The 230686-nt window shown below is 47.3% G+C and carries 234 protein-coding genes, 1 other RNA gene, 1 pseudogene, 2 riboswitches and 3 other annotated features; of the genes and pseudogenes, 195 read left to right on the top strand and 41 right to left on the bottom strand.

Annotated elements, in window-relative coordinates; genetic code table 11:
• Nucleotides 1-88 precede the first annotated feature (88 nt).
• Complete coding sequence (locus IQ294_RS06140; protein ID WP_203333122.1) at nucleotides 89-844, top strand: prepilin peptidase; 756 nt, start codon at nucleotides 89-91, stop codon at nucleotides 842-844.
• Between the two features lie 229 nt (nucleotides 845-1073).
• Here the strand turns inward: IQ294_RS06140 and IQ294_RS06135 are convergent, their stop codons facing one another.
• Nucleotides 1074-1394 carry a DUF5658 family protein gene (locus IQ294_RS06135; RefSeq protein ID WP_203333121.1) on the bottom strand — a complete coding sequence of 107 codons (321 nt, stop codon included), beginning with the start codon at nucleotides 1392-1394 and terminating at the stop codon, nucleotides 1074-1076.
• 506 nt (nucleotides 1395-1900) lie between these two features.
• Nucleotides 1901-3427 (bottom strand): AbgT family transporter, encoded by a 1527-nt coding sequence (locus IQ294_RS06130; protein ID WP_203333120.1) that lies wholly within the window; start codon nucleotides 3425-3427, stop codon nucleotides 1901-1903.
• A gap of 346 nt (nucleotides 3428-3773) precedes the next feature.
• Here IQ294_RS06130 and IQ294_RS06125 point away from each other — a divergent pair, with 346 nt between their 5' ends.
• From IQ294_RS06125 to pheA, 15 genes are all read left to right on the top strand, one after another.
• Entirely contained in the window at nucleotides 3774-4382 is a 609-nt protein-coding gene (locus tag IQ294_RS06125; RefSeq protein WP_203333119.1) for a Maf family protein, read from the top strand.
• Complete coding sequence (gene radC / locus IQ294_RS06120; RefSeq protein ID WP_203333118.1) at nucleotides 4376-5068, top strand: RadC family protein; 693 nt, start codon at nucleotides 4376-4378, stop codon at nucleotides 5066-5068. The genes IQ294_RS06125 and radC overlap by 7 nt, the downstream gene beginning before the upstream one ends.
• An 88-nt stretch (nucleotides 5069-5156) precedes the next feature.
• Nucleotides 5157-6185 carry a rod shape-determining protein gene (locus IQ294_RS06115; RefSeq protein WP_349291326.1) on the top strand — a complete coding sequence of 343 codons (1029 nt, stop codon included), beginning with the start codon at nucleotides 5157-5159 and terminating at the stop codon, nucleotides 6183-6185.
• Nucleotides 6186-6203: 18 nt separating this feature from the next.
• Nucleotides 6204-7082: a rod shape-determining protein MreC gene (mreC, locus tag IQ294_RS06110; RefSeq protein ID WP_203333117.1), complete on the top strand. Its 879-nt coding sequence runs from the start codon at nucleotides 6204-6206 to the stop codon at nucleotides 7080-7082.
• A complete protein-coding gene (mreD, locus tag IQ294_RS06105) occupies nucleotides 7079-7603 on the top strand; it encodes a rod shape-determining protein MreD (protein ID WP_203333116.1) in 525 nt (174 codons plus the stop codon). Before mreC ends, mreD begins: the two co-directional genes overlap by 4 nt.
• Before the next feature lie 55 nt (nucleotides 7604-7658).
• Nucleotides 7659-8351 (top strand): septum site-determining protein MinC, encoded by a 693-nt coding sequence (gene minC / locus IQ294_RS06100; RefSeq protein ID WP_203333115.1) that lies wholly within the window; start codon nucleotides 7659-7661, stop codon nucleotides 8349-8351.
• Between the two features lies 1 nt (nucleotide 8352).
• Nucleotides 8353-9153, top strand: coding sequence for a septum site-determining protein MinD (gene minD, locus IQ294_RS06095; RefSeq protein WP_203333114.1), 801 nt, complete (start codon nucleotides 8353-8355; stop codon nucleotides 9151-9153).
• 143 nt (nucleotides 9154-9296) lie between these two features.
• Nucleotides 9297-10235: a nuclease-related domain-containing protein gene (locus IQ294_RS06090; RefSeq protein WP_203333113.1), complete on the top strand. Its 939-nt coding sequence runs from the start codon at nucleotides 9297-9299 to the stop codon at nucleotides 10233-10235.
• Between the two features lie 262 nt (nucleotides 10236-10497).
• Nucleotides 10498-10580, top strand: a sequence feature (ribosomal protein L21 leader region).
• Between the two features lie 14 nt (nucleotides 10581-10594).
• Nucleotides 10595-10903, top strand: coding sequence for a 50S ribosomal protein L21 (rplU, locus tag IQ294_RS06085; protein WP_203333112.1), 309 nt, complete (start codon nucleotides 10595-10597; stop codon nucleotides 10901-10903).
• A gap of 2 nt (nucleotides 10904-10905) precedes the next feature.
• Nucleotides 10906-11235: a ribosomal-processing cysteine protease Prp gene (locus tag IQ294_RS06080; protein WP_203333111.1), complete on the top strand. Its 330-nt coding sequence runs from the start codon at nucleotides 10906-10908 to the stop codon at nucleotides 11233-11235.
• A 13-nt stretch (nucleotides 11236-11248) separates the two neighbouring features.
• Nucleotides 11249-11539, top strand: coding sequence for a 50S ribosomal protein L27 (gene rpmA / locus IQ294_RS06075; protein ID WP_008431505.1), 291 nt, complete (start codon nucleotides 11249-11251; stop codon nucleotides 11537-11539).
• Nucleotides 11540-11632: 93 nt separating this feature from the next.
• Nucleotides 11633-12145, top strand: coding sequence for a Spo0B domain-containing protein (locus IQ294_RS06070; protein WP_203333110.1), 513 nt, complete (start codon nucleotides 11633-11635; stop codon nucleotides 12143-12145).
• Between the two features lies 1 nt (nucleotide 12146).
• Nucleotides 12147-13436: a GTPase ObgE gene (gene obgE / locus IQ294_RS06065; RefSeq protein WP_203333109.1), complete on the top strand. Its 1290-nt coding sequence runs from the start codon at nucleotides 12147-12149 to the stop codon at nucleotides 13434-13436.
• Nucleotides 13437-13453: 17 nt separating this feature from the next.
• Nucleotides 13454-13906 carry an ACT domain-containing protein gene (locus IQ294_RS06060; protein ID WP_238942676.1) on the top strand — a complete coding sequence of 151 codons (453 nt, stop codon included), beginning with the start codon at nucleotides 13454-13456 and terminating at the stop codon, nucleotides 13904-13906.
• 15 nt (nucleotides 13907-13921) lie between these two features.
• Nucleotides 13922-14785: a prephenate dehydratase gene (gene pheA / locus IQ294_RS06055; RefSeq protein ID WP_203333108.1), complete on the top strand. Its 864-nt coding sequence runs from the start codon at nucleotides 13922-13924 to the stop codon at nucleotides 14783-14785.
• A gap of 371 nt (nucleotides 14786-15156) precedes the next feature.
• Here the strand turns inward: pheA and IQ294_RS06050 are convergent, their stop codons facing one another.
• Nucleotides 15157-15690, bottom strand: a complete 534-nt coding sequence (locus IQ294_RS06050) for a transcription repressor NadR (RefSeq protein WP_203333107.1) — start codon at nucleotides 15688-15690, stop codon at nucleotides 15157-15159.
• A 124-nt stretch (nucleotides 15691-15814) separates the two neighbouring features.
• Between IQ294_RS06050 and ruvA the strand changes: the two genes are divergently transcribed.
• The 13 genes from ruvA to dtd all read left to right on the top strand — a co-directional run bounded on the left by ruvA (nucleotide 15815) and on the right by dtd (nucleotide 31192).
• Complete coding sequence (ruvA, locus tag IQ294_RS06045) at nucleotides 15815-16414, top strand: Holliday junction branch migration protein RuvA (RefSeq protein ID WP_203333106.1); 600 nt, start codon at nucleotides 15815-15817, stop codon at nucleotides 16412-16414.
• A 332-nt stretch (nucleotides 16415-16746) separates the two neighbouring features.
• Nucleotides 16747-17745, top strand: a complete 999-nt coding sequence (gene ruvB / locus IQ294_RS06040; RefSeq protein ID WP_203333105.1) for a Holliday junction branch migration DNA helicase RuvB — start codon at nucleotides 16747-16749, stop codon at nucleotides 17743-17745.
• Nucleotides 17746-17771: 26 nt separating this feature from the next.
• Complete coding sequence (queA, locus tag IQ294_RS06035) at nucleotides 17772-18827, top strand: tRNA preQ1(34) S-adenosylmethionine ribosyltransferase-isomerase QueA (protein ID WP_203333330.1); 1056 nt, start codon at nucleotides 17772-17774, stop codon at nucleotides 18825-18827.
• Nucleotides 18820-19962: a tRNA guanosine(34) transglycosylase Tgt gene (tgt, locus tag IQ294_RS06030; RefSeq protein WP_203333104.1), complete on the top strand. Its 1143-nt coding sequence runs from the start codon at nucleotides 18820-18822 to the stop codon at nucleotides 19960-19962. The genes queA and tgt overlap by 8 nt, the downstream gene beginning before the upstream one ends.
• A gap of 35 nt (nucleotides 19963-19997) precedes the next feature.
• Nucleotides 19998-20273, top strand: coding sequence for a preprotein translocase subunit YajC (yajC, locus tag IQ294_RS06025; RefSeq protein ID WP_203333103.1), 276 nt, complete (start codon nucleotides 19998-20000; stop codon nucleotides 20271-20273).
• A gap of 91 nt (nucleotides 20274-20364) precedes the next feature.
• Nucleotides 20365-20679: a post-transcriptional regulator gene (locus IQ294_RS06020; RefSeq protein WP_203333102.1), complete on the top strand. Its 315-nt coding sequence runs from the start codon at nucleotides 20365-20367 to the stop codon at nucleotides 20677-20679.
• 71 nt (nucleotides 20680-20750) lie between these two features.
• Entirely contained in the window at nucleotides 20751-23027 is a 2277-nt protein-coding gene (gene secDF / locus IQ294_RS06015; RefSeq protein WP_203333101.1) for a protein translocase subunit SecDF, read from the top strand.
• Nucleotides 23028-23129: 102 nt separating this feature from the next.
• Nucleotides 23130-23519: a LapA family protein gene (locus IQ294_RS06010; RefSeq protein ID WP_203333100.1), complete on the top strand. Its 390-nt coding sequence runs from the start codon at nucleotides 23130-23132 to the stop codon at nucleotides 23517-23519.
• An 83-nt stretch (nucleotides 23520-23602) separates the two neighbouring features.
• A complete protein-coding gene (recJ, locus tag IQ294_RS06005; protein ID WP_203333099.1) occupies nucleotides 23603-25945 on the top strand; it encodes a single-stranded-DNA-specific exonuclease RecJ in 2343 nt (780 codons plus the stop codon).
• Nucleotides 25936-26448: an adenine phosphoribosyltransferase gene (locus IQ294_RS06000; protein WP_203333098.1), complete on the top strand. Its 513-nt coding sequence runs from the start codon at nucleotides 25936-25938 to the stop codon at nucleotides 26446-26448. Before recJ ends, IQ294_RS06000 begins: the two co-directional genes overlap by 10 nt.
• A 397-nt stretch (nucleotides 26449-26845) precedes the next feature.
• Entirely contained in the window at nucleotides 26846-28390 is a 1545-nt protein-coding gene (locus tag IQ294_RS05995) for a glycosyl hydrolase family 28-related protein (RefSeq protein WP_203333097.1), read from the top strand.
• 159 nt (nucleotides 28391-28549) lie between these two features.
• On the top strand, nucleotides 28550-30742 hold the full coding sequence (locus tag IQ294_RS05990; RefSeq protein ID WP_203333096.1) for a RelA/SpoT family protein: 2193 nt from the start codon (nucleotides 28550-28552) through the stop codon (nucleotides 30740-30742).
• Nucleotides 30743-30751: 9 nt separating this feature from the next.
• Nucleotides 30752-31192: a D-aminoacyl-tRNA deacylase gene (gene dtd, locus IQ294_RS05985; protein ID WP_203333095.1), complete on the top strand. Its 441-nt coding sequence runs from the start codon at nucleotides 30752-30754 to the stop codon at nucleotides 31190-31192.
• A 295-nt stretch (nucleotides 31193-31487) separates the two neighbouring features.
• On the opposite strand, the gene IQ294_RS05980 is transcribed toward dtd, so the two are convergent.
• Nucleotides 31488-33020, bottom strand: coding sequence for an N-acetylmuramoyl-L-alanine amidase family protein (locus tag IQ294_RS05980; protein ID WP_203333094.1), 1533 nt, complete (start codon nucleotides 33018-33020; stop codon nucleotides 31488-31490).
• A 113-nt stretch (nucleotides 33021-33133) separates the two neighbouring features.
• Nucleotides 33134-33383: a binding site (T-box leader), on the top strand.
• Between the two features lie 27 nt (nucleotides 33384-33410).
• Here IQ294_RS05980 and hisS point away from each other — a divergent pair.
• From hisS to IQ294_RS05960, 4 genes are all read left to right on the top strand, one after another.
• Entirely contained in the window at nucleotides 33411-34709 is a 1299-nt protein-coding gene (gene hisS / locus IQ294_RS05975; protein ID WP_284699721.1) for a histidine--tRNA ligase, read from the top strand.
• A 58-nt stretch (nucleotides 34710-34767) separates the two neighbouring features.
• The gene (gene aspS, locus IQ294_RS05970; protein WP_203333093.1) at nucleotides 34768-36552 is read left to right on the top strand and encodes an aspartate--tRNA ligase; all 1785 of its coding nucleotides are present in this window, start codon (nucleotides 34768-34770) and stop codon (nucleotides 36550-36552) included.
• 45 nt (nucleotides 36553-36597) lie between these two features.
• Nucleotides 36598-36781, top strand: a non-coding RNA gene (gene ssrS, locus IQ294_RS05965) — 6S RNA.
• Nucleotides 36782-37343: 562 nt separating this feature from the next.
• Complete coding sequence (locus IQ294_RS05960) at nucleotides 37344-38108, top strand: tRNA threonylcarbamoyladenosine dehydratase (protein WP_203333092.1); 765 nt, start codon at nucleotides 37344-37346, stop codon at nucleotides 38106-38108.
• Nucleotides 38109-38438: 330 nt separating this feature from the next.
• Here IQ294_RS05960 and IQ294_RS05955 read toward each other — a convergent pair whose 3' ends face one another.
• Entirely contained in the window at nucleotides 38439-39725 is a 1287-nt protein-coding gene (locus tag IQ294_RS05955) for a replication-associated recombination protein A (RefSeq protein WP_203333091.1), read from the bottom strand.
• A gap of 134 nt (nucleotides 39726-39859) precedes the next feature.
• Between IQ294_RS05955 and cymR the strand changes: the two genes are divergently transcribed.
• The 15 genes from cymR to mtnN all read left to right on the top strand — a co-directional run bounded on the left by cymR (nucleotide 39860) and on the right by mtnN (nucleotide 54911).
• Nucleotides 39860-40276 (top strand): cysteine metabolism transcriptional regulator CymR, encoded by a 417-nt coding sequence (gene cymR / locus IQ294_RS05950; protein ID WP_203333090.1) that lies wholly within the window; start codon nucleotides 39860-39862, stop codon nucleotides 40274-40276.
• 13 nt (nucleotides 40277-40289) lie between these two features.
• Nucleotides 40290-41423: a cysteine desulfurase family protein gene (locus tag IQ294_RS05945; protein WP_203333089.1), complete on the top strand. Its 1134-nt coding sequence runs from the start codon at nucleotides 40290-40292 to the stop codon at nucleotides 41421-41423.
• A gap of 13 nt (nucleotides 41424-41436) precedes the next feature.
• Nucleotides 41437-42555 (top strand): tRNA 2-thiouridine(34) synthase MnmA, encoded by a 1119-nt coding sequence (gene mnmA, locus IQ294_RS05940; protein WP_203333088.1) that lies wholly within the window; start codon nucleotides 41437-41439, stop codon nucleotides 42553-42555.
• 14 nt (nucleotides 42556-42569) lie between these two features.
• Nucleotides 42570-43229 carry a tetratricopeptide repeat protein gene (locus tag IQ294_RS05935; RefSeq protein ID WP_203333087.1) on the top strand — a complete coding sequence of 220 codons (660 nt, stop codon included), beginning with the start codon at nucleotides 42570-42572 and terminating at the stop codon, nucleotides 43227-43229.
• 151 nt (nucleotides 43230-43380) lie between these two features.
• Nucleotides 43381-45867, top strand: a complete 2487-nt coding sequence (recD2, locus tag IQ294_RS05930; protein WP_203333086.1) for an SF1B family DNA helicase RecD2 — start codon at nucleotides 43381-43383, stop codon at nucleotides 45865-45867.
• Between the two features lie 76 nt (nucleotides 45868-45943).
• Nucleotides 45944-46154 (top strand) — a binding site (T-box leader).
• Between the two features lie 80 nt (nucleotides 46155-46234).
• Entirely contained in the window at nucleotides 46235-48859 is a 2625-nt protein-coding gene (alaS, locus tag IQ294_RS05925; protein ID WP_203333085.1) for an alanine--tRNA ligase, read from the top strand.
• Between the two features lie 88 nt (nucleotides 48860-48947).
• Nucleotides 48948-49214: an IreB family regulatory phosphoprotein gene (locus tag IQ294_RS05920; protein WP_203333084.1), complete on the top strand. Its 267-nt coding sequence runs from the start codon at nucleotides 48948-48950 to the stop codon at nucleotides 49212-49214.
• 3 nt (nucleotides 49215-49217) lie between these two features.
• Nucleotides 49218-49634: a Holliday junction resolvase RuvX gene (gene ruvX / locus IQ294_RS05915; RefSeq protein ID WP_203333083.1), complete on the top strand. Its 417-nt coding sequence runs from the start codon at nucleotides 49218-49220 to the stop codon at nucleotides 49632-49634.
• Nucleotides 49635-49647: 13 nt separating this feature from the next.
• Nucleotides 49648-49956: a DUF1292 domain-containing protein gene (locus tag IQ294_RS05910; RefSeq protein ID WP_203333082.1), complete on the top strand. Its 309-nt coding sequence runs from the start codon at nucleotides 49648-49650 to the stop codon at nucleotides 49954-49956.
• Nucleotides 49957-50047: 91 nt separating this feature from the next.
• Nucleotides 50048-51172: an endolytic transglycosylase MltG gene (mltG, locus tag IQ294_RS05905; RefSeq protein ID WP_349291324.1), complete on the top strand. Its 1125-nt coding sequence runs from the start codon at nucleotides 50048-50050 to the stop codon at nucleotides 51170-51172.
• Nucleotides 51173-51286: 114 nt separating this feature from the next.
• Nucleotides 51287-51892, top strand: a complete 606-nt coding sequence (locus IQ294_RS05900; protein WP_203333081.1) for an O-methyltransferase — start codon at nucleotides 51287-51289, stop codon at nucleotides 51890-51892.
• Between the two features lie 39 nt (nucleotides 51893-51931).
• Nucleotides 51932-52555 (top strand): uridine kinase, encoded by a 624-nt coding sequence (udk, locus tag IQ294_RS05895; protein WP_203333080.1) that lies wholly within the window; start codon nucleotides 51932-51934, stop codon nucleotides 52553-52555.
• Nucleotides 52556-52636: 81 nt separating this feature from the next.
• A complete protein-coding gene (gene greA / locus IQ294_RS05890) occupies nucleotides 52637-53113 on the top strand; it encodes a transcription elongation factor GreA (RefSeq protein ID WP_203333079.1) in 477 nt (158 codons plus the stop codon).
• 206 nt (nucleotides 53114-53319) lie between these two features.
• Nucleotides 53320-54072 (top strand): YrrS family protein, encoded by a 753-nt coding sequence (locus IQ294_RS05885; RefSeq protein WP_203333078.1) that lies wholly within the window; start codon nucleotides 53320-53322, stop codon nucleotides 54070-54072.
• Between the two features lie 128 nt (nucleotides 54073-54200).
• On the top strand, nucleotides 54201-54911 hold the full coding sequence (gene mtnN / locus IQ294_RS05880; RefSeq protein WP_203333077.1) for a 5'-methylthioadenosine/S-adenosylhomocysteine nucleosidase: 711 nt from the start codon (nucleotides 54201-54203) through the stop codon (nucleotides 54909-54911).
• A gap of 55 nt (nucleotides 54912-54966) precedes the next feature.
• Here mtnN and pssA read toward each other — a convergent pair whose 3' ends face one another.
• Nucleotides 54967-55506 carry a CDP-diacylglycerol--serine O-phosphatidyltransferase gene (gene pssA / locus IQ294_RS05875; protein WP_203333076.1) on the bottom strand — a complete coding sequence of 180 codons (540 nt, stop codon included), beginning with the start codon at nucleotides 55504-55506 and terminating at the stop codon, nucleotides 54967-54969.
• A gap of 94 nt (nucleotides 55507-55600) precedes the next feature.
• Between pssA and IQ294_RS05870 the strand changes: the two genes are divergently transcribed.
• The 12 genes from IQ294_RS05870 to IQ294_RS05815 all read left to right on the top strand — a co-directional run bounded on the left by IQ294_RS05870 (nucleotide 55601) and on the right by IQ294_RS05815 (nucleotide 65486).
• Nucleotides 55601-56374, top strand: coding sequence for a phosphatidylserine decarboxylase (locus tag IQ294_RS05870; RefSeq protein WP_203333075.1), 774 nt, complete (start codon nucleotides 55601-55603; stop codon nucleotides 56372-56374).
• Between the two features lie 21 nt (nucleotides 56375-56395).
• Nucleotides 56396-56935 (top strand): YqeG family HAD IIIA-type phosphatase, encoded by a 540-nt coding sequence (locus IQ294_RS05865; protein WP_349291330.1) that lies wholly within the window; start codon nucleotides 56396-56398, stop codon nucleotides 56933-56935.
• The gene (gene yqeH, locus IQ294_RS05860; RefSeq protein WP_203333073.1) at nucleotides 56932-58035 is read left to right on the top strand and encodes a ribosome biogenesis GTPase YqeH; all 1104 of its coding nucleotides are present in this window, start codon (nucleotides 56932-56934) and stop codon (nucleotides 58033-58035) included. The genes IQ294_RS05865 and yqeH overlap by 4 nt, the downstream gene beginning before the upstream one ends.
• Before the next feature lie 10 nt (nucleotides 58036-58045).
• Entirely contained in the window at nucleotides 58046-58873 is an 828-nt protein-coding gene (aroE, locus tag IQ294_RS05855; RefSeq protein WP_203333072.1) for a shikimate dehydrogenase, read from the top strand.
• Nucleotides 58860-59159: a ribosome assembly RNA-binding protein YhbY gene (yhbY, locus tag IQ294_RS05850; protein WP_203333071.1), complete on the top strand. Its 300-nt coding sequence runs from the start codon at nucleotides 58860-58862 to the stop codon at nucleotides 59157-59159. Before aroE ends, yhbY begins: the two co-directional genes overlap by 14 nt.
• On the top strand, nucleotides 59156-59743 hold the full coding sequence (locus IQ294_RS05845) for a nicotinate-nucleotide adenylyltransferase (protein ID WP_203333070.1): 588 nt from the start codon (nucleotides 59156-59158) through the stop codon (nucleotides 59741-59743). The genes yhbY and IQ294_RS05845 overlap by 4 nt, the downstream gene beginning before the upstream one ends.
• Nucleotides 59712-60287 (top strand): bis(5'-nucleosyl)-tetraphosphatase (symmetrical) YqeK, encoded by a 576-nt coding sequence (gene yqeK / locus IQ294_RS05840; protein ID WP_203333069.1) that lies wholly within the window; start codon nucleotides 59712-59714, stop codon nucleotides 60285-60287. Before IQ294_RS05845 ends, yqeK begins: the two co-directional genes overlap by 32 nt.
• Entirely contained in the window at nucleotides 60284-60622 is a 339-nt protein-coding gene (gene rsfS, locus IQ294_RS05835; RefSeq protein ID WP_033544159.1) for a ribosome silencing factor, read from the top strand. The genes yqeK and rsfS overlap by 4 nt, the downstream gene beginning before the upstream one ends.
• Nucleotides 60619-61347, top strand: a complete 729-nt coding sequence (locus IQ294_RS05830; RefSeq protein ID WP_203333068.1) for a class I SAM-dependent DNA methyltransferase — start codon at nucleotides 60619-60621, stop codon at nucleotides 61345-61347. Before rsfS ends, IQ294_RS05830 begins: the two co-directional genes overlap by 4 nt.
• Nucleotides 61348-61977: 630 nt before the next feature.
• Entirely contained in the window at nucleotides 61978-62574 is a 597-nt protein-coding gene (locus tag IQ294_RS05825) for a helix-hairpin-helix domain-containing protein (protein ID WP_203333067.1), read from the top strand.
• 63 nt (nucleotides 62575-62637) lie between these two features.
• Nucleotides 62638-63213 (top strand): ComE operon protein 2, encoded by a 576-nt coding sequence (locus IQ294_RS05820; protein WP_203333066.1) that lies wholly within the window; start codon nucleotides 62638-62640, stop codon nucleotides 63211-63213.
• 134 nt (nucleotides 63214-63347) lie between these two features.
• Entirely contained in the window at nucleotides 63348-65486 is a 2139-nt protein-coding gene (locus tag IQ294_RS05815; protein ID WP_238942698.1) for a DNA internalization-related competence protein ComEC/Rec2, read from the top strand.
• A gap of 42 nt (nucleotides 65487-65528) precedes the next feature.
• Here the strand turns inward: IQ294_RS05815 and IQ294_RS05810 are convergent, their stop codons facing one another.
• Nucleotides 65529-65663, bottom strand: a complete 135-nt coding sequence (locus IQ294_RS05810; RefSeq protein ID WP_084246179.1) for a YqzM family protein — start codon at nucleotides 65661-65663, stop codon at nucleotides 65529-65531.
• 284 nt (nucleotides 65664-65947) lie between these two features.
• Between IQ294_RS05810 and holA the strand changes: the two genes are divergently transcribed.
• Nucleotides 65948-66967, top strand: coding sequence for a DNA polymerase III subunit delta (gene holA, locus IQ294_RS05805; protein ID WP_203333064.1), 1020 nt, complete (start codon nucleotides 65948-65950; stop codon nucleotides 66965-66967).
• Nucleotides 66968-67034: 67 nt separating this feature from the next.
• Here the strand turns inward: holA and rpsT are convergent, their stop codons facing one another.
• The gene (rpsT, locus tag IQ294_RS05800; protein WP_203333063.1) at nucleotides 67035-67283 is read right to left on the bottom strand and encodes a 30S ribosomal protein S20; all 249 of its coding nucleotides are present in this window, start codon (nucleotides 67281-67283) and stop codon (nucleotides 67035-67037) included.
• 217 nt (nucleotides 67284-67500) lie between these two features.
• Here rpsT and lepA point away from each other — a divergent pair, with 217 nt between their 5' ends.
• The 20 genes from lepA (at nucleotide 67501) to recO (ending at nucleotide 87629) form a co-directional block, all read left to right on the top strand.
• A complete protein-coding gene (gene lepA, locus IQ294_RS05795) occupies nucleotides 67501-69330 on the top strand; it encodes a translation elongation factor 4 (RefSeq protein WP_203333062.1) in 1830 nt (609 codons plus the stop codon).
• 60 nt (nucleotides 69331-69390) lie between these two features.
• Nucleotides 69391-70530, top strand: coding sequence for a radical SAM family heme chaperone HemW (hemW, locus tag IQ294_RS05790; RefSeq protein ID WP_203333061.1), 1140 nt, complete (start codon nucleotides 69391-69393; stop codon nucleotides 70528-70530).
• Nucleotides 70531-70922: 392 nt separating this feature from the next.
• Nucleotides 70923-71951 (top strand): heat-inducible transcriptional repressor HrcA, encoded by a 1029-nt coding sequence (gene hrcA / locus IQ294_RS05785; protein WP_203333327.1) that lies wholly within the window; start codon nucleotides 70923-70925, stop codon nucleotides 71949-71951.
• Between the two features lie 22 nt (nucleotides 71952-71973).
• Complete coding sequence (gene grpE, locus IQ294_RS05780; protein WP_203333326.1) at nucleotides 71974-72618, top strand: nucleotide exchange factor GrpE; 645 nt, start codon at nucleotides 71974-71976, stop codon at nucleotides 72616-72618.
• 21 nt (nucleotides 72619-72639) lie between these two features.
• A complete protein-coding gene (dnaK, locus tag IQ294_RS05775) occupies nucleotides 72640-74478 on the top strand; it encodes a molecular chaperone DnaK (RefSeq protein WP_203333060.1) in 1839 nt (612 codons plus the stop codon).
• A 220-nt stretch (nucleotides 74479-74698) separates the two neighbouring features.
• Entirely contained in the window at nucleotides 74699-75817 is a 1119-nt protein-coding gene (dnaJ, locus tag IQ294_RS05770) for a molecular chaperone DnaJ (RefSeq protein ID WP_203333059.1), read from the top strand.
• A gap of 15 nt (nucleotides 75818-75832) precedes the next feature.
• Complete coding sequence (gene prmA, locus IQ294_RS05765; RefSeq protein WP_203333058.1) at nucleotides 75833-76774, top strand: 50S ribosomal protein L11 methyltransferase; 942 nt, start codon at nucleotides 75833-75835, stop codon at nucleotides 76772-76774.
• A 13-nt stretch (nucleotides 76775-76787) separates the two neighbouring features.
• Nucleotides 76788-77525, top strand: a complete 738-nt coding sequence (locus tag IQ294_RS05760; protein ID WP_203333057.1) for a 16S rRNA (uracil(1498)-N(3))-methyltransferase — start codon at nucleotides 76788-76790, stop codon at nucleotides 77523-77525.
• Nucleotides 77526-77569: 44 nt separating this feature from the next.
• Entirely contained in the window at nucleotides 77570-78238 is a 669-nt protein-coding gene (deoC, locus tag IQ294_RS05755; protein ID WP_203333056.1) for a deoxyribose-phosphate aldolase, read from the top strand.
• Nucleotides 78239-78332: 94 nt separating this feature from the next.
• Nucleotides 78333-78506 carry a 30S ribosomal protein S21 gene (rpsU, locus tag IQ294_RS05750; protein WP_008431605.1) on the top strand — a complete coding sequence of 58 codons (174 nt, stop codon included), beginning with the start codon at nucleotides 78333-78335 and terminating at the stop codon, nucleotides 78504-78506.
• Between the two features lie 454 nt (nucleotides 78507-78960).
• Nucleotides 78961-79716 (top strand): NfeD family protein, encoded by a 756-nt coding sequence (locus IQ294_RS05745; RefSeq protein ID WP_238942674.1) that lies wholly within the window; start codon nucleotides 78961-78963, stop codon nucleotides 79714-79716.
• The gene (floA, locus tag IQ294_RS05740) at nucleotides 79717-80706 is read left to right on the top strand and encodes a flotillin-like protein FloA (protein WP_203333054.1); all 990 of its coding nucleotides are present in this window, start codon (nucleotides 79717-79719) and stop codon (nucleotides 80704-80706) included.
• A gap of 27 nt (nucleotides 80707-80733) precedes the next feature.
• Nucleotides 80734-81258: a hypothetical protein gene (locus tag IQ294_RS05735; protein WP_203333053.1), complete on the top strand. Its 525-nt coding sequence runs from the start codon at nucleotides 80734-80736 to the stop codon at nucleotides 81256-81258.
• Nucleotides 81259-81459: 201 nt separating this feature from the next.
• The gene (locus IQ294_RS05730; RefSeq protein WP_203333052.1) at nucleotides 81460-82419 is read left to right on the top strand and encodes a PhoH family protein; all 960 of its coding nucleotides are present in this window, start codon (nucleotides 81460-81462) and stop codon (nucleotides 82417-82419) included.
• Nucleotides 82420-82530: 111 nt separating this feature from the next.
• Nucleotides 82531-84666, top strand: coding sequence for an HD family phosphohydrolase (locus IQ294_RS05725; protein ID WP_203333051.1), 2136 nt, complete (start codon nucleotides 82531-82533; stop codon nucleotides 84664-84666).
• A gap of 12 nt (nucleotides 84667-84678) precedes the next feature.
• Nucleotides 84679-85161, top strand: coding sequence for an rRNA maturation RNase YbeY (ybeY, locus tag IQ294_RS05720; RefSeq protein WP_203333050.1), 483 nt, complete (start codon nucleotides 84679-84681; stop codon nucleotides 85159-85161).
• Nucleotides 85148-85501 carry a diacylglycerol kinase family protein gene (locus IQ294_RS05715; protein ID WP_203333049.1) on the top strand — a complete coding sequence of 118 codons (354 nt, stop codon included), beginning with the start codon at nucleotides 85148-85150 and terminating at the stop codon, nucleotides 85499-85501. The genes ybeY and IQ294_RS05715 overlap by 14 nt, the downstream gene beginning before the upstream one ends.
• A 21-nt stretch (nucleotides 85502-85522) precedes the next feature.
• The gene (locus IQ294_RS05710) at nucleotides 85523-85933 is read left to right on the top strand and encodes a cytidine deaminase (RefSeq protein WP_203333048.1); all 411 of its coding nucleotides are present in this window, start codon (nucleotides 85523-85525) and stop codon (nucleotides 85931-85933) included.
• Nucleotides 85917-86834, top strand: coding sequence for a GTPase Era (gene era / locus IQ294_RS05705; RefSeq protein WP_203333047.1), 918 nt, complete (start codon nucleotides 85917-85919; stop codon nucleotides 86832-86834). Before IQ294_RS05710 ends, era begins: the two co-directional genes overlap by 17 nt.
• Before the next feature lie 12 nt (nucleotides 86835-86846).
• Nucleotides 86847-87629 (top strand): DNA repair protein RecO, encoded by a 783-nt coding sequence (gene recO / locus IQ294_RS05700; protein ID WP_203333046.1) that lies wholly within the window; start codon nucleotides 86847-86849, stop codon nucleotides 87627-87629.
• A gap of 25 nt (nucleotides 87630-87654) precedes the next feature.
• On the opposite strand, the gene IQ294_RS05695 is transcribed toward recO, so the two are convergent.
• On the bottom strand, nucleotides 87655-89031 hold the full coding sequence (locus IQ294_RS05695; protein ID WP_203333045.1) for a glycine--tRNA ligase: 1377 nt from the start codon (nucleotides 89029-89031) through the stop codon (nucleotides 87655-87657).
• Nucleotides 89032-89346: 315 nt separating this feature from the next.
• Here IQ294_RS05695 and ccpN point away from each other — a divergent pair, with 315 nt between their 5' ends.
• The 8 genes from ccpN to IQ294_RS05655 all read left to right on the top strand — a co-directional run bounded on the left by ccpN (nucleotide 89347) and on the right by IQ294_RS05655 (nucleotide 98356).
• Nucleotides 89347-89985 carry a transcriptional regulator CcpN gene (gene ccpN, locus IQ294_RS05690; RefSeq protein ID WP_203333044.1) on the top strand — a complete coding sequence of 213 codons (639 nt, stop codon included), beginning with the start codon at nucleotides 89347-89349 and terminating at the stop codon, nucleotides 89983-89985.
• A gap of 12 nt (nucleotides 89986-89997) precedes the next feature.
• The gene (locus tag IQ294_RS05685; RefSeq protein WP_203333043.1) at nucleotides 89998-90801 is read left to right on the top strand and encodes a pyruvate, water dikinase regulatory protein; all 804 of its coding nucleotides are present in this window, start codon (nucleotides 89998-90000) and stop codon (nucleotides 90799-90801) included.
• A gap of 202 nt (nucleotides 90802-91003) precedes the next feature.
• Nucleotides 91004-92797: a DNA primase gene (gene dnaG / locus IQ294_RS05680; RefSeq protein WP_203333042.1), complete on the top strand. Its 1794-nt coding sequence runs from the start codon at nucleotides 91004-91006 to the stop codon at nucleotides 92795-92797.
• A 31-nt stretch (nucleotides 92798-92828) separates the two neighbouring features.
• Entirely contained in the window at nucleotides 92829-93983 is a 1155-nt protein-coding gene (gene rpoD / locus IQ294_RS05675) for an RNA polymerase sigma factor RpoD (RefSeq protein WP_203333041.1), read from the top strand.
• Nucleotides 93984-94639: 656 nt separating this feature from the next.
• Nucleotides 94640-95779, top strand: coding sequence for an acyl-CoA dehydrogenase (locus IQ294_RS05670; protein WP_203333040.1), 1140 nt, complete (start codon nucleotides 94640-94642; stop codon nucleotides 95777-95779).
• Between the two features lie 127 nt (nucleotides 95780-95906).
• Nucleotides 95907-96305, top strand: a complete 399-nt coding sequence (gene cccA / locus IQ294_RS05665) for a cytochrome c550 (protein ID WP_203333039.1) — start codon at nucleotides 95907-95909, stop codon at nucleotides 96303-96305.
• A 241-nt stretch (nucleotides 96306-96546) separates the two neighbouring features.
• Nucleotides 96547-97260, top strand: a complete 714-nt coding sequence (locus IQ294_RS05660; protein ID WP_203333038.1) for a tRNA (adenine(22)-N(1))-methyltransferase — start codon at nucleotides 96547-96549, stop codon at nucleotides 97258-97260.
• Nucleotides 97247-98356: a Nif3-like dinuclear metal center hexameric protein gene (locus tag IQ294_RS05655; protein WP_203333037.1), complete on the top strand. Its 1110-nt coding sequence runs from the start codon at nucleotides 97247-97249 to the stop codon at nucleotides 98354-98356. Before IQ294_RS05660 ends, IQ294_RS05655 begins: the two co-directional genes overlap by 14 nt.
• Nucleotides 98357-98525: 169 nt before the next feature.
• Here the strand turns inward: IQ294_RS05655 and IQ294_RS05650 are convergent, their stop codons facing one another.
• On the bottom strand, nucleotides 98526-99506 hold the full coding sequence (locus IQ294_RS05650; protein ID WP_203333036.1) for a 4-hydroxy-3-methylbut-2-enyl diphosphate reductase: 981 nt from the start codon (nucleotides 99504-99506) through the stop codon (nucleotides 98526-98528).
• A 130-nt stretch (nucleotides 99507-99636) separates the two neighbouring features.
• Here IQ294_RS05650 and IQ294_RS05645 point away from each other — a divergent pair, with 130 nt between their 5' ends.
• The 5 genes from IQ294_RS05645 (at nucleotide 99637) to IQ294_RS05625 (ending at nucleotide 104580) form a co-directional block, all read left to right on the top strand.
• Nucleotides 99637-100932 (top strand): DEAD/DEAH box helicase, encoded by a 1296-nt coding sequence (locus tag IQ294_RS05645; RefSeq protein ID WP_203333035.1) that lies wholly within the window; start codon nucleotides 99637-99639, stop codon nucleotides 100930-100932.
• A gap of 15 nt (nucleotides 100933-100947) precedes the next feature.
• On the top strand, nucleotides 100948-101841 hold the full coding sequence (locus IQ294_RS05640) for a deoxyribonuclease IV (RefSeq protein WP_203333034.1): 894 nt from the start codon (nucleotides 100948-100950) through the stop codon (nucleotides 101839-101841).
• Nucleotides 101842-102551: 710 nt separating this feature from the next.
• Nucleotides 102552-103316, top strand: a complete 765-nt coding sequence (locus IQ294_RS05635; RefSeq protein WP_203333033.1) for a metal ABC transporter ATP-binding protein — start codon at nucleotides 102552-102554, stop codon at nucleotides 103314-103316.
• A gap of 2 nt (nucleotides 103317-103318) precedes the next feature.
• Complete coding sequence (locus IQ294_RS05630) at nucleotides 103319-104173, top strand: metal ABC transporter permease (protein ID WP_203333325.1); 855 nt, start codon at nucleotides 103319-103321, stop codon at nucleotides 104171-104173.
• Nucleotides 104170-104580, top strand: coding sequence for a Fur family transcriptional regulator (locus IQ294_RS05625; protein WP_203333032.1), 411 nt, complete (start codon nucleotides 104170-104172; stop codon nucleotides 104578-104580). Before IQ294_RS05630 ends, IQ294_RS05625 begins: the two co-directional genes overlap by 4 nt.
• Nucleotides 104581-104618: 38 nt before the next feature.
• Here IQ294_RS05625 and IQ294_RS05620 read toward each other — a convergent pair whose 3' ends face one another.
• From IQ294_RS05620 to IQ294_RS05610, 3 genes are all read right to left on the bottom strand, one after another.
• Complete coding sequence (locus IQ294_RS05620; RefSeq protein WP_203333031.1) at nucleotides 104619-105206, bottom strand: hypothetical protein; 588 nt, start codon at nucleotides 105204-105206, stop codon at nucleotides 104619-104621.
• 12 nt (nucleotides 105207-105218) lie between these two features.
• A complete protein-coding gene (gene ispG / locus IQ294_RS05615) occupies nucleotides 105219-106340 on the bottom strand; it encodes a flavodoxin-dependent (E)-4-hydroxy-3-methylbut-2-enyl-diphosphate synthase (protein WP_238942672.1) in 1122 nt (373 codons plus the stop codon).
• A gap of 157 nt (nucleotides 106341-106497) precedes the next feature.
• Complete coding sequence (locus IQ294_RS05610) at nucleotides 106498-107007, bottom strand: DUF1189 family protein (protein WP_203333030.1); 510 nt, start codon at nucleotides 107005-107007, stop codon at nucleotides 106498-106500.
• A gap of 160 nt (nucleotides 107008-107167) precedes the next feature.
• Here IQ294_RS05610 and IQ294_RS05605 point away from each other — a divergent pair, with 160 nt between their 5' ends.
• The 13 genes from IQ294_RS05605 (at nucleotide 107168) to IQ294_RS05545 (ending at nucleotide 120384) form a co-directional block, all read left to right on the top strand.
• The gene (locus IQ294_RS05605) at nucleotides 107168-108808 is read left to right on the top strand and encodes a Na/Pi cotransporter family protein (RefSeq protein WP_238942670.1); all 1641 of its coding nucleotides are present in this window, start codon (nucleotides 107168-107170) and stop codon (nucleotides 108806-108808) included.
• 191 nt (nucleotides 108809-108999) lie between these two features.
• Nucleotides 109000-109479: a DUF456 family protein gene (locus IQ294_RS05600; RefSeq protein WP_203333322.1), complete on the top strand. Its 480-nt coding sequence runs from the start codon at nucleotides 109000-109002 to the stop codon at nucleotides 109477-109479.
• A gap of 110 nt (nucleotides 109480-109589) precedes the next feature.
• The gene (locus IQ294_RS05595) at nucleotides 109590-110198 is read left to right on the top strand and encodes a superoxide dismutase (RefSeq protein ID WP_238942668.1); all 609 of its coding nucleotides are present in this window, start codon (nucleotides 109590-109592) and stop codon (nucleotides 110196-110198) included.
• A 113-nt stretch (nucleotides 110199-110311) separates the two neighbouring features.
• Nucleotides 110312-112516, top strand: a complete 2205-nt coding sequence (locus tag IQ294_RS05590) for a peptidoglycan D,D-transpeptidase FtsI family protein (protein ID WP_203333029.1) — start codon at nucleotides 110312-110314, stop codon at nucleotides 112514-112516.
• Between the two features lie 175 nt (nucleotides 112517-112691).
• Entirely contained in the window at nucleotides 112692-113684 is a 993-nt protein-coding gene (locus IQ294_RS05585) for a PstS family phosphate ABC transporter substrate-binding protein (RefSeq protein WP_203333028.1), read from the top strand.
• Nucleotides 113685-113819: 135 nt separating this feature from the next.
• Nucleotides 113820-114746 carry a phosphate ABC transporter permease subunit PstC gene (pstC, locus tag IQ294_RS05580; RefSeq protein ID WP_203333027.1) on the top strand — a complete coding sequence of 309 codons (927 nt, stop codon included), beginning with the start codon at nucleotides 113820-113822 and terminating at the stop codon, nucleotides 114744-114746.
• Between the two features lies 1 nt (nucleotide 114747).
• A complete protein-coding gene (gene pstA / locus IQ294_RS05575) occupies nucleotides 114748-115626 on the top strand; it encodes a phosphate ABC transporter permease PstA (RefSeq protein ID WP_203333026.1) in 879 nt (292 codons plus the stop codon).
• A 34-nt stretch (nucleotides 115627-115660) separates the two neighbouring features.
• Nucleotides 115661-116470 carry a phosphate ABC transporter ATP-binding protein PstB gene (gene pstB, locus IQ294_RS05570; protein WP_203333320.1) on the top strand — a complete coding sequence of 270 codons (810 nt, stop codon included), beginning with the start codon at nucleotides 115661-115663 and terminating at the stop codon, nucleotides 116468-116470.
• Nucleotides 116471-116488: 18 nt separating this feature from the next.
• Complete coding sequence (gene phoU, locus IQ294_RS05565; RefSeq protein ID WP_203333025.1) at nucleotides 116489-117148, top strand: phosphate signaling complex protein PhoU; 660 nt, start codon at nucleotides 116489-116491, stop codon at nucleotides 117146-117148.
• A 184-nt stretch (nucleotides 117149-117332) separates the two neighbouring features.
• Entirely contained in the window at nucleotides 117333-117482 is a 150-nt protein-coding gene (rpmG, locus tag IQ294_RS05560; RefSeq protein ID WP_081986929.1) for a 50S ribosomal protein L33, read from the top strand.
• Nucleotides 117483-117542: 60 nt separating this feature from the next.
• Nucleotides 117543-118118, top strand: coding sequence for a 5-formyltetrahydrofolate cyclo-ligase (locus IQ294_RS05555; protein ID WP_203333024.1), 576 nt, complete (start codon nucleotides 117543-117545; stop codon nucleotides 118116-118118).
• Nucleotides 118115-118303 carry a YqgQ family protein gene (locus IQ294_RS05550; RefSeq protein WP_203333023.1) on the top strand — a complete coding sequence of 63 codons (189 nt, stop codon included), beginning with the start codon at nucleotides 118115-118117 and terminating at the stop codon, nucleotides 118301-118303. Before IQ294_RS05555 ends, IQ294_RS05550 begins: the two co-directional genes overlap by 4 nt.
• Before the next feature lie 164 nt (nucleotides 118304-118467).
• Entirely contained in the window at nucleotides 118468-120384 is a 1917-nt protein-coding gene (locus IQ294_RS05545) for an LTA synthase family protein (protein WP_203333022.1), read from the top strand.
• Between the two features lie 99 nt (nucleotides 120385-120483).
• Here IQ294_RS05545 and IQ294_RS05540 read toward each other — a convergent pair whose 3' ends face one another.
• Nucleotides 120484-120669 carry a DUF2759 family protein gene (locus IQ294_RS05540; RefSeq protein WP_203333021.1) on the bottom strand — a complete coding sequence of 62 codons (186 nt, stop codon included), beginning with the start codon at nucleotides 120667-120669 and terminating at the stop codon, nucleotides 120484-120486.
• A 163-nt stretch (nucleotides 120670-120832) separates the two neighbouring features.
• Here IQ294_RS05540 and IQ294_RS05535 point away from each other — a divergent pair, with 163 nt between their 5' ends.
• Nucleotides 120833-121468: an MBL fold metallo-hydrolase gene (locus IQ294_RS05535; RefSeq protein ID WP_203333020.1), complete on the top strand. Its 636-nt coding sequence runs from the start codon at nucleotides 120833-120835 to the stop codon at nucleotides 121466-121468.
• Between the two features lie 74 nt (nucleotides 121469-121542).
• On the opposite strand, the gene IQ294_RS05530 is transcribed toward IQ294_RS05535, so the two are convergent.
• Nucleotides 121543-121785 (bottom strand): DUF2626 domain-containing protein, encoded by a 243-nt coding sequence (locus IQ294_RS05530; RefSeq protein WP_112223842.1) that lies wholly within the window; start codon nucleotides 121783-121785, stop codon nucleotides 121543-121545.
• 563 nt (nucleotides 121786-122348) lie between these two features.
• Here IQ294_RS05530 and comGA point away from each other — a divergent pair.
• The 11 genes from comGA to gcvPB all read left to right on the top strand — a co-directional run bounded on the left by comGA (nucleotide 122349) and on the right by gcvPB (nucleotide 130904).
• The gene (gene comGA, locus IQ294_RS05525; RefSeq protein ID WP_203333019.1) at nucleotides 122349-123392 is read left to right on the top strand and encodes a competence type IV pilus ATPase ComGA; all 1044 of its coding nucleotides are present in this window, start codon (nucleotides 122349-122351) and stop codon (nucleotides 123390-123392) included.
• On the top strand, nucleotides 123346-124389 hold the full coding sequence (comGB, locus tag IQ294_RS05520; protein WP_203333018.1) for a competence type IV pilus assembly protein ComGB: 1044 nt from the start codon (nucleotides 123346-123348) through the stop codon (nucleotides 124387-124389). The genes comGA and comGB overlap by 47 nt, the downstream gene beginning before the upstream one ends.
• A 13-nt stretch (nucleotides 124390-124402) precedes the next feature.
• Entirely contained in the window at nucleotides 124403-124717 is a 315-nt protein-coding gene (gene comGC, locus IQ294_RS05515) for a competence type IV pilus major pilin ComGC (protein WP_238942667.1), read from the top strand.
• Complete coding sequence (locus IQ294_RS05510; protein WP_203333017.1) at nucleotides 124717-125139, top strand: type II secretion system protein; 423 nt, start codon at nucleotides 124717-124719, stop codon at nucleotides 125137-125139. The genes comGC and IQ294_RS05510 overlap by 1 nt, the downstream gene beginning before the upstream one ends.
• A 25-nt stretch (nucleotides 125140-125164) precedes the next feature.
• Nucleotides 125165-125428, top strand: a complete 264-nt coding sequence (locus IQ294_RS05505; RefSeq protein ID WP_203333016.1) for a hypothetical protein — start codon at nucleotides 125165-125167, stop codon at nucleotides 125426-125428.
• Nucleotides 125416-125868: a ComGF family competence protein gene (locus tag IQ294_RS05500; protein ID WP_203333015.1), complete on the top strand. Its 453-nt coding sequence runs from the start codon at nucleotides 125416-125418 to the stop codon at nucleotides 125866-125868. Before IQ294_RS05505 ends, IQ294_RS05500 begins: the two co-directional genes overlap by 13 nt.
• On the top strand, nucleotides 125849-126052 hold the full coding sequence (locus IQ294_RS05495; protein WP_203333014.1) for a hypothetical protein: 204 nt from the start codon (nucleotides 125849-125851) through the stop codon (nucleotides 126050-126052). Before IQ294_RS05500 ends, IQ294_RS05495 begins: the two co-directional genes overlap by 20 nt.
• 24 nt (nucleotides 126053-126076) lie before the next feature.
• Nucleotides 126077-126589, top strand: a complete 513-nt coding sequence (locus IQ294_RS05490; RefSeq protein ID WP_203333013.1) for a shikimate kinase — start codon at nucleotides 126077-126079, stop codon at nucleotides 126587-126589.
• 140 nt (nucleotides 126590-126729) lie between these two features.
• Nucleotides 126730-126821, top strand: a riboswitch (glycine riboswitch).
• A gap of 149 nt (nucleotides 126822-126970) precedes the next feature.
• Nucleotides 126971-128068: a glycine cleavage system aminomethyltransferase GcvT gene (gene gcvT / locus IQ294_RS05485; protein WP_203333012.1), complete on the top strand. Its 1098-nt coding sequence runs from the start codon at nucleotides 126971-126973 to the stop codon at nucleotides 128066-128068.
• Nucleotides 128069-128095: 27 nt separating this feature from the next.
• Nucleotides 128096-129442 (top strand): aminomethyl-transferring glycine dehydrogenase subunit GcvPA, encoded by a 1347-nt coding sequence (gene gcvPA, locus IQ294_RS05480; protein WP_203333011.1) that lies wholly within the window; start codon nucleotides 128096-128098, stop codon nucleotides 129440-129442.
• The gene (gene gcvPB, locus IQ294_RS05475; RefSeq protein ID WP_203333010.1) at nucleotides 129435-130904 is read left to right on the top strand and encodes an aminomethyl-transferring glycine dehydrogenase subunit GcvPB; all 1470 of its coding nucleotides are present in this window, start codon (nucleotides 129435-129437) and stop codon (nucleotides 130902-130904) included. The genes gcvPA and gcvPB overlap by 8 nt, the downstream gene beginning before the upstream one ends.
• A 50-nt stretch (nucleotides 130905-130954) precedes the next feature.
• On the opposite strand, the gene IQ294_RS05470 is transcribed toward gcvPB, so the two are convergent.
• Both IQ294_RS05470 and IQ294_RS05465 read right to left on the bottom strand, forming a co-directional pair.
• Nucleotides 130955-132226, bottom strand: a complete 1272-nt coding sequence (locus tag IQ294_RS05470; RefSeq protein ID WP_238942666.1) for an ATP-binding protein — start codon at nucleotides 132224-132226, stop codon at nucleotides 130955-130957.
• A gap of 64 nt (nucleotides 132227-132290) precedes the next feature.
• The gene (locus tag IQ294_RS05465; protein ID WP_203333009.1) at nucleotides 132291-132674 is read right to left on the bottom strand and encodes a rhodanese-like domain-containing protein; all 384 of its coding nucleotides are present in this window, start codon (nucleotides 132672-132674) and stop codon (nucleotides 132291-132293) included.
• Nucleotides 132675-132771: 97 nt separating this feature from the next.
• Here IQ294_RS05465 and IQ294_RS05460 point away from each other — a divergent pair, with 97 nt between their 5' ends.
• The 18 genes from IQ294_RS05460 to spo0A all read left to right on the top strand — a co-directional run bounded on the left by IQ294_RS05460 (nucleotide 132772) and on the right by spo0A (nucleotide 150324).
• On the top strand, nucleotides 132772-132909 hold the full coding sequence (locus IQ294_RS05460; RefSeq protein WP_203333008.1) for a hypothetical protein: 138 nt from the start codon (nucleotides 132772-132774) through the stop codon (nucleotides 132907-132909).
• A 245-nt stretch (nucleotides 132910-133154) separates the two neighbouring features.
• A complete protein-coding gene (locus tag IQ294_RS05455; protein ID WP_203333007.1) occupies nucleotides 133155-135713 on the top strand; it encodes a vitamin B12-dependent ribonucleotide reductase in 2559 nt (852 codons plus the stop codon).
• A gap of 150 nt (nucleotides 135714-135863) precedes the next feature.
• On the top strand, nucleotides 135864-136304 hold the full coding sequence (aroQ, locus tag IQ294_RS05450; protein WP_203333006.1) for a type II 3-dehydroquinate dehydratase: 441 nt from the start codon (nucleotides 135864-135866) through the stop codon (nucleotides 136302-136304).
• The gene (locus IQ294_RS05445; RefSeq protein WP_284699719.1) at nucleotides 136301-137368 is read left to right on the top strand and encodes a M24 family metallopeptidase; all 1068 of its coding nucleotides are present in this window, start codon (nucleotides 136301-136303) and stop codon (nucleotides 137366-137368) included. The genes aroQ and IQ294_RS05445 overlap by 4 nt, the downstream gene beginning before the upstream one ends.
• A 17-nt stretch (nucleotides 137369-137385) precedes the next feature.
• The gene (gene efp, locus IQ294_RS05440; protein ID WP_203333004.1) at nucleotides 137386-137946 is read left to right on the top strand and encodes an elongation factor P; all 561 of its coding nucleotides are present in this window, start codon (nucleotides 137386-137388) and stop codon (nucleotides 137944-137946) included.
• Between the two features lie 107 nt (nucleotides 137947-138053).
• Nucleotides 138054-138566 carry an acetyl-CoA carboxylase biotin carboxyl carrier protein gene (gene accB, locus IQ294_RS05435; RefSeq protein WP_203333003.1) on the top strand — a complete coding sequence of 171 codons (513 nt, stop codon included), beginning with the start codon at nucleotides 138054-138056 and terminating at the stop codon, nucleotides 138564-138566.
• Nucleotides 138567-138586: 20 nt separating this feature from the next.
• Complete coding sequence (accC, locus tag IQ294_RS05430; RefSeq protein WP_203333002.1) at nucleotides 138587-139936, top strand: acetyl-CoA carboxylase biotin carboxylase subunit; 1350 nt, start codon at nucleotides 138587-138589, stop codon at nucleotides 139934-139936.
• Nucleotides 139937-139950: 14 nt separating this feature from the next.
• Entirely contained in the window at nucleotides 139951-140349 is a 399-nt protein-coding gene (locus tag IQ294_RS05425) for an Asp23/Gls24 family envelope stress response protein (protein ID WP_203333001.1), read from the top strand.
• 217 nt (nucleotides 140350-140566) lie between these two features.
• The gene (gene nusB, locus IQ294_RS05420; RefSeq protein ID WP_203333000.1) at nucleotides 140567-140950 is read left to right on the top strand and encodes a transcription antitermination factor NusB; all 384 of its coding nucleotides are present in this window, start codon (nucleotides 140567-140569) and stop codon (nucleotides 140948-140950) included.
• A gap of 21 nt (nucleotides 140951-140971) precedes the next feature.
• Nucleotides 140972-141832, top strand: a complete 861-nt coding sequence (gene folD, locus IQ294_RS05415; RefSeq protein ID WP_203332999.1) for a bifunctional methylenetetrahydrofolate dehydrogenase/methenyltetrahydrofolate cyclohydrolase FolD — start codon at nucleotides 140972-140974, stop codon at nucleotides 141830-141832.
• An 84-nt stretch (nucleotides 141833-141916) separates the two neighbouring features.
• Nucleotides 141917-143278: an exodeoxyribonuclease VII large subunit gene (xseA, locus tag IQ294_RS05410; protein ID WP_284699718.1), complete on the top strand. Its 1362-nt coding sequence runs from the start codon at nucleotides 141917-141919 to the stop codon at nucleotides 143276-143278.
• Entirely contained in the window at nucleotides 143271-143507 is a 237-nt protein-coding gene (gene xseB / locus IQ294_RS05405; RefSeq protein ID WP_203332997.1) for an exodeoxyribonuclease VII small subunit, read from the top strand. Before xseA ends, xseB begins: the two co-directional genes overlap by 8 nt.
• Nucleotides 143504-144382 carry a polyprenyl synthetase family protein gene (locus tag IQ294_RS05400; protein ID WP_203332996.1) on the top strand — a complete coding sequence of 293 codons (879 nt, stop codon included), beginning with the start codon at nucleotides 143504-143506 and terminating at the stop codon, nucleotides 144380-144382. The genes xseB and IQ294_RS05400 overlap by 4 nt, the downstream gene beginning before the upstream one ends.
• A gap of 93 nt (nucleotides 144383-144475) precedes the next feature.
• On the top strand, nucleotides 144476-146380 hold the full coding sequence (dxs, locus tag IQ294_RS05395; RefSeq protein WP_203332995.1) for a 1-deoxy-D-xylulose-5-phosphate synthase: 1905 nt from the start codon (nucleotides 144476-144478) through the stop codon (nucleotides 146378-146380).
• Entirely contained in the window at nucleotides 146377-147198 is an 822-nt protein-coding gene (locus tag IQ294_RS05390; protein ID WP_203332994.1) for a TlyA family RNA methyltransferase, read from the top strand. Before dxs ends, IQ294_RS05390 begins: the two co-directional genes overlap by 4 nt.
• Nucleotides 147199-147300: 102 nt before the next feature.
• A complete protein-coding gene (gene ahrC / locus IQ294_RS05385; RefSeq protein ID WP_203332993.1) occupies nucleotides 147301-147750 on the top strand; it encodes a transcriptional regulator AhrC/ArgR in 450 nt (149 codons plus the stop codon).
• 88 nt (nucleotides 147751-147838) lie between these two features.
• Nucleotides 147839-149536, top strand: a complete 1698-nt coding sequence (recN, locus tag IQ294_RS05380) for a DNA repair protein RecN (RefSeq protein ID WP_203332992.1) — start codon at nucleotides 147839-147841, stop codon at nucleotides 149534-149536.
• 35 nt (nucleotides 149537-149571) lie between these two features.
• Entirely contained in the window at nucleotides 149572-150324 is a 753-nt protein-coding gene (spo0A, locus tag IQ294_RS05375; protein ID WP_203332991.1) for a sporulation transcription factor Spo0A, read from the top strand.
• A 77-nt stretch (nucleotides 150325-150401) separates the two neighbouring features.
• Here spo0A and IQ294_RS05370 read toward each other — a convergent pair whose 3' ends face one another.
• Entirely contained in the window at nucleotides 150402-150635 is a 234-nt protein-coding gene (locus IQ294_RS05370; protein ID WP_203332990.1) for a DUF2627 domain-containing protein, read from the bottom strand.
• A 121-nt stretch (nucleotides 150636-150756) separates the two neighbouring features.
• Here IQ294_RS05370 and IQ294_RS05365 point away from each other — a divergent pair, with 121 nt between their 5' ends.
• The 13 genes from IQ294_RS05365 to IQ294_RS05305 all read left to right on the top strand — a co-directional run bounded on the left by IQ294_RS05365 (nucleotide 150757) and on the right by IQ294_RS05305 (nucleotide 167562).
• Nucleotides 150757-152802, top strand: coding sequence for a sigma-54 interaction domain-containing protein (locus IQ294_RS05365; protein WP_203332989.1), 2046 nt, complete (start codon nucleotides 150757-150759; stop codon nucleotides 152800-152802).
• Between the two features lie 131 nt (nucleotides 152803-152933).
• On the top strand, nucleotides 152934-153848 hold the full coding sequence (gene yqiS, locus IQ294_RS05360; RefSeq protein WP_255536197.1) for a phosphate butyryltransferase: 915 nt from the start codon (nucleotides 152934-152936) through the stop codon (nucleotides 153846-153848).
• Nucleotides 153849-153870: 22 nt separating this feature from the next.
• Entirely contained in the window at nucleotides 153871-154965 is a 1095-nt protein-coding gene (locus IQ294_RS05355) for a Leu/Phe/Val dehydrogenase (RefSeq protein WP_203332988.1), read from the top strand.
• 20 nt (nucleotides 154966-154985) lie between these two features.
• A complete protein-coding gene (gene buk / locus IQ294_RS05350) occupies nucleotides 154986-156071 on the top strand; it encodes a butyrate kinase (RefSeq protein WP_203332987.1) in 1086 nt (361 codons plus the stop codon).
• An 18-nt stretch (nucleotides 156072-156089) separates the two neighbouring features.
• Nucleotides 156090-157517: a dihydrolipoyl dehydrogenase gene (gene lpdA / locus IQ294_RS05345; protein WP_203332986.1), complete on the top strand. Its 1428-nt coding sequence runs from the start codon at nucleotides 156090-156092 to the stop codon at nucleotides 157515-157517.
• A 14-nt stretch (nucleotides 157518-157531) separates the two neighbouring features.
• A complete protein-coding gene (locus IQ294_RS05340) occupies nucleotides 157532-158536 on the top strand; it encodes a thiamine pyrophosphate-dependent dehydrogenase E1 component subunit alpha (RefSeq protein ID WP_203332985.1) in 1005 nt (334 codons plus the stop codon).
• Nucleotides 158536-159519: an alpha-ketoacid dehydrogenase subunit beta gene (locus IQ294_RS05335; RefSeq protein WP_203332984.1), complete on the top strand. Its 984-nt coding sequence runs from the start codon at nucleotides 158536-158538 to the stop codon at nucleotides 159517-159519. Before IQ294_RS05340 ends, IQ294_RS05335 begins: the two co-directional genes overlap by 1 nt.
• Nucleotides 159520-159638: 119 nt before the next feature.
• Entirely contained in the window at nucleotides 159639-160991 is a 1353-nt protein-coding gene (locus IQ294_RS05330; protein ID WP_203332983.1) for a dihydrolipoamide acetyltransferase family protein, read from the top strand.
• Nucleotides 160992-161100: 109 nt separating this feature from the next.
• On the top strand, nucleotides 161101-162795 hold the full coding sequence (locus IQ294_RS05325) for a methylmalonyl-CoA mutase family protein (protein ID WP_203332982.1): 1695 nt from the start codon (nucleotides 161101-161103) through the stop codon (nucleotides 162793-162795).
• A gap of 1 nt (nucleotide 162796) precedes the next feature.
• On the top strand, nucleotides 162797-164944 hold the full coding sequence (gene scpA / locus IQ294_RS05320) for a methylmalonyl-CoA mutase (protein ID WP_203332981.1): 2148 nt from the start codon (nucleotides 162797-162799) through the stop codon (nucleotides 164942-164944).
• Nucleotides 164944-166011 (top strand): methylmalonyl Co-A mutase-associated GTPase MeaB, encoded by a 1068-nt coding sequence (meaB, locus tag IQ294_RS05315; protein ID WP_203332980.1) that lies wholly within the window; start codon nucleotides 164944-164946, stop codon nucleotides 166009-166011. The genes scpA and meaB overlap by 1 nt, the downstream gene beginning before the upstream one ends.
• Before the next feature lie 64 nt (nucleotides 166012-166075).
• Nucleotides 166076-166516 (top strand): BrxA/BrxB family bacilliredoxin, encoded by a 441-nt coding sequence (locus IQ294_RS05310; protein ID WP_203332979.1) that lies wholly within the window; start codon nucleotides 166076-166078, stop codon nucleotides 166514-166516.
• A gap of 62 nt (nucleotides 166517-166578) precedes the next feature.
• Entirely contained in the window at nucleotides 166579-167562 is a 984-nt protein-coding gene (locus IQ294_RS05305) for an aromatic acid exporter family protein (protein ID WP_203333316.1), read from the top strand.
• A 21-nt stretch (nucleotides 167563-167583) separates the two neighbouring features.
• Here IQ294_RS05305 and prli42 read toward each other — a convergent pair whose 3' ends face one another.
• The gene (gene prli42, locus IQ294_RS05300) at nucleotides 167584-167679 is read right to left on the bottom strand and encodes a stressosome-associated protein Prli42 (protein ID WP_203332978.1); all 96 of its coding nucleotides are present in this window, start codon (nucleotides 167677-167679) and stop codon (nucleotides 167584-167586) included.
• A 166-nt stretch (nucleotides 167680-167845) separates the two neighbouring features.
• Between prli42 and mce the strand changes: the two genes are divergently transcribed.
• The 5 genes from mce (at nucleotide 167846) to rnz (ending at nucleotide 173623) form a co-directional block, all read left to right on the top strand.
• Nucleotides 167846-168247, top strand: coding sequence for a methylmalonyl-CoA epimerase (gene mce / locus IQ294_RS05295; RefSeq protein ID WP_203332977.1), 402 nt, complete (start codon nucleotides 167846-167848; stop codon nucleotides 168245-168247).
• Between the two features lie 12 nt (nucleotides 168248-168259).
• Nucleotides 168260-169801 carry an acyl-CoA carboxylase subunit beta gene (locus IQ294_RS05290; protein WP_203332976.1) on the top strand — a complete coding sequence of 514 codons (1542 nt, stop codon included), beginning with the start codon at nucleotides 168260-168262 and terminating at the stop codon, nucleotides 169799-169801.
• Nucleotides 169802-169818: 17 nt separating this feature from the next.
• Nucleotides 169819-170937, top strand: coding sequence for a M20/M25/M40 family metallo-hydrolase (locus IQ294_RS05285; RefSeq protein ID WP_203332975.1), 1119 nt, complete (start codon nucleotides 169819-169821; stop codon nucleotides 170935-170937).
• 492 nt (nucleotides 170938-171429) lie between these two features.
• Nucleotides 171430-172671, top strand: a complete 1242-nt coding sequence (locus tag IQ294_RS05280) for a DNA polymerase IV (protein ID WP_203332974.1) — start codon at nucleotides 171430-171432, stop codon at nucleotides 172669-172671.
• Between the two features lie 7 nt (nucleotides 172672-172678).
• Entirely contained in the window at nucleotides 172679-173623 is a 945-nt protein-coding gene (rnz, locus tag IQ294_RS05275; RefSeq protein WP_203332973.1) for a ribonuclease Z, read from the top strand.
• A gap of 726 nt (nucleotides 173624-174349) precedes the next feature.
• Here the strand turns inward: rnz and namA are convergent.
• Together namA and proC are read right to left on the bottom strand one after the other, a co-directional pair.
• Complete coding sequence (gene namA, locus IQ294_RS05270; protein WP_203332972.1) at nucleotides 174350-175366, bottom strand: NADPH dehydrogenase NamA; 1017 nt, start codon at nucleotides 175364-175366, stop codon at nucleotides 174350-174352.
• Nucleotides 175367-175409: 43 nt separating this feature from the next.
• A complete protein-coding gene (gene proC / locus IQ294_RS05265) occupies nucleotides 175410-176213 on the bottom strand; it encodes a pyrroline-5-carboxylate reductase (RefSeq protein ID WP_203332971.1) in 804 nt (267 codons plus the stop codon).
• A gap of 375 nt (nucleotides 176214-176588) precedes the next feature.
• On the opposite strand from proC, the gene IQ294_RS05260 reads away from it, so the two are divergent.
• The 9 genes from IQ294_RS05260 to IQ294_RS05220 all read left to right on the top strand — a co-directional run bounded on the left by IQ294_RS05260 (nucleotide 176589) and on the right by IQ294_RS05220 (nucleotide 186604).
• A complete protein-coding gene (locus tag IQ294_RS05260; protein WP_203332970.1) occupies nucleotides 176589-177536 on the top strand; it encodes an MBL fold metallo-hydrolase in 948 nt (315 codons plus the stop codon).
• A gap of 109 nt (nucleotides 177537-177645) precedes the next feature.
• Nucleotides 177646-178221, top strand: coding sequence for a hypothetical protein (locus tag IQ294_RS05255; RefSeq protein WP_203332969.1), 576 nt, complete (start codon nucleotides 177646-177648; stop codon nucleotides 178219-178221).
• Between the two features lie 144 nt (nucleotides 178222-178365).
• Nucleotides 178366-179598 (top strand): argininosuccinate synthase, encoded by a 1233-nt coding sequence (locus IQ294_RS05250; protein ID WP_203332968.1) that lies wholly within the window; start codon nucleotides 178366-178368, stop codon nucleotides 179596-179598.
• Complete coding sequence (gene argH, locus IQ294_RS05245) at nucleotides 179595-180971, top strand: argininosuccinate lyase (RefSeq protein ID WP_203332967.1); 1377 nt, start codon at nucleotides 179595-179597, stop codon at nucleotides 180969-180971. Before IQ294_RS05250 ends, argH begins: the two co-directional genes overlap by 4 nt.
• A 267-nt stretch (nucleotides 180972-181238) precedes the next feature.
• A complete protein-coding gene (locus IQ294_RS05240; RefSeq protein WP_203332966.1) occupies nucleotides 181239-182996 on the top strand; it encodes an ABC transporter transmembrane domain-containing protein in 1758 nt (585 codons plus the stop codon).
• Nucleotides 182993-184774, top strand: a complete 1782-nt coding sequence (locus IQ294_RS05235) for an ABC transporter ATP-binding protein (protein WP_203332965.1) — start codon at nucleotides 182993-182995, stop codon at nucleotides 184772-184774. The genes IQ294_RS05240 and IQ294_RS05235 overlap by 4 nt, the downstream gene beginning before the upstream one ends.
• Before the next feature lie 278 nt (nucleotides 184775-185052).
• Nucleotides 185053-185763 (top strand): cytochrome c biogenesis CcdA family protein, encoded by a 711-nt coding sequence (locus IQ294_RS05230; protein WP_203332964.1) that lies wholly within the window; start codon nucleotides 185053-185055, stop codon nucleotides 185761-185763.
• Nucleotides 185764-185787: 24 nt separating this feature from the next.
• A complete protein-coding gene (locus tag IQ294_RS05225) occupies nucleotides 185788-186111 on the top strand; it encodes a thioredoxin family protein (protein ID WP_203332963.1) in 324 nt (107 codons plus the stop codon).
• The gene (locus IQ294_RS05220; RefSeq protein WP_203332962.1) at nucleotides 186104-186604 is read left to right on the top strand and encodes a CcdC family protein; all 501 of its coding nucleotides are present in this window, start codon (nucleotides 186104-186106) and stop codon (nucleotides 186602-186604) included. The genes IQ294_RS05225 and IQ294_RS05220 overlap by 8 nt, the downstream gene beginning before the upstream one ends.
• Before the next feature lie 44 nt (nucleotides 186605-186648).
• On the opposite strand, the gene IQ294_RS05215 is transcribed toward IQ294_RS05220, so the two are convergent.
• A complete protein-coding gene (locus IQ294_RS05215; RefSeq protein WP_203332961.1) occupies nucleotides 186649-187083 on the bottom strand; it encodes a DUF2621 family protein in 435 nt (144 codons plus the stop codon).
• Between the two features lie 119 nt (nucleotides 187084-187202).
• On the opposite strand from IQ294_RS05215, the gene IQ294_RS05210 reads away from it, so the two are divergent.
• The 3 genes from IQ294_RS05210 to IQ294_RS05200 are packed head-to-tail and all read left to right on the top strand — an operon-like array spanning nucleotide 187203 to nucleotide 187844.
• Entirely contained in the window at nucleotides 187203-187421 is a 219-nt protein-coding gene (locus IQ294_RS05210) for a DUF1659 domain-containing protein (RefSeq protein WP_203332960.1), read from the top strand.
• 21 nt (nucleotides 187422-187442) lie between these two features.
• The gene (locus tag IQ294_RS05205; protein ID WP_203332959.1) at nucleotides 187443-187658 is read left to right on the top strand and encodes a DUF2922 domain-containing protein; all 216 of its coding nucleotides are present in this window, start codon (nucleotides 187443-187445) and stop codon (nucleotides 187656-187658) included.
• 60 nt (nucleotides 187659-187718) lie between these two features.
• On the top strand, nucleotides 187719-187844 hold the full coding sequence (locus IQ294_RS05200) for a YvrJ family protein (RefSeq protein ID WP_203332958.1): 126 nt from the start codon (nucleotides 187719-187721) through the stop codon (nucleotides 187842-187844).
• A gap of 352 nt (nucleotides 187845-188196) precedes the next feature.
• Here the strand turns inward: IQ294_RS05200 and mscL are convergent, their stop codons facing one another.
• Nucleotides 188197-188586, bottom strand: a complete 390-nt coding sequence (gene mscL, locus IQ294_RS05195; RefSeq protein ID WP_203332957.1) for a large conductance mechanosensitive channel protein MscL — start codon at nucleotides 188584-188586, stop codon at nucleotides 188197-188199.
• Nucleotides 188587-188697: 111 nt separating this feature from the next.
• Between mscL and IQ294_RS05190 the strand changes: the two genes are divergently transcribed.
• Entirely contained in the window at nucleotides 188698-189345 is a 648-nt protein-coding gene (locus IQ294_RS05190) for a lysozyme family protein (protein ID WP_203332956.1), read from the top strand.
• Between the two features lie 53 nt (nucleotides 189346-189398).
• On the opposite strand, the gene IQ294_RS05185 is transcribed toward IQ294_RS05190, so the two are convergent.
• The 3 genes from IQ294_RS05185 to IQ294_RS05175 form a co-directional block, all read right to left on the bottom strand.
• A complete protein-coding gene (locus IQ294_RS05185) occupies nucleotides 189399-189665 on the bottom strand; it encodes a GlsB/YeaQ/YmgE family stress response membrane protein (protein WP_203332955.1) in 267 nt (88 codons plus the stop codon).
• Between the two features lie 89 nt (nucleotides 189666-189754).
• Nucleotides 189755-190297, bottom strand: a complete 543-nt coding sequence (locus IQ294_RS05180) for a cysteine hydrolase family protein (RefSeq protein ID WP_203332954.1) — start codon at nucleotides 190295-190297, stop codon at nucleotides 189755-189757.
• Between the two features lie 286 nt (nucleotides 190298-190583).
• On the bottom strand, nucleotides 190584-191435 hold the full coding sequence (locus IQ294_RS05175) for a site-specific integrase (protein ID WP_203332953.1): 852 nt from the start codon (nucleotides 191433-191435) through the stop codon (nucleotides 190584-190586).
• A gap of 146 nt (nucleotides 191436-191581) precedes the next feature.
• Here IQ294_RS05175 and IQ294_RS05170 point away from each other — a divergent pair, with 146 nt between their 5' ends.
• The 5 genes from IQ294_RS05170 to IQ294_RS05150 all read left to right on the top strand — a co-directional run bounded on the left by IQ294_RS05170 (nucleotide 191582) and on the right by IQ294_RS05150 (nucleotide 196536).
• Nucleotides 191582-191770: a hypothetical protein gene (locus tag IQ294_RS05170; protein ID WP_203332952.1), complete on the top strand. Its 189-nt coding sequence runs from the start codon at nucleotides 191582-191584 to the stop codon at nucleotides 191768-191770.
• Nucleotides 191751-192245 carry a DinB family protein gene (locus tag IQ294_RS05165; protein WP_203332951.1) on the top strand — a complete coding sequence of 165 codons (495 nt, stop codon included), beginning with the start codon at nucleotides 191751-191753 and terminating at the stop codon, nucleotides 192243-192245. Before IQ294_RS05170 ends, IQ294_RS05165 begins: the two co-directional genes overlap by 20 nt.
• Nucleotides 192246-192383: 138 nt before the next feature.
• Nucleotides 192384-195098: an aconitate hydratase AcnA gene (acnA, locus tag IQ294_RS05160; protein WP_203332950.1), complete on the top strand. Its 2715-nt coding sequence runs from the start codon at nucleotides 192384-192386 to the stop codon at nucleotides 195096-195098.
• Between the two features lie 714 nt (nucleotides 195099-195812).
• Nucleotides 195813-196253, top strand: coding sequence for an acyl-CoA thioesterase (locus IQ294_RS05155; protein ID WP_203332949.1), 441 nt, complete (start codon nucleotides 195813-195815; stop codon nucleotides 196251-196253).
• Nucleotides 196237-196536: a hypothetical protein gene (locus tag IQ294_RS05150; RefSeq protein ID WP_203332948.1), complete on the top strand. Its 300-nt coding sequence runs from the start codon at nucleotides 196237-196239 to the stop codon at nucleotides 196534-196536. Before IQ294_RS05155 ends, IQ294_RS05150 begins: the two co-directional genes overlap by 17 nt.
• A gap of 45 nt (nucleotides 196537-196581) precedes the next feature.
• On the opposite strand, the gene IQ294_RS05145 is transcribed toward IQ294_RS05150, so the two are convergent.
• Nucleotides 196582-196866, bottom strand: a complete 285-nt coding sequence (locus IQ294_RS05145; protein ID WP_203333315.1) for a HesB/YadR/YfhF family protein — start codon at nucleotides 196864-196866, stop codon at nucleotides 196582-196584.
• Between the two features lie 41 nt (nucleotides 196867-196907).
• Nucleotides 196908-197498, bottom strand: a complete 591-nt coding sequence (gene plsY, locus IQ294_RS05140) for a glycerol-3-phosphate 1-O-acyltransferase PlsY (protein ID WP_203332947.1) — start codon at nucleotides 197496-197498, stop codon at nucleotides 196908-196910.
• A gap of 135 nt (nucleotides 197499-197633) precedes the next feature.
• Here plsY and IQ294_RS05135 point away from each other — a divergent pair, with 135 nt between their 5' ends.
• From IQ294_RS05135 to parC, 3 genes are all read left to right on the top strand, one after another.
• Nucleotides 197634-198041 carry a CoA-binding protein gene (locus tag IQ294_RS05135; protein WP_238942664.1) on the top strand — a complete coding sequence of 136 codons (408 nt, stop codon included), beginning with the start codon at nucleotides 197634-197636 and terminating at the stop codon, nucleotides 198039-198041.
• A 119-nt stretch (nucleotides 198042-198160) separates the two neighbouring features.
• The gene (gene parE / locus IQ294_RS05130; RefSeq protein WP_203332946.1) at nucleotides 198161-200137 is read left to right on the top strand and encodes a DNA topoisomerase IV subunit B; all 1977 of its coding nucleotides are present in this window, start codon (nucleotides 198161-198163) and stop codon (nucleotides 200135-200137) included.
• Nucleotides 200134-202560 (top strand): DNA topoisomerase IV subunit A, encoded by a 2427-nt coding sequence (gene parC / locus IQ294_RS05125; protein ID WP_203332945.1) that lies wholly within the window; start codon nucleotides 200134-200136, stop codon nucleotides 202558-202560. Before parE ends, parC begins: the two co-directional genes overlap by 4 nt.
• Before the next feature lie 193 nt (nucleotides 202561-202753).
• On the opposite strand, the gene IQ294_RS05120 is transcribed toward parC, so the two are convergent.
• The 3 genes from IQ294_RS05120 to IQ294_RS05110 form a co-directional block, all read right to left on the bottom strand.
• Nucleotides 202754-203230 carry a DUF948 domain-containing protein gene (locus IQ294_RS05120; RefSeq protein WP_203332944.1) on the bottom strand — a complete coding sequence of 159 codons (477 nt, stop codon included), beginning with the start codon at nucleotides 203228-203230 and terminating at the stop codon, nucleotides 202754-202756.
• Between the two features lie 121 nt (nucleotides 203231-203351).
• Nucleotides 203352-203666, bottom strand: coding sequence for a DMT family transporter (locus IQ294_RS05115; RefSeq protein ID WP_284699717.1), 315 nt, complete (start codon nucleotides 203664-203666; stop codon nucleotides 203352-203354).
• The gene (locus IQ294_RS05110; protein ID WP_203332943.1) at nucleotides 203666-204007 is read right to left on the bottom strand and encodes a DMT family transporter; all 342 of its coding nucleotides are present in this window, start codon (nucleotides 204005-204007) and stop codon (nucleotides 203666-203668) included. Before IQ294_RS05110 ends, IQ294_RS05115 begins: the two co-directional genes overlap by 1 nt.
• A 52-nt stretch (nucleotides 204008-204059) precedes the next feature.
• Nucleotides 204060-204158: riboswitch (guanidine-I (ykkC/yxkD leader) on the bottom strand.
• A gap of 181 nt (nucleotides 204159-204339) precedes the next feature.
• On the opposite strand from IQ294_RS05110, the gene IQ294_RS05105 reads away from it, so the two are divergent.
• The 9 genes from IQ294_RS05105 to IQ294_RS05065 all read left to right on the top strand — a co-directional run bounded on the left by IQ294_RS05105 (nucleotide 204340) and on the right by IQ294_RS05065 (nucleotide 211901).
• Nucleotides 204340-204774 carry a MarR family winged helix-turn-helix transcriptional regulator gene (locus tag IQ294_RS05105; protein ID WP_203332942.1) on the top strand — a complete coding sequence of 145 codons (435 nt, stop codon included), beginning with the start codon at nucleotides 204340-204342 and terminating at the stop codon, nucleotides 204772-204774.
• A 65-nt stretch (nucleotides 204775-204839) separates the two neighbouring features.
• On the top strand, nucleotides 204840-205823 hold the full coding sequence (locus tag IQ294_RS05100) for a ring-cleaving dioxygenase (protein WP_203332941.1): 984 nt from the start codon (nucleotides 204840-204842) through the stop codon (nucleotides 205821-205823).
• A 17-nt stretch (nucleotides 205824-205840) separates the two neighbouring features.
• Entirely contained in the window at nucleotides 205841-206434 is a 594-nt protein-coding gene (locus IQ294_RS05095; protein ID WP_203332940.1) for an NADPH-dependent FMN reductase, read from the top strand.
• Nucleotides 206435-207134: 700 nt separating this feature from the next.
• A complete protein-coding gene (gene merR1 / locus IQ294_RS05090) occupies nucleotides 207135-207533 on the top strand; it encodes a mercury resistance transcriptional regulator MerR1 (protein WP_034781979.1) in 399 nt (132 codons plus the stop codon).
• Between the two features lie 13 nt (nucleotides 207534-207546).
• Nucleotides 207547-207819, top strand: coding sequence for a hypothetical protein (locus IQ294_RS05085; protein ID WP_034781977.1), 273 nt, complete (start codon nucleotides 207547-207549; stop codon nucleotides 207817-207819).
• A complete protein-coding gene (gene merT / locus IQ294_RS05080) occupies nucleotides 207816-208118 on the top strand; it encodes a mercuric transport protein MerT (RefSeq protein WP_034781975.1) in 303 nt (100 codons plus the stop codon). The genes IQ294_RS05085 and merT overlap by 4 nt, the downstream gene beginning before the upstream one ends.
• Before the next feature lie 16 nt (nucleotides 208119-208134).
• Nucleotides 208135-208515: a mercury resistance system substrate-binding protein MerP gene (gene merP / locus IQ294_RS05075; RefSeq protein WP_203332939.1), complete on the top strand. Its 381-nt coding sequence runs from the start codon at nucleotides 208135-208137 to the stop codon at nucleotides 208513-208515.
• Nucleotides 208516-208531: 16 nt separating this feature from the next.
• Nucleotides 208532-210172: a mercury(II) reductase gene (gene merA / locus IQ294_RS05070; protein ID WP_034781970.1), complete on the top strand. Its 1641-nt coding sequence runs from the start codon at nucleotides 208532-208534 to the stop codon at nucleotides 210170-210172.
• A 379-nt stretch (nucleotides 210173-210551) separates the two neighbouring features.
• Nucleotides 210552-211901 (top strand): dihydrolipoyl dehydrogenase family protein, encoded by a 1350-nt coding sequence (locus IQ294_RS05065; protein ID WP_203332938.1) that lies wholly within the window; start codon nucleotides 210552-210554, stop codon nucleotides 211899-211901.
• A gap of 323 nt (nucleotides 211902-212224) precedes the next feature.
• On the opposite strand, the gene IQ294_RS05060 is transcribed toward IQ294_RS05065, so the two are convergent.
• From IQ294_RS05060 to IQ294_RS05040, 5 genes are all read right to left on the bottom strand, one after another.
• Nucleotides 212225-212887 (bottom strand): class I SAM-dependent methyltransferase, encoded by a 663-nt coding sequence (locus IQ294_RS05060; RefSeq protein WP_203332937.1) that lies wholly within the window; start codon nucleotides 212885-212887, stop codon nucleotides 212225-212227.
• Between the two features lie 184 nt (nucleotides 212888-213071).
• Nucleotides 213072-214490 carry a dihydrolipoyl dehydrogenase gene (gene lpdA / locus IQ294_RS05055; RefSeq protein WP_203332936.1) on the bottom strand — a complete coding sequence of 473 codons (1419 nt, stop codon included), beginning with the start codon at nucleotides 214488-214490 and terminating at the stop codon, nucleotides 213072-213074.
• 228 nt (nucleotides 214491-214718) lie between these two features.
• Nucleotides 214719-217139, bottom strand: coding sequence for a heavy metal translocating P-type ATPase (locus IQ294_RS05050; protein ID WP_238942663.1), 2421 nt, complete (start codon nucleotides 217137-217139; stop codon nucleotides 214719-214721).
• Nucleotides 217132-217497: an ArsR/SmtB family transcription factor gene (locus IQ294_RS05045; protein ID WP_203332935.1), complete on the bottom strand. Its 366-nt coding sequence runs from the start codon at nucleotides 217495-217497 to the stop codon at nucleotides 217132-217134. Before IQ294_RS05045 ends, IQ294_RS05050 begins: the two co-directional genes overlap by 8 nt.
• Before the next feature lie 79 nt (nucleotides 217498-217576).
• Entirely contained in the window at nucleotides 217577-218191 is a 615-nt protein-coding gene (locus IQ294_RS05040) for a CadD family cadmium resistance transporter (RefSeq protein WP_203333311.1), read from the bottom strand.
• Between the two features lie 317 nt (nucleotides 218192-218508).
• On the opposite strand from IQ294_RS05040, the gene IQ294_RS05035 reads away from it, so the two are divergent.
• From IQ294_RS05035 to resA, 4 genes are all read left to right on the top strand, one after another.
• Nucleotides 218509-219192: a DsbA family protein gene (locus IQ294_RS05035; protein ID WP_203332934.1), complete on the top strand. Its 684-nt coding sequence runs from the start codon at nucleotides 218509-218511 to the stop codon at nucleotides 219190-219192.
• On the top strand, nucleotides 219192-219632 hold the full coding sequence (locus tag IQ294_RS05030; RefSeq protein ID WP_203332933.1) for a disulfide oxidoreductase: 441 nt from the start codon (nucleotides 219192-219194) through the stop codon (nucleotides 219630-219632). The genes IQ294_RS05035 and IQ294_RS05030 overlap by 1 nt, the downstream gene beginning before the upstream one ends.
• 105 nt (nucleotides 219633-219737) lie before the next feature.
• Entirely contained in the window at nucleotides 219738-220445 is a 708-nt protein-coding gene (locus IQ294_RS05025; protein ID WP_203332932.1) for a cytochrome c biogenesis CcdA family protein, read from the top strand.
• A gap of 40 nt (nucleotides 220446-220485) precedes the next feature.
• Nucleotides 220486-221037 (top strand): thiol-disulfide oxidoreductase ResA, encoded by a 552-nt coding sequence (resA, locus tag IQ294_RS05020; RefSeq protein ID WP_203332931.1) that lies wholly within the window; start codon nucleotides 220486-220488, stop codon nucleotides 221035-221037.
• A gap of 1099 nt (nucleotides 221038-222136) precedes the next feature.
• On the opposite strand, the pseudogene IQ294_RS05015 reads toward resA, so the two are convergent.
• Both IQ294_RS05015 and IQ294_RS05010 read right to left on the bottom strand, forming a co-directional pair.
• Nucleotides 222137-222781: pseudogene (locus IQ294_RS05015) on the bottom strand (O-methyltransferase).
• Between the two features lie 23 nt (nucleotides 222782-222804).
• Nucleotides 222805-223107, bottom strand: coding sequence for a hypothetical protein (locus IQ294_RS05010; RefSeq protein WP_203332930.1), 303 nt, complete (start codon nucleotides 223105-223107; stop codon nucleotides 222805-222807).
• A 242-nt stretch (nucleotides 223108-223349) separates the two neighbouring features.
• On the opposite strand from IQ294_RS05010, the gene IQ294_RS05005 reads away from it, so the two are divergent.
• Both IQ294_RS05005 and IQ294_RS05000 read left to right on the top strand, forming a co-directional pair.
• Nucleotides 223350-223793, top strand: a complete 444-nt coding sequence (locus tag IQ294_RS05005) for a hypothetical protein (protein ID WP_203332929.1) — start codon at nucleotides 223350-223352, stop codon at nucleotides 223791-223793.
• Between the two features lie 573 nt (nucleotides 223794-224366).
• A complete protein-coding gene (locus IQ294_RS05000) occupies nucleotides 224367-225017 on the top strand; it encodes a hypothetical protein (protein ID WP_203332928.1) in 651 nt (216 codons plus the stop codon).
• A gap of 38 nt (nucleotides 225018-225055) precedes the next feature.
• On the opposite strand, the gene IQ294_RS04995 is transcribed toward IQ294_RS05000, so the two are convergent.
• Both IQ294_RS04995 and IQ294_RS04990 read right to left on the bottom strand, forming a co-directional pair.
• Nucleotides 225056-225442 carry a DUF5071 domain-containing protein gene (locus IQ294_RS04995; RefSeq protein WP_203332927.1) on the bottom strand — a complete coding sequence of 129 codons (387 nt, stop codon included), beginning with the start codon at nucleotides 225440-225442 and terminating at the stop codon, nucleotides 225056-225058.
• Nucleotides 225443-225985: 543 nt separating this feature from the next.
• Nucleotides 225986-226510, bottom strand: a complete 525-nt coding sequence (locus tag IQ294_RS04990) for an Rgg family transcriptional regulator (protein WP_203332926.1) — start codon at nucleotides 226508-226510, stop codon at nucleotides 225986-225988.
• Nucleotides 226511-226837: 327 nt separating this feature from the next.
• Between IQ294_RS04990 and IQ294_RS04985 the strand changes: the two genes are divergently transcribed.
• From IQ294_RS04985 to IQ294_RS04975, 3 genes are all read left to right on the top strand, one after another.
• The gene (locus IQ294_RS04985) at nucleotides 226838-227269 is read left to right on the top strand and encodes a hypothetical protein (RefSeq protein WP_203332925.1); all 432 of its coding nucleotides are present in this window, start codon (nucleotides 226838-226840) and stop codon (nucleotides 227267-227269) included.
• 201 nt (nucleotides 227270-227470) lie between these two features.
• Nucleotides 227471-227827 (top strand): ion channel, encoded by a 357-nt coding sequence (locus IQ294_RS04980; RefSeq protein ID WP_203332924.1) that lies wholly within the window; start codon nucleotides 227471-227473, stop codon nucleotides 227825-227827.
• Nucleotides 227828-227892: 65 nt separating this feature from the next.
• Nucleotides 227893-228075, top strand: a complete 183-nt coding sequence (locus IQ294_RS04975) for an NUDIX hydrolase (RefSeq protein ID WP_203332923.1) — start codon at nucleotides 227893-227895, stop codon at nucleotides 228073-228075.
• 56 nt (nucleotides 228076-228131) lie between these two features.
• Here the strand turns inward: IQ294_RS04975 and IQ294_RS04970 are convergent, their stop codons facing one another.
• Nucleotides 228132-228341, bottom strand: a complete 210-nt coding sequence (locus tag IQ294_RS04970; protein ID WP_203332922.1) for a hypothetical protein — start codon at nucleotides 228339-228341, stop codon at nucleotides 228132-228134.
• Between the two features lie 286 nt (nucleotides 228342-228627).
• Here IQ294_RS04970 and IQ294_RS04965 point away from each other — a divergent pair, with 286 nt between their 5' ends.
• On the top strand, nucleotides 228628-230232 hold the full coding sequence (locus IQ294_RS04965; protein WP_203332921.1) for a pyruvate oxidase: 1605 nt from the start codon (nucleotides 228628-228630) through the stop codon (nucleotides 230230-230232).
• The last annotated feature ends 454 nt before the right edge of the window (nucleotides 230233-230686 follow it).

Raw genomic sequence — 230686 nt, 5'->3', positions numbered from 1 at the left:
GGAGCACGGTTTTTGGAAAGCGAAACTGTTTTGCGGAATATCGGTTATTAAAACACACAAATAAATTCTAATAGTGATGAGGGTTCACATGACAATTACGTATACAGTTTTCTTTTTCATATTCGGTCTCGTCTTCGGCTCATTCTTCAATGTTGTCGGATTGCGCGTGCCGAAAAAAGAGTCGATCGCCTACCCGCCGTCCCATTGTACGAAATGTGACCGGCAGCTGACTGCGCTCGATCTTGTGCCAGTCTTCTCATACTTATTCCTGCGCGGCAGATGCCGTTCGTGCGGAGAAAAGATCCACTGGGTCTATCCGTTGATGGAGGCGGTTACAGGTATATTATTCGCTTTATCGTTCCTGCATTTCGGCTTCACCCCGGAACTGATCATCGCGATCCTCTTCGTATCGATGCTGGTCATCATTACGGTATCGGATATCGCCTATATGCTCATTCCGGATAAAGTGCTTTTGCCTTTCGGTATTTTACTATTGGTACTCCGATTCTTCATCCCGCTCGATCCATGGTGGGATGCGCTCGTCGGGGCGGCGGCAGGATTCTTGATCCTGTTGCTGATTTCGGTTGTGTCTAAAGGCGGAATGGGGGGCGGGGACATCAAATTGTTTTTCGTCATCGGGCTTGTGCTCGGTACGGCCGGAACCTTCATGACACTGTTCTTCGCTTCGCTTATCGGTGCGATTGTCGGCATCATCATCCTGCGGAAAACCGGACAGGGGCGGAAAACCCCGATTCCATTCGGCCCGTCGATTGCGGCGGGAGCTGTCATCGTTTATTTTTACGGTGATATGGTGCTCGACTGGTATATGACGTTGTGGACTTGAGAAAAGCGACGGCGCCCGTTCAGCTCCGAAAGGCAAGAGATCGACCAAATATAATTTGGTCATCTCTTTGCGACGAAGCTAGCGAAGCGATGCAGGAGCAATAATGGTTTAGATGAACTTCTGAAGCGGCGTCCTTTGCGACGAAGCAGCGCAGCGATGCAGGGACAGAAACAGGAGCAACATTATGGCATAACGAACGCCCTGGAGAAAGCTTCTCCAGGGCGTTTTTTTAGATGAACAGGAAAGGGATCCAATAGAGATGAAGGGCCATGATCATCGTGTAGATGGCGTTGGCTCCGAAAAATGTGATGCGCCAGAAATTGGAGCGAACCTGGCTGAACGCTGTAAACAGGAGTCCGAACAGGCAGGTCGAAAGGAATAATTTGATGCCGAGGATGGTGAATGGCTCAAACGAACTCAGGAGAGGATTGGCCTCGGTTACGATATTATTGCTCAGGCCAACATACGTCAGGATGCCGTCAAGGGCGTTCAGGACAATTAACAGCCAGATGGATTTTTTGAGTGGTGCCCGCTGATCAGGGATTGCCATAACCTGTACCTCTTTTCGTGGAGAGTAGTTTTAAGGGGGTATCATAATTTTGCTTAACAGAACCTTTTTTTGCTGTATGCTTTAGCCATACCCGTTCTCAGAAATGTTAGACATGAAAAATTATCCATAAAATTTTAATCATCATTTGATAAATAAAGTGATATTTATAAACTGCTTCAGCGCTATAGATAGTATAAAGAATGTGTTTCACCGTTTCCTATGTAGTAAAGTGTGCCACTTAGGTTAGGGGTGAGAGTTAGCTAGTGGAAACCACTCCAGTATAAGAAAAATTTCTAAGATATGGAACAAAACAGCGAAGACTCCCAGGCGATCCGGTGATGTGCTGAGATCCACTCGGGCGTAGTGAAACGAGCACGAGTTAGCTCAGCGCAAGCAGCCAGGAAAGCGAGCTGTTTTGAGGAATATCGATTTCCCCTAACTATCTAATTCAATTTAAATATAAGAAAAGCCGCCGCAGAATTTTCTGCGGCGGCTCCATTCAATTTTTAATTATTGTAATGCAATGGTGAACCCGGTCCGAGATCGAGGCCCAATGTCATCCAGACGATGAGCATGATCGACCAGACGATCAGGAAGATGATGGAGTACGGGAGCATGACCGAGATCAATGTACCGATACCCATTTTCTTATCGTATTTCTGTGCAAAGGCGATGATGATCGCAAAATACGTCATCAGCGGCGAAATGATATTCGTCGATGAATCGGCGATGCGGTAAGCCATTTGCGTGAGTTCAGGCGAATAGCCAAGCTGCATCATGATCGGCACGAACACAGGGGCCATCATTGCCCATTTGGCGGAAGCACTTCCGATGAACAGGTTGATGACAGCTGTGATCCCAATGAATCCGAGGATCAGCGGGATCCCTGTCAGATTCGCGCTTTCCAGGAATTCGGCACCGTAGACCCCGATGACCATGCCCATATTCGATTCGGCGAAATAAGCGACGAATTGTCCGGCAGTGAATGCCAGGACGATGAACATCCCCATCGAAGCCATCGTATCAGTGAGATGGTTGGCGACGTCTTTATCATTCTTGATATTCTTCGTGGCGATTCCGTAGAACAGACCAGGTATGAAGAACAGGATCAGGATGATCGGAACAAGAGATGACATGAACGGGGATTGGATGACTCCGCCGTCTTCGGCACGCAGGGCACCGCTTTCAGGTACGATCAGCATAGCGAAGGCGATTGCTGTGATCACGAATGAAACCGCAGCCCATAGCATGCCTTTCTTTTCTTCTTTCGTAAGGCCAGTAAGGCTTTCGCGGAACTCGCCTTTGTATTCGCCCAGGCGCGGTTCAACGATTTTCTCTGTAACAAATGCGCCGGCGACCGTCAGAACGAATACGGAAGCGATGATGAAGTAATAGTTCATCGCAACGTTCATGCCTTCAGCATAGGCAGGGTCGATGATCGCAGCGGCTGCGATCGTCAGGTTTCCGAGCATCGGATCGGTAGCAGACAAGAGCAAGTTGGCACTGAAGCCACCGGATACACCGGCGAATGCAGCGGCAAGGCCGGCAAGCGGGTGGCGTCCGAGTGCTGCGAAGATCACTGCTCCAAGCGGAGGCAGGACAACGTAACCAGCGTCAGAAGCGACACTTGACATGATACCGGCAAATACTAGACCGGCTGTGATCAGGAATTTCGGAACGGACAGAACGAACCCGCGCAGCAAAGCCGAGATCAATCCTGTGCGTTCAGCAATTCCGATACCGAGCATCGTTGCAAGAACAACGCCGAGCGGTGCGAAGCCGATGAAGTTATCGACCATGCTGGTGAAGATATACTGGATGCCTTCCGCATTCAGCAGGTTCTTGACTTCGACCATTTCACCTTCCTGGCCCGGGTGTTCGACTGAAATGCCAAAGCTGGAAATGATGGCAGACAAGACCAGTACAAGCAGGGCAAGCACAGCGAATAAAGTCACTGGATGCGGTAATTTATTCCCGATGAATTCGACTCCATCCAACGATTTTTGGACGAAACCTTTCCGCTTTTTCTCCATATAATCATCCTTTTCTCAAAATAAAAATTCCCTATTCGATATACTGGAATAGGAAATCTTCTGAATTTAAAATCCGTTTCCATTGTAATCGTTTAGCAGGCAGGATGAAAGTGTTTTAAAGAAAAAGTAATAATGGCAAGATTTGAACAGTTGCCACTTTTCTGAAGCTCTCTTTAAAATCCGGACTGTACGAAAATCCATTTTGGAATCGAGCAATGCCGCGGCTTTATCTTTTAGAGGGGGCCAAATCTGATTTTTGGAAGGCTATAATGCGCCAAAACTTATTTTTCGCCATTTGAAACAATATTCAGGTCAGTGGTATTCTTTTAAAAAAGGAGGCGTTCCTATGTATTTCCATTCCAATCAACTCATCATCCTGGCATCGCAGTCGCCGCGCCGAAGCGAGCTGCTGCAAATGCTCGGATTTGATTTTCAGATAACACCGAGTCAGAAAGAAGAGCCGAAGCCTGACAAGTTTCCGAATGCGCTGAGTTATGTGCTTCACTGTGCGGAAGTGAAGGCGGCAGAAGTAGCCGGAAGGCATCCGGGTGCTGTCGTGATCGGCGCGGATACGATCGTTGTATGCGACGGTGAAATACTGCTGAAGCCTGTGGATAAAGAAGAGGCGAGGGAGACGCTCCGCAAACTTTCCGGACGGACCCATGATGTGATTACGGCGGTTGCCGTGCAGGCGGGCAATAGTGAAATGTCATTCCATGAAATCACAAGGGTCACTTTTTTCGATCTGCCTGACAGCTGGATCGAAGCCTATACGAATACGGATGATCCCTATGACAAGGCGGGTGCTTACGGCATCCAGACATTGTCGGGTCTATTTGTCGAGAAAATTGATGGGGATTACAATACGGTCGTCGGATTGCCGATCGCCCGTTTAGCACAGAAACTGGCTCACGCCGGATATCTTTCTTTAAAAGGGAGCAGTGTGGAATGCTGAAGGAACAGACGATGATGATCCGTGATGTCCATTCAGCTGACCGTCCGCGTGAACGGCTAATCAACCAGGGGGCGACGAGCCTGTCGAACCAGGAATTGATCGCCATCATGCTGCGCACAGGAACAAGGCAGGAGTCTGTCCTGCACCTGGCGAACCGTGTGCTGCATCATTTTGAGCAGATCCAGCAAATGAAAGATGCGAGCATTGAAGAACTCACTTCCATAAATGGCATCGGCCAGGCGAAAGCGGTGCAATTGCTCGCTGCGGTCGAACTGGGCCGGCGCCTCTCTTCCAAACAGACGGATGCGAAATATACGATCCGTTCCCCGAAAGACGCCGCTTCCTATCTGATGGCGGATATGACTTCACTCAAACAGGAACATTTCGTCGTTCTTTTCCTCAATATAAAAAATCAGGTGCTGCACCGCCAGACGATTTTTGTCGGCAGCCTGAACGCGAGCATCGTCCATCCGCGTGAAATTTTCCGTGAAGCGGTTCGCCGTTCTGCGGCATCGATCGTCTGTGCCCATAATCATCCGTCCGGCAATCCGGCTCCATCACCTGAAGACATCGCGGTGACAAAGCGTTTGATGGAAGCTGGAAGCATTGTCGGCATTGAGCTTTTGGACCATTTGATCATCGGGGACCATCAGTTCATTTCTTTGAATGAAAAGGGATATATGTAGCACTGTTACTTTCTTTGTTTTTCAGCTATAATGAGTAGTATTGTGTAAACACTATGGCTTAGAGGCATAAAAGAAGGGAAGAATTCACGTGTTTGGAATGGGATCAAAAGATGTAGGAATCGACTTAGGAACTGCTAACACACTCGTATTCGTTAAAAATAAAGGGATCGTTCTGAGAGAACCATCCGTAGTAGCAAAAAATACCAGCACAGGCGAGATCGTCGCTGTAGGTAACGACGCACGGAACATGATCGGCCGTACACCGGGATCGATCGTGGCAATCCGTCCGATGCGTGACGGCGTCATCGCCGATTACGATACAACGACTGCCATGATCCAATATTATATGAAAGAAGCGATGAAAAAAGTCGGCGGCTCGATGAAGAAGCCGAACGTCATGATTTGTGTGCCTTTCGGAATCACATCCGTTGAACAGCGCGCGATCATCGATGCATCGCGTCAGGCTGGAGCGCGTGAAGCGTTCACGATCGAAGAGCCTTTTGCAGCAGCGATCGGAGCTAATCTTCCGGTTTGGGAACCAATGGGCAGTATGGTCGTCGATATTGGTGGAGGCACGACGGAAGTTGCCGTCATTTCACTTGGCGGCATTGTTACAAGCGAATCCATCCGTGTTGCCGGTGACGCAATGGACCAGGCAATCACGCAGTATATCCGTAAAACGTATAACCTGACAATCGGGGAACGGACGTCTGAAGCGATCAAGATGGAAGTTGGGGCAGCCCGTGTCACAACACCTGAAGAAAAAGCGCTGAAAATGGACATCCGCGGCCGTGACCTGCTTACAGGCCTACCGAAAACAATCGAGATTTCTTCTGAAGAAATTGCTGAAGCGTTGAAGGAATCCGTTCTTTCCATCATTGAAGGCGTGAAGAAAACGCTTGAAACGACTCCGCCGGAACTATCGGCTGATGTCATGGAACGCGGCATTGTCCTGACTGGAGGCGGAGCCCTTCTGAAAAATCTTGATAAGGTCATTTCGGATGAAACGCAGATGCCTGTCCTGATTGCTGAAAACCCGCTTGACTGCGTAGCGATCGGCACTGGTAAAGCGCTTGATAACATCGATCAAATCCGTCGCATGCAATCAACTAAATAAGTAAGGAGGATTGCTGCCATGTCTAGGTTCCTATCGAACAAGCGGCTAATTCTTTTATTGCTCGGGGTCATCCTCCTCGTAGCTTTAATTTCCTATTCCTTGCGGGATCGCGACAATGTAAACTTTGCAGAGAGACTCATTAAGGATACTGTGGGGGCAGGCCAGAGCCTATTCTCCGGACCGGCGCATTTTGTAACAGGCATTTTCGATAACGTTGATTCACTTCTGAATACATACAAGGAAAATCAGCATTTGAAAGGCCGTCTTGAAGAATTTGCAACCGTGCAGGCGGAAGTGACTGACCTGCGTTCTGAAAATGAACAATTGAAGGAAATTGTCGGCAAAGAAGCCGACCTGCGGGATTATAACCCCGTTCAGGCGACTGTCATTGCACGAAACCCCGATCAATGGGAAGAAAAGATCATCTTGAACAGAGGCAGCTCGGACGGCGTTGAACCCGATATGGCCGTCATGACGGCGAAAGGGCTGATCGGCAAAGTCTCGCTTGTCACGAAAACCACCTCAACTGTCGAATTGATTTCGACACAGAATCCGAATTACCGTGTTTCAGCTATGGTTCTCGGCGGTGCAGAAGGCGTCTTCGGTCTCATCGAAGGCTACGATGCAGAACGCCGGGAACTCTTGCTGAAACGGATCGATGCCCAGATTGAACTGGAAGTCGGCCAGCAGGTCGTCTCAAGCGGTCTCGGCGGCATCTTTCCCAAAGGCCTGATTATCGGCGAAATCACTGAAGTGACGATCGACGAATTCGGCCTGACGAAATTGGCTTATGTCAAACCGTCAGCTGACTTTACCCTGTTGAACCACGTGATGATCGCTGACCGGGCGATGCCTGACGGCGACGAGGCGGAAGCGGTGGAGGAGGAAGGATCATGATCCGATACCTCTTGCCGGCACTCGCACTCGCGCTGTTTTTCCTTGAACCCGTCTTTGGATTATTTTCCCCGTTGCAGCTTGACGGGGTTTATTATTATATCGTCCCCCGATTTCTATTAATGTATCTGATCTTCGTAACCGTCTACTATGATGCCAAACGCGCAATGATCTATGGATTGTTTTTCGGCCTCTTGTACGATGTCTTTTTCATTGATATTATTGGATTATATTCATTTTTATATCCGTTGATGTGCTTGATCGCGAGCTATATCGTCAAGTCGGTGCAGCGCAATCTGGTTGTCGCAACCCTCTTGACCCTTGTGCTGACGGCACTTTTTGAATTTATGCTGTATCTGTTCTTTTCTGCGATCTCACTCGCCGCCTTGCCTGCGGAAGCGTTTTTCATCTCCCGCCTGCTGCCGACGATGATCGCGAATTCCGTGTTCCTGGTGATGCTGGGCTGGGCTTTCAAATTGATCATCGATGCCCGCTTGATCGAGAGGGAAAACAGTAAAGCGTGACGCGAATGAAACTGAAATGCTTTTTATGTAACAGGAAATAAAGACGATACTTTTAATGGGAAGCGCAGGTGACGAATTTTTGAAGAATCTTGTCTATATAAGAGGAACGAAAGAAGGCCTTGTGCTGCAGTTCGATGACCAGTGCGCCTATGCGGATCTGCTGAGCGAACTGAAAGCGAAGGTTTCGGATCCTGCGCTCGATGGCAGCGCCGAAGTGCAGCTCCATCTGGGTTACCGGTATTGCACCGAAGCCCAATATAAGGAAATCGTTTCGACCATCGAATCCAACTCGCATCTGCGTGTTGCCAAGATGCGCTCTGAAGTGATTTCTGTGGAAGAAAGCAATAAACGGATCCATGAACGCCAATCCGAGACGTATGTCGGGATTGTCCGTTCCGGGCAGGTAGTGAAAGCTGAAGGGGATCTGGTAGTCGTCGGGGATGTAAACCCGAACGGCCGCGTGGTCGCCGGCGGCAATATCTATGTGCTGGGCCGTCTGAAAGGGATCGCCCATGCCGGCGCCAACGGCAACCGCGAAGCGGTCATCGCCGCGTCATGGCTGGAAGCGACCCATCTGATGATCGACGATTTGATTGAAACGATGACTGACGAATTGACTGTGCTGTCCGAACAGCCGGAAATGGAATGTGCCTATTTACATAGCAATGGCCAGAATATCGTTATCGACCGTTTACAGGAATTGCGATTCATCCGACCGCAAATTTCAACGTTTAAAGGAGGAAGCTAGTGTGGGAGAAGCAATCGTCATAACATCAGGCAAGGGAGGCGTCGGTAAAACGACGACAACCGCCAATCTCGGCACTGCATTGGCTCTTCAAGGGAAAAAAGTATGCCTCATCGACACCGATATCGGCCTGCGGAATCTGGATGTCATCCTGGGCCTCGAAAACCGCATCATCTATGATCTTGTCGATGTGCTCGAAGGTCGCTGCAAAGTGCACCAGGCCTTAGTGAAAGACAAGCGTTTCGACGATATGCTTTATTTATTGCCGGCCGCACAGACGACTGACAAGAATGCCGTCAATCCGGAGCAGATGAAAGAACTCGTGACGGAACTGAAAAAAGAGTACGATTTCGTCATCATCGATTGCCCCGCAGGCATCGAGCAAGGCTATAAAAATGCCGTGGCCGGCGCTGACCGTGCCATCGTCGTCACGACGCCTGAAATCTCAGCCGTCCGCGACGCCGACCGCATCATCGGCCTGCTCGAACTTGAAGAAAATATCGAACCGCCAAAACTCATTATCAACCGTATCCGCCAGCACTTGATGAAAGCAGGCGAAGCGCTTGATATCAATGAAATTACGACGCACCTGTCGATCGACCTGATCGGCATCATCGCCGATGACGAAAGTGTCATCTCGAGCTCGAACCGCGGCGAACCCGTCGTCATGAATCCGGCCAACCCCGCAGCCCAGGGCTACCGCAACATCGCCCGCCGCCTGCTCGGCGAATCCGTACCGCTCATGACGATGGACAAGCAAGGCACAGGCGTCTTTTCGAAGATCAAAGCAATCTTCTCCAAATAAAATCATTTGCCATTGTGAGGTCCCCTGCAGAATTTCTGTGGGGGATTTTTGTGGTTTTGTAGGATTAATAAATTTTAGGTGAAATGATATTAAGGTAATTGGTGATTTTAAATTGGAATGGTAATTCAGAAAAGGGGTGCGGGTTGGACGTTCATTTGCTGAAGTTAATCGTGCTTTATGAAAGGTTGAGCAGCAGGAATTCGTCACGGGATGAAGTATACGGGGAATTGAAAAGGGCATTGGCGGGAGCGGCGGGTGAGAGGCGGACAGCTGATTTGCTGGAACGCGAACTGGACCTGGGAAGTGAGTTTAAGATATACCGCGATTTGTCGCTGCCTTATTCAGGCGGCTATGCCCAAATCGATTTCCTGCTGCTGCATGCCCGACTGATCTCCGTTTTGGAAGTGAAGAATATGGTGGGTGAATTCCATTTCGATCCGGTCAATTTTCAATTCCACCGTGTAATCGAGGGGCGTGTGGAAGGCATGCGCAATCCGGAAACCCAGCTGCACCGCGCTGTCAAAGCATCTGAAAAGTTTTTCGGAACCAAAGTGCATGGCACCATCGTCTTGTCGAGCCGCTCTGGAAGGGTAGCCGCCCCGCCCAAACTCTATCCGATCGTCGCACTCGATTATTTGCCCTTCCATCTGGAGGGGCTGGTCGATCCTGACATGAAGCTGAAACTGGACGATTTTGAGGTTTTGTTGCGGCGCAGCCGCGGGCATTATAACATCCCTGACCTGCTGGAGAAGCATAAGCTGACACGGGAATCTGTGGAGGCGGGGGTGAGGTGTTTGGGGTGTGGCCGCCTGTCGTGCGCGTGGATTCAACGGAAATGGCGCTGCAGTAACTGCCGGGCCGTCTCGTCTGACGCGCATGAGTTTGCATTGCAGGAATATGCGGTGTTGTTTGGGTTAGAGTTGACGACAGAATTTGCTTATAAGTGGCTGGGTATACATGATAAGTATGTTTTGTATCGTTTATTGGAAAAATTGACAGTTAAAAGTAATAAACGAGGAATACGCTATATTGTAGAAAATAATCGCTTGGTAGCCGATCATTTTAAGGGGATTTATTCGTGACCGCACCTCAAAGGGGAATAACCGCACCCCAAGGAGAGATTTCCGCAACTCAGATTATGTTTTCCGCACCTCAAAAATAAATATGTATAATATTTCCAAAATCATACCGCCAAACCAGGTTTAATTGAATGAAAAATAGGTCATTTAAATAAAGAAGCAGCCATCTACAGTCACCATCATCTTCCATCTCAATGAATTCGCCAGTATCTATTGACGCCACCTATCAAAACGTGCTATTATTCTAATGTTATGTTTGTAGCGCACCGTGCTACAACCGCTCGAATCGGGTACACAAGAATTCGCACATGATGCGGATCACCTGGATAGGCGAGTCTTAGTCTAAGAGGAGGTGCAAGGATATGTACGCAATTATTGAAACTGGTGGAAAACAGATCAAAGTTGAAGCGGGCCAAGAAATCTATGTTGAGAAATTGAACGGAGAAGCTGGTGACGTGATCACATTTGACAAAGTTCTATTTGTAGGTGGAGATGACGCTAAAGTGGGTGTTCCTTTTGTTGAAGGAGCTACTGTTACAGCTAAAGTTGAAAAACAAGGCAAACAGAAAAAAATCACTGTCTTCAAATACAAAGCTAAAAAGAACTACCGTAAAAAACAAGGTCACCGTCAGCCATACACGAAATTGACTGTTGACGCGATCAACCTGTAAGAATGATCAAAGTTAAAATTAAAGAAACGTCAGGACGCATTTCGTCTTTCGAGATGTCGGGCCATGCGGACTTTGCGGAACATGGGCAGGACCTGGTATGTGCCGGCGCATCAGCTGTTTCATTTGGAGCGGTGAATGCGATTATGGAACTTACCGGAATTGAACCGGAAATCCAGCAGAGTGAAAGTGGCTATTTGAAAGTCGGTTTCCCGGATGACCTCGACGAGAAAACGGACGGACAGGTGCAACTCCTCGTCCGCAGCATGATTGTTTCATTAAAAACGATTGAACAAGACTATGAAGAATATATTAAAATAACCTTCACAGCTTAGGAGGTGGGACAGAATGTTAAGATTAGATCTTCAGTTTTTCGCATCCAAAAAAGGTGTAGGTTCAACGAGAAACGGACGTGACTCAGAATCTAAACGCCTTGGCGCTAAACGTGCAGACGGCCAAGAAGTTACTGGTGGTTCAATTTTATACCGTCAACGCGGTACTAAAATTTATCCAGGAGAAAACGTTGGGCGTGGCGGAGACGATACACTTTTCGCTAAAATCGACGGCGTTGTGCGCTTTGAGCGTTACGGCCGCGACAAGAAAAAAGTGAGCGTTTACCCAGTAGCACAAGAAGCTTAATAAAAACAAAAAGGGCTGCTTCCGCAGTCCTTTTTATTTTTCAGGAATCTATTGGTATACTGGAATAAGAAGAAATTTTAGGACGTGAAACTGATGGATAACCCGATGACGGTGGCACAAGCGCTTCGGCATGCGCGCCATGATTTTTTGAATGAGCTCCAATTAATTGGAATGAAACTGGATCTTGGGCGTACGCAGGACGTGAAATCGATCATTCGATCGCATGCCGAAGCGGCTGTGCAGCTGAGCAGGCTGTCGGCGCTGAAGATGCCGGCGACGGAAAATTGGCTGCTGACGGCGGAATGGCGTTTTCCGGAATTCCGTTTTCGGGTGGAATGTGCCGCTGAAAAAGGCGGAACGCCAGATGATGCGATTTTTGCAGAGTGGCTTGAACAGTTCTTCACCACTCTTAAAAAGCGACCGGAGGCACATGCCAACAGCTGCCGCATTTCATTGGAACAGCAGGAATCCATATTTACAATCGAACTTAAAATAGAAGGAAATCCGCAAACTGTAGGTTTGCCGGAGATTCCGGGTTTATTGGCACGAGAAAGAGTTGCAGCGGACAATTGGAAGATCATTGTCAGCACACAGATGGAGGGATAATATGTTTGTCGATCACGTAAAAGTTTATGTTAGAGGTGGCGACGGCGGGGATGGCATGGTAGCATTCCGCCGCGAGAAATATGTACCGGACGGCGGACCAGCCGGCGGCGACGGCGGCAGAGGCGGTAATATCGTCTTTATCGTTGAAGAAGGTCTGCGCACGCTGATGGATTTCCGTTACAAACGGATTTTCAAAGCCGAACGCGGAACACATGGCATGAGTGCCAATAAACATGGTGCAAAAGCGGTGGATACGTATATCAAAGTTCCGCCTGGCACAGTTGTAAAAGATGCGGATACCGGCGAAACGATCGCTGACCTGGTTGAACACGGCCAGACGGCGATCATCGCAAAAGGTGGACGCGGCGGACGCGGGAACTCGCGTTTTGCTACGCCACAGAACCCAGCTCCGGAATTATCGGAAAAAGGGGAACCAGGATTTGAACGCAATGTCATCCTGGAACTGAAAGTTCTGGCAGATGCCGGCCTTGTCGGTTTCCCGAGTGTGGGTAAATCTACATTATTGTCAGTCGTTTCAGCTGCCAAACCGAAAATCGCTGAATATCATTTCACGACGATCGTGCCGAATCTCGGGATGGTTGAAACGGAAGATCAGCGCAGTTTCGTCATGGCGGATCTGCCTGGTCTGATCCAGGGTGCACATGAAGGGATCGGCCTCGGCCATCAATTCCTGCGCCATATCGAACGGACGCGGGTCATTGTCCACGTCATCGATATGTCCGGTATGGAAGGCCGTGATCCGTACGAGGATTACGTGACCATCAATGAAGAATTGAAGCAATACAATATGCGGTTGACGGAACGTCCGCAATTGATCGTTGCGAATAAGATGGATATGCCGGATGCCGAAGAAAATCTTGAAGCGTTCCGCAAGAAATTGCCGGAAGATGCGAAGATTTTCCCGATTTCAGCAATCAGCCGCCAAGGCTTGAACAATCTGTTGTTCTCGATTGCCGACCTGCTGGAAGTGACTTCGGAATTCCCGTTGATCGAAGAAGAAGTGGATGAATCGGAAAGCACGGTTCTTTACAAGCATGAAGCGGAATCGGACGGCTTCACGATCACCCGTGATCCGGACGGTGCTTATGTAATCAGCGGTTATGCGATTGAACGTTTGTTCAAGATGACCGACTTCTCACGTGAAGATTCAATTCGCCGATTTGCCCGCCAGATGCGCGGCATGGGAATCGACGATGCGCTTCGTGAACGCGGGGCAGTGGACGGCGATACGGTCCGTCTGCTTGAATTTGAGTTCGAATTTACTGAGTAAATCTGGAGGGGACATGGATGAAGGATATTTCAGAACAGCGATTTTTCTTGGTGCGTGAAGATGTATTGACCGAAGCGATGCAAAAAACGCTTGAAGTCAAAAAGATGCTGCAGCGCGCCGATATGTCGATACAGGAAGCTGTGGATAAGACTGGATTGTCCCGCTCCGCTTTTTATAAATACCGGGATGCTGTTTTCCCTTTTCACTCCATTGTCAAAGAGCGGATCTTGACGATCTTCCTTCAATTGGAAGATCGGACCGGTACGCTTGCCACCTTGATCCAGGCGGTTGCGGAAGCACGCTGCAATATCCTGACGATCCATCAGACGATTCCCATCCAGGGACGGGCAAATGTAACGCTGTCCCTCGATGTGACGGCAATGGACCAGGATCTGGATGTGTTTTTGCAGCAGCTGAAAAAATTGGATTTTGTTGAAGCGGCAGAAGTAGTGTCGAGCGGATCATTTTAATGTAGGAGTGGTTTGATGGCTGAACAGCAGACGAAAAAACGAATTTCTTTTTTGGGACCGGACGCCTCGTTCACCCATCTTGCGGCGGCAAAGGCGTTTCCGGACGGGGAATTGATCGCCTATACGACGATACCGGAAGCCATTGAAGCGGTCGCTGAAAACCGTGTGGATTATGCGGTTGTGCCGCTTGAGAATGCGCTGGAAGGATCAGTTCCGCTGACTATCGATTATTTATTCCATGAAGTGCAGCTTTATGTGACGGCCGAAGTGCTGTCGCCGATCGAGCAGCATCTGATGGTGCATCCGGATAATGCGGATTCTGACACGTTCGAAGCGATCTATTCACATCCGCATGCACTGGCGCAATGCCATAAATTCCTCTATTATACGTATAAAAATACGCCGCTCGAGCAGTATAGCTCCACGTCGGCTGCAGCCAAAATGGTCAGTGAGCTGCCGGAACGCAATATTGCGGCGATTGGCAATGAATTTTCGGCCCATAAATATGGACTAAAGATTGTCCACCGTGAAATTCATGATTTCCATTTTAACCACACGCGCTTTTTCGTGCTGTCCAAGACGAATCATCAATTGGAAAATCCTGCGCATAATGAACAGGTAAAAACCACTTTGATGATTTCACCACCGGAAGACGACCGGTCGGGTGTGCTTCACCAGGTGCTGTCGGTTTTTGCGTGGCGCCAGCTGAACTTGAGTAAAATCGAGTCGCGGCCGCTGAAGACGGGCCTCGGGAATTACTTCTTCATCGCCGATGTGCTGGACGACGAAAGTTCACCGATGATGAAAGGTGCTTTCGAGGAACTCGCCGCGCTTGGCTGTACAGTGAAAACACTGGGTTCCTATTATACCTACGAATAAAACAGGAAAGCTCCGCTGCCGGATCGGCTGCGGAGCTTTTTTCGTATTTCAGGGATTTGAAATGAAAAGCCTTCGCGTCCGCGAAGGCTCCTTTAAAGGAAGGGAGTTTTTCGCAGAGCGAAAAACATCCGATGGGGAGTGGGAGGAATGGAATGAGTGGGTGCATATTTGGGTTTAATTGGAAGAAATATTAATGGCGATCACAAATACCCGGATGCCGATCATAAAAGTGCTTATGCCGATCACAAAACCCGTTATGCCGATCACAAATGCTGAAATCACCATTTTTCATTAGGTAAACGAAGCTTCCAAGCTCTAAAACGATGAAAAACCCGCGGATTTCAACCGGATCCGCGGGAAAACGATAGATTTTATTCACTTTCATCCATTAAATAACCGGCTTCGCGCATATCTTTAATGGCCTGTTCCAAAATTGCGACGTTCGGCGCAGTGATCGTATGCAAATGCAAACCGCCTGTAAGTTCGAGCAGGTAGCTGGCGCCGGTTTCTTTGATGCGCTGCATGAACCCATCGACTTCACGGCGCGATGACACGTGGATGCCGGCAGTCAGTTCACCGTAAACCGGATGTTCGACTGTCACATCTTTGACGGTGACGCCAGCGTCCACCAGCAGATACAATTCATTCTGCGTGTCTTCCGGTTTGTGGTGGCAGGCAAGAACGCGGAAAATGTCATCGGCGCCGGTTTCACGCATATACAGATAGCCCTGGCTTGTGGCGATGATCGGTTCGCCTTTTGCTTTCAGGAGCGTCATATCACCGACGATGACCTGCCTTGACACGCCTGTCAGGTTCGCCAGTTCGCCGCCTTTCAAAGGTTCGGCTGCCGTTTTCAATTTTTCCAGCAGCAATTGTCTGCGCTCTTCTCCGAGAATTTTTTTCATGTGGATCCCTCGCTTCATTTCTTCATGAATCTAGTTTACCACAGGGTGGGGACAGCGGGTTTATTTCGTCTAAAGTGGCTGGATATGCTATAATCATAGAGTTGAATTGAAGGAGCGAATTGATATGTACGATTACATAAAAGGGCGGGTTACGCGAGTGACGCCTGAATATTTAGTGATAGAGCAGGGCGGGATCGGCTGGCAGATTTTTGCGCCGAATCCGTATTCGTTCGGCGACGACGATCTGCAGGTATTCCTGCATCATCATGTGCGGGAAGATGCGCAGCTCCTGTTCGGATTTCCGACGCTTGAGCAGCGGGAACTTTTCCGCAAGCTGATCTCGGTATCCGGCATCGGGCCGAAGGGTGCGCTGGCTATTCTGGCGAGCGGCCAGCCGCAGCATGTCATCGAAGCGATCGAGCGGGAAGACGAGTCGTATCTCGTCAAATTCCCGGGCGTCGGCAAGAAGACGGCGCGCCAGATGATCCTCGATCTGAAAGGGAAACTGGCTGAATTCTTCGGTGATCCATTTGAAGACAATGAAGAACTGGGTGGCCTCCTGACATCGGAAGACAATGAGCTTGAAGAAGCGATGCTCGCTCTCGGTGTGCTCGGCTATTCCGAACGCGAAATCAATAAAGTCAAACCGAAGCTGAAGGATCTGGACCTGAACACGGAAGGCTATATGAAGAAAGCGTTGCAGCTTCTTTTGAAGCAGGGTTGATATTAATAAATTATAATAGTTTTAAAGTCGATATTCCGCAAAACAGCTTCGCTTGCCGGGGGCTCGCGCTGAGCTAACTCGTGCTCGTTCCACTTCGCCCGAGTGGATCTCAGCACTTCACTGATCCCCAAGGCGTCTACGCTGTTTTGCTCCATATCTTCAGAGTTCCTTCTAGCGCCAGCGCGGCTCAGGACGGAGCGGAGCAATAAGACGAGTGGGTTTCTCGGCTTATTGCGGGAGCTTAGTCCAAAGCGCTGAAGCGTAATTTAATAGTAAATTATAAATAAAATAATTCATAAGCTACACACATATAAAAAAAGGAGGTGCAGACCATGGAAGAACGGGTGATTGGAAGCGAGATTTCGGAATTCGATGAGCGTTTTGAGCAGTCGTTGCGCCCGCAATACCTGTCCCAGTACATCGGGCAGCAGAAAGTGAAGCATAATCTTGAAATTTTCATCGAAGCGGCGAAGATGCGCGAGGAAAGCCTGGACCATGTGCTGCTCTACGGGCCTCCGGGTCTCGGGAAGACGACCCTTGCGGCGGTCATTGCCAACGAAATGGATGTCGGCGTCAAGATGACAAGCGGCCCTGCGATCGAACGGCCGGGGGATCTGGCGGCGATCGTTTCTTCGCTTGAACCTGGAGATGTATTATTCATCGATGAAATCCACCGGCTCAACCGGTCGATCGAAGAAGTGCTGTATCCGGCAATGGAAGATTTCTGTCTGGATATCGTTGTCGGCAAAGGACCGACAGCACGTTCAGTGCGTCTTGACCTGCCGCCGTTTACACTGATTGGCGCAACGACACGTGCCGGTGCATTGTCGGCTCCGCTGCGCGACCGTTTCGGCGTGCTTGCACGCCTCGATTATTATGATACGGAAGCTTTGACGCAGATCGTCATCCGCAGTTCGAAACTATTCGAAGCGGAAATCGATCCGAATGCGGCAGTTGAAATCGCCCGCCGTTCACGCGGCACGCCGCGTATCGCGAACCGCCTCTTAAAACGGGTCCGTGATTACGCAATGGTTCGCGGCACGGGCTCCATCACGATGGAGATGGCGGATCAGGCGCTTGAGATGCTGCAAGTGGATCCGCTCGGACTTGATCATATCGACCATAAACTGATCACCGGCATGATTACCCGGTTCCGGGGCGGCCCGGTCGGTCTCGATACGATTGCGGCAAGCATCGGCGAGGAATCGACGACGATCGAAGACGTCTACGAACCTTATTTATTGCAGATCGGCTTTATCCAGCGCACGCCTAGAGGCCGCACTGTCACTGCCACAGCTTATGAACACTTTAAAATGGAGATGCCTGAATGACAAAAACTACACAACAAACCAATTTATTGAATGTAAATGATTTTGATTTTGACCTGCCGGAAGAATTGATCGCGCAGACTCCTTTGCTCGACCGTACATCTAGCCGTCTGCTGGTCATGGATAAAGTAACGGGCAAGACCGAACACAAGCATTTCCGCGACATCATCGATTATCTGCATGAAGGCGACACGCTCGCGCTGAATGACACACGTGTTTTGCCTGCCCGCCTGATGGGGGTCAAGGAAGACACAGGTGCCAATATCGAAGTGCTTCTTTTAAAGCAAATAGAAGATGATGTCTGGGAAACGCTCGTCAAGCCTGCGAAAAAAGTGAAAGTCGGCACAGTTGTCTCATTTGGAGAAGGGCTTCTGCGTGCAGAATGCACCGGCATCCTAGACCACGGCGGCCGCCACTTCAAAATGATCTATGACGGGATTTTTTACGAAATCCTTGATCAATTGGGGGAAATGCCGCTGCCCCCGTATATCCGTGAGAAACTGGAAGACCAGGACCGCTATCAGACCGTATTCGCGAAAGAACGCGGAAGTGCAGCTGCGCCGACTGCCGGCCTTCATTTTACCGATGAATTATTGAAGGAGATCGAAGCGAAAGGTGTCAATATCGCTTTCATCACGTTGCATGTCGGCCTTGGCACATTCCGTCCGGTATCGGTCGAATCGATCGAAGACCACGAAATGCACGCTGAATTCTACCGTATCACAAAAGAGACGGCAGAACTCATCAATAACACGAAAGCGCAGGGCGGCCGCGTGATTTCGGTCGGAACCACTTCGACCCGGACGCTGGAATCCGTCGCGAATAAATTCGGCGGCGAGCTGAAAGAAGACAGCGGCTGGACGGATATTTTCATCTTTCCAGGTTACGAATTCAAGGCGATCGACGGCCTGATCACGAATTTCCATCTGCCGAAATCGACGCTGGTCATGCTGGTCAGCGCCTTATCGAACCGGGACCATATTTTGAATGCATATAATGAAGCAGTAGATGAACGTTACAGATTCTTCAGTTTTGGAGATGCCATGTTCATTGAACCACAGAAAAAGGAGAATCAACATGACTGAAGCAATCCGTTATGAACACATAAAAACTTGCAAACAGACCGGGGCGCGCCTCGGCATCGTCCACACGCCGCACGGTTCATTCGAAACACCGGCATTCATGCCGGTCGGCACCCAGGCGACCGTCAAAACGATGTCGCCGGAAGAACTGAAAGCGATGAACGCAGGAATCATCCTCAGCAACACATACCACCTATGGCTGCGTCCAGGCAATGACGTTGTCAAAGAAGCGGGCGGCCTTCATAAATTCATGAACTGGGATCGTCCGATTCTGACGGATTCCGGCGGTTTCCAGGTATTCTCGCTAAGTGAATTCCGCAACATCAAAGAAGAAGGCGTCCATTTCCGTAATCATATGAACGGTGACAAATTGTTCCTGAGTCCGGAAAAAGCGATGCAGATCCAGAACGACCTCGGCTCTGATATCATGATGGCTTTTGACGAATGCCCGCCGTATCCGGCAACACATGAATACATGAAGTCGAGTGTCGAACGTACATCCCGCTGGGCTGAACGCTGCCTGGAAGCACATGCGCGTCCGAAAGACCAGGGCTTGTTCGGTATCATCCAGGGCGGGGAATTCGAAGACTTGCGCAAACAAAGTGCGCGCGATCTCGTATCACTCGACTTCCCGGGATATGCGATCGGCGGACTTTCCGTCGGAGAACCCAAAGATGTCATGAACCGTGCGCTTGAATTTACCACACCACTTATGCCGACGGATAAACCGCGCTATTTGATGGGCGTCGGTTCACCGGATTCATTGATCGACGGTGCTATCCGCGGCATCGATATGTTCGACTGCGTATTGCCGACACGCATCGCCCGGAACGGGACTTTGATGACGAGCACAGGGCGCATGAATATTAAAAACGCTGTTTTCAAACGTGATTTCCGGCCGATCGACGAGAAATGCGATTGCTATACATGCAAAAACTATTCACGTGCGTATGTAAATCATTTGATTCGTGCAGATGAAACGTTCGGTTTGCGACTTACCAGTTATCATAATCTGCAATTTCTGTTAAACTTAATGGAACAGGTGCGCCAAGCGATTCGTGAGGACCGCCTGGGAGATTTCCGCGAGGAGTTTTTCGAGGCTTACGGCTTCAATAAACCGAACGCAAAGAATTTCTAAGTCATAGATAGAGAGTGAAAGGGGGAATATGAATAATGGAAACTTTAGTAGCATTATCACCTTTACTATTAATGTTTGTTTTGATGTGGTTCTTTATTATCCGCCCAGCACAGAAACGCCAGAAGGCTACGGCCAACATGCAGTCTGAACTTCGCCGCGGCGATCGCATCGTTACGATCGGAGGACTTCACGGGCTGGTTGACGCTGTAGATGATACGACAATCTACATCACAGTGGCAGACGGCACTCGCATGCAATTCGAACGCCAGGCAATCGCCCGCGTTGTGGATCAAGCGAAAACGACAATCTAAGAAATCTTCGCCTTCGATTTGAAGGCGATTTTTTTTAATGGCAATTCACGGATTGTTCAAAAAAATTAATCATGTTAAAGAGGGAATAAATATGCCGAAATATACAGAGCAATATGACATCGTATTGCCATTCTTGAAAAGTAAATGTGAGGAATTCCAATTTGCGGATTACGACACGTTCACGCCGGAGGATATTTGGGAATATTTGATCAAAAAGAAATGGCGAAAGAAAGACACAGGCGACATGGCGCTCCATGAAATGGTCAATGAAATCATGGAAATGCGGGCTTCGGAATTTGTCGCTTACCATCAGATAGAAGGTTTCAAAGGAGATATTTGGTTTTCTTCGGGGAATTCTGATGATCTCGACCAGCTGCTTCGGCCCACCCAGAAAAAGACAGATTGAGTTTGACACGCTTACGCGTGTGTTTCATAATGAAGTTGCTGTGTTTTTGATAATGAGGAGGAACTATACATATGAAAGCAAGAGGTCGCATATTAGCCTTTTTCTTACTGGTCATCGCACTGATAGGAATGATTGGCACGACAAGCTTACCAATAGCCAAAGACATAAAATTGGGGCTGGATCTCCAAGGTGGATTTGAAGTTCTCTATGAAGTTAAATCACTGAATGATGGACCTGAAATCACAAACGAAATTTTATCTGATACAACAGACGCCTTGACGAACCGTATCAACGTACTCGGCGTCAGTGAGCCGGTCATCCAGATTGAAGGCGATGACCGCATCCGTGTTCAGTTGGCGGGTATAGAAAATCAGTCGGAAGCACGTGAGCTGCTGTCGACGGAAGCGAATTTGACTTTCCGTGATTCGGACGACAATCTTCTGATGGATGGCTCTGACCTGAAAGAAGGCGGTGCGACCGGTACTTTCAATGAAAACGGAGCACCAATCGTGTCACTGGAATTGAATGACCCGGCGAAATTCGCTGACATTACTTCGGAGATCATGCAGCGGCCATTAGGCGACAACGTGCTGGTCATCTGGATGGACTTTGAAGAAGGCGTCGATTCCTACCAGGAAGAGCGCTTGAAAGCGGATCCGAAATTCGTTTCGGCTCCAAGTGTAACGCAACGCATCAATTCATCAAGCGTCCAGATTACCGGATCGTTCACAGTGGAAGAAACCCAGAATTTTGCGGGTATCTTGAATGCAGGTGCGCTGCCGGTGGAACTGGTTGAGATCTATTCGACTTCAGTCGGCGCCCAGTTCGGGGAAGAAGCCTTGGATAAAACGACTTTTGCCGCTGCCATCGGTATCGGGCTGGTCCTGTTGTTCATGCTTATTTTCTACCGGTTCCCTGGAATCGTTGCCGTCGTTACATTATCGACATACGTCTACCTGATCCTGTTGATCTTCAACTGGATCGGCGGTGTTCTGACATTGCCGGGTATTGCAGCGATCATGCTGGGTGTGGGGATGGCAGTCGATGCCAATATCATCACCTATGAGCGTATCCGTGAAGAAATACGGACAGGCAAATCGGTCAAAGAATCATTCCAGATCGGCGCACGTTCATCGTTCTCGGCTATCATCGATGCCAACGTGACGACGCTCCTGGCGGCTATTGTCCTGTTCTATTTCGGGACAAGTTCCGTAAAAGGATTTGCGACATTATTGATCATTTCCATTCTTGCAAGCTTCGCGACTGCAGTATGGGGTTCGAGATTGCTGCTGGGCCTTTGGGTCCACAGCGGATTCCTGGACAATAAAAAAGGCTGGTTCGGTTTGAAAGCCGATAAGATCCACGATGTGAAGGAAGAAAAACTCATCACGGATTTATCGACACCTTTCGACCGCTTCGACTTTGCAGGCAACCGCAATAAATTCTTTACCGCTTCACTTGTGCTGATTGCTGCAGGTGCCATCATAATCGGGATTTTCCAGTTAAACCTGGGGATCGATTTTGCAGGAGGCACACGGGTTGAAGTAACATCCGATTCATCTCTTACACAACAGGAAGTGGAAGAATTTCTTGGAGAAGCCGGATTCCCTTCGGAAAACGTAGTTATTTCCGGCGACACATCAAATATCGGTGTGGCCCGCTATACAGATGATTTCACACAAACTGAAATCGAGGAATTGAAACAGGCGGCGATCGACACATATGGCCAGGAGCCGAACGTTTCAACCGTTTCCAACCAGGTGGCCATCGAGCTCATTCAAAACGCATTATATGCGCTGGGGATCGCTGCGATCGGCATCATCATCTATGTGGCATTCCGTTTTGAATGGCGCATGGGTGTCGCATCAGTTGTGGCGTTGATCCATGACACGTTCTTCATCATAGCGGTATTCAGCCTGCTGCGCCTTGAAGTTGATATTACATTCATCGCGGCTGTGTTGACGATCGTCGGTTATTCCATCAATGACACGATCGTCACCTTCGACCGGATCCGTGAGAATATGAAGACGATGAAAAAAATCGAGACAGTCGATCAATTGGAGAACGTGGTCAACGTTTCCCTTCGCCAGACGCTCATCCGTTCGGTCAATACGGTTTTGACCGTGGTGCTGGTTGTAGTGGCATTATTGATCTTCGGTGCACCATCCATCACGAACTTCTCGATCGCATTGCTGATCGGTTTGATCGCCGGCACGTATTCATCCATCTTCATCGCAGCCCAGCTGTGGCTCGTACTGAAGAAAAAAGAGCTGAATAAAAAAGGGCCGATCGATATCGAGAAGCAGGAACAGGAAAGCAAATGGGGTTCTGACGAGCCGGTCGTTTAAATAAGGGCGGCTTCAGCCTGAACGTTTATAAAGGAAACGGAACAGGGTATAGTAAAAACGACCCTGTTCCATTTTTTTATTTTCAGAAAGGAGTTGTTTAACATGAAAATGCAATGGCTTATCTTACTTGCACTTATATTTGCCGTTATCATCGCCGTTTTTGCAGTGGTTAACGTAGATGCGGTTCCTGTCGACTATATTTTCGGCGAGACTGAATTTCCCTTGATCCTGGTCATTCTGGCTTCTGCGCTTCTCGGCTTTTTACTGAGCGGGGTGGTGGCGATCGCCAGAACCTATTCGCTCCAGCGCAAAGTCAAAGCACTCCAGAAAGAAATGGCTGTCAAGGAATCCCTGATCGCCACGCAGCAAAATGAAATTTCCGAATACCAGAAAGCGGGCGTTGTGCCTGATGCCCAAATTGTCACAAATGAAGAAAAGCCTGTGGCCACGCATGCGGACGAATTTGGCCGCGAACCTAAAAGCGATCTCTGAAAAAGAAACCTTTCGGCATTTGCGCCGAAAGGTTTTTGTCTGCCGTCATTTCTTGTATAATGGGCAGTGAGGAAGTGACTGATATGATAGAATCCAAAAAAAGATGGCGTTTGACAGAGCCTGATGAACAGGCAGTCCAGTCGATCCAACGCGAATTAGCCATTTCTTCTGTGCTGGCTAAAATCCTGGTGACCCGGGGGATCGGCACAGCTGAAGAAGCACGCGCGTTTATGGCGACAGATCCTTCTGCCATACATAACCCTTATTTGATAAAAGATATGGACATTGCTGTGGAGCGGATCCGCAGAGCTGTCGACAATCAGGAAAAAATCCTTGTCTATGGCGATTACGATGCGGATGGTGTCACAAGCACCGCCGTCATGATGACAGTTCTGCAGGATTTGGGAGCAGATGTTTCATTCGTCATCCCGAACCGTTTTAAGCACGGCTATGGACCGAATAAAGAATTGTTCCAGCAGGCGTACGATAACGGCGTCCAATTGATCATCACGGTCGATAACGGAATTTCAGGCATCGAGCAAGTCGACTTTGCAGTAGGGCTTGGCATGGATGTGATCATCAGCGATCACCACGATATCGGGCAGACGATGCCGAATGCGCTGGCAATCATCCACCCGCGTCATCCTGAAGGGAATTATCCTTTCGGTGAACTGGCTGGAGTCGGTGTGGCATTCAAAATAGCGCATGCATTGTATGAAGAAATGCCGGATCATCTGCTTGAACTGGTAGCCATCGGCACGATTGCGGATCTGGTGCCGATGCATGGGGAAAACAGGATTTTCGTCAAAGAAGGTTTGCTGGCACTTCGCGATACACCACGTCCGGCAATCGGCGCCCTTGCGGAAGTTGCCGGCATCAAACAGGAAGAAATCAACGAAGAAACGATCGGTTTTACGTTCGGTCCCCGGATCAACGCAATCGGCCGGCTGCAGGATGCCGGCCCGGCAGTCCATATGCTGCTGACGGAAGATCCGTCGCAGGCACGTTCACTCGCTGATGGCCTGGATGTGCTCAATAAAGAACGGCAGGCGATCGTGAAGACGATTGCGGATGAAGCGATTGCGCAAGTCGAATCCATGTATCCGGATGGTCCGCCGCACGTCATCATTGTGGCTAAGGAAGGCTGGAATCCGGGAGTCGTCGGGATTGTGGCTTCAAAACTGGTCGAAAAATATTACCGGCCGACCATCGTTCTATCGCTGGATCCGGAGACGGGCAAAGCGAAGGGGTCAGCCCGGAGCATTGAAGGGTTCCATCTGTATAATGAACTGGCTGAAAACCGCGAAATCCTTGCAGCGTTCGGGGGCCATCCGATGGCTGCCGGCATGACGCTGGAAGCTGACAATGTAGATGAACTTCGCGGGCGTTTGAATAAGCAGGCCGAAGCGGTCCTTACTTCGGAAGATCTGGTGCCGGTCGTAGACATAGACATCCCGGTGGAGCTAACGGAAATCAGTACGGAAACGATCGAATCCATGCGCTATCTAGCTCCGTTCGGCATGGGCTTCGCTAAACCGAAGTTCTATATCAAAGGTGTCAAAGTGACGTCTATCCGCAAAATCGGCGCGGCACAGAACCATTTGAAGATTGAACTCGCTTCGGCTGATTCGTCACTGGACGCTGTCGGTTTCGGCATCGGGGAAATCGGAGATCAGCTGACGCCTGATGTGTTGATCGATGTCATCGGCGATTTGCAGATAAATGAATGGAATGGCCGAAAAAAAGCGCAGATGCTGATAGAGGACATCCGTACGGATCAATGGCAGCTGTTTGATATCCGCGGCATTCGCCAAGTATCAAGATGGTCGAAATTGATTCCGGAAAAAGATCAGGTCTACCTGGCATTCCATCCGGAAACTGTGGCAGTTTATCGAACATTGATCCAGCATCCGATTCATACCATCGACACGATTGGAAAAGCCGACGGGGCCGTCCATCATCTTGTGCTCCTCGACCTGCCGGAATCGGAAGCGCAATTGGAATCCGTTTTGGACCAGCTTAGTCCGAAGCGCATCTACGCGCATTTCTATGCGAAGGAATCACAGTATTTCGAACAGATTCCTCCCCGTGACCAATTTGCCTGGCTGTTTGCTTTCATTAAAAAAAGAGGGTCATTCGACTTCAAAAAGCATTGTGACGAACTCGCCAAGCATAAAGGGTGGACGCGGGATTCATTATTTTTCATGTTGCAGGTGTTTTTTGAACTCGGTTTTGTTACACTTAACAATGGACTTACTGAGATTGCAGAATCTCCGGGCAAACGAGATCTGGCAGAAGCGCCAAGCTATAAGAAGCGCGAACAGCAGATTGCCTTGGAACAGAAGCTTCTGTATGCATCTTATAAAGACTTAAAAGAGTGGTTTGACGCGAAAGTGTCTGCCAAGGAGGAACAGTTATGGATTTAAAAGAGTATATTACGATTGTTGAAGATTGGCCGAAACCAGGAATCCAGTTCAAAGATATCACTTCGTTGATGGATGACGGAAAAGCTTATAAATATGCAACGGACCAGATTGTTGAATACGCAAAAAAAGTGGATGCCGACATCATCGTCGGACCGGAAGCCCGCGGATTCATCATCGGCTGCCCAGTGGCATATGCACTCGGACTCGGTTTTGCGCCTGTCCGCAAAGAAGGCAAATTGCCGCGCGAAGTCATTCGCGAGGAATACGGCCTTGAATACGGCAAAGACGTTTTGACGATGCACAAAGATGCGATCAAACCGGGTCAGCGCGTGCTGATTACAGATGATCTTCTGGCAACCGGCGGAACGATCGAAGCAACGATCAACCTTGTCGAAAAACTCGGCGGTATCGTGGCCGGCTGTGCATTCCTGATCGAATTGACATATCTGGATGGCCGTGACAAATTGAACGGCTATGACGTTTGCACATTATTGAAATACTGATGGAATAAAGACGGCCCGGAGCGCAGATTGCGTTTTGGGCTGTTTTTTGTATTGTAAAGTGGCGTTGGCGGGGGTTTATGGCTGGATATATTTTCTTTATTATAAAGCTCAATGAGATTGTCTTGCACTGCTGCAGATTTATGTGCGGAAATGAAAGTTTATCTGCGGTAAACTGAATTTATGTGCGGAAAACGATACTTTGTGTGCGGAGAATTCAATTTATGTGCGCTAAGATAATTATGAGATGTTTTATTAATGGGCTCACCTCAAAGAAAAGAGGATGAACTATTTGTGTCAAATATTTCCAAAAAACGCATCTCATCTCTGCACATTCCAAAAAGAATGTTTTATTGTCCAGCGGGTATGGAAAGTAAAAGCGAAATGAAGAGGTGACCGTATGCTGAAATGGGATGAAAATCATTATCCGGCAAATAATGGCCGTTTGATCGATATGCTGCTCGGAACGGAAGGGAAATTAGAAGAAATTACAAAGGAGACACAGAATTTATTCACACAGATCCGCAAACCGGTGAATCGGCAATCGAGCGGACAAAAAAGAACATGGCTCGAGGGGATGTGGTCACCGCTTTCCAAGGATTTCATCGTCGACAATAAAAAAGAAATCGGATTTGAAGTGGAGGGAGAGGCTATTTCCCCTTTTTGGAAAAATGAGCTGGACAACCAGTATGACAGGCTGCAGGAAGTGGCAGGGAATTTCATCTCTGTGACTGCTTTTGGTGCAATTGGCGATGGCCGGACCGATTCAACTCAGGCATTTAAGAAAGCCCTCGGCACAGGAGGCCGGAATATCTATGTGCCGGAAGGGGTGTATGTCGTCAGAGGCATCAGACTGCCATCATGGACGAGGCTGATGGGAGCGGGCAAAGGCAAGGCGGTCATCCGCCTTCACGACAAGGCGCCGAGACGCCGAACGCTCATCACCAATAAAAATCCGTTATCCGGCAATCGCAATATTGCGGTGGAGGGGCTTACGCTCGACTGGAACCTGGAGCGGCTGCCAGCTGATATGAAATCTGCAAGCGGCAATAATCTGTCCAGCTGCCTGAAATTCGCGAATGTCACATTTGGCTGGGTCAAAGAAGCCGAAGCCATCAATCCAGGCCTTCATTGCTTCGATATTTCTTCTGCTCTCTACAGCTATGCTGGCGATGGAACGGCTGCGAAAGGCGGCAGCAGCTATGTCTGGCTGGACCGGGTCACCGGCTCCGGTTTCGGAGATGACGGAGTGACGACGCATCACAGCGATCACATCTTCATCTCGAACAGCCATTTCCGGGATCCGGGCGGCCGCTCCCATAAAAGCGGTTCGTCAAATTCGAATGGCATCGAGATAGATGACGGCTCACGCCATGTCTGGCTTTCGAATAATTCCAGCACCCGCTGCTTCGGCGGTGTCGAGATCAAAGCGCATCAAACTTCTTCTGCCGCGTCGGGTGTCCATATTTCCGGCCATCTTTCAGTGAATGACAACAGGGCGTTCAATTTCCGTCATATCGGCCACCATCATCCGGATGATGCGGAATCCGTGTCAGCCTATAATATCACTGCTCAAAAACTGGTCGCGATCCATCCGGTGTGCTCCGAGCTGTACCGATCTTCCGCGCCTCGTGCGCTGGTCGTATCCGGCTACCGTAATGTGGTCATCAATCATTTTTTATTCGCTGGAGACCCTTTCTACGATTATAAGGGGCAGACGGCCGCTTCGATTCAGTTCCGCGCTGCGAATGTCGTGTTGGCAAACGGTGTGTTTCAGGGATTCCGAAACGCAAAAACCGATATTTCCGTTGCTTCAGATTCAAATAATGTACAAAATGTGCTGGTGAAAAATATTCATTCATCGGATTCTGCACCGGAAATCATCAGATTAGGAAAAGACGAATCGGCAGTTACACTGGAAAATTTGGTTAAAATCAAAAACTGACCGCGATGAAAAAGCAGTTATACTGGTTTAATTTTACAAATTATGTAAACGGTTATGAACATTTATTGAGCATACGGCAACTAAACTTTACACTGTCCCCAATGTTTTCTATAATATATAGATATACTTTTCGAAAAAAGAGGAGCAAGGTGGGCGATTATGGCGAAAGACCAAGTAAAAACAGCAGAAGATGTATTTGATATCGTTGCTTCGTATATGAATGAGAAAAATGTTGAAATGATCCGAAGAGCGTATCATGTAGCATATGATGCCCATATGGGACAGTTCCGGAAATCCGGAGAACCTTATATCGTCCATCCGGTCCAGGTTGCGGGGATCCTTGCGGAACTGGAAATGGACCCGGCTACAGTGGCAGCCGGTTTTTTGCATGACGTCGTGGAAGATACACCTGTAAGCCGCGAAGACATTGTCCGTGATTTTGATGAGGAAGTGGCGTTGCTCGTCGATGGCGTAACGAAACTCAGCAAGATCAAATATATGTCCAAAGAAGAGGAACAGGCGGAAAATCACCGCAAGATGTTCGTCGCGATGGCGCAGGACATCCGTGTCATCCTGATCAAACTCGCCGACCGCCTCCACAATCTCCGAACGTTAAAATACCAGACTGCAGAGAAACAGCGCATCAAGGCCAATGAAACACTCGAAATTTTTGCGCCGATTGCTCATCGCCTGGGGATCAATACCATTAAATGGGAACTTGAAGATACGGCTCTGCGCTATCTCAATCCGCAGCAATATTACCGCATCGTTAACCTGATGAAGAAAAAACGCACAGAACGTGAAGAATATCTGAATAATGTCATGGGGGAGATCCGCGTCCAGCTGGAAGAAGTGGATATCAAAGCGGATCTTTTCGGACGTCCGAAACACATTTACAGCATTTATAAAAAAATGGCGGTGCAGAACAAACAGTTCAACGAGATCTATGATTTATTGGCTGTTCGCATTACGGTGGAAAGCATCAAAGACTGCTATGCCGTACTTGGGATCATCCATTCGACATGGAAACCGATGCCGGGCCGTTTCAAGGACTATATTGCCATGCCGAAACAGAATCTTTATCAATCGCTCCATACGACTGTCATCGGACCTCAGGGAGATCCGCTGGAAGTGCAGATCCGTACGGAGGAAATGCACCGGATCGCCGAGTACGGGGTGGCGGCGCACTGGGCTTATAAAGAAGGTAAAACTTCGGTCAAACCTGCCAGCTCTGTCGATTCACGCCTGTCCTGGTTCCGCGAAATCCTTGATTTCCAGAACGAATCTGACAACGCCGAGGAATTCATGGAGTCGCTTAAATTCGACTTGTTTTCCGATATGGTCTATGTATTCTCGCCGAAAGGTGACGTGATTGAAATGCCGGCCGGCTCATGCCCGATCGATTTCGCCTACCGGGTGCACTCGGAAATCGGCAACCGGACGATCGGGGCCAAAGTGAACGGCAAGATGGTGCCGCTCGATACCCAGCTTAATACGGGGGACATCGTCGAGATCCTCACATCGAAGCAATCTTTCGGCCCTAGCCGTGACTGGCTGAAAATCGCTAAGTCCACACAGGCGAAAAATAAAATCCGCCAATTCTTCAAAAAGCAATTGCGTGAAGACAATGTGCAAAAAGGCAAGGAAATGATCGAGCGCGAAATCAAAGCGCAGGAATTCGTGCCGAAAGAAATCCTGACGAATGAAAACATCAAACGTGTCTGTGAAAAATTCAATTTCGCCGGCGAAGATGATATGTACGCGGCAGTCGGCTTTACCGGCATAACAGCCCAGCAGGTCGTCAATCGCCTCGCAGAAAAAGAGCGCAAGAAACGGGAGCAGGAAGAAGCGCTGGAAAAAATCACGGTCGAGATGAAATCGAACACACCGCGCAAACAGACGGAATCCGGCGTCATCGTCCGCGGCATCGATAACATGATGATCCGTTTGTCGAAATGCTGCAATCCTGTACCTGGTGATGCCATCATCGGTTTCATTACCAAAGGGCGGGGCGTTTCGGTTCACCGTGCAGACTGCCCGAATGTCCATGCTGATGAAACTGACCGGCTCATCCCGGTTGAATGGGAGAACGCTGAGACGCCTGAGAACAAATCGTATCAGATCGATATTGAAGTGGAAGCGTTCGACCGGGTCGGCCTGATCAATGAAGTCATGCATATGGTCAGCGAAACGAAAACGACGATCGTTGCGGTAAGCGGCCGGGCTGACACGAATAAAATAGCGACCATCAATCTGTCGATCATGATTCCTCATATTACCCATCTGAACCGGGTAGTGGAACGGATCAAACAATTGCCGGATGTCTATGCCGTGAAACGGGTCATGAACTAAGGAGGAACTATGCGAGTCATTTTACAGCGAAGCAAGGAAGCAGCTGTGACTGTGGATGGCAGCGTGACCGGAGCTATCGATTCCGGCTACGTGCTGCTCGTCGGCATCACTCACGAAGATACAGAAAAAGACGCCGATTATTGCGCGCGTAAAATTGCCCAGATGCGGATCTTTGAAGATGAAGAAGGGAAGATGAACCGCTCAATTTTTGAAGCCGGCGGTGCCATCCTCTCCATTTCACAGTTCACGCTCTACGGCGATATCCGGAAAGGGCGCAGGCCGAGCTTTGTCGAAGCGGCGCGTCCGGAAAAAGCGGAACCGTTATGGCATTATTTCAATGAAGCATTGCGCAGTGAAGGCTTGAAAGTCGAAGAAGGCGTTTTTGGTGCCATGATGGACGTGAAACTGGTCAATGACGGCCCCGTAACACTGATTGTGGAATCCAACTAAATGCAGGGCGCGGAGTGCAAATGGCTCCGCGTCTTTTTTGTGGAAATAATTAGAATTCTGCAAATCCAATTAGGTTTATTGCTGACCGCAACAAAAATGACGACAACCGCAACAAACTGGCGAATAACCGCAATAAAATCGCTGTAAACCGCAACTCAAATGCCGATAACCGCAACTCAGAAAAAATAAATGTTTTATTTATCCAAAAAAATTTTTCGTAACCTCATTTCCAGTTAGGAAATAATTCTTATATCGCCGACCACAAGAAAAAGCTGCCCCGAAGGACAGCTTTTTTCTAATTCTCCAATTGCGCATCGAAATAATTGATCAATCCCTGATACAGCCCCAGTGCAGCCTGTTCCCGGAACTGGGCGGACGAGACGATGCGCTCTTCGCTGTAATTCGACAGGAATCCAAGTTCCACCAGCACGGCTGCCTGACGATTCTCACGCAGGACGAGATAATTGCCGCGCTGAACGCCGCGGTCACGGAGCGTCAGTTTTTTCCCCAGGCCGTCATTGAGATAGGCGGCAAGTTCCTTTTGATAATCATGCATATAATAGGACGTGAAGCCGGAGACGCTATTGTCCATCGTAGAATCATAATGGATGCTGATAAACGCGTCCGCCGCTGAAGTATGCGCTTCTGCCACACGTTTTCGCAGATCGACATAAACATCGGACTGGCGGGTCATCAGCACTTCGGCGCCAGCTGCCTGCAAATGATTCGATAACAGTTCAGCGGTTTTCAGCGTCAACCCTTTTTCTTCAGTTTTGCGCACGCCGACTGTACCGCCGTCATTGCCGCCATGTCCGGGATCCAGCACAATCGTCAAACCGTTGAGCGTCCCTTTTTTACGGGCTGGTTTTTCTTCTTCAGCTGAGGTTTCCTGCGCCCCGTCTGTTACGACCCACGAGGCAATAAAACCGGTGCCGCCGCCAGACAACTGGACCTGATACCAGTCGCCTTGCTTGGCAAGGACGGGAAGTTGATCGCCGGCATTCACGCGGGCGGCCACTTCAGAAGAAGTGGAAGCCTGTGACCGGACATTCGTGCCGTTGGTCTGAACCGTCACCGTCTTGACACTGGTGTCGGATTTCGTTTCGGCGGTCTGGTTGGAGAGATGGCCATAGAATGAATAGACCCAGCCGGTTTTATCATTTTCCAGCTGAATCTTCACCCAGTTGCCTGCAAGTTCAAGAACCGGATAAATCTCGCCTTTTTTGACAGAACCCTGTTTTGCAGAACTTAAGTCAGCTTTTTTGCGTACATTCAGCACATCCACTGCAATTTCAATTGAAGCCACGTCGCTTGAAGCAGGAGCCGGGTTGGCGTTGGTGATGTTGTTGATGCTTATGTATTGTTCCGAAACGAATCCGCGGACTCCGCGGAATTCCACTTCAACCCAGCCGTTCGCATCACTGATGACATTCGCCTGTTCGCCGGCGTTCATCTGTGTTAACACAGAGGATGAAAGATCGGGCTGTGAACGGACATTCAAGCGGTTTACGGATGACACTGCCGTTTTGGCAGCTGCCGCTTCAGCTGTTTCTGAACTTTTCGTCAGCCACGAGGCGATCCAGCCGGTTTCGCCATTGACCTCGATTTCAATCCAGTCTCCGCTTCTCGACAGCCCATTGACTGCGTCGCCTTCTTTCATCGAAGCGATGACAGGGTAACTGAGACCCGGGCCGCTTCTGACATTGATGGAAGCCTCCGCCACTTCTATGCCGGTATTGGCGGAAACAGCGTAGTCATTGCTGAATGGCAAAGCCTGTGAAACCAATAAAATAAGAATTATGTATGCAATTGAAGTTCTTCGCTTCATACAGCACCTCCTCTATGGAACTTATTTTTTATTTTAGCAAAGAATTCAGCCGAAATGTGAAAAAGGTTGACAAGGTGCATAGGAAAATTTAAGATTAAGCTTATTATATGAAATAAACGCCGATGACGAAGAAAGTAACTGCATGATTGGCTGATAAGAGAGGGGAAGTCCCAGGCTGCAAGCTTCCCTGCAGAAATATGTGGTGAACAACACTTAAGAGGCTCTTTTCTGAAAGCTGCGGGCATTTGTCTGCAATTAGTAGGAAAGGACGGAACCGGTCGTTATCCGGAATGAGAGGGTGCGTTTTTTCGCATCAACTAGGGTGGAACCGCGGAAGCTTGGATACAGGCTCTCGTCCCTTGCGCAAGCAAGGGGCGGGAGCTTTTTTGTATGGAAAAAAGAGGAGTGGAACAAATGGCCAATAATATTCAATTGCCGCGCGGCACTTATGATGTGCTGCCGGAACAGTCCGCCAAATGGCAGGAAGTGGAACAAAAGATCAATGAACTTTGCAGACTGTATCAATACAAGGAAATCCGTACACCGATTTTCGAGCATACGGAATTATTCCAGCGTGGTGTCGGTGATACGACGGATATCGTCCAAAAAGAGATGTATACATTCCAGGACCGCGGCGATCGCTCGCTGACGCTTCGTCCGGAAGGCACTGCTTCAGTGGTGCGGGCTTATGTGGAGAATAAATTATTCGGCTTGCCGGATCAGCCGGTGAAACTGTCCTATATGGGTCCGATGTTCCGTTATGAGCGTCCACAAGCCGGCCGTACACGCCAGTTCGTCCAATTCGGCGTCGAAGCGATCGGCTCGAAAGATCCGGCGATCGATGCGGAAGTCATTTCCCTGGCAATGGAAGTCTATCGTTCAGTCGGACTGAAACAGCTCCGCCTGGTCATCAATTCACTTGGTGACACGGAAAGCCGCATCTCCCATAAAGAAGCGCTGATTAAACACTTCGAACCGAGGATCGATGAATTCTGCGGAGACTGCCAGTCGCGTTTGACGAAAAATCCGCTTCGCATCCTTGATTGCAAAGTGGACCGCAATCACGAGTTGATGGCGACGGCACCTTCACTGGCAGATTACTTGAACGATGAATCCCGGGTTTATTTTGATGGTGTCAAATCATACCTGGAAGCACTTGGCATCGACTATGTGGTGGATCCGAACCTGGTGCGCGGACTGGATTATTATAACCACACAGCATTCGAGATCATGAGTGATGCAGAAGGGTTCGGCGCCATCACGACTCTATGCGGCGGCGGACGCTATAATGGTCTGGTTGAAGATCTTGGCGGACCTGAATCTCCGGGAATCGGCTTCGCGATGAGTATCGAACGCCTGCTGCTCGCTTTGGAGATGGAAGGAGTCGAAATCGGCCAGGCTTCTGATTTGGAAGTCTATGTAGTTGCGATGGACGAATCGACGAAGAATAAAGCATTCACAGTTGTGCGCGATCTGCGTATGAACGGCATTTCGGCAGACATGGATTTCAACGGGCGCAAAGTCAAAGCTCAAATGAAGTCAGCTGACCGTAAAAAATCCGCCTACGTCATTGTCATCGGTGAAACAGAACTCGAAAGCGGGAAAGTCGCTCTGAAGTCGATGGCAACAGGTGAGCAGCAGGAACTCGAGTTTGAGGAGCTTGCACAAGCCATTCTGGAGAACCGTTAAATAGACGATCTTTATTTATATAGAAGAAAAATGCAAAGAGACAATTGGAGGAATTAGTATGACTAGAACGCATTATTGTGGCGAAGTGAACGAAACAGTGATCGGACAGCGCGTTTCCATCAAAGGCTGGGTACAGAAAAGACGTGACCTTGGCGGTTTGATCTTTGTGGATGTACGCGACCGTTCGGGGATTGTGCAAGCTGTATTCAATCCTGAGATTTCTGAAGAGACCGCTAAAATCGGTGAATCGCTGCGCAGCGAATTTGTTGTGCATATTGAAGGGCTTGTTGTTGAACGGGCAGACGGCCAGATCAACGAAACACTGAAAACAGGGAAAATCGAGATTCAGGTCGATTCCATCAACGTGATCAACACTGCGAAGAACCCGCCGTTTGCGATTGAAAACAATACGGATGTCAGTGAAGACCTGAGGCTGAAATACCGTTATTTGGATCTTCGCCGTCCTGAAATGTTCGAGACGTTCAAAATGCGTTCTGAAGTGACGAAATCCATTCGCCGTTTCCTTGACACTGAAGGATTCCTGGAAGTGGAAACACCGATTTTGACGAAATCCACCCCGGAAGGCGCACGCGACTATTTGGTGCCGAGCCGTGTCCATGATGGTGAATTCTATGCGCTGCCGCAATCTCCGCAATTGTTCAAACAGATGCTGATGGTGTCGGGCTTCGATAAATACTACCAGATCGCCCGCTGTTTCCGCGATGAGGATTTGCGCGCTGACCGCCAGCCGGAATTCACGCAGATCGATATGGAAATGAGTTTCCAGACGATGGAAGATATTTTAGAGATGAATGAACGCCTGATGGTACAGATGATGAAAGAAGTTAAAGGCATCGACATCGAGCCGACATTCGAGCGCATGGAATATACCGAAGCGATGGAACGTTTCGGTTCAGATAAGCCTGATGTACGTTTCGGCATGGAATTGATCAATGTATCGGATCTTGTGAAGGATTCTTCTTTCAAAGTATTTACAGGAGCCATCGAAAACGGCGGCCAGGTGAAACTGATCAATGTCAAAGGGCAGGCTGCAAATTATTCGCGGAAAGACATCGATGCACTTGGTGAATTTGCCGGCCGTTACGGAGCGAAAGGATTAGCTTGGCTGAAAGTGGATGAAGAAGGCGTTAAAGGACCAATCGCAAAATTCTTCGAAGGCGAAGCTGCTGACTCATTGATTGCGGCAGCTGGAGCGGAAGCGGGAGACCTTCTTTTGTTCGTAGCCGATAAAAAATCGGTAGTGGCGGACGCCCTTGGTGCCCTGCGAATGAAATTCGGCAAGGAACTCGGGTTGATCGACGAATCCGTTTATAAATTCCTCTGGATCACAGACTGGCCATTATTTGAATACGATGAAAAAGAAGGCCGTTACTTCGCGGCACACCATCCGTTCACCATGCCATATGAGGAAGATATCGAAAAATTATCTACAGAACCTCAAAATGTGAGAGCGCAGGCTTATGACCTCGTATTGAACGGCTACGAACTCGGTGGGGGATCAGCGCGTATTTACCGCCGTGACATCCAGGAGAAAATGTTTGAAGTCCTCGGTTTCACGCCGGAAGAAGCGAGAGCCCAATTCGGATTCCTGATGGATGCTTTTGAATACGGAACACCTCCGCATGGCGGCATCGCCTTTGGTCTGGACCGCCTGGTCATGCTGCTTGCGGGACGCACGAACCTCCGTGATACAATTGCGTTTCCGAAAACAGCCAGCGCCAGCGATCTGCTGACGAACGCGCCGAGTCCCGTTGCGGCAGAACAGCTTGATGAATTAAGCCTATCTCTGAATGTTCAGAATAATTCAAAAGGGCTAGAGTAAAATGGTTGTACAAGTTTAACTGCTGTGATAATATAACGGTAGTAGAGAATCCTGATGTGTTCGTTACGAGCAATTCAGTTTTGACCCAACATTTTGTCGTCGGGAGACCGGATTTCAACGTGGCTAACATGCCTTAACCGGAAGTTATAAGCGGGGAAGAGGTCACCCACCTGCTAGAAGCGGGTTCAAAAACGATATGCAAGTCAAGGACGGCACGATTGGGATTCTCACTTAAAAATGTTAATGACCCCTTCAGCTATTTGCTGGAGGGTTTTTATTTGTGTATAATTCCTATTGTATAAGTTGAACTAAATACTCTACAGTAGTCGATATTGCGCAAAACAGCTTCGCTTTCCAGAACCCATGCTCCTGCATCGCTGCGCTAGCTTCGTCGCAAAGACTTGTCCTCGCAAGCTTCGGCCAATGTCTTGGCTCCCGCCCAATCCTGCGCTCCCTGCGGTGTATCGGTCGTGTCGCTAAGCCGCAGGAGTCTCGCTGTTTTGCTCCATATCTTAATAACCCTTCTCATGTTGAGTTGGTTTCCAGAAGCGAACTCGGACCTTCGTCCGAGTGGGTGCTTAACGCTACACTGAGATTGTAGGAGTAATTGCTGCTTCACTTCAACTTTAGAAGTGGACCTAAGCAAAGGCGCGGCTCAGGACTGGGTGGAGCAATAAGACGAGTTTTCTCGGCTTATTGTGGGAACCTGGTCCAAAGCGCCGAAGCGAAATAAAATGTCGTTTTTTAATTCATTTATATAAGTTACTCAACATTAGAGAGGCAGGAAAACTATGTTACATCAATTTTCACGAAACGAACTGGCGGTAGGCAAAGAAGGAATCGAAATGCTGAAGAACTCCACAGTCGCAGTGCTGGGTGTGGGCGGAGTCGGCTCATTTGCAGCTGAAGCCTGTGCCCGGAGCGGTGTCGGCCGCATCATCCTGGTGGACAAGGACAACGTCGACATCACAAACGTCAACCGTCAGCTGGTCGCCAACCTTTCGACCATCGGCCAGTCAAAAAGCGCCGTCATGAAAAACCGCATCGCTGATATCAATGAAGATTGTGAAGTCATCGATTTACATATGTTCTATACAGAAGAAACATATGAAGAATTTTTCAGCTATAATCCGGATTACGTCATCGATGCCTCGGACACGATGATCTATAAAGTACATTTGATGAAAGAATGCCATAAACGCGGCGTCAAAATCATTTCGAGCATGGGGGCAGCCAATAAAACTGATCCGACACGCTTCCGGATTGCCGATATTTCAAAAACCCATACAGATCCGCTGGCGAAAATCATCCGCAAGAAATTGAAAGAAGCAGGCATCCGTAAAGGGATTCCCGTTGTGTTTTCCGATGAAAGCCCGATCATCGTGCGTGAAGATGTCGTTGAAACGGTGGGCAAGCCTGGAGCAGCAATTCGCAAAGCCAAAATGCCGCCGTCTTCCAATGCCTTCACTCCCTCGACAGTCGGCCTGATCTGCGCAAGCTGGGTCGTAAATGATATCACTTCAACGATTCCGATCAACCGTGTACGGAACAATTAAAAAATGCCGGCTCAATTTGAGAGCCGGTTTTTTTGTGGGAATCTTCTGGAATAAAACAGGAAACTGCTGAACGCGCATAACATTTTTTTAACGCGCATAAAACTTCGGGAACGCGCATAAGAAAATTTAATCGCGCATAACATTTCAGGAACGTGCATAAATTCTTCCCACCGCGCATATTCGAAGAAACCGAGTTAAAGTGAAGCTAACAAGTACTGAATCCGCTTGCATTTCAGATGAAATCTCCAATATAAATCCATTCTTCGGCAAAAACGAGAGAAAAACCTATAAAAAAAGCCATCCCAATAGGAATGGCGGCATAACAGCAAACTATTTCTTTTTCCGGAACGATTTCAGCTTTTCGTAGATTCCGGCAAATTTCTTTTCTTCACCGGCAACGATGGGTTTGTAGAATTCCGTCTTCTGCAGCTCTTTTGGCAGGTAATCCTGATCTGCCCAGCCGCCGAATGAACCGATCGGCGTGTCATGGGGGTACAGATACCCGCCGTGGCCGAGTTCTGCGCTGCCTGCGTAATGGGTATCGCGCAGATGCATCGGGATATCGCCTGTCAGCCCTTTATTGATGGCGGCACTTGCAGCGTCAATCGCTTTGTATGCCGAATTGGATTTTTCCGACAGGCACATTTCCGCTACCGCCTGCGCGAGCGGGATTCTCGCTTCCGGCAGGCCGAGCCTGTCGGCTGCCTGACAAGCTGCGAGGACATGGCCGCCGACTGCAGGATTCGCCAATCCGATATCTTCATAGGCCATGACCAGAAGGCGGCGGGTGACCGCGGTCAAGTCGCCGTTTTCGAGGAGATGGGCGAGATAGTACATGGCTGCGTTGACATCGCTGCCGCGGACGGATTTCTGTAGGGCAGACAATAGGTTGAAGAAATGTGAGCCTTTTTTGTCCCCGAATATGCCGACACGTTTGATCATCTGCTCAATCAAGTCGTCATCGACGATATATCTGCCGTCTTCCTCATCGGAAGCGATGATGATCGACTCGAGCATCGTCAACCCTTTTCGTGCATCACCGTTTGTTCCTTCGGCAATGCGTTCAACCTGTTTATCCGAGATTTCGATTTCCTGCCGGCCGAGTCCGCGTTTCGGATCGCTCAATGCTGTCTTCAATAATTGGACGATATCCTCCTGTGTCAGCCGTTTTAATTGTTTGATTTCACCGCAGCGTGAGCGGATGGCAGGATTGACGTCATGGAACGGATTTTCTGTCGTTGCTCCGATCAGGACGATCGAGCCGCTCTCGACATGCGGCAGCAGCGCATCCTGCTGCAATTTATTGAAGCGGTGGATCTCATCCAGGAACAGGAGGACTTTTCCGGTCATGCGCGCTTCCTTGACCACATCTTCGACATCTTTTTTGCCGGAGGTCGTCGCATTCAAGGCGATGAACGGTAGATTCGAGGTGCCGGCGATGGCGTGGGCGATCGAGGTCTTGCCGATTCCCGGTTCCCCGTAGAGAAGCATCGACGGCACGTGGCCGTTCTGGATCATTTTATATAGAGCGGTATGCGGGCCGATGACGTCCTGCTGTCCGACAACTTCATCGATCGTGCGCGGCCGCATGCGAAATGCCAATGGTTCATTATGCAATGAAAAAACTCCTTCCGTACATCTGTTCCATTAGTATATCGCGATGGGTTTCAAAAGTCATTGCAAGTCTATATGGCCTGATTTATGCTATACTGTTTTGAAGATAAATGGAAAATGACTTTAGAGGTGTATTTATGAAAATATCGACAAAAGGCCGCTACGGCTTGACAATAATGATCGCGCTTGGCAAAGAATACGGGGAAGGGCCGTTTCCGCTGCGGAAAATTGCTGCAGAGCATGAACTCTCGGAAGCTTATCTGGAACAATTGGTCGCCCCGCTTCGCAATGCAGGATTGGTGAAAAGCGTCCGCGGCGCACATGGCGGCTATATGCTGGCGCGTCACCCGAAAGAAATTTCGGCGGGAGATGTGATCCGTGTCCTGGAAGGGCCGATCCAACCGGTTGAAGGAATCGAAGACGAACCTCAGCCGCAGCGTGAACTGTGGATCCGTATACGCGATGCCGTCAAGAATGTGCTGGATACGACGACCATCGAAGATTTGGCGAACCAGCAGGAATCCACAACAGAAAATTATATGTTCTATATATAGAGGAGTTTAGACAATGAACCGAATTTACCTTGATCATGCGGCCACTTCTCCGATGCATCCGGAAGTGGTCGAAACTTTTTCAAACAGACTGGCAGAAGTATATGGCAATCCTTCGAGCATCCATGGCACTGGCCGTGAAGCGCGGAAAGTGCTGGATGAAGCTCGCAGTACCTTAGCAAAAAGCATCAATGCGGATGATCCGGAAATCATTTTCACGAGCGGCGGAACGGAAGCAGATAATCTGGCTATTTTCGGCACAGCGCTGAAAAAAGAAGGCAGACACATCATCACATCGCAGATTGAGCATCATGCGGTATTGCATGCCTGCCAGAAATTGGAACGTGACGGCTATGAAGTCACCTATCTTCCGGTTGGCAGGGATGGTCTTATTAAAGCAGATGACGTGAAAAAAGCGCTCCGGGACGATACAATTCTTGTGACGATCATGCTCGGCAACAACGAAGTCGGAAGCATGCAGCCGATTGCTGAAATCGGGGCCATGCTGGAAGGCACGGAAACTGTGTTCCATACGGATGCAGTCCAGGCCTATGGTGTTTTGCCGATCGATGTTGAAGAGCTGAAAGTGGATTTATTGTCCGTCTCGGCCCATAAGCTGAATGGACCAAAAGGCGTCGGTTTTCTGTACCAGCGTAAAGGTGTGAGCCTTGCGCCCCTAAGTTATGGCGGCGAACAGGAACGCAAGCGCCGGGCCGGAACAGAAAATGTTCCGGCAATCAGCGCATTTGCGAAAGCTGTGTCGCTGTCGCTTGACACAATGGAACAAAGAGCGGCTGACTATAAGCAATACAAGGGAATCTTCAAACAGGCGTTCGACGATGCCGGCGTTGACTATAAAGAGAATGGCAGCCATCAACTGCCGCATATTCTCAACTTGAGCATCAAAGGAATTGAAATCGAATCATTCCTCGTCAATTTGGACATTGCAGGCATTTCCGCATCAAGCGGTTCTGCATGCACCGCCGGTTCCATCGATCCGTCACATGTTTTGGTGGCGATGTACGGTGAACAGGCAGATGAAATACGCAATTCGATCCGTTTCAGTTTCGGTCTGGGGCTGACATTGGAACAAGTGAAGGAAGCGGCTGAAAAAACAGCCCAAATCAGCAAGCGCCTGGCGCTAAAGTGAAAAGGTGATGGATATGACAGTTAAAGCACCACAGGATACGCGGGTAGTCGTCGGCATGTCCGGAGGGGTCGACTCTTCGGTTGCCGCTTATTTATTGAAGGAACAAGGTTATGATGTCATCGGCATCTTCATGAAAAACTGGGATGACACGGATGAAAACGGCGTCTGCACAGCGACGGACGATTATGAAGACGTCATCCGCGTATGCAACCAGATCGGTATTCCGTATTATGCCGTCAACTTTGAAAAACAATATTGGGATAAGGTTTTCACTTATTTCCTGGATGAATACAAAGCAGGCAGAACACCGAATCCGGATGTCATGTGCAATAAGGAAATCAAATTCAAGGCATTTTTGGAGCATGCTCTCAGTCTTGGTGCGGATTATTTGGCGACGGGCCATTATGCTCAGGTGGAACGTGCAGAAAACGGCGAAACAAAAATGCTGCGCGGCAAGGATAACAATAAAGACCAGACTTATTTCCTTAACCAGCTGGATCAGGAGCAATTATCGAAAGTGATGTTCCCGATCGGCCATATGGAAAAGAAAAAGGTTCGTGAAATTGCCCTTGAAGCGGGTCTTGCAACTGCGACGAAAAAAGATTCGACCGGCATCTGCTTTATCGGCGAACGTAATTTCAAGGAATTCCTGGGACAATATCTGCCGGCACAGCCAGGCTCGATGGAAACGATGGAAGGCGTCAAAATGGGCACGCATGACGGCCTGATGTATTACACAATCGGCCAGCGCCAGGGACTTGGCATCGGCGGAGCGGGAGATCCCTGGTTCGTTATCGGAAAAGACTTGGAAAACAATGTCTTGTATGTTGGCCAGAATTTCCATCACGAAGCTCTTTATTCAGACAGCCTGAGTGCCGTGAATCTGAGTTTCACCTCCGAAACAATTCCGACAGGGAAGTTTGCCTGCACGGCAAAATTCCGCTATCGCCAGGAAGATACCGGCGTCACTGTGGAACTGAAAGATGGGGAAGCGGTCGTTACTTTCGATGAGCCGGTCCGCGCCATCACGCCTGGCCAGGCAGTCGTTTTTTACAGCGGGGACGAATGCCTCGGCGGCGGGACGATCGACAAAGTATTTAAAAAAGGTGCACGCCTCGAATACGTAGGCTAATGGGAGAGATTTGGATGAATTATAATGAAATCGGTATACAGGCCATTCAAGACGGCGAAACGGAACGGGCAGTGGAGGCTTTCACGAAAGCGATTGAAGAAGAGCCGGAAAATCCGCTTGGCTATATCAACTTTGGCCATGTCCTGACGTCGATGGGCGAAACGGAGCGGGCGGAACGCTTTTTCCAAAAAGCGATCACGCTCGATGAAACATCCGCGACTGCCTATTATGGTCTTGCGAATCTTTATTTTAATGCTGAGCGTTTTGAAGAAGCGCTGAAGCTATATGAAAAAGCGGTGCAGTTCAATCTGGAAGGGTCGGATGCCCTGTTTATGATCGGTAAATGCCTGGAGCGTCTCGGCCAGACGAAACTGGCACTGCCATATCTGCAGCGCGCGGTTGAACTGGATGAATCGGACGTCGCCGCTCGCATGAGCTATGGAGTCACCCTTGCTTCAATGGAATTGTTCGAACTGGCAGAGCCTCAGTTCATAAAAGTACTGGAGCTGGAACCTGACCATTCAGACGCCCATTACAATCTGGGTGTTTTATATGCAGTCTCGACAGACCGCACAGCAGATGCCATGCATCACCTCGAACAGGCATTCACGCTGGATGAAGAAAATGAAATGGCACGCTACGCATATGATATGATTAAAACAAATCTGAAATAAAGAGAAGCTTCATTCAGTAGGGGTTATTCACTCCCGCTGAATGTCAGTTGATCCAATCGGGTTTTTAGGGTCAGTTGATCTCCCGCTCGGAGTAGTGGGCGTCTTACTGACCGTTAATACGGGATAGGAATTTGAAAGGGGAACGATCGGCATGACAGGACAAATTGATTTATTCCAGGAAGAAACGCAATTTGTGCTGGGACGGCCGGTCGTTTCGATTTTTCACAACCCTCAGAATCTATTCTCCATCGCAAAAGTGAAAATCCAACAGACCAACACCTCGTACGCAGAAAAAGAGATTATCGTCTCCGGTTATTTTCCGGAACTTTCCATGGAAGAGGAATACCGTTTTACCGGAGCAGTGAAAAATCATCCGCGCTACGGCATCCAGTTCCAGGTGGAGACATTCACGAAGGAAGTGCCGGAAACGGAACAGGGCATCATCCACTACCTGTCGAGTGATATGTTCAACGGCATCGGACGGAAGACGGCTGAAACGATCGTCAAAAAACTGGGCAAGAATGCCATCAAAAAGATCCTGGAAGACCCGGAAGCGCTAGATGTTGTCCCGCGTCTGTCAGATGAAAAGAAGGACACCATCCGCTCTGCGCTGCAGATGAATCTGGGGCTTGAGCGAGTGATGATCCAGCTGAACGACTGGGGATTCGGGCCGCAGGTGGGAATGCGTATTTTCCAGGCATACCGCGAAGAGACAATTGACATCCTGACGAAAAATCCCTTCCGCCTGATCGAAGAAATCGAAGGCATCGGTTTTCAGCGAGCGGATGAACTCGGGGCGAAACTGGGCATTACGGGCAGCCATCCTGACCGCATCAAAGCAGCGATCCTGCATTTACTGAACCAGGCCAGCCTGTCGGAAGGACACGTCTTCATTGATGCGGCAACATTGATCCCGCAGGTGAAGGAGATGCTTGAAGCGCGGCAGCGTGATGAAATTCCCGTTGAAGCCATTTCAAAGGCAGCCATTGAATTGAACGAAGAATCGAAAGTCGCGGGAGAAGAAACGCGCCTTTATTTGCCGTCCCTCTATTATTCGGAAGTCGGCATTGCCACCAAACTGGAAACGCTCCTGGCGTCGCAGGAAAACCGCGACGGCTTCCCTTCTTCAGAAGTGCGGAAAGCGCTTGGGGAAGCGGAAGAACGGCTCGGCGTCAATTATGCCGAAACCCAGGTCCAGGCGATCGAATCGAGCATTAATTCATCTGTCATGATTTTGACCGGGGGACCGGGTACCGGCAAGACCACGGTAGTCCGCGGCCTGGTCGAAGTCTATGCAGAACTCCATGGCTTGTCGCTTGATCCGAAAGATTATGCGAAGAAGAAAGAACCGTTCCCGATCATCCTGGCTGCACCGACGGGACGGGCTGCAAAACGCCTCAGCGAATCGACGGAACTGCCGGCAATGACGATCCACCGGCTGCTCGGCTTCAATGGACAGGAAAAAGACGAAGAAACGGAGAAAGAAATCGAAGGCAAACTGATCATCATCGATGAGATGTCGATGGTCGACACGTGGCTCGCACATCAATTGTTGAAAGCTGTGCCGGACGATGCACAGATCATCTTCGTCGGCGACCAGGATCAATTGCCCCCGGTCGGCCCCGGCCAGGTGCTCAGGGATCTTCTCGAATCTAAACGGATTCCGACCGTGGAGCTGACGGATATTTACCGGCAGACTTCGGGGTCATCGATCATTGAGCTCGCACATCAGATGAAGAACGGCCAGCTGCCGGCTGACATCACAGCAAAAACATCCGATCGGTCGTTCATCAAAGCGGGAGCCGAACAAATTCCCGAAGTCGTTGAAAAAGTGGTGAAAAGTGCGCTGGCAAAAGGGCATCACATCAAAGACATCCAAGTGCTGGCACCGATGTATAAAGGGCCGGCCGGCATCGATGCGCTGAATAAAATGATCCAGCAGATGGTCAATCCGAATAACGACGGCAAACGGAAAGAGCTTGTTTTCGGTGACATCACTTACCGTATCAATGATAAAGTGCTGCAGCTCGTCAATCAGCCGGAAAGCAACGTGTTCAACGGCGATATGGGGGAAGTGGTGGCCATCATGAAAGCGAGTGAAACGGTGGAGAAGCAGGATGTTCTTGTCGTATCATTCGACGGCATCGAAGTGACTTACCAGCGCAGTGACTTGAATCAGCTGACGCTCGCCTATTGCTGTTCGATCCACAAAGCTCAGGGCTCGGAATTTCCGACGGTCATCATGCCGGTGGTCCGCGGCTACATGAAAATGCTGCGGCGCAATCTGCTCTATACAGGTATTACGCGCAGTAAGGATTTTCTGATCCTGTGCGGTGACCCGGGCGTATTCCGCTACGGCGTGGAACGGACCGATGATACGAAGCGGATGACGACACTGAAAGACCGGCTGGCGCTGTCAAATCCGGAATCCGAAAGCAATAAAGCCGCCCAGCCCATAAATGCAGATTCGCCCGCAAACGGCGATAATGGAACTTCGGCTCAAACAGTAAACGAAGCCCCGGCCGCTGCGTCTCCTGCAGACGATAAACCGGCCGCGCTGACAAACGACAACGTCCATTCCATCCATCCGCTGATCGGCATGCAGGGGATTTCACCACGCGATTTTATCGAGTCGTAAAAAGTCTGGACAATTCTTTCCTTGCCGTTTGTTGACAGTGGAAGATTAGTTTTCTATAATTCAACATATACAGATAATGAAAACGTTGATGGAGAAAGTATAAGATAGCATCCGTTCAGAAATAGGCTCCCCGGCTGAAAGGGCCTTCGCGATGATATGTTAGAAAGCTACTCCGGAGTGCAGCTAATCCCTGCCGTAAAGCCGCGTTAAGGCATCAATGAGAGACACGGAAGAATTTTTCCGTGTAATTAGGGTGGTACCGCGAATCAATAGCCTTCGTCCCTTGCGCTTGCGCAAGGGATGGAGGCTATTTTTATTGTCTCTTGCACTCATTGTGAATGGTTGTATTTTGATAGGAGGAAAACACATGAAAAATCTGAAAGCAGAAGAAATCAGACAGCTTTACATCGACTTTTTCAAAGAGAAAGGCCACGACCAGGAGCCTAGCGCACCGCTAGTGCCGTTTGAAGATCCTTCATTACTTTGGATCAACAGCGGGGTGGCGACATTAAAGAAATATTTTGACGGACGTGTCATCCCGAAAAATCCGCGTATCGTCAATGCCCAAAAATCGATCCGCACAAATGACATTGAGAACGTCGGTGTGACTGCCCGCCACCATACATTCTTTGAAATGCTCGGCAATTTCTCGATCGGTGAATACTTCAAAAAAGAAGCCATCCACTGGGCATGGGAATTTTTGACGGATAATAAATGGATCGGCTTTGATCCTGAACTGCTATCAGTGACCGTACACCCGGAAGACGAAGAAGCATATGGCATCTGGCTGAATGAAGTCGGAGTGCCGGCTGAACGCATCATCCGCCTGGAAGGGAACTTCTGGGACATCGGGGAAGGCCCAAGCGGACCGAACTCCGAAATCTTCTATGACCGCGGCGAAAGCTACGGCAGCGACATGAATGATCCTGAACTCTATCCGGGAGGCGAAAACGACCGTTACCTGGAAATCTGGAACCTTGTATTTTCTCAGTTTAACCATAATGCGGACCATACGTATACGCCGCTGCCGAAACAGAACATCGATACCGGAATGGGGCTTGAGCGGATGGCCTGCGTCGTGCAGAATGTGCCGACCAACTTCGATACAGACCTGTTCATGCCGATCATCCGGAAAACGGAGGAGATTTCAGGCAAGAAATATGGCGAAGACAAAGACAGTGACATGGCGTTCAAAGTGATTGCCGACCACGTACGCACAGTTGCATTTGCAATCGGTGACGGTGCATTGCCTTCTAATGAAGGCCGAGGTTATGTGCTGCGCAGACTTCTCCGGCGTGCAGTCCGCTATGCGAAAAAATTGGGTGTTGAAAAACCGTTCATGTTTGAATTGGTTCCGGTTGTCGGAGAAATCATGAAAGCTTTCTATCCGGAAGTGAGCGAAAAAGAAGATTTCATCGTGCGGGTCATGAAGCTTGAGGAAGAACGTTTCCACGAAACGCTGAATGATGGGCTGGCTATCCTGTCAAGTGTCACGGAAAAACAAAAAGCTGCCGGCAATAGCGAAATTCCTGGCGAAGACGCTTTCCGACTATATGACACATACGGTTTCCCGGTTGAATTGACGGAGGAATATGCTGAGGAAGCTGGCATGACAATCGATCATGCAGGGTTTGAAGCCGCGATGATGGCTCAGCGCGAACGCGCCCGCAGCGCACGCCAGAATGTCAATTCCATGCAGACGCAGTCGGAAGTCCTGGGTAATATCAAAGAACCGAGTGAATTTATCGGTTATACGGACACGGTAGCGGAATCGAAAATATTATTCATCATCAAAGACGGGGAGCTGGTCGATCACGCGCAGGAAGGCGAAGAAGTCCAGGTCATCCTGGACCGTACGCCATTCTATGCTGAAAGCGGTGGCCAGATTGCGGACCACGGAATCCTGCAGAACGATTTTGTTCAGGCATTCGTGCTGGACGTCAAAAAAGCGCCGAATGGCCAAAACCTGCATTCTGTGAGAATCGAATCAGGAGAATTGACGAAATCCGCTGTAGAGGCGAAAGTTGACGCAGCAGAGCGGAGCCATACGGTGAAAAACCATACAGCGACGCATTTGATGCATCAGGCATTGAAAGATGTCCTCGGCAGCCACGTCAACCAGGCGGGATCTTACGTCGGACCTGACCGTCTGCGTTTCGACTTCTCGCATTTCGGTCAAGTGACAGCGGAAGAGCTGGAGAAAATCGAAACGATCGTAAACAATAAAATCTGGGACAGCATCGCAGTGGCGACAGGCTACCATAATCTCCAGGAAGCGAAAGACATGGGGGCGATGGCGCTATTCGGTGAAAAATACGGCGACGTCGTCCGTGTCGTCGAAATCGGCGGTTATTCACTGGAACTTTGCGGCGGCGTACACGTCAGCAATACGGCTGAAATCGGTTTGTTCAAGATTGTGTCGGAGAGCGGCATCGGTGCAGGCATCCGCCGCATCGAGGCATTGACTGGCAAAGGTGCCTATGAAAACCTGAAAAACAGCGAAAACACTTTGCTGCAGGCGGCATCTCTCCTGAAAACGAATCCGAAAGATATCGTTCAGAAAGTCGAAACGTTCATGGCTGAAGGAAAAGCGATGCAGCGGGAAAATGAATCGCTGATGGCGAAAATTTCAAATGCGCAGTCTGCAGGCATTCTTGAAGCCGTACAGGCGATCGGCGATATTCAAGTCCTGTCAGCGCGTGTGGAGGCAAAAGATAATAACCAGCTACGCCAGATGATGGATGATCTCAAAGGGAAACTGGAAAAAGCGGTTATCGTGCTTGGCACAGTAGACGGCGATAAAGTCATGCTTGCAGCGGGTGTAACAAAAGATTTGGCGGGCGGCAACTATCATGCCGGCCAAATCGTCAAACATGTTGCAGAGCAATGTGGCGGAAAAGGTGGCGGCCGTCCGGATATGGCAATGGCAGGAGCCAAAGAACCTGAAAAGTTGGATGCGGCATTGGCGTCCGTCTACGACTTAGTCAAATAGGTTTTATAAACGGGCTGTTTCGTATATAATGGAAATCAGGCAGCGGAAAAGGTTTTCCCTATTTCAATCCGAAAGCGAGGTGCTTGTCGTGAGTTCATTCGATCGTACTATGAAATTTGATTCGTCTGAGGAATCGATGGAGCAGGATGTCAAACGAGTGATGCTGGAAGTGCATGCATCTTTAGAAGAAAAAGGCTACAACCCGAATAATCAGATTGTGGGCTATCTTTTATCCGGGGATCCGGCTTATATTCCTCGCCATCAGGATGCAAGGAACAAGATCCGTAAATTGGAGCGGGATGAAATCCTTGAAGAGCTTGTGAAATTCTATATCAAAAAGAATAATGAGGAATAATTTATGAGAATTATGGGACTGGATGTAGGTTCGAAAACAGTCGGCGTCGCGATCAGCGACGCACTCGGCTGGACGGCACAGGGAATCGAGACCGTGAAGATCAATGAAGCGGTCGAAGAATTCGGATTGAAGCGCCTGGGTGAACTGATCAGCCAGTATGAAGTGACAGAAATTGTCGTGGGTTACCCGAAGAATATGAATAATTCCATCGGGCCGCGTGCTGAAGCTTCAGAAAGATTTGCAGCTTTGCTGAAAGAAGCGTATGCTATACCAGTGGTACTATGGGACGAGCGGCTTACGACAGCTGCAGCGGAAAAAATGCTGATATCTGCAGATGTGAGCCGGAAGAACCGCAAAAAAGTGATCGACAAGATGGCGGCAGTCATGATTCTGCAAGGCTATCTTGATTTTAAAAAATGATGAGGTGACGACAATGGAACACGGACAAGAACATATCACAGTCGTTGATGAAAACGGCAACGAGCAGCTATTCGAAATTTTGTTTACATTTGACTCGGAAGACTTCGGCAAATCCTACGTATTGTATTTCCCGGTAGGCGCTGAAGAGGATGACGAAGGTGAAATCGAAATTCAGGCATCATCTTTCACTGAAAAGACAGATGCAGATGGTAAAGTGGCAGGCGGAGATCTTTTGCCGGTTGAAACGGATGAAGAATGGGATATGATCGAAGAAATGCTGAATACTTTCCTTGCTGAAGAAGAGGAAAACGAAGAGCTATAATCGAAGGAAGGCGGAATTGAGTTTTATTCCGCCTTTTTCTTTTGTCCTGCTTTCTTGTATAATGGATAGGAATAGTTAAGGGGGGGAACCCGTGGAGAAGAAATCGAAAGTGGATATCATGTTTGACCGCATGAAAGAGAAAAAGAAAGAAGTGAAGATTGTGCGGCGGATCGTCTTTGCCATTGCGTTGATTTTAATTATCGGATTGGGTATTGTCGGGTATCAGGGATATAATTATGTCACTTCCGCTTTGGAACCGGTGGACCCCGATTCCGAAGAAGTCATTGAAGTCGAGGTGCCGATCGGTTCAAATCTTGACAGCATCGCAGCGCTGCTGGAAGAAAACGGAATCATTGAAGATGCCCGCATTTATAAATATTATGTAAAATTCAATAATGAATCCGAATTCCAGGCAGGCACATATGGACTTCTGCCATCGATGACTTTGGATGAAATCACTCAAAGCCTGAAAACGGGAACGGTATATCGTGAACCGCTGTTTACGATCAATTTCCCGGAAGGGTTGACACTCGAACAAATCGCTGAGAATGTCATCGCTGAAAAAACGGATTACAGCGCAGAAGAATTCATGGAAAAAGTGACGGACGAAGCCTATATCGATAATCTGATGGCCAATTACCCTAATCTGCTGACTGAGGAGATCAAGGGCGAGAATATCCGTTATGCGCTCGAAGGTTATCTGTTCCCGGCCACTTATCCATTTTACGAAGAAGATCCTTCCCTCGAATTGATCATCGAAGGGATGTTGGATGCGACCCAGGCGAACATTGCCCCGTATACAGCAATTTTGGAAGAACAGGGCAAGACGCCTCATTGGCTTCTGACATTCGCCTCCCTGCTGGAAGAGGAAGCGACAAGCAAAGCGGACCGCGCAACCATCGCTTCGGTTTTCTATAACCGCATGGAAGTGGACATGCCGCTTCAGACGGACCCGACAGTCATTTATGCCATGGGTGAACACCGTGACCGCCTGTTCAACGAAGATTACCAATTTGAACATCCGTACAGCACCTATATCAACAAAGGGCTGCCGCCTGGCCCGATCGCCAGTTCGGGGGCTTCGTCCCTGGAAGCGGCGCTTGATCCTGCTGAGACAGAATATCTATTCTTCCTGGCTGATTCGGAAGGCGTCAATCATTTTGCAGTTACGTACGAAGAACATCTTGCAAATCGGGATGAATATATCGGGAATTAAGAAATGCTGTTTTCTTATCTCCTAAAAAACAAGAAGGGTGCGACCTCGCATTCCTTCTTGTTTTATGCTATCATTTGAAAGAATTTTTGCAGTGCCGAAAAGGGGCTTTTCATAATGGACAACGAACAGCTGGTACGTACAGTTGAAGCAATGAAGAAATATGCGGTGGAAAAGCATGTCCCGATCATGGAAGACGACGGCATCGAGCACCTGACGGCATTATTGAGAGAACAGCATCCGCAAAAAGTGCTTGAAATCGGATCGGCGATCGGATTTTCCGCTTTGAAGATGGCTGAGGCCCTGCCGGATGCAACGATTGATACGATCGAACGGGATCAGGAACGATTTGCGAAAGCAGTAGGTTTCATCCAGGGTTCCGGCTTCAAGGAGCGGATTCGCCTGTACCATGGTGACGCACTTGAGTTTGATCTGGAATTGCTGGACAGATCCTATGATGCGATCTTCATCGATGCCGCTAAAGGGCAATACGAACGCTTTTTTGAAAAGTATGAAGTATTGCTAAACAAAGGCGGAGTCATTTATTGTGATAATATGCATATGCACGGGATGTCCGCAATGCATATCAAAGAAATTCCGAGGAGAAAGCGAACGATGATCCGGAATTTGAGTGCATTCAAGGAGACGATGATAAATCACGAAGGCTATGAAACGAAGCTGCTCGATATCGGGGATGGCATCATGATTTGCAAAAAGCTTTGATAGGTAAAAATAATGAATAGATGCAGGGAGCAGTTGATTATGTCAAAGAAAAGACCGGTAGTAATCGGAATCGCCGGAGGCTCGGGTTCCGGCAAGACAAGTGTTACAAATTCCATCTACGAAGTGTTCAAGGAAAATTCCGTAGTAGTGATCGAGCAGGATTATTATTATAAAGACCAATCTCACCTGGAATTCGAAGAGCGGTTGGAAACGAACTATGACCATCCACTCGCTTTCGATACAGATCTTTTGATCAAGCATATAAATGAATTGCTGGAACGCAGACCGATTGAGAAACCGGTCTATAATTATGCCCTCCATACCCGTTCAGATGAAACGATCGTGATCGAACCGAAAGACGTCATCATTCTGGAAGGTATTTTGGTTCTGGAAGATAAGAGGCTGCGTGACCTGATGGATATCAAGTTGTTTGTCGATACTGACGGAGATCTTCGGATCATACGCCGTTTGCTGCGGGATATCAATGAACGCGGACGCACGATCAACTCGGTCATCGACCAATACCTGAATGTCGTGCGCCCGATGCATAACCAATTTATCGAGCCGACAAAACGCTACGCGGATGTCATCATCCCGGAAGGCGGACAAAATGAAGTGGCGATTGATCTGATGGTTACAAAAATTAAAACAATTCTTGAATAGAATGGTAAATTATACTATGATGAGACAAGACTGACGGATTTTTCAAAAATCTAAAGTCAGCAGTTGAAGGAGTGGGGAACAATGGCTAACGAAAAACAATTTCCGATGACAGCTGCAGGAAAGCAGAAGTTGGAGGACGAACTGGACTTCTTGAAAACGATAAAACGTAAAGAAGTGGTGGAACGGATTAAAATCGCCCGTGATTTCGGTGATTTATCTGAGAACGCTGAATATGATTCAGCCAAAGAAGATCAGGCGTTTGTAGAAGGGCGCATTTCAACATTGGAATCAATGATCCGCAATGCGGTTATCATAGATGAAAACGATATGAGCAATGACATTGTCCGATTGGGTACAACAGTAACATTTGTTGAAGTTCCGGACGGTGACAAAGAATCTTACACAATCGTAGGTTCAGCTGAGGCGGATCCTCTCGAAGGGCGCATCTCGAACGACTCACCAATCGCGAAAAGCATGATCGGCCACACAATCGGCGACCGCGTGAAAGTATTGACTCCCGGCGGGGAAATGGAAATTGAAATCGTTTCCATCTCATAATCATTGCAGCCATTCTCATCGAAGAATGGCTGTTTTTTATTGGGTGGAAATTAGCTCATCTGTCAGGCAGGTTTTTTCTTGTAAATCGACTGCAAAGGTGCCACAATAAAGAATAAAATCAGCTTTGACACACAAACTTACCATGGAAGTAAAATTTGTTACATTAAATTATGGTAAAATATCAAAAGAAGGGGAGGCAGAATAAGATGGCAGAAGATAAAAAACCTTATCCCTCACGTGTGCATAAAAAGAACCGCTCCACCAGCAACACTATGTTGAATGTAATGATCGGACTTGTATTTGCATTGATCCTTATCGTGGGGGCATTCATATTCCTTGGTCAGTCCGGCTCGGATAATGCGGCAGAACCGGAATCTGTGGAGATCTCCACAGGCACTGATGATGAAAAGAGTGAAGAGGATAACGATGGCGGCGAACTGGCTGAAGCTGCGGACGATCAGGCAGACAGCGGCAATGATTCCCCTGCAGACACTGATGGCGCTGAGGAAGATACAGCGGATTCAACAGATGAACAGGGTAAGGACGACGATGACAATAAAAATGAAGAGGCTGATGAAAACAGCGAAGATGAAGGATCAGTCACAGGCGGCACCATCACACGCCAGGAATCCAATGATCCGGTAGTCAAAGAAACGATCATCAATACAAGCTGGGAGCCGGTCGGAACAGAACAGAGCGGTGAACATGTTTCTGTCTATGACATGGATTCGGTTGATTGGAAAGAAAAGATAGCAGCGATTGAATACGCGACCGGCATGGCTGAGAGCGAAATGTACATCATGCATATCGGCAATGGCGGAAGCCCTCAAAAATCGGTCGGCACAGTCCAATCAAAGGATATGTCAAAAAAATATCGCATTCATTTGGAATGGGTTGAAAAAGAAGGTTGGAAACCTGTTAAAATGGATATACTGAATACTGTAGAAGGCGCTTATTAAAACGGCGTCTTTTTTTTGAGCGCAAACTGTGGAACGTGCTGCTCAGAATCCTCTATTCATACAGGTGAACCGATCAACAGATCTTGTGTATCGGCAAACAGAAAATACTTCTAAAGGAGAAATGCCATATGAGAATCGGAATAATTGGTGCGATGGAAGAAGAAGTGGAATTGCTTCGCGGCAGTCTTGAAGATGCAAAAACCGAGACAATCGCCAACAGCGAATTTACGACAGGTACATACGAAGGACAGGAAATCGTGTTGCTGAAAAGCGGCATCGGCAAAGTGAATGCAGCAATGTCGACGACCATCCTGATGCATCATTTCAAACCGGAAATTGTCATCAATACCGGTTCTGCCGGAGGATTCGATGAAAATCTGGAAGTGGGCTCGATCGTCATTTCGGATGAAGTCATCCACCATGATGTCGATGTGACGGCATTCGGTTATGACATGGGGCAGGTGCCGCAGATGCCTGCCACTTACCACTCCAACCCGGAATTGATCGAACTGGCTGAAAAAGCGGTCAAGGAGCTGGAGGAATATCCGTATGCCATCGGCCTGATTGCGACGGGAGACTCGTTCATGAGTGATCCGAATCGCGTTGAACTGGTGCGCAGCCAGTTTCCGACGATGAAAGCGGCTGAAATGGAAGCTGCGGCAGTAGCGCAGGTCTGCTACCAGTTTGATACGGCTTTTGTAGTGATCCGTGCATTATCCGATATTGCCGGAAAAGAATCTTCCATCTCGTTTGATGAATTCTTGCCGAAAGCAGCGGCGCACTCCACAAAAATCGTGCTTCGCGTCGTGGAACGCCTGGTTTCGCGTCAGGAGCGCTGAAACCAGCAACAACCAGCAAAAAAGCTGCCGGAAAAAGTTTCCGGCAGCTTTTGTTTTATACTTTTTTTAATGTGAACGTACTGATCATCAATAATGAACTGATCAGCATCAGGAACATATAGAATACGGGCGGCAAAACCGATAGACCGAAAAAGGACAAGGTCAGGACGGTTCCGGCAGCGGTGATCGGCAGGCCGGTAAAATAGCCGTTCGATTCACTGATGTTGAAACGGGCGAGGCGAAATGCGCCGCTTGAAATATAAATGACTGTAAAGATCATGCCGGCAATGCCGAAATCAATTAAAGCGAGCTGATAGATTAAGATTGCTGGAGCTACGCCGAAAGATATAATATCGCTCATGGAATCCAATTGTTTGCCAAGAGCTGACTCCTGGTTGAGTTTGCGGGCCACGATACCGTCGAAACGATCTAAAAATGCGGCGATGAAAATAAATAACACACTATAACTGTACGCGCCATTCAATGTTGCCATCAAAGCAGCACCGCCAAATGACATATTGCCGATTGTCAGTATGTTTGCTGTCTGAGATTTCAATTTCTTTATGGTGTGATCCATCCGTTCAATGAATATCAATGGAGAACTCTCCTCACGTTCAAAATGTTGTTCTTTTCATTATACTGTCGGATTGGAAAAAATGGTAGACTTTTATCATAACGGAGGTAATGTCATGAAGAAGAAAATATACCAATATACCATAGAGTTGACAAATGGCCCCTTCACATCCAGTCTTCTGCAGCGCTTTGCAAAGTCTTCGGGGAGCCGGTCGATCATTCCGAATTATATTAAGACCTATAAAATAGACACGCAGGATATTGAGGACGAAATAAGCTCTTTTACAACGCTGCACGATTTCTTCATCCGTAAACTGCGACCGGAAAGCCGGCCGCAGGCTCCTACGGATATCATCTCGCCGGTGGACGGCAAAGTCGAGATTGCCGGGAATCTGCATGCAGACAGCCGTTTTTTGGTCAAAGGCCAGGAATATTCACTGGCAGAACTGCTGGGGAGTGACAAACTGGCAGAGCGCTATTCAAATGGAAAATATGCGGTGCTCTACCTTTCGCCTGCCGATTACCACCGCATCCACAGTCCTGCTGATGGCAAGATCCTGCGTCAATTTGTGCTCGGAAAAAAATCATATCCGGTCAACCAATCCGGCCTGCTTTACGGGAAAGCGCCGATCAGCGGCAATTACCGTCTGATCTCGGAGCTGGAAATGGAAAAAGGCAGGATGCTGATGGTCAAAGTCGGAGCCATGTTCGTCAATTCCATTGAGCTGACAAACACTGATGATACCTGGAAAAAGGGCGAGGAAGTCGGCTATTTCAGTTTCGGTTCCACGGTTGTTCTATTCTTTGAACCGGATTGTTGCCGTTTCTCGGATAATATTGTTGCGGGTGAACCGATCAAAGTGGGAGAAGCGTTGGCAAATATGCTATAATCATTAACATTAAGTTCGAAGATACAGGAGTTGTTTAACGTGTACCAAAAATTCATACCAAGCCAATACGTCAGAACGGTGTTCGATATCACCCCTGAAAGCTTGCTGGAACAAGGCATCCGCGGTATTATTACAGATCTGGATAATACATTGGTGGAATGGGACCGTCCGGAAGCGACACCGATGCTGATCGACTGGCTGAAAACGATGAAAGATGCGGGCATCCAGGTCGTGATCGTTTCGAATAACAATGAGCTGCGCGTGAAATCGTTCGCAGATCCGCTGGGCATACCGTTCATTTTCCAGGCGCGCAAACCGATGGGCAAAGCTTTCCGTAAAGCTTTGAAGATCATGAGCGTCAAACGTGAAAATGTCGTGGTGATCGGCGATCAGATGCTGACGGATATTTTCGGCGGCAACCGCAATAAATTGCATACGATACTGGTTCTGCCGGTCGCGCAATCTGATGGATTCTTTACCCGTTTCAATCGGATGGTCGAACGGCGGATCATGAAAAAACTGAAAGATAAAGGTTATATGACTTGGGAGGAAGAAAATTGAGTGAAATGCCAAATTGCATCGGATGCGGTGCACAGATCCAAACTGAACATCCTGGGGAGTTAGGCTACGCACCGGCATCTTCATTGGATAAAGAAGAAATAATCTGCCAGAGATGTTTCCGTCTGAAAAATTACAATGAGCTGCAGCCTGTATCTTTGACGGATGATGATTTCCTGCGTATTTTGAACGGGCTTGGAGAACGGAAAGGCCTGATTGTCAAGATTGTCGACATTTTTGATTTCAATGGCAGCTGGCTGCCGGGGCTTCACCGGTTTGTCGGCGGCAATGATATCTTGTTGATTGCCAATAAAGCGGATCTATTGCCGAAGTCTGTCAAACAGCAGAAGCTGATCCAATGGATGAAACGGGAAGCGAATAAGATGGGATTGAAACCCATCGATATCCTGACTGTCAGTGCACAGCGCGGCACAGGCGTGCCTGAAGCGATGGAAGCGATCGAACATTACCGTAAAGGCGCTGATGTATTCGTCGTGGGTTCAACGAACGTCGGGAAATCCACATTCATCAACCGGATCATCAAGCAAGCGACAGGGCAGGATAATATCATCACGACATCCCATTTCCCTGGAACGACGCTTGATATGATTGAAATCCCATTGGACGATGAGCGTTCCATGTACGATACGCCGGGCATCATCAATCATCATCAATTGGCACATTATCTCCATACGGCTGATCTGAAGATGATCATGCCGAAAAAGGAGATAAAACCGAGGGTATTCCAATTGAATCCGGAGCAGACGCTGTTCATCGGCGGACTTGCCCGTTTTGATTTCATACAAGGGGACCGATCATCATTTACGTTCCATATTGCAAATGATCTGCAGCTTCACAGAACAAAACTGGAAAATGCAGATGCACTTTACGAACAGCATTTCGGCAGAATGCTTGCACCGCCTTCAGAACAATATAAAGAAGATTATCCTGAACTTGTGCGCCATGAATTCCGTATCAAAGATGCAAAAACGGATATCGTATTTTCAGGTCTTGGCTGGGTGACGGTCCAGCATCCGAATGTAGTTATAGCGGCTCACGCACCAAAAGGTGTCGAAGTCATGGTGCGGCCATCTCTTATTTAGGAGTGATTGTATGAAGAAATGGTATGCGGTGATCGGTGATCCGATTGCCCATTCTTTATCACCGTTCATGCACGAAACCTGGTTTAAGGAAAACGGCATCGAAGCATCCTATATACCGGTGCGCGTCGAACCCGCAGATTTGGCGAAAGCGTGTGAATCCCTGCTACTGATGGGGGCAAGCGGATTTAATGTGACTCTTCCGCATAAACAGGCGATCATCCCGTTCCTCAGCGGAATTGATGAAACAGCCGGTTCAATGAATGCTGTCAACACGGTGATCCGGAAAGACAGAAAGTTCTTCGGTCTTAACACAGATGGTGATGGATTTGTCCAGTCACTGCTGACGACAGAACCGGAGCGTGACGCTAAAATCCTGGTCATCGGTGCGGGCGGTGCGGCAAGAGGCATCTGCTTTGCTCTCAGCCGCGCAAATTTCGAGAATGTGACAATTGCTAACAGGACATACCGCCGGGCGGAGGAATTGGCAGAGGAGACCGATGCATCTGCGATGACGATCGCTGAAGCGGAAGAGAATCTTGGCAATTTTGACATCGTCATCCAGACGACTTCTGTCGGCTTGGCTGAAGATGAAGCATTGCCGCTCTCCATTTCCAATATGAAATCGGATGCCCTGGCGGCGGATATCGTCTATAACCCGATAGAAACACCTTTCCTGAAAGCTGCTGAAGCAAAAGGCTGCAGGACATTGAGCGGAGTCGGTATGTTCGTCTATCAAGGTGCCATTGCCTTTGAACAGTGGACCGGCAAAAAACCGGATACAGAAAAAATGATTCAATTGATAACGGAAACACTAGGAGGAAATTATGTTAACAGGTAAACAAAAGCGTTTTTTAAGAAGTGAAGCACATCACGTCGACCCGATTTTCCAGGTGGGCAAAGGCGGCGTCAGCGAAGCGATGCTCGTTCAGATTGCAGAAGCATTGGAAAAACGCGAATTGGTGAAGATCAGTATTCTTCAGAACAATGAAGATGACAAGAACGAAGTGGCTGAGACATTGGCAAAAGGCACAAAAGCTGAATTGGTGCAATTGATCGGACATACGGTTATCCTTTACAAACAATCGGTGAACAACAAACGGATCGAGCTTCCGGTGAAGCGATGACACGAGTCGGGATTCTCGGAGGCACCTTCAATCCGCCGCATATGGGACATCTGATTATGGCCAATGAAGCTTACCACAGCCTGGGTCTGGATGAAGTCAGGTTCATGCCGAACGCCATCGCTCCGCATAAAGAGGTGCACGGAGCAGATGCTGCGCAGCGGCTGAAAATGACCCAATTGGCAATCGAAGACTACCCGCAATTCCGTATCGAGGATTTCGAGATCCGCTCGGGTGGTGTATCGTATACCTTCAACACCATCAGCGAATTGATTGCAAAAGAAAAGGATAAGGAATTCTACTTCATCATCGGCGGGGACACGGTGGCTGAATTGAACACCTGGCATCGCATTGAAGAACTTGCTGCGATGATCCAGTTTGTCGGAATCGGCAGGCCTGGCTACGATGCAGCTACAGACTTTCCGGTCATGATGATCGATTCCCCAGAAATGCATATTTCTTCGACTATGCTGCGTGAAAGAGTCGCAGCGGCCCGGCCGCTGACATTTTTCGTGCCGGAAAAAGTCGAAGCCTATATCCGGAAGGAGGGCTTGTATGAATCAGAGCAGGATGCTTCAACTCGTTAAAAAGAGGCTGCCGGAAAACCGGTATACGCATGTTATCGGAGTGCTGAACACAGCAACAGCTTTAGCGATCCGCTTCGGGGTGCCGCAGGAAAAAGCACAGGTTGCCGCAATTCTGCATGACGTCGCCAAATTCTCGGATCGGGACTGGATGAAATCGATCATCGAGAAGCAGCAGATGGATCCATTATTATTGGAATACCATTCCGAATTATGGCATGCGCCGGTAGGGGCTTATGTCGCTGCCTATGAATTCGGGGTTACTGACGAAGATGTCTTAAACGCCATCCGTTATCATACAACGGGCCGGGCTGGCATGTCGGACCTTGAAAAAGTCGTCTACATTGCCGATCTCGTGGAGCCGAACAGGAAATTCAAAGGCGTCGAAGAATTGCGCCAATTAAAAGAACAGGGATTGGATGTTATGATGGAAGCCTGCGTCAAACACAGCATCGATTTTCTGGTATCAAAAAATCAGCCGGTGTATCCGGATTCACTGAAGTGTTATGAATACTTCGTGCAACAGAAAGGGAAAGTGAAAGAATGACTGAAACTACATTATTACAAATGGCTTATAAAGCTGCAGAAGATAAAAATGCGGAGGACATCGTTGTCCTTAATATGGAAGGAATTTCTTTGCTCGCTGATTATTTCGTCATCTGCAGCGGAAACTCCGACCGCCAAGTACAGGCGATTGCACGTGAATTGATCGAAAAGTCGAATGAAGCCGGGAACGAAGTGAAAAGTGTCGAAGGATTTGACGCGGCCCGCTGGATCCTAATCGACCTTGGAGATGTAGTGGCTCATGTATTCCATAAGGATGAGCGTTCTTACTATAACCTTGAGCGCCTCTGGAGAGAAGCGCCTGAACTGGAACTATGAGCTACGGCAAATTCGCTTCAATCTATGATGGGTTGATGCAGGATATTCCATATGACCAGTATGTTGAATGGGTCGCCACCCGTAAAACGTCCGGTAAATTACTGGACCTCGCATGCGGCACCGGCACTTTGGCCCAATTGTTTGCGGAGCTTGGATATGAAGTGACTGCGAGCGATTTGTCTGAAGATATGCTGACAATGGCGGCTCAGCGTTTTCAGGAAGCGAATCTTCAGATCCCGACTTATCAATTGTCGATGGATAATCTGGAAGGGCTACAGGGTTTTGATGTGGTAACTATCGCCATTGATTCATTGAATTACCTGAAAAGCGAAGAAGAAGTGCAGAAAACCTTCCGTGAAGTGCATAACGCATTGAATGATGGCGGCATGTTCTTTTTTGACGTGCATTCCATCTATAAGGTCGATGAACTTTATATGGACAGCCCTTTTGTGCTGGATGACGATGAGGTATCATTCATCTGGCATACGGAACCAGGCGGACATGAGCACAGTGTCATCCACGACATTACATTTTTTGTGCGTCAGCAGGAAGAGATCTATCAGCGGTTTGAAGAAACACATGAACAGCGGACTTTCTCACCATCGCTTTACAGCACTTGGCTGAAAGCCGCAGGGTTCGTCGTTGAATCGGTGACAGCTGATTTTTCAGACACAGAACCTGCTGATGAAAGTGAACGGATTTTCTTCTGTGCGCGAAAAGTATAAGCAACATAAGTTGAATTAAAGAAACGACATTTATATACTACTTCGTCGCTTTGGACCAGCTTCCCCCAATAAGCCGAGAAGAGCACTCGTCTTATTGCTCCAGCCGGTCCGGCGGTGCTCCTTCGCTGGAGTCACTTTCTTGAAATGCAAGAAAAACGGAGACTCCTCTAAAACAGGCAAAGGGTTGTATTGCGCTCGGACCACGGTCCGAGTGGGCTTACGGAAACCACTTCAACTCTAGAAGGATTTCGCAGATATGGAGCACAACAGAGAAGACTCCCAAGGGATTAGAAGCGGAGTTGGTTTTCCAACTCCGTTTCGAGCGAAGTGCTGAGATCCACTCGGTCGAAGTGAAACGAGATCGAGTTAGCTCAGCGCGAGCCCCAAGGAAAGCGAAGCTGTTTTGCGGAATATCTACTTATGCAGAGTATTTAGTTCAACTTATATAGATCTAAAAGCCGCCTTTTGGTGGTTTTTTATTTTGGCCAATAGACAACCGGATTGATTAAATGTATAATTCAGACAGCTTCTATTTGATTGCTTCCCGCCCAGAAAGAGGGATGCGAACTGAATCTCCAACAGTTTTACAATAAATACAGCAGGCTGCTGATCCCCGCTGCAGTCATTATCATGCTGGCGCTTTATTTTTTATTTCCCCACGGCGAGCCGGAAGAAATCACGGCCGCGCCCACTGACCTTATAGAAGCTGAATCCCCACAGCTGAGTGAAACTCCAACCTTACCAATCGAACCAGTAACTGAAACCCAAACTGAACCTGAAAATATTCTTGTCGAGATCAAAGGACAAGTGGTGAAACCCGGTGTATTCGAATTGCCTGCGGATTCACGGCTGCACTCTGCGATTGAACTTGCCGGCGGCCTTCTGCCCGACGCTGATGCCCTGTCTTTGAATCTGGCGATGAAGCTGACAGATGAAATGAGTGTCTATGTACCGGTAACCGGTGAAGCGCTCGCTGCCCCACCTGTTATCGAAGCACCAGCGGCGCAGCAGGCGACCAGCCCATCAGGCGGTGAGCTGGTCAATATCAATCTGGCGGATGAAGCGGGGTTGAGCACATTATCCGGCATCGGTCCGTCAAAAGCGGCGGCAATCATAGCACACCGGGAAGAGCACGGTCCCTTCGCTTCCATTGAAGCGCTGAAAGACGTTACCGGAATAGGCGATAAGACGTTTGAAAAACTGAAAGATGCGATTTCCATAAACTGAATGTTGACGAACTTTTTACCTCTGCTAAACTGAAACAAACAGTAAAAAGCGGGGGGCAATTAGATGAAGCGAATAACTTGGGATCAATTTTTCATGGCGCAAAGCCATTTGCTGGCACTGCGAAGCACCTGCACCCGGCTTGCTGTCGGTGCGACTATCGTACGCGACCGCCGGATTATAGCAGGCGGCTATAACGGTTCGATTTCCGGCGGAGACCATTGCATCGATAAAGGATGCTACGTCGTGGATGGACATTGTGTCCGTACCATCCATGCGGAAATGAATGCACTTCTTCAATGCTCGAAATACGGTGTCAGTGTCAACGGAGCAGATATATATGTCAGCCATTTTCCGTGTCTTCAATGTACGAAATCGATCATTCAGGCAGGGATTTCCCGGCTTTACTATGCTGCAGACTACCGGAACCATGAATACGCCATCGAATTATTGGAGCAGGCAGGCGTGGAAGTCGTGCAGGTGTTATTCGATGAGCGGCAAATCGACTTTTTGAGTATAGAAAAAGCGGCTCTTTACATGGAGCTCATCGGAAAATTAAAGGAAAAAGGCGGCAGCGATGAGGAATTGGCCCATTACAATGAACGGGTGAAGGAATTATTCGGAGAAGAACTAACAGTCTAAGCCGCAATACCGTCATTTATTTTGCAGCTGCGGCTGCAATTACAACGATAGTAGCGCATGATGCACCGGAATCTCTTGTGTTCATGGCGCTGCTTTTTTTATGGATGGCCTGGAAAAAAGAGGATTTCAAATTGATGATTGGCGTGCTGTTGTTTTCGGGTCTTTTTTATTTCCTGCAAGATGACAGGCACGAAAAGATGCCGGCCTATTCGGATGGCTATACAGGAACGGCCGTGTTTAAAGATGGCTTTAAAGTGGATGGAGACACACTCCGGGGATTCATGGAGCTGAGTGACGGCGGCCTGGTTTATGCCAATTACCGCTTTCAAAATCCAGAAGAAAAAGCACAAAAGGAAAAATGGATTGGGGATTCACGGCTCAGTATAACCGGTGTATTTGAAGAAATGAAAACACCGTCCCATGAATTTGCCTTCGATATGGCGTCCTATTTGAAAAGCAATGATGCTTCGGCCGCTTTTTCGATCAGCCAGCTGGTTTATATGGAGCCGCAGGAAGGCTTTTTAGCGGGCATGTCCAAAAGGAGGGACAAACTCAAACTGCATATCCGCTCGAATTTTCCGGAAAGTCTGCGTACAGAGGCGGAGGCCTTGCTGATCGGTGAAAGGGAAATGCTAACTGCAGAGCAGCAGCGGATTCAGCAGACATTAGGGATTTCCCATCTATTTGCGATTTCCGGCCTGCATATCGGAATCATTTCAGCGCTGCTGTATTTTATGATGCTGAGGATCGGAATCCGGAAACACCATGCCATGTTTATTCTGCTGGCGGTCCTTCCTCTTTATGCCTTGCTGGCAGGAGGTGCGCCTTCTGTCTGGCGGGCAGTCAGCATGACATCGGCCGTCCTCATTTTAAAGTTGATGGGAACGCGCATCCCGATAGCCAATATTCTATTGCTGAGTTTTATCCTGTTCCTGTTTTTGGAGCCGTATACCCTCTATAAAATCGGTTTTCAGCTTTCGTATGGGGCGAGTTTCGGTATTATCTATTCAATGAAATTGCTGGAGAAGGAAACGTCGCCAGTCAAAATCGGGTTGATGATCACGTTTATCTCGCAATTTACCCTTTATCCGCTGCTGCTCTTTCATTTCTACAGTTTGTCATTGTCTTCTTTTGCTGTAAACAGCTTGTTCGTACCGGTCTATACGCTTATCATACTTCCGGCAAATCTGGTTTTTCTGTTCCTGACTTTTGTATTTCCACCCGCGGCGGATTTCCTGTTTCATTTTTATGAGCCGTTCAGAAACTTTATCGGACGATGGACCGACTGGCTTGCAGAATGGCCCCATCAAATGTGGATACCCGGAAAACCGGATGCTTTCTTCATGTGTATGATGATCATCGGAATTCTTTTGTTCTATAGTCTGAGCGAAAAAGGTTTTCGCTGGTGGAAATTGGGGCTAGGCGTTATGCCTGCCATCGTTTTCACACTCGTTCCCTATTTTGATGGAGCGCTGCGTGTCACTTTCATCGATGTCGGCCAGGGTGACAGTGCGCTGGTGGAATTGCCGTACAGGCGAGGTGTTTACCTGGTCGATACCGGTGGCGTATTGCGGTTCAGTAAAGAAGGCTTCAGCGACAGGAGCCGTCCTTTTGAAGTGGGACGGCAGGTCGTGGCCCCCTATTTACATGGGAACGGAATCTCATCGATTGATGCGCTGATTCTGTCTCATCCGGATGCAGATCATGCTGAAGGGGCAGATGAAATTCTGGAGCTGTTCCGTGTGGCGGAAATCCATATGACGCCGGGATCGCAAACAACCGATTTGATCATGGAACTGGGGAAGGAGCTGGAGGATGCGGTCATCCGCTTGCCGGGGCGTGGCAGCACCTGGCAGAAAGGGGATACGCTGTTTACGTATTTAAGTCCGGCAGACGGCACTTATGACGGCAATAATGACTCGCTGGTTTTAATGGTGGAGCATGAAGGGTTCAAGATCCTGTTTACCGGAGATTTGGAAGTGGACGGGGAAGAGGCAGTTTTAAGGGAGTACGGAGAGCTGTTGGCTGGGACGACGATTTTAAAAGTCGGACATCACGGCAGCAAAACTTCGAGCGGTGAAAATTTCCTTGCGCAGCTGAATCCTGAACTGTCTATTTTTTCGGCCGGCAAGGAGAATCGGTATGGGCACCCGGCAGAGGAAGTCATTGAAAGATTCGGGCAGCTGGAGTTACCGACGATGAACACAGCGGAACAAGGCAGCATCGAAATCGTTTTCCGCAATGGAACCTACTCGGTCCTGCCGATGAAATGAAAAAAGGTTCCGGCCATTTATCAGCCGGAACCTTTCTTGAAATTACAGTGCTACGTATTGTACGACTGCAGCGATGATAAAGATAGCTGCGAAAAATACGAACGATACGACAAATCCCATACCGGCATCGATTGCGTCGTTACGCTTCGATTGTACATTATTTTCAAATTCATTCATGGCTATCCCTCCTAATTCCCTCTAATTATAAGCTACTGCACCTCAAAAATCCACATTGAACTTTATTTAAGCAGCGGAATTAAAAACACGTCACAGAAAAGACAAATTCCATAAACGGTAAAAATCCGATATAGTATAAAGAGAAACTTCATTTATTGGGATTTTCATAAATCCGCACTAAATGCTAGATGATCCAATCCGGTTTTTAAGGGTCAGTCGACCTCCCAATTTGAGAAGCGGGGGTTATACTGACCCTCAATATGGGAGAAGAAGGAGGCGGGAAAATGATCACTTCAATCTGGAAATCGATACGCAGCGGCCAAATCGACCCTGTCTATCTTCTAATAGGCACTGAAAGTTATTTTATTGAAAAGACATTGGATTTATTGAAATCCAGTATGACGCACGACGGCGAGCTCGAACTAACCTTTTTTGATCTGGAGGAAGTGCCGGTCGATCACGTCATCGACGAAGCGGACACTTTCCCTTTTTTCAGTGACAGGAAACTCATCATCGCCAAAAATGCTTCATTCCTGAAAGCGGCAGAACGCGGCAAGGAAAAGATCAACCACGATATGAAAATTCTGGAAGCATGGCTGCAAAATCCGCCGTCCAGTTCGGTGACCATATTTGTTGCACCTTATGAAAAATTGGATGAACGGAAAAAAGTAGTGAAACTCATGAAGCAGCATGCGGTGGTTGTGGAAGCGAAAGCGCTGCAGGCGAATGACCTGGAATCTTGGCTTTCGCAGGAAGCGAAAACTTACGGCAAGGACATCAGCCGCGGAGCTGTCCGCAAACTTGTTGAAATGGCGGGCACCAATCTGACATTATTGTCTTCCGAACTTGAAAAGATGTCGCTTTACCTCGGCGCTGAAGGGGAGATCACGGAACAGCTCGTGGAAGAAATGACGGCCCGCACGCTGGAACAGGATGCCTTCAAGATGCTCCAGGCATATCTTGACGGCGATATAACGGAAGCGCTCAGCGTCTATTACGACCTGCTCCGGCAAAAGGAAGAGCCGGTGGCGCTCGCCGCTCTTCTGGCATCACAGATCCGTTTCATGATCCACGTCTATTACCTGCAGAAAAAAGGCTATCATGCGCAGCAGATTTCAAAACAATTAAAAGCGCATCCGTATCGCGTGAAACTCCTTGTTGAAAGGCGCCAGACCTTATCGGAGAAGCGTCTGCTGGAAGTCCTTGGCGATCTGGCTGATATCGACCTTCAGCTGAAAACCGTCAGCGGCAACCGCGGACGGGTACTGGAGTTCTTCCTGATGAAACGCGCCGTGAAGAATTGACCGAAGCTATTTCCACAGAAAATGAAAAAAAGCCGGCTCCTTTTAAAGGAACCGGCTTTCAGCGTTATTACGCCTGTTTCATCAAGCGAGATTTTTTGCGGGCTGCAGTATTTTTGTGGATCAAGCCTTTTGAAGCAGCTTTTTCAACTTGTTTAATCGCAGCTTTAACTGAAGCGCTAGCGTTTTCGTCTTTGTTAGTCAAAGCCTGTTCAGCTTTTTTCACAGAAGAACGCATTGCTGATTTAGCTTGCGTGTTTTGAGCGTTTTTAGATTCATTAGTTCTCACACGTTTGATAGCAGATTTAATGTTTGGCATATATTTCACCTCCTAGACAATTAGGAAAAGAGATGTGATCATCTCAACTCTTGTATGTCTCTATACAACATGAGTTATTTTATCAAACCAGTGAGAAGAATGCAATAGAAACGTGCAAAGAAGTTTGCCTTGACAGTAAAATAGATTCCACTGCATTCATTGCCCAATGGCCTCCGGACTGCTATAATTCATAGTAGTTTGTATAGGAGTGTGGACCATGAACCAAGAACAGAGACTCGCGCGTCAAAGCAAAATCCGTAACTTTTCCATTATCGCCCATATCGACCATGGGAAATCTACGCTTGCCGACCGCATATTAGAACGCACAAATGCCCTGACTTCACGGGAAATGAAAGCACAATTGCTCGATTCCATGGATTTGGAACGGGAACGCGGCATCACCATCAAATTGAACGCTGTACAGCTGAATTATACTGCCAAGGACGGCGAAACGTATATTATGCATCTGATCGACACGCCGGGACATGTCGATTTCACTTATGAAGTATCCCGTAGCCTTGCTGCCTGTGAAGGCGCCATCCTGGTCGTCGATGCTGCGCAAGGCATCGAAGCCCAGACGCTAGCGAACGTCTATCTGGCGCTCGACAACGACCTTGAAATCCTGCCGGTCATCAATAAAATCGACTTGCCGGCAGCGGATCCTGAACGGGTTCGGCAGGAAGTGGAAGACGTTATCGGCCTAGATGCATCAGAAGCGGTTCTGGCCTCTGCTAAAGCCGGCATCGGCATCGAAGAAATACTCGAACAGATTGTTGAAAAAGTTCCGGCTCCAACAGGTGACCCGAGTGCACCGCTGAAAGCGATGATTTTTGATTCGCTGTATGATCCTTACCGCGGAATTGTGTCATACATCCGTATTATGGAAGGAACAGTTAAGCCAGGCGACAAAATTAAAATGATGTCGAGCGATAAAGAGTTCGAAGTTATTGAAGCGGGTGTGTTCACACCGCGTGCGACTCTTCGTGATGAATTGACAGTCGGCGACGTAGGGTATTTGACGGCCGCCATTAAAAATGTCGGCGACGCACCGGTCGGCGATACGATCACGCACTCTAGAAATCCGGCTGCTGAAGCATTGCCCGGTTACCGACGTATGAACCCGATGGTCTATTGCGGACTTTATCCGATTGATACATCGAAATACAATGATTTGCGCGATGCGCTTGAAAAACTTGAATTGAATGACGCTGCACTGCAATTCGAACCTGAATCTTCGCAGGCACTCGGCTTCGGTTACCGTTGCGGTTTCCTCGGCCTGCTGCATATGGAGATCATCCAGGAACGGATTGAACGTGAATTCAATATCGACCTGATCACGACAGCACCGAGCGTTATCTATAATGTGCACATGACGGATGGGGAAATCCTGAAGATCGACAATCCGGCGATGATGCCGGATCCGCAGAAAATCGATAATGTCGAGGAGCCATACGTGAAAGCTACGGTGATGGTGCCGAATGATTATGTCGGCGCAGTTATGGAAATCTGCCAGAAAAAACGCGGAAACTTCATGACGATGGATTACATCGATAATTCACGTGTCAGCATCATCTACGAATTGCCACTTGCGGAAATCGTCTATGATTTCTTTGACCAGTTGAAATCCGGTACGAAGGGATATGCATCTTTCGATTATGAGTTGATCGGCTATAAAGAATCCAAATTGGTGAAAATGGATATCCTCTTGAACTCGGAGCAGGTCGATGCTCTGAGCTTCATCGTTCACCGTGATTTCGCCTATGAACGGGGCAAGGTCATCGTCGATAAACTGAAAACACTTATTCCAAGACAGCAATTCGAAGTGCCGATCCAAGCAGCGATCGGCCAGAAAATCGTTGCACGCCAGACAATCAGCGCAATGCGCAAAAACGTGCTCGCTAAATGTTACGGCGGCGATATTTCCCGTAAACGCAAACTTTTGGACAAGCAAAAAGAAGGTAAGAAACGCATGAAGCAAGTCGGTTCCGTGGAAGTTCCACAGGAAGCGTTCATGGCGATTCTGAAAATGGACGATCAATCAAAATAAACGACAGGAGGAGGCGAGGTTTTTTCAGCCTCCTTTTCCTATTAGAAATGAGGAATAAATGTGGTAAAAGGATTATATATCCATATTCCATTCTGCCATCAGATCTGCTTCTACTGTGATTTCAATAAAGTGTTCTTCAAAGATCAGCCGGTTGACGCCTATATCGACTCACTCGGCAAAGAGCTAGCCCTTTGGAAAGAACAGGGAGCGCTGGATCAGCCGCTGGAAACGATTTTTCTGGGCGGCGGCACCCCGACATCCCTTGAACCGCGTCAATTGGAAAAATTACTTGGCTATATCCACGAGTTTGTGCCGATGGCCGACAATCTGGAGTGGACATCCGAAGCCAATCCGGATGAATTAACTTTTGAAAAAATGCAGGTTCTATTCAATGGCGGCGTCAACCGCCTGAGCATGGGCGTCCAATCCTTTGATGAAGACCTATTGAAAAGGCTTGGCCGTACGCACAGCAACGGTGATGTAGCAAAAGCGGTGGAAGATGCGCGCCGTGTCGGCTTCACGAATATAAGCTTTGACTTGATGTACGGCTTGCCGGGCCAGACGATGGCACAATGGGAAGATACACTTGAGCAGGCGTTTTTGTTCGATCTGCCCCATTTCTCTGCCTATTCGCTTATCATCGAACCGAAAACAGTCTTTTATAATCTTATGACAAAAGGAAAATTGAATACGGTGACGGAAGACCTGGAAGCGGATATGTACGATAAATTGATGCTCGAAATGGAAAGCCGTGGGCTGTCACAATATGAAATTTCGAATTTTGCCCGCCCCGGGTTTGAATCACGCCATAATCTGCTTTACTGGGACAATGTGGAATATATCGGAGCAGGTGCTGGAGCTCACGGATATGTCAAAGGAATCCGCTATTCCAACCACGGCCCATTGAAAAAATATATGGAGCCGCTTGAAAATGGGGAGCGTCCGATCCTGTCTTCGCATGAAGTTCCGAGGAAAGAGCAGATGGAAGAGGAGATGTTCCTCGGGCTTCGCAAAACGGCCGGAGTTTCACTGGAGCACTTCAATGGCAAGTTCGGCATCCCGATGGAACAGGTCTACGGCAGCATTTTGGATAAAGAAATCAGCAGTGGGAACCTGGTCATCGAAAACGGCAGGGTGAAACTGACGAAACACGGCCGCTTTATCGGAAATAATATTTTCGAACAATTTTTGCTGGCTTAAGGCTAAATTTTAAAAATGAAATTAGTAATCTTAAATAACCGCTTACCAAGATTTTCGCCGAACTAACTCGGGCCTTCGCCCGAGTGGATTCGACTACTACGCTTGCTCTCCAAGGAGTCTTCACTGTTTTGTTTCATTTCTTGAAGTGGATCCCAGCGAAGGAGCGCCGCCGGACTGGCCGGAGCAATAAGACGAGTGCTCTTCTCGGCTTATTGCGGGAGGCTTGTCCAAAGCGACGAAGCGGCATATTAACCCAATTCTTCTATTCACCAAATAGAGCAGTGTATTTAAAAATTGTTAGATGCAGAATCGTTGACAAGGTTAATGGAATTTGTTAATTTTAGTGTAGTCTTAGCACTCGCACCACAAGAGTGCTAACCGAGGTGATGATCATGTTAACAGAACGGCAGCTGTTCATTTTAAAAGTGACAGTGGATGATTATATACAATCAGCACAGCCGGTAGGATCAAACCAGTTAGCTAAAAAGTCCGGCATTTCGTTTAGTCCGGCAACGATCCGGAATGAAATGGCAGATTTGGAAGGAATGGGTTTTCTCGAGAAGACCCATACATCTTCCGGCCGGGTTCCATCGGAGAGAGGCTACCGCTATTACGTGGATCATCTGCTGACACCCCGTCCGCTTCCGAAAGAAGATATCGTTCAACTTCGCTCCATTTTTGAAGAGAAAATCACAGAGACCGAAGAAGTTATCAAACGGTCCGCCATGATTTTATCAGAACTGACCAATTACACTTCCATATTGCTCGGGCCGGATGTCCGCCGGCATATCGTCAAGAAATTGTCGATCGTGCCGCTGTCATCGAATTCTGCAGTCGCGATCATCGTCACTGATACAGGACATGTTGAAAACCGGATTTTCCCGATTCCGGACGGATTGAATCCTTCCGAAATCGAAAAGATGGTCAACATCCTGAATGAGCGTCTGATCGGTGTTTCGCTCAACGATCTGCACAAGCGCCTCGAACAGGAAACGCTGATGGTCATGAAACAGCATATGGAACGACATGGGGAATTATTCTCCACTTTCAAGCAGGCGGTCATTGTTCCGCAGGATAAAAATGTCTATTACGGCGGCAAGCTGAATATCCTGAATCAGCCGGATTTCCACGATCTTCATAAGATCAGGAATCTGATGGATGTCATGGAAGAAACTGATCATATCCCTATGATCATACCGGTGGGGAATCAGGGCCTCCATATCCGGATCGGGTCCGAAAATGCACTTTCGGCAATGGAGGACTGTTCTGTAATCACCGTATCCTATGATATCGGTGAAGAGCAGACTGGCTCCATTGCAATTGTCGGTCCGAAAAGGATGGATTATAAGCGAATCGTTTCGTTGCTGGATACGCTGAGCGGCGATCTTTCCAAAGAGCTGACACGTATTTTAAGGAACTGAACGAATATGAAGGAGGAACATCATTTTGGCGAATAAGAAAAATCCTCAGGTAAATGAGGCAGACATTGCAACAGATTTCGAAGAGACGTCGGCAGCTGCTGAAGAAACCGTTTCTGAACAAACAGAAGAAAAAACTGATTTTTCATCTGAAACCGTATTAGATGAGACGGCTGAAGCGGAAGCGAGTTCTGAAACGGAAGCCGCCGATGAAAATGGCGAAGATGAAATCTCTAAACTTCAGGAAGAGCTTGAAGCTGAACAGAACAAATACCTTCGCCTGCTGGCGGATTACGACAATTTCAAACGCCGCAATCAAAAAGATAAGGAAATCCAGGCGAAATTCCGTTCTCAGTCTTTACTGACGGATCTATTGCCTGTACTGGATAATTTCGAACGTGCCCTGGCCGTTGAATCAAAAAGCGAAGAAGGCACAGCTTTGATGAAAGGCGTCGAAATGGTTCAGAAATCCTTGCTTGAAGCAGTTAAACGAGAAGGACTCGAAGAAATTGAAGCAGTCGGACAGCCTTTTGATCCAAACTTCCATCAGGCAGTCATGCAGGAAAAGGATGAAGATGCCGAACCAGGCACAGTTTTGCAGGAATTGCAAAAAGGGTATACGCTTAAAGGCAGAGTACTTCGTCCGGCAATGGTAAAAGTAAACGAATAATAGTTTAATGGAGGAATTCAAATGAGCAAAATTATTGGTATTGACTTAGGAACAACAAACTCAGCCGTTTCAGTGATGGAAGGCGGAGAACCGAAAATCATTCCGAATCCGGAAGGCAACCGTACAACACCATCTGTTGTCGCTTTTAAAAATGGCGAGCGTCAGGTAGGGGAAGTGGCAAAACGCCAGTCGATCACAAACTCGAATACGATCCAGTCTGTTAAACGTTTGATGGGTACGCAGGAAAAAGTTACTGCTGAAGGCAAAGAATATACACCACAGGAAGTTTCTGCAATGATCCTTCAATATCTTAAAGGCTATGCTGAAGATTATCTGGGTGAAAAAGTGACGAAAGCGGTCATCACAGTTCCTGCCTATTTCAATGATGCGGAACGTCAGGCAACTAAAGATGCAGGACGCATCGCAGGTCTTGAAGTTGAACGTATCATCAACGAGCCGACTGCAGCTGCACTTGCATATGGCCTTGATAAAACTGAAAAAGATGAAACGATCCTTGTCTATGACCTTGGAGGCGGTACGTTCGACGTTTCGATCCTTGAGCTTGGCGACGGCGTTTTCGAAGTGAAATCCACTGCCGGCGACAACCGTCTTGGCGGAGATGATTTCGATAAAGTCATCATCGATTACCTTGTACAGGAATTCAAGAAAGAAAATGGCATCGACCTTTCACAGGATAAGATGGCAACCCAGCGCTTAAAAGATGCAGCTGAAAAAGCTAAGAAAGACCTTTCCGGCGTAGCATCCACTCAAATTTCATTGCCGTTCATCACTGCCGGCGAAGCTGGACCGCTTCACCTTGAAGTGACGATGAGCCGTGCGAAATTCGACGAGCTTACTTCTTCATTGGTTGAACGTACGATGGGACCAACTCGCCAGGCATTGAAAGATGCAGGAATCTCTGCTACTGAACTTGACCGTGTAATTCTGGTAGGGGGATCGACTCGTATCCCTGCAGTACAGGAAGCTGTCAAGAAAGAAACAGGCAAAGATCCGCATAAAGGCGTAAACCCTGATGAAGTTGTAGCAATGGGAGCTGCTGTACAAGGCGGCGTATTGACTGGAGACGTTAAAGATGTCGTTCTTCTTGACGTAACCCCATTGTCACTGGGTATTGAAACAATGGGCGGCGTGTTCACGAAACTGATCGAGCGCAATACGACAATCCCGACTTCAAAATCACAGACATTCTCAACGGCAGCTGACAATCAGCCAGCTGTGGATATCCATGTGCTTCAAGGTGAACGTCCGATGGCTGCAGCCAACAAAACGCTTGGCCGCTTCCAATTGGCTGATATTCCGCCAGCACCACGCGGCGTACCGCAAATCGAAGTTACTTTCGACATCGATAAAAACGGTATCGTAAGCGTTAAGGCGAAAGACCTTGGAACGCAGAAAGAGCAGACGATCACGATCCAGTCGAACACATCGTTATCAGATGATGAAATCGAACGCATGATCAAAGAAGCTGAGGAAAATGCTGAAGCCGATGCGAAAGTGAAAGAAGAAGTAGAACTTCGCAACGAAGCTGACCAGGCTGTTTTCCAGACAGATAAAACAATCGCAGATCTTGGCGAAGTGGTAACTGAAGAAGAGAAGAAACAAGCTGAAGAAGCCCGTGATGAATTGAAAGCGGCTCTTGAGAGCGACAGCATCGATGATATCCGTGCGAAAAAAGATAAATTGAACGAAATCCTTCAAGGGCTTGCTGTAAAAGCCTACGAGCAGGCAGCAGCGGCTCAACAGGCGGCTGGCGGCGACGCTGAAGGTTCAGCTCCTGGCGGCAACGATGATATCGTTGATGCAGATTTCGAAGAAGTAAACGACGATAAAGATAAGTAAGCCATAGAAATACCTGAAAAAGTCAAAGCAAAGCAACATGCTTTGGCTTTTTCACGGTTTAGGGAATAAACAGGGATTTCTTGATTTTACCGTTGTCTATTGTTAGCGGGACCTCTGAGGAAACAGATTATTTTGCCATCTTTCCGGTATCACCGAGGTCTTTGCAACAGCAAAAGATACCGTGTACAATTACAGGTGATTGCAAGAGGGAGAGTGACATATGAATAAGCGTGATTATTATGAGGTGCTGGGTGTTTCCAAAACGGCATCTAAAGAGGAAATAAAAAAGGCTTACCGGAAATTGTCCAAACAATTCCACCCGGATATCAATAAAGAAGCGGATGCTACTGAGAAATTTCAGGAAGTGAAAGAAGCTTACGAAGTGCTGAGCGATGAGCAGAAACGTGCCCAGTATGATCAGTTCGGCCACCAGGATCCGAACCAGGGCTTCGGCGGAGGATTCAGCGGAGCGGAAGGTTTCGGCTTCGACGATATCTTCAGCACATTCTTTGGCGGAGGTTCACGCCGCCGCGATCCGAATGCACCGCGTAAAGGTGAAGATCTTCAGTATTCGATGACGATCGATTTCATGGATGCGGTATTCGGCAAAGAAGCGGAAGTTGAACTTCCAAAAGAAGAAACCTGTGATACATGCGCTGGCTCCGGAGCAAAACCGGGTACAAAGAAAAAAACTTGTCCGCATTGTGAAGGTGCCGGCCAATTGAACGTGACACAGGATACGCCTTTCGGACGTATGGTAAACCGCAGAGCGTGCCATCATTGTGAAGGGACAGGCCAGATTATCGAAGAGAAATGCCAGACTTGCAAAGGCGCCGGCAAAGTGCGCAAAGTCAAGAAGATCAAAGTCACCATTCCGGCAGGAGTCGATGATGGACAGCAATTACGTGTCACAGGCCAAGGCGGACCTGGCCACAACGGCGGACCATCCGGAGATCTGTATGTCGTATTCCGCGTGAAGCCGCATAAAGAGTTCGAACGTGAGGGCGATGATATTTACCTGGAGCTGTCGTTGACTTATCCGCAGGCTGCACTCGGGGATGAGCTTGAAGTGCCTACAGTCCATGGCAAAGTGAAACTGAAAATCCCTGCCGGTACACAAAGCGGCGCACGTTTCCGTTTGAAAGGCAAAGGCGTTAAAAATGTCCATGGGTATGGAACCGGCGACCAGCATGTGGTCATCCGTGTTAAAACACCGACGAAACTCAGTGAAAAACAACGCCAATTATTGCGTGAATTCGCTGAAATAAGCGGAGATATTCCTGAAGAACAAGGAAGTTCGCTGTTCGATAAAATCAAACGAACCATCAAAGGCGATTAAAGGAGCTGTTTGCACGTGAAATGGTCAGAACTATCCATCCATACGACAAACGAAGCGATTGAATCTATATCAAATATCCTGCATGAGGCCGGTGCCAGCGGAGTTGTCATTGAAGATTCGGAAGACCTGCTGAAAGAACGGGAAGATGAGTTCGGGGAAATCTGGTCTTTGAGTCCGAATGATTTCCCGAAAGATGGGGTAATTCTGAAAGCCTATCTGCCGGTAAACAGTTTTCTTGGGGAAACCGTGGAAGCGGTGAAACTCGCTGTCAATAACCTTGTTGAGTTCGGCATCGATATCGGATCCAATATCGTGACGATCAGTGAAGTGGACGAGGAAGAATGGGCGACTGCATGGAAAAAATATTATCATCCGGTTAAAATTTCACAGCGTTTTACCATCGTACCGACATGGGAGACCTATAATCCGGTATCCAGCGATGAGCTGATCATTGAACTGGATCCGGGGATGGCTTTTGGAACCGGGACACACCCGACGACGGTCATGAGTCTGCAGGCGCTTGAGAAAAACGTCATAGAAGGGCAGCGCATTATTGATATCGGAACCGGTTCAGGCGTGCTTGCCATCGGCTCCGCTTTATTGGGGGCGAAAGAAGTGCATGCCCTGGATCTGGACGATATCGCTGTTAAAGCTGCCCGTATGAATGTCGAACTCAATAAAGTTCAGGATACGGTAACAGTAGTCGGCGGCAATTTAGTCGATTCTATCGATGAGCCGGGTGACGTCGTTGTCGCGAATATTCTTGCGGAAATCATCATATCATTTACGGATGATGCTTTTTCTGTTGTGAAGCCAGGTGGCATATACATCACATCCGGGATCATCGCAGCCAAGAAAAACGATGTCCGCCATGCGCTTGAAGAATCGGGCTTCGTGATCGAAGAGGTCATGATGATGGAAGACTGGGTAACGATCATTTCAAAAAAACCTGAATGAACGGGGTGCAACGATGCAGCGATATTTTATTGAAGGCAAAGTTCCCGCTAACCGGATAACGACAATAACAGGCGATGATGCTAAGCACATCGCCAAAGTTATGCGCCAAACTTCCGGCGATGAGCTGATTGCCGTTATGGAAGGAAAAGCTTACAAAGCGAAAATCCTATCGGTTGAACAGGAAGTCGAACTGCGCCTTGAAATGGAATTGGAATCATCTGTGGAAATGCCAAAACAGGTGACGATTGCCTGCGGCTTGCCAAAAGGCGATAAATTGGATTTGATTACCCAGAAATGTACGGAACTGGGAATGTTTTCTTTGATGCCATATGCAGCCGAGCGTTCCATTGTTAAATGGGATGCGGCGAAAGGCGGCAAAAAAATAGCAAGATTGCAGAAGATCGCTAAGGAAGCGGCTGAACAATCCCATCGGACCCATTTACCGGAAATACATAATGTCCAGAGTTTCAAAGGGCTGTTAAATGCTGCCGGATCTTTCGATGCCGTTATCGTGGCATACGAAGAAGAAGCACGTGCAGCAAGCCCTGTGCGGTTTGCCGATACTTTAAAAACGTTGTATGATAAAGGCTCGGTATTAATTGTTTTCGGTCCCGAAGGTGGAATTTCAGAAAGCGAAGCTTCGCAGCTGAAAGACGCAGGCGCTTTGTTCACTTCTCTTGGCCCTCGGATCCTGCGCACTGAAACGGCTCCTTTCTATGCATTGTCTGCAATGTCCTATGAATTCGAGTAAACGATACGAAAATAAAACCATAATACAGAATGGAGCATTTTATCATGAAAAACATTGCATCTTACATCGACCACACCCTGCTTAAAGCAGAATCCACTAAAGAACAGGTCATTCAAATCTGCAAGGAAGCTGCAGAGTACGAATTTGCATCTGTCTGCGTTAACCCTTCATATATAGAAACAGCTGCTGCTGAGTTGAAAGACAGCAAAGTAAAAGTCTGCACAGTAATCGGATTCCCACTCGGAGCTTCAACATCTGCATCAAAAGCATTCGAAACAAAAGATGCGATTGAAAAAGGTGCAGAAGAAATCGATATGGTCGTAAATATCGGTGCGATCAAATCAGGCGATCACGAACTTGTGAAAAATGACATCGCAGCTGTCGTGGAAGCGGCAAAAGGCAAAGCGATCGTTAAAGTGATCATCGAAGCAAGCCTGTTGACTGACGAAGAAAAAGTTTTGGCTTCCCGCCTTTCAAAAGAAGCTGGAGCGGATTTCGTTAAGACGTCAACTGGTTTCTCAACTGGCGGAGCGACAGTCGCTGATGTTAAATTGATGCGTGAAACAGTGGGCGCTGACCTGGGAGTAAAAGCTTCCGGCGGCGTTAGAAGCCTGGAAGATGTCGAAGCGATGATCGAAGCAGGCGCAAGCCGCATTGGGGCTAGTTCTGGCGTACAGATTATGCAGGGCCTAAAATCGGATTCCGATTATTAACTGTTGACTGATGTTTGAACATACGATATAATTTTTTGTATATAACACTTGTTGTTATTTGCTTCAACGTGTGTTCGGAGGGAGGGAAAAAGAGATGACAAAAACTACCGTTCGTAAAAACGAATCGATTGAAGATGCTCTTCGCCGCTTCAAACGCACTGTTTCTAAATCCGGAACAATGCAAGAGGTTAGAAAGCGCGAGTATTATGATAAGCCGAGCGTGAAACGCAAACTAAAATCAGAAGCTGCGCGTAAACGTAAATTTTAATTGACCCTTACTTTAAAACTGAGACTTTTAAAAATATGAACGACAGCTAAGACCGGTTGCACATCCAATGTGCAGCCGGTTTTTTATTTCCGGATAGAAAGATAAAGATGCCTTATTCGGCTGATCTGTCTTACGCTTGTCGGAGCTGAACGGCCGTTGTCGCTTTTCTTTGTGTCCAGACTCCGCTGGCCCAGCTCTTCGGGTCATAAGTCAGTCCAACTGCGTGGCAGGGACCGCCACTTCGTTGGCCCGCCTTATGCCGGTCAGAGCTTGACGGGCAGCGTCGCTTTTCTTTAATGAAAGCGCATTCTTTTATTAATCGAAGTCGTTCCTCTATAATGGGAATATAGATATTTTTGAAACTTTTTTCCTTTTCATCCGTAAATTAATGAGCAAAGGAAATATAGACCCGTTGAACCGGCGGGGAGGACAGGATACGAAGGGAGGGTTTTTCTTGCATAAAGTTAAAATCTATACTGCTTCCATCATTCTATTGTTTTCTCTTATATCTCTGTCTCCTGCCGCTCAGGCTGCCGTAAATGGAGATGGAGGAAAGTTTTCAGGATTTCTGATTCACCCCGTTACGGTAACGGTTCTCTTGTCCATTGCCTTACTCGGCATCTTGCTGGAATTGTTCACTCCGGGACTGAGTTTTCCAGGCTTTATCGGCATGGCGGCTCTCGGGCTGTTTTTCTACAGCCATTGGGTGGAAGGGCTTGTCGGCTTCGGCTCTGTCATTTTCTTTTTGATCGGCCTCAGCCTGTTCTTCATCGAGATCTTCCTGCCCTTCGGAATTCTCGCAATTGCCGGTCTGACCTCTATGCTGCTGAGTGTATTGCTGACAGGAAATGATTTGAGAGCTACCGGCATCGCGATTCTTATCGCATTGGTCATAGCATCGACAGGGATGGTGATTTTAGTGAAATTCTTTGGTAAAAGGCTCCAATTGTTTAACCGGATCATTCTGTCGGATTCCACAGATACAAAAAGCGGATATGTTTCAAACGTCAACCGGACGGAGCTTGTCGGACAAATTGCGGTGACGGCAACAGAACTGCGGCCCTCTGGCACCATCATTTTCGGTGATGAAAGAATTGACGCTGTTTCTGAAGGGCGCTACATAGGCCGCATGAAAGATGTTAAGATTATTAAGGTAGAAGGTTCGCGCATTGTTGTGCGTGAACTGGAAAAAACAGAGGAGGAAGAATAAATGGGACTTGACGTAATTGGGCTTGGCGCCGCGATAATCGGCGTAATCATTTTACTGGCAATCTTCTTTACATTTGTACCCGTAACATTATGGATCTCTGCACTGGCTGCAGGTGTGAAAATCAGCATCTTCACATTGATTGGTATGAGACTGCGCCGGGTTATCCCGTCACGCATCGTGAACCCGCTGATCAAAGCATCAAAAGCAGGTTTGAATGTACAGATCAACCAGCTGGAAAGCCATTACCTGGCAGGTGGTAACGTGGACAGAGTGGTAAACGCTTTGATTGCGGCTCACCGTGCCAATATCGAATTGCCGTTTGAACGTGCGGCAGCGATCGACCTTGCTGGCCGTGATGTTTTGGAAGCCGTGCAAATGTCGGTAAACCCGAAAGTTATTGAAACACCATTTATCGCCGGTGTCGCCATGGATGGTATTGAAGTGAAAGCGAAAGCAAGAATTACAGTACGTGCGAACATCGACCGCCTAGTCGGGGGTGCAGGTGAAGAAACGATCGTCGCCCGTGTCGGTGAAGGTATCGTCTCTACACTCGGTTCAAGCACTAGCCATAAGAAAGTCCTGGAAAATCCGGATTTGATTTCCCAGACTGTTCTCAGCAAAGGGCTGGATTCAGGTACGGCATTTGAAATCCTCTCGATCGATATTGCGGACGTTGATATCGGAAAGAATATCGGGGCAGAGCTTCAGACAGAACAAGCTGAAGCAGATAAGAAAATTGCTCAGGCCAAAGCTGAAGAACGTCGCGCAATGGCTGTAGCAAGCGAACAAGAGATGAAAGCGAAAGTTGTTGAAATGAGAGCGAAAGTTGTGGAAGCGGAAGCGGAAGTTCCGCTTGCGATGTCAGAAGCTCTTCGTACCGGCAATATCGGTGTAATGGATTATGTAAATTATCAAAATGTCCAGGCAGATACGGGCATGCGTGATTCAATTGCGAAAACGAGCACTGCACAAACGGATGACGATCGATGAAATTGATCTGAAGAGGAGGTTTGTCATATGGAACCATTCATAGTTGCATTAATCCTCATGGCGGTAAGTGCATTCTTCGGTAAAAAGAATAAGGACGAAAAGCCTGCTTCTTCTGAAAAACCCGTTCGGAGTGAACCGTATGGCAAAAGAGGCAATCAGGGGGGATTCAAACGCATGGAAGACTACGCCAAAGAAATTTACGGGGAATTCCAGGCGCAGATGAACCCAGAGGCTGAAAAAAAGGGGCAGGTTAAGGAAGCAGCAAAACAAGTTGTGGAAAAACGGCTCAGCGATCGGCAGTCTAATGAAAGACAGTTTATCGAGAAACAAATTTCTGACAGACAGAGAAGCCGGATTCCAATCGATGAATCGGCTACTGTAGCGGCAGAGGAGATTGGCGGACGCATGTCCTCCCGACAAAAACCTGTCCGTGCAGTACAACCCGCTGTAAAAAAAGAAAATGCACAATTATTTCCACTTACACAAAATGAAGCGCAAAAAGCGATTATATTGGCAGAAGTTTTTATGCCGCCAAAATCGAAAAGGCGTTGATCATTTGATGAAGAATCCGTTGAAGCGATCCACTGCTTCAACGGATTCTTCTATTTATATAGTAGGAAGCCAGTTAAATTTAATTAACAATTAATAATAATATTATGTAAACTTATAAATTTCAGAGATAATATTTTACAGTCATTCCGGTTTAATGATATTGTAAAATCAGGAACAAAAATATGACCAGGGAGTGTCCGAATGACAGACAATCAATTACTAGAACTTCATGTGAAAGACCCGAATGAAGCGGTGCTTCTGCTTGGTATATCAGATAACCACATGACATTAATTGAAGAAGCGTTGAATATACAAATTATTACCCGTGGAGAAATCATCAGATTGTCGGGAGATGAAGAGGGCAAGGAAACGGGAAAATTATTGATAGAACAATTATTGAAAGTGATCCGCAAGGGCATCAATATCGATCAGCGTGATATTGTGTCCGCCATTGAAATGGCAAAGGCGGGAACCATAGAATACTTCGCTGAATTATATGATGAAGAGGTGGCGCGAAATGCTGCCGGCAAAATCATCCGTGCCAAAACCATCGGACAGCGCCATTATATTCGTGCCATGCGCAGTAAGGACCTGACTTTTGCCATAGGGCCTGCAGGAACAGGGAAGACTTATCTCGCAGTCGTTATGGCCGTCCAGGCATTGAAAAACGGAAGCGTCAAACGCATAATCCTCACGCGTCCAGCAGTTGAGGCAGGGGAAAGCCTCGGATTTTTACCGGGCGACCTGAAAGAGAAAGTGGATCCATATCTTCGTCCGCTGTATGATTCGATGCATGACGTCCTCGGCGTTGAACAGACGAATCGGTTCATCGAACGAGGCACAATCGAGGTAGCGCCGCTTGCCTATATGCGCGGGCGGACTTTGGATGAGGCTTTCGTCATTCTCGACGAAGCACAGAACACGACTAAAGCGCAGATGAAAATGTTTTTGACGAGGCTTGGATTCGGTTCGAAAATGATTATCACAGGCGATAAAACACAGATCGATTTGCCTCGCGGTGCTGAATCCGGGTTGATTGCTTCTGAAAAGATCCTGAAGAATGTCGGTGGCATCCAATTCATGTATTTGGAAAGTGGAGATGTTGTACGCCATCCACTTGTTTCAAAAATAATAGACGCATACGAAAACCAGCCCGAGTAAGGCTGGTTTTTTAATGCATTGCGGTTGTGGATGATTGCAAGATTTCTGAAAAAACCGTGAAATCCCCCATCGATATTGATATGATGGAAGTATTAAGAGTGGGGTGGTCAGATGGTCTCAAGGATAAGGGCGATATATGAAAAGGTCGGATATAAAGTTTTTTCACTCGTGACGATTTTTTTGATAGGCATCATTCTCTATAGTTTCCTGTACAGCACCAACAAAAACGATACATATAATATCGAACTTTTCCAGTTATCGGAAGAGACGATCCGATCTTCGAAGACAGTGGAAGATCCGGTAAAAACGGAACTCGAAAAACAGCGGGCAGCAGCAGAGCTGATGCCAAGCTATAAATTCAACGATGAACTGGCAAGCAATCAATCCGCTGTGATTTCCTCCCTGTTCGAATACGTCCAGGACGTCCGGAACGCTGAAGCGGAGGAAGAAGAGGAAGAAGGCGCTGACGCTGACAATATGCAGCAGATGGTCACTGAGCTGCGTGAAACCACCCGGCTGATAGAAACGAGCGAAAACGGGCTGCGGCTCACTGACGACATGCTGCGCTCGCTTTTGAGCCTGCCGGATGAAGAGCTTATCACTGTGCAGGAAGAAGTGGAAGAAATTGTTGAAACGATTCTCGAATCCCCTGTCCGTGAAGAAAATGTCAACAGCAAGCGCAACGAAGCAGAACAGCTGATCCGGACAAATGAAAATATTCCGGCATCCGTTCTGCAGGCTGCCATCACGATTGGCCGTTTTGGCATCAGTGCCAATGAAACTGTGGATCAGACTTTGACGGAAGCGCAGCTGGAGCAGGCCCGTGAAAGTGTGGAGCCGACCAAAATCCTGCAGGGCCAGGTATTGGTGCAGGAAGGGCAAGTGATCGACCGCGAAATATACCGGCAATTGGAACTCGTCGGCATGACCGAGAATCAGAGTGATTTAAAACCCGTACTCGGCCTTTTCCTGTTCGTAGTTATTGCGGTGGGGCTGTTATTCATCGTGACCCAGCGCTCGACGGATACTCAGCAGAAGAAAATCATTACGCTGTGGGTTCTCGCGGCGGCCATCACCATTTCCTTGACATTGATGAAATTATTGAGCGCCATCAGTGACAACTTCGATGTCGAAATCGCTTTCCTGTTCCCGACGGCGCTGGCAGGAATGATTGTCCGGACGCTGATCAATGAAAGGTCAGCGATATTTATCACCTTCATCACTGCGGCGAGTGCTGGAATAATGCTGCAGAACACATTTTCACCGATTCTTCAGATGGAAATTGTGCTGTATATCCTGTTCGGCGGACTGGCAGGCGTCTATCTGATTGAACGTGACGACCGCCGAGCACGCCTCCTGCAGACGAGCTTGGCTGTCGCTTTCATCAATGCCCTGTTCATCGGATTCTACTTATTATTATCACAGAGCCAGTATGATCCGGCGGAAGTGGGCTTTTATTTTGCGGCTGCACTGATTTCCGGTTTATTGTCCGGTGCGTTGACGATTGGGCTGCTGCCATTCTTTGAATGGGCATTCGGGCTCATTTCACCGATGCGCCTGATTGAATTATCCAATCCCAACCATCCGCTGCTGAAGAAAATCCTGACGGAAACGCCGGGAACCTATCATCACAGCGTCATGGTCGCCAATCTGGCGGATGCATCATGTGAAGCAATCGGTGCCAATGGGCTGCTGGCGCGGGTAGGCTGCTATTACCATGATATCGGGAAGACGAAGAGGCCGCAGTATTTTATCGAGAATCAGGTGAATATTGCTAACCCGCATGATGCAATACCCCCGAAGACGAGCCGTGACATTATCTTAGCGCATGGCCGGCAAGGGGCGGAATTGCTGCGCAAACATAAAATGCCGAAAGAGATCGTCGATATTGCTGAACAGCATCACGGTACAAGCCTGCTGAAATATTTTTATTTCAAGGAAAAAGAGAATAATCCTGAAGTAACGGAAGAAGAATACAGATACAGCGGGCCGAAGCCGCAAACGAAGGAAAATGCCATCATCATGGCGGCTGACAGCATTGAAGCGGCTGTCCGGTCGATGAAAGATCCAACTTCTGAAAAGATAAAAAAATTGGTGGATGCGATTATCGAAGATAAACTGAAAGATGGACAATTCGATGAATGCGATCTGACGATGAAGGAATTGAAAAAAGTCAAGAATGTCATGTGTGAAACGCTGAACGGAATTTTCCATACACGGATTGAATATCCGGCAGACAAAGAATAGGAGGATGAATGCATGCTGACCATCGATTTTATGGATGAAACGGAAACATTGCAGGACAGTGATCTGCAGTTTGTGGAAAAAATCCTGCAGCACGCAGCTGCAGAAGAAGAAATAGGGGAAGCCGAAGTATCCGTCAGTTTCGTGACGAATGAGATGATCCGCGATATCAACCGTGAATACCGCGGCAAAGATCAGCCGACAGATGTCATCTCCTTTGCCATGGAAGAAGAAGGGGAAGGGGAAGTGCAGATCCAGGGAATGGATGAGCCTCGAATGCTGGGGGATATCATCATTTCGCTGGACCGTACAAGAGAACAGGCTGCTGACTATGGCCATTCTTTTGAAAGGGAACTTGGCTTTCTCGCAGTTCACGGCTTCCTCCACTTGCTCGGCTATGATCACATGGAGGATCAGGACGAGAAAATCATGTTCGCAAAGCAGGATGCGATCCTGAATTCACTAGGCATCACCCGTGACGGCTATGAAGGCAATTAGGTTCTTCCGCTCTTTCGGATTTGCCTATTCGGGTATTAAAGCCGCTTTGAAGAGCGAACAGAATATCCGGTTTCATTTTACGGCAGCGGCAATAGTGATCGCTGCCGGCTTTTTTACAGGTTTATCGGAAGTCGAATGGATGCTTGTCACGCTGGTGATCGGCGGGATGCTTGCTTTAGAGATGTTCAATTCCTCGATGGAGCGGATTGTCGACCTCGCGAGCCCGAATCTGCACCCCCTGGCAAAGCAGGCGAAAGATATGGCAGCAGGCGCCGTTTTGGTATTTGCCATTGCAAGTGCTATAATTGGCTTACTAATATTTTTACCAAAGTGGTTTTAATTTTTCTTAGAGGTGATAAGGATGAAAAAAGAACAATTATTGGAGCAGGCAATCGCTGCACGCGGCAATGCCTATGTACCTTATTCAAAATTCCCTGTAGGCGCTGCGCTGTTGACGGCAGAAGGAAAAGTCTATTTGGGATGCAATATTGAGAACGCCGGTTATTCAATGACGAACTGTGCAGAACGCACGGCGATGTTCAAGGCTGTCTCAGAGGGAGACCTGAAATTCGCGGCACTCGCAGTTTCCGCTGATACGGAAGGCCCTGTGTCACCATGCGGCGCCTGCCGCCAGGTGCTGGCAGAATTCTGTGCGCCTGATATGCCGGTTTATCTGACAAATTTAAAAGGCGATGTTCAGGAGACTACAATCAGTGAACTTCTGCCCGGCGCATTTACAACGGAGGATTTAAAATATGCATCAAGAAAATAAAGGCTTCAAATCAGGGTTTATTTCCATCATCGGCCGTCCGAATGTGGGCAAATCCACATTTCTTAACAGAGTCGTCGGCCAGAAAATCGCCATCATGAGCGATAAGCCGCAAACGACGCGCAATAAAGTACAGGGTGTCGTGACGACGAATGACTCGCAAATGGTCTTCATCGATACACCGGGCATCAATGAACCGCGCCACAAACTGGGCGATTTCATGCTGAAAGTGGCTAAAAACACGTTTCGTGAAGTGGATGTCCTGCTTTTTGTCGCAAGTGCTGCAGACCGCATCGGCAAACAGGACCGCTATGTCCTGGATATGCTGAGAGGAATAGAAGTGCCGGTATTTTTGGTGCTCAACAAAATCGATCAGGTCAATCCGAATGATCTGCCGAAAATCATCGAATCCTACCGGAATGAATTCGATTTCGCGGAAGCGATTCCCATTTCGGCTTTACAAGGGAATAACGTAGAAAACCTGCTCGCCAAAATTGCGGAGCGGCTTCCGGAAGGCCCGCAGTATTATCCGGCCGATCAGGTGACTGACCATCCGGAGCGCTTCATCATTTCCGAGCTGATCCGCGAAAAAGCGCTGCACCTGACGCGTGAAGAAATTCCGCATTCCATCGCCGTTGTGATTGAAAAGATCGCACCGGATGAGGAAAATCCGGAAATGGTACGGGTACAGGCGACGATCATGGTCGAGCGCGATTCCCAAAAAGGCATCGTCATCGGTAAAAAAGGTGCTTTGCTGAAGGAAATCGGTTCACGAGCACGCCAGGATATCCAAAACCTGCTCGGTTCGAAAGTCTATTTGGAACTTTGGGTGAAAGTGCAGAAGGACTGGCGCAATAAAGCCCTTCATTTGCGTGATTTTGGATTCAGAGACGATGAATACTAAGGAGTAGTCTCCATGCAGAGTCAATTAGAGGGTATCGTCATCCGCACGATGCCATATGGCGAAAACAATAAAATCGTCACCCTGTTCACCAGGGAAGCAGGCAAAATCACCTGCATGGCGAGAGGCGCTAAAAAGCCGTCAAGCCGGCTGGCTGCCATCACACAGCCATTCACACACGGCACTTTTTCAATATACAAAGGAAAAGGGATGGGCACGCTGCAGACGGGTGATCAGCTGGAATCACTGCGCCATATCCGGGAAGACATCATGTCGACCGCATATGCCAGTTATGTGACGGAACTTGTCGACCGCCTGACCGAACAGGATGAGCCGCAGCCAGGCATTTATGAAATGCTGTTTCAGGCGTTGCATGCAATCGAAGAGGGCTATGATCCGGAGGCGATCACGCTGTTTGTGGAATGGAAGATGCTGCAGACGGCAGGGCTCGCACCGACCCTCCATGAATGTTCGAATTGCGGGGCGACAGAAGGGGAGTTCGCATTTTCTTTCCAGGAGCTGGGCTTCCTGTGCCATCGCTGTTTCCACATTGATCCATATATCATCCGGTTGAGCCCTGCGCTCGTCAAAGTGATCCGTACGCTTTATTTTGTACCGATCGAACGGGTGGGCTCGCTGACACTGAAAAAGGAAACGAAATCATTATTGAAACAAATTGTCCGCACCATATACGAGGAACAGGCAGGAATCCGGTTAAAATCAAGGAAGTTCCTTGAACAGCTTGAACGAACGCCTGAATTTCTGCCGAAAAAAGAAGACCCGCCAAAAGACGAATAGTCTTTTGCGGGTCTTCTTCATTTAATTAAAATTGGATGTGTTTCTCGATATAAGCCTGTACTTCAGCGATCGGCATGCGCACCTGTTCCATGGAATCACGGTGGCGTACAGTCACCTGGCCGTCTTCGACCGAATCGAAATCGTAGGTCACACAGAAAGGTGTTCCGATTTCATCCTGGCGGCGGTAACGTTTACCGATCGACTGGGATTCGTCGTAATCGACCATGAAGTGTTTCGCAAGGTCGGCAAATACTTCCGTAGCGCCTTCAGCCAATTTTTTGGATAATGGCAGGACAGCCGCTTTGTAAGGAGCGAGCGCCGGGTGGAATTTCAGCACCGTGCGTTTGTCATCGTTTTCCAATTCTTCTTCATGATAGGCGTCAACCAGGAATGCAAGCGTTACACGGTCAGCTCCGAGTGATGGCTCGATGCAATAAGGCACGTAACGTTCATTCGTAATCGGATCGATGTAATTGAAGTCTTCGCCTGAATGCTCCATATGGCGTTTCAGGTCGAAATCGGTGCGGTCAGCGATGCCCCATAATTCTCCCCAGCCGAATGGGAATTTGTATTCGATGTCGACTGTCGCATTCGAGTAATGGGAAAGTTCATCCGCATCGTGTTCGCGAAGACGCATATTGTTTTCATTCAAGTTCAGGTCAAGCAGCCACTTTTTGCAGAAATCGCGCCAGTAAGCATACCAGTCAAGATCTTCACCCGGTTTGCAGAAAAATTCCAGTTCCATCTGTTCGAATTCACGTGTACGGAACGTGAAGTTCCCCGGCGTGATTTCATTGCGGAAACTCTTGCCGATCTGTGCAATACCGAAAGGCATCCGCTTGCGCATGGAACGCTGGACGTTTTTATAGTTGACGAAAATCCCTTGAGCCGTTTCAGGGCGCAGGAAGATTTCATTCGTTGAAGCTTCCGTCACGCCTTGGAAGGTTTTGAACATCAGGTTGAACTGGCGGATATCGGTGAAATCATGCTTGCCGCAGTTCGGGCAATCAATTCCATGTTCTTCGATCAGCTCAGCCATTTTTTCAAACGACAGGCCGTCGACGATCATTTCAATTCCTTTGGCATCCAATGCTTCTTCAATCAGTTTGTCTGCACGAAGGCGTGATTTACAGCTCTTGCAGTCGATCATCGGGTCATTGAAGTTGCCGACGTGGCCGGAAGCCACCCATGTTTTCGGGTTCATCAGGATGGCAGCGTCAAGTCCGACATTATAAGGGGATTCCTGGACGAATTTCTTCCACCATGCTTTTTTGATATTGTTTTTCAACTCCACGCCGAGTGGCCCGTAATCCCACGTATTGGCAAGGCCGCCGTAAATTTCAGAGCCGGGAAATACAAAGCCTCTGTGTTTCGCTAAGGATACTACATCTTCCATTGACATATAAATTACCTCCATAAAATAAAAAATCGTACCCATCCCCGGACATAATGTCCGAGGACGAGTACGTTAAGACCCGCGGTTCCACCTCGATTGGCTGTAAAGCTACAGCCCGCTTGAAAAAATATGGCTCCAGATTGCCTTTTCCTGCCGCTGCGGGCTTTCACCATCCCCGCTCGCTCAACTGGCAGTACTTATAGATCTTTCATTGCCTGATATTGAATCTTTCAATATTGTATCATGCCAAACTTTTCTTAGCAATATAACGTTAATTAGTATATAATAATCATCATTGAGTATAACACATATCTTGAGGCGGTGAGTCCGATCGAACTCAATAAGAGACAAGAAGAGATACTGCGGATCGTCAAAGGGAATGGTCCGATTACGGGTGAGCAGATTGCCGAGCGGCTGCATCTGACACGGTCGACTTTACGCCCTGATCTGGCTATCCTGACCATGGCCGGATTCCTGGATGCGCGTCCGCGGGTAGGCTATTTTTATTCCGGTAAAAAGCCCGGGCATGACGTGACCGATACGATGAACAATATGAAAGTCAAAGACTTCCAGTCGATACCGGTCGTTGTCAGGGAGAATGTCAGTGTATACGATGCAATCAGTCAGATGTTCCTCGATGACGTAGGCACATTATTCGTGGTCGATAAAAATTCGTTGCTGACAGGTGTGCTGTCACGCAAAGATTTGTTGAGAACAAGCATCGGCAGCCAGGATCTGGCTTCCATCCCAGTACATATAATCATGACCAGGATGCCGAACATCACTTATTGCTTCAAAACAGATTCCCTCATACAGGTGGCGAACAGGTTGATCAATCAGCAGATCGATGCGCTGCCGGTTGTCGAAGAACTGGCGAGTGGGCTGAAAGTGGTTGGCCGCATCACAAAAACCAATATAACAAGGGCATTCCTGTCCTTATCCGAAAGCCATGAACTGTGAGGTGAAAATAGTATGAATCTACTCCGGGTTTTTGTAATCTCCGATTCTGTAGGGGAAACAGGGGAGCTGGTCGCGAAAGCGGCAGTCAGCCAATATTTGAATCCCGACCAAAATGTTTCAATAAAACGGTTTCCTTATATCGATTCCGTTGATCAGGTAAGGGATATCATCCATATGGCAGCAGAACAGCGGGCTTTCATCGTATTCACATTGGTTTCCAATAAGCTGCGTGAATTTATCGTATCCGAAACGTCTCGATTGAATGTCAGGGCAGTGGATCTGATGGGGCCTTTGTTGGATGCGCTGAAAGTCGAGTTGGATGCCGAACCGCTTGAAGAAGCCGGGCTGGTAAGAAAATTGGACGATGATTATTTTAAAAAAGTGGAAGCCATCGAATTTGCGGTCAAATATGATGATGGACGGGATCCAAGAGGAATTTTGATGGCGGATATCGTGCTTGTCGGAATATCAAGGACGTCGAAGACGCCCTTATCGCAATATCTGGCCCACAAACGGCTGAAAGTGGCGAACGTGCCGCTTGTGCCGGAAGTGGATCCGCCGGATGAACTGTTCAGGGTGGCTCCTGAAAAATGCTTCGGACTTGTCATTTCACCTGATAAACTCAATCATATCCGCAAAGAGCGATTGATCGCACTTGGTTTGAATGACGATGCCAATTATGCCAAAATCCAGCGCATCCATGAGGAAATCGAGCATTTCAATAAAGTGGTCGCTAAAATCCAATGTGAAGTAATTGATGTGACAAACAGGGCTGTGGAAGAAACCGCAAACCTGATTATGAGCAAACTGAAATAATCCATGAAGAAAAGCCACCTGTAAAGGCGGTTTTTCTGTTTTGTTAGTGGATTTTTTTCTGAAAGAGTTTTATAATGAAGAATTGTGGCTAAACCTATTAAGATAGGCATATTTTAAACCAGCATCTTTTTATTCAACAATGAAGGAATTTGGCGCTGTATCTCGAATTAAGTATGTTAAGCAAATAAAGATGGTGATAATTGTGTCCAGTCGGGTACCAGAAGAAGTGATTGAAAAAATCCGCTCTTCTGCGGATATTGTCGATATTGTCGGTGAATATGTCCAATTGACGAAAAGAGGGCGCAATTGGTTCGGGCTTTGCCCCTTCCACGGTGAAAGCACCCCGTCGTTTTCCGTTACTTCCGATAAACAGATATTCCATTGTTTCGGCTGTGGCGCAGGCGGCAATGTCATAACATTCCTAATGGATATCGAGAATGTATCTTTTCAGGAAGCTTTAGCAAAATTAGGTCAGCGCACCGGTGTTGAAGTTGAAATCAGTGCACCTGCAGACGGGGCTCCGGCACCGTCGAAAGCCGATAACCGGCTTGTGGATATGCATGAATTCGCTGCTGATATGTATCACCATATTCTGTTGAATACAGAAGAAGGGCAGGCAGCGCTCGATTATCTCGAAAATCGCGGTTTCACCCGCGAGGTCATCGAGAAATATCGGATCGGCTGGTCTTTGCCGGAATGGAATTATATGTCTTCTGCATTGCAGAAAAAAGGTTATACCGAAGAAGAACTGGAATCAAGCGGCCTTGCTATTGCAAGGGAGCAGAGGGATGGCTATTTTGACAGGTTCCGTGGCCGGATCATGTTTCCGATCATGAACGAAAGCGGCAAAGTGATAGCCTTCTCCGGCCGGATCATGGAAAACACGAAACAGGAAGCAAAATACATGAACAGTCCTGAATCGCCGATTTTCCAGAAAAGCCAGGTGCTCTACAATTTCCACCTGGCAAGAGGCCCAATCAGAAAAAACCGGAAAATCGTTTTATTTGAAGGGTTCATGGACGTGATAGCCGCAGGAAAAGCAGGCGTCGATAATGCGCTTGCTACGATGGGGACTTCCCTCACATCCCAGCATATCCGGATCATGAAACGTTTTGCCCAGGAAGTCGTCATCTGCTTTGATGGGGACGATGCGGGCTGGGAGGCTGCGAAGCGGGCAGCCGTTGCATTAAATGAAGAGAAATTCAAAGTGGAAGTTGCTGTTCTGCCGGGGAAAATGGATCCAGATGATTATGTCCGGGAAAACGGCAGTGAAACTTTCAGGGAGCAGATCATCGGCAAGCCCCATGCTTTTATCGCTTTTGCCATGATGCATGCGCGGCGCCATAAGAATTTTCAATACGAAAATGATCTGCTCCAATATATCCAGGAAGTCCTCCAATTATTGGCGGGGCGTTCTACCCCATTGGAACGGGATCTCTACATTAAGCAATTATCGAATGAAACTGGTTTATCGCAGGAAGCGATCCTGCAGCATTACCGTAAACTGGAGAACAAATCTGTTGAAAGAAACCGTCCGGAGCCGGAAGTCCAGGCTGTTAGACGGGAACCGAAAAAAGTCACTTCATTGCACCGAGCCGAAAGGCTGCTGTTGGCTCATGCCCTGGCAGATGAATCCGTCATGGACAAACTGGCTCAAAACGGTGGAATTCCTTTCATCAGTGAAGAGTTCCAGGCAATATACGTGCAATTGCTCGGATTTTATGAAGAATGGAATAAAGCGGATTTCCACAAATTCCTGGAAACACTCCAGGATCCCGAGCTTCGGAAGCTGGTAATGGAAACCGCCCTGTCAGAACGTGACCCGGATCACCCGGAAGAAGAAATATCCGATTGTCTGAAACATTTGGAAAAGAACCGGATTGAACAGGAAATCCTGTTAAAGATCCAGCAATCTAAAGAAGCGGAAAAACAGCATGACTTGCAGCGTGCTTTACTTCTTGCACAAGAAGTGATTGCTTTAAGAAAGTCGCTATAGTTTAATCCCGGTTTTTAAAGGAGGAAGTCAAATGGCTGAAAAGTCTGAACGCCAAAATGAAGTTGAAGCAACCAATGTACCACTGACTACCGAGAGTGTAGAAGTGAGTGTCGAGGAAGCGAAAAAGCAATTAATTGAAACTGGTAAAAAGAGTGGCGAACTGAATTATGAACAGATTGCAGATAAATTGGCGATTTTCGAAATGGAATCCGATCAAGTGGAAGAGTTTATCGACCAGCTTGAAGGCCATGGCATCGAGTTGGAACGTAAGTCAGATGATGAAGAACATCTGGATCGTTTGATGAAGCCGACAGAAGAAAAGTTCGATCTGAATGACTTAAGTGTGCCGCCGGGCGTCAAAATCAACGATCCGGTCCGCATGTATCTGAAGGAAATCGGACGTGTGGACCTGTTGAAGGCGGAAGAAGAAGTCCGTCTTGCAAAACTGATCGAACAGGGCGACGAAGAAGCGAAGAAACGTCTGGCTGAAGCCAATCTCCGTTTGGTTGTAAGTATCGCCAAGCGTTATGTCGGACGCGGCATGCTGTTCCTTGATCTGATCCAGGAAGGAAATATGGGCCTGATCAAAGCGGTTGAGAAATTCGACTACTCGAAAGGCTTTAAATTCAGTACCTATGCCACGTGGTGGATCCGCCAGGCGATCACTCGCGCGATCGCTGACCAGGCCCGTACTATCCGTATTCCGGTCCATATGGTTGAAACCATCAATAAATTGATCCGTGTACAACGTCAGTTGCTGCAGGATCTGGGCCGTGAACCGTCACCGGAAGAAATCGGGGAAGAAATGGATCTTCTGCCTGAAAAAGTGCGTGAAATCCTGAAGATAGCCCAGGAACCTGTGTCACTTGAAACACCGATCGGGGAAGAAGATGATTCGCATCTTGGAGATTTCATCGAAGATTCGGATGCACAATCGCCGTCGGACCATGCAGCTTATGAGTTATTGAAAGAGCAGCTTGAAGATGTCCTGGATACACTGACTGACCGGGAAGAAAATGTACTCCGTCTGCGTTTCGGCCTTGATGATGGCCGTACGCGCACACTTGAAGAAGTAGGTAAAGTATTCGGCGTAACGCGTGAGCGGATCCGTCAGATCGAAGCCAAGGCGCTTCGCAAGCTTCGCCACCCTTCAAGAAGCAAACGCCTGAAAGACTTTTTAGAATAAACCCTGCCGTTTCTCATTAAATTATGAGGAACGGTTTTTATTATTCCGGGAATGTTTAATGGATTTTGAATAAAGTTGAACTAAATACTCTATAGAAGTCGATATTGCGCAAAACAGCTAGCTTTCCAGCGGGCTCCCGCCCAATCCTCCTCGTCGCCGCAAAAACCGATGCTCCACCAGCGCTCTGCGCTTCGTCGCAAAGGTTTGGCCGAATGAAGTTCGGCCAAGCCTTCCCTGCGGTGTATCGGTCGTGTCGCTAAGCCGCCGGAGTCTGCGCTGTTTTGCTCCATATCTTAGCAACCCTTCTTTTGCTGAAGTGGTTTCCAGAAACAAATTCGGACCTTCGTCCGAGTGGGTGCTCAATGCTACGCTGAAACTGTAGAGTGTCTTTACTGCTTCACTTCATTCCAGAAGTGGACCTAAGCAAAGGTGCGGCTCAGGACTGGCTGGAGCAATAAGACGAGTGCTCTTCTCGGCTTATTGTGGGAAGCTGGTCTAAAGCGCCCAAGCGGTACATGAAGGTTAATACTGACATTCAATCTATACGTTTTAGCAGTTGAAGAAAAATCATTTTCACCTTATCTATTGAGTTTGATTGAATTTTAACTATATAATGAATATTGTAAGCGTATTCATACAAAAGGGGATGTACACAGATGAATTTCGATTTGACACAAGAACACCAAATGATCAAAAAGACGATCAAGGAATTTGCAGATAAGGTGGTTGCACCGGGCGCAATTGACCGGGACCGCAGCAAGGAATTTCCAACAGAAATCTTCAAACAGCTATCCGGCATGGGGATGATGGGATTGCCGTTTGATGAGAAATACGGCGGTGCAGGCGCCGATACGACCAGCTTTGCGATTGTTACTGAAGAGTTGAGCCGTGCCTGTGCATCGACAGGGATCACATATTCAGCACATATTTCGTTGGGAGGGGCTCCGCTCAACCTATTTGGTACAGAAGAACAGAAAGAGAAATATCTTGCTCCGATTTGTACCGGCGAATCTTTTGGTGCGTTCGGGCTGACTGAACCGAATGCCGGTTCCGACGCAGGCGGCACTGAAACGCGCGCAATTGAAGACGGCGATGATTGGGTCATCAACGGATCAAAAGTCTATATCACGAATGCCAGCCATGCAAAACACCTGGCGATCACAGCGATCACAGGGATGAACGACGGCAAGAAGGAAATCAGTGCCATCATCGTTCCGACTGATGCAGAAGGATTCACGATCATTGATAATTATGAAAAAATGGGCTTGAATGCCTCAAATACTACGGAACTCGTTTTGGAAAATGTCCGTGTGCCGAAAGAAAATCTTCTGGGCAAACGCGGCGAAGGCTTCAAACAATTTTTGGTGACTCTGGACGGTGGCCGTATCGGGATAGCTGCAATGGCGGTGGGGATTGCCCAGGCTGCATTCAACCGTGCGCTTTCCTATTCAAAAGAACGCAAGCAATTCGGAAAAACGCTTTCAGAGTTCCAGATCACCCAATTCAAATTGGCCGATATGGCAATGAAAATCGAATTGGCCCGGAATATGGTCTATAAGGCGGCATGGTTGAAAGACCAGGGAAGACCATTTACAAAAGAAGCATCCATGGCGAAACTCTACGCTTCAGAAATTTCGATGGAAGTCGCAGATGAAGCAATCCAGATCCACGGCGGCTATGGCTATATGAAAGAGTATGAAGTTGAGCGTTATATGCGCGATGCCAAACTGCTTGAAATCGGAGAAGGGACTTCCGAAGTGCAGCGCATGGTCATCGCCCGCCAAATCGGTTGTTAAATTACCGAATTTGTCACAAAGAGTCAAAAATTATCTGATATTCCTTTCAGTTTGCAGCAGAATACAGTACAATTATGAATGATACGAACACTATCATTTGCACAACTTGTAGAGGGAGGGGTAACGGATGCAAAAAAATGCAATTGTACCTTATATCTTAATCATGGCTTTCGGTATCGGATTGATTTTCTTCATGTCTTTGGAAGGCGTCAGCAACGAAGCGGAAATCGCTGAAGAGCACGCAGCTGAAGAAAATGGGGAAGGTGCAGCAACTGGTGAAGGCACAGGCGAAGAATCTGCGGATGCAGGAGCTTTTGACCCTGAAGCTAAAGCACAGGACAGCTGTATTTCATGCCACGGTGGAAACTTTGAAGGCGGAATCGGACCTTCATTAGTAGAAACTGCCATGTCACAGGAAGAAATTGAACAAATTATTGCAGAGGGTGCAGGTTCTATGCCAGGTGGCCTGGTTGAAGCTGATAACATTCCAGCAATGGCTGAGTGGGTATTGTCACTCGGAGAATAATAGCAAAAAACCCTTAGTTCTTCTTGAGCTAAGGGTTTTTCTGTCAGATGAAGAAAGTACACACTATTTATGTTTGAGAAAGCTGTAAAAGGAGCGGATTTCTGTCCAGACTCCAGCGGCCCAGCTCTTCGGGTCATAAGTCACCCCAGTTGCGCGGCAAAAACGCCACTTCGCTGGTTCGCCTTATGCCTTTCAGAGCTTAATGGGCGCTCTCGCTTTTCTTACAATTGGAGGATAATGGATGAATGCACAACAATTATCAGAAAGGCTGAAACGTGTCGCTTCACATGTACCCAGACAGGCAGTTCTGGCGGATATCGGCAGTGACCACGCATATCTGCCGTGTTATTTGGCATTGAATGGCCATATCACTAAAGGGATTGCGGGTGAAGTGGTCAAAGGGCCATATGAGTCGGCAGTAAAACAAGTCCGTCAGGAAGGCTTGAGCGATGTAATTGAAGTCAGACTGGCAAATGGGCTTGCGGCGATCGAAGAAACGGACGGAATCACCACAGTCACAATCGCCGGGATGGGCGGACCGTTGATCGCCTCGATCCTTGAGGACGGTAAAGAGAAACTCGCGGGTGTCGAGCGTCTGATCCTGCAGCCGAATGTCCATTCAAAAGCGATCAGGTTTTGGGCATTGGAAAACGGCTGGGCAATTGCCGCAGAAGAAATCCTGAAAGAAAATGATAAAATCTATGAAATTCTTGTGCTGGAACGCCCGGGTGTCCCCGTATCCTATTCACAGCAGGAATTGTTGATGGGTCCTTGGCTGATGAAAGAAAAATCCCCTGTGTTTATGGAAAAGTGGGAACGGGAAAGTGCACAATGGAAACGGATCCTGCTATCCATGGAATCGACTGAACAGACCATTGAAATCCTGGAGAAAAAGCAGGAACTTGTTGAAAAAATACGGATGACAGAAGAGGTGCTGCACGGTGAAAATTCCTAATGGCCATCAAATCATCGAGGAATTCGAAAAATGGTCCCCTAAATATCTTGCCATGGAAGGCGATCCGATCGGCCTCCATGTTGGAACGCTGAATAAGAAAGTTGAACGGGTTCTGGTGACGCTTGATGTTAATGAGGCGGTTGTGGACGAAGCGATCGCGAAAAAGGCTGAGCTGATCATTGCGCATCATCCGCCGATTTTCCGTCCGATGAAAAACCTTCAGACCGATCTGCCGCAGGGCCGGCTGATGGAAAAACTGATCAAACACGATATAGCGGTGTACGCTGCCCATACGAATCTGGATGTGGCGGAAGGCGGAGTCAATGATCTGCTGGCACAGGCTTTAGGCCTTCAAAATACGAAAGTGCTCGTACAGACCTATGAAGCAGAATTGGTGAAAATCGCCGTTTTTGTACCCGAAAGCCACGAGGATCAGGTGCGTGAGGCGCTTGGTAAAGCGGGGGCTGGCGCAATCGGCGATTACGAGCATTGCAGTTACACCTTATCGGGCACTGGACGCTTCCGTCCTACCGCTGAGGCAGATCCGTATATCGGAGAAGCCGGTAAAATGGAAAAGACGGAAGAGTCGAAAATTGAAGTGGTCGTCAGAAAATGGGATAAATACCGGGTCATCCGTGCGATGATTGCTGCACATCCCTATGAGGAAGTGGCCTATGACGTATTCACGTTGGAGAATAAGGAAATGCCTATGGGCCTGGGGCGCGTAGGGACACTCGAGGAAGAGATGAGCCTGCGGAGTTTTGCCGAATCGGTGAAGGATAAATTACACGTCCCGTTTGTACGGATCGTCGGTGATGAGGATGCCAAAGTGAAAAAAGTGGCTGTACTTGGCGGTGACGGCAATAAATATATCCATCAGGCCAAGCGGTCTGGAGCTGATGTGTATGTAACGGGAGATATGTATTTCCATACTGCCCAGGATGCAGAGGCAATCGGCTTGAATCTTATCGACCCGGGCCATCATGTGGAAAAAGTGATGATCCGCGGCGTCGCAAATCATCTGGCAAAAAATACGGACTGGCAATGTGAATTCCTGCCATCTGAAGTGGATACGGAACCGTTTAAACTGGTATAAAAAAGCGCCGATTCTGCATACTGCAGAATCGGCGCTTTTCTTTGTCCGGACTCCGGCGGCCAAGACGCTCGAGGTCATAAGCCACTTTGGCTGAGCGGCTGAAATGATGCCGCTTCGCCAAACCATCTTATGCTTGTCGGGTCTTGTCGTACGCCGTTACTTTTCGCTATTATTCACTTACCGGATAAGGTTCAATGCGCTCCGAAGGTTTCGGATGCTTGATCTTCGGCAAAATTTTATGAAGTGGTACTGAGCGGGTCAAGTCGTGCGTCGAAGGATCTTCCGGATCGAATTTATCAAGGAAGTTCATCACTTCTTTGACAATCGGAGTCGGTGTCGAAGCTCCGGCAGTGACGCCGACAGTTTCCACGCCTTTCAGCCAATCCAAATTCAATTCGGATAAATCAGAGATGCGGTAAGCAGGAGTGCCGGCAATATCCTGTGACACTTGGGCAAGACGGTTTGAGTTATTGCTCATCGGGTCGCCGATGACGATCAGAAGGTCGGCTTCACCAGCTTGTTCCGCCACAGCTTCCTGTCTTACCTGAGTCGCAAGGCAGATTTCTTTATGCACTTCGGAATGCGGATATTTTTCTTTCAGGCGTTCCATCATATCGACGACATCCCATTGGCTCATCGTCGTCTGGTTCGTTATGATGATTTTGTCTGCTGTAAGCTCCAGCTTATTCACATCCTCCACATTTTCAACAAGATGGACGAGGTCAGGAGCGACGCCGATCGCGCCTTCCGGTTCCGGATGTCCGCTCTTGCCGATATAAACGATGTGGAAACCTTCCGCTGTTTTTTCGCGGATCAGGTCATGGGTCACTGTCACGTCCGGGCAAGTGGCATCGATCGACACCAGTCCTTTGCGGCGTGCCAGTTCACGTACTTGGGGTGAAACACCGTGAGCTGTAAAGATGACGGTTCCTGTTTCCACTTTTTCAAGGATCTCCAGGCGGTTGCTGCCGTCGAGTGTGATGATGCCGTCCTGTTCAAAAGCATCCGTCACGTGTTTATTGTGTACAATCATTCCTAATATATAGATGGGGCGGGGCAGGGTATCGTCCATTGCAGCGTTCTTAGCAATGACCATGGCATCCACCACTCCGTAGCAATATCCCCTTGGAGAAATCTTCATTACTTTCATCGGGTGCAGCTCCTTTCAACAATCAATACTTTCATTATAACGGAGACGGTGCCGCTTTACAAAAGTTCCATCGCGTATAAGTGTCCGTTTATGCTATAATATACGAAGCGTAAGGAGGGAATTTTATCCCATGACAAATTTCGACGAATATTCATTAAAACCATTCCTATTGGAGGCAGTGGAGAAACTCGGTTTTACAGAACCGACTCCGATCCAAAAACAGATCATGCCTCATATATTGAAAGGCAACAGTGCGATTGGCCAATCCCATACAGGGACAGGCAAAACGCATAGTTTCATCATTCCTGTCGTCGAACGGATCGACGTAAGCCGCCAGGAAGTGCAGGCAGTGATCGCTGCTCCGACACGTGAGCTCGGCACACAGCTGTACAATGAAGTCCTGAAACTTACAGAAGGATCAGGCATCGAAGTCAAATCGTTTATCGGCGGAACGGATAAGCAGCGTTCCATCGATAAATTGAAAACCCAGCCGCATATCGTCATTGGCACGCCAGGCCGCCTGAAAGATATGGTGAACGAACGTGCATTGTTCGTCCACACGGCAAAAATCCTGGTTGTGGATGAAGCGGATCTGGCATTCGACATGGGCTTTATTGAAGAAATCGATCAGGTTGCAGGGAAAATGCAGGAAGACCTTGAAATGTATGTCTTTTCTGCGACAATTCCAGAAAAGTTGAAACCGTTCCTGAAAAAGTACATGGAATCGCCGGTCCACATTAAAATCGATGATAAGAAACCGACAGCAGACGGACTGGACTTTTATCTGGTTCCTGTCCGCAGCAAGAAGAAAATGGAACGCCTGAAAGACGTGATGGAAATCATCAACCCTTACCTGGCGATCATTTTCGTCAATACCCGCACGAATGCGGATTATGTGGCAGACCAATTGGCAAAAGAAGGCATCAAAGTCGGCCGTGTCCACGGTGACCTTGCTCCGCGTGAACGTGTCAAAATGATGCGCCAGATCCGTGACCTGGAATATCAATATATCGTAGCGACTGATCTGGCCGCACGCGGAATCGATATCCAGGGTGTCAGCCATGTCATCAACTATGAATTGCCGGAAGACCTGGAATTCTTCATTCACCGTGTCGGCCGTACAGCCCGCGCAGGGATGAAAGGTCTTGCCATCACCCTGTTCAAACCGGAAGAGGACGATGCCATCGTACGCGTTGAGAAAATGGGCATCCCGTTCCAGCAGAAAGATATCGTTAAGGGTGAGTTTGTGGACCTGAAAGAGCGCCACAGCAGAAAAACGCGTGTCCGCACAACCAACGAAGCAGATGCGAAAGCCAAAACGATGGTCCATAAACCGAAATCGGTGAAACCGATGTACAAGAAAAAGATGAAGTGGAAAATGGATGAAATTAAAAAAGCGGAACGCAGAAAGAACCGCAAGAAATAAGGAGTCGAATATTTTATGTTACTCGGATCTCACGTATCGATGAGCGGCAAGAAGATGCTGCTTGCAGCAAGTGAAGAAGCAGCTTCCTACGGCGCATCAACGTTCATGATTTATACAGGTGCACCGCAGAACACGCGGCGTAAACCCATTGAAGAGCTGAATATCGAAGCAGGACTTGCGCATATGGCAGCCAACGGCCTGTCGGATATCGTCGTTCATGCACCTTATATCATCAATCTTGGCAACAGCCAAAAACCCGAAACCTTTGCACTTGGCGTCGAATTCCTTCAAAAGGAAATCGAACGCACTGCGGCTCTTGGGGCGAAACAGATCGTCCTTCATCCCGGTGCCCATGTCGGTGCTGGAGCGGATGTTGGAATCGCTAAGATCATCGAAGGCCTGAACGAAGTGCTGAGCCAGGACTATCCGGTGAATATCGCCCTTGAAACGATGGCGGGCAAAGGAACGGAATGCGGACGCAGTTTCGATGAACTTGCTGCCATCATCAACGGCGTCACTAATAATGAGCGCCTGTCAGTGTGTTTCGACACTTGCCACACCCATGACGCCGGCTATAACATCAAAGAGGATTTTGATGGCGTGCTGGAAGGATTCGACCGCATCATCGGGATTGACCGCCTGCAGGTGCTGCATATCAATGACAGTAAAAACGTCCGCGGAGCAGCGAAAGACCGCCACGAAAATATCGGATTCGGTGAAATCGGCTTTGACGCGTTAAACGGCATTGTCCATCACCGCGATTTGAAGCATGTACCGAAAATCCTTGAAACTCCTTATGTCGGAGCAGATGCCAAAAATAAAAAAGCGCCTTATGCCTTTGAAATTGAAATGTTCAAAGCCGGCATCTTTACACCCGGCGTAATAGAAGAAATGAAAGCTCCTCTTTAATAGAGGGGTTTTTCAAATTGTTGAGAAAGAAGATATGAAAACCGATATTCCGCAAAACAGCTTCGCTTTCCTGGGGGCTTGCGAAAACCCGTGCTCCTGCATCGCTTCGCTAGCTTCGTCGCAAAGAGTTGGCCTTGCAAACTACGGCCAACTCTTAGCTAACTAGGCCTCGTTGCACTTCGCCCTAGTGGATCTCAGCACTTCGCTCGAAAGGGAGTTGAAAAGCCAACTCCCTTTCTGCTCCTTTGGGAGTCTTCGCTGTTTTGCTCCATATCTTAGAATCGCTTTCTATAAAAGAGATAGGTTAGATATATTGGTTTATTGAGAAAAATATTCACGTATTTCTAAAGTTATAAAATGTAGCAGCATGCGGCGAAGGACAGAGATGTGCTCCTGAATCGCTTCGCTGCTTCGTCGCAAAGACTTGTCCTCGTCCGCTTCGGCCAATGTCTTTCCTGCAGGAAACAGAGCGAGTCCTGAGACCCCGCAGATAGCGTGAGCTATCGAGGAGGCTCTGGCAGCTCCCTGCGGAACGCGTCCGTATGCAGCGAAATGATGGAAGCAGATGATGTTTCTCGACAGACTGTGAAAACTTCACTTTAATAGAGGAGTTTTCTTTTTGAGTTCTAAAGGTTTACAAGGCAGGCAAACTGTCCTATACTTTTAAAATGTAAATCGTAATCATTATTAATTAGAAAAGAGGCGGCAATATGGATGCGCCATTGATAGAAATCAAAGACATCAGTTTTGACTATGAAGAAACGAAGGCACTCGACAATATTTCGATGAAGGTGCAAAAAGGGGATTTTTTGGCTATTTTAGGCCCGAACGGCTCCGGCAAATCGACATTGCTCAAAATTATGCTGGGCTTGATCAAACCGACAAAAGGGTCGATCAAATTGTTCGGAGTGGATTCGAAGAACTTCAAGAACCGCGAATGGATCGGGTATGTATCCCAAAAATCAAATTCTTTCAATTCCGGATTTCCGGCGACTGTCGAAGAAGTGGTGGCAGGGGGACTGGCGAAAAAAGCGGGTTTGTTCCGGCGGATGCCGAAAAATAAAGATGAATGTGTGCTGGAAGCTTTGACAGCGGTCGGCATGGAAAATTTCCTGAAAAGGAGCATCAGTGAATTATCCGGCGGCCAGCAACAGCGCGTTTTCATTGCCAGAGCGCTTGTGTCAAAGCCGAAAATGCTGATTCTTGATGAACCTACGGTAGGGATCGATCACCAAAACGTTCAGGCATTTTATGACATGCTTGCGGCGCTGAACAGTAAACAGGACATCACTCTCGTTATGGTCACGCATGATGTAGATACGGTAACAGACCGGATATCACATGTGGCCTGTCTGAACCAGACCATTCATTTCCACGGTTTCAAGGAACAGTTCCAAACTTTGAGCGATGAAGAACGTGCGTCATGGTATGGCCATTCTGTCCGCAAAATCCATCATGCAGGAGGCGCACATTGACCATGATAGAAGCCATTTTAACTTATGAATTTTTACAGAACGCATTCGGCGCAGGATTGATCATTGGTGTCATTGCACCTTTGCTCGGCGTTTTCATTGTGGTGCGGCGGCTCTCGCTGATCGCAGATGCGCTGAGCCATGTGACGCTTGCCGGGATTGCCGGCAGCCTTTATCTGAGTCAGAGCGTTGCTGCATTTGCTGCCCTCAATCCGTTGTTTCTAGGGATTGCCGCATCTGTCGGCGGCTCCGTGCTGATTGAACGGCTGCGCAGCCTGTATAAGCATTATGAAGAGTTGGCCATCCCGATCATCCTGTCGGCAGGAATCGGATTCGGGGCGATCTTCATTTCACTCGCACAAGGATTCTCGAATGATCTTTTCGGTTATCTGTTCGGTTCGGTATCGGCAGTCAGCAGGGAAGATTTCCTGATCGTTTCAGCAATCGCCCTGGTCGTACTAGGATTTATCATCGTCTTTTTCAAAGAGCTGTTCGTCCTGTCATTTGACGATGAATACGCAAAAGCTTCAGGACTGCCCGCAAAATGGGTGCATTTTATGTTCATGATCGTGACGGCCCTGGTCATTGCAGGTTCGATGCGCATCGTCGGGATCCTTCTGGTGTCTTCACTGATGACGATCCCGGTGGCCGCTGCCATGCGCGTATCAAAGAGCTTTAAACAGACCATCATCCTGTCCATCGTCTTCGGGGAAGCTTCTGTCATCGCCGGCCTGATTTCTGCATTCTATTTCAACCTGGCGCCTGGAGGTACGATTGTCGTAACATCGATTGGATTATTGCTGCTGGTTTTGATCTATAAGAAAATAGCTGTGAACATGAAAAGAGGAGCGATCGCATGAATCTTCAAAAAGCGTGGGATATTCTGAAAGATAACGGTTTTAAGGAAACATCGAAACGCAATCAGATTCTTGAATTATTCGTAAATGACGAGCGGTATTTGACTGCGCGTGACTTGCTGGATGTCATGCAGAAAGATTATCCGAGCATGAGCTATGATACGGTCTACCGCAACCTGGCGACTTTTGTCAGTTTAGGGATCCTGGAGGAAACAGAGCTTTCCGGTGAACGCCATTTCCGCATGCAATGCGAAAGTGATTCGCATCACCACCATTTCATCTGCATGGACTGCGGGAAGATCAAGGAAGTTCCGCTATGCCCGATGGATTTGCTGGGAGCTGCGTTGCCAGCTTATGAAATCGATAACCATAAATTCGAAATATACGGCAGATGCCCGGAATGTAAATAAAGAAAAGCCGATTGCGCAAGCAATCGGCTTTTTAATGTTCATTTTGTTTTCAGTTCTTCCAGCGCAAATTCATTGCTGACGAATTCTTCTGCTTCCAGCCAGTTATATACCCGGATCACATTTTTTGGAACAGGCAGGCGGTTATAAGGGGTATCAAAGAGAATCACTGGAATATCCAATTCTTCACTGATATCGACCGCGTTATCATGCTTGTCTTCAAAAAAGAGGTGGACATTATGCTTTTTGGCGGTTTCGATTTTATTGTGGCTGCCGATCAATTCGATATGATCATAGGCGATGGCGTGTTTTTTGAACCACTCCAATGTAATATCCGAAACGTTTTCGCCGCGGGCAGAAATGTAGAATAATTCATAGCGTTCTTTCCATTGGTTCAAGATATTCTTCGCATTTTCCGAAACGGGAGAAGAAGCATAGATTGCAGATTCCGCTTCCCTGAACCAGGAGTAGAATTCCCCGGGTTCAAGATGGGGGAGGGCAGATGTCAGATCATATTCCTTGATGTCGTCCAATGTCAGTTCGCTGTTGAACTGTTTGTTGATGTGGGGGATCAGCGACGTTGGAGAAGTCACTGTCCCGTCTATATCAATGCCGAAACGATATCTCACTGCATCACAACCTTAGGCTTGTTGTTTTTCCATTTCCGCTTTCTCAGCGGCCTGTTTCTCAAAATATTCCTGAGCCAGTTTATCGATTTCGATTTTCAGCTCTTCAACCATTGTTTCTTCCGGAACTTTACGGACAGTTTTACCATGCATGAACAGTAATCCTTCTCCGCGTGCACCGGCAATGCCGATGTCCGCTTCGCGCGCTTCGCCAGGCCCGTTGACCGCACAGCCCAGTACAGCGACTTTCAGCGGAGCTTTGATGTGTGAAATATATTCTTCCACTTCATTGGCAATTGAAATCAGGTCGATTTCAATCCGGCCGCATGTCGGGCAGGAGATCAAAGTTGCAGCATTGGAAGAAAGTCCGAAAACTTTCAGCATTTCGCGTGCCACTTTCACTTCTTCAACAGGATCGGCGCTCAATGACACGCGGAGTGTATTACCGATGCCTTTAGCAAGTAAAGCGCCAAGTCCGGCAGCTGATTTCACAGTTCCGGAGAATAATGTGCCGGATTCAGTGATACCCAGGTGAAGGGGATAATCAAAAGCTTTTGAAGCTTTTTCATAGGCTTCGACTGCAAGGCTGACGTCCGATGCTTTCAAGGACACGATGATGTCATGGAAATCGAGGTCTTCAAGGATCTTAATGTGGTGAAGGGCACTCTCGACCATGCCGTCAGCTGTCGGATAGCCGTATTTTTCAAGGATTTTACGTTCAAGTGAACCTGCATTAACACCGATACGGATTGGAATGCCTTTCGCTTTAGCTGCATTGACTACAGCTTCCACTTTTTCGCGGCGTCCGATGTTGCCCGGATTGATACGGATTTTATCGGCGCCCTGCTCGATGGCGATCAGCGCCAATTTATAGTCAAAATGGATATCGACAACAAGCGGGATATTTATGCGTTTTTTTATCTCTCCGATAGAATATGCTGCGCGTTCATCCGGACATGCTACACGGACAACCTGGCAACCTGCTTCCTCGAGTCGGAGTATTTCCGCTACTGTCGCTTCCACGTCATGGGTTTTGGTTGTTGCCATACTCTGAATAAATAATTCATTACTGCCGCCGATTGTGATGTCTCCAACCTTAATCGGGCGTGTTTTTGAACGGTGAATGATCTCACTCATCAATTATCTCTCCTTTTGGGATTTTCCGGCGATATGAGCCGTTCCCGTTATCTTCTGCCGGAATGGGCTGAAATTCAGCCCAGCTCCGGCTCTAATGGATGCCTATTGCTATTTTAGCAGTCGTTGGCTGTAAAATACAAGAAAGAACGGTCGAAGCTCATTTGCGCTGTGGCGGCATTTTCGGATAATATCGGACTGCCAGATAAAGATAGGCGGATGCCGACAGTGTAATAAGCATCGGGAGCCATTCATTTTCAACGAAATAGCCTGCAGCAAACGATAATAGTGTCGGAAATGTGACGCTGAGGGCTGCCGTTCTCCACAAATGCCGGTATTCACCCCGACGTTTCATCAATTTCAGGAAGGCCATCCCGACCCATGCGAATAAACTGATCTTGATGAAGTGATAGAGCGTCGTGGTGACGAACAGGAGAAGGAATGCCAGTGGGTAGAGCAGCCATTCGATTTCTTCTATATATAGAAGCAAGCCATCGAGTTCTCCTGAAACGGTGTTCAAGCCACTGATGAATTCAATGAAAGCCACAATGGCAAGCAGCAGGATGAACAGGAAAACAAAGCGCATAATTTTACCGATCGGCAATATCCTGACGGCTGCCTGCTTTTTAGGTTCCATGATACTGGCTTTCAGCAACTGGTAAATATTCAATTTCATCTTCCTTTCGTCAATTGATTCTATCGTAACATGAGACGAAACCAAAAATAATCGGGCTTTGTTACGGGAATGTAAATTTTTATTAAAGGTATTTACATTTGACTGTAGAACTATTCATAATAGACAAGGTGTGAATACGCTATTCTAGGAGTGAATGTTAATCGTGGAAACGAACTGGCAAGAAATACTGTTCACCTTCTTTGGTGGGCTGGGTATATTCCTTTTCTCCATTAAATATATGGGAGATGCCTTGCAAAAAGCGGCGGGAGACAAATTGCGGGATATTTTGGACCGCTTTACGACCAATCCGTTCATGGGGGTTCTGGTTGGTATTGTCGTAACTATCCTGATTCAGTCCAGTTCTGGTACGACAGTTATTGTCGTCGGTCTGGTAAGTGCCGGTTTCATGACTTTGCGTCAGGCAATCGGAGTCATCATGGGGGCAAACATCGGGACGACCGTTACTGCTTTCATCATCGGGCTAGATGTAGGGGCATACGCTTTGCCGATTATGGCAGTCGGTGCTTTCCTGATCTTCTTCTTCAAGAAAAATAAAGTACAGAATATCGGACAGGTCATTTTCGGTTTCGGGGGACTATTCTTCGGAATGGAAACGATGAGCGGAGCGATGAAGCCGTTGCGTGAATTGCCGGCATTCATCGATATGACAGTCAACTTGAGCGAAATGCCGATTTTAGGGGTGGCAGTCGGGACAATCTTTACGCTGATCGTCCAGAGCTCCAGTGGTACCATCGCAATTCTGCAAGGCTTGTATGCAGAAGGTCTAGTTGATCTAAGAGCCTCCTTGCCAGTATTATTCGGCGATAACATCGGTACGACGATTACTGCGGTATTGGCTGCAATCGGTACATCCGTAGCAGCACGCCGCGCAGCAGCCGTCCATGTACTATTCAATATCATCGGTTCTGTCATTTTCCTTATTTTACTCAATCCTTTTACAGCTTATGTCGCTTGGCTGGCAGCAACGTTGGGCCTTGATCCGAAAATGGAAATCGCATTTGCACACGGTTCATTCAACGTAGCGAATACGATCATTCAATTCCCGCTCATCGGTTTATGGGCATACCTTGTGACGAAGATGATACCGGGTGAAGAAGTGACGATCGAATTTAAACCGAAACACCTTGATATTCATTTCATCGAACAGTCACCATCCATTGCACTCGGCCAGGCGAAAGAGGAAATTCTCCGCATGGGTAATTATGCAGTGCAGGGGCTGGAAGAAACTTATGCCTACCTTAAAACGAAAAGTAAGAAAAATGCAGAAACAGCTTACCAGCTGGAAGATGCAATTAACAATCTTGACGGGAAAATTACGGATTACCTCATTTTGATATCTGCAGAATCGATTTCGTCTGCAGATTCAGAACGTCATACCGTCTTGATGGAAACTGTCCGTGATATCGAGCGGATCGGGGATCATTTCGAAAACGTACTGGAACTGATCGATTATCAGGAAAACCATAAAGTCAACTTGACTGAAGACGCTATGGAAGACCTGACAGAAATGTTCACGTTGACGATTGCAACAGTTCAAAAAGCACTTGTTTCCCTTGACACTTCTGATCATGAACTTGCGCGCGAAGTTGCGGAGCAGGAAGATCTCATCGATAAGATGGAACGTAAATTCCGTAAGAAGCACATTTTGCGTGTGAACGAAGGAAGATGTTCTGCACAGGCCGGCATCGTGTTCGTCGATATCGTCAGCAACCTTGAACGCATAGGCGACCACGCAGTGAATATTGCAGAAGCGATCCTGGGCAACAGAACTTAAAAATTTTCAAAATCGACTTTCTCCCTTTCATCTTTCTTTACATTTTAAAAAATGTAGGGCACGATGAAAGGGAGCTTTTTTATGGCAGGAAAATTATCGGCTTGTTAGCTGTACGTAATGCCAATTCGATCTTTTATGTCTTTAACGGGTGATTGTGCATTGAAATTAGAGGGGGCAACTATATGGAAGCAATTGAAGTGATTGGCTGGATTGTCGTTCTTTTATGTTTTGTGATCGGTTTTATCGGCCTTGTATATCCGATCATTCCGGCAGTCCTGTTTATCTTCGGCGGATTTGTCATGTATGGCCTGTTCTTCAGTTTCGCTGATCTGCCATGGTGGTTCTGGCTGATCCAGGTCCTGTTCGTCGGTCTGCTGTTCAGCGCAGACGCATTATCCAATGCCTATACCGTGAAACGTTTCGGCGGTTCTCGTGCCGGATTCTGGGGCAGCATGGCCGGCCTCATCATCGGGCCGTTCGTACTGCCGATCATCGGGATCATCATTGGACCATTTATCGGGGCAATCGGTGCGGAACTGATCTTCAACCGTTCGAAGTTCAAGCAGGCCTTCAATTCCGGAATCGGATCGGTAGTCGGATTCATCACATCGGTCTTCACTAAAGGGATCATCCAACTGGTGATGGTCATCCTGTTCTTCATTGTCGTCTGACTCGGTCAAAGGTCTGATTAAAATGCATGATCGTGCATTTTAATTGTATCAATCCGGATTCTTTGTTACGCTAGGAAAGTAGAACAATAGACTCAAGGAGGAATTTAATCATGGCTTATGAATTACCGGAACTACCTTACGCGTATGACGCACTTGAACCACACATCGACAAAGAAACGATGAATATCCACCACACGAAACACCATAATACGTACATTACGAATGTTAACGCAGCCTTGGAAGGCCATGCGGATCTAGCTTCAAAATCTGTAGAAGAATTAATTTCCGATTTGAACGCAGTTCCTGAAGATATCCGTACAGCAGTTCGCAACAATGGTGGCGGACACGCTAACCACTTACTGTTCTGGCAATTATTGACGCCAAATGGCACAGGAGCTCCATCGGGTGCTCTTGCTGAAGCGATCGACAGCAAATTCGGCAGCTTCGACGAATTCAAAACGCAATTTGAAAACGCTGGTAAAACTCGCTTCGGTTCTGGCTGGGCTTGGCTTGCTGTTTCAAACGGCGAATTGGAAGTCACTTCCACTGCAAACCAGGATTCTCCATTGATGGACGGCAAAACGCCGATTCTTGGAGTTGACGTCTGGGAGCATGCCTACTACTTGAAATACCAGAACAAACGCCCGGATTACCTGGCAGCATTCTGGAATGTTGTAAACTGGGATGAAGTATCGAAACGTTACGAAGCAGCTAAATAATCTAATTCATATGCAACCTGACACACACTTTTTCGTCTGAAAAAGTGTGTGTTTTTTGCTGTTCGATGATATACTGACTTTTGGATATTTAACCGGAAGGAGACCGTAGATAAATGACTCAACCCACTAAAAGGAGAGTAAGCCAGGCAAAGTCGAAGCTGAAATCCCATACCGTCTTTCGAATGAATGTCCTTTTTTTCTCCATCTTTCTATTGTTCTCTTTATTGATCCTCAGACTGGGCTACCTTCAAATCGTTAAAGGTGAAGATTACGCCCGCATATTGGCGAGAACGGAAGAAGTGCCGGTCAATACCAGTGTGCCGCGCGGACGCATTTTCGATTCGGAAGGGCGTGTGCTGGTCGATAACAATCCAGTAAGTGCCATCACCTACACGGCTATGCAGACGACCAAGCGAACGGAAATGCTGGAAACGGCAAGAGAACTTGCCAGATTGATCGAAAAGGATGACAAGCGAGTAACTGACCGGGATAAGCGTGATTTCTATATCATGCTGAATACGGAAGAAGCGACTGCCAAAGTGACGGATGAAGAACGGAGAGCCATCCAGAATGAAGATATTACTGAAAAAGAAAAGCAGCGCAAGATAGACAATCTGATCCGGGAAAAAATTACGGACGCAGAATTGGCAAGCATGAGTGCCGAAGATATTGAAACATTGGCGATTTTCCGTGAAATGACATCGGGCTATGCCCTGTCGCCTCAAATCATCAAAAATGAAGATGTGACTCCTGAAGAGTTTGCAAGGGTATCGGAAAGGCTGACGGATCCAAAATTGAAAGGTGTCAACACCATCACGGACTGGAAACGGGTTAAGACAAGCGACTTGACCATTCTCGGCAGCACGACAACACCGGAACAGGGGATCCCTTCCGATAATCTGGAATATTACCTGGCGCGGGATTATTCGCGTAACGACCGGGTCGGGACCAGTTTCCTCGAGCAGCAGTATGAAGAAGTGCTCCAGGGCCAAAAGTCGGTTGTGAAAAATATCACTGACGGCCGCGGCCGGGTCATCGAAACCGTACCTTCAGATGAAGGGAAGCCAGGCAAGGACCTGATGCTTACGATTGACAGCGAATTGCATTCTGCGCTTGAAGATATAGTGGAGACCAATCTGCGCGAACTGAAGGCCGGACCCAATTCACAATTGGTGAGAGATGCCTTTCTGGTGATGATGGACCCGCGCACGGGCGAAGTCCTTTCCATGATCGGCAAGAAAATCGAACGTGATGAAAATGGGCAGATGGTGGTGCTCGATCAATCCTACGCAGCTGCGACTGCAGCTTATGCAGTCGGATCATCCGTAAAAGGCGCCACGTTGCTGACTGGTTATTCTGAAGGTGCTGTCAGCATGAATCAAACCCTGATCGATGAACCTTTGATCATACGGGGCACTCCTCCAAAACGTTCGATTTTCAACCAATCCCATTTCAACAGGATCCCGTTGACTGACCTGAAGGCAATCGAGCGTTCATCCAACGTCTATATGTTCAAAATAGCGCTGGAAATTGCAAATGAAACTTATGAATACGATGAACCGATCAATATTCCTGCCAGCAGCTTCCAAACCATGCGGAATTCATTTGCCCAGTTTGGTCTTGGTGTGAAAACAGGCATCGACCTTCCGTTTGAAGGCACCGGCTATAAAGGGGCTACAAATGTCGGAGGGAATCTGCTCGACTTTGCCATCGGACAGTTTGATACGTATACGCCGCTTCAATTGGCGCAGTATATCTCGACCATCGCAAATGGCGGTTACCGGATGCAGCCGCATTTAGTGAAGGAAATTCGCGGTGCATCCACTGATGGACAGAACCTGGGTCCTGTAGAGGCAGTCGTGGAGCCTAAAATCCTGAACCGAATCAGCAACTCACAGGCGGAACTCGACCATCTGAAAAGAGGGATGCGAAATGTTTATACCGGGAGCCAGGGGTCGGCGAGAGCTTATTTCAACGATACCGATTACACAGCAGCCGGCAAGACCGGAACTGCTGAAGTCGAGTATTATGATAATGTAGATAGTCCGTTCTACACTAAGGATTCACTGACAACCACCCATGTAGGCTTTGCGCCTTATGATAATCCGGAAGTCGCATTCTCGGTTATGATTCCATATATCACGACCAATACGGGTGTTGTGCCGCCTACATCCAACCTGATTGCGCGTCAGGCACTGGACAAATATTTTGAGCTTCGCGAAACGAAATCGGATGAACCTCCTTCAGTCATCAAGCCGCCTTATTCGGATGAAGTGATTGAAGAAGGCGAAGAAGAAACAATCGATATCAATAATTGATCTGAACCCGCCCTGCAAAAATGCAGGGCGGGTTTTGTGTTGAAACTTTTGGATCCATGACGATTTTCATTAAGCAGCGCATTTACAATTTCTTAACAATGCGTTTATATGTCCTCAACAATCCATCTTTATAGTTAAGACTGTAAACAAAACAAACTATTTGGGGGCGTAACAGATGAAAAACTGGAAATTCAAAATGGCTTCAACGATTTTAGGTTCTGCATTGATACTTGGTGCCTGCGGAAATGATTCAGAAGAAACAGGAAACGCAGAATCAGGATCTGAAGTTGAAGAGAGCGAGACAGGGACGGCATCCCAATCAGGATCATCCGATGAAGCCGTGGAAGGTTCGGTTTCTGGTGACGGCTCATCGACAGTTGCACCGATTTTGGAAGGCGTCGTTGAAGAGTACGCCGGTGCTCAGCCGGATGTCCGCGTACAGGTTGGAGTTTCCGGTACAGGCGGAGGATTTGAAAAGTTTATGCAAGGTGAAACGGATTTCTCGAACGCTTCAAGACCGATCAAAGACGAAGAAATTGCAAGCCTTGAAGAAGCAGGCATCGAATATACAGAATTGCTTTTGGCATACGACGGTTTGACGGTCGTTGTCAGCCAGGAAAATGACTGGGTTGAAGATTTGACGGTAGAAGACCTGAAAAAACTTTGGGTGGAAGACGGTTCAACGAAAATGTGGTCTGACATCAATCCTGACTGGCCGGAAGAAGAAGTTGTTTTCTATGCACCGGGGACGGATTCAGGAACTTATGATTACTTCAATGAAGTGATTCTGGAAGATGAAGATCTGGTAAGTTCGGCTACGCTGTCTGAAGATGACAACATCCTAGTCCAAGGGATCCAGGCAGATAAGAACGCAATCGGATTCTTCGGATATGCATACTTTGTAGCAAACCAGGATACACTAAAAGCAGTTTCCATCGGCGGAGTTGAGCCGAACGCAGAAACGATCGAATCCGGCGACTATGAGCCGCTGTCCCGTCCGCTCTTCACCTACGTGAGCAATACGGCAGTTGCTGAAGACGATGCGGTCTATGATTTCATGAAGTACACATTGAACAATGCCGGAGCGATGGCTGATGCGGTCGGATATGTTGCATTGCCTCAGGAGCAATACGATGAAGGCCTTGAAAAGCTCGAAGCTTTAAGATGATGGATGTCTCCAATCACCTGGACTGAGCGGGCAGTTAATGCCTGCTTTTTCAGGGTTTCGTAAAAGTTTCGATAAGATGGCTGCATTGCAGCGCTTTACGCTTCGTTTTTCTTAAGTTGAAAGGGGATTCTCATTATGCGTCAATCTGTGCAAGAAATGATCGCGCAGTCGAAAGGCAAGAAAAATAAACAAGTTCTTGAAAAAATCATACCGGTCATCCTATTCCTGATTGCATCAGTATCAGTTCTGACGACGATCGGGATTGTCCTGACTCTGATTTTCGAAACGGTGACCTTCTTCACCCGGGTTTCTATTTCAGAGTTCCTGTTCGGCACGACGTGGCTGCCGTTCTCGAATAAGGATGCCCAGTTCGGCATCTGGCCGTTGATCCTCGGAACACTGAAAGTGACTGCGATTGCAATTGTTGTGGCGGTGCCAATCGGCATTTCCGCTGCCATTTACCTGAGCGAGTATGCCAGCGAATCGGTGCGCCGCGTCGTCAAGCCGGTTCTTGAAGTGCTGGCAGGCATCCCGACAATCGTCTACGGATTTTTCGCCTTGACGTTTGTCACACCTGTTCTTCAGTCCTTCTTCCCGGATATCAAAATCTTCAACGCGATTTCTCCCGGCATTGTGGTCGGGATCATGATCATTCCGATGATTGCTTCCCTGTCGGAAGATGCAATGTCCTCGGTTCCGAAACAGATCAGGGAAGGCGCTTTGGCAATGGGATCGACCAAATTCGAAGTTGCCTGGAAAATCACTGTGCCAGCTGCGATGTCCGGTATTGTGGCGTCAGTGGTACTCGCCGTATCCCGTGCAATCGGGGAAACGATGATCGTATCGATGGCGGGCGGTTCGACACCGAGGTTCGACGGCGATTTTGCGGGGTCTATCCAGACGATGACTGCGTATATCGTGCAGGTTTCTAAAGGGGACGCCGGTTACGGGACTACGATCTATTATTCGATTTATGCGGTCGGATTCACCTTATTCCTCTTTACGATGGCAATGAACCTTCTCGCCGGTTATGTTTCCAAACGTTTCAGGGAGGAGTATTGATATGAGATACATCGAACAGCAACAGGTTGTCAAAAGAATGAACGGTCGAAAAATCATCAATTCCATATTCAAAGGGATATTCATGCTTGCTACATTGCTGGCGCTGCTGGCGCTGGTTATCCTGTTGTACCGGATCATTACGCAGGGAGCGGGTCACCTGTCGCTTGATTTCCTGACTAATTTCGCCTCCCGTTTTCCGGAACAGGCGGGGATCAAAGCGGCACTTGTCGGATCACTTTGGCTGATGGCGGTCGTGGCGCCGACAGCATTGATTCTCGGTGTAGGTTCGGCAATTTATCTGGAAGAGTATGCCAAAAGGAACCGGGTCACTGATTTTATCCGCGTCAATATCTCCAATCTGGCTGGCGTGCCTTCCGTCGTTTTCGGTCTCCTCGGATTGACGATATTTGTCCGGGCACTGGCACTCGGCACAAGTGTGCTGGCAGCCGGTTTTACAATGAGCCTTCTGATTCTGCCGGTCATTATTGTTGCGTCACAGGAAGCGATCCGGTCGGTGCCCGGTGAACTCCGTGATGCATCGCTTGGCATGGGTGCCACCAAATGGCAGACTATCGTCAAAATTATCCTGCCTGCAGCAATTCCAGGGATCTTAACAGGAAGTATCCTGGCCCTGTCACGAGCGATAGGAGAAACAGCTCCACTGATCGTCGTCGGCATACCGGTCATTATTCAGTTTTTACCATCCGGTGTCATGGATACTTTCACAGCGCTGCCGATGCAGATCTACGACTGGTCTAGCCGTCCGCAGCAGGAATTCCAGGTCGTCGCAGCTGCAGGGATCATCGTTTTGATGGCGTTTCTGCTCTTTATGAACTCGATTGCCGTCATCATCCGCAACAAATTCAATAAGCGCTATTAATGCATATGAGTTGAGAGGGGTTTCTATAATGACAATGAACAGTACCGCAATAGCAACAGATGCCGTGATCGAACAGGATATCGTCAGCAGCAATTCCGTTTATAAGACGAATCAGCTGAATCTTTGGTACGGCGCCAATCACGCATTGAAAAATATAGATTTGGATATTAAGGAAAACGAAGTCACTGCAATCATCGGACCATCCGGATGCGGAAAATCGACATATATCAAAACCTTGAACCGGATGGTCGAACTCGTGCCGTCAGTCAAAACTTCGGGGGAAATCCTTTACCGCGGGAGAAATATCTTTGATAAATCATACGGCGTCGAAGAACTGCGCACACGAGTGGGCATGGTATTCCAGAAACCGAACCCGTTTCCAAAATCCATTTATGATAATGTCGCCTATGGTCCCCGTATCCACGGGATCAAAAACAAAAAAATCCTCGATGAAATCGTGGAAAAAAGTTTGCGCGGTGCAGCGATCTGGGATGAAGTGAAGGATCGCCTGACAGAGAATGCCTACAGCATTTCTGGCGGCCAGCAACAGCGGATCTGCATCGCCCGTGCCCTTGCCATAGAACCGGATGTCATTCTGATGGATGAGCCGACTTCAGCGCTCGATCCGATCTCGACGTTGAAAATCGAGGAACTGGTCCAGGAATTGAAAAAGGATTACAGCATCATCATCGTGACACATAATATGCAGCAGGCGGCGCGGATTTCAGACAAGACCGCATTCTTCCTGAACGGTGAAGTCGTGGAATATGATACAACCGATACAATTTTCTCGAATCCTTCAGACAAACGCACTGAAGATTATATCTCCGGCAGGTTCGGCTAAGAAAAGGGGCGTTTTAAAGTGTCAGTACGTGAAAAATTCGATACGGAATTACATTCCACCCAGGACCAGCTTATCCAGCTGAGTACTATGGCGGTTAAAGCTCTTGGAAAATCAATAGATGCACTTCTTAACCACGATGTGGATGCGGCACTCCAAGTCATCGAGGATGATATCCATATCAACCGGCTGGAAGAAGAACTCAATGACCGCGTCATCCTGCTGATAGCGAAGCAGTCGCCGGTCGCGACGGATTTAAGAAGGCTCATCGTCATGATCAAAGTTGCGACGGATATGGAACGGGTCGGTGACTATGCCGTCAATATCGCAAAAGATACCATCCGCCTCGGCAAAGAAGAACATGTTCCGGTAATCGCACAGATTGAAAAGATGCATCGCCTGGCAGCGACAATGCTGATGAAGGTGATAGAAGCTTTTGTGGAGGAAGATGTGGCAAAAGCCAAAGAAATTGCAGACCTGGACGATCAGGTGGATGCCCTTTACGGAGAAGTCCTGACCCAGTTGATGCTTGCCGGGGGTGAAAATCCGGCACAGATCAGCCAGGTGACTCAACTGGCATTCATCGGCCGCTATATGGAACGGGCAGCCGATCACGCAACGAATATTGCGGAGCAATTATTCTATCTGGTGCGCGGAAGACATTATGACCTGAACAAATAACAGGGAGCGGCGGAAATGATTCCGCCGTTTTTCCGTGTCTGAAAGATGGCGGCTGATTTCTGCGGGTGATATTTTTTTCTGGATATTTTCAGTGGACAATGCATAGATATATGCTATAATAATTAAGTCGTATAGATCTTGCTTATTTAATAAATGATCCTTGAAAGAATTAGGAGGGAAACCGATGCGTGTTAACATCACATTAGCTTGTACAGAATGTAGCGAACGTAACTACAGCACTGTTAAAAATAAGCGCAACAACCCTGAGCGTCTTGAAATGAAAAAATATTGCTCACGTGAACGAAAAATGACTTTACACCGTGAAACGAAGTAATCAATGGACTGCCAAAACCTCAAGGGTTTTGGCTTTTTTCTTTTAAGGGGGTATTCATTTATGGAAAAGCCGATCCAGCGAAAAGAAATGATCGAACAATTGAAAGCGATGGACCTGACAGAGCATCAGCGCAAATCGGATGCAATCGTCAGGCATCTTTTGGAAGATCCGGAATTCCGGAAAGCCGATACGGTCGGTGTGACAATATCTGCTTTCCCTGAAGTCGACACGAAACAGCTGATCGAATTTTGCTGGGATGCAGGAAAAAGAACTGCTGTACCAAGATGCAATGCGCAAACCAGGGAAATGACGTTCAGGATCATTACCGATTTCAGCCAGCTTGAGACTGTATATATGAAACTCCGGGAACCGGCAATAGAACTGACGGAAAAAGTGGAGCCTGAGGAGATCGACCTGCTGATTGTGCCGGGGGTGGTCTTTTCCCCGGACGGATACCGCATCGGTTTCGGCGGCGGCTATTATGACCGTTATCTCACGCGCTTCAGCGGCCCGACGAGGTCTCTGGCATTTGATATGCAGCTCGTGGCTGCGGTGCCGGTCGAAGAACATGATCTGCCCGTCCAGCTCATTTACACTGAAACGGGATCCCGTGATACAGGACAGGTGACTACATGAACAGCCTTTATGATGTTATGCAATTGCTGAAACGCTACGGTACGATCATCTATACGGCCGATAAGGAAGCGGATCTTCTGCTGATGGAAGATGAAATCCGGGAATTATACCGCATGCAGTTTATCACAGCCAAAGAATTCTCGACTGCTTTGGTGATCCTTCGCAGCCAACAAAAAAAGAATTGAAGGGAATCCATCATTAAATGAAACTTTTTGGCGTTTAATACGTTTATTAAGAGGGTAAAGGTATTATGTTACGTATGTAAAAAAACGTGAAGATACTGTAAATTATCCGATTAAAGAATGGAAATGATCCCTATGAAAAATGCATCAAGAGGAGGATGTGCAGGATGTTGAAAAAAGAATGGCCTAAACATTCGATTCTTGCAATTGCTATAGTCGTAACCTGGTTAAAAACCTATATTGTCTATAAAACAGCATTTTCAATAACCATTGACAATGCATTGCAAGAGTTTATCTTATTTATCAATCCACTGAGTATGCTGCTGTTTCTATACGGTATAGCATTATTCTTTAAGACCGAGAAGGCGAAGAACCGGTATCTGCTGACCGTTACGCTGTTAACATCCATCGTCTTATATGCCAATGTCGCATTTTACCGTTTCTTCAGTGACTTCATCACGTTGCCATTATTGTTCCAGACACAGAACTTCGGCGACCTGAAATCCAGTGCAGCAGCAAGCATCTTCTGGACAGATATCTTTTATTTCTCGGATTTCCTGATCGTCCTGCTCGCAATCAAATTCTTGCCGGCAGTGAAAACGACGGAAAAAGCAAGTTCTGTCCAAAGAAAAGCCTATTATATCCTTGCAGCTGCTCTCATGTTCTTTAACCTGGGACTTGCTGAAGCGGAACGTCCGCAGCTTTTGACACGCAGTTTCGACCGTGAAATGCTGGTGAAAAACATCGGGATGTATAACTACCATCTGTATGATGTCTACATCCAGTCGAAATCACAGGCACAGCGTGCACTTGCAAACGGCTCCGAGTTGGTTGAAGTGACGAATTTCGTCAGCTCGAGTCAGGCGGAACCTTCTGAAGAGATGTACGGCATTGCAAAAGACCGCAACTTAATCGTGGTGACGCTCGAATCGCTTCAGACATTCGTATTGAACAATGAAATGAACGGCGAGACGGTCACTCCATTCCTGAACGAATTGACACAGGATGAAGACACGGTTTATTTCCCGAATTTCTATCACCAGACAGGACTCGGGAAAACGTCGGATTCAGAATTCATTCTGGAAAACTCACTTTATCCGCGTGGCGGCAGTGCGGTATTCTTTACGCACAGCGGGAACACATACAACTCGATGGCTGAAAAATTAGGGGATGCAGGATATTTCACCAATGTACAGCATGCCAATACGAAGAGTTTCTGGAACCGCGATATCATGTATCAGGCCCTGGAAATCGATGAATTCTATGATGTTGACAGCTTTGTGGTAGAAGAAGGCGATGCAGTGAACTGGGGGATGAAAGACATTCCGTTCATGGAGCAGTCTGTTGAACATATGACAGAAATGGAACAGCCTTTCTACAGCCGGTTGCTGACATTGACGAACCATCACCCGTTCTATCTGGATGAAGAGGATAAATACATTCCCGAATTCGATTCCAATTCCGGCACATTGAACCGCTATTTCCAGACGGCGAGATATCTCGACGAATCGGTGAAAGTATTGTTTGATGAACTGAAAGAAAAAGGTTTGTATGAAAACTCGATCATCGTCATGTACGGTGACCATTATGGGATTTCAGAAAACCATAATACAGCGATGGCGCAATATCTTGGCAAGGAAATTACACCTTTCGAAACTGCCCAATTGCAGAAAGTACCTTTCTTTGTACACATTCCGGGATCTGGCGAAGGCCATGTAAATGAGAAAATCGGCGGTCAGATTGACATGCGTCCGACGATCATGAACCTGCTGGGAGTGGAATCACAAGGCGATATCCAGTTCGGCAGCGATCTTTTCTCTGAAGAACATGAAGAATTCACCATTTTCCGGGACGGACGTTTCATCACTGGGGATCATGTCTATGCAGGCGGCGTCTGCTATGACATCGAGACCGGCGAAGAAGCTCTTGACCCGGCGGTATGTGAACCATACATTGACCGGGCTCTGCAGCAGCTGAATTATTCTGAAACCATCATCAACGGCGATCTGCTCAGATTCTATGATGAAGAAACTGGCAAGCTTCTGACGGATGACGCAGGAGATGCGAGTAAAGAAACTGAATAACAAAAAACGGACCCTGACAATCGGGTCCGTTTTTTATTTGCCCTACAGGTTACAGATAAATAAAAAAACTGCTGCAGAATCCTGCAGCAGTTTTTTCGGTCAAATTGGTGCTGGAAAACCTTGTGTAATTGCAGTTGCAATTGCAAATCCACCGAAAATGACCAAGCTTCCAAAATTAAAGATTAGTCCTAATACTTCTTTGTTTTTGAATGTCTGTACAGTGCCTATTGCTGCCAAAACACCAACAAGCCCAAAAATGACTACAAGAATCCAACCTGATTCCATAACTATGACACTCCCTTCAACTTTAACAGCCGGTGCCGTTGTGTACTAATCTGTCCTATACTATTGTAATGAATTTTAAAAGATTTGTCGAGCGCCAAAAATGTCATACCGATGAACATTCCACTGCTTGCAGCCGTGCTATAATTGGGGCGAGGTGAAGGAAATGCTGAAAATAGAACAAATGGAACTTGGGCCGGTTCAAACGAATTGTTATCTTGTTTCAAATGCAGACAAGGAATGTCTCATATTCGATCCGGGTGAAGAAGCTCCGAAAATAAAAGGACTTTTGAAAAAGAGGGGATTCACTCCCTTGGCAATCCTGCTTACGCATGCTCATTTCGATCATATCGGAGCGGTCGATGACCTGCGTGATGATTACGGTATACCGGCCTATCTGCATTATCTTGAACGGGAATGGCTCGGCCGCCCGAATCTGAATGGCTCGGGGAAATATGCGGCTTTGCCTGACTACCGGATTAAAGAGGCAGATCGGCTGATTACGGATGAAAAGAAACTGGATATCGGTTCATTTACCATGGATCTGCTTCATACGCCGGGACATTCACCAGGGAGTATAACGTTTTCATTCAAAGAAGAAGGTTTTGCGATAGTGGGCGATACGTTATTCCGCGGCAGCATCGGTAGGACTGATCTGATTGATGGCTCTGAAGTAAAGCTGCTGCAGTCGATCCGCCAATCGATTCTTTCTTTGCCGGGTGGCACTGTCCTGTTTCCGGGACATGGACCGGATACGACGCCAGAAGAAGAAAGAGAGACAAATCCCTTTCTTAGGATGTAACGGAAGTTAATTGGGCAAAATGAAAAAGCGGCCATAATTGGCCGCTTTTTCTGTTTCATAAATTAATTTGTTGATTAATGTCCTCCACCAGGAATGTGGATGAATGTTGAGTAGTATGTGAATCCGACGAAGAATACAGTTAAGTAAGCTGCGAAGATGTACAAATACATACGCTCAGAAATATTTAAGAATCCTAGAAGTACAAAAAATCCGGTGTTGGCAACCATCAATAAGGAAACTTCCACCATATCGCCTACATAAAACAGAACTGCGAAAATCCCAGTCCACCAGCCCATTAATTTAAACATGTTATTCATGGGTAATCCCTCCTTTGCCAGAACACAGTAATCACATACTTTATTATATAGGATATGGAGCCGACCTGTAAACCGCGAGTTGATTTTCTTTGTGACAAAGCGGTGTTATCTTTTAAGGAAGAAATATTTTATACGGGTTGAATTAAAGAATCCGATAAATATGCCGCTACGTCGTTTTGGACAGGGCAAAGATTCTGCTCCTGCGCATTGCTCGTCGCAAAGGAGGCGCAGCAAGTTCAGGGCGCTCCTTCGCTAGTGTCCACTTCTGGACATGAAAGGAAGTTAAGAGGGCTTAGGAAAAAGAGTTGTGCTGCAATCCACTTTTGCGAAGTGCCGAGTTAGCTCAGCATAAGCCCCCAGGCAAGCGAAGCTGTTTTGCGGAATATCGGGTACTAAAATAGCAATGATACTTTTATGAAACCTATGGCCAAAAATCATTTTTGCCCCGAAAGAAGGGGGGCAAATAATTATTTTGGACGAAACTATTTCCTTCTGAAAAACACATGGTTATACTAGGGGGGAACTGCGAGGCGGCGAAGTTCAAATTCAATCAGGAGGGCCCAATGCAGGAAATTATCGAACGGAAATGTGCCGATCTGCTGCAGAAAGCGGCTGATTGCAACACTACTGATATTCACATCCAACCCGCACCTTCTTGCTACAAAGTTTCATTCCGCTCTTTTGAGGGGTTGAAACAAGTGACACAACTCCCCTTTGATTTGGGTGATCGGATGATCGCCTACTTCAAATATCTTTCCCTGCTGGACATGAGTGAAAAAAGAAAACCCCAAACCGGTTCCTTCCATCTTCCCATCAAAAACAAATCCTTTTATTTTCGCATTTCTACACTTCCGTCTGTTTTGACGAAAGAAAGCATCGTCATCCGCATCATGCCGGATGAAGCGGCCAAACCGATCCGGGAACTTGCGGCATTCCGGGATTCTGCGAGTCTGCTTGAAAAAATTTCTGAGGCAGGACAAGGGCTCATTCTTCTGACCGGCCCGACCGGCTGCGGCAAATCGACCACTTTGTATTCGTTGCTTAAACATTGTTCGGATAAATTAAACCGCAATATCATTACACTGGAAGATCCGGTCGAACGGAAAAATCAGGCAATCCTGCAGATCCAGGTCAATGAAAAAGCGGGACTGGATTACGCTGCCGGATTGAAAGCGATCTTGCGGCATGATCCGGATATCATCATGATCGGTGAAATCAGGGATGCCGAAACTGCCCACATTGCGGTCAGGGCAGCTCTGACCGGACATCTGGTCTTTTCAACGATCCATGCCAGGCATTCTGTAGGCTGTCTGCACCGGTTGAAGGATTTGGGCATCTCCTATGAAGATATGTCGCAAACACTGGTCGCTGTATCCGCTCAGCGCATCTTACCGGTATATGCGGAATTGGGCGATGAAATGCCGAGCTACCGCGCCCTCTATGAAATCTTGCACGGCAGCCGTTTAGAGGATGCCATTTCAGCGGCAAAAGATAATATGGCTTACAGCCTTCCGGAACGCTTGTCGTTCAGAGGGCAGATTCGGGAAGGGGTGACGATCGGTGCTTTTGCCCAGCAAAAAGAAGCCGCCGAAGATCCATCTGCGTGACCGCAGCCGCTTTTTGGAACGGCTGGCGGTTCTCTTGACGGAAGGCTATCTGTTGCCCACTGCGCTCGTTTTATTGCTGCCCATCCATTCGAAGAACCTCGAGGCAGCCGACGCCGGCTTGACTTCGATACTGAAAAGTGGAGGAAACTCAGCTGAATTATTGAAATTTCTCGGCTTCAAGGACGGTGTGCTGTTTCCTGTCGAAATTGCTGAACATCATGGCCGTTTATCGGAATCACTCCAAAGCATAGCGAAGAATTATGGGCGGACTGAGGAAGTCCAGACAAAACTGAAGAATATCCTGATCTATCCCGTCTCTCTGCTGGGCTTCACTTCTTTGCTCTTTCTTTTTTTCAGGATGAATTATATCCCGAATCTGACGGAACTGATGACATCCCTGCAATCGGGGGATGAGAGCGGAGGGATGCCGGCATACCTATTGAAGATGCCGGATTATTTCATCTTTTCGATGGCCGTGTTTGTTACGGGCTCTTTTATATTTTGGAGAATATTGAAGATGCAGCGGATCCAGGTGCAGATCAATTGGCTGCTCCGGATTCCGGTTATAAAAAACTATATCCGGCTGTACTGGTCCCATCTCCTATCCCGGGAGCTCGGCACATTGCTCCACAGCGGAATCTCCCTGCAGGAGTCGCTGCATGTGTTGTCTGAGCAGAATCATCACGGTGTCATCCGCTTTATTGCAGAAGCCATCCGATCAGAAGTCGTTACCGGGCAGCCGCTGTCTGTCGCTGTTGAGCGGCTCGGCACCTTATCCAATGATATGCCGGCATTTCTGCAGCACGGGGAACTTACCGGTTTTCTCGGCAAGGAATTGATCCTGTACAGCGAAGTGCAGATGGAAGCGATTGAACAACAGACACAAAGATGGCTGAAAATCATCCAGCCGACATTCTTTATCATCATTGCCGCTTGCATAGTGGCTGCATATCTGGCTATATTGCTTCCCATGTATAATCTGGTCCACACAATATAAGGAGGAATCCGGAATGAAAAAACTGAAAAATCAAAAAGGTTTCACATTAATTGAAATGCTGATCGTCATGCTGATAATTACGGTATTGATTGCAATCGCAATCCCGAACGTCTCCAAGCAGACGACGGCGGTAGATGAAAAAGGCTGTACAGCATTTGTGCAGATGGTCCAAGGGCAGGTAGAATCGTACCGGATGGATGAACGGAGCGTCCCGACCTTAGCGCAATTGGTGTCCGAAGATTACCTGAAAGCCGACAATCAAACTTGTCCGAACGGCGACTTGATTGAAATTTCACCGGAAGGCGTCGTGTCGTCCAGACCGGCCTGATGAATAAAGGGTTTACGCTGCTTGAAGTCGTCATCGTACTTGCGCTGCTCATGACGGGGCTGGTGTTCGCTTTGCCCGCCTATAATGCGATTACTGTGGAAAAAGAGGAAAAGCGGTTTTTTGAACTCCTGCGCAATGATATCTATTTCGCACAAAGTCTTGCTTATGGATCTAAAAACACAGTTTCAGTTTTCTTCAGAACGAACCCCAGCAGATATGAAGTTGGGGAGGGCCTGATAAATCCGCTGATATACCGTCAGACGCCAAAAACAGTGGCTATCAAAAATAGCAACTTAGGAATGATCAGCTACGGGACAAGCGGTTCCGTTCTTGCTTCGGGAACAATCCAGTTTGAAACGAGCACCGGGCTAAAAACGATTGTCGTCCATCTTGGAAAAGGGAGGGTGGTTTTTTCTGAATGAAAATGGCCTGTCTTGGGCAGAAACGATGCTGAGTCTCCTCCTTATCACGATGCTGTTCGGCACCTTGGTGCCGGTCATGCAAAAGATGCAAGGGTCGCTGGATGATAAGCAGCTGAGACTGACCGCATATGAAACGATGCATGAAGCGGCGAAGACGGTAAAAGCCTCGGGCGCGGCATCCGGCAAGCGGACGGTGAACAGCGTTGAGTTCATCTGGGAGTATGGCGGCAGCCTATGCGTCATGTACACCGATCATAGAGGAAATCCGGTGACGTTATGCGAAGGCTGAATAAAAGTTCGGCTGCCTTTCTGGATGGCAAAGGGTATATCTATTACAATGCGCTGATTGATCTGATCCTGGTGGCAGCCATCATGCCGCTCATCGTATTGTTTTATCTGCAAACAGCCGATTATATGGAAGATCTCCATGCCGGCAGATTGGAATGGCGTTTATTTACAGCAGATCTTCAAACATACCTGACAGCTGTCGATTCCATCGGATTGATCAACGAAGGCAGTGGCGTTCGGGTGAAACAAGGCATCAGCGTTTATGATATCGAGCATTTCGGCACCGTCATCCGGAAGCAGAGGTTTGATAAAGGCCACGAAATCATGCTGACAGATATTTTGACTTGCACTTTCCGGATCGAAGGCCAGATTTTGAAAGTTACCGCACAATTGAAAAATGGCACTGAAGAGAGGTCTGAATATGCCATTACGGGTCCTTAAATCGGAAAAAGCTGCCGCCTATCCGGTCACCTTGGTCTTTTTTCTCTCAGCTTTGATCATCATGTCCCATACCGGTGTTTTGTACGGTCAGCATTATAAAACATACGATGCATTGGAAAAAGTGCACCGGCATGCTACTATACAACTACTAGCGGAAATTGGGAAAAATAAAATACCTGAGTGAAAAAGGGTAGTATCGGGTGGTTGGATGAAGAGAATTTATTTAGTAGGGTTTATGGGATGCGGCAAAAGCGCAGTGGGGAGGCGACTCAGTTTTTTACTGAAAATGCCTTATTATGATATGGACAAGGAAATCGTGAGACAAAATGGCATGGCCATCACGGAAATTTTCGAAACTTTCGGAGAAGCGCATTTCAGGAATCTGGAAACGCAATTCTTGAAGGACCTGAAACATGAGGACTGCATCATTTCTACAGGCGGAGGGGTATCGATCCGTGAAGAAAACAGGAAAATCATGCGCCAGACTGGGCTTGTTCTTTTCCTGGATGCTCCTTTCCGAGAGATTTGGAGACGGATCCATAAAGACACCAAACGGCCGATTGTGGTGAAATCGACTAGGGAACAGATCGAAGCGATGTATAAAGCCCGCTATCCTCTCTATAAAGCGGCGGCGCATATCACTATCCGGACAGAATTCCGGACGCTGCGCCAGATCACGCAATATGCCGCCTTTCAAGTGAACCGCCTAAAAGGCGAATGAAAATATAAAATTATTATATAGCGTTCGTCTTTTGGTGTTCGACTTAAAAAAGATTGCGCTTACCCCCTATCAATGTTAGGATATAGACGAAGTTATACGTTCTGTATAACGCTATGGACCAATCATTTCGATTTGGGCGGATGAAAGCACGGGGAGAGCACGCGAAAGCGTCGCCGAAGGAGCAAATGGCAGCAGCCGTGAATCTCTCAGGCAAAAAGACTCGTGCCGGACGCATCTCTGGAGAATGTTGCTCAGCAGCTACCAAAGAGGAAAGCCGTTAAAGCACCACGGTAAACTTTCAGGTTCCAGGACAGAGATTTCCCTTCACAGGGGAATCTCTGTCTTTTTTTATGGATTCTGTTATCAAGAGGAGGAATTTGAATGGGAGAATTGAAACGCACGCCATTATTTGATTCGTATGCACAATACGGCGGGAAAACAATTGATTTTGGAGGCTGGGAATTGCCTGTGCAATTTTCAGGCATCAAAGGTGAGCACGAAGCAGTCAGAACGAAAGCGGGGCTCTTCGACGTTTCGCATATGGGGGAAATCCTGGTGTCAGGCCCTAATAGCCTGGAATTTCTGCAAAACCTTTTAACCAATGACATTTCCAAGATTAAGGACGGGCAAGCGCAATATACTGCAATGTGTTATCCCGACGGCGGAACGATCGATGATCTGCTCACTTACCGTTTCGATGAAAACCACTATATGCTGGTCGTGAACGCATCGAATATCGAAAAGGATTTCGAGTGGATGCAAAAGCAATCCATTGAAGGAATCACATTGGAAAACGTTTCAGACCAATATGCATTGCTTGCCTTGCAGGGACCGCTTGCTGAAACGATTCTTCAGCGCATGACAGATGCGCCTCTGTCGGATATCAAGCCTTTCCGCTTCCAGCAGGATGTGCGAATCAGCGGCCATACGGCGCTTATTTCACGTACAGGTTACACAGGGGAAAATGGATTTGAAATTTATGCTTCTCCAGAAGCTGCCATAGCGTTATGGGAGGAAATTCTGAAAGAAGGTGAGGCGGACGGGCTATTGCCGGTCGGCCTTGGTGCCCGCGATACCCTTCGGTTCGAAGCGTGCCTGGCATTATACGGGCAGGAATTGTCAAAAGACATTTCGCCGCTTGAAGCTGGTATCGGATTTGTCGTTAAGCTGCAAAAAGATGGGTTTATCGGCAAAGACGCACTTGCCGCTCAAAAAGAAAATGGGGTTCCGCGCAAATTGATCGGTATTGAAATGATCGATAAAGGCATTCCGCGTACTGGCTACCCGGTTTATGTGAATGACCGGAAGATTGGGGAAATCACAACAGGAACCCAATCTCCCACTTTAAAGAAAAACATCGGACTTGCGCTGATCGAGGCTGAATTTGCCGAAACCGGAAAAGAGTTCGAAGTTGAAATCCGCAACAAACGCCTGAAAGCCGAATCGGTTGAAACGCCATTCTATAAACGCAGCAACTAAATTTGTTTGAAAAGGGGACAGCAATCCATGAAACATCGCTATTTACCAATGACGCCGCAGGATGAAAAAGCAATGCTTGATACGATCGGCATCGAGTCGATCGATGAACTATTTGCCGATATTCCGGAGAAAGTCCGTTTTAAAGGTGAATATAAGATCAAACCTGCAAAATCAGAAAGCTCACTGACAAAGGAATTGTCACAGCTGGCAGCAAAAAATGCTGATTCCAGCACATATGCTTCATTCCTTGGAGCGGGTGTTTATGATCATTACAAACCGATCATCGTCGATCACGTGATTTCACGCTCTGAATTCTACACAGCTTATACGCCGTATCAGCCGGAAATTTCACAAGGCGAATTGCAGGCGATCTTTGAATTCCAGACGATGATAAGCGAATTGACAGGCATGGATCTCGCCAACTCGTCCATGTATGACGGCGGGACTGCCCTGGCTGAAGCTGGTATGCTTGCAGCGGGCCATACCCGTCGCAAAAAAATACTTGTGTCCAGAGCCGTTCACCCTGAATCCCGTGCAGTTGTTCGCTCATATGCACTTGGACAATCGATCGCTGTGGAAGAAATTCCATTGAAAGACGGCCACACTGACCTTGAAGCTTTGAAAAATATGATTGATGAAGATACGGCTGCTGTCATGATCCAGTATCCAAACTTTTTCGGCCAGGTTGAAAATCTGAAGGAAATTGAACCGATTGTCCACGGGGCAGGCGCTTTATTCACTGTTTCTTCAAATCCATTGGCACTTGGTGCGCTGACACCTCCTGGGAAATTGGGGGCGGATATCACTGTCGGGGATGCACAGCCGTTCGGTATTCCGGAAGCTTTCGGCGGACCGCATTGCGGCTATTTCGCTGTGACAAAAGCATTGATGAGAAAAGTTCCGGGACGCCTGGTCGGTGAAACGACGGATGAAGACGGACGACGTGGCTTTGTATTGACGCTGCAGGCCCGCGAACAGCATATCCGCCGCGATAAGGCGACTTCGAATATCTGTTCGAACCAGGCATTGAATGCACTGGCAGCATCTGTCGCCATGACTGCGCTCGGCAAAGAAGGCACAAAAGAAATTGCGATCCAGAACATTACGAAAACACATTATATGAAGAAGCAGCTGAAAAAAGCCGGTTTCGAAATCGCTTTTGACGGAGCCCACTTCAATGAAATCGTCGTCAAAACGGCTAAGCCTGTCAAAGAGCTTAACGCAGCCCTCCTGAAAAAAGGGATGATCGGCGGTTACGACCTCGGCCTAAGCTATGATGAATTCACAGGCCATGTATTGGTCGCGGTAACCGAACAGCGCACTAAAGAAGAAATCGATGCATTCGTGCAGGAAATGGAGGCTACTCATGCATAAAGATAATCAACCGCTCATTTTTGAAATGACAAAAGAAGGTCGTGTCGGCTACAGCCTGCCTGAGCTGGATGTACCTGAAATCGATCTTGCTGATTTATTGCCTGAAGGCCTGATCCGTGTCGAGTCGGCTGATCTGCCGGAAGTATCCGAACTGGATATCATGCGCCATTATACAGCCTTGTCAAAACGCAATCACGGAGTCGATTCCGGTTTTTATCCACTGGGTTCATGCACAATGAAATACAATCCGAAGATCAATGAATCGGTCGCCCGTTATTCCGGTTTTGCGAATATCCATCCGCTTCAGGATGAATCGACTGTCCAGGGTGCCATGGAATTGATGTATGACCTTCAAGAGCATTTAAAAGAAATCACTGGCATGGATGAAGTGACGCTTCAGCCGGCTGCCGGTGCTCACGGGGAATGGACAGGATTGATGATGATCCGTGCATTCCATGAAGCGAATGGGGATTTCAACCGTACGAAAGTCATCGTACCTGATTCAGCCCATGGCACGAACCCGGCATCAGCTACAGTTGCCGGATTCGAGACGGTGACAGTAAAATCGAATGAGCATGGACTGGTTGACCTCGAAGACCTTAAGCGTGTCGTCGGTGACGATACGGCGGCTCTGATGCTGACAAACCCGAATACGCTGGGCCTCTTCGAAGAGCAGATCCTGGAAATGGCTGCCATCATCCATGAAGTCGGCGGCAAGCTGTATTATGACGGAGCCAATCTGAATGCGGTCATGTCAAAAGCGCGTCCAGGAGACATGGGCTTCGATGTGGTTCACTTGAATCTGCATAAAACATTCACCGGCCCCCACGGCGGCGGCGGACCGGGATCAGGTCCTGTCGGCGTAAACAAAGATCTTATGCCCTACCTGCCTAAACCGGTACTGGTCAAAAAAGATGATGTGTTCACTTTCGATTACGACCGCCCGCAGTCGATCGGCCGTGTGAAGCCATTCTATGGCAACTTCGGCATCAACGTGCGTGCCTACACGTATATCCGCTCCATGGGTCCGGACGGCCTAAAAGCCGTAACGGAATATGCGGTATTGAATGCGAACTACATGATGCGCAAATTGCAGCCGCATTTCGATTTGCCGTATGACCGCCACTGCAAGCACGAATTCGTGCTGAGCGGCCGCCGCCAAAAGAAACTGGGCGTGCGCACGCTTGATATGGCAAAACGCCTGCTCGACTTCGGCTACCACCCGCCGACAATTTACTTCCCGCTTAACGTGGAAGAGGGGATGATGATCGAACCGACGGAAACTGAATCGAAAGAAACGCTTGATGCTTTCATCGATGCGATGATTCAGATTGCGAAGGAAGTGGAAGAGAATCCGGAGATCGTCCAGGACGCTCCTCATACGACGGTGATCAAGCGCCTTGATGAAACAAAGGCTGCCCGTAAACCGGTATTGCGCTATTACAAAGACCAAGCTGAATAAAACAGAAACGGCCCGGGAGCAGATCTGCTTCCGGGCCGTTTTCATTTTCATCAAAATCCGATATAAGTTTCAGCTTCATGGAAATCGTTTCGTTCAGTCCGTTTGTTTTGGAGCTGTAATTCTTCGATGCGTTTCATATAACCGGAATCGCCGTCATAATGCCAATTCAGCGCGCTCGACATATATAATTCGTTCAGCTGTGAAATAGACAGGCCTTTGGTGCGGCTGGCCATATCAGACAGTTCAGCTTCAGAAAAGATCTGTTTGATATCGAGTTTTTGCAGATAGGCCTTACGCAATTTCCGCGAAGGGGAAGGGATCTCGTATGCCCGGTCAAAACGGCCGGCGCGATTTATGAGAGCCGGATCGATCTTCTCCGGGTAATTCGTCGTACCGATGACAAAAAGGCCTTCACGCGCCTGCGTCCCGTCAAGTGTATTCAAAAAAACGCTGCGCGTATAGTCGGGCATCGAATCGATATCTTCGATGACAAGAATGGCAGGCGCCAGCCGTGAGACGATGCTGAATACTTCCTGGATCGTTGCGCTATTGGTGTATTCGGTTATCTGCCAATAGACGACCGGTGCTTCAGTGGAGCCGGTTATCGACTTCACCAGTGTTGTTTTTCCGTTACCGGGAGAGCCGTAAAGCAGGATGCCGCGTTTATAGGGAATCCCGTAATTCCTGAAAAATTGTCCGCCTTCCTTGAAGAATTCATCGATGGATCTGAAGATGTCTTTTTTTACGGCCTCTTCCAGCATCACTTCTGACCGTTCGATAATGGCCTGCGTGCTGAAATTTCTCCGCCTGACCCCGTCCTCGGTATCCACAAGGAACGTAATATTGTTCATGAGCATCTGGCGGAGCAGATCGTCCATGGCCTGCAGGAAGCGGTATGCGTCTTCTGCGGATTTCGCATAGCATTGAAATTCCGGCCAGCTCGTTTCGGAATGCGTATAAAAACTCAGATGGGCAATTGCGACATCGTGGCCGGTAAAATAAATGACGCGGTTTTCGAAAGTGGTTTCAATCGTCAGGTTGCCGCCTTGCAGATCTTCTGCCATATTGGTGATTTTCCCTTGTGGCCGCGCTTCATAGATGAAGGCAAGGGTTTCGAAATCGAGCTGGCCTTTTTTCATCATATCAAGGAGATGCGTGTGCAATTGCATAAAAGGTTCTGTCACATCGATATATTTCCAGTCGCCTGCCGAATGCTCATTGAGCCGGGAAAATATCCTATTGGATACTTCAGCCATATTGGCATAGACGGGCAATGTCTCTTTTAAATGGGTTCCATGGGGAAAAAGTATATTCTCTGCCATCGTTAGCCTCCATCGGAATGATATTTTTGTAAAAAAAACTCTTCCATAATGGAAGAGCCTGGTGTTATGATTTTGCTTTGATTTTACCAGTCCATTGCTTGAATCCGCCCTGTAACTGGAACAATTGGTTATAGCCTTGTTTTTTCAGGAAGATCGCTACACGGCCGGCACGCGCACCGTTCTGGTCATAAATATAGACCGGTTTGTCCGAACGGATTTCCTTATAGCGCTGGCGTAATTGTGTCTGCGGAATGTTGCGTGCGCCGAGGATATGTCCGGCTGCAAAATCTTTTGGTTCACGTACATCAATCAGCTGCGCTTTGCGGTATCCTTCGATAAACTGCTGCTGGGTAAGTGTAGTGACCGCTTTTTTAGCGCGTGAAAAGTTGATCACCGCAAACACGATGATGACAAATAATAAAGCTGCGATAAAATACAAGAATTCCAATGGTCTTTCCCCTTTCTATTCTCTCTTCATTATAAGAGAAAGGAGCTCTCTAATTCAATGGCTATATTCCCGTGGGAGTTTAAAAAGAGGCGAGGATGTGAAATATGATGCATCAAATCCGGAGATTCCTGAAAATTTATCATTGCCATCTGCGGGACTGGTGATGGTGGATCAATCAATATTTTCCCGGGTAAAAAGGTGGCTGCCCGGCAAGCCTTTCCGTGGCGCGCTTTGAGCTAGTTTTCGCCTCCGTAAGAGATCAAAATGCACGGGGAATTTCATGGGTATAAAAGTTATCACTTTAGACTCATTTTCATTCTCTTTGTGTTCTAAAACCTTGAAATGACTGCATTCTTCCAGCCCCCGAAAAAATGAAGCAAATTTTTGTTATAGAAAGAAGTTTCAACATCTAGTATCATGGGAACAGTATTAATACTATATATAGTGTTTGCCCTTATAATATAAAGGAGGAATTGTCAAATGGTTTCTGCAACTAATTCTGTTTTTACATTAAATCCGGATGCTTTGAACAAAGACATCGAACAGTTTCCGCAAGTGCACCCGATCACGCCTGATATGACGATTACGCACAAAGGGGTATCCCGGCTCGTTATGATCGACCGCTATTCGTTTAAGGATACGGAAAAGAAAACATTGAAAGCCGGAGATTTTGTCGTTCTGACAGTCAAGGAAGATCCGAAATTCCCGGCACGCGGCCTTGGATTCATTGTATCCGTCAATCACGCCGCCAATCAGGCGGAAGTTTGGATCGAAGAGGATTACCGCAGCGCCATAGACAATCAGGATGCTCTGGAAAAAGGGATTATTGTAAAATCCCTGGATGTCATCGAAAAGCCTCTTGAAGTTTACTACGAACAAATTGCCCGCCGCAATGCAACAGGGCTTGCGTCGGTGGAGACTACGGAAGAAAAGCGCCAGGAATGGTTCGGAAAATTCTACGAGCAGCTGGTCGGGCTTAAATTCATACCTGCCGGACGCGTTCTTTACGGAGCGGGCGCAGATACTGATGTAACATACTTCAATTGCTATGTGATGCCTTATGTGGCGGATTCACGGGAAGGGATTTCCGATCACCGTAAACAAGTCATGGAAATCATGAGCCGCGGAGGCGGAGTGGGGACAAACGGGTCGACTTTACGCCCGCGCAACACACTGGCACGCGGTGTGAACGGGAAATCTTCCGGCTCGGTATCCTGGCTGGACGATATCGCTAAGCTTACTCATCTGGTCGAACAGGGCGGGTCACGCCGCGGGGCACAGATGATCATGCTTGCCGACTGGCATCCGGATATCGCGGAATTCATCATTTCCAAAATGCAGAATCCGCGTATTCTCAGATATCTGATTGAAAACACGGAAGATGCGACGATCAAGCAATTGGCGAAAGATAAATTGAAATTCAAGCCTTTGACGGAGCAGGAAGAAGCGATGTACCAAGGCGTCTTGAATTACCGGGCGATTCCGGGCATGGGCGGATTCAATGAAAAGATCATGCGCGATGCGGAAACGAAGCTTCGTGACGGCGGCACCTATTCGGTCCACAATGAAGAATTCCTGACAGGGGCAAATATTTCTGTGACGCTGACAAGCGATTTCATGGAAGCCGTTGAACAGGATGCCGATTTCGAGCTGCGGTTCCCGGCGGTTGAATCCTATTCGAAAGAGGAAATGGCGATCTACAATGAAAAATGGCAGGAAGTCGGCGACGTCCGTGAGTGGGAAGCGATGGGCCATAAAGTCCGCACATATCGCACGATGAAAGCGCGCGACCTTTGGAACCTGATCAACGTTTGCGCCACTTATTCGGCTGAACCGGGTATTTTCTTCATCGATAACGCCAATGAAAAAACAAATGCGGCAGCTTACGGACAAAAAGTGGTTGCGACCAATCCGTGCGGTGAACAGCCGCTCGCACCGAACTCAGTATGTAACCTGGCTGCAGTCAACTTGGCACAATTCGCTGATCCGAAAACGAAAACGGTGGATTTCGAAGCGTTGAAAGAAACGGTTCGTGTCGGAGTCCGTATGCAGGATAATGTGATCGATGCAACGCCATATTTCCTGGAGGAAAACCGCAAGCAGGCCCTAGGTGAACGCCGTGTCGGCCTCGGGGTTATGGGTCTTGCCGATCTGCTGATTTATTGCGATAAGGAATATGGATCACCGGAAGGCAATGAACTGGTTGATGAAATCTTCAAGACAATCGCAATTGCGGCTTATGAAGTTTCCATCGAACTTGGCGCTGAACGGGGAAGTTTCCCATTCCTTGAAGGCGAAACGGAAGAACAGACAGCAGCACTTCGCCAGGCATTTACAGAAACAGGATTCATGAAGGGCATGCCGAAAGAAATCCGTGAAGGGGTCCTGAAAAACGGCATCCGGAACTCACACTTGCTGACGGTGGCGCCGACAGGATCGACGGGTACGATGGTAGGCGTTTCCACTGGGCTTGAGCCATATTATTCATTCACATACTACCGCAGTGGACGTCTGGGCAAATTCATCGAAGTGAAGGCGGATATCGTCCGTGAATATTTGAAGAATAACCCGGAAGCCGATGAAGAAAATCTGCCGAAAGCATTCGTCACATCGATGGACCTGGCGCCGGAAGCCCACGCGGATGTGCAGTGCATCATCCAGCGCTGGATCGATTCCTCCATTTCGAAAACAGTCAACGCACCGCGCGGTTACACTGTCGAACAAGTGGAAGGCGTGTATGAACGTCTTTACAAAGGTGGCGCAAAAGGCGGAACGGTCTATGTAGACGGAAGCCGCGATTCCCAGGTATTGACTTTGAAGGCGGAAGAAAATACGTTTGAAGACAATGCAGAGGAAGAAGTACAGGCGAAACGTCCGATCGTCCTGATCGACACGATCCAGGATCTGCGTTCTACAAACGTGACCATCGGATCGGAAGTCGGCGATACCTGCCCGGTTTGCCGCAAAGGTACGGTAGAAGAAATGGGCGGATGCAACACATGCACGAACTGCGCCGCACAATTGAAATGCGGATTATAAGATCATAACTGGAAAGCGGGAGCAGAGGCTCCCGCTTTTTTGACTGCTGCGCAAATAAATCAGAAGAGAGTGCCAATTCACGACTTTTAGTTGCTCGATTCATCTCGTATGATAAAATAATGAAGAAGTTAAAGACGGGGAGTGATGGAGATGCGCGTCCTGGTATTGAATGGTCCCAATTTGAACAGGCTGGGCAAAAGAGAGCCGGATGCTTATGGCACGTTTACGCTTGCGGAATTGGAACAGGACCTTGAAGAATTCGCCTACGGCAATGGAATCGAGTTGACTTGCAGCCAGTCGAACCATGAAGGTGAAATCATCGATTGGCTCCAGCAGGCCGAGAGGCAGAACCTGGATGGCGTCGTTTTGAATGCTGGTGCCTTCACGCATACAAGCGTTGCAATCCGTGATGCCATCGCTTCCATTGAAGTACCGGTGATCGAAGTGCATATATCGAACATTTATAAACGTGAAGACTTCCGGCACAATTCCTATTTGGCGCCGGTCGTGCAAGGGCAGATCACCGGATTTGGAAAAGATGTTTATTTCCTGGGTCTGCATGCCTTGCTTTTACGAAATCAGAGAGGATGAAAAGTTTGAAACTGCAAAAATTACGCAAAGAAATGGCCCAACACGAAATTGAAGCTTTCCTGATTACGAGTGAATTTAATCTTCGCTATATTACAGCCTTCACTGGCTCTTCCGGTTTGGCTATAGTAACGGAAGACAAAGCGCTTTTCATCACGGATTTCCGATATACCGAACAGGCGGCAGAACAATGCAAAGGCTTTGAAATCGTACAGGCTAAAACGAATCTTTTGGAAGAGGCTGCTGAGCAAGCGAAAAATCTTGGCATCCAAAAACTCAGTTTTGAAAAGGACTTCATGACTTACTCATCTTATGAACAATATAAAGAAAAAATGGATGCGGAATTGAAACCGGTCAGCGGCATCATCGAAAAAATCAGGATGATCAAGACTCCGGAAGAAGTGGAGATATTGAAGGCTGCGGCAAAAATCGCCGATGATGCTTATGAATATATTTGTACCTTCATCAAACCGGGCATGACCGAACTTGAAGTCTCGAACGAACTGGAGTTCTTCATGCGTAAGCAGGGAGCCACTTCTTCGTCATTCGATATCATCGTGGCCTCCGGATTCCGGTCGGCGCTTCCTCACGGGGTCGCCTCCGACAAAGTGATCGAATCCGGCGATTTCGTTACGATGGATTTCGGCGCTTTGTATAACGGGTATATTTCTGATATCACACGCACCGTGGCAGTCGGTGAACCTTCTGAAAAATTGAAGGAGATTTATCAGGTGGTCCTTGAAGCCCAGGAGATGGGTGTTGAAAAAATCGGACCCGGCATGACGGGATTCGATGCGGATGCTATCGGCCGCGACCACATCAAGTCCAAAGGATACGGCGATGCTTTCGGACACTCGACTGGACACGGCATCGGACTGGAAGTGCATGAAGGGCCGGGATTGTCATTCAAATCCCAGGTTGTTCTTGAACCGGGCATGGCTGTAACGGTGGAACCGGGAATTTATTTGCCGGGCATTGGCGGAGTGCGCATTGAAGATGATATACTGATAACCGAGTCTGGCAATGAAAGATTGACTAAGTCTTCAAAAGAGCTGCGCATTTTATAAAAACGGAGGAATTATTTATGATTTCAGTAAACGATTTTAAAACAGGCATGACAGTTGAAGTAGACGGCGGAATCTGGCGCGTGATGGAATTTCAACACGTAAAACCAGGTAAAGGCGCGGCATTCGTCCGTACGAAATTACGCAATCTGCGCAGTGGAAGTGTAACCGAGAAAACTTTCCGCGCTGGTGAAAAAGTGGCTAAAGCCCAGATCGACAATAAAAAGATGCAGTATTTGTACGCAAACGGCGATGTCCATGCGTTCATGGATTCTGAAACATATGACCAGATTGAATTGCCGGAAAAGAGCATCGAATATGAATTGAAATTCCTTCAGGAAAATATGGAAGTCCAGATCATGCAATTCCATGGCGAAGTGCTTGGTGTTGAATTGCCGAATACGGTCACTCTGGAAGTCGTAGCGACAGATCCGGGGATCAAAGGGGATACAGCAAGCGGCGGAACGAAACCAGCGACGCTTTCCACCGGCTTGACGGTCCAAGTGCCTTTCTTCATCAATGAAGGCGACCATTTGATCATCAACACGACAGATTCGTCTTACGTTTCTAGAGCACAATGATAAACAGGGCCTCCTATGCCAGGAGGCCATCTTCTAAGAGAATGGCAACTGCATATGCAACGTTCTGGTTGACGAATACATTTCATACATAAGGGGAGTAGGATACTTTGAAAATCCAGGAAATCCGTGAAATTATTAAATTGGTGGACAATTCGTCCATCAGCGAATTCAAGTACGAAGCAGAAGGCGTTAAAATCAAATTGAAGAAAAATGGCGAGGCGGCAAGTGAAACAGCTGCACCTGCTGTTCCAGCACCAACCCCGGCAGCTCCGCAAACTCCTGCAGCACCGGTAGCCCCGAAAGCAGTTGAGGCTGCGCCACAGCCTGCAGCCAAGGAAGAACCGGCTGATCCAGCAGCGACAGCGGAAAACGCTGCAGGAATGCATAAGATCCTGTCTCCGATGGTCGGGACTTTCTATCAGTCTCCATCACCGGAAGAGGCGGCTTATGTGAAAGTAGGGGACAAAGTCACATCCGAGCAAGTCGTTTGCATCGTTGAAGCGATGAAACTGTTCAACGAAATTGAAGCGGAAGTGGATGGGGAAATTGCTGAGATTCTTGTAAAAGATGGACAACTCGTCGAATATGGGCAGCCTTTATTCCTCGTTAAATCAAACTGAGGAAAAGGGGGATTCAAGCGATGAAAAAAGTATTGATAGCAAACCGCGGTGAAATAGCCGTGCGCATCATCCGCGCCTGCAAAGAGATGGATATTGAGACTGTGGCGGTTTATTCGGAAGCGGATAAGGAAGCGCTTCATGTCGAACTTGCGGACGAAGCTTATTGCATCGGTCCAAAACTTTCCAAAGACAGTTATTTGAATTTCTCGAATATCATCAGTGTCGCGAAACTGACGAATTGTGATGGAATCCATCCTGGCTATGGTTTTTTGGCGGAAAACGCCAGCTTTGCCGAACTTTGCGAGGAATGCGACATCATGTTTATCGGCCCGACTTCGGATGCCATCTCTAAAATGGGGACAAAAGATGTTGCCCGCGAAACCATGAGGAAAGCGGGAGTTCCTGTTGTGCCGGGTTCTACCGGTATTGTGGCAAGCGAAGAGGACGGACTGGAAATTGCCGAGAAAATCGGGTTTCCTGTTATCATCAAAGCCACTGCCGGCGGTGGCGGTAAAGGGATCCGTGTAGCAAGAAACCGCGAAGATTTCGTAACAGGCCTTCGCATGACTCAAAAGGAAGCTGCTGCAGCATTTGGCAATCCTGGGGTCTACATCGAAAAATTCATTGAAGATTTCCGCCATATCGAAATCCAGGTGCTGGCGGATTCGCATGGCAATGCCGTTCATCTCGGTGAGCGCGATTGCTCGATCCAGCGTCGCATGCAAAAATTGGTCGAAGAGGCGCCGTCACCGGCTTTATCACCGGAGTTGCGCGCAGAAATGGGCGATGCCGCTGTTAAAGCTGCACTGGCGGTCGATTATCGCGGTGCCGGAACGGTCGAATTCATCTTTGACGCCGTCAATCAGAAATTCTATTTCATGGAAATGAATACACGTATTCAAGTGGAACATCCGGTAACTGAAATGATTACCGGCGTAGATCTCATCCAGCAGCAGCTGAAAGTGGCTTCCGGTGAAACTTTGAGTTTCAAACAGGAAGACATCACATTCAAAGGCTGGTCGATCGAATGCCGCATCAATGCGGAAAATCCGGCGAAGAACTTTATGCCGTCAGCTGGCCGCGTCGATATGTATCTTCCGCCAGGCGGGCTAGGTGTCCGCATCGATTCTGCGATGTATCCGGGCTACAGCATTCCGCCGTATTATGATTCGATGGTGGCTAAATTGATCACATATGCTGATACGCGCGAAGAGGCCGTCGCTAAGATGAAACGTGCACTTGATGAATTCGTCATCGAAGGTGTATTCACCACAATACCGTTCCATCTGAAATTGATGGACCACGAAGTTTTCAAATCGGGAGATTTCAATACGAAATTCCTTGAAAAATACGATGTTCTGAATTCCTAGGAAGGAGTGTTTTTATGGCTGAAAAAACGGTTCCATATGTACAGGTGAAACCTACGAACAAACAGAACCTGGGTAATATCGAAGTTGCACCGGAAGTCCTGGAAATCATCGCGAGCATTGCGGCTACAGATATCGAAGGTGTTGCCAGCATGCGCGGAAACTTTGCCTCCGGCGTTGCAGAACGCCTTGGCAAAAAAGTGCACGGCAAAGGGGTAAAAACCGAGCTTTCCGAGGAAGGCCTGATGATCGACATCTATTGCGTCATCAATTACGGAGTCTCTATTCCGCAGACAGCTTTGAAAATTCAGGAACAGGTCCGCCAGACGCTGGAGAATATGACATCCCTTCAAACGCAGGAAGTGAACGTCCATATCACGGGTGTCCAATTTGACTCCCAGCAGCAAATAGATTAATCCAGAAAGCCGGTCCATTGCCTATAAGGCGGGGACCGGCTTTTCTTTTGAGGAAAATAGAAGCCATTTGATCTAAGTGGAATAGTTTACGCCTTTCTTGACGATTTTATGAACACGGGCGATGCAATCGTTTTCGGAACATTTCAAACATGGAAGTTCAGGCGTATTATCTGTATAATGAGGAATAATTAGCAGTGAAAAGGAGACCGAATTTACTATGAAACGACATGAAGCACGCGAAAAGGCACTCCAGACTTTATTCCAATTGGAAGGTACTGAGCTGACAATCGAAGAAGCGATCGACCATGTAATGAACGGCGAAAACGATAATTTCTATACGCTTCTTGTCGAAGGCACCCATACCAATATGAGTGACATCGATGAAAAACTGAAAGGCCATCTTGAAAATTGGTCATTGGAAAGATTGCCGAAAATCGAACGTACGATATTGCGCATGGCCGTATTTGAATTATCCTATATGGAAGATGCGCCTTCACGGGTCATCATGAACGAAGCGATCGAACTCAGCAAAACATTCGGGGATGATAAATCCAGCCGATTTGTAAATGGTGTATTATCGAAGTTTACCGACGAAACTTAATAGTAAATAGGAGGAATTATCTTGTCAGCCACTTTAATCGATGGAAAAGCAGTTAGCCAGAAAATCAAAAGCGGGATAGCAGAGAGAGTTGAAAGATTGGCCGCCAGAGGAATTGTTCCAGGATTGGCAGTTGTGCTGGTCGGAGACGATCCGGCTTCCCATACATATGTCACGAGCAAAAAGAGAACATGTGAAGCTCTTGGGATGCGTTCGGATCTGCTGCAGTTTCCTGCATCCATGTCCGAAGAAGATCTGCTGGAACTGATTGGAAACTTGAACAGGGATCCGGAAATACATGGCATATTGGTGCAATTGCCCCTTCCGGATCATATCGATGAATTTAAAGTGATCGTGGCAATTGATCCCGAAAAAGATGTGGACGGCTTTCACCCTGTCTCCGTCGGAAACATGAGCATCGGCCGGGAAGCATTTTTGCCGTGCACGCCGCACGGCATCCTAAAGCTGCTGGAAGAATATGAGATCGACCCTGCAGGAAAACATGCGGTGGTGATCGGCAGAAGCAACATAGTCGGAAAACCGGCCGGGGTTCTGCTCCTCCAAAAAGATGCGACAGTTACATACTGCCATTCCAAGACGCGGGACCTGAAAAACTTTACACGCCAGGCGGATATCCTCATATCAGCTATCGGGCGTGCTAAATTCCTTGGCAAGGACCATCTGAAAGATGGCGCTGTAGTGATTGATGTCGGCATGAACCGCGATGAAAACGGTAAATTATGCGGCGATGTGGATTTTGACGATGTGTTGGGAACGGCTTCCTATATCACGCCTGTCCCGGGCGGTGTGGGTCCGATGACGATCGCCATGCTGATGGAAAATACACTGCTGTCGGCTGAAAGAGGATCAACGGAGACAAAATGACGGGGAGCATGTAAAATAAGGAGTAACATGGCTGTTTTTCGAAAGAAAGACGGCTTTTTAATTTGGTAGATGGGGGCTGAAAATTTGACGTCCGATCCATACTTAAGCGTAAAAGCATTAACGAAATACATAAAGAAGAAATTCGATGCCGATCCCCACTTGCGTGATGTTTACGTGAAAGGGGAACTTTCGAATGTAAAAATCCATACTAGCGGCCATATTTATTTCACTTTAAAAGATAATTCTGCCAGACTGCCGGCAGTGATGTTCGCAGCGAGTGCACGATCAGTCAAATTCAAACCTGAAAGCGGCATGACCGTCTTGATCCACGGAGATGTATCGGTCTACGAAGCATCCGGCCAATACCAGCTCTATGCCCAATCCATGCAGCCTGACGGAGTAGGGGATTATTATCTTGCTTTCGAACAATTAAAGAAAAAGCTGGCGGCTGAAGGTTTGTTCAATGCCTCCCATAAAAAACAGCTTCCGCGTTTTCCTGAAAAAATAGCAGTTGTGACTGCACCGACAGGAGCGGCGGTCAGAGATATCATCATTACATTGAACCGGCGCTATCCGATGGCGAAAGTTACAATCTTCCCGACACTCGTACAAGGGGAGCAGGCGACGAGGTCTATCGTCCAGTCGATACAGGCGGCCAATCGTTCGGATTTCGACGTGATGATCGTCGGACGGGGCGGCGGTTCGATCGAAGATTTATGGGCATTCAATGAAGAAGCGGTTGCACGGGCGATTTTCGACTCCCGTGTTCCTGTCATTTCAGCTGTAGGCCACGAAACGGATACGACGATCGCGGATTATATCGCTGACCTTCGTGCAGCTACACCTACAGCAGCGGCGGAACTGGCGGTTCCAAGCCGAACGGATTTGCTGGACAGGGTGATCAATCAGCAAAGCGGCATGTACCGGATCTTATCGAATCTGCTGGAAAGAGAGAAGACCGCGCTGAGGAAACTGGAGACTTCGATGCCTTTTGCATATCCGGAACGGTTATACCGTCCCTTTACAGAAAGGGTGGAACGGGCGACGGAATCACTGCAGCGGGAAGTTTTCCAGCAGTTGAACCGGTCGCGTGAGCGGTTCACTTACCTTGACCGGCAACTGGCGAACCGGATTCCGCTGCAGAGGATCAGGCAATCGGAAGCGGATATGGCCAATCTTCAGAAGCGGCTGGAACAGGCTGCCCTTCAAACGATGAGCCACAATAGGATGAAACTGGGATCGACCATCCGGACACTCGATGCGCTCAGTCCATTGAAGCTGATGGAAAAAGGCTATACGATTCCATATAAAGATGATGTGGTTGTAAAAAGCATCCATCAGGTGGAGCCCGGAGATCTGGTTAAATTGACCATGCAGGACGGAGTCGTTGAAGCTGCCGTCAAAAATACTATTCCAACTACAAAAGGGGAGCATACTAATGGCTGAAAAAGAAATTATGTTCAACGATGCGATGCATCAATTGGAAGAGATCGTAAGGCAATTGGAGCAGGGGGATGTGCCCCTTGAAGAAGCGCTCACGCTGTATCAAAAAGGCATGCAGCTCTCAAAAGTCTGCCATAGCAAATTGCAGAATGCCGAAGAGCAGCTTGTCACGATGATGAAGGACGGGACAGAAACTCAGGTGGAAATCGGGAAGGACGGTAATTCCAAATGAAACTGAACGAATTCCGGAATTATTATGAACCTTTGATCCAACAGGAATTGGCGGAACAGATCGCTGTATTGCAAATACCCCATTCATTGAAGGAGTCCATGCATTATTCCCTGCAGGCCGGGGGGAAACGCATCCGGCCGATTCTGCTGCTGGCCGTCATGCGCGAACTGGGAGCTGATCATCCTGACGCATTGAAGGTTGCGGCCGCCGTTGAAATGGTCCATACCTATTCATTGATCCATGACGATCTGCCGAGTATGGATAATGATGATCTGAGAAGAGGGATGCCCACCAACCATAAGGTTTTCGGGGAAGCTGTCGCCATATTGGCCGGAGATGCCCTGTTGACATACAGTTTTGGCCTGCTATCGCGCCTTAAGGATGTATCGAATGATGATAAAATCCAGCTGATTGATCTGCTGAGCGTATCAGCAGGAGCCGAAGGGATGGTCGGCGGCCAGATCCTTGATATCGAAGGCGAAGAGAAAAACCTCGCGCTGGAGGAACTTGAACAGGTCCACCGACTGAAAACGGGCGCATTGTTGACTTACAGTATTGTGGCAGGTGCGATTCTGGCAGGTGCGAAGCCTGATGCAATGGTGGCGCTCTCTAAATTCGGCGAACATGTAGGCCTCGCATTCCAGATCCAGGATGATATCCTGGATGTGACCGGTACGTCGGAAGAGCTCGGGAAAACTGCCGGCAAAGATGAAAGCAGCGAAAAAAGTACATATCCAGGCATTCTCACATTGCCTAAAGCAAAAGAGAAATTGGCGCATCATGCGACCGAGGCGCTCGCTGCAATCAGTGGGCTGGACGGGGATATGGGGCTCTTAAAAGAACTGACGGCAATGATCATCGAAAGAAAAAATTGATCATAGGGGCTCCAGTTTGTACATTCGCCCACAATTGATATAATGTAGAGAGAAATATAGCGGAAAAAATTTTTAAAAAAGGTGTGTGATGGAATGGATCTTCATACGATTACTAGTCCATCTTTCTTAAAAGAGCTGGATAATGAGCAGCTCGTCGAATTAAGCGAAGATATCAGACGATTTTTAATAGAGAACTTATCGAAGACCGGGGGACATATCGGGCCGAACCTGGGCGTCGTCGAATTGACGATTGCGCTTCACCGCGTATTCAACAGTCCGGCAGATAAATTGATCTGGGATGTCGGGCATCAGTCCTATGTCCATAAGATTCTGACGGGAAGAGCTTCACAATTTGATACGCTCCGCCAGTTCAAGGGGCTTTGCGGTTTTCCGAAACGGAACGAAAGCGACCATGATGTCTGGGAGACCGGACACAGCTCGACGTCTCTGTCGGCGGCAATGGGAATGGCTGCGGCACGCGATATCAAAGGCGCTAAAAATCATGTGATTCCGATCATCGGCGATGGTGCCCTTACCGGCGGGATGGCTCTAGAGGCGCTTAACCACATCGGACATGCCAATACGGATATGATCGTCATTCTGAATGACAACGAAATGTCGATTGCCCCGAACGTCGGTGCTCTCCATTCGGTTCTCGGAAGGATGCGTACGGCAGGTAAATATAATAAAGTCAAAGATGACCTTGAATATCTATTGAAAAAAGTTCCTGCAGTCGGCGGAAAATTGGCTTCGACAGCCGAACGCGTCAAGGACAGCCTGAAATATCTGGTCGTCTCCGGCATGTTCTTCGAGGAGCTTGGATTTACGTATCTCGGACCGATAGACGGCCACGATTTGGAAGAACTGGAAGATAATATCCAATATGCGAAAAAAGTCGGCGGTCCTGTCCTCCTGCATGTCGTAACTAAAAAAGGTAAAGGCTTCCTGCCGGCCGAACAGGATAAAATTGGCACATGGCACGGAACGGGCCCTTATAAAATTGATACGGGTGACCTGGTCAAATCATCATCTACCGCGCCTTCGTGGAGCGGGCTGATAGCCGAAACCACCCGCAAGCTTGCGCGCACCGACGAACGGATTGTCGCGATTACCCCTGCCATGCCGGTCGGTTCGAAACTGGAAGGCTTTGCTTCCGAATTCCCTAACAGGTTCTATGACGTGGGGATCGCTGAGCAGCATGCGACGACGATGGCAGCCGGACTTGCCACACAGGATATGAAGCCGTTTTTGGCAATCTACTCGACTTTCCTTCAGCGCGCATATGATCAGGTTCTTCATGATATTTGCCGTCAGAACCTCAATGTCTTCATCGGCATCGACCGCTCGGGACTCGTTGGAGCAGATGGTGAAACGCATCAGGGCGTATTTGATGTGGCCTTCCTTCGCAATCTGCCGAATATGGTCGTCATGATGCCGAAAGATGAAAACGAAGGACAGCATATGGTTAAAACTGCCATCGATTATAACGGCGGCCCGATTGCACTCCGCTATCCGCGGGGCAACGGTCTGGGCGTAGCGATGGATGAGCAGCTGCAAGCATTGCCGATCGGAAGCTGGGAAGTATTAAGAGAAGGCAGCGATGCAGTCATCCTGACATTCGGAACAACGATTCCGATGGCGCTCGATGCTGCTGAGAAGCTTGCTGAAAAAGGCATTCAGGCGGAAGTGGTCAATGCCCGCTTCATCAAGCCGATGGATGAAGGCATGCTGCATGACATCTTCAAACGCAATATCCCTGTGCTGACTTTGGAAGAAGCGGTTCTTCAGGGAGGCTTTGGCAGTGCGGTTCTTGAATTTGCCCACGATCATGGCTATCAGGATGCTGTCATCGACCGTATGGGAATTCCGGATCAATTCATCGAACACGGAGATGTGGCTGAATTGATGGATGAAATCCACTTGAACAGTGATGAAGTGATCGTGAAGATTAAAAACCTGGTTCCGGAAAAGTCAGAGGCAGGATTTAAGGCACTATGAATAAAATAAAAAAAGAGCGCGTGGATGTTCTCCTGGTTGAACGGGGAATTTGTGAAACGCGTGAAAAAGCGAAACGAGCCATCATGGCGGGAATTATTTTTTCCGGCACTGAACGGATGAGCAAACCCGGAGAGAAAATTCTCGCCGATGCGCCTCTATTGATGAAGGGCAATGATTTGAAATATGTCAGCCGGGGTGGATTGAAGCTTGAAAAAGCCCTCGCTGAGTTTGATCTTGATGTAGACGGGAAACTGATGCTTGATATCGGTTCCTCGACCGGCGGATTCACTGATTGCGCTTTGCAGAACGGGGCAGCCCATTGCTATGCGCTGGATGTCGGTTCCAATCAGCTTGCGTGGAAAATCAGGCAGGATGAACGTGTAACAGTAATGGAGCGGACGAATTTCCGTCATTCAAAACCTGAGGACTTCACTGAAGGCTTGCCTGAATTCGCAAGTATCGATGTGTCGTTCATTTCATTGAAAATCATACTGCCTGTGCTGAAAACGATTCTTGTGCCTGGCGGTGATGTCATCGCGCTCGTTAAACCTCAGTTCGAGGCAGGACGTGAAAATGTCGGCAAAAAGGGGATTATAAGGGATCCGAAAGTCCACCAGGAAGTCTTGGTGAAAGTCGGCGGCTTTGCTGCTGAAGCCGGGTTCCATATCCGTAATATGTCCTTTTCTCCTATTACCGGCGGTGAAGGCAACATCGAATTTCTTTTTCATCTGCAATCAGCTCTTGAAAACGAGGAAATTCAAGTTGTTTCCAAGGAAGAAGCCGCACAAATCGTCAAATTGGCACATGATCATCTTTAGCTAGAAAACACATGCCGGCCGGCATGTGTTTTCTTGTTTTTATGGTCATATAAAGGTACGATATAAGAGAATTAGAATAATTATTCATTCAGGGGGCACATTATGAATAAAGGACAACGCCATATTAAAATCCGCGATCTCATTTCAAACCGTGAAATTGAAACACAGGATGAGTTGGTGGATTTACTGAAAGCCGGCGGATATGAAGTGACGCAAGCCACTGTTTCTCGTGATATAAAAGAATTGCATCTTGTAAAAGTTCCTTTGCAGGATGGCCGTTATAAATATAGTCTGCCTGCAGATCAGCGGTTCAATCCGATGCAGAAACTTCACCGTGCCTTGACCGACGCCTTTGTCAGCATTGACGGAGCCAGTCATTTCCTGGTGATGAAAACATTGCCGGGCAACGCCCATGCGATTGGTTCTTTGATCGACCATTTGGATTGGCCGGAAATACTCGGCACGATCTGCGGTGATGACACCTGTCTGATCATTTGCAGGGACATAGAACAACGCGATGTTTTAAAGCAGCGATTAATCGAGATGCTTTGATCCGATCGGGTTTTTACTGTCAGCCGGTCCAGCTTGAGGAAGTGGGAGCCATACTGGCTGTTAATTCAGGTTAAAGAGGTGAAAGCAGATGCTTCGTGAATTGGATATAAGAAATTTTGCTATCATAGAAAATCTGACGGTCAGTTTCACTGATGGCCTGACTGTATTGACGGGCGAAACCGGAGCTGGGAAGTCGATCATCATCGACGCGGTCAATTTGCTTGCCGGTGGCAGAGGGAGCCAGGAATTCATACGCCACGGAGCGTCCAAAGCAGAAATTGAAGGGCTTTTCTCCATTGAAGACCCGAATCATCCTGTCTTCCGCAAGATGGATGAGCTGGGGATCGATTCTGCTGAAGGAGATGTATTATTGCGCCGTGAACTCAATGACAAAGGCAAGAACGTCTGCAGGATCAATGGGAAGCTTGTGACGATATCTATCCTCCGGGAAGTCGGCGGTGCGTTGATCGACATCCATGGGCAGCATGAAACCCAGGAATTGATGGATGAAAAACGCCATCTTCATTTATTGGACCAGTATGCCGGTAAAAGTCTGCATAAGGCAAAAGCGAGTTATACGGATACGTACGAAAAATATATGAAATTGAAACGGGAATTTTCCTCCTACAATGAAAATGAGCAGCAAATTGCACAGCGGATCGACCTTTTGACTTTTCAGCTGCGTGAAATTGCTGCTGCAGAATTGGTTGCCGGGGAAGAGGAAGAATTACATCTGGAGCGTAAAAAGCTTCAAAATTTCAATAAAATCTACGAATCTGTGTCCGCTGCCCACGAGGCGATCCAGGGTGAATCGAAAGGCCTTGACTGGGTAGGGTCTGCGATGTCCGAACTGGAACATGCGGCATCTGTTGATGATACATTCCAGAGCCATTCGGAAATGGTCAATGGGGCTTTCTTTCAATTACAGGATACAGCAACCGAGATAAAACGGATGCTGGATATGATGGAATTCGATCCATCCCGGCTCAATGAAATTGAGCAGCGGCTGGGAGTCATTCAGTCTTTGAAGAGGAAATACGGGGCTTCTGTAGAAGATATCCTTATTTTCCATGATGCTCAGACCGATGAACTCGATAAATTATTGAACCGTGACCAGCGGCTTCAACTCGATCAGCAGAAGCTGAAAGAACTGACCGAAGATCTTAAAGTCGAGGCGGAGGAATTGACGCTGCTCCGTGAAAAAGCGGCTGTGCGCCTCAGCAAGGATATAATGGAACAGCTCCGCGAACTGCATATGGGCAAAGCATCATTCAAAGTGATGTTTGAACCGTATCCGCAAGGTAAATTCGATCGCAACGGCGGAGATTCAATTTCATTCCACATTTCAACAAATTTAGGCGAACCTCTGAAGCCTTTGACAAAAGTTGCGTCAGGCGGAGAATTATCCCGTATGATGCTTGCTCTAAAAACGATCTTTTCAAAACATCAAGGGATCACTTCCATCATTTTTGATGAAGTGGATACAGGCGTCAGTGGACGGGTGGCTCAGGCGATTGCCGAAAAGATTGCAGCAATTTCTGTCCATTCCCAGGTTCTTTGCATTTCTCATCTTCCTCAGGTAGCCGCAATGGCAGACCAGCATCTTTTCATAGAGAAGAAAGTTGAGAAAAAACGTACTGTTACAGTGGTGCATGACTTGGACGGACGTGAACGGACGGAAGAAATGAGTCGTATGCTCTCGGGTGCTGAAATTACAGAACTCACTTTGCAGCATGCAGATGAACTGCTGAAGCTTGCCAAAGACCGGAAGTTGGCGCTGAGATAACACTCCACCAGGCAGTTACAGGAGGAAAAGAGAAGATGGATAAGATTAGAATTGCAATTGCGGATGACAATCGCCAATTGGCGGAAATGATGACGGACTATCTCAATCTACAGCAGAATATGGAAGTGGTGGCGGTTGCGCATAATGGAAAAGAATGCATCGAAATGCTGAAGGCGCAACAGGTGGATATTCTGTTATTGGATAATATCATGCCTTTTTTGGACGGGATTGGCGTACTAGACGCCATCAAAGGGGATCAGGAGCTGGAGAAAGTGCGGGTCATCATGCTTTCTGCATTTGGCCGTGAGGACCTGATGAGCCAGGCTGCCAAAAACGGTGCGTCCTATTTTATCATGAAGCCATTTGAACTTGATCGGCTGCTGCTGCAGATCGAACATATCATGGCTCAGGAGGACCCGGAAGTAAAAGATGATCCGGTCACGGCTGTCGTCAAAGAAATCGGCATTCCTCCGCATATCAACGGCTATATTTATCTGAAAGAGGCAGTCAATCTGGTATTGGAAGATCCGAATATCATCTATAAGATCACCAAATCCCTGTATCCGGGAATCGCTGCTAAATTCGATACAACTGCGACCCGAGTGGAACGGTCGATCAGGCATGCGATCGAACTGGTCTGGAACCGCGTTGATATCAAAGTGATCGCCCAGACTTTCGGATACAGTGAAGAATATTTGAAGAACCGGCCGGCAAATTCCGAATTCATCGCGATGATGTATGAAACGGTCCAGCGGAATATGGAAAATGAACAGCAGGATGATGACTAGAAGCTTTTCAACTGTTAATGCAAAAACGCCCACCTGAGCCAGGAGGGCGTTTTTTTTTATGTCACTGCCGCTGTTCCTTATTTCTGGAACCTCTTCGCGACTGTTCCTTTTTTTCGGTCACGGTTCAGCAGGAAACCTGCAAAAAAGCCGACGCCGAGTACGGTGAATATCAGTCCGAGTACAAACTGCAGCCAAATGAACGGGTAGGGCTCCAGCAATATATTGAACACGGAATCCCTCATCAGTTTTATGCCGTAAGCGGCCATGATTCCAGGTATCAGAAGTATGATGAATGCAATTAGACGTCCCATGTTTCCACTCCTTCTTATCCATTGTTCCGATTTCCAACAAAGTTGTCAAGAAAACCATACTGATGTAATCTAAAATAGGATTGCAATAAATTGCATAGAGCTAAAGGGGATTTGAATAATCTTGCAAAAAGTATTGATCATCGGAGGCGGCGCAGGCGGACTGGCTTTATTGAATGTACTTGGGGATTCCGAGCACCTTGAATTGATGGGGATTGCGGATATTAACCCGGATGCGCCTGCGCTGGAAAAAGCAAAAGAACTCGGTATAGCAAGCAAAGAAAGATATGAAGATTTTCAAAAGGATATATTTGACATCGTCATCAATGTTTCCGGCAGTGAAGCAGTGCAGCGTCAATTGGAAGATCACTTTCCAGCGTCGACTGTCATTATCCCCGGAAGCATAGCGAATTTTATCGTAAAGCTGATTGATGAAAAAGAACATTTCATCAATAAACTGAGCGTTGAGAGCCACAAGCAAAATATCATCTTCAATTCCATCGAAGAAGGGATGATCGGGATTGACCGGGAAAGCCATATCATTTTCATGAATCGCTCAGCTTCCCGGATGTTGGAGAAAAGTGCAAGGGATGCAATCGGAAAACATATCCATGAATTGATTTCTTCCAGCGAACTGCCCCGGATCTACGAAACGGGCAGGACCGAACTGAACCGTGAGCTGCGGTTGAAAAATGGGTTGAAGATCGTCACTTCCCGTTTTCCCATGATAGATGAAAGAGGAGACATCATCGGGGCGTTTGCTGTATTCCAGGATATTACCGAGGTCGTCTCCCTGGCGGAGGAGATCACGGATTTGAAGGAAATCCAGACCATGCTCCAGGCGATCATCCAGTCAAGTGATGATGCCATTTCAGTGGTTGATGAAAATGGTTATGGATTGATGGTTAATCCCGCCTATACACGGTTGACCGGCCTTCAGATGGAAGAAGTGATCGGCATGCCGGCTTCAGCTGATATTTCCGAAGGTGAGAGTATGCATCTGCGTGCTCTCCAGACCAGAAAACCGGTTCGCGGAGTCAATTTGAAAGTGGGCCCGGCGAACAGGGAAGTCATCGTGAATGTCGCTCCGATCATCGTTGATAATATTCTGAAAGGGAGTGTCGGGGTCATCCACGACACCACTGAAATCCGTTCGCTTATGAAGGAACTTGACCGTGCAAGGAGCATAATCCGGACGCTCGAATCGAAATATACGTTCGACGATATCATCGGCCTTTCACCGGAGATGCAACTATCCCTTCAGCAGGCAAAATTGGCCGCTCAGACACCAGTGACAGTGTTGCTCCGCGGGGAATCAGGCACAGGCAAGGAATTATTCGCCCATGCCATCCACAGCGCGAGTGACCGGAAATACAATAAATTCGTGCGGGTCAATTGCGCGGCCCTGTCCAGTGAATTATTGGAAAGCGAACTTTTTGGCTATGAAGAAGGGGCGGTGCCGGGCATAAAAAGCGGCAAGAAAAAAGGGCTGATCGAAGAGGCTCATAACGGCAGTATCTTCATTGATGAAATCGGTGATTTATCGCCATCGATCCAAAGCAAATTGCTGCGTGTCCTGCAGGAACATGAAACTTTACGGATCGGAGGGACCAAATCGGTACCCGTAAATGTGCGCGTCATCGCCTCCACGAACGCTAATATGGAAAAAGCGCTGCTCGATGGGACTTTCAGGGAAGACCTCTACTACCGCCTCAACCGCATGCCGATCCTGATTCCGCCGCTCAGAAGCAGGAAGCAGGATATTCCCCGCATCGTCGACCGGCTATTGATGAAACTGAATCAGGAATACGGCAGAAATGTGGAGTCGATTACGGAAAAAGCGCTGCATTTACTGCGGTTATACGATTGGCCGGGCAATGTGCGTGAGCTGGAAAATGTACTCAGCAGAGCGATGATTTTCATGAATAACAATGAAAAAGTGCTAAATGAACAATATATTCCACTGAATATGATCAAAGCCCCCGAGGCAAAAAATGAAGTGGCGATTGAAAGCGGGAGCCCCCTGCAGGAACAGCTGGAAACTGTAGAACGCGGCATCTTGCAAAAGGCGCTTGAGCTGCATAAAGGCAATAAATCCAGAACGGCGAAATCTTTGGATATTTCTCTCCGGACCCTTTATTACAAACTTGAAAAATTCGGTTTGGATTGATTTTTGCAGTAAATTGCACGCTTTTGCAAGGATTTGCAAAAGGATGAGGCATTTTAGGCTGATAAAACGCTTACATCCCTTATATTACGCGGAACTATCTGTTTTAATTAGATAAGAATGGGGTGAATAGTTTGACCACATTAAATGAGCTTGTCAATCAGATATCCATGGAACAGAAACAACATGACGTAGCGGTCGCCGCTGCTGCCGACCTTGAAGTATTGGAAGCAGTGGATTTAGCGATCAGCCGTGAGATTGCGAGTTTCAGCCTGTTTGATGAAGAAGCCAAATTAAGGCGGATGATCAGCAAGCATTACCCTCATCTGCTGGACCATCCGAAAGTCCGTCTTTACAACGCAAGCGGAGCTGCAAAAGCTGCAAGTGAAGCTGTAAAATCCGTTTTCACCGAAGAATCGAGTGTCCTGATGAAAGGGCATATTGCCACGGCTGTGCTCCTCAAAGCAGTTCTGAATGAAGAATACGGTTTGCGGACGGAAAATATCCTGTCCCATGTAGCCGCATTTGAAATCCAGGGTTTCAACCGGCTCATTTATGTTACGGATGCCGGCATGAACATAACACCTAATTTGAAGCAAAAAGCTCAAATCATTCGCAACGCCGTGCACATCGCCCGCTCGCTCGGAGTGGAAACGCCTGTAGTGGCTCCACTCGCTGCTGTTGAAGTGGTCAATCCGGCAATGCCGGCAACCATGGATGCAGCCGCCTTGACTGTCATGAACCAAAGAGGGCAGATCAAGGATTGCATCGTCGACGGGCCCCTAGCTCTCGACAACGCGATTTCTACACTTGCAGCCGAGCATAAAGGCATCTCCGGCGATACAGCCGGAAAAGCTGACATTTTAGTTGTTCCAAATATTGAATCAGGCAACATCCTATACAAATCTTTGGTCTACTTTGCACAGGCCAAAGTCGGCGGTGTCATTGCAGGTGCAAAAGCGCCGATTGTTCTGACTTCCCGGGCCGACAGTGCTGAAAGTAAATTATTTTCACTGGCACTCGCGCTCCGTTCATCAACTATTGAATAACAATCACTAGGAGGAATATAAAATGGAAATTTTTAAAAAAATGGAAGAACATGATTACGAGCAATTGGTTTTTTGCCAGGATAAGAATTCCGGACTAAAAGCGATCATCTGCATTCATGATACGACTTTGGGGCCAGCACTTGGCGGAACACGCATGTGGAATTATGAAACGGAAGAAGAAGCGATCGAAGACGCAATCCGTCTTGGCCGTGGAATGACTTATAAAAACGCAGCAGCAGGCCTGAATCTTGGCGGCGGTAAAACAGTTATCATCGGTGACCCGTTAAAAGATAAGAACGAAGAAATGTTCCGTGCATTCGGCCGTTTCATCCAGGGATTGAACGGGCGTTATATTACTGCGGAAGATGTTGGGACTACAGTAGCTGATATGGACTTGATCCACGAAGAAACTGATTTTGTAACTGGCATCTCTCCGGCATTCGGCTCTTCAGGCAATCCATCACCGGTGACGGCATACGGCGTTTACATCGGTATGAAGGCGGCCGCGCTGGAAGCATTCGGTGACGATTCACTGAAAGGGAAGAAAGTTTCCGTTCAAGGCGTCGGAAACGTTGCTTATACATTATGCGAATACCTCCACAAAGAAGGTGCAGACCTGATTGTTACGGACATCAATAAAGAGGCTGTTCAGCGTGCAGTCAATGATTTCGGTGCGACAGCTGTCGAGCCTAACGAAATCTACTCGCAGGATGTTGATATTTTTGCACCATGTGCGATGGGCGCTATCATCAATGATGAAACGATTCCGCAGTTGAAAGCGAAAGTTGTGGCAGGTTCCGCGAATAACCAATTAAAGGAAGAACGCCACGGCGACGAACTTGAAGCGCGCGGCATCGTCTACACTCCTGACTTTGTGATCAACTCGGGCGGCGTTATCAACGTGGCTGATGAATTATACGGATACAATAACGAACGTGCGATGAAACGTGTAGAAACGATCTACGACAGCATTTCACGCATCTTCGAAATTTCGAAACGTGATGGAATTCCTAGCTACCAGGCTGCAGAACGCATGGCGGAAGAACGCATCGAGCGCGTACGCAACTCCCGCAGCCAGTTCCTGCGCAACGAACATAACATCATTAGCAGACGCTAATACAGAATGGAGGGATCTATTTGCAAGAGCAGTCTTATCGCATACTGGTCATTAACCCAGGTTCCACGTCGACTAAAATCGGCGTTTTTGATAACGATATTCTGATCATGGAAAAAACGATCCGCCATTCTGCAGAAGAGATCAATGGATTCCCCACAATCATCGATCAGTATGCTTTCAGAAAACAGACCATACTGGAAGCATTGGATGAGGAAGGGATGAATATTTCAAAACTTTCCGCTGTCTGCGGCAGAGGAGGATTGCTTCGTCCGATCGAAGGTGGAACTTATGCTGTCAACGAAGCGATGCTGGGGGATCTCCGTAAAGGGGTATCCGGCCAGCACGCTTCGAATCTTGGCGGCATCATCGCCAATGAGATTGCTGACGGATTGAACATCCCCGCCTTTATCGTGGATCCCGTTGTAGTGGATGAACTTGATCCGATTGCGCGCATATCCGGGTTTTCATTGATTGAACGAAAATCGATCTTCCATGCACTGAACCAGAAGGCGGTCGCCAGAAGATATGCAAAACAAAAAGGGCGGCGCTATGATGAGCTCCGTCTGATCGTGACGCATATGGGCGGCGGCATTACTGTCGGTGTCCATAAGGACGGCCGTGTGGTCGAAGTGAATAATGGCCTGCACGGCGATGGTCCATTTAGTCCTGAGAGGGCTGGGACTGTTCCTGCCGGCGATTTGGTGGAATTATGCTTTTCAGGTCAGTATTACCGGCATGAAATCATGAAGCGCCTTGTCGGCCAGGGAGGACTTGTCAGCTATCTCGGCACGAATGATGCAGTGACTGTAGAGAAACGCATCAAAAAAGGCGATGAACAGGCACAGCTGGTCTATGATGCCATGGCTTATCAAGTAGCCAAGGAAATCGGTTCGGCAAGTGCCGTGCTGGAAGGCAAAGTCGACGCGATCATCTTAACCGGTGGGCTTGCCTACGGAAAAGAATTCGTCAAATCGATTTCCGGCAGAATCAGCTGGATCGCTGATGTGGCGGTCCATCCCGGCGAGAATGAATTGCAGGCTCTCGCAGAAGGTGCGGTCCGTGTTCTGAACGGCGAAGAAACAGCTAAGAATTATCCCGCTTTATAATAGAAGGAGGACATTTACATGGCACAGAATTATGATATTGTCATCCTGGGCGGCGGAACAGGCGGTTATGTGGCAGCCATCCGTTCAGCTCAATTGGGTTTGAAAACGGCGATCGTCGAAAAGGGCGATTTGGGCGGTACATGCCTTCACAAAGGATGCATTCCGAGCAAGGCACTTCTCAGAAGTGCGGAAGTTTACTCGACTGCCAAAAACCACGCAGCTGATTTCGGCGTGCAAACAGGGGAAGTCACACTTGATTTCTCGCGTGTGCAGCAGCGAAAACAGGAAATTGTCGACCAATTGCATAACGGCGTCAAAGGATTGATGAAAAAAGGGAAGATCGATGTTTACGAAGGCATCGGCCGCATTTTGGGACCTTCCATCTTCTCGCCGAATCCAGGTACGATTTCAGTTGAAATGAATAATGGAGAAGAAAACGAGATGTTGATCCCCCATAATGTCATCATCGCAACGGGTTCACGACCAAGAAGTTTGCCAGGTCTTGAAATCGACGGCAATTTCGTCATGAGTTCTGATGAAGCGCTCGCCATGACTGAATTGCCGAAGTCGATGCTGATCGTCGGAGGCGGAGTTATCGGAATCGAATGGGCATCCATGCTGAACGATTTTGGTGTCGATATCACCGTCATCGAATACGCAGACCGGATCATTCCGACAGAGGATAAAGACATTTCAAAAGAAATGCTGAAATTATTGAAGAAAAAAGGCATTAAATTTGCTGTAAATGCAAAAGTCATGGCGGATACCCTTGAAAAAGGTGAAAACAGCGTTACGATCCAAGCGGACATCAATGGTGAAAATCAGCGTTTCACTGCTGAGAAAATGCTGGTATCGGTCGGACGACAGGCAAATGTCGAAGGAATCGGCCTTGAAAACACAGATATCATCGTGGATAAAGGGTTCATTCAAGTTAAAAATACCTTCCAGACAAAAGAATCGCATATTTACGCAATCGGCGATGTCATCGGCGGACTTCAATTGGCGCATGTGGCTTCACATGAAGGCATTACTGCTGTAGAGCATATTAAAGGGAATAACCCGCACGCCATCGATTATGATAAAGTTTCCCGCTGCATCTATTCAAATCCGGAAGCGGCAAGTGTCGGCATCACGGAAGATCAGGCAAAAGAAAAAGGATTCGACGTCAAAGTCGGGAAATTCTCTTTTAAAGCAATCGGTAAAGCGCTGGTTTACGGCGAATCTGATGGTTTTGTCAAAATCATAGCTGATAAGGAAACGAACGATGTGCTGGGCGTCCATATGATCGGGCCACACGTAACGGATATGATTTCTGAAGCTGGGCTGGCAATGGTCCTGGATGCTACACCTTGGGAAATTGCAGATGCGATCCACCCCCACCCGACATTATCTGAAATTATGGGTGAAGCTGCACTGGCAGTTGACGGAAAAGCAATCCACAGTTAAAGGAGGAAAATTGAATGACTGCAAAACATGAAGAAGTTGGTTTGTCGAATGATGATGTTCTAAAAATGTATGAAACAATGCTGACGGCCCGCCGCGTTGACGAGCGCATGTGGCTATTGAACCGTGCGGGTAAAATCCCGTTTGTCATTTCATGTCAGGGACAGGAAGCGGCCCAGGTCGGCGCTGCTTTCGCCCTAGACAATCAAAAGGATTACATCGCACCTTATTACCGTGATATCGGGGTAGTCCTTCATTTCGGTATGACGCCTAAAGATCTTATGCTGTCGGCATTTGCCAAAGCGGAAGATCCGAACTCCGGCGGACGCCAGATGCCTGGTCACTTCGGCCAGAAGAAGAACCGTATCTTGACGGGTTCCTCACCGGTTACGACCCAATTGCCTCATGCAGTCGGTGTGGCATTAGCCGGGAAAATGAAAAAACAGGATTTCATCACATTCACGACTTTGGGTGAAGGTTCATCCAACCAGGGTGATTTCCACGAAGGCTTAAACTTTGCGGGAGTCCATAAATTACCGGTCATTACAATGGTTGAAAATAATAAATATGCAATTTCTGTTCCTTTTGACCGTCAAGTGGCTTCGAAAAACGTGTCAGACCGGGCAATCGGCTATGGCATGCCGGGCGTCACGATCGACGGCAACGACCCGATCGAAGTCTACAAGCACGTCAAAGAAGCAGCAGACCGTGCACGCCGCGGCGAAGGCCCGAGCCTGATCGAAACTGTATCAGAACGCCTGACTGCCCACTCTTCTGATGATGATCACAGACAATACCGTTCAGCTGACGAACTGGCTGCACAAAAAGAGAAAGATCCGATTCTTCTGTTCGGTGCCTACCTGAAGGAAAACGGCATCCTGAATGATGATCTGGAAAAAGAAATCAATGACCGCATCATGGTGATCGTGAACGAAGCGACTGACTATGCGGAAAATGCACCTTACGCTGAACCTGAACATGCATTGAAATATGTCTATGCAGAAAAAGGAGGTAACGAATAATGGCAGTAATGAATTATATTGACGCCATCACACTTGCCATGAAAGAGGAAATGGAACGCGACGATAATGTATTCGTCCTCGGTGAAGACGTCGGTAAAAAAGGCGGCGTCTTTAAAGCGACTGCCGGCCTTTATGATCAATTCGGCGCTGACCGCGTCCTGGATACACCGCTTGCAGAATCTGCAATCGCAGGTGTAGGGATCGGTGCCGCCATGTATGGACTTCGTCCGATCGCTGAAATGCAGTTTGCCGATTTCATCATGCCTGCCGTCAACCAGATCATTTCTGAAGCATCACGTGTCCGTTACCGTTCAAATAATGACTGGTCATGCCCGATCGTATTCCGTGCACCTTTTGGCGGCGGTGTACACGGCGCACTTTATCATTCCCAGTCGGTTGAAGCGGTTTTTGCCAATCAGCCTGGTCTTAAAATCGTCATCCCATCAACACCATATGATGCAAAAGGTCTTTTGAAAGCGGCAATCCGCGACGAAGATCCGGTGATGTTCTTTGAACACAAACGCGCATACCGCCTGATCAAAGGTGAAGTGCCGGAAGAGGATTACACGATTGAAATCGGTAAAGCTGATGTAAAACGTGAAGGTGAAGACATCACTGTCATCACTTACGGCCTGGCTGTGCATTTTGCATTGCAGGCTGCTGAACGTCTTGCAGAAGACGGCTATTCTGCGCATATCCTTGACCTCCGCACAATTTATCCACTGGATAAAGAAGGCATCATCGAGGCTGCGAAGAAAACCGGGAAAGTCCTTCTTGTCACTGAAGACAATAAAGAAGGAAGCATCATCGGCGAAGTGGCAGCGATCATCGCTGAAAACTGCCTGTTCGACCTGGATGCTCCGATTCAGCGCCTCGCTGGTCCGGACGTGCCGGCAATGCCGTACGCACCGACCATGGAAAAATATTTCATGATCAATCCGGATAAAGTTGAAAAAGCGATGCGTGAGTTGGCAGAATATTAATAAGAAAAGCGATAGCACCCGTTAAGTTCTGAAAGGCATAAGACAGAACAGCGAAGCGGCCTTGGCCGCTAGAGTCTGGACACCGGACATAATAATAGAATAAAAAAGGAGGAATCCCTTTGGCTATCGAAAACATTAAAATGCCTCAGCTTGGTGAAAGTGTCACTGAAGGCACGATTGAAAAATGGCTCGTTCAACCCGGCGACCATGTCAATAAATACGATGCACTCGCTGAAGTGAACACGGATAAAGTGACGGCTGAAGTGCCGTCGTCATTTACAGGCACCATCAAAGAATTGATTGCCGCAGAAGGCGACACACTGGCAGTAGGCGAAATCGTCTGTACAATCGAAACTGAAGGCGGCGACTCGGCTCCAGCTGAAGATGCGACGCCGCAGCCTGCGAATCCGGGCAAAGAAAATACGATGCCGGCGGAAGATACTGAAGTGACTAAAGGTATGACTGGCGAAAGAGGCTCGTCAAAACCAGCGAAAGCCAGCGGTTCCAAAGCACGTTATTCACCGGCTGTAATGCGCCTGGCACAGGAAAACGACATTGACCTGACGCAAGTGGAAGGTTCCGGCAACGAAGGGCGCATCACCCGCAAGGATATCATGGCGCTGATTGAAAGCGGCAATATTCCTAAAGCTGGCGATGCACCGGCAGCATCAGCTCAAGCTGAGGAAACCCCTCAACAGCAGCAGTCAGCACCGGCAGCTCCATCAGCACCGGCACCAAAAGCTCCATCAGCTCCGATCCAAAGTGCACCGGGAGATGTTGAAATTCCGGTAACCGGCGTCCGCCGCGCGATTGCCGCGAATATGCTGAAGAGTAAACATGAAGCGCCTCACGCGTGGATGATGATTGAAGTCGACGTAACGAACCTCGTTCAATACCGTGATTCGATCAAAGGCGATTTCAAGAAAAAAGAAGGTTTCAATATCACTTATTTTGCGTTCTTCGTGAAAGCCATTTCACAGGCGCTGAAAGAATTCCCGATGATGAACTCTATGTGGGCAGGAGATAAGATCATCCAGAAGAAAGATATCAATATCTCTATAGCTGTTGCATCGGATAACGCATTATTCGTACCGGTCATCAAAGATGCGGACGAAAAATCTGTCAAAGGCATCGGAAAAGAAGTCAATGAACTGGCCTTGAAAGCACGTTCAGGCAAATTGTCTTCAGCTGACATGCAAGGCGGTACCTTCACTGTGAACAATACCGGTTCATTCGGTTCGATCCAGTCGATGGGCATCATCAACCATCCGCAGGCAGCTATCGTTCAAGTGGAATCGATCGTTAAACGACCGGTGATCATGGACAATGGCATGATCGCTGCACGTGATATGGTCAACTTGTGTATGTCGCTTGACCACCGGGTCCTTGACGGGCTTGTCGCTGGCCAGTTCCTGGCACGCGTCAAAGAGATCCTTGAGAACATGTCGAAAGAAAATACGTCTGTTTATTAAGAAAAATCTAAAGAAAAGCCTGAAGTCTGCGGACTTCAGGCTTTTTTGGCTTTAATAGACCGGCGTTCTCAGGTAAAATGAAATGGAGATAGATAAGGGAGGGAAAGTTTTGACGATTGAATCGATGAAACAGACGAAATTTCCGAAACGTACATATGACGAATGGCGACAGGCTGCCGAAAAAGCGATAGACGGCAAGACTGTCGAATCAACTCTGAAAACACCGACAATTGAAGGCATCACCCTGGAGCCTTTATATACAAAGGAAATGCTTGAATCCCTTGGAGACCTTCCAGGATTTCAGCAGGAAGCGGTAAGAAATGGCAAGCAGGAAGCGGGCTGGCTGGTTGCACAGGAAGTGCTGGTCGAATCACCGGAAGATTTTTTGTCGAAAACGAAGGAAGATCTGACAAAAGGCAATAACGTTGTTGTTTACACCAGTTCAGCGAAGTTCGTCTGGTCTGAAGAAGAGCTGAAGAGACTTGCTGATTTGCTGATCAAGCATCCTTTCTATTTTAAAGTGACAAGCGATGATACGGATATTCTCCGCGTCTTTGATATTATTGATGAAAAACAGCAGCATCTTTTGTCGGGCGTTATTTTTTCGGAAGAAAAAGTGACTGCGCCGGGCTCGATCAAGACCGTCTTGATCGATACGGTCCCTGTCCACAATGCAGGTGGAACGATCGTTCATGAACTTGGCGTGGCATTGAGTATTCTTGCTGAAAAGATCAAGGACGGCGATTATAAGGAAACCGCTTCAAAATCCTGGATCCGTTTTGCTGTCGATACGCAGTTTTTCCAGGAGATTGCTAAACTGCGGGCTTTCCGCGGATTATGGAAGGCATTCAGTGAAGCATACGGGGAGGAACCGGTAGCGATCCCGGTCTATACAGAAACCTCTGTGCGGTCCTATTCCAAACTGGATCCCTACGTGAATTTATTGCGGGCAGGCAATTCCACTTTTGCAGCGGTACTGGGCGGCACCGATGCCCATACGGTCCACCCGCATGATTTCCTGACGGTGTCTCAGCCCTCAAGCAGAAGGATCGCACGGAACGTGCAATTGGTCATTAAAGAGGAAAGCCATGTTGCACGGGTTCTCGATTCTTCCGCGGGATCCTATTTCATCGAGCAGCTGACCAATCAGTATATCGAAGCTGCCTGGAATTATTTCCTTGAAATCGAAGAAGCAGGCGGATATTCGGAAGTCATCAAAACAGGCTTGCTGACCGATGATTTTCAGGCTAAATGGCTTGAACGCAAAAAATTGGCTGCGGAACGTAAAGTGTCTCTGATCGGCACGAATATATATGCCAATCCGCAGGAAGCGGTAAAAGACCATTCCATTGACAGCAGCCATCTTGAATATATAACAGCAAAACGTTTGGCAACGCCTTTTGAGGAATTGCGCGCGAGAAGCCGTGAAGTCGAATTGAAAGCGGCAATCGTTCATTTGGGGCCATTGAAGGAAGTTAAAGCGAAATCCGACTTTGTGGAAGGTCTCCTGGCTGTCGGTGGCATCGAACCTGCCATTTCTCCTGAAATCAAAGATGCGGCTGCATTGGACGCTTATATAGAAGAAAATGGAATTGACTATGCTGTGCTGTGCGGAAATGACGAACAGCTGAACGCCATCATCCCATCGGTTAAGCCGGCTGCAGTGATCGATGTGGCAGGCAGATACCCTGCTGAACAAATGACTGGCTGGAAGGCCGGGGCTTTGGATGGTGCTGTCTATTCCGGACAGGACATCGTGAAAAAACTGGACCAGATTCTGAACTTAGGAAAGAAGGCGCTGTGACATGACTAAACCGGATTTTTCCAAAGTAAATCTTAAAAAATACACATCACAAAACATTCAGCCGGAAATTTCGGAAGAGTTCCTGACTAATGAAGGAATCTCGATCAAACAATCCTATTCACCAGCAGATACGGCTGGAATTGAAGATTCTCTTCCCGGTCAGGCACCTTTTCTACGTGGTCCATATCCGACGATGTATGTCTCCCGTCCGTGGACAGTGCGCCAGTATGCAGGGTTTTCGACTGCAGAGGAAAGCAACGCATTTTACCGCAGAAATCTGGCGATGGGGCAAAAGGGGCTGTCAGTCGCATTCGACCTCGCCACACACAGAGGATATGATTCTGACCATCCGCGCGTAGTGGGTGATGTAGGTAAAGCGGGGGTTGCCATCGACAGTGTCGAAGATATGAAAATTCTGTTCGACGGCATCCCGCTTGATAAAATGTCGGTGTCGATGACAATGAACGGAGCGGTATTGCCGATCATGGCCTTTTTCATCGTGGCAGCCGAAGAACAGGGAGTCGCTCCTGAACAATTGGCGGGAACGATCCAGAACGATATATTGAAGGAATATATGGTAAGAAACACATATATCTATCCTCCGGCAATGTCGATGAAAATCATTGCGGATATTTTTGAATACACTTCCCGTAATATGCCGAAATTCAATTCGATTTCCATATCCGGCTACCATATCCAGGAAGCAGGGGCCACAGCGGATATCGAACTTGCCTATACCCTTGCAGACGGACTGGAATATGTCCGTACGGGTATAAAAGCGGGAATTGATATCGATTCCTTTGCACCGAGACTGTCCTTCTTCTGGGGAATCGGCATGAATTATTTCATGGAAATAGCGAAAATGCGTGCAGCCCGCGAAATCTGGGCAAAAATGATGAAATCGTTTGATCCGCAAAACCCGAAATCTCTGGCGCTGCGCACCCATTCCCAGACATCCGGGTGGAGTCTGACGGAGCAGGATCCTTTCAATAACGTGACTCGCACGCTGCTTGAAGCGAATGCGGCAGCGATGGGCCATACACAATCCCTGCACACGAATGCGCTCGATGAAGCGATTGCATTGCCGACGGATTTTTCTGCCCGCATTGCAAGAAACACGCAGCTGTTCCTGCAGGAAGAAACGGCTATGACGAAAGTGATAGATCCGTGGGGAGGTTCTTTCTATGTGGAGAGCCTGACGAAACAGCTGACGGACAAAGCATGGGAATTGATCGAAGAAGTCGAAGAACTTGGCGGCATGGCAAAAGCGATCGAAACAGGTTTACCGAAAATGCGCATCGAAGAAGCGGCTGCGAAAAAACAGGCGCAGATCGATTCAGGTGAAGAAACGATTATCGGCGTCAACCGATACCGTCTGGATCAGGAAGACCCGATCGATATCCTGAATATCGACAATACGATGGTCCGCAAAAAGCAGATTGAACGCATTGAAATGGCAAAAGCGAAAAGAGACAGCGATAAAGTCAAAGAAGCATTGGCAGAACTGACAAAAGCTGCAACCGAAGGCAATCGGAATATAGTGGAATGTGCTGTGAATGCAGCAAGGGAGAGAGCGACTCTCGGTGAAATTTCCGATGCCATCGAACTCGCCTCCGGCAGGCACAAAGCGATCATCCGTTCAGTAAGCGGTGTATACAGCTCGAATTTCTCCAATCAGGCAGAAATTGAAACCGTCAAGGAAATGACGGAAGATTTCATTGAGAATGAAGGGCGCAGACCGCGTATCCTTGTCGCGAAGATGGGGCAGGATGGTCATGACCGGGGAGCAAAGATCATTGCAACGGCATTTGCCGATCTGGGTTTTGATGTTGATATCGGACCGTTGTTCCAGACCCCTGCCGAAACTGCGCAGCAGGCAGCAGAGAATGATGTCCATGTCATCGGGGTCAGTTCGCTTGCTGCCGGTCACCGGACGCTTGTTCCGGAACTTGCCGCTGAACTGAAAAAAGTCGGCCGTGAAGATATCCTGATTGTTGTGGGCGGCGTTATTCCTGCACAGGATTATGAATTCCTCCGCAATAACGGAGCAAGTGCCATTTTTGGGCCAGGTACCGTTATTCCGGTCGCTGCCCAGAAAGTGATCGAAGAAATTTACGTACGCCTCGGATATGAGGAAGTGGCTGACTGATGAATCGCGAACACGGCTCAAGACGGATCATGGACGGCGTCAATGCCGCCCATGATGGCATGGTGCCGGCTCCACGGAAAAGATTCAGGAAACCGAATAAAAAAGCGATGGATATTGAAGAGATCATGTCGGGAGTAATTAAAGGATCCAGACTTCATCTTGGAAAAGCGATAACTCTGCTCGAAAGTTCGAATCCTTCCGATAAGGAAGACGGGCAGGCATTATTGAATCGCTTATTGCCCCATACGGGAAAATGCCTCCGAATCGGCATTACGGGAGTGCCGGGGGCGGGAAAAAGCACGTTTATCGAGACTTTTGGTGAAATGCTCACGGGTCTCGGCCTGCGTGTAGCAGTTCTCGCAATCGACCCCAGTTCTTCTTTGAGCGGCGGGAGTATTCTTGGTGATAAAACGAGAATGGAGAAGCTGGCAAAGAATCCCCGTGCATTCATCCGGCCGTCCCCGACAGCCGGTACGCTCGGCGGGGTCCATAAAAAGACGCGGGAAACGATGCTGTTATGTGAAGCTGCCGGCTACGATGTCATATTGGTGGAAACAGTCGGAGTCGGCCAAAGTGAAACGCTCGTGCGGGGCATGGTCGATTTATTCATGCTTCTCGTCCTGACCGGAGCAGGGGATGAATTGCAGGGCATGAAAAAAGGGATCCTTGAACTGGCTGATGCGATCATCGTGCATAAAGCCGACAGCGGGAACTTGCCGCTGGCTGAAAAAACGGTTCGCGAATATAAAGGGATCGTCCATTTTCTGCAGCCGGCAACGGAGAACTGGAAAACACGGGCTCTCGCAGTTTCCTCTGTAGAACAGACCGGAATCCGGGAAGTTTGGGAGATGGCGAAGGAATTCGAGGAAACCGGCAAGGCGAATGGCGTCTTCAACAGCAGGCGCCAAAGCCAGACACGGGATTGGTTCCGCTCGATGATCACGGATGAATTGCATAGCCGTTTTTTCGGCGACCCGCAAAAGCGGCAATTGGTCAAAAAACTGGAGCAGGATATCCTGGATGGCCAGCTGACTGTCGCACAGGCCATCAGCCATTTATTCGAGTAAGCTTTTTTGCAGTTGGTAACAACACCTGCTATGATTATTACAGATAACAGAAGGAGTGGTACCAGTGAGCATGGATTTTAACTTTTTGATGAATGATCTGACAACTAAAGCCCGCCAGGAACTTACAGACGGCGGCTATAAAGAATTGACGACACCCGAGGAAGTAACGGAAGCGTTGACTAAACCGGGTACAAGCCTTGTCATGATCAACTCTGTTTGCGGTTGTGCAGGCGGTATCGCAAGACCCGCAGCGCTTCACGCAATCCATTATGATAAACGCCCGGATAATCTATATACGGTTTTTGCCGGACAGGATAAAGAAGCGACAGCACAGGCCCGCGCTATTTTCGGCGACGACCACTTGCCGTCTTCCCCTTCTTTTGCGATCGTAAAAGATGGGAAAATGGTCGATGAAATCGGACGCCACGAAATTGAGGGCCACGATCCTATGTCTGTCATCACGCATATCCAAGCATTGTTTGAAGAGCATTGCAGCGAAATCTAACATGAAAATGCCCCTCAAAAAGGGGCATTTTTTTATATATGACATAAAGGGAGGAAAGGATTCTGAAATTAAAACGTTTATCCATCGGCTATCGCACCCTGAAAACAGCAGTAGGCGTCATCATCGCCATTTCGCTGGCGCAATTGCTGCAGCTCGAATTTTATGTCTCGGCAGGAATCCTGACCATCCTTTGTATACAGCCGACAAAAAAACGCTCCATCCGCGCTGCACTTTCCCGCTTTATTGCCAGCCTGATCGCCATCGCCTATGCATTTGTCTTCCTGGAAGGAATCGCCTACCACCCGGTAACCGTCGGAATTATGATCCTGCTGTTTATACCGGTTCTGGTCAGTCTTCGGTTTGCAGACGGATTCGTGTCGAGTTCTGTTATAATATTCCATATTTACAGTGTGGGAAATCTGACAGGCAGTCTGATCCTTAATGAGATCATGCTGATGGTGATCGGTTTTGGGACAGCATTGGTCGTCAATATGTATATGCCGAGCATCGAGAAGAAACTGGAAGATTATCGCTACCGGATTGAGGAATTATATGCCAGAATCCTCCATGAAATGGCGAGATATCTGAAGGACGGGGAGAGCAGCTGGGACGGCAGGGAATTTATGCAGACAGAGGAACTGCTGAGTAAGGCAAAAGCGCTCGCCTATCAGGATGTAGAAAATCACGTGACCCGCCTGGAAAATAAATATTACCGCTATTTCGATATGCGGGAAGACCAGTTTGAAATAATCGAACGCATATTACCCAAGATCTCAACTTTGCCTGTAATGGTGAAGCATGCGGAGCTGATCGGGGATTTTCTCGATGATCTCGCTGATAATGTCCATTCAGGGAACACGGCCTATCATTACCTGGACAAACTGGATATCGTCAAAGATGAATTTTCCGAGCTGCCTTTGCCGAAGACCCACGAAGAGTTCCAGGCCATGGCGGCCCTTTATCAAGTCATCGAAGAACTGGATAAGTATCTGGAAATCAAACAATCCTATAAAGGTTTCACCAATAGAAAAACGGCCGATGCATAATCGGCCGTTTTTTTGCTTTTATTAAAGTACGAAGCTTAGTCCCATCATCAAAGTGGATACCAGCATGATCGCAATCATTGCATAGACGATGATTTTACGGAATGCCTGATTTCTCATTCGTTTCGAATCTCCTTTATGTGCATTTGAACTTGTACGTAGAATAACATAATTCTCTGTATTTTTGAAGAGCTAAGTGCTTGTCGCCAAATATTCCTTAACAACTAGAGTTTTCGGCTCCGAATCGGTACAATAAGAAAGAAGCTGAAAAAAGGTGGGATACAGGATGAAGAAAGTTGATCATATCGGCATCGCCGTTCGTAATCTGGATGATGTTATTCCATATTACACGGAAACACTGGGCTGTCCTTTACTGAAAATTGAAGAAGTCGAATCAGAACGCGTACGTGTCGCTTTCATCGACGCAGGCAATATCAAACTTGAATTGCTGGAACCGATGGATGACAGCAGTGCCATTTTTAAATTCCTGGAAAAAAAGGGAGAAGGCATCCATCATATCGCATTCGGTGTCGAAAACATTGAACAGCGGATGGAAGAGCTTCGTGAAAAGGGAGTCCGTCTCCTGAATGAACAGCCGAAAAAAGGCGCAGGCGGGGCTTTGGTTGCCTTCATGCATCCAAAATCTTCGAACGGCGTATTATACGAAATGTGTCAGAAAGATAGTTAAGGGGTGTAATTGATGGATATCTATGAGCGCATAAACGAATTATACGACCGCAAACGGAAAATTGAACTTGGCGGCGGGGAAGAAAGAATTGATAAGCAGCATGAAAAAGGGAAGTTGACGGCAAGGGAGCGCATTGAACTTTTGGTTGATGAAGGGTCTTTCGTGGAATTGAGCCCGTTTGTAGAGCATCGCACAGTTGATTTCGGGATGGCAGAAGGGCCGGGGGAAGGGGTTGTCACCGGTTACGGCAAAATCGATGGCCGTCCGATTTACTTGTTTTCACAGGACTTTACTGTCTTCGGCGGCGCACTTGGTGAAATGCATGCCAAGAAAATCGCCAACGTCATGGATATGGCTGCAAAAAATGGTGCTCCGTTTATCGGCTTGAATGATTCAGGCGGTGCACGCATCCAGGAAGGCGTTTTATCTCTGGATGGCTACGGGCAGATTTTCTATCGCAATTCGATTTATTCGGGCGTCATCCCTCAGATCTCCGTGATCCTGGGGCCATCAGCGGGTGGAGCGGTTTATTCGCCTGCCATCACTGATTTTGTCTTCATGGTCGATAAGACGAGCCAGATGTTCATCACTGGACCCAAAGTGATCGAAACGGTGACCGGGGAAAAAATCTCTTCCGAAGATCTCGGAGGATCACGCGTACATACAGCTATCAGCGGCAACGCCCATTTCCGTTCCCATTCAGAAGAAGAAGTACTGAAAATGGTGCGCCAGCTGATTGCATTTTTACCACAGAATAACAAGGAAATGCCACCGCGTCTTGAAATGGACGATGAAGACGATTACCGTCCGGACCTTGCTGATGTAGTGCCTTTCGAAGCGATTCGCCCATATGATGTGCGAAAAGTGGTTGAACAGGTGGTCGATAAAGACAGTTTCATGGAAGTGCAGCCGGAATTCGCCAGAAACATCGTTGTGGGCCTTGCACGCATCAAAGGTGAAACTGTCGGACTGGTCTGCAATCAGCCGAAAGTGATGGCCGGGGGACTCGATATCGACAGTTCCGATAAAGCGGCACGTTTCATCCGTTTCTGCGATTCATTCAATATACCTTTGATCACGTTCGAAGATGTCACCGGTTTCTTCCCGGGCATCAAACAGGAACACGGCGGCATCATTCGCCACGGAGCGAAAATCCTCTACGCATATTCAGAAGCCACTGTACCTAAAATGACCGTGATTCTGAGGAAAGCATATGGCGGTGCTTATGTAGCGCTGAACTCGAAATCAATCGGTGCAGACCTTGTCTATTCATGGCCAAACGCCGAAATTGCGGTCATGGGGCCGCAAGGGGCTGCGAACATCATCTTTGCGCGCGAAATTGCGGCAAGTGATGATCCTGAAGCGACACGCGCCGCTAAAATCGAAGAATACCGCGTGAAATTTGCAAATCCCTATGTGGCCGCTTCCCGCGGGATGGTGGATGACGTAATCGATCCGCGCGAAACACGCATCAAGTTGATCCAGGCACTGGAAATGATGCGCAATAAGAAAGATTCAAGACCTGAGAAAAAACATGGTAATATGCCGCTATAGGAAAGGATGAGGACCAGATGGAAAAAGAACGCTTGTTAAACGAATTTCTGGAATTGGTTCAAATCGATTCCGAAACCAAGAATGAGGGAAAGATTGCTGAAATATTGAAAGTGAAGCTTGAAGATATGGGATTTCATGTAGCAGAAGATGATTCTTCTGTCCGCAACGGCCACGGCGCCAATAATCTGGTGGCTACGCTCCGCGGAGCTGCTTCAAATGTCCCGCCGATCTATTTCACGGTTCATATGGATACGGTTGTGCCGGGGAATGGTATAATGCCTCAGATCCGCGACGGTTATATCCATTCCGATGGCACGACGATCCTCGGTGCAGATGATAAAGCCGGGATTGCTGCATTATTCGAGATGATCCGCTCTATCCAGGAGCAGCAAATCGAACATGGCGACATCCAATTGGTGATTACTGCTGGTGAAGAAAGCGGTCTTGCTGGAGCGAAGGAATTCGATTCCTCATTATTATTTGCAGAATTCGGCTATGCAGTCGACAGCGACGGCAAAGTGGGCGGTATTGTGACTTCTGCTCCTTATCAAGCGAAATTGTGGACGACGATTTATGGCAAGACGGCCCATGCCGGTGTAGCTCCTGAAAAAGGTGTGTCTGCCATCAATATCGCAGCCAAAGCTATTTCTTCCATGAAACTGGGACGCATCGATGAAGAGACGACCGCCAATATCGGGCGTTTCGAAGGCGGAAAAGCGACCAATATCGTTTGTGAAGAAGTGAACATCCTATCGGAAGCCCGTTCGATCCGCGAAGATAAACTGGCGGCCCAGACGGCTCATATGGAGAGCGTGTTTGCTGAAACGTCTGCAAGTTTCGGCTGCAAAGCGAAAACTGAAGTCAAACTCATGTATCCAGGATTCCATTTTGATGAATCCGAGCCGGTTGTCGAATTGGCGAAACGTGCAGCAGCGAAAATCGGCCGCCCTTCACCCGTATTGACAAGCGGAGGCGGGAGCGATGCCAACATCTTCAATGGCTTCGGAATCCCTACAGTCAACCTGTGTGTCGGATACGAAGAAATCCATACGAAGAACGAGCGCATGCCGATCGAAGAACTGGAAAAGCTGGCGGAGATGCTGATTGAAATCATCAGGGAAACCACGAGTGTCTAATTGAATATACGTATCCGAAAAGAGAGAACAGGATGTATGTTCTCTCTTTTTTAATTTCTTGAAATGCAAGGCTTCTCTAATCATTGCGCTTCAGGGGGACGCTTCATTCTGGTTCTGTGCAGTATTGAAGTGTTCCCTTTACAATCAATAGAAAATTAAAGACACCTCTATATAGAAGAGATTCTGAGATATGGAGCAAAACAGCGAAGACTCCCAGGGGAGCAAGCTCAGCGCAAGCCCCCAGGAAAGCGAAGCTGTTTTGCGGAATATCGGATTTTGTTTTTTCTTAACAATTTGAAAGGAGAGAACAGGATGTATGTTCTCTCTTTTTTGTCTGGACTCCAGCGGCCCAGCTCTTCGGGACATAAGCCACTTTGGCTATGCTGCTGAAGACACGCCGCTTCGCAAAATCGTCTTATGCCTTTCAGAGCTTGACGGGCGCTGTCGCTTTTCTGTATGTTACACTAAAAGAAAACAACAGGAGCGATTGCAATGGCAGGGCGAGTTATATTCCATATAGATATGAATAGTTTCTACGCCTCTGTGGAACAATCGCATGACCCTTCATTGAAAGGGAAAGCACTGGCGATTGCCGGGAATCCGAAGGAGCGGAGAGGGATCATCGTGACGTGTTCCTATGAAGCGAGAGCGCACGGCATCTATACGACGATGCAGGTGCATGAGGCGAAACGCAAATATCCGGAACTCATTTTGATGCCTCCGAATTTTGAACGCTACCGCGCGGCATCAAAGGCGATGTTCGATATTCTGCGGTCCTATACTGATCAGGTGGAGCCGGTATCGATCGATGAAGGCTATATGGATGTGACCGAGCTCCTGAATGACCGGAGCGGTCCGGAGCTTGCAGCTGAAATCCAGCAGCGGATTTTGGCTGAACTTGACCTGCCTTGTTCAATCGGCATTTCCCCCAATAAATTCCTGGCAAAAACCGCCTCCGATCTGAAAAAACCGATGGGCATCACGATATTACGGAAACGGGATATCCATCAAATCCTTTGGCCGATGCCAGTCATCGAGATGCACGGCATCGGCGAAAGTACCGCTGCTAAGTTCAAGAATATCGGCATCCATACAATCGGTGATTTGGCACAGGCACCGGCCGGCCTAATCAAAGAAAAGATGGGCAAAAACGGAATGCGCCTGCAGGCTCGGGCAAATGGACAGGACAATAGAGCCGTCGATCCAGATTCCATATATGACACTAAAAGTGTGGGGACGTCCACCACTTTGCCGATCGATGAAACGGATGAGGAAAATCTGAAGCGGATTTTTCGTCAGCTCAGTGAAAAAGTGGCGAACCGGCTTGAAGCGAAAGAATTAGCCGGTCCAACGGTCAGCATCCAGACTAGGAGTTCGGAGTGGCAGAATCGTACGCGCAGTGTCACCCTGAACAATACAGTCTGGAAAGCGGATGATATCCACCGCAACGCGTGGCATCTTTTTACGAAGCATTGGAACGGGGAACCCTTGCGACTGGTCGGGGTTACGGTTTCAAATGTCGTCGATAAAGGCGAGATGACGGAACAATTATCCTTGTTCAATTTTCAGGAACATGTGAAAGATGAACCGATTCTAGAACTCATGAGTTCACTTGAAAAGAAATTCGGTAAAAATGTACTTTCGAAAGGAAGCAGATTGAAGAAAGCGAATTTTGATTCTAAGACAAGTTTCAGCAAGGATTTCCTTGATGACCATGATCGCAAGAGAAAGTAGGATAATTATGCAATTATTATTTTTAGGGACGGGGGCAGGCATGCCGTCCAAGCAACGCAATACTTCTGCCTTGGCTTTGAAATTATTGGAAGAACGGGGTGCGGTCTGGCTGTTCGACTGCGGGGAGGCGACGCAGCATCAGATTCTGCATACGACTGTGAAGCCGAGGAAAATCGAAAAGATTTTCATCACCCATCTGCATGGAGATCATATTTTCGGCTTGCCTGGCTTACTGGGCTCAAGATCTTTTCAAGGCGGCGATGAAGCGGTTGAAATATACGGCCCTCGGGGAATCCGTGAGTATGTCGAAAGCGTCTTGCGCATAAGCCGCACGCATCTCAATTATCCTTTGCGCTTTATCGAGGACTTGGATGGCCAAATTTTTGAAGATGAATCAATGACGGTGACTTCGGCAAAATTGGATCATGTCATTCCGTCCTATGGATTCAGGATCGTCCAAAAACCGCTGCCGCCAAAACTCCTGATCGACCGTGCAAAAGAATTGGGTGTCCCGAAAGGCCCGTTGCTCGCCAAATTGAAAAATGGACAGGATATACGATTGGAAGATGGCACCCTGGTCAAAAGTGAAGAAGTGACAGAACCGGCGAAACCGGGATTTATTGTCACCATCCTTGGCGATACCCGTTATTGTCAGGCAGCGATCGAGCTGGGCCGGAATGCAGATGTCATGGTCCACGAAGGGACATTTGATGGGGATACGGAAAAACTGGCTGGAGAATATGGGCATTCCACTATTCTTGAGGCAGCTGAAACGGCCAGGCAGGCAGAAGTGGAAACGCTGATTGTCAATCATGTCAGTGCCCGTTTTTTGCCTGAAGATGAAAAGAGGCTGGTGAAGGAAATCCGAAAGATCCACAGCAACAGTCATATCGCCCATGACTTTTCGGAATTCGACTGGAAAGTGAACAGCCGTAAACTGGAGAAAGTGTAAGGGAGAAAAGCAGGAAGCCTCATATTGATGGGGTTTCTTTTTTTATGGGGAACAATGAAGAAACTCAAAGAACTTTTTTGGGTTGAACTAAAGAAATAACAGGAATAGCGCTTCGGCGCACGGCAAACTTATATTCGCGAACGTCGGCTAGTGTCTTCGCAGCTGTTTTGCAGCATATCGCTTATTGAAAAATTATCATTTAAACTTTTAGTAAAATATATCGATTATTCAGTAGGTAATAAAAAAAATTACCACGACCTATTAAATTTCTTCATATTAATGGATAATTATATTTAATTTCTGATTATTAATAGAACAAACGTTCGTTTTATGGTAAAATAAAGGTACAGCTGTATGAGGGCGGTTTGGCCATTCCCTGGGAAAGGGGGTGGTGATATGACGATTAACGAATCATTCGGACTGGTGTTCACGAGTATCGGGCTGACAATCAGCGGCTTAAGCTTGATTATTTCGATGATTTTAGTCACCAATAAAAAAAAATAACCGTCCCATGTGGCGTGGAATGACGGTTATTTAATGCCTGGAATTCCAGCCAACCGCTCTAAGATCGCGGCATACAGCTGGCCGAATGCGCAAGCATTCGGTTTTTTTAGTCTAGTCTCCGGCAGCCGGGGCACAAGATCAAAAGATCCTTCGCTTACCGGTTGCCTTCGCTATACGTACTTTACATTAATTATACTAAATCCAGTCTAATTTGCAACTGACTTATATCCAGCCGCGTTTATAAGGGACCGGCACATCGATTTCAGCGTCCAATTCTTTCGAGGCACGGTAAGGCCAGTATGGATCCCGCAGCAATTCACGTGCAAGAAAAATCAGGTCAGCCCGGTCATTCTGAAGAATTTCCTCAGCATGGAGAGGGTTCGTAATCAGGCCGACAGCTCCTGTCGCCATATTTGCACCGTGTTTGATGGTTTCGGCAAACGGGACCTGATATCCGGGATAAACCGGGATTTTCGCCGGTACGAGTGCACCTGAACTGACATCGACCAGGTCGACGCCCTGCTCTTTCATCCAGACCGCCATTTCAAGATATTGTTCTGGCGTCATGCCGCCCTCGGTATAATCATGGGCAGAAATCCTGACAAATAAAGGCTTTTGCCACACATCATTCACCGCATCAATCACTTCCCTCAAAAAACGGTAGCGGTTTTCGGCCGATCCACCGTAATCATCTGTCCGCTTATTGGAAAGGGGAGACAGGAATTCGTTCAGCAGATAACCATGTGCAGCATGGAGTTCAATGACATCGAATCCTGCATGGCCGGCGCGAATGGCCGCTTGGCGGAAGGCTTCCACCGTTTCCGCTATATCCGCTGCCGTCATCTCGACCGGCGTCTTATACGATTCATTGAAGGCGATCGAAGAGGGGGCATGAATATCGCCGTCGACTGTCGCTTTTCTTCCGGCATGTGCCAGCTGGATACCGCTTTTGGCACCATATGGCTCCATCAGGCGCACGAGTTCTGCCAGCCCTTCGATGTGGCCGTCCTGCCAGATGCCAAGGTCTCGGGCAGAGATACGCCCCTGTTGCTGAACGGCTGTCGCTTCGAGGATGATCAATCCTGTGCCGCCGACGGCACGTGCTGGATAATGGATCCGGTGCCAGTCCGTCACAAAGCCGTCTTCTTGTTCGCTTTCATACATGCACATCGGTGCCATTACAATCCTGTTTTTAAAGGTCACATTTTTTATTGTCAGCGGTTCGAAAAGCTTTGCCATGGACAATTCCCCCCTTATACATATTCCCAGTATAACGAAAACATTATTTGAATTCCTTCCCGAGCTCACGTGAGCGGTCGGTCGCTGCCCGTACGCATTGTCCGACGATGTCGCTGAACTGGTTGTCTGCCAAGGATTTGAGGCCGGCTGCAGTAGTTCCATTCGGGCTCGTCACTTTCTGGCGCAGTTCAGCAAAATCTTCCTGCTGCATCATTTCAGCAGCACCAAGGAAAGTCTGCCGCACCAATTTCTTGGCGTCTGCTGATGACAGTCCGTTATCGACGCCTGCTTGCTGCATCGCCTCAGCGAAATAATAGAGATAGGCAGGACCGCTGCCGGCGACACCCGTCACCGCATGCAGTTGGTCTTCTTCCACTACAGTGACACTGCCGATCGAAGACAGCAGCTTCCGAAGTTCGTGCTGCTGTTCGACCGTTACGTATTTGCTCCATGCAACACCGCTTGCCGACTTGCCGACCTGTGCGGATGTATTCGGCATTACACGGGCGACCGGGAAGTTTCCGACATGGCGCTGGATCGTCTCGATGGAGACGCCTGCAGCGACAGAGATGATGACGGTATTGCCCGTCAATTTTTTCTTGATGCCGGCAAGTGCTGCTGCCACATCTTTCGGTTTCATTGCGAGAAGGATGAAATTCGCATCCTTCAATTCGGTCTTATCTTCATCTACTATATTGACTCCGTATTCACCGTTCAGGAATTCCAGGCGATCCTGGTCTGAACGGTTCATCACCGAAATTTCCTCCGGCTTCATGATCCGTTTATTGATCCAGCCATGAATCATGGATTCAGCCATGGATCCGGCTCCAACACATACGATTTTCATCTTTCTCCACTTCCTTCATCCAAAATAAAAAGCGCATTCATCCCTGTTGATCAAGGACGAAAACGCTCTGTTTCCGCGGTACCACCTAGCTTTGTCTCTAAAGACACCACTTTCATACCCTTAACGCGGATCTACGGCCGTTTTTAGCGGCAGCTCAAAAGCAGGTTCCGAAAGGGAGAGGGGGTGCGCATTTCAGCTTCAGCGTCACTCTCTTTACACCATCACCTTTTGTACTGGTCTTTCTCAACGCTTATATATGTATCTAGATTATACGGACCACCCAAATGGATGTCAAATGGCCCCTGTGCGTGACGGGAGCTTAATTTCACGGTATGATGGATGAACAGCCATTCATTTTTTTAAGGGGAGAATAATTTGAGTATACATAAAATAGTTATTCCGACACCTTTCGCCGTCGGGGACGTAAACGCATATCTTTTGAAAGGGGACGCGCTGACATTGGTCGACGCCGGACCGAAAACGCCGGAAGCCTGGGAGGCTTTGAAATTCGGGCTGAATAGAGCCGGCATCCAGCCGGAAGATGTCGAGCAAATCGTCTTGACTCATCACCATCCAGACCATGCCGGCTGGATAGACGGTTTTGAAAAGGCCAAACTGTATGGACATCCGTATAATAATCTTTGGCTGCGACGGGATCAGGCTTTCTTTGATTTCCATGACGCCTTCTATTATGAACGTTTAAAAGAAGAAGGGGTGCCGGAAGACCAGCTTTTCTGGATCAAGCGCATGAAACGCCCACTGAGCCTGATGGGTTCACGTCCGCTCGATATGACGATTAATGAAGGAGATGTGCTGCCGGGCCATCCGGGCTGGGCAGTCATGGAAACACTGGGACATGCGCAAAGCCATTTATCCTTCTGGAATGAAGAAACGAGGGAAATGATCGGCGGGGACCATGTCATCGCAAAAGTTTCATCTAACCCGTTGATCGAACCGCCGCTGGATCCGAAGATGGGCAGGCCAAAATCCCTGCTGCAATACAATGCTTCATTGTCGCGCCTTTTGAAGATGCCTATTGATGTCATCTACAGCGGGCACGGCGAAGAGGTCCGGGATGTCCATGAGCTTGTTTCGGGACGGCTCGCCAAACAGCATCAGCGCGCGATGAAAGTGCTTGCCATGATTTCCGCTGAAGAAAAAACGGTTTATCAACTTACTGCTGAGCTGTTTCCGCACGCTTATGAAAAAGAGCTGGGGTTGACACTTTCCGAAACGATCGGCCAAATCGATTACCTGCTGGAAGATGGACTCATCCTGGAGCGCATGGATGAAAACGGAATCTTCTATTATAAAGAAGCTTGAATAAGCTGTTAATTTTTTTTATTGCAACAATTCCTCTGTCCGTGTAAAATATACCCGTCCAGCAAGTTGCTGAAGGCCATCATGATTAACTCGAAAAGGATGAATGAATTTGAAAAAATGGGGTATCTTATTGGCTGGCATGCTTGTTCTGTCAGCTTGTTCAGACGACGAAGCAAAACCTGCTGAAACAGAAACGAAAGAAGAGAACGCTGCTGTTCAAGAGCAGATGGAAATGACGGAAAGCGGCTTTATTACACAGATCCGCAATGATAAAGTGCTCGTCAATAATATTTATTTTTCTGTCGGGGAAGATGTGACGGTGGATTCCGATGACGGCAGTGAAACGACTGATAAAGTGCTGAGCGACATCCGCACAGGCATGAAAGTGGATATCGATTACAAAGGGCCGCTTGACCAGGTTTTTCCGCTGGAGGCTGAAGCACAGGGCATCACCATCCTGAATGATGAAGAATCGGTCAAACAGGCAGAAGCATTGCAGGCGTATATCAACAAGGAACAGCTCGCGAGCCTGTTGATCATGGGGCAGCCGATCGTACGCAATAACGAAATTGGATTCCTGTTCAATAATATGGAAAGTGGAGAAATGCAGGAAGTCCGCATAAATATGGATACTCATGAATATACCGTAGGAAATGAAGATACGGAAAAAGAAGACGCAAGTTGACTGCAGAACGTTGGGAACCTGTTCCCGACGTTCTTTTTTTGTCCACATTTTCTTCCGGCTGCCACTTGCAAGTTATTTTCATGCATGCTATTGTATGTATATTAACTTTAAATATTGTATAAAAATACAAAGGTGGTAATTCTATTGAATAAAAAAATCGTACTTGCATACTCAGGTGGACTTGATACATCGGTGGCCATTCCTTGGCTTAAATCAGAAGGATATGACGTAGTGGCTGTGTGCCTGGACATCGGAGAAGGCAAAGATCTTGAATTCATCAAACAAAAAGCTCTTCAAGTCGGTGCGACTGAAAGTTATATGATCGATGCACGCGATGAATTTGCCGGAGAATATGCCCTTATTTCCATGCAGGCCCATACATTATATGAAGGCAAGTATCCACTCGTGTCGGCATTGTCACGTCCGCTCATTTCCAAAAAACTCGTGGAGATCGCGGAACAATCCGGAGCAACGGCAGTAGCGCACGGCTGTACAGGAAAAGGGAATGACCAAGTGCGTTTTGAAGTATCCATCAAATCGCTGAATCCGGATCTTGAAGTCGTAGCGCCGGTCAGACAATGGGGATGGTCGCGTGATGAAGAAATCGCATATGCGAAACAGCATAATGTGCCGATTCCGGTCAATCTGGACAGCCCGTTCTCCATCGATATGAATCTCTGGGGACGTGCCAATGAATGCGGCATCCTGGAAGATCCATGGGCGACACCCCCGGCGGATGCCTATGAACTGACGAATGCGCTGGAGGATACACCGGATATGCCGGATCTCATCGAAATCGAATTTGATAAAGGGGTGCCGGTTAAGCTGGACGGCGTTTCCTACGGCCTGACCCAATTGATCTTCGAATTGAATGCAGTGGCCGGCAAGCACGGCATCGGACGCATCGATCACGTGGAAAATCGTCTGGTCGGCATCAAATCCCGTGAAATTTATGAAGCTCCGGCCGCCATGACGCTGATTGCAGCACATAAAGAGCTGGAAGACATCACGCTTGTAAAAGAAATGGCGCATTTCAAACCGGTCATCGAGAAGAAACTGACGGAATTGATCTATGAAGGATTATGGTTCTCACCGCTTCGTGTTGCCCTTCAAGCCTTCCTGAAAGAAACACAGGAATTCGTCAATGGCACTGTGCGTGTTAAATTATTCAAGGGCCATGCCATCGTTGAAGGGCGTAAGTCACTGAATTCATTGTACAGCGAGCAATTGGCGACATATTCCACAGATGATACTTTCAATCATGATTCGGCAGTCGGCTTCATCGAATTATGGGGCCTTCCGACAGTGGTCAATGCACAGGTCAATAAAAAAGCGGTCGCTGTAACGGAACAGGTAAAAATAGAGGTGAAATCATGACAAAGCTCTGGGGGGGCCGTTTCCAAAAATCGGCCGAGCAATGGGTCGACGAGTTTGGCGCTTCAATCCACTTCGACCAGAAGCTTGTGCTTGAAGATCTGGAAGGCAGCCGGGCCCATGTCAAAATGCTCGGCGCCTGCAAAATTTTATCTGATGAAGATACAGCCCTGATTCTTTCGGGTCTGGATACATTGGAAGACAAAGCGCTGGCAGGAGATCTTGAATACAGTACGGCTAATGAAGACATCCACCTGAATCTGGAGAAATTCCTGATTGATGAAATCGGACCGGTGGGCGGCAAACTGCATACCGGCAGAAGCCGTAACGATCAGGTGGCAACAGATATGCATCTGTATCTGAAAAACCGGGTCCATGAAATCATTGAAGCGGTCGGTCAATTCCAGGGCGCCATCGTTGAGCAGGCAGAACAGCATGTCGAAACGATCGTTCCGGGCTATACGCATCTTCAGCGTGCCCAGCCTATTTCTTTCGGCCACCATCTACTGACGTATTTCTGGATGCTGCAGCGAGACAAGGACCGCCTGACCGAATCCATGAAGCGGATTGATATGTCACCTCTCGGAGCGGGTGCCATGAGCGGCACGACGTTTCCGATCGACCGAGAGATGGCTGCGCAGCATCTTGGCTTTTCAGCAGTTTATCCGAACAGCATCGATGCTGTCAGTGACCGGGATTTCATCGTGGAATTCCTGTCGAATGCATCCATGCTGATGATGCACATGTCCCGTTTTGCAGAAGAAATCATTCTTTGGTCAAGCGAAGAATTCCGTTTTATCGAATTGGATGATACATTCGCAACCGGATCGAGCATCATGCCGCAAAAGAAAAATCCGGACATGGCGGAATTGATCCGCGGCAAGACCGGCCGCGTCTACGGCAATCTGTTCGGACTGCTCACAACACTGAAAGGATTGCCGCTTGCCTACAATAAAGATATGCAGGAAGACAAGGAGGGCATGTTCGATACAGTCCACACGCTGATGGGCTCCCTGCCGATTTTCGAAGGGATGGTGCGCACGATGACCGTCCGCACCGATTCCATGGAAAAAGCCGTTTCCTCGGATTTTTCGAATGCTACAGAACTTGCCGATTACCTGGCGTCAAAAGGCATGCCGTTCCGCGAAGCGCATGATGTGACGGGGAAACTTGTCTTCACATGCATCCAGCGCGGCCATTACTTGCTGGATCTGCCGCTTGATGAGATGAAAGCGGCGAGTCCGCTGATCGACGGAGATATTTACGAAACCTTGAAACCGAGAACGGCAGTCGACAGAAGGAAATCATACGGCGGCACCGGTTTCGGACAAGTGAAAATCCAGCTGCAGCAGGCGAAAGACTTGTTAGGGAGATAAATAAAGGAAAGCTTTCTAAAACCCATAATCTTTAGAAGCCGATATTCAGCAAAGCGACACCAAGGCGTTATATATACTGTGGCACCCTTAAATTCAACTTATTCAAAAGCCAATGCAGGCATCGCCCGCATTGGTTTTTTCATGCATTTCTCCTCCCTTAGGCTGAATTACTTCAATAAACGAAATAGTTCTCCTTTTTTAACTAATAATTTGCTAAAATGAGAAAGTTCGATACATACAATAACATACAGCAGGGAGACAGTTTGAATGCGCGTTTTTTTGGAGTTGGGCTGGTTTTTTAAAGAAAGGAAAAAGTTCTACGCTGCAGGCATCTTCATGTTGCTGATCGTTGCCGCCCTCGGTGTATTGCCGCCCCGCATCATCGGTTTCGTCGTCGATGAAATCAGCAGGGGAACATTGACGCCTGCCTATCTTATGACATGGCTTGGCATCTTGGCGGCATCAGCAATCATCATGTATGTGCTCCGGTATGCATGGCGTCTGATGATCTTCGGATCGTCGATCATCCTCGCACGCAATCTGCGCCGGCAGCTGTTCCATCACTTTACCCGGATGTCTCCTTCTTTTTATCAGAAGAGGCGGGTCGGCGACTTGATGGCACATGCGACCAATGATTTGCAGGCGGTGCAGATGACGGCAGGGGCCGGCGTGCTGACTTTGGTCGATTCCCTTGCGACAGGGGGGTTTGTCATCGCGGCGATGGCTATCACGATCGACTGGAAGCTGACGCTGATTGTCTTGCTGCCGCTGCCTTTAATGGCTTATTTGACAAATTATTACGGACGGCTGATGCATCTTCGTTTCCATGATGCACAGGCAGCTTTTTCCGGGTTGAATGATAAAACCCAGGAAAGTATTTCAGGCATGAAAGTCATAAAGACGTTTGGCCAGGAAAAAGAGGACATCGAGGATTTTCGGGCGCTGTCTAAAAAAGTGGTCGATGAAAACATACGTGTCGCCCGGGTCGATTCATTATTCGACCCGACAATTTCAGCCATCATCGGCATCTGTTATTTTCTCGCCATCGGCTTCGGTTCCTATTTCGTTGTAAATGGAGATATGACCATCGGGGATCTTGTTGCGTTCACCGCTTATCTTGGTTTGCTTGTCTGGCCGATGCTTGCATTCGGCTGGCTTTTCAATATTGTGGAACGCGGGCGCGCCTCCTATGACCGGATTCGCCAGCTGCTGGCAGAACCGGCTGATATCGATGACCGTGCAGGTGCACTCGATATCCATCCGGAAGGCGACATCATCTTCAATCTGGAGGAATTCAAATTCACCGGTGATGAGCGGGCCGCTCTCCGGGATGTCCATTTCACTTTGAAGCGCGGGGAAACACTTGGAATCGTCGGGAAAACCGGATCAGGGAAATCGGCCATTCTGCGTCTGTTGCTGCGTGAATTTGAGAATTATCGCGGTGAAATCACTTTTGGCGGCAGGCAGATCCATGATTACCGGAAGAAGAAATTACGTGAGGCGATCGGCTATGTGCCGCAGGATCATTTCCTGTTTTCGACATCCGTAGCCGGCAATATCTCATTTGCCAGACCCGAATCTTCAATGGAAGAAATCAAGGAAGCGGCTCAGCTCGCCCATATCCATCAGGATATACTGAACTTTACGGATGGTTATGATACGGTCGTCGGGGAACGCGGCGTTTCCTTATCGGGCGGGCAGAAACAGCGGATTTCGATTGCACGAGCATTGATGATGCAGCCTGAACTCCTTATACTGGACGATTCTCTATCTGCGGTGGATGCGAAAACCGAAGAAGCGATCCTGGAATCGCTGAAAAGGACGCGCACCGGCGAAACGACCATCATCACCTCGCACCGCTTGAGTGCCATCCAGCATGCCCATCAGATTATTGTGATGGATGCCGGAACGGTGGCGGAGATCGGATCGCACGACGAATTGATGAAAAAACGTGGAATCTATTATGAAATGTATGAGCTGCAGCAATTAGAGGCGCTCGTCGAGCAGGGAGGCGAGTCAAAATGAATGAAAAACAGAAAGAATTGACGGGCAAGGACCAGTGGGTCGTTTTCAAACGGCTACTTGTTTATCTGATTCCCCATAAGAAGATGCTGTCGGTCGCCATGCTCCTATTGATTCTAACCGTCCTCGGAGATGTCCTTGGACCCTTGCTCATCAAGACATTCATCGATGATTTTCTGACGCCGGGCACTTTCCCGACAGGACCAGTTGTCGGTCTGGCACTCGGTTATTTATTCATCCAGGTGTCCAATGTCATCATCAGCTACTTCCAATTATTGAAGTTCCAGGAAGCGGCCCTGAAAATTATCCAGCAGATGCGCATCGATGTATTTTCTAAAGTGCAGCGTCTCGGGATGCGCTATTTTGATAAAACACCTGCGGGCGGAATCGTTTCCCGGGTGACGAATGATACGGAAGCGATCAAGGAAATGTTCGTGACCGTACTCATCGGCTTTATTCAAAGTGCGTTCCTGATCGTCGGCGTCTACATCGCCATGTTCTTCCTGAATGTGCGTTTGGCGATGATCACGCTGATCCTCTTGCCGATTCTGCTGTGGATCATGTATCTGTACCGCAAATACAGTTCCGTTTTCTATCAGGATCTGCGGGAGCGGCTCGGACAATTGAATGCGAAGATCTCCGAGTCCGTCCAGGGAATGGGCATGATTCAGGCTTTCAGCCAGGAAACGCGGATGCAGGACGAGTTCAATGATATCAATGAAAAACATTGGAAAGCGGCAAAACGGAATATTAAAATAGACGGTTTGCTTCTGCGTCCGGCCATTGATCTCGTTTATGCGCTGGCATTGATCATGCTGCTCAGCTATTTCGGAATCACATCCTTTTCATCTACCATCGAAGTCGGTGTGATCTATGCATTCGTGACTTATATCGACCGTTTTTTTGAGCCGATCAACCAGGTTATGCAGCGCCTGTCGATTTTTCAGCAGGCCATTGTTGCAGCTTCACGTGTATTTGATTTGCTGGATGAAAAAGACGTCGCACCTGCCCAAAAAGACGGCAACGCTAAAATCGTGGACGGCCGCATCGAATTCCGAAATGTCAGCTTTTCCTATGACGGTCAAGCGGATGTCCTCAAAAATATTTCATTCACCGCTGAACCCGGTCAGACAGTGGCATTAGTCGGGCATACAGGGAGCGGGAAGAGTTCGATCATCAACCTGTTGATGCGATTCTATGAATTTGAACGAGGCGATATCCTGATTGACGGCGAATCGGTGAAAAATTATCGCTCGAGTGAATTGCGGAAAAAAATGGGGCTTGTGCTGCAAGATCCTTTCCTTTTCTACGGAACCATTGAAAGCAATATCCGGTTGTTCAATCCGGATATGCCGTTTTCGGAAGTGCGTGCAGCCGCTGAATTCGTTCAGGCCGATAAATTCATCGCCCAATTGCCGGAGGGCTATGACCATAAAGTGACTGAAAGGGGATCGACGTTTTCCAGCGGACAGCGGCAATTACTCGCATTTGCGAGAACGATGGCCGCGGATCCGAAAATCCTTGTTCTCGATGAAGCCACAGCGAACATCGATACTGAAACGGAAGTGGCCATCCAGTCAGGGCTCGAGAAGATGAGGAGGGGGCGCACAACGATCGCTATCGCACACCGGCTGAGTACGATCCAGGATGCCGAACTGATCCTGGTCCTGCATCAGGGTGAAATCGTTGAACGCGGATCGCATCAAGAACTCCTTGCGCAGGGTGGACTCTACCACAAGATGTATCTTCTGCAAAATAACATTGTTGAAACAGCCCGATAAGTAAAAAGAATAAAAGGTGCAAAAGCGTACAGGGAAATGACATTTATTTCCTTGTATGCTTTTTTCATGTAAGTTAAACTACTAATCTTCAAAAATCGATATTCCGCAAAACAGCTTTCTTTAGTTCTACTTCTAACGAATGATTTCACTTTTCTGCCGGTTTGCGCGTAACCCACTCGGACCATCGTTTTCATTCACAAAGTATTCACAGGCAAAAGGGCAGTTTTCCGTGAATATATTTGATAAGATGGGGAGAGTATAATGAAGGAGTGGACACATTGGCAAGTGACATCAACCTCTTCCTGGCCTTTGGGGCAGGATTCCTAAGTTTTATATCACCATGCACGCTGCCTTTATATCCGGCATTTTTATCATATATCACCGGCATGTCACTGGATGAAATAAAGAACGATAAGAAAGTCATGCAGCGCAGAGGCATGTTCCATACCCTTTTCTTCCTGCTGGGCTTTTCGACCATTTTTATCGCACTCGGTTTCAGCACATCGTTCTTCTATGAATGGTTCGTCCGCTATGATGATGTGATCCGGCAGATCGGGGCCATTTTCATCGTCATCTTCGGATTGATGATCGTCGGGGTGTTCCAGCCGAAATTCCTGATGGCAGACAGAAAGTTCTCTTTCAAAAACCGGCCTTCCGGATTCCTGGGGACTTTCGTGATCGGTTTGGCATTTGCGGCAGGCTGGACGCCATGTACGGGTCCTATAACAGCTGCCATTTATGCACTTGCAGCGGCTAACCCGGGGTCCGGCGTCTGGTATATGCTCGCATATGTTCTCGGTTTTGCAATTCCATTCTTTGTGCTGTCGTTCTTCGTCACACGCCTCGGCTGGCTGCGCAAACACAATAACATCATCATGAAAGTCGGCGGTTTCATCATGATTGCAGTGGGAATTCTGCTGTTCTTTGATGGCATGACTTATCTTATCCGGATCCTAAGCCCGATTTTCGGAGATTTCCAAGGATTCTAATCGATTTTAAAGCAGGTGAAACCCATGAGAACCATCCAGTCAATAAATGAATACCAACAATTGGTCGAACATGCAGAAACTTTCCTGCTGTTTATCAAAACGGATAATTGTTCGGTCTGTGAAGGCTTGCGTCCGCAGGTGGAAGAATTCGAAAAAGATTATTCGGTCCCTTTTTACTTGGCGAATGCGGCGAAAATGCCTGAACTCGCGGGAGAACTTCTGCTTTTCTCAGCACCGGTCGTATTATTGTTCCATAAAGGCAGAGAATCTCAGCGGTTCGTGCGTTTTGTCCGAATCGAAGAACTGAGAAACCGTCTGGACGAACTGGAGGAGAGCTCGGATGTTTAGCAGTATTCCTCCAGAAATATATTTGGTCGTCAGCACAGTAGGAGCTTTGTTCATGGGGGTTATGGCCATGTTCGTCAGATCGCGTGCCGCAAAAAAACCGGCTTCCGTGAAAAAGATCCTGTTGCCTCCGTTATTCATGTCAACGGGTGCATTGATGTTCATCTTCCCATTTTTCAGAGTGGCGCCGCTGCAGATAGCTGAAGCGCTGGCTGCCGGCATCATTTTTTCCGCCGTGCTGATCTGGACTTCAAAATTCGAGGTCAAAGACGGCGAAATTTATTTAAAACAATCAAAAGCATTCATTTTTATACTCGTGGGCCTTCTATTGTTCCGTGTCGCTTTAAAAGTGATACTGAGCTCGACGATTGATGTCGGTGAACTGGCGGGGATGTTCTGGATACTCGCGTTCGGAATGATCATTCCTTGGCGAATCGCCATGTATCTCCAATTCAAGAAACTGACTGAAAAGCAAAAAAGCGCAGTTCCCGGTTGAGGGAACTGCGCTTTTATTTTGCATTGTTATAGAAGAAAACCGATTTATTGCTCAAAATACCGCTCGTACGGAGCTGCATCGATATCGAGTTCTTTCAATTTCTTGCGTAAAAATTTATGGTCCCGTTTCGGGGTTGCCAGGATATAGCCTCTGATCAAGTGTTCATGTTCCATTTTCTTCACTTTTTCTTCCAGCAGGATTTGTCCGATGCGTCCTGCAATTTTCTGTTTCGCAACGGGGCGGAACAAATCAGGCACCGGCTGCACCAATTCATTCAATAATTCTTTATCTTTGTCTTTCCAAAGATGGATCGTTTTGTCGACATAATATTCTTCCCAGTTCAAATCAGAAAGTCCGTCTTTCTTGGGAATCGATTTCAGGAACTTCCTGAACATGAAATAGCCGCCGATTGCAAAAAGGCCGACCAATACCACAACCCAAAAAAGGATAAACCATAAAAACCAACCATCTAATGCCACATTTTTCACCTCTTACTTTCCGATATCTCCATTATAAGAGCAAGCTGAAAATAATTCATTAAAAATGTATCCCTTTTTGCCCGAACTGTCTATATAGCGGGTGAAAGGAGGTGAGCAACATGGCCAACAGCAGCTTCAAGAACGCCAGCATCCGCCTAACTTTTTCCAACGGCGTCGATGAACTTGGCAAACCGCGCAAGAAAGTGAAAGCGTACCACAACGTATCAGACACGGCAGCGGCAACCGAGATTTTCGAATCTGCCCGTGTATTAACGGAATTCGGGATGAAACCGTTAATGAATCTGGAGAAGCAATCGAACGTATCGATCTACTCGTAATCCGAAAAGGGGGAATAGGGAATGGCAAAAACATTGGAATTGATCTTTGAAACTAGTGCAGGCAAAGCGGTAGTGCTCGCAGTGGAAGAACCGAGGGAAGACCTGTCGTCGCAGGAACTCGCGGCTGGCATGCAGACGATCATCACACAGAATATTTTTGAAGTCGAAGGGGCACCGTTTGCACTTGCAAAAGGGGCACGCGTCATTGAACGGAACGTCGTGGATTACGAAATCTAAAGTATGCAGCCCTCCTGGCACGGAGGGCTTTTTTCAAATCCCAGGAGAGGGGGAAGCGGGATGGAAGAGTGGATGAAGTTGATCCAGGAAGTCGGATTTCCGATTTTTGTATCATTTTACCTGATGCACAGAGTCGAAACGAAACTGGTGGCCATACACGAAGCGTTGATCGCCATTAAGCTTTGATTAAACAATGTCCAAATAAATTATATAAAGATTTCTGAGAACGATATAAATAGATAATCGATATTCCGCAAAACAGCTTCGCTTTCCTTGGGGCTTGCTGTTTTGCTCCATTTCTCCGAATCACTTTCTATTAAGGAAGACACTAAAAATGGATAATTGAAAATGACAAACTCCAGTTATCCACAAAATCAAAAAGAAGCAGCAGGCAGATCCCTGCGGAACGCGTCCGCCTGTCTCTGCACCGCTGCGCTAGCTTCGAGACATGAAAAGATTTGCAGCGTAATGATTGGAAAAAATGATCTTTCTCCACAAACTTAAAAGGCTTATTCCAATCCAGGAATAAGCCTTTTACTTATGATTTAGAGTTGGTGTTTTTCAATAAATCACGGATTTCCACAAGCAATTCTTCTTTCTTGTCCAGTTCCGGTACAGTCTCTTCTTCCGGCATAGCTTCTTTCCGGCGGAATTTCATGAATAGGCGGATCACCATAAAGATCGAGAATGAGATAATGAAAAAATCCAACACCGATTGTAAAAATGCACCGTATCTTAAAGTGGCATCCCCTACATTATATTCTGCATTCGCGATCGAGAATCCGCCAAGCAGCAATCCCACTGCAGGCATGATCAGATCTTCAACCAATGAAGTGACGATCTTACCGAAAGCTGTACCGATGACTACCGCTATGGCGAGGTCCAATACATTGCCTTTCATGGCAAAGTCTTTAAAATCTTTCCACATGCTGTTCACCTCCTTTATTTTAATGTACCTTTAGAACTCTCTAAAAGATAGTGCCAACAAAGTTACAATTTTATGATAAACTGAAGAAAATAAGCTGTTGGACGTGAAGTAGTGAAAAAGAAAAAGAGGAAATTAAAGAAAAAGAACCTTTTCAAACTGTTATTCCTGCTGACAATCGTGCCGGCTCTATTAGTGGCAGTCACTTTGTTCATCAGCATCTATTACCTTTTCAATCCTGATACGGTGATCAAGGCTTTGAAAGAAACTCCCCATATCTTCAGGGAAATGGAAGTGCCGGAAGAGTATATCCCTTTGTATAAAGAGACAGCGGAAGTATACGGTATTCCGTGGACGCTGCTGGCAGCGCATCACCGCGTTGAAACACGCTTTTCGACCATGGATCCCCTTTTATCCCCAGTCGGGGCGGAAGGGCATATGCAGTTCATGCCCTGCACGTTTGTCGGCTGGAGCCATCCGACTTGTTCAGGACTGGGACAGGGGGGAATCCCCGACAGTGAAAAAACGGATCCGGAAGTTATCGCAGCTTACGGAGGCTACGGCACTGACGGAAACGGGGACGGCATTGCTGATCCGTATGATCTGACGGATGCGCTTTACAGCGCAGCAAACTACCTGTCACAGAACGGAGCGGCCGACGGGGAGCTTGAAAAGGCGATTTTTCAGTATAACCACAGTGACCAGTATGTAGAGGATATACTCCATTATTATAATCTGTATAATGAAGAATTCATGGATTAACCCAAAAAAAAAACGAGTGGACGATGAATCCACTCGTTTTTTTGATGTGTCAATTATGCACGGTTGCGGTTTTTTCTGCCCATTGAGCCAAGAATCAGGCTCAGAACAAATACCAGGATCAGTGCACCGATCAGTGCCGGAATAATGTATACATCCCAGATCTGAGGACCCCAATCCCCAAGGATCAGGCTGCCCAGCCATGCGCCGATAATACCTGCAATAATGTTTCCGATAATACCACCCGGAATATCTTTACCTAGAATAAGTCCTGCTAACCAACCGATGATACCACCCATGATTAAGAATAAAATAAAGCCCATTTCGTGTCATCTCCTTTTCATAAAGTTATAGTTGCTACACTACTGATATAACCTTTATAGGGAAATTTAAAACATGGGCCAGGAAATATTTATAAAATCCCTGCTCCCAATGTATTGGCAAAATGGCGCAAAGCCCAGGCATGGCCATCCGGATCGAAGCTTGCGACAGCATCCTGATGGATGACGAGGCTGAATCCTTTATTGTACGCATCTACTGCAGTATGGAGGATACAGATGTCGGTGCAGACTCCTGCAAGATGGATTTCTTCTATCCCTCTTTCGCGCAGCAATATTTCCAGACGGGTGCCGGCGAAAGCGCTGTAGCGGCTTTTATCCATCCAGACGATGTCTGCTGCATGAGCATCATATAAATCTTGCAGCTTGCCATATAAATTGCGCCCTTCCGTCCCTCTGATATTATGCGGCGGAAAGAGCCTGGATTCCGGATGCAGCTGGTCATCCTGTTCATGAAGGTCGACAGGGAAAACGATAAAATCGTCGTCGCCAAGAAATTTTTCAGTAAGGGATACGATTTTCTCTTCCAGGTCCTGTCCGGGTTTGCCGCAAGTCAATTTTCCATCATCAGCTACAAAATCCACTGTATAATCCACAACCAATAGAGCCTTTTTCATAAATATTCCCTCCAGTAAAAGTTTGTTTGACCACATCATAACATTTCAGCTGACGGACAGTGTTCACATTTGAAAGTAGACTGAATATTCGATATAATTAATGAAAAAGGAAGGGTGAAAGCGCATGATTTACGAAAACACGGACCGACTGAACAGACAAGGGATGCTGTTTGTTGTATTTCACACCATCATCGTTTTCAATCTGGCGCTGAATTTCGGTTTCTTTGCCTAGGCATGGACAAATGGAAAGCCGCCGAAAGGAATATCCTTTCGGCGGCTTTCCTGTTCATTTTTTCAGTCGCTGCAGCGAGTCTTTCAGGATCCGGGAAGCGGAATCGAGCGAGACGCCGAGGATTTCCTGTATCTCTTCCAAATTCTTCTGTTCTTCGGAATACAGATAATGTACATACGCAAACCGGATGTCCCCTGAGCGCATGGGAATGCCGATGAATGAAGAGAGGGCTTCAGTATAATCCGAGAGAGACCCCATTTGGAAGCTGGTGAATTTATTGTCCACTTTCGATGACAGCAGGTAGGGGGTGCCCCTGAATATCGCCCGTTCGATTCCTTCCAGCAGCACAGCGATTTCCTTGCCGGTAAAATCGATACGGCTCATATAACCGTCTTTCTTCTCGAATTCCAGCGTCAGTTTATGTCCTTTATCTTCGAAGTTGCTGATATCGATGGAAGCCATGTCCCGCAGGCGCAATCCGCGCAGATAGAGGATGAACAGGATTTTCGCGTTGAGTGACAGCTGCCCAGACTCAAGGACCGATTCTTTTTTGGCCAGCAGATCGGCATAATTCAAATGTATATCAGGAGGAGTGAGATCCAGTTTCTCCGAATATTTGAATTTAGGCATGAAATCCACCGGAATGCGGCCAATGCGCCACATATAGTCAAACCATTGCCGGATGAAGATGATTTTCCTGTTCAGTGTGCTGTCTTTGATGCCGCTTGCTCGCTGTTCATGCAGGAAATTCTGAATGTCGGCTGGCCGGATCTCATGTGGTTCGATTTTTTTATTGTAATGACGAACCAGAAAAGCAAGGAGGGAATGGATCAATTGGACTTCATGGACGACCGTGTTCGGGCTAATGCCGTTCTGCAGCCTGTATTTCTCATATCCGTAGGGCATTGCTGCTCACCTCAATATCCATTTTATTGAATATTATAGCATATCGCGAGAAAAAACAGAACGTACTTTCCCTTACTGCTGAATGTGAAGTATGATAGTTTAAAATGGAATAGGGGAGCATAAGTTTATTTAAATAATAATTTTCCTTGAATATTTTGATACATAAGGTTTTTTTAAAAAAAGAAAAAAGAAGTAGACAAGAAAAAACGGCCAACCCTATTTTCGAAACAGGACCTGCCGAAAAGATAGCGTTGCAGACTGGAAAATGGGGTATGCAAAAAGTAGGGCTGGCTAAAACAGGAAAGGGGAGAAGATATGTTCAAAGAGGAGAATGAGGCGATCCGGAAGCGGATTTTCGAATCAGTGGAAGGGCTGTCTGATGAGCAATTAAATACAAAGCCTGCACAGGATAAATGGTCGGCTATGCAGATCTTGGATCACCTCCACAAAATGGAAACGGTCATTGCGCGAAACATTTCAAAAGAACTGAAAGAGGGAAACAGCAAAAAAGCGGTTAAAAAACCCATTCAACTTACCGTCAGCAGAACGTTAAAAGTCGAAGCACCATCTTTTACTGTGCCGATGGATGAGTTTGTCCCGTTGGAGGAGATGAAAGCGAAACTGGCAGCCTCCAGAAAACAGCTGAATGATTTATACGATCAGGCTTCTCCGGAAGCACTGGCCGAAAAATCCCTGCCTCATCCGGTCTTCGGCAAAGTCCCGTTGACCCAGTGGTTTCCCTTCATCGGACTGCACGAGAAAAGACATCACAAGCAACTAAAAGAGACCTTAAGCCAAATCAATGGCTAAGGGAATCAGTGATAGGAAATACTTATCACATTCCATAATTTTAATGTAATTTACTTATGCTTCGAATTTCGTTATGATGGTAGAGGAGAAAAGAAGCTATCTAAAGCCTTTTCAGAAGATTCAAAGGAGGAACACAACATGGCAAAAAGCAGTTTGCACAACAGCCGTACTTCTTTTGAGCTAAACGGTAAGACTTATAATTATTACCGTCTGGCTGCACTGGAAGAAGCAGGAATCGCGAAAGTATCTCGCCTTCCTTACTCGATTAAAGTTCTATTGGAATCCGTATTGCGGCAGCACGACGGATATGTCATCAAAGATGAGCATGTTGAAGAATTGGCCAAATGGGGCAAGAATGCCAACAAAGAAGCAGAAGTACCATTTAAACCATCCCGCGTAATTTTGCAGGATTTCACGGGAGTTCCAGTTGTTGTTGACTTGGCAGCACTTCGTTCAGCTATGGCAGAACTTGGTGGGGACCCGGACAAGATCAACCCTGAAATTCCGGTTGACCTTGTAATTGACCACTCTGTTCAAGTTGATAACTACGGCTCAAGCGATGCGCTTCGCGTCAACATGGAGTTGGAATTCGAGCGTAACGCAGAACGTTACCAGTTCCTTAACTGGGCTCAAAAAGCCTACGATAACTATCGTGCTGTTCCGCCTGCTACAGGGATCGTTCACCAGGTTAACCTTGAGTACCTGGCAAACGTTGTCCACGCAGTCCAAAATGGCGATGGCACATTCGAAGCATTCCCTGATACATTAGTCGGTACGGATTCACATACGACGATGATCAACGGTATCGGTGTTCTTGGATGGGGCGTCGGCGGAATCGAAGCGGAAGCCGGTATGCTTGGACAGCCATCTTACTTCCCGATTCCAGAAGTAATCGGCGTTAAAATGACTGGAGAATTGCCGAACGGCGCAACTGCGACGGATTTGGCTTTGAAAGTTACTGAAACCTTGCGTAAAAAAGGCGTTGTAGGTAAATTTGTCGAGTTCTTCGGCTCGGGTGTAACAACATTGCCGCTTGCTGACCGTGCAACAATTGCCAACATGGCTCCTGAATACGGCGCAACTTGCGGATTCTTCCCGGTTGATGAAGAAGCATTGAACTACATGCGTCTCACTGCACGTACAGAAGAGCAAATCTCCATCACGAAAGAATACCTGAAAGCGAACGACATGTTCTTCACTGTAGAGAATGAAGATCCGATCTATACAGATTTGGTTGAAATCAACCTTTCTGAAATCGAGCCGAACCTTGCTGGACCGAAACGTCCACAGGATTTGATTCCGTTGTCTCAGATGAAGACAGAATTCAATAAAGCGGTAACAGCTCCGGAAGGACCGCATGGTTTTGCACTGGATGATGCTGAAATCGCTAAAACAGCGACTGTAAACTTCAAAGACGGGCGTTCCGTTGACATGAAAACAGGCTCTTTGGCTATCGCGGCAATTACTTCATGTACAAACACTTCCAACCCATACGTTATGCTTGGCGCTGGTCTTGTTGCGAAGAAAGCGGTAGAACTTGGATTGACTCCGCCTGCATATGTGAAAACTTCACTTGCACCGGGTTCTAAAGTGGTAACTGGTTATCTTCAAGATTCCGGATTGCTTGATTACATGAACCAAATCGGCTTCAACCTTGTCGGTTACGGCTGTACGACATGTATCGGTAACTCGGGTCCATTGCTTCCTGAAATCGAAGATGCGATTTTGGACAATGACCTGCTTGTTTCTTCAGTACTTTCCGGTAACCGTAACTTTGAAGGACGTATCCACCCATTGGTGAAAGCGAACTACCTGGCGTCTCCGATGCTGGTTGTAGCTTATGCACTTGCAGGAACAGTGGATATCGATTTCGAAGTCGATCCGATCGGTAAAGACAAAAACGGCAATGACGTCTTCTTCAAAGACATCTGGCCATCAACAAGCGAGATCAAAGAAGTGGTTCACAATACTGTGACGCCTGACTTGTTCCGTAAAGAATATGAGCATGTATTCAGCGAAAACGAAGCGTGGAACGCTATCGAAACTAACGATGACGCTCTTTACGATTTCGATGAAAACTCAACATATATCCAAAACCCGCCGTTCTTCGAGAACATGTCGACAGAACCTGCACCGATTCAGCCATTGGCAGATCTGCGTGTAGTAGCGAAGTTTGCAGATTCGATTACAACTGACCACATTTCTCCGGCAGGTGCTATCGGTAAAGATACTCCAGCAGGGAAATACCTTCGTGAAAACGGCGTAGAGCCGCGCAACTTCAACTCTTACGGTTCACGCCGTGGTAACCACCAGGTAATGATGCGCGGAACATTCGCGAACATCCGTATCCGTAACCAGGTAGCTCCAGGAACAACTGGCGGTTACACAACTTACTGGCCAACTGGTGAAACAATGGCAATTTACGATGCAGCGATGAAATATCAGGAGCAGGGCACTGGCCTCGCTATCTTGACTGGTAAAGATTACGGCATGGGCTCTTCACGTGACTGGGCAGCAAAAGGTACATTCCTTCTGGGCATCAAAACAGTCATCGCTGAAAGCTATGAGCGTATCCACCGTTCGAACCTTGTAATGATGGGCGTTCTGCCGCTTCAATTCATCAATGGTCAAAACGCTGATTCACTTGGTCTGACAGGCCGCGAATCCATCTCTGTCAACTTGACGGACGATGTGAAACCACGCGATATCCTGAAAGTCACTGCTACAGCTGAGGACGGCAAAGTAACTGAATTCGAAGTACTTGCTCGTTTCGACTCTGAAGTTGAAGTGGATTACTACCGTCACGGCGGTATCCTGCAAATGGTGCTTCGCAACAAATTGTTGGAAGTATAATTTCAGATTAATAAATATTAAACAAAAGGCTGCCCGCGGGCGGCCTTTTTACTTGTTTAAACTAAATATATTTTAATAACCGATATTGCGCAAAACAGCTTCGCTTTCCATAAACCCGTGCTCCTGCATCGCTGCGCTAGCTTCGTCGCAAAGACTTGCCCTCGCAAGCTTCGGCCAATGTCTTGGCTCCCGCCCAATCCTCCTCGTCCGCTGCGCTCCCTGCGGTGTATCGGTCGTGTCGCTAAGCCGCAGGACAAGTTCGACCGAACAACATTCGGTCGAACTTTTGCGACGCAGCGCAAAGCGCTGTGGGAGCAGTACGGTTTTCTCAGCTGTTTTGCTCCATATCTCAGATAACTTTCAATAAAGCAATATATTTTTAGTTTCGTTTCAAGGGAGAAGTCGGCATTATGATTTTGAACATACCTAGAATGAAGCGTTAGGTGGCGAAGAGCGAAGATATGCTCCTGCATCGCTGCGCTGCTTCGTCGCAAAGACTTGCCCTCGCAAGGCTTCGGTCAATGTCTTTCCTGCAGGAAATAGAGCGAGTCCTGAGACCCCGCAAAAGCATAGCGACGAGGAGGCTCAGGGAGCTCCTTGCGGAAAGCGTCCGCCTAAAAGCGAAATGATTCAAGAAAACATGACTTTTTAATAGCCTTTTCTCTTAGAATTTCAATAACATTTTCTGTATACTGACATAGAGGTGAATCTGGAATGCATATCAGTGAAAAAGAAATAGAAATCCGCTATGCGGAAACGGATCAGATGGGTGTCGTGTATCATGCGAATTATATTATCTGGCTCGAAATCGGACGTACAAAGCTGATTGAAGATGTCGGGTTTACATACGCAGAAATGGAAAGTCAGGGCTATCTGTCTCCTGTGACGGATATCTCGATCCAGTATAAAGCGGCCATGCGATATGGCCAGAAAGCGCGTGTCCGGACATGGATCGAAGAGCACGGACGCCTGCGCACCACATATGGCTATGAAATCCTGCATGAAGACGGTACACTGGCAGCGAAAGCCACATCTGAACATGTTGTGGTGAAGAAAGACACGTTCCGGCCTGTTTCCTTACAGAAAATCTATCCGGAATGGCACGAAAAATATGAAGAGATCAAAAAGAGGGAAGACCATGGCGTTCGGAATTAAACGTGAGGAGCTCGATCAGTGGAAACAGGATGTAGCAGATGGGAACATCGCTTTTTTGACCCATTATTGGATTGATGAGCGCTTTCCCGGCTGCAGCACCGTCACAAAAGTCGGCTGCAGCGACCTGGATAAATTGAAAGCATGGGGGAGCCAATATGGCCTCCGCCCTGAATGGCTGGATCTGCGGGGGGATTATCCCCATTTCGACCTTTTTGGGGACCGGCAGAAAGCGATATTAAAAGCTGAAAATAAACTCGGGCAAGTGGAAAAACTGGAAAAGTAAAAGAAGCCGGAATAGAGGGGGATTCCTCTTTTCCGGCTTCTTTTTTCATTCATATGAATAATCCAGTTCGTCCAGTTCATCATTGACGCTTACCGAAAGATTCTTGCCATCGAAATACCACAGGTCATTTTGTTCGATAAAATAGGTGACCTGGTCTTTTTCGACTTCAATTGCGGCTTCATGCGGCTGATCTTTCGTCACTCCCAGTGAAAATCCAGGCTGTAGCCCGGATCCGCCGTAACGGACAAAAAATCGGACGGCTTCACCGGCTGTAACTTCCATTTCTTCATTGAACCATTCAAAAGCATCGTCACTGATCTTGATTTCCATCATGCTTCACGCCCTTCCAAGTATGTGGCTGCCAAGCAATATCACCACTTGATCTTTGGTTCTGTACCTGCTCGAATGCGTGCAATATTCGCACGGTGGCGGTAGAAGATAAATGCCGCCAGTACAAGGATTACTGCCATGAAAGGATAATCTCCTGTGTTAATACCATAGATGACAGCGTAGATAACAGCAACTGTTGCGAGTATCATGGAGGATAATGACACCATTTTCGTGAATTTCAATGCAATCAGGAGCACCGCAACTGCGACCAGAAACAATGGCCATTGATAGCCCAGCAGAATACCGCCTGAAGTGGCGACGGCTTTCCCGCCTTTGAATTTTGCGAATACCGGATACATATGGCCGACTACCGCGATAAGACCGAACACCAGCGGATGGATATTGGTATCGATAAACATCGGGATGAGCGTGGCAGCTGTCCCTTTCAGGATATCCAGGATGGTGACAACCAGACCGGCTGTCTTGCCCAGCACCCGGAAGGTATTGGTGGCTCCGAGATTGCCGCTCCCTTTTGTGCGTACATCCGTATTATAAAAAATTTTCCCGATCCATAATGCGGAAGGGATCGAACCGAGTAGATAGGCTAATAAGACAAGTAAGAATATCTCCATTATAAACTCCTTTGAATCTCTCTATTTAGTATCCTAAGTTTACCATGCCAAAACTTCTTTAAACAATACTTGCAGGAATTTTGTGAAACAGCGAGAATATCATGTATGATAGAATAAAAAGGATAGGTGATCGTATTGAATAATCCAAGCCGTGAAGAGATCAAAGAAGTTTTGGACAATGCAAAGACAATCGCTGTAGTCGGACTGAGTCCGAATCCGAACAGAACATCCTATATGGTTTCAGAAGCGATGCAAAAAGCAGGTTACCGCATCATACCGGTCAATCCGGCAGCAGATGAAGTATTGGGCGAAAAAAGCTACGCCTCACTGAAAGACATACCCGAACGCGTGGATATCGTCAATGTATTCAGGCGCAGTGAGTTCCTGGAAGCACTGGCTGAAGAATTCATTGAAATTGACAGTCCGGTGTTCTGGACCCAGTTGAATGTTGTCGATGAAAACGTTTTTAACCGTTTGTCCGGCCTTGGCTACACAGTCATCATGGACCGTTGCATCAAAGTTGAACACGCCATCCTTAAATAAGCTGGTCAGAGGAAAAGGGCGCCTGGCGCTCTTTTTCTATGATTATTGACAGATGACGAAGATACCGATACGATTAAAAGATAGATATATACGAACAGATGTTTGTTGGAGGGAATTAGATGGCAAAAACGAAAAATACGGCATACAACGAAGAAGCGATCCAAGTACTCGAAGGCTTAGATGCCGTAAGAAAGCGCCCGGGTATGTATATCGGTTCCACCGATACCCGCGGGCTTCACCATTTGGTCTATGAGATTGTTGATAATTCCGTCGATGAAGCACTTGCTGGATTCGGCGATAAAATTTCTGTAACCGTCCATGAAGACAATAGCATCAGCGTACGCGATTATGGACGCGGCATGCCTACCGGGATGCACCGCAGCGGCAAACCGACGCCTGAAGTTATCTTGACGGTCCTTCATGCCGGAGGGAAGTTCGGCCAGGGCGGTTATAAGACGAGTGGAGGGCTCCATGGTGTCGGGGCTTCAGTCGTCAATGCGTTGTCCGAGTTTCTGGAAGTCACGATTTACCGGGACGGCAAAATTTACCGCCAGCGCTTTGAAAATGGCGGAAAACCGGTCACAACACTGGAAGAGATCGGAACGACGAAGGAAAGTGGGACGAACCTGCATTTCCGCCCCGATCCGACAATTTTTTCAGCGACCAAATATAATTATGAAACGTTAAGTGAACGTCTCAGAGAATCAGCTTTTTTACTGAAAGGGCTGAAAATCGAGCTTGCCGATAAACGGAGTGAAGAAGAGCGTTCTGAAACGTTCTTCTATGAAACCGGGATTGAAGCATTTGTTGAATATTTGAACGAAGAAAAAGATACGCTGCATAAAGTGGCTTATATCGAAGGCAGACAGGATGAACTGGAAGTCGAATTTTCATTCCAGTTCAACGATGGCTATTCCGAAACGATCCTGTCATTTGTCAATAATGTCCGCACGCGGGACGGCGGTACGCATGAAACCGGAGCAAAAGCGGCAATGACCCGCGTATTCAATGATTATGCGCGGAAGATCAATCTTCTGAAGGATAAGGACAAGAATCTGGAAGGCTCCGATATCCGTGAAGGAATCGCGGCCATCGTCTCTGTCCGCATCCCGGAGGCCCTTTTGCAATTCGAAGGCCAGACAAAGAGTAAATTAGGGACGAGTGAAGCACGAAGCATCGTCGATTCGGTCGTTTCGCAAAAACTCATGTACTTCCTTGAAGAAAATGCGGATCTCAGCGCTTCATTGGTACGGAAAGCCATCCGCGCCTCACAGGCACGCCTTGCTGCACGAAAAGCGCGGGAAGATGCGCGGAACGGAAAAAAACGCAAGAAATCGGATATGCTGCTGTCGGGTAAGTTGACCCCTGCCCAATCACGCAATGCAGCAAAAAATGAACTCTATCTGGTCGAAGGTGATTCTGCCGGAGGTTCTGCCAAGCAGGGCCGCGACCGTACGTTCCAAGCCATTCTTCCGCTTCGCGGAAAAGTGGTCAATACAGAAAAAGCGAAGCTTGAAGACATCATGAAAAACGAAGAGATCTCCACTATCATCCATGCAATCGGCGGGGGGGTTTCTTCCGAATTCTCCATCGATGATATCGCTTATAACAAAGTCATCATCATGACCGATGCCGATACGGACGGAGCTCATATTCAGGTCTTATTACTGACTTTCTTCTACAGATATATGAAACCGTTGATCGAAGCCGGTAAAATCTTTATTGCGCTGCCGCCGCTCTACAAAGTTTCCAAAGGGATCGGCAAGAAAGAAGTCGTCGATTATGCATGGACGGAAGCGGATCTGGAAGCGTCGACGAAAAAAGTCGGCAAAGGATATATGCTCCAGCGCTATAAAGGTCTGGGTGAGATGAACGCTGACCAATTATGGGAAACGACGATGAATCCAGAGACACGGACGTTGATCCGTGTCACGATAGAAGACGGGGCACGTGCTGAACGCCGCATCACGACATTGATGGGCGATAAAGTTGAGCCGCGCAGAAAATGGATTGAGAATAATGTCGACTTCGGTATGGAAGAAGACAGCAATATTTTAGAGAATGACCTGATTCACGCTGAGGAGGAACTGGTATGACGCAAATCGAACGTTTTCAAGATCTGCCATTGGAAGAAGTCATCGGCGATCGGTTTGGGCGTTACAGTAAATACATCATCCAGGACCGTGCGCTGCCGGATGCACGCGACGGCCTGAAACCGGTACAGCGGCGGATTCTTTACGCCATGTATCACGAAGGCAACACGAACGACAAAGCTTTCCGCAAGTCGGCTAAAACTGTCGGTAATGTCATCGGGAATTATCACCCGCACGGCGACAGCTCGGTTTACGAAGCAATGGTCCGCCTCAGCCAGGACTGGAAAATCCGTCACATGCTGGTGGAAATGCACGGCAATAACGGATCGATGGACGGGGACTCTCCGGCAGCAATGCGTTATACGGAAGCCCGGCTTTCTGCAATTGCCGGAGAATTATTGCGCGATATCGACAAACGGACAGTCGAATTCATCCCGAACTTTGATGATTCGGATATGGAACCGACTGTTTTACCTGCGCGTTTCCCTAATTTATTGGTAAACGGTTCTACCGGTATTTCCGCTGGGTATGCAACGGATATTCCGCCTCATGCCCTGCATGAAGTGCTGGACGCAGTATTGATGCGCATGGATAACCCGAATGCGACTGTTGATGAACTGATGAAAGTCATCCAGGGACCGGATTTCCCGACAGGCGGCATCATCCAGGGGGTCGACGGCATCCGTAAAGCTTATGAGACCGGCAAAGGGAAAATCATTGTCCGTTCCAAAGCGGAGATCGAACCTTTAAAAGGCGGCAAGGAACAGATCGTGATCACGGAAATACCGTTCGAAGTCAATAAAGCATCGATGATCAAAAAAATCGATGATCAGCGTTTTGACCGTAAACTGGAAGGTATATCCGAAGTGCGTGACGAGTCGGACCGAAGCGGACTCCGCATCGTCATCGAACTGAAGAAAGATGTGCAGGCATCGGGCATCTTGAACTATCTGTACAAAAATACGGATCTGCAGGTGAGCTATAACTTCAATATGGTCGCCATCTATAAACGCCGTCCGACCATGATGACGCTGCAATCCATGCTGGACGCCTATATCGATCACCAAAAAGACATCGTGACCAAACGTTCGGAATTCGATCTCCATAAAGCGAAAGACCGGATGCATATTGTGGAAGGTTTGATGAAGGCTTTGTCGATTCTCGATAAAGTCATCAAAACGATCCGCGCATCGAAAGACAAGCGGGATGCCAAAAACAACCTGATCGAATCTTTTGCTTTTTCTGAAGCACAGGCTGAAGCGATCGTTTCTTTGCAGCTTTACAGGTTGACCAACACGGATATCACTGATTTGCAAAAAGAGGAAGCTTCGCTGAAAAAACTGATCGAGGAACTGACCGGTATTTTGACAAGCACCACGAAATTGAAAAATGTCATCAAAAAGGAATTGGCAGGAGTGCGGAAGCAATTTGCCGAACCACGCCGCTCCGTGATCGAAGAGAAGATCGAAGAAATCACGATTACCCGTGAAGTCATGATCCCGAGTGAGGAAGTGGTGGTGACTGTTACAAAAGAAGGATATGTAAAACGGACCAGCACGCGCTCGCATGCTGCTTCAAATGGCCGGGACTTTGCAATGAAGGAATCAGATCATCTGCTGTTTGAAGCCAATTTGAATACGCAGCATACCATCTTGATCTTCACGTCGAAAGGGAATTTCGTCTATCAGCCGATCAATGAACTCCCGGACATCAAGTGGAAAGATCTCGGTCAGCATTTATCGAGCATCGTCCAATTGGAATCCGATGAATCCATAATCGCTGTCTATCCATTCGAAAACTTTGACGCAGATGCAAGCATCCTCACCGTGTCGAAACTCGGTCAGGTGAAACGCTCTGCCTTGAAGGAATATCAAGTGCAGCGTTATTCCCGTACGATCAAGACGATGAATCTGAAAAAAGACGATTCAATGATCTTTGCGGGTCTGGTAACAAAAGAAAATGAATTGTTCATCGGCACAAACCATGCTTATGGTGTCCGTTTCCCGATTGAAGAAGTACCGCTGACGGGTCTTCGGACAGCCGGAGTAAAAGGCGTCAATCTGAAAGACAAAGACGTTGCCGTATCCGCCATCTTATTGGATCCGGAAGTGAAACAGGATTTGATCGTCGTCACTCAGCGCGGAGCAGCAAAGAAAATGCGGCTCACTGAGTTCGAAACGGGCAGCCGTGCAAAACGCGGTGTTGTCATGCTCCGTGAATTGAAATCGAATCCGCACCGTGTCATTTCTGTTCAAGGTGTGACAAACGGGGAAGAGATCATTCTGGAGACTGCTAAGAATGTCCGCCTGACTCTCCCGGCCGGCAATCTGAAACCGGTAGACCGCTATTCTAACGGCTCATTTGTGCTGGATGAAGCATCGGATGGAAAAGTGGAATCTGTCTACTTAGTCCATTCAAAAGAATAAACCCGAAGTGCCTCTTTTAAGGGGCACTTTTTTTTATGTGTAAAGCAAATGGACTGTAGAAGATAGTCATATAAGAGAATGCTTATGTTTTAATATTATTATTATGTAAACTATTATCAATTAAAAAAATTTAGCATGACGCCATAGAAAAAGGCAGCCGGTGAAGGCTGCCTTTTTGCTTTTCAATTCTGAATCAGCGCACTTCTTCGAAATGCAGCATCTCGGAATTTTCCTTTTCTACATTGGAATGGAGCGTCTGCAGATTTTCCGGCAGATGAATGATGTCCTCTGCCGTATCCGTCACTCGTTTCACCTGGCGATTGTTTTCCTTGTCATGTTCTGCGCGGTAGACAAGTCTGTCTGTTATCGCGCGTACAGATGCATTCAGATCGACCAGTGAATTCATGGTGCCTTTTCCGGCATCGACCAGCACGTTGATCTTTTCAGATTTTACAGCTATTTCCTCTGAAAGTTCCGTCGCCGTGTGCTGCAGGCTTGAAACTTCGAGATTCAGTTTGTCGAATCGTTCTTTCAGATTTCCGGCAGAACCTTTGATCTTTTTCATCGGCTCCTTCATGCCTTTGATGAAAAGAAAAACACCGACTCCTGCAATGATGAGCCCGAGTACCAGTATGCCGAGCGCAATAATCCACCAAATCGTTGAATCCATATAATTTCCTCCTCATTTTACATCCTCTGTTGTTTTTCTATACCCATAAAGAATGCGTGATTAACATGTGAAAGCGTATAAAAAAAGCTTCCGCTGATTTGCGGAAGCCTTCTTACTCTAGTTAAGAAACCATTTTCAATCCGACAGCGGAACCGAGCACCATGGCAATGAAGAGGATTCTTTTCCAATCCTTATCTTCATTATAGAACAGCATCCCTATAATGGCGCCTCCCGATGCACCGATTCCGGTCCAGACTGCATAAGCGGTGCCCATCGGCAATGTTTCCATCGCGATCGACAAAAAGATGAAACTGAAGGCAAAGCCGGCGAGCATCATGGCCATGGACAGCCATTTCCGGTCATGATGCCATTTATTGATCATTGCGACTCCGGCCATTTCAAATAATCCGGCAATAACAAGGGAAATCCAGGCCATCAGGCTTCAGCTCCTTTATCCGATTTGTCTTCTGTCACCAATTTCAATCCGATGACTCCTGCGAGGAGCACACCGATCAGGAAGATCTTCGACCATTGGAGCGGTTCACTGAAAATCATGATTTCCGCCAAGACTGTCCCGGCTGTTCCCATTCCGACGAAAACCGCATACACTGTGCCGACCGGAAGTTTCCGGCCCGCCATGATCATCAGATAGAAACTGACGATTATCGCAATAATTGTGCCCACCCAAGGCCAGAAGCTGTCTGCGTGCTTCAGGCCGATGACCCAAAAAACTTCGAAGAATGCGGCGATGTAAACTTTGATCCATTCTTTATTCATATTAAATCCTCCATTTCAAAATAAAAAAACCCGGAAAAAACTGTTGTACAGTTTCTCCCAGGCTTTTGTCCCTCCGTGTCACAGCAGGTGCTGTGCGTTTTCTCTCGGACCAGGCCAAGCCGGAGCTTGCGGAACCCTAGAAAACATTGGCTTGCTATTTCATTACTTTAAAGTATACACAGTTTTTAAAGCAGGGAAAAGGAAAAACCATCTGTTTATAAAGACGAGGATTCAATAGAAGCAAATCAATCGGTTGACCTTTAAATTTCAGCATGGTATACTTATCTCGAATTAAAGATATATGAATTAAAAACAATGAAGAGGTGAAAGGGATGGATTTACCGAATCGCAATCTGAAGGCGGTCGCTGTGATTATCCGGGCAGCTGATGCCGTACGGGAAGTTATCAAAAGCGATGCAGCCGCAAGCGGTCTGAACCCCACCGAATTTTCTGTTCTGGAGTTATTGTACCACCAGGGCAGACAGCCGATTCAATCGATTGGCAAAAAGGTGCTGATCGCCAGCAGCAGCATTACTTATGTGGTCGACAAATTAGAGGCCAAGGATTACGTCAGACGCACAGAATGCCCCACAGACCGCCGGGTGACTTACGCTGAGCTTACTCAAGAAGGACAGGCGTTGATGAAGCAGATCTGGCCAGAGCATGAGAAGAAAATCGATGCATTGTTCCTGGAACTGGCTGCGGATGAGACCGAAGTTTTAATCAGTGATCTGAAGAAAGTCGGCTACAAGGCCATGGAAGTCTAATTTTTTTTACGCAGTAATTATCTCTAATTCGAGATACTGTATTTTAAATTAAAGGAGCGGATAAAATGAACGAATTAAAAGGAATCCACCACGTGACAGCAATTACAAGCAGCGCAGAGAAAAACTATGAATTTTTCACTTATGTACTGGGCATGCGCCTGGTGAAGAAAACAGTCAACCAGGATGATATCCAGACTTACCATCTGTTTTTCGCAGATGATAAAGGGTCTGCAGGCACGGATATGACATTCTTCGATTTCCCTGGAATTCCTAAAGGGAAGCACGGGACGAATGAAATCTACAAGACGGCATTCCGTGTGCCGACAGATGCTGCCCTCGACTATTGGGTCAAGCGTTTCGATAAATACGAAGTGAAACATACGGGCGTCAAAGAACTATTCGGAAAGAAAACGTTGTCGTTCGCCGATTTCGACGATCAGCAATATATGCTGGTGTCGGATGAATCGAATGAAGGCATCGCATCCGGGACACCGTGGCAAAACGGTCCCGTACCGCTCGAATTCGCGATAACGGGGCTTGGACCGATCCACATCCGGATCGCCCAGTTTGATTATTTGAAAGAAGTGCTGGAAAAAGCGATGGGCATGCGTGAAATCGCAAAAGAAGGATCTCTGCACCTTTTCGAAATGGGAGAAGGGGGCAACGGAGCACAGGTCATCGTCGAATATAACACAATTCTGCCAGCCGGCCAGCAAGGCTTCGGCACCGTTCACCATACAGCGTTCCGCGTCCATGACACCGCTGCGCTGAATGAGTGGATCGACCACATGCAGACAGCCGGATTCAGCACTTCCGGATATGTCGACCGTTTCTTCTTCGAATCCTTATATGCACGTGTGGCTCCAGGTATCTTGTTCGAATGGGCGACGGATGGTCCAGGCTTCATGGGAGATGAGCCTTATGAAACGCTGGGAGAGAAATTGAGCCTTCCGCCGTTTCTAGAAGCACAGCGCGAGCGCATCGAAAACATGGTGCGGCCGATCGATACAGTCCGCAGTACCCGCACGATCGAAAAAGAATATCTGTAAGAAGGAGCTTTTAGGCAATGACAATTTTTTCAAAACTATTTAAAACCAAACAACAGGAGGAAACAAAAATGACTAAACTAAACATCGGTATTATCTTGGGATCAACTCGCGAGGGGCGCTTGAGCCCGCAAGTAGGTGAATGGGTAAAAGAATTGGCTGACAAGCGCGGCGACGCTAACTACACAATCATCGACATCGCTGATTATAAATTGCCATTGCTTGGTGAAAACGGGCAAGATGCATCAGGAGCGGCTGTATGGTCACAGGCAGTAGCAGAGCAGGACGGATTCGTATTCATCGTCCAGGAATATAACCATTCCATCACCGCTTCTCTTAAAAACGCACTCGATTACCTGCGTGTGGAATGGAACAACAAAGCTGCAGGAATCGTTTCCTACGGTTCGGTAGGCGGTGCGCGTGCGACAGAACATCTGCGTGGCATCCTTGGCGAATTGCTTGTGGCGGATGTACGTGTCCACCCGGCGTTGTCACTATTCACCGACTTTGAAAATGGTGCAGTATTGAAACCCGCTCCAGTGCAGGCAGATTCAGTCAATCAAATGCTGGATCAGGTCATCCCGTGGTCCACAGCGTTGAAGACAATTCGTTAAAATAATTTGATGCAATAAGAAGGTGCCTTTCCGGCATCTTCTTTTTTATTTCTTAATTTTGATTTATTGGTAATGTGGTTGCTGTAAATCGAGGCAGGCCGGTATACACTTCCATAGAAAAGATATTATGAAAAGTGTTCGAGAAAGTGGGAGCATGTTCGTGAACGTTCGTAAAGTCGTTTGAGACGTTTGCGAACGTTATTATTGATGATTTTGGGTGTTTTTGGGGTGTTCGTAAAGGTGTACTTTTACGAACGCTTTTATTTCCACTACTATTAAACTTCGTTCAGACTATACGAGTGTAAAAAGAAATCTCTGAACTTATGGAAGAAATCGGATATTCACCTTTTTCTACAGGTCTTCTTTAATCGCCTCTTTCATCTATTAAGAAGCTCATTCTTTTGAAATAAATATACTTCCCATAACAATCGGTTATTAGAAGAAAAAAAGAAGATGGCCGAGAGACATTTTCTCTTCCTTTATTTTTTTATACATCGACCATTTAGGTCCACTTTGTTGAAGAATTAAAATTAAAAAGAATCAATATACTTGACCTTGTACCGTGGTACAGGGTTTATTCTGTATATATCGAGGAAAATCCTGCACATAACGTTGCAACTCAAAAGAGACAGGAATGTAATCAAGCAAGTATAGATCCTGTACTCGACTAGAGGGGAATATGACAAGTGAGGTGAGAGGCATGCAAATGCGTATCGGAGAACTGGCTGACAAATGCGGTGTGAACAAGGAGACCATTCGATATTATGAACGTCTCGGCTTATTTCCAGAGCCTGATCGCACTGAAAAAGGCTACCGGATGTACGGTTTGGAAACGGTTGATCGATTGAATTTCATTAAACGGATGCAGGAACTAGGATTTACTCTACAGGAGATTGATAAATTGCTTGGAGTCGTCGATCGCGATGAAGCAAAGTGTCGGGATATGTATGATTTTACTGTGCTCAAGATAGAAGACATTCAACGGAAAATTGAAGATTTGCAGCGAATTGAACGGATGTTAAGTGATCTTAAAGAAAGGTGTCCCGAAAACAAGGATATCTACGAATGCCCCATTATTGAAACACTGATGAAGAAATAAGAGGTGAAACGGAATGAAAAACACATTGAAAAGTTCAGGCTGGTTTTTTGTCGCATTAATCACATGTCCCTGCCACTTGGTTTTACTCCTTCCCTTGTTTGCAGGAACTGCACTGGGGTCGTACTTCATGGAATTTAAAGATGTTATTTTCATCTTGATGAGTTTGCTATTCATTTTTGCTCTTTTCAAGGGCTGGCGAAAAATTGATCCAGAATCAAAACAGAAAACAAAGAAAGAAAGCGCGCCGATACATGATTGCTGCAGCTTGAAGAGGATAAAATCATGAAGGAAAAAGTGCCGCAGTTAGCTGCTGTATTCTCGGCTTTTGCTATGGCTGCCTGTTGCCTAGGTCCGCTGATTTTTCTTCCCCTTGGACTGACAGGTCTTGCAGGAGCATTAGCCTTCTATTCATTAAAATACCGGTTGTTGTTTAGCGTCTTAACGCTTTTTCTCCTTGCTTACTCCTTTTATAAGGTGTATGGAAGAAAAGGGAAAAGGAAAAGTTCGGTCATTGGTTTATGGATTACGTCGTTTCTTGTTTTCGGCATGTTTCTGTTTTTATTCATAGTCGAGGGCGGAATATAAAAGAGGAGGAATTTATATGAAAAAACAGCTAATTGGGATTATGATGGTGGTATCTCTTTTGTTGGTGATCAGTGCTTGCAGTAACGGGCAAGAAGTTCAACAACCGCCAACGGAAGAATCGGGGAGTAAAGTGGAAATGGGTGTTGCGGCCGCACAGAAAGGTGGAAACGCGGAAGTGGCAACCGAAGGGACAGGTGTATTCATGGTTACGGCTTTTATGGATTGCTGCCCGCCATCTGTCGTGGAAGATGCCATTGCCGAAGTAGAAGGTGCCGGTAAAACGGATATTCAAGTTGACGGAAGCACGGCGGAAGTGACAGTCACTTTTGATGAGACGAAAACCAGTTTGAATGCCATTAAGACGGCGGTTGCAGACATAGGGCTACCCGTCGAATAAAAGGAGGAATTTTCACATGAAAAAAGTTCACGTAAACGTTCAGGGAATGACCTGCACAAGTTGTGAAGAACATGTTGCGGCTGCTCTTGCGAATGCAGGAGCAAAAGGAATTGAAGTCGATTACCGCCGCAAACAAGCGACGTTTGAAATCGCTGAAGGGAAACTGGAGAAGGCGAAACAGGCAATCGACGAGTCGGGGTATCAAGCGGGGGAAGCGACGGTGGAAGCCGAAGAAAACGAGTTTGTTTCAAACAATTCGTCCCTTGATTATGACTTGCTGATTATCGGTTCGGGTGGAGCTGCCTTTTCAGCTGCCATCAAAGCCGTTGAAAAAGGGGCAAAAGTGGCGGTCGTCGAACGGGACATTGTTGGCGGCACGTGCGTCAACATTGGCTGCGTTCCTTCCAAAACGATGCTTCGTGCGGGGGAAATCAATCACTTGGCCAGCAACAACCCATTTGTCGGTTTGAAGACAAACGCCGGACCGGTTGATCTAGCTGCGTTGACCGGGCAAAAAGACGAGCTTGTCGACGGGATGAGACAGCAAAAATACATCGGTCTGATTGAGGAATACGGATTTGAGCTAATCCGCGGAGAAGCCGCTTTTAGGGACGAAAAAACAGTCGAAGTGAATGGGCAGGCCTATACCGCAGCGAAATTTTTGATTTCGACAGGGGCAGCCCCGTCCATTCCGGATATTCCGGGACTTAGCGAAGTAGACTATTTAACAAGTACCACCGCTTTGGAGGTAACAGAAGTGCCGAAAAAATTGGCCGTTATCGGTTCAGGTTACATTGCGATGGAACTGGGCCAGCTGTTTCATAACTTAGGGTCCGATGTGACGATGATGCAGCGGAGTGAACGGCTGCTGAAAGAATACGATCCGGAAATCTCGGAAGCCGCCGATGAAGCTTTAACCAAGCATGGCCTAAAATTCGTCAAGGGAGTCACCTACAAGAAGGTCGAACAGAGCGGTGATATGAAAAAAATTCATATTGAAGTGAACGGTCAGGAACAGGTAATTGAAGCGGATCAAGTGCTGGTTGCCACTGGAAGACGGCCGAATACGGATTCCCTCCATTTAGAGAAGGCCGGGGTTGAGATTGGCCCGCGAGGGGAAGTAGCGGTCAATGATTATCTGCAGACCAGCAACGCCGACATCTATGCAGCGGGAGATGTGACCTTAGGCCCGCAGTTTGTCTATGTGGCTGCTTATGAAGGTGGGATTGTAGTTGAGAACGCACTGGGTTCGGCAAATAAGAAAGTAGATTTGCGGTTTGTTCCGGGCGTGACGTTTACTACCCCAGCCATTGCAACAGTCGGGCTGACGGAACAACAAGCCCGGAATAAAGGGTACGAAGTGATAACTTCCGTGCTGCCGCTTGAAAACGTGCCAAGAGCTCTAGTGAACCGTGAAACAAGCGGTGTCTTTAAACTGGTGGTCGATCAGCAAACAAGAAAAATTCTCGGGGCACATGTCGTGGCTGAAAATGCGGGAGAGGTAATTTACGGAGCCACACTGGCCGTACAGTTCGGCTTGACCGCAGAAGATCTGAAAAATACGATGGCCCCATACCTGACAATGGCTGAAGGATTGAAACTGGCAGCCATCACGTTGGACAAGGATGTCAGCAAACTGTCTTGCTGTGCCGGCTAACGAATCGGCCAGGATAATATCGCCAGCAAAGAGATAAGGGATAGGTCTCTTAATGAAAAATGAGACAGAAAGAAATCAGCTGAGAAAATAACTGAAATTCAATCGAAAGAAGATTGGAATAACAGGGGCTTAAGGACAAATCGCATTTGATTTGTCCCTTTTGTTTTGAGAGGCTTATTATTTTAGCCAGTTGGGCAGAAAAAATGACACATGTAAAGCCATCTCCGTTCTGAAAGGTTTTCAGGTGAAAGGAAAACAAACTGAACCATGAACAAGGTACATGGTTTTTGACAGGACGGGCGGTGGAATAGTAGGACTAGCACTATAGAAGGGAAAAAGGAAAAGCGATTTCTTTTTTTACATGGAGAGGATGAGAGAAATGGAAGAAGAATTCGATTTGATTGTCATTGGAACCGGTTCAGGTGGGTCCGCTGCAGCTTCTAAGTGCAATAACGCGGGATGGAAAGTCGCAATAATTGATTCACGGCCTTTCGGCGGCACCTGTGCACTGAGGGGATGCGATCCGAAAAAAGTGCTGGTGGGAGCTGCTGAAATGATTGACGGCATCGACAGAATGAAAGGAAACGGCATCACCTCCGGTTCCAGCATCAATTGGCCGGAATTGATGGCTTTTAAACGCACCTTTACTGAACCCGTGCCGGATAACCGAGTGGAGAACTTTCAAAAAGCAGGGATTCACACTTTTCATGGGCGAGCTTCCTTTTTGAATGAAGAGAAAATTCAAGTAGGCGAAGATGTCTTAACCGGAAAGCATATTCTGATTGCGAATGGAGCCAAACCGGCCCCATTGCCTATTGAAGGGACGGAACATCTCACGTATAGCGACGAATTCCTGGAATTGGATGAGCTTCCAGCGAAAATGGTGTTTATCGGCGGCGGATACATCTCATTTGAGTTTGCCCATATCGCTGCCCGGGCAGGGTCAGAAGTGCATATCATCCACCGGGGAGATCGCCCACTTGAGCAATTTGATTCTGAACTGGTCGGGTTGCTGATGGAGAAATCGAAAGAGATTGGTATTCATCTGCATCTCAATACGGAGGTAAATTCGATTGAAAAGAAGGGTTGCTCTTACATCGTAAACGGGTCGAATAACGGCCAGCCGGTTCACTGGGAAGGCGACCTGGTTCTACATGGCGCAGGACGAATGCCTGACCTAGAAGATATGCAGCTGGAAAAAGGCAATGTGGAACGCGAAAAAAGAGGCGTTTCCGTCAATGAATACCTTCAAAGCAGCAGCAACCCAAGAGTATACGCAGCCGGGGATGCAGCAGCAACAGCGGGCCTTCCGTTAACCCCGATTGCATCGATGGAGTCGCATGTGGTGGCATCGAATCTGCTCAAAGGAAATCACCGGTCGCCTAATTACAAAGTGATGCCGACAGTAGTTTTCACACTGCCAAAACTGGCTTCTGTAGGATTATCCGAAGAACAGGCGAGGGAAAAAGGTCATCAAATCAAAGTGAATAAAATTGATACATCAGACTGGTACACTTACAAGCGCACTAACGAAAAATATGCGATGGTGAAAGTCATTGTTGATGAACAAACCGACAAAATACTGGGTGCCCATTTGATCAGCCAGGAAGCAGATGAATTAATCAATCATTTTGCGACAGCTATACAATTTGATTTGGCGACAAAGGACCTTAAGCAGATGATTTATGCCTATCCAACGGCGGCTTCCGATCTAGGGTATATGCTATAAGATAATGAATTAGGCAAAAGAATAAAATAAAGACAAACTTTAAATGGGTCAGTATGAATTATTAAGGAATCCATTTTACTATAATCTCAAGCAGCGCCTAATTTACGTTATGTTACGTGAAAATTCTTTAATATGAAGAGAGAAGAGGTAGTTCGAAGCATATCTTCTCCCATTTTTGTTTGTATAAGTGTACTTTTACGAACGCTTTTCTAATAACCTTTTTAAGTTTTACTCCTCATGACTACAAAGTGAATTTAATGAAAATAGATATATAGAAAATGCATGTACGTAAGGTGAAAGAAAGTAGCTGAATATCGAGAAATTTATGGCTTAAAAGCTCTGTATGCCCTTAATGTGCCAACCACGGTTGAAAATTTCCCCGTCTCTTCAATTGCAGCGAACCCGGTTTCTTTCAAGAGATTCGGAATAATGCCTTTGACATGAGGGGAAGTGGTTTCAAATCCGTCTAGGAATTGGACGGGGAAGAAGGCAACACGCATCAAGCCATTTTGCGGTTTATCGAAATCCAGAAGATGAAACTGACCGCCTGATTTGAGTGTCCGATGAACTTCTTCAAATGTTTCCTTCTTCTTCTCTAGCGTCAAATGATGAATAAATAAACTGGTGAAGACATGATGAAATAGATGATTGGCAAAAGGAAGCCGATCGGAAAATCCTTCCTCAAATCGGATGTGATGAATTTGATTTTCCTTTACCTTCTTTTTGGCAACGGCTAATATTTCGGGATCAGCGTCGACTCCAACCACATGCACTCCGGGTTGTGAACGTTGAAGAAAAAGAGCAAGCGTCCCTGTGCCACAAGCCAGATCCATTACCACTTCCCCGGGTTGAAGGGCTGCTTGATGGACCAGGTGCATTTTCAACTTCTTTTCCTGCATCCCCCATTGAATTAACGGATCATAGAACCGGGTCATCCAATGATATTTGAGTACCGGTATATAGGCTCCTTTTTTGTCTGCCTTCATGAAGATCGCATCCTTTCAATATAAGTAGATTTTTCGTCATAAGGAACTGTTGTGTGGGAACAGCGAGCAAATTGATCATCTAGTCTGTTAATCGTCGCCCCAGTAGGCCACAAATACACCAATGTAAAAAATCCGGCCTACGTTATGAATGTGCAGGCCGGTCTTGATGTGTGTTCGCTATAAATTATTTTTTATTCAACATATGAATCGGGTGGCCCATGACACCTTCCGCAGCTTCCATCAATGGTTCGGGCAACGTAGGGTGGGCATGAATCGTCAGGCTGAGGTCTTCGGCAGTCGCTCCGGTCTCAATCGCAAAGACCGCTTCGGCAATGAGGGATGACACTTCCGGTCCGACCATCTGGACGCCCAGCACTCTTTTCGTCTCTTTTTCGGCCACAATCTGTACAAAACCATCGGCATCGGAAATGGATAAGGCACGGCCGTTCGCCTGGAACGGAAAACGACTGGAAACCGTTTCATAGCCCAGTTCTTTTGCCGCTTTTTCGGTCAATCCAGTATACGCCACTTCCGGATCGCTGAAGATAACAAACGGCATCGCTTGGAAATCAATCACACTTTTTTGTCCGCTTGCCACCTCTGCAGCAATCTTGCCTTCATAACTCGCTTTGTGGGCAAGAAGGTCACCGCCTGCACAATCGCCGATTGCGTACACATGGTCAATCGTGGTTTGGCATTGGTTATTTATCTTGATAAACCCACGTTGATCAAGTTCCACATCAATATTTTCTAAGCCGATTTTTCCGGTGTTCGGTTTTCTCCCGATGGAAACCAGGCAGTAATCACCGGTAATGGTTTCTTCTTTGCCATTTACCTGGAACCGGACATCGACTTCTTCACCCGTATTTTCACCGCCTTGGACCATAGCCTTGGTGATGACGGTGATTCCCAAATCTTTTAAGTGGCGTTTTACTACATTTGTCAGCGCAGCGTCCGTTCCCGGAAGAATGGTATCCGTTCCTTCCAGGATGGTCACTTTGGCCCCGAATTTCGCATAGGCTGTTCCGAGTTCCAATCCAATATACCCGCCGCCAACCACCACGAGATGTTTCGGTACTTCTTGGAGTGTCAGAGCTTCTGTTGACGAGAGAATCCGTTCTTGATCGAACGGCAGGCTTTTCAGTTCGGTCGGCAGGGAACCGATTGCCAGAATCAGATCTTTGTAGGTATAGAGCTGTTCTCCGTCTGCAGTTTTGACTTTTACCTGCTGTGATTCAGTCAGGTAAGCCTCACCGCTAATGACTTCCACACCATTGCCTTTCAGCAAGGTCTGGACCCCACTCGTCAATTTGTTCACGATGCCATCCTTCCATTTCACGACTTCCGGCATGTCTACGACCACTTCACCCGAAACCTTAATGCCCATAGAGCCGGCATGCTGGATATGTTTTACACGTTCAGAAGCACTGATCAGCGCTTTTGAAGGGATACACCCGCGGTTCAAGCAAACTCCGCCTAATTCGGCCTTATCCACCAACACCACTTTTTTCCCGAGCTGTGCAGCACGAATGGCCGCCACATAGCCGCCCGACCCGGCTCCGATCACCAATAAATCAATATCCTTTTTTGCTTCTTCAGTCATTTCTGTTTCCTCCTTAGCATTTGGTCATTGAATAAAATGAGGATTCTGCTTATTTTATATCGCAAATGAGGAACTGCACTAACAATGTGCTGCTTCGTGACAGGTAAGCCCCTTTTAAAACTCCATACCCTTTATCTCAAGAATTAAATAAGATCGTGCTGCAGACTGGATGAGCGATAGTATGTATTTCAGAAAAGAGCTTTCCATTTGGCTGGAAAGCTCTTTTCGTTACTCTTTTACGCGCATTAGCCGTAAGCTGTTGAGCGCGACCAGAAGGGTAGCACCCATATCCGACATAATGGCGATCCATAGCGTCAACCAACCCGGGATGACAAGCAGCAATGCGATCGCTTTGATGCCAATCGCAAATGCGATGTTCGCTTTGATGATGTTCAATGATTTCCGGCTTAACTTCACCGTGAACGGCAGCTTGCTCAAATCATCGCCCATCAAGACCACATCAGCGGTCTCCATAGCGGTATCAGTTCCAGCACCGCCCATGGCAATTCCGACAGTAGAAGCCGCGAGTGCCGGAGCATCGTTCACGCCGTCTCCAATCATCGCGACATTGCCGTATTCGGCTCTTAAGCGTTTGATGAAATTCAGTTTATCCTCCGGCATCAGTTCGGCCTGGATTTCGGTTACGCCGATCTGCTGACCGATGGCGTTCCCGGTCCCTTTGTTGTCGCCCGTCAGCATGATTGTCTTCTTGATGCCCATTTGATGGAGCTTCTGAATGACTGCCTTGCTGGATTCACGGACTTCATCTGCCACGGCAATGACCGCCAGGATAGTTTGTTCCGTTCCGATGATCATCGCCGTCTTGCCCTGATTTTGAAGAGCTGTGACATTTTGTTCCAAGTTCGCATCGGCACTTGCGGCGCCCAGCTCGTTGAAGAGAATCGGGCTGCCGATATAGTACGTGGTTCCTTCGACGGTTCCTTTAATCCCTTTACCGGTAATGGATGAGAAGTCCTCGACTAAGACCGAAGAATAAGAAATATTTTCTGCATCCGCTTTTTTCATGATGGCCGAAGCCAGGGGATGCTGTGAGCGATACTCCAGCGCTGTGACGATGGAAAGCAGTTCTTTTTCATTTACCTGCTTGTTCGAAACTTCAAAATCCGTGACAACGGGAACCCCTTTGGTCAGAGTGCCGGTCTTGTCAAACGCAATCGCTTTGATGGCACCCATTTCTTCCAGGTACACACCGCCTTTTACCAAAACGCCTTTTTTCGCTGCGTTGCCAATCGCGGATACAATCGAAATCGGAGTCGAAATAACCAACGCACACGGACAGCCTACGACCAGCACAGCCAGCCCTTGGTAGACCCAGGTTTCCCAGCTGGCGTCAAACAGGAGGGGAGGGACAATGGCAACTAACGCAGCCACGGCCATGATGATCGGTGTATAATATTTGGCGAATTTATCGACAAACGCCTGTGAAGGGGCGCGTTCGCCTTGCGCTTCTTCTACCAAATGGATGATCTTTGCAATGGTCGTGTCTTCGACCAGTTTGGTGACTTTGACTTCGAGCAAACCTTCTTCGTTCAGCGTGCCAGCGAAGACTTCATCATTCACCGTTTTGCCGACGGGCACAGATTCACCGGTGATTGCTGCCTGATTGACCGCCGAATAGCCGTTGACCACCATACCGTCCATCGCAATCTTTTGTCCGGGTTTGACGATCATGGTATCCCCGACAGCAATGTCGTCCACTGAAATCAACTGTTCTTGTCCATTGCGCCGGACGAGTGCCTCTTTCGGGGCAATGTCCATCAACGAACGGATGGATTGTCGGGCCCGGTCCATGGAATAGCGTTCCAATGCTTCACTGATGGCAAAGAGAATGACCACGATGGAAGCTTCCGCCCATTCGCCGATGAAGGCTGCCCCAATGACGGCGACCGTCATGAGGGTCTTCATGTCGAAATCCAAGCGTATCAAATTCTGAAAACCGACTTTAAAGAGCGAGTACCCGCCAATGACAATGGCCGCCACGAACAGGAGGGACGTCATCAGGTTATCTTCCCCGTTTACGAACTGGGAAATGTACCCGAAGACAATCAACAGGGTGGAATAGAGCAAGACGCTGTGCTTTTGGTAGAACGGCACTTTCTTCTCTTTTATAGCTGTCGTTTTAACAGTTTCCGTTTTCGGACCAGCTTGCCGACTTGTGATTTCAGGAGCGACCTTCAAGTTTTCAAAAGCGCCGGCTTTTTCTAATTCTTCAACGCTTGCCATCCCATACACAGAAATCTTCGAAGCCCCGAAATTCACTTTTGCATCTTGGACACCAGGAATTTGCTTGACATTGTTCTCAAACTTCCCGGCACAGTTCGCACACGTAAAGCCTTCCACCCGGAAGACATTCTTTTCTTCAATGGCGACTTTTGCTTCCGGAGTTGTTTGGCGTTTCGATTTTTCCGGTGCCACTTTCAAATTCTCGAAAGCGCCAGCTTTTTCCAGTTCCTCGACCGTCGCTTCACCGTAAACGGAAATTTTCGAAGCGCCAAAGTTTACTTTTGCATCCTCAACACCGGAAAGATTTTTGACGTTCTTCTCGAATTTCCCGGCACAGTTGGCGCAGGAAAATCCTTCCACACGGTAGACGGTTTTTTCTTCTTCTATCTTTGCTTTTTCAACCAACGCTGACACCCTCCTTCTGGTGGGTGAAGGCCACTTGTACGAGGTGTTTCACATGCGCATCGTCCAATGAATAGTAAACCAATTTCCCTTCTTTGCGGTAGTTTGCCAAACCCATATTTTTTAACAGTCGCAGGTGGTAGGAGGCGGTCGCCACAGAAGAGCCGATGATATTGGCGACGTCACAGACACAGAGTTTGTCTTCCAGCGATAAGGCATAAGCAATTTTAATTCTTGTATCATCAGATAATGCCTTGAAAATTTTCGCCACTTCCAACGGATTTTGTTCCGAAAGTTGTTGCTGGACTCGCTCTACTTTTTCCTCATCCACACATAAAATTTCGCACGTATCTTTACTCATTTTATTTTCCCCTTTTCATCAATTTAATTTTTTGCAGCAAGCTTTTCTTCTATATGAATAGAAAAAGAGAAAAATCACTTCAGCTCACCAGACTCCAAAGGAAACGGAATGTCCCGTTCTCCACCATGATCAAGATGCCGAGTCCGATAAAGACAACCGGCACAATCCAGCGTTCCCATTTTTCAATCGTTTCAGAGACCGATTTAACGGATGCCAAACGGTAACTGAGGTAACACAAAATAGCGATCATAATGGCAAAGACGACAAGCATCACAACGGTTTCACTTGGATTTAAGGTTGAAAAGTAGGGTATGTAGACACCGATGTTATCCCCGCCAGCCGCCAGTGTAATGACCGTTATGGTGACAAACAAGCGATTGGACTTGCCGGAAGACAAGCGGGACAGGAGATCCTCTTCGTCGTTCTCTTCTTCCTCTCGCTTCCAAACCTTGACTCCCAAATAAATCGGTATGAGACCGAGCAGGCCGACCCAGTGAGTCGGTACGAGCGTCAAGCCATACGCAGCCAATAGACTGACACCCACTAATATGGCTGTTCCCAAATATTGACCGATGACTATGGATTTTAACTGACCTTTTTTCATCGTCTGCGAAAACAGGATCAACAAAATGATGACATAATCAATGCTGGTCGCAACGTAAGCTGCAACAGCGGAAAAAATTGTCGTAATCAGCTCCACCAACTCCTTTGTGGATACTAGAGCCAACTAATATCCTTCTAATAGTTATACGTTCAAACGAACGTTTGATTAATGCAAGTGTACAAATATTTCGCTAGATTGTCAATTATACATTCAAATGATTGTTTTAATATTTGAACAGGCTTGTTAGAATGAACAGGGAGTGACAAGCGGCAAGGCGAATCGGAAAATTGGTATAGCTAATCCGGACTTGTCCTGTTAAGCATTCTATTTCTATGAATGCTAGAAAATGTATGTGGGAACGATGCCGAGTAATTGATTGATAAATCACGATAGGAAAGAGGGTTACTATGAAGAAGAACAATAAGAAGAAACAATCGGGGATGAAGCTCGCTGTTCTCCTGACGTTAGTGGCAGTTGGGATTCTCGCAGCAATCGTAGTATTGACAAATCAGGAAAGCACCTCATCAGTGGAAACCGCTGGAGTTGATATTACTGGCCAGCCAACACTTGGAGAAAGTGGTGCACCGGTCACAGTCATCGAATTTGGCGACTTCAAGTGCCCGTCCTGTAAAGCATGGGGAGAAATGGTGTATCCGCAGCTGGTGGCGGACTATGTTGACACAGGAGATGTGAAATTCTCCTATATCAATGTTCTCTTCCATGGCAATGAATCGGTCGTGGGCTCTTTGGCAGCTGAAGCCGTTTACGAACAAAGCCCGGAATCCTATTGGGACTTCCACAAAGCCTTATTCGCGGCACAGCCGTCTGAAAATCATGATGCTGCCTGGCTGACACCGGAGAAAGCCCTGGAAGTGGCCGCCGGATTTCCAGCCATTGACCAAGCCCAGATGAAAGCGGACATGGAACAGCAAGAGACGATGGATAAAGTGGATGCGGATAAGACTTTGGTAGAAGAGCATGGGGTAGCTATGACACCGACAATTGTCGTCAATGGACAGACGTTGGAAGATCCATTTGATTACGATGCCATCAAAGCGCTGATTGATGAAGCGTTAGCGGAGGAAAACTAATGGAAGAGACCCACAAACACTCGGATAAAAGTGGCTTCTGGCTGTACGGGGCTTGGTTCGTCTCGTTGATGGCGACGCTCGGCAGTCTGTATTTCAGTGAAATCAAGGGGTTCATCCCGTGTGACCTTTGCTGGTTCCAGCGGATTTTCATGTATCCGCTCGTGTTGATTTTAGGGATTGCGACGTTCCAGAACGATTGGAAGATTGCCCGTTATGCCCTGCCGTTATCGGTTATCGGGGGAAGTATCTCGGTCATGCATTACATGGAGCAAAAGATTTCAGGATTTGGAGGGATTCGCCCCTGTGTGAGTGGGGTTCCCTGCAGCGCGGAATATATCAACTGGCTGGGGTTCATCACCATTCCGTTCCTTGCCCTTGTTGCTTTTCTCTTAATTAGTATTGCGATGTTAATTTTAATCGTGAAGAAAAGAGTGAATTGATAAACCGCATCTGACAATCAATTACGGTCCATCTTTTTTTACAAAAGGCGGCGATAGGTCAGTTAAGGTAATATACAACTCAATCACCAAAAAGGAGATCAATTTATGGCTGAAGTAAGTTTATTGCTGGCGTTTGGCGCTGGACTGTTATCATTCATTTCTCCCTGTGCCCTACCGTTATATCCGGCTTTTCTATCCTATATTACCGGAGTTTCGGTCAATGATTTAAAAGAAGGCAAGGGAATGATGAGAAGCACCGCGTTGATTCACACGATTTTATTTTTAATTGGATTTTCTATCATTTTTTTAGCGTTGGGTTTATCAACTTCGCTTCTCGGAAACTTCTTCTTGGAATATCAAGTCCTTTTACGCCAACTAGGCGCTATTTTGATGGTATTTTTCGGGTTGGTCTTAACAGGCGTTTTGAAATTTGATTTTCTGCTTTCGGATAAAAAAATCCAATTTCAGAAAAGACCTTCCGGATATGCCGGTTCTGTCCTGATCGGCATCGGTTTTGCGGCTGGATGGACGCCGTGTACCGGTCCAATACTGGCGGGCGTGATTGCGCTCGGAGTAGCGGACCCGGACCGTGGACTCCTTTACATGCTGTTTTATGTCCTGGGCTTTTCGATTCCTTTTCTCTTAATGTCGTTATTTATTGAGAAAATGAGTTTCTTGAAGAAGAGAAGTGCTCTTTTCATGTCAGTTGGCGGAGCACTGATGATTCTGATGGGCGTTTTACTTTACTTTGACATGATGACTGAAATCATCGCTTTTCTATCGCAATTCACGGGTGGATTCACCGGATTTTAACAGACCGGACTTAAAATACTTAGAAAGGGTGTGACACTATATGACTGCTAAAAAGAAGAAAAAGAAGAATCGTTTGATAATGAGGACAAGCATCTTGCTTGTCCTAGTCGGAGCTATTGCCTTCACCATCTACAACGGGGTCACAAAGGAGAAAAATGATTTGCTGCAGGTTGGAGATATGGCACCCGATTTTGCATTGACTGATTTGAACGGGGAACGGCATCAGCTGTCGGATTATAAAGGACAAGGGGTGTTCGTGAACTTCTGGGGAACTTGGTGCAAACCGTGCGAGAAAGAATTTCCGCTGATGGAAAAACAATACCAAGTATACAAAGATCAGGGCGTGGAGATACTGGCCGTCAACATTGCTCAGTCGGATTATGAAGTGAGACAATTTGCCGAACAGCGGAATTTAACGTTCCCGATTATCATCGACAAGGACAAAAGTGTGATGGAAGCCTACAATATTCGCCCGTTGCCGACTACTCTATTAGTAAATTCAGAGGGGAAAATCGAGAAGATCATTACAGGTGAAATGTCGGAGGAAGACATTCAAAGCTATATGGAACAGATTAAACCAGCAGAGCTTTGAAAGAGTATTCTTTTAGTGGAACCACTATATTTACGAATGGTTTCACAGCAAATGGCGTCTAAGAAAGGAACTCCTTAGGCGCTTTATTCTATTTAACTATGGCTTTCCGGAATAAGGAGTAGAATTTTAACTGCTTCGAATTGATGTTTACATATGAGGGGTTATCGGAAGAGAAGAGACTTAAATACGAGTCTCTTTTTTTGTTTCCATAAATGCACTTTTAGATAGCCAGATCGAGACGTTGGCCAGCATTCCTGTGCCGCCTATTACAAGTGCATGTTTCACTGCGATCATTCCTTTGCTGAAATAGCGGAAATGAATGGTCATGGCTCTCTTTTTAGAATAGGAGCCTTTTGTAAGATTAGCCTAGTTTCTCCGACGTTCTAGTACTTTATGCACCATTTTAAGTTTTGCCGCTCGGAGTTTGCGCTCGTAGGGGTCAGTTTCGAGTTTCGGCCTGTCAAGATAGTCCTCGCAATACTTGATTTCATAATAGAGGATTTCATCTACTTCCCTGACGATCTGGCGTTCGGACTTCTCCACCTCGGCTTCGATCTTTGCCGTCTCAAACTCCTCAGGGTTTCGCTGGGCGATCTCTGTGAGAATGATATTAATAGACCGAGTGTCCGGTGGTTGGAATTCCTGCAGCCGCATTAACTTCTTATACAGCTTCTTGTTACTGAATCTTTTAACCCGAATTTTGCAATATCTCATGGCGCCATATTCCTCTATTCACATGGATGTAAGTTATTTTAACATTTTATCAGGTAGGATAATAACTACATCGTCACCACTTTGCTTAAACTACGGATGCCGGAATTATATTAGGAAGGTTTTTCTCTAGTAGGGAAGAGGTAAAGGAGCGGAGTCTTGCTATATCAAACTATCGAGTTTCTTTGGCGTTAGAATTTTAATTCGGTTTATATATAATGATTTCCAGAAATATTTTGGATAAAAAAGGGGAGAGGATGCTGCAAAACCAGCCCCTTTCTCCCTTTGAAACTCTAAGGGTCCCCAGCAAATCAGACAAAGCCGGTTATAAGGGAATTATCGCTATTTCCTTCTGCAACTGTCCATTTTTAAATCTGTATAAATATTTTCATTCCTCCATTTTTACTCTCGAAACAGTCATTCCATCCCCAATTGGGATAAGCAGAGATTCCAATTGAGGGTGGTTGGCCACAGTTTCATTGAACTTCTTCATCGTTCCCGTATAGTGTTTGGGTTCCACACTTTCATCCGCGACACTGCCGTTCGCAAGTACATTATCCGTCACAATTAAAGCGCCATGCCTTGCCAGTTTCATGCAAGCATTCAAGTAGTTTTCATAGTTTTCTTTGTCAGCGTCGATAAAGAAAAAATCAAATCGTCTGTTCTCGCTGATTAATTGTTCGAGGCTTTCCAAAGCGGGTCCTGTCATATACGAGACCTGATTACCGAAGCCGGCTTCAGCCAGATTTCTATGCGCTAGCTTTGCGTAGCTTTCCTCCAATTCAAGTGAAGTTAATTTTCCTTCTCTGCCAAATCCCCGGGCAAGACAAATCCCGCTGTAGCCTCCGAGAGCTCCGATTTCGAGGATATCTTTTCCTCCTTACAGGGACACAAGCATGGTCAGAAATTTTCCCGAGGAGGGCGATACGGACATGGCTCGCATACCGTTCTCTTTTATGGACAGAAGAACTTTCTCTAAAAGATCATCCTGGGTGTGAAAAACCGAATCGATGTAGTTGTTTACTTTTATCATTGGAAAGACTCCCTCACTTAAATTCATTTTTCGTTTTCGCTTGCTTCTGCTGATTCATCCACTTCATGAATCTCAAATAGTTGAACAAATTCATCAATGACTGATTCCATTGCTTTCAGTTCGCCCACTAAAATGGGATTAATTGATTGTAATTCCGGCGTTTCTAACTGCCTTTTTAATGTGGAACGTTTACTATTCAGCCTCTCTAAAAATGCAAGAGCTCTTCCTCGACGAAACGTTTTTGCTCCGCGATGATCTTTTTTCCGGCGTTCCTCACTCCGGTGATGCTTCTCTCTATTTTGCTCCCTCTGCTCTTCATTCTCCATAACACTTTCTCCTCCTTGTATACAAAACACTCCTTCTATCGTATACGTTTGTATACAATTAATCAATAAAATATAAGAGGTATTTTTAAAATGCCAGACGTGCTGTTTCTTAATTTCGAGATATATTATCTGCAAGAGTGGACTTGTACAAACATTTTAGGTGACGGTTACGTTAAAAAGTAAAATAAGGATTGCTACTTTTTACAAATATAAACGTCTATTATGCAAAGGGGATGAAAGAAATGAAAAAAAGCTCGGTGTTTATAGTCATTGGATTTCTGATCATAGCCATAATTATTTTTAAACCATTTCGTTCAGAACCGCCGACTCCGAAAATTTCGGCAGCAGAGACAGAGATTTCTACAACACAAGGATCTTATTGTTGGGATGGATTTTTATTTGCACAGTGTGTAGACACCATTCATACTACGCCATTCGACATGACAGAAGCACATACCCCAACTAAGGTATCAAAAAACGAGGAAATCGAAATTGAATTCCCTATCGGTTATCAACCCAAAACCTTGAGATTAGAGCAGTGGGTTGATGAAAACACTTCAAATATTATTGAAATAAATGATGAAAAAATTAAAGCGCCTAATGAAAGTGGCAGGTATGTATACCATGTAAGAGCCGACTGGAATCAAGGGGATGGAAATTATGCGTTCTTGATAGAGGTAGAATAACCATCAATCTTCAATATTTAGAGGAATGTTGTGGAAACTTCCGTGGTTTTCCAAGAGGAGTTGCTTTCTCAGAGAGGCATCAAGTAATGATGGTTCTTACTTCCGATTACGTATTCAAATTGGAAGTTGCCACCAGAGAGCTTCTTGACTCCGCTTTTAACCCGGCTATCGATGCCTCACCGTTTCTCTTTCTGGTGAGTTCGTTCCTAAAAGTGCACTTTTACGAATGACGCTATTTCCAGAATTATCTAGCTATTTGGATATACCTTAAGTATATTAAAGGGAATAAAGTAAATTATAAGAATCGAGAAAAAGATCTTTCATAAATACGGTTGAAAGGAGCGGAAGGATCATGGAGTTTATGATTGAGGGCAAGTAGGGATTCATCCCAATTGAACTAACAGAAGTATACGGATTCCCTGAAGAATCTATTTATTTAGGCAGTATCGAAATTAAAAGTGGAAATTATTACGCTAAAGATGCAGAGCTATGGTTTTTCACGGTGTAAGTATATGATTTTTCGTTCAGCTGAAGAAATCCAATGAAAATTAAAATTTCACGGGGGTAGGGGAATTGAAGAAAATCTCAGTGTGTTTGGTTCTGCTGGTTCTGCTCGTTGCTTGCTCAAATGAGGATGAAGGGAATTCTGCAGAAAATGACAGAGCAGAAGAACTCAATGATTTAACACAGCTTCTGGAAGAGAAAACGGCTCAAATCAATAAATTAGAGATGCATAAAGAGGAATTGCAATTAATAGTGGACAATCTTCAACTGGATTTTAACTATAAACAAGAAGAAGCTGTGTTTTATAAACAATGGCTCGATGAGTTGGTTAAAGATTATAGTGACACCGAATTAAAAGATCTGGCAATTAAACTATGGGAGTATGACTTACTGATTAACGGACTGCCTGTTCCGGCAAACGGCATGGTGGATATGAAAGAAGACACGATTGCAATTTCTTTGAGTCAACACCAATCAGCTTATCCTATTTTACCAAATGATCTTTTTATGCTAGGGCAAGTCAGCGGAAATTATATGGACCATTTAAAAATGAATTCAAACCCTTCTGAAACATATGGAACTGATGGCACAATTGTTACTGCTATACATCATAAATTCACAGATGTAGAAAAGGGGGCAACAATTTCACTGACTGTATCTGAAGAATTAAAAAAACGACTAGGACTGGAAACTACTGAAATTACAATTAATAAAAAATGAAATTTTAAGTGAGCTTGACTAATATGGATGCGACTAATTTACATCGTTTTTAAAATAGTTTTGGATACGTAATCCAGTTCTTCAGCCATTTCACTTTTTGTTGGTGTTTCTGACACCTTCACCAAGTATTCTTTGAAATGTAATTTCGAATCTAAGGGCAGTTCGCTCACTATGCAAGTTAAAAGAAACCACTTCCAATTATCGTCATTTCCAGCTAAAACAGCTTGTACTGAAGGGACAATTTCTGTTGGGAACATTAATAAGGTTTCTACTGCAATTGGTGCGACCGGCCAGTTTATATCCTTGGTGTAACCAATAAGATCCGGCAACAAAAGAAGTACCTGACTCCTATCTAAGTCTTTCAATTTTTTTGCCTGTTCTACATCAAATTTATCGTTTGGGAGCAGATTTTTCAAATCGTTCATAAACACCATCCTTTATTTGAAATAACAAATTAAATATCATGGATTTCACTGGCATTAAAAGTCTGAATTTGATTTAGATATATATAGACAAGAGGGGGAAGTCATTTGAAAAATTTGGTGAATGGGTTTTTAAAATTAATCGTCACTGGTATTTTCTTTTTTGTCTATTTGCAAATATTCTCTTTTGTTGCGTCCAACCTGCAGCTTGATGTTCCTGTACTAGAAATTATTATAATCGGACTGCTAGTAATTTTTGCATTCGTGTCAACAGCTTTTTTATTTCGTTATAGAGAACCGTCTTCCTCGTAAATATGAGTAGAGAAAAGGGAGTACCTGATGAGGATTATTGCTTCTATTGGGCGTCCTTCTGTTAGGGAGCGCTCTTTTTCTTTTGAGAAAGTTCTGGCGGTCAGGTTTTTTATAGCCGTATTTCGAAAAGAACTAGGTTTACATATCCTGGATTTATCGGAAGACTAATAAAATAATAAGCTTTTTTTAGTGAAGAGGAATTTTCTGACCAATAGGTTGCTCACAAGTTTTAAGTTATTTCGTATATTCTAAAACAAAATCTAAATAAATTTTAAGCCCGATAGCTATATTTGGCGCATCCAATTGTTCAAGCATACGCATTGCAGAAACAGCGAGTTCAATACCTTCCTCTTTGTTCCCTGTTTTGATTTTATATAGGCCATCTATGAACATTAGTTGATTTTTAAAGAACAGGTCTTCTTCCTTGATCTCCATGCTCATAAGATAAGATTTTAACGTATCATAATGTTCTATATAGGGATGAGTATATTGACCGCCCATTAAATAGATTAAGGTATTCATCAATATACTGACAATGGTCTTGTAGTATTTGGGAAAATCCTTAAAACGAAAACTCTTATCATAAGCAGTTTTTGTAAGGGTAACGACGAGTTCAGGGGGCAAAAGCAAAATAGTCGAATTGTAAAGTCTTAGTTCATAATATCCCCAGATTTCCACTTTAAATAAGTAACTACATAAAAATTCCAAATCTTCTTGTGCTATTTTGATTTCCTGTTCCTGAATAATGCTTTCAAACACTTCCAGCATTGCCAAGATGGATCGAGGGGTTATCAAAAAGGGAATGTTGGCTGATTTGATTATCTTATCTCAAAATCCATTGATAGATATAACAAACACCCAATCAATCGAGCTAGTTATAAAAGGCGGAGAAATTTATACGCAAGATGAGGTTTTAGCACATGTGCCGAACCCCTCGGACGCTCTGGAACGATATGAAAGGTTTGTAGAGGAATTTGAGGAAATAGTATCCCCTCTATGAGAAAGGGTTAAATTTTTTCTATTTCATGAAGATGGACCTCTCTAACGCATCATACACTTTGAAAAATTCAAAAGGAGTAATGACAAATGGCTGAATTCGAAGGTTATTCTTTTTCTCGATTATACAGGGATGAAAATATTGAATTCTTTTTTATTATTGGTGTGAATGATTCGGATGATTTTGATGACTACTGGGATGAGAGGATAAAAGAGGTAGTGGGGTATGCATTGATATTTACTGATAAAAATGAACGCAAGCAGAAAAACTTCATTTACCTGATTGAAAAACCTTTCAGAAAATTTGAAGATATTATTAGATACACAAAGCGGTTTGTTGACCAGATGTCCTTATCACCTAATCTTTATGACAGAGAGAATTTTAGAATCCTAAAGACGAATATAAACGGCCATTCTGTTGGATTTCCTTACATTCCTTTTATTCAAACCATCATCGGTAATGACATTCCTCAATATATTTTAGATTCCATGACCGAAGAAACCACGTTTGATACGATCTGACACGGGTCTTGCCAATTACTAATAGAGTAAGCTTATCCGATTTCACTGTTCTGCTGAATTGAAAGACACATTTCTGACAATGAATAAAAATAATAGAGCTTTTCGTCTTACTTTTTGCTAAGCGGATAAAGTATTCTACACAAAAGCTTCCTTCATTTCGCTAAAGAAGGATAAGTAAGGAAGATGGAAAGAGGAAGAAAGATGATTTCGTTTGTATTAACATTGAAAAGATTATTTTCAGCGGTATTGAGAGTAGGAAAAGAACCGATATTTAAAACACTGCTTTTAACGCTGGCTCTTATTTTGTTGTCTGGAACTCTGTTTTATCACCAGACAGAGGGATGGTCGTTGCTTGACTCGTTTTACTTTGCTTTCGTCAGTCTGGTTCCAACCGGCGTCAATACCGGCTTAACGCCAGAGGCTACCAGCAGTAAGTGGTTTACCATGTTTTATCTGGTGGGCGGAGTGGGCGTTATGCTTATGCTGTTGATGAAGCTGGGACTGGCCATCATTAAATTTGAAAAGCCCGGAGACAAGGCTGTTGAACCAAAGAAATAACTGGACGCGGGGAGAAACTCAAAACTGGGTTTCTTTTTGTATCCAGATAAAAGGAGGCGCGTTGGATGAATATCCGTAATTCCGCAAAATCCGAGCCTACTAATACAGATACGAATCAGATCCGGATAGAATGGGTGCCATTGGAAGACCTCGGAGAAAAGCGGATTTATCCAAAAGCTTTAGTTAAAGCGGTCCAGGACTTCGGAGCGGACATGAAGAGACAAGTTTATCTGGGGGATGTGAATTGATGATGAAGAAGCTGGGCAGTCGATAAGGGACTGCCCGGCTTTTATATAAGAAATTTTTACGAAATCACTTTTTGTTGCAGCTTTGTAGGAGCGGAGACGCATTCAGTACAGCGGGAATAAGCTTTTTCCTCTATCAGCCCCTTGATATAGGCAGGGCAATTCGTAAATTCCCGGTAAGTGACCGGAGTATCGATGAATCCGCACGAATCTCCCGCAAATTGTTGGGAGTGGATGCTTTTCCTTAAATGATCGACAAAATACTTCATACATTTCACTCCTCTTATCTTATTGGTACTAGAGGGATATTGAATGCCAGCAGGTTTTAACCTTTTTAAAACGTAATGAATATTTTTTAGGGCTAAAGTCTAAATTAAATAGATTTATCTTCACATTCAGAATACCTATATTCATTCATAAAGTAAAGATGAAAAAATAACTATTTGATTTTTTAATTTTAAATTATCATTCATTGGCGTGGAATCTGAATTCCTGAGTAAGTCTCTGTTTATAAATCAGGGTTTCGAGGTAACAGGTTTAAAAAGGAGTGATAGTATGTTCGAGAAAAAAGCGGGCACCCATGTCATTGAATTATTGAAACAATGGCAAGTGGATCATATATACGGTATGCCAGGGGACTCGATCAATGAATTCATGGAAGAATTGCGAAAAGAAGACAGCATCCGTTTTATTCAAGTGCGTCATGAAGAAACCGGAGCGCTGGCTGCAGCGGCTTACGCTAAGCTGACAGGCAGTGTTGGCGTCTGCATGTCAATTGCAGGTCCCGGAGCGGTTCACTTGTTGAATGGGTTATATGACGCGCAAAAAGATAAAGTGCCTGTACTGGCGATCGTCGGACAGGTCAGCAGCGAACTAGTGGGCACTGATGCGTTCCAGGAACTGAAGCTGGAGTCGATGTTCGAGGAAGTGTCGGTTTATAACCGCAGGGTCCAATCAGCCGAACAGCTGCCGGATATGCTGAACCAGGCTATACGCAGTGCATACGCAGAAAAAGGTCCGGCGGTGCTCATTGTTTCCGATGATCTATTCAGTAAAAAGATCAAACGGGATCAGGCACTGACTTCTGCTGTGTATTCAAGACCGCACACTAGGCCTGCGGAAGAAGATCTGCTGGAAGCGGCCAAACTTATCAGCAATTCCCAAAAACCCGTCATCCTGGCAGGGAAAGGGGCAGAAGGGGCTGTTGCAGAATTAATACTTTTTGCAGAAAAAATCAAAGCACCGTTCATCGCTTCATTTCCATCAAAAGGGCTGATACCGGATGAACATCCGAATAATATGGGGCATCTGGGACAGCTTGGCACAGAACCAGCAGAAGAAGTGATGAAAGATGCAGATCTGCTGATACTGGCGGGTACGGCTTATCCTTACCGTGATTATTTGCCGGACAGCGCACCAGCCATCCAGATTGATGTTGATCCGGCAGTTATCGGCAAGTATTATCCGGTTTCCGTTGGGATTGCCAGCGAACTGGAACCTGTCATGGCCTGGTTTATAGGACAGAGTGAACCGAAAGAAGCTGGTTTTCTGATGAAATATCAGGCGAAACGGGAGCGTTGGCATGAAAAGCTGCAGGCACATATGGAAAAAGAAACAGAGCAGCTGCAGCCACAGCAAGTCATAGCCGAGGTTCAGAAAATTTTAGAACCTGGAGCGGTCGTGTCGCTGGATGTCGGCAGTGTAACGCTGTGGGCAGCACGTTACCTCCGATTGACCGACCAAAAGATGGTTGTATCAGCCTGGATTGCGACCATGGGATGTGGTTTTCCGGGTGCCATAGCCGGTAAACTGGCTTATCCGGGGAAGCAGGTAATTGCTTTGAGCGGTGACGGCGGATTTTCAATGGGCATGCAGGATTTCGTTACAGCAGTGAAATACGATCTGCCGATGACCATCGTCGTTTTCAATAACAGAAAAATACAATTGATCGAAACGGAACAAGAAGAAATGGGCAATAAAGCAACGAATATTGACTTGGCGAATATTGATTTTGCTGCGTTTGCGGAAGCATGTGGAGGTTTAGGGTTTACAGTGAAGACCCGAAGTGAATTGAGCGAAGCTTTGATACAGGCGAAAAACAGTGGAAAACCGGTTGTCATAGATGCATTTGTAGAAGATATCGATTTTGAGACGCTTTAAGCGGAGTATTTTAATGAGATGAATGCGGGTTGATATTGCATGACGAAAGAGATTTGGATGGACATCGCTGGAATTTGGCAGTGATGCCGGAATGATCGGAAATGTAACTATAACTATAACTGAAACGAGATTGCTGATGCTGTTCAGTGATTTCGTTTTTTTAATTTGAGATTGTTTTGAGGCTGTATTGCATGGATGAATCTGTTGAAATTATATCAGTCGGATATAAATGACTCGTCAAAATTACGCTTAAGAAGTGATTCAACAGTAAAACTGTCAAATCAGCCGATTTCTATAGAAAAATCGCCTTTGTCTCAATATCATGAGTATACTTATATTATGATACTCAACTTCCTATAATTTATATTATGTAAACTCAAATATTTTCAGCATTAATTTTTATTAAACTTCCTCCACCCGGCCTTCAATCTGTTTTTCAGTATACCGAATTCGG

The organism is Planococcus beigongshangi, assembly GCF_016820495.1.
Classification (GTDB): Bacteria; Bacillota; Bacilli; order Bacillales_A; family Planococcaceae; genus Planococcus; species Planococcus beigongshangi.
This window is presented reverse-complemented; position numbering and strand designations above follow the sequence as displayed.

What these genes read in the sequence shown, in the direction of transcription:
- IQ294_RS06140 (WP_203333122.1), top strand. Translation starts at nt 89, where the DNA reads ATGACAATTACGTATACAGTTTTCTTTTTCATATTCGGTCTCGTCTTC.
- IQ294_RS06135 (WP_203333121.1), bottom strand. Translation starts at nt 1,394, where the DNA reads ATGGCAATCCCTGATCAGCGGGCACCACTCAAAAAATCCATCTGGCTG.
- IQ294_RS06130 (WP_203333120.1), bottom strand. Translation starts at nt 3,427, where the DNA reads ATGGAGAAAAAGCGGAAAGGTTTCGTCCAAAAATCGTTGGATGGAGTC.
- IQ294_RS06125 (WP_203333119.1), top strand. Translation starts at nt 3,774, where the DNA reads ATGTATTTCCATTCCAATCAACTCATCATCCTGGCATCGCAGTCGCCG.
- radC (WP_203333118.1), top strand. Translation starts at nt 4,376, where the DNA reads ATGCTGAAGGAACAGACGATGATGATCCGTGATGTCCATTCAGCTGAC.
- mreC (WP_203333117.1), top strand. Translation starts at nt 6,204, where the DNA reads ATGTCTAGGTTCCTATCGAACAAGCGGCTAATTCTTTTATTGCTCGGG.
- mreD (WP_203333116.1), top strand. Translation starts at nt 7,079, where the DNA reads ATGATCCGATACCTCTTGCCGGCACTCGCACTCGCGCTGTTTTTCCTT.
- minC (WP_203333115.1), top strand. Translation starts at nt 7,659, where the DNA reads ATGGGAAGCGCAGGTGACGAATTTTTGAAGAATCTTGTCTATATAAGA.
- rplU (WP_203333112.1), top strand. Translation starts at nt 10,595, where the DNA reads ATGTACGCAATTATTGAAACTGGTGGAAAACAGATCAAAGTTGAAGCG.
- IQ294_RS06080 (WP_203333111.1), top strand. Translation starts at nt 10,906, where the DNA reads ATGATCAAAGTTAAAATTAAAGAAACGTCAGGACGCATTTCGTCTTTC.
- rpmA (WP_008431505.1), top strand. Translation starts at nt 11,249, where the DNA reads ATGTTAAGATTAGATCTTCAGTTTTTCGCATCCAAAAAAGGTGTAGGT.
- IQ294_RS06070 (WP_203333110.1), top strand. Translation starts at nt 11,633, where the DNA reads ATGGATAACCCGATGACGGTGGCACAAGCGCTTCGGCATGCGCGCCAT.
- obgE (WP_203333109.1), top strand. Translation starts at nt 12,147, where the DNA reads ATGTTTGTCGATCACGTAAAAGTTTATGTTAGAGGTGGCGACGGCGGG.
- IQ294_RS06060 (WP_238942676.1), top strand. Translation starts at nt 13,454, where the DNA reads ATGAAGGATATTTCAGAACAGCGATTTTTCTTGGTGCGTGAAGATGTA.
- pheA (WP_203333108.1), top strand. Translation starts at nt 13,922, where the DNA reads ATGGCTGAACAGCAGACGAAAAAACGAATTTCTTTTTTGGGACCGGAC.
- IQ294_RS06050 (WP_203333107.1), bottom strand. Translation starts at nt 15,690, where the DNA reads ATGAAAAAAATTCTCGGAGAAGAGCGCAGACAATTGCTGCTGGAAAAA.
- ruvA (WP_203333106.1), top strand. Translation starts at nt 15,815, where the DNA reads ATGTACGATTACATAAAAGGGCGGGTTACGCGAGTGACGCCTGAATAT.
- ruvB (WP_203333105.1), top strand. Translation starts at nt 16,747, where the DNA reads ATGGAAGAACGGGTGATTGGAAGCGAGATTTCGGAATTCGATGAGCGT.
- tgt (WP_203333104.1), top strand. Translation starts at nt 18,820, where the DNA reads ATGACTGAAGCAATCCGTTATGAACACATAAAAACTTGCAAACAGACC.
- yajC (WP_203333103.1), top strand. Translation starts at nt 19,998, where the DNA reads ATGGAAACTTTAGTAGCATTATCACCTTTACTATTAATGTTTGTTTTG.
- IQ294_RS06020 (WP_203333102.1), top strand. Translation starts at nt 20,365, where the DNA reads ATGCCGAAATATACAGAGCAATATGACATCGTATTGCCATTCTTGAAA.
- secDF (WP_203333101.1), top strand. Translation starts at nt 20,751, where the DNA reads ATGAAAGCAAGAGGTCGCATATTAGCCTTTTTCTTACTGGTCATCGCA.
- IQ294_RS06010 (WP_203333100.1), top strand. Translation starts at nt 23,130, where the DNA reads ATGAAAATGCAATGGCTTATCTTACTTGCACTTATATTTGCCGTTATC.
- recJ (WP_203333099.1), top strand. Translation starts at nt 23,603, where the DNA reads ATGATAGAATCCAAAAAAAGATGGCGTTTGACAGAGCCTGATGAACAG.
- IQ294_RS06000 (WP_203333098.1), top strand. Translation starts at nt 25,936, where the DNA reads ATGGATTTAAAAGAGTATATTACGATTGTTGAAGATTGGCCGAAACCA.
- IQ294_RS05995 (WP_203333097.1), top strand. Translation starts at nt 26,846, where the DNA reads ATGCTGAAATGGGATGAAAATCATTATCCGGCAAATAATGGCCGTTTG.
- IQ294_RS05990 (WP_203333096.1), top strand. Translation starts at nt 28,550, where the DNA reads ATGGCGAAAGACCAAGTAAAAACAGCAGAAGATGTATTTGATATCGTT.
- dtd (WP_203333095.1), top strand. Translation starts at nt 30,752, where the DNA reads ATGCGAGTCATTTTACAGCGAAGCAAGGAAGCAGCTGTGACTGTGGAT.
- IQ294_RS05980 (WP_203333094.1), bottom strand. Translation starts at nt 33,020, where the DNA reads ATGAAGCGAAGAACTTCAATTGCATACATAATTCTTATTTTATTGGTT.
- hisS (WP_284699721.1), top strand. Translation starts at nt 33,411, where the DNA reads ATGGAAAAAAGAGGAGTGGAACAAATGGCCAATAATATTCAATTGCCG.
- aspS (WP_203333093.1), top strand. Translation starts at nt 34,768, where the DNA reads ATGACTAGAACGCATTATTGTGGCGAAGTGAACGAAACAGTGATCGGA.
- IQ294_RS05960 (WP_203333092.1), top strand. Translation starts at nt 37,344, where the DNA reads ATGTTACATCAATTTTCACGAAACGAACTGGCGGTAGGCAAAGAAGGA.
- cymR (WP_203333090.1), top strand. Translation starts at nt 39,860, where the DNA reads ATGAAAATATCGACAAAAGGCCGCTACGGCTTGACAATAATGATCGCG.
- IQ294_RS05945 (WP_203333089.1), top strand. Translation starts at nt 40,290, where the DNA reads ATGAACCGAATTTACCTTGATCATGCGGCCACTTCTCCGATGCATCCG.
- mnmA (WP_203333088.1), top strand. Translation starts at nt 41,437, where the DNA reads ATGACAGTTAAAGCACCACAGGATACGCGGGTAGTCGTCGGCATGTCC.
- IQ294_RS05935 (WP_203333087.1), top strand. Translation starts at nt 42,570, where the DNA reads ATGAATTATAATGAAATCGGTATACAGGCCATTCAAGACGGCGAAACG.
- recD2 (WP_203333086.1), top strand. Translation starts at nt 43,381, where the DNA reads ATGACAGGACAAATTGATTTATTCCAGGAAGAAACGCAATTTGTGCTG.
- alaS (WP_203333085.1), top strand. Translation starts at nt 46,235, where the DNA reads ATGAAAAATCTGAAAGCAGAAGAAATCAGACAGCTTTACATCGACTTT.
- ruvX (WP_203333083.1), top strand. Translation starts at nt 49,218, where the DNA reads ATGAGAATTATGGGACTGGATGTAGGTTCGAAAACAGTCGGCGTCGCG.
- IQ294_RS05910 (WP_203333082.1), top strand. Translation starts at nt 49,648, where the DNA reads ATGGAACACGGACAAGAACATATCACAGTCGTTGATGAAAACGGCAAC.
- IQ294_RS05900 (WP_203333081.1), top strand. Translation starts at nt 51,287, where the DNA reads ATGGACAACGAACAGCTGGTACGTACAGTTGAAGCAATGAAGAAATAT.
- udk (WP_203333080.1), top strand. Translation starts at nt 51,932, where the DNA reads ATGTCAAAGAAAAGACCGGTAGTAATCGGAATCGCCGGAGGCTCGGGT.
- greA (WP_203333079.1), top strand. Translation starts at nt 52,637, where the DNA reads ATGGCTAACGAAAAACAATTTCCGATGACAGCTGCAGGAAAGCAGAAG.
- IQ294_RS05885 (WP_203333078.1), top strand. Translation starts at nt 53,320, where the DNA reads ATGGCAGAAGATAAAAAACCTTATCCCTCACGTGTGCATAAAAAGAAC.
- mtnN (WP_203333077.1), top strand. Translation starts at nt 54,201, where the DNA reads ATGAGAATCGGAATAATTGGTGCGATGGAAGAAGAAGTGGAATTGCTT.
- IQ294_RS05870 (WP_203333075.1), top strand. Translation starts at nt 55,601, where the DNA reads ATGAAGAAGAAAATATACCAATATACCATAGAGTTGACAAATGGCCCC.
- aroE (WP_203333072.1), top strand. Translation starts at nt 58,046, where the DNA reads ATGAAGAAATGGTATGCGGTGATCGGTGATCCGATTGCCCATTCTTTA.
- yhbY (WP_203333071.1), top strand. Translation starts at nt 58,860, where the DNA reads ATGTTAACAGGTAAACAAAAGCGTTTTTTAAGAAGTGAAGCACATCAC.
- IQ294_RS05845 (WP_203333070.1), top strand. Translation starts at nt 59,156, where the DNA reads ATGACACGAGTCGGGATTCTCGGAGGCACCTTCAATCCGCCGCATATG.
- yqeK (WP_203333069.1), top strand. Translation starts at nt 59,712, where the DNA reads ATGAATCAGAGCAGGATGCTTCAACTCGTTAAAAAGAGGCTGCCGGAA.
- rsfS (WP_033544159.1), top strand. Translation starts at nt 60,284, where the DNA reads ATGACTGAAACTACATTATTACAAATGGCTTATAAAGCTGCAGAAGAT.
- IQ294_RS05830 (WP_203333068.1), top strand. Translation starts at nt 60,619, where the DNA reads ATGAGCTACGGCAAATTCGCTTCAATCTATGATGGGTTGATGCAGGAT.
- IQ294_RS05825 (WP_203333067.1), top strand. Translation starts at nt 61,978, where the DNA reads ATGCTGGCGCTTTATTTTTTATTTCCCCACGGCGAGCCGGAAGAAATC.
- IQ294_RS05820 (WP_203333066.1), top strand. Translation starts at nt 62,638, where the DNA reads ATGAAGCGAATAACTTGGGATCAATTTTTCATGGCGCAAAGCCATTTG.
- IQ294_RS05815 (WP_238942698.1), top strand. Translation starts at nt 63,348, where the DNA reads ATGATTGGCGTGCTGTTGTTTTCGGGTCTTTTTTATTTCCTGCAAGAT.
- IQ294_RS05810 (WP_084246179.1), bottom strand. Translation starts at nt 65,663, where the DNA reads ATGAATGAATTTGAAAATAATGTACAATCGAAGCGTAACGACGCAATC.
- holA (WP_203333064.1), top strand. Translation starts at nt 65,948, where the DNA reads ATGATCACTTCAATCTGGAAATCGATACGCAGCGGCCAAATCGACCCT.
- rpsT (WP_203333063.1), bottom strand. Translation starts at nt 67,283, where the DNA reads ATGCCAAACATTAAATCTGCTATCAAACGTGTGAGAACTAATGAATCT.
- lepA (WP_203333062.1), top strand. Translation starts at nt 67,501, where the DNA reads ATGAACCAAGAACAGAGACTCGCGCGTCAAAGCAAAATCCGTAACTTT.
- hrcA (WP_203333327.1), top strand. Translation starts at nt 70,923, where the DNA reads ATGTTAACAGAACGGCAGCTGTTCATTTTAAAAGTGACAGTGGATGAT.
- dnaK (WP_203333060.1), top strand. Translation starts at nt 72,640, where the DNA reads ATGAGCAAAATTATTGGTATTGACTTAGGAACAACAAACTCAGCCGTT.
- dnaJ (WP_203333059.1), top strand. Translation starts at nt 74,699, where the DNA reads ATGAATAAGCGTGATTATTATGAGGTGCTGGGTGTTTCCAAAACGGCA.
- IQ294_RS05760 (WP_203333057.1), top strand. Translation starts at nt 76,788, where the DNA reads ATGCAGCGATATTTTATTGAAGGCAAAGTTCCCGCTAACCGGATAACG.
- deoC (WP_203333056.1), top strand. Translation starts at nt 77,570, where the DNA reads ATGAAAAACATTGCATCTTACATCGACCACACCCTGCTTAAAGCAGAA.
- rpsU (WP_008431605.1), top strand. Translation starts at nt 78,333, where the DNA reads ATGACAAAAACTACCGTTCGTAAAAACGAATCGATTGAAGATGCTCTT.
- floA (WP_203333054.1), top strand. Translation starts at nt 79,717, where the DNA reads ATGGGACTTGACGTAATTGGGCTTGGCGCCGCGATAATCGGCGTAATC.
- IQ294_RS05735 (WP_203333053.1), top strand. Translation starts at nt 80,734, where the DNA reads ATGGAACCATTCATAGTTGCATTAATCCTCATGGCGGTAAGTGCATTC.
- IQ294_RS05730 (WP_203333052.1), top strand. Translation starts at nt 81,460, where the DNA reads ATGACAGACAATCAATTACTAGAACTTCATGTGAAAGACCCGAATGAA.
- IQ294_RS05725 (WP_203333051.1), top strand. Translation starts at nt 82,531, where the DNA reads ATGGTCTCAAGGATAAGGGCGATATATGAAAAGGTCGGATATAAAGTT.
- ybeY (WP_203333050.1), top strand. Translation starts at nt 84,679, where the DNA reads ATGCTGACCATCGATTTTATGGATGAAACGGAAACATTGCAGGACAGT.
- IQ294_RS05715 (WP_203333049.1), top strand. Translation starts at nt 85,148, where the DNA reads ATGAAGGCAATTAGGTTCTTCCGCTCTTTCGGATTTGCCTATTCGGGT.
- IQ294_RS05710 (WP_203333048.1), top strand. Translation starts at nt 85,523, where the DNA reads ATGAAAAAAGAACAATTATTGGAGCAGGCAATCGCTGCACGCGGCAAT.
- era (WP_203333047.1), top strand. Translation starts at nt 85,917, where the DNA reads ATGCATCAAGAAAATAAAGGCTTCAAATCAGGGTTTATTTCCATCATC.
- recO (WP_203333046.1), top strand. Translation starts at nt 86,847, where the DNA reads ATGCAGAGTCAATTAGAGGGTATCGTCATCCGCACGATGCCATATGGC.
- IQ294_RS05695 (WP_203333045.1), bottom strand. Translation starts at nt 89,031, where the DNA reads ATGTCAATGGAAGATGTAGTATCCTTAGCGAAACACAGAGGCTTTGTA.
- IQ294_RS05685 (WP_203333043.1), top strand. Translation starts at nt 89,998, where the DNA reads ATGAATCTACTCCGGGTTTTTGTAATCTCCGATTCTGTAGGGGAAACA.
- rpoD (WP_203333041.1), top strand. Translation starts at nt 92,829, where the DNA reads ATGGCTGAAAAGTCTGAACGCCAAAATGAAGTTGAAGCAACCAATGTA.
- IQ294_RS05670 (WP_203333040.1), top strand. Translation starts at nt 94,640, where the DNA reads ATGAATTTCGATTTGACACAAGAACACCAAATGATCAAAAAGACGATC.
- cccA (WP_203333039.1), top strand. Translation starts at nt 95,907, where the DNA reads ATGCAAAAAAATGCAATTGTACCTTATATCTTAATCATGGCTTTCGGT.
- IQ294_RS05660 (WP_203333038.1), top strand. Translation starts at nt 96,547, where the DNA reads ATGAATGCACAACAATTATCAGAAAGGCTGAAACGTGTCGCTTCACAT.
- IQ294_RS05650 (WP_203333036.1), bottom strand. Translation starts at nt 99,506, where the DNA reads ATGAAAGTAATGAAGATTTCTCCAAGGGGATATTGCTACGGAGTGGTG.
- IQ294_RS05645 (WP_203333035.1), top strand. Translation starts at nt 99,637, where the DNA reads ATGACAAATTTCGACGAATATTCATTAAAACCATTCCTATTGGAGGCA.
- IQ294_RS05640 (WP_203333034.1), top strand. Translation starts at nt 100,948, where the DNA reads ATGTTACTCGGATCTCACGTATCGATGAGCGGCAAGAAGATGCTGCTT.
- IQ294_RS05635 (WP_203333033.1), top strand. Translation starts at nt 102,552, where the DNA reads ATGGATGCGCCATTGATAGAAATCAAAGACATCAGTTTTGACTATGAA.
- IQ294_RS05630 (WP_203333325.1), top strand. Translation starts at nt 103,319, where the DNA reads ATGATAGAAGCCATTTTAACTTATGAATTTTTACAGAACGCATTCGGC.
- IQ294_RS05625 (WP_203333032.1), top strand. Translation starts at nt 104,170, where the DNA reads ATGAATCTTCAAAAAGCGTGGGATATTCTGAAAGATAACGGTTTTAAG.
- ispG (WP_238942672.1), bottom strand. Translation starts at nt 106,340, where the DNA reads ATGAGTGAGATCATTCACCGTTCAAAAACACGCCCGATTAAGGTTGGA.
- IQ294_RS05605 (WP_238942670.1), top strand. Translation starts at nt 107,168, where the DNA reads ATGTTAATCGTGGAAACGAACTGGCAAGAAATACTGTTCACCTTCTTT.
- IQ294_RS05595 (WP_238942668.1), top strand. Translation starts at nt 109,590, where the DNA reads ATGGCTTATGAATTACCGGAACTACCTTACGCGTATGACGCACTTGAA.
- IQ294_RS05590 (WP_203333029.1), top strand. Translation starts at nt 110,312, where the DNA reads ATGACTCAACCCACTAAAAGGAGAGTAAGCCAGGCAAAGTCGAAGCTG.
- IQ294_RS05585 (WP_203333028.1), top strand. Translation starts at nt 112,692, where the DNA reads ATGAAAAACTGGAAATTCAAAATGGCTTCAACGATTTTAGGTTCTGCA.
- pstC (WP_203333027.1), top strand. Translation starts at nt 113,820, where the DNA reads ATGCGTCAATCTGTGCAAGAAATGATCGCGCAGTCGAAAGGCAAGAAA.
- pstA (WP_203333026.1), top strand. Translation starts at nt 114,748, where the DNA reads ATGAGATACATCGAACAGCAACAGGTTGTCAAAAGAATGAACGGTCGA.
- pstB (WP_203333320.1), top strand. Translation starts at nt 115,661, where the DNA reads ATGAACAGTACCGCAATAGCAACAGATGCCGTGATCGAACAGGATATC.
- rpmG (WP_081986929.1), top strand. Translation starts at nt 117,333, where the DNA reads ATGCGTGTTAACATCACATTAGCTTGTACAGAATGTAGCGAACGTAAC.
- IQ294_RS05555 (WP_203333024.1), top strand. Translation starts at nt 117,543, where the DNA reads ATGGAAAAGCCGATCCAGCGAAAAGAAATGATCGAACAATTGAAAGCG.
- IQ294_RS05550 (WP_203333023.1), top strand. Translation starts at nt 118,115, where the DNA reads ATGAACAGCCTTTATGATGTTATGCAATTGCTGAAACGCTACGGTACG.
- IQ294_RS05545 (WP_203333022.1), top strand. Translation starts at nt 118,468, where the DNA reads ATGTTGAAAAAAGAATGGCCTAAACATTCGATTCTTGCAATTGCTATA.
- IQ294_RS05540 (WP_203333021.1), bottom strand. Translation starts at nt 120,669, where the DNA reads ATGGAATCAGGTTGGATTCTTGTAGTCATTTTTGGGCTTGTTGGTGTT.
- IQ294_RS05535 (WP_203333020.1), top strand. Translation starts at nt 120,833, where the DNA reads ATGCTGAAAATAGAACAAATGGAACTTGGGCCGGTTCAAACGAATTGT.
- IQ294_RS05530 (WP_112223842.1), bottom strand. Translation starts at nt 121,785, where the DNA reads ATGAATAACATGTTTAAATTAATGGGCTGGTGGACTGGGATTTTCGCA.
- comGA (WP_203333019.1), top strand. Translation starts at nt 122,349, where the DNA reads ATGCAGGAAATTATCGAACGGAAATGTGCCGATCTGCTGCAGAAAGCG.
- comGC (WP_238942667.1), top strand. Translation starts at nt 124,403, where the DNA reads ATGAAAAAACTGAAAAATCAAAAAGGTTTCACATTAATTGAAATGCTG.
- IQ294_RS05510 (WP_203333017.1), top strand. Translation starts at nt 124,717, where the DNA reads ATGAATAAAGGGTTTACGCTGCTTGAAGTCGTCATCGTACTTGCGCTG.
- IQ294_RS05505 (WP_203333016.1), top strand. Translation starts at nt 125,165, where the DNA reads ATGCTGAGTCTCCTCCTTATCACGATGCTGTTCGGCACCTTGGTGCCG.
- IQ294_RS05500 (WP_203333015.1), top strand. Translation starts at nt 125,416, where the DNA reads ATGCGAAGGCTGAATAAAAGTTCGGCTGCCTTTCTGGATGGCAAAGGG.
- IQ294_RS05495 (WP_203333014.1), top strand. Translation starts at nt 125,849, where the DNA reads ATGCCATTACGGGTCCTTAAATCGGAAAAAGCTGCCGCCTATCCGGTC.
- IQ294_RS05490 (WP_203333013.1), top strand. Translation starts at nt 126,077, where the DNA reads ATGAAGAGAATTTATTTAGTAGGGTTTATGGGATGCGGCAAAAGCGCA.
- gcvT (WP_203333012.1), top strand. Translation starts at nt 126,971, where the DNA reads ATGGGAGAATTGAAACGCACGCCATTATTTGATTCGTATGCACAATAC.
- gcvPA (WP_203333011.1), top strand. Translation starts at nt 128,096, where the DNA reads ATGAAACATCGCTATTTACCAATGACGCCGCAGGATGAAAAAGCAATG.
- gcvPB (WP_203333010.1), top strand. Translation starts at nt 129,435, where the DNA reads ATGCATAAAGATAATCAACCGCTCATTTTTGAAATGACAAAAGAAGGT.
- IQ294_RS05470 (WP_238942666.1), bottom strand. Translation starts at nt 132,226, where the DNA reads ATGGCAGAGAATATACTTTTTCCCCATGGAACCCATTTAAAAGAGACA.
- IQ294_RS05455 (WP_203333007.1), top strand. Translation starts at nt 133,155, where the DNA reads ATGGTTTCTGCAACTAATTCTGTTTTTACATTAAATCCGGATGCTTTG.
- aroQ (WP_203333006.1), top strand. Translation starts at nt 135,864, where the DNA reads ATGCGCGTCCTGGTATTGAATGGTCCCAATTTGAACAGGCTGGGCAAA.
- IQ294_RS05445 (WP_284699719.1), top strand. Translation starts at nt 136,301, where the DNA reads ATGAAAAGTTTGAAACTGCAAAAATTACGCAAAGAAATGGCCCAACAC.
- efp (WP_203333004.1), top strand. Translation starts at nt 137,386, where the DNA reads ATGATTTCAGTAAACGATTTTAAAACAGGCATGACAGTTGAAGTAGAC.
- accC (WP_203333002.1), top strand. Translation starts at nt 138,587, where the DNA reads ATGAAAAAAGTATTGATAGCAAACCGCGGTGAAATAGCCGTGCGCATC.
- IQ294_RS05425 (WP_203333001.1), top strand. Translation starts at nt 139,951, where the DNA reads ATGGCTGAAAAAACGGTTCCATATGTACAGGTGAAACCTACGAACAAA.
- nusB (WP_203333000.1), top strand. Translation starts at nt 140,567, where the DNA reads ATGAAACGACATGAAGCACGCGAAAAGGCACTCCAGACTTTATTCCAA.
- xseB (WP_203332997.1), top strand. Translation starts at nt 143,271, where the DNA reads ATGGCTGAAAAAGAAATTATGTTCAACGATGCGATGCATCAATTGGAA.
- IQ294_RS05400 (WP_203332996.1), top strand. Translation starts at nt 143,504, where the DNA reads ATGAAACTGAACGAATTCCGGAATTATTATGAACCTTTGATCCAACAG.
- dxs (WP_203332995.1), top strand. Translation starts at nt 144,476, where the DNA reads ATGGATCTTCATACGATTACTAGTCCATCTTTCTTAAAAGAGCTGGAT.
- IQ294_RS05390 (WP_203332994.1), top strand. Translation starts at nt 146,377, where the DNA reads ATGAATAAAATAAAAAAAGAGCGCGTGGATGTTCTCCTGGTTGAACGG.
- ahrC (WP_203332993.1), top strand. Translation starts at nt 147,301, where the DNA reads ATGAATAAAGGACAACGCCATATTAAAATCCGCGATCTCATTTCAAAC.
- recN (WP_203332992.1), top strand. Translation starts at nt 147,839, where the DNA reads ATGCTTCGTGAATTGGATATAAGAAATTTTGCTATCATAGAAAATCTG.
- spo0A (WP_203332991.1), top strand. Translation starts at nt 149,572, where the DNA reads ATGGATAAGATTAGAATTGCAATTGCGGATGACAATCGCCAATTGGCG.
- IQ294_RS05370 (WP_203332990.1), bottom strand. Translation starts at nt 150,635, where the DNA reads ATGGGACGTCTAATTGCATTCATCATACTTCTGATACCTGGAATCATG.
- IQ294_RS05355 (WP_203332988.1), top strand. Translation starts at nt 153,871, where the DNA reads ATGGAAATTTTTAAAAAAATGGAAGAACATGATTACGAGCAATTGGTT.
- lpdA (WP_203332986.1), top strand. Translation starts at nt 156,090, where the DNA reads ATGGCACAGAATTATGATATTGTCATCCTGGGCGGCGGAACAGGCGGT.
- IQ294_RS05340 (WP_203332985.1), top strand. Translation starts at nt 157,532, where the DNA reads ATGACTGCAAAACATGAAGAAGTTGGTTTGTCGAATGATGATGTTCTA.
- IQ294_RS05335 (WP_203332984.1), top strand. Translation starts at nt 158,536, where the DNA reads ATGGCAGTAATGAATTATATTGACGCCATCACACTTGCCATGAAAGAG.
- scpA (WP_203332981.1), top strand. Translation starts at nt 162,797, where the DNA reads ATGACTAAACCGGATTTTTCCAAAGTAAATCTTAAAAAATACACATCA.
- meaB (WP_203332980.1), top strand. Translation starts at nt 164,944, where the DNA reads ATGAATCGCGAACACGGCTCAAGACGGATCATGGACGGCGTCAATGCC.
- prli42 (WP_203332978.1), bottom strand. Translation starts at nt 167,679, where the DNA reads ATGAGAAATCAGGCATTCCGTAAAATCATCGTCTATGCAATGATTGCG.
- mce (WP_203332977.1), top strand. Translation starts at nt 167,846, where the DNA reads ATGAAGAAAGTTGATCATATCGGCATCGCCGTTCGTAATCTGGATGAT.
- IQ294_RS05290 (WP_203332976.1), top strand. Translation starts at nt 168,260, where the DNA reads ATGGATATCTATGAGCGCATAAACGAATTATACGACCGCAAACGGAAA.
- IQ294_RS05285 (WP_203332975.1), top strand. Translation starts at nt 169,819, where the DNA reads ATGGAAAAAGAACGCTTGTTAAACGAATTTCTGGAATTGGTTCAAATC.
- IQ294_RS05280 (WP_203332974.1), top strand. Translation starts at nt 171,430, where the DNA reads ATGGCAGGGCGAGTTATATTCCATATAGATATGAATAGTTTCTACGCC.
- rnz (WP_203332973.1), top strand. Translation starts at nt 172,679, where the DNA reads ATGCAATTATTATTTTTAGGGACGGGGGCAGGCATGCCGTCCAAGCAA.
- namA (WP_203332972.1), bottom strand. Translation starts at nt 175,366, where the DNA reads ATGGCAAAGCTTTTCGAACCGCTGACAATAAAAAATGTGACCTTTAAA.
- proC (WP_203332971.1), bottom strand. Translation starts at nt 176,213, where the DNA reads ATGAAAATCGTATGTGTTGGAGCCGGATCCATGGCTGAATCCATGATT.
- argH (WP_203332967.1), top strand. Translation starts at nt 179,595, where the DNA reads ATGACAAAGCTCTGGGGGGGCCGTTTCCAAAAATCGGCCGAGCAATGG.
- IQ294_RS05240 (WP_203332966.1), top strand. Translation starts at nt 181,239, where the DNA reads ATGCGCGTTTTTTTGGAGTTGGGCTGGTTTTTTAAAGAAAGGAAAAAG.
- IQ294_RS05235 (WP_203332965.1), top strand. Translation starts at nt 182,993, where the DNA reads ATGAATGAAAAACAGAAAGAATTGACGGGCAAGGACCAGTGGGTCGTT.
- IQ294_RS05225 (WP_203332963.1), top strand. Translation starts at nt 185,788, where the DNA reads ATGAGAACCATCCAGTCAATAAATGAATACCAACAATTGGTCGAACAT.
- IQ294_RS05220 (WP_203332962.1), top strand. Translation starts at nt 186,104, where the DNA reads ATGTTTAGCAGTATTCCTCCAGAAATATATTTGGTCGTCAGCACAGTA.
- IQ294_RS05210 (WP_203332960.1), top strand. Translation starts at nt 187,203, where the DNA reads ATGGCCAACAGCAGCTTCAAGAACGCCAGCATCCGCCTAACTTTTTCC.
- IQ294_RS05205 (WP_203332959.1), top strand. Translation starts at nt 187,443, where the DNA reads ATGGCAAAAACATTGGAATTGATCTTTGAAACTAGTGCAGGCAAAGCG.
- IQ294_RS05200 (WP_203332958.1), top strand. Translation starts at nt 187,719, where the DNA reads ATGGAAGAGTGGATGAAGTTGATCCAGGAAGTCGGATTTCCGATTTTT.
- mscL (WP_203332957.1), bottom strand. Translation starts at nt 188,586, where the DNA reads ATGTGGAAAGATTTTAAAGACTTTGCCATGAAAGGCAATGTATTGGAC.
- IQ294_RS05185 (WP_203332955.1), bottom strand. Translation starts at nt 189,665, where the DNA reads ATGGGCTTTATTTTATTCTTAATCATGGGTGGTATCATCGGTTGGTTA.
- IQ294_RS05180 (WP_203332954.1), bottom strand. Translation starts at nt 190,297, where the DNA reads ATGAAAAAGGCTCTATTGGTTGTGGATTATACAGTGGATTTTGTAGCT.
- IQ294_RS05175 (WP_203332953.1), bottom strand. Translation starts at nt 191,435, where the DNA reads ATGCCCTACGGATATGAGAAATACAGGCTGCAGAACGGCATTAGCCCG.
- IQ294_RS05165 (WP_203332951.1), top strand. Translation starts at nt 191,751, where the DNA reads ATGTTCAAAGAGGAGAATGAGGCGATCCGGAAGCGGATTTTCGAATCA.
- acnA (WP_203332950.1), top strand. Translation starts at nt 192,384, where the DNA reads ATGGCAAAAAGCAGTTTGCACAACAGCCGTACTTCTTTTGAGCTAAAC.
- IQ294_RS05155 (WP_203332949.1), top strand. Translation starts at nt 195,813, where the DNA reads ATGCATATCAGTGAAAAAGAAATAGAAATCCGCTATGCGGAAACGGAT.
- IQ294_RS05150 (WP_203332948.1), top strand. Translation starts at nt 196,237, where the DNA reads ATGGCGTTCGGAATTAAACGTGAGGAGCTCGATCAGTGGAAACAGGAT.
- IQ294_RS05145 (WP_203333315.1), bottom strand. Translation starts at nt 196,866, where the DNA reads ATGGAAATCAAGATCAGTGACGATGCTTTTGAATGGTTCAATGAAGAA.
- plsY (WP_203332947.1), bottom strand. Translation starts at nt 197,498, where the DNA reads ATGGAGATATTCTTACTTGTCTTATTAGCCTATCTACTCGGTTCGATC.
- parE (WP_203332946.1), top strand. Translation starts at nt 198,161, where the DNA reads ATGGCAAAAACGAAAAATACGGCATACAACGAAGAAGCGATCCAAGTA.
- parC (WP_203332945.1), top strand. Translation starts at nt 200,134, where the DNA reads ATGACGCAAATCGAACGTTTTCAAGATCTGCCATTGGAAGAAGTCATC.
- IQ294_RS05120 (WP_203332944.1), bottom strand. Translation starts at nt 203,230, where the DNA reads ATGGATTCAACGATTTGGTGGATTATTGCGCTCGGCATACTGGTACTC.
- IQ294_RS05115 (WP_284699717.1), bottom strand. Translation starts at nt 203,666, where the DNA reads ATGGCCTGGATTTCCCTTGTTATTGCCGGATTATTTGAAATGGCCGGA.
- IQ294_RS05110 (WP_203332943.1), bottom strand. Translation starts at nt 204,007, where the DNA reads ATGAATAAAGAATGGATCAAAGTTTACATCGCCGCATTCTTCGAAGTT.
- IQ294_RS05105 (WP_203332942.1), top strand. Translation starts at nt 204,340, where the DNA reads ATGGATTTACCGAATCGCAATCTGAAGGCGGTCGCTGTGATTATCCGG.
- IQ294_RS05100 (WP_203332941.1), top strand. Translation starts at nt 204,840, where the DNA reads ATGAACGAATTAAAAGGAATCCACCACGTGACAGCAATTACAAGCAGC.
- IQ294_RS05095 (WP_203332940.1), top strand. Translation starts at nt 205,841, where the DNA reads ATGACAATTTTTTCAAAACTATTTAAAACCAAACAACAGGAGGAAACA.
- merR1 (WP_034781979.1), top strand. Translation starts at nt 207,135, where the DNA reads ATGCAAATGCGTATCGGAGAACTGGCTGACAAATGCGGTGTGAACAAG.
- IQ294_RS05085 (WP_034781977.1), top strand. Translation starts at nt 207,547, where the DNA reads ATGAAAAACACATTGAAAAGTTCAGGCTGGTTTTTTGTCGCATTAATC.
- merT (WP_034781975.1), top strand. Translation starts at nt 207,816, where the DNA reads ATGAAGGAAAAAGTGCCGCAGTTAGCTGCTGTATTCTCGGCTTTTGCT.
- merP (WP_203332939.1), top strand. Translation starts at nt 208,135, where the DNA reads ATGAAAAAACAGCTAATTGGGATTATGATGGTGGTATCTCTTTTGTTG.
- merA (WP_034781970.1), top strand. Translation starts at nt 208,532, where the DNA reads ATGAAAAAAGTTCACGTAAACGTTCAGGGAATGACCTGCACAAGTTGT.
- IQ294_RS05065 (WP_203332938.1), top strand. Translation starts at nt 210,552, where the DNA reads ATGGAAGAAGAATTCGATTTGATTGTCATTGGAACCGGTTCAGGTGGG.
- IQ294_RS05060 (WP_203332937.1), bottom strand. Translation starts at nt 212,887, where the DNA reads ATGAAGGCAGACAAAAAAGGAGCCTATATACCGGTACTCAAATATCAT.
- lpdA (WP_203332936.1), bottom strand. Translation starts at nt 214,490, where the DNA reads ATGACTGAAGAAGCAAAAAAGGATATTGATTTATTGGTGATCGGAGCC.
- IQ294_RS05045 (WP_203332935.1), bottom strand. Translation starts at nt 217,497, where the DNA reads ATGAGTAAAGATACGTGCGAAATTTTATGTGTGGATGAGGAAAAAGTA.
- IQ294_RS05035 (WP_203332934.1), top strand. Translation starts at nt 218,509, where the DNA reads ATGAAGAAGAACAATAAGAAGAAACAATCGGGGATGAAGCTCGCTGTT.
- IQ294_RS05030 (WP_203332933.1), top strand. Translation starts at nt 219,192, where the DNA reads ATGGAAGAGACCCACAAACACTCGGATAAAAGTGGCTTCTGGCTGTAC.
- IQ294_RS05025 (WP_203332932.1), top strand. Translation starts at nt 219,738, where the DNA reads ATGGCTGAAGTAAGTTTATTGCTGGCGTTTGGCGCTGGACTGTTATCA.
- resA (WP_203332931.1), top strand. Translation starts at nt 220,486, where the DNA reads ATGACTGCTAAAAAGAAGAAAAAGAAGAATCGTTTGATAATGAGGACA.
- IQ294_RS05010 (WP_203332930.1), bottom strand. Translation starts at nt 223,107, where the DNA reads ATGGAGAATGAAGAGCAGAGGGAGCAAAATAGAGAGAAGCATCACCGG.
- IQ294_RS05005 (WP_203332929.1), top strand. Translation starts at nt 223,350, where the DNA reads ATGAAAAAAAGCTCGGTGTTTATAGTCATTGGATTTCTGATCATAGCC.
- IQ294_RS04995 (WP_203332927.1), bottom strand. Translation starts at nt 225,442, where the DNA reads ATGAACGATTTGAAAAATCTGCTCCCAAACGATAAATTTGATGTAGAA.
- IQ294_RS04985 (WP_203332925.1), top strand. Translation starts at nt 226,838, where the DNA reads ATGGCTGAATTCGAAGGTTATTCTTTTTCTCGATTATACAGGGATGAA.
- IQ294_RS04980 (WP_203332924.1), top strand. Translation starts at nt 227,471, where the DNA reads ATGATTTCGTTTGTATTAACATTGAAAAGATTATTTTCAGCGGTATTG.
- IQ294_RS04975 (WP_203332923.1), top strand. Translation starts at nt 227,893, where the DNA reads ATGAATATCCGTAATTCCGCAAAATCCGAGCCTACTAATACAGATACG.
- IQ294_RS04970 (WP_203332922.1), bottom strand. Translation starts at nt 228,341, where the DNA reads ATGAAGTATTTTGTCGATCATTTAAGGAAAAGCATCCACTCCCAACAA.
- IQ294_RS04965 (WP_203332921.1), top strand. Translation starts at nt 228,628, where the DNA reads ATGTTCGAGAAAAAAGCGGGCACCCATGTCATTGAATTATTGAAACAA.